Source organism: Oscillatoria nigro-viridis PCC 7112, from assembly GCF_000317475.1.
Classification (GTDB): Bacteria; Cyanobacteriota; Cyanobacteriia; order Cyanobacteriales; family Microcoleaceae; genus Microcoleus; species Microcoleus nigroviridis.
In genome coordinates this window covers 2,532,579-2,763,264 of sequence record NC_019729.1, presented here as the reverse complement: position 1 = coordinate 2,763,264, position 230,686 = coordinate 2,532,579, and the positions used below count along the sequence as shown (strand labels likewise).

Genomic DNA, 230,686 nt, shown 5'->3' with positions numbered 1-230,686 from the left:
CGCACAGCCGAAAATTTGGCGAGCAATTAAGCTGGTTCTTTGAATGCCGATCGCGCTAATAGCTGTAACAATCCTCCGATCGGTTGTGAAGAGTTTGCACGGGCTATCCCCCGCCGGTGCGCCTTTCGCCAAAGGGGTAGACACGGGGCCCTACCCCTACAAATTGTTGGCACTGACGGCTTGATTTAGCGACTTAATCAAATCCGTTGCCCGAACCCCGACCTTGCTGGTCTAAAGCTTTCATGTCAGCATCTACCATTAAATGTACTAACTCCTGAAAAGTTACAGAAGGTTCCCAATTTAATTGCTGGCGCGCCTTAGTCGAATCGCCAATCAACAGTTCGACTTCGGCCGGACGCAAGTAACGTTCGTCAAACTCCACATATTTTTGCCAATCTAAATTGACGTAAGTAAAAGCCAAATCGAGAAATTCCTTAATGGAATGGGTCTCGTTGGTAGCAATGACATAATCGTCAGGCTTTTCTTGTTGCAGCATCAGCCACATAGCCCGCACGTAGTCTTTAGCATAGCCCCAGTCCCGCTTAGAATCGAGATTGCCCAAGTAAAGTTTTTTCTGCTTGCCGGCCACTATTCTGGCCACGGCGCGAGTAATTTTGCGAGTTACAAAAGTTTCGCCACGGCGGGGAGATTCGTGATTGAACAAGATGCCGTTGCAGGCAAAAAGTCCGTAAGATTCGCGATAATTTACTGTTTGCCAGTGCCCGTAAACTTTGGCGCAGGCGTAAGGACTTCTGGGATAAAAAGGAGTTGTTTCTTTCTGCGGAACTTCCTGTACCAAACCAAACATTTCCGAAGAACCTGCTTGATAGAACCGCACTTCTATGCCGGTGCGGTGCTGATAGTCCCGAATTGCTTCTAGCAGCCGCAATACTCCCATTCCTACTGTGTCAACCGTATATTCCGGCGAGTCAAAACTCACTCGAACGTGAGATTGAGCGCCTAAGTTATAAATTTCTACCGGCTGGACTTCTTCCAAGATCCGGCGGAGAGTGGTGCCGTCCGTCAAGTCGCCGTAGTGTAGAAACAGGCGCGCACCCTCGCTGTGAGGATCGACATAGATGTGGTCAATTCGATCGGTATTGAAACTAGAACTGCGCCGGATAATGCCGTGAACTTCATATCCTTTCTCTAAGAGTAATTCGCTCAAGTAGGAGCCGTCTTGACCTGTAATACCTGTTATTAGCGCTCGCTTACGTTGCGTCATCTGATTTTCCTTTGACAGGCTGTGTTAATTCACAATAAATTTTTTGGCAGAGGCTGTTGCTCCCTGCCGGTCGTATTCTCAAATTCTACGTTAACTGCTTTATAAAACTTACTCAAACTTAACTTTAGTTACCTAAAGCCAGTTGAAGTTTACTTCCTACGCTGTTGGGTAGTGGGCTATCCCAAGATAAGTAGGCTATCCCCCTTAAGCCAAAGGTTTTGACACTCTCCGACCTGAAGGTACGGAGATTCTTGAGAAACTTTAACACTCTTAAAGGTGCTGTCAAGACACCTCTAGACGTTCAAAACAACTACCTTTCGGTGTTGCAATTACGCTTACTTTTTGTATGCTTTCGTTCGCACTTTTCAACACGCTTGCCAGTTCGGTACGCTCACTATCCTGCGTTGCTTGGCTGTGCCTTAGTCTTTCTCAGACGATGAACGCTGAGGGTGTCTTACTGCCGGGAATCTCACCGTACTAGGAATAGTTCATCACGTAGTTGATACGCCTACTTGTTCGGCATTGCTCAATTATTATAACACAGACTCGTAGCCTAAAGGCTACAAGTGCGTTTCATACCCTGCGGGAAAGACCGGGGTTCTCACGCGACGCGCTATAGAGTTAAGTTTAACACCTAAACCTAAAGTAGTCTATCTAGAAGAACCGATCTTTCTAGGTGAAGAAGAGATAGGTTTATTTAAGTATTTCCCCCTTTAGTTAAGCTGACAATTCTTCGACCGGCATCCAGGAACTGTTGAGTTTTGACAAAGAGTTTGTCGCTTGCTGTAAGTAGTCAGCATCAGTGGTCAGTAACAAATAAAACTAACTACCGATTGCTGACTGCGGACAAAAATTAGTATGCGCCGTTATTTTTGGGAAAAATCACAACTCCAATTGTTTTGAAAACAATCCACATATCCATCCAAAGGTTTTTGTCATTTGCGTAATAGAGGTCGATTTGGACTCGGCGGGGATAGGGAATGTCGTTGCGACCGGACACTTGCCACAAGCCTGTAATTCCAGGTCTTATGGTGAGAATTTTGTTGATGTGACGGCCGTATCTCGGCAGTTCTTCTTCAACTAAAGGTCTGGGTCCGACGACGCTCATATCTCCTTTTAAAACATTCCAAAACTGGGGAAACTCGTCTAAACTGGTCATTCGTAAAAATCTTCCAATCCAGGTAATTCGAGGGTCTTGTTTCAGCTTGAAATTGTCCTCAAACTCTTGACGCAAATGCGGAGAATTTTCCATGATTTCCAGCAATATATCGTCCGCATTTTCCACCATCGTTCTGAATTTCAGGCAATAAAACTTTTTACGGTTTTTGCCTACTCGTTCCTGTACGTAAAAAATAGGACCGGGCGAGCTTAAGGCGATTAAGAAAGCCAAAAGCAGGTAAACCGGAGCAAACAGGATCAGAACCGATAAGGAAAACAGGATGTCAAATAACCGCTTGAAAAGTTCTCCGTCGAGGCTCTGTAGAGAACGACTTATGCGTCTATCTCCTTGCAGGACAGACCCAAAACCGCGTCTTGCGATCGCTCGAATTACCTTGCCGGAGATTAGTTGGCTGTCGGCAGTCATCTTACTCCTTCACTTCACACCACACACAGTCCTGATCATAAAGCCTCAAGACGCTTTGTTCTCTGAATTATGTTTCCAATACTCAATTTTCTGCCTTCAGAAGGCTTCAAAAGGCAGAAGGAAGAAGGAAGAGGGCTTCTGGCGGCAGAAGGAAGAAGGCACCAGGCACTTATGCCGAGGTCTTCTGAAGGCACTTATACAAAGGCAGAAGGAAGATTGTCCCGCTATCGGGATCTGGTACTGTCAAGTCCCAGACTTGGTAAAATCGCGGGATTGAAATTCCTGATAGCAGCGTTCCACAAAAGCTAGATAGCGCTGCCCAAAGACATCGGGGGCAAACTGTTCAGCGCGCAACCTGCAGATTTCTGGCCCAAACTTGCCTTGCAACTGCTCAAATTCCTCGACAGCTTCGACTAATGCTGCTGCGGTTTGGGAGGAAAAAAATAAACCAGTCCCCGTCTCTGGGTGTTGGCGAATGTCGAGCACTGTCTCCAAAGCGCCCCCTGCTGCATAGGAAATTACCGGCGTTCCGCAAGCTTGAGCCTCTACCAAAGCTATGCCAAAATCTTCGCAAGCTGCATAGACAAAGGCTTTCGCCTCTGCCATGTACTTTTCAACTATGGAGGCGGGCTGCCAGCCGAGCACTTGCACGTTGGGTTTGGCGATTTGCCGAATCATTTCTAATTCTGGCCCGGTGCCGATCACAATTAGAGTATGCCCGAGTTGATTGAATGCTTGGACGATCGCACTTACGTTTTTGTAACTTACCAACCGACAAACTGTGACGTAAAAGTCTTGTTTTTGCCGCATCAAGGAAAATCGCTCGATATTTACCGGCGGATAAATCACCTGGGCCCGCCGCCGATAGCACCGCCAAATTCGGCGCGCAGTGTGTTGAGAGTTAGCGATGAAATAATCAACGCGATTGGCGGAAATTACGTCCCACTGCCGCAGTCGATGCAACAAATATCGCGTCAGCAGACCCTGGATGCCCCGTCCGGCTTTGCTGCTACGCAAATAGTCAAAAGTTAAGTCCCAAGCGTAGCGCATGGGCGTGTGGCAGTAGCAGACGTGCATTTGCTGGGGACTGCTGAGGATGCCTTTGGCAACGGCATGGGATGAGGAGAGGATGATGTCGTATTCTCGCAGATCTAGTTGTTCGATCGCGATCGGCAGAAATGGCAGATATTTTTGGACGCCATTGCGGGCCTTGGGAAAGTGCTGCAAAAATGTTGTGCCAATCTGTCGCCCGAAAAGATAGCTTTCGGGATTGGTTGATTCAAAGTCGATGAGGGCATAGATATCTGCCTCGTCTACGTGTTTGAGGATTTCCTGTACTACGAGTTCTGAACCGCCAGTAGCTAAGGGCGTCAACCATTCGTGAACTAGGGCGTATTTGAGTTGTTTCACTTGTATTTGTAGCCGATCGAACGATGTGTTAGCGCCAGTTCTGTCAATATTAATCTTACTGAGGGATCACTTACGCAATATCGGGTCATCAACCAGGTTTCTAGGTAGGTATCTTTAAACTGAGATGTTGCACCATTCTCAATTATTTGTTTAGGAACAGGCAAGATGCCTGTTCCACAAAGAGTGAATTTTCTTGTGGAACAGGCATCTTGCCTGTTCTTGAGAATGGTGCTCTTCGGTGAGTCAAACCAAGGATTTTGGGAAGAAACGGGGTTTTTGTCAAATCAGCCACAGCAAAACTGCACTCTTCGGCAGTGATTTCCCCGATTGTTGACAAGAAATACTATTAGGCGGAATACTTAAGGTGATTTGCGGGCGCCTAAATCTTCGGAACGGGCGATCGAATTAACGTGGTGTGAGCTAAAAATGTCTAGAATTTTGTGGAAAGGACTCTCACTGGGTCCTGCGGTATTGGCAGCAAGTTTGGTCGTATCTTCGACGGCGCTAGCAGCAGAGCAACCTGTAGAAACTGCTGCGGCAGCTCAAGCCGATCTGCAATTAGCAGGTGCTGCAACCGAGGCGGCAAAGCCTGAGACGGCAAAGCCTGAGACTGCCGAACCAGCGTCACTAGCTAGCAACTTGACTGTTGAAACTATTGAGAAAGAAAGTGCGAACCTCTACAAGGGCTTTCCTTCGGATCGCTTCGCTAACGCTAACGATCCGATTGCCCCAGTTGCCGAACAGGTAAAAGCACCGGAAAACGAAGTTGCAGCAGATTTAAGCCAAACCCAACCCGCAGTCGCGCCCGCAAACATAAGTGTTGAACAACCTGTCGCGGAGCAAATTCCCGCAGTCGCCCCCGCAAACTTAAGCGAAACGCAACCCGCCGTTGCACCCGCTAATTTAAGCGCGGAAAAACCCGTCGCACAACCCGAACAAATTTCCCAATCGCCAAATCCAAGTACCCAAACTCCAGCACAGTCAAATGTTTTAGAACAAATCAATGAATACAGCACAGAAGGCAGTAGCAGCGAAGATGCAGTCGGCCAAGTAACCTCTGTTTCGCAACTTTCCGACGTTCGGCCCACCGATTGGGCATTCCAAGCTTTGCAGTCTCTAGTAGAGCGCTACGGGTGCATAGCTGGCTATCCTGACGGCACTTTCCGCGGCAACCGGGCGATGACTCGCTACGAGTTTGCAGCAGGTTTAAATGCGTGTTTGGATAAAGTTAGCGAGCTGATTCAAGGCGGCTCCAGAAATCTGGCGACGCGAGAAGATTTGGCTTCTGTGCAAAGGTTGCAAGAAGAATTTGCGGCGGAATTGGCAACTTTGCGCGGCCGAGTCGATGTTTTGGAAGCGCGCGCCTCTGAATTAGGGCTTACTGAATAAGTTAGGAAAAATCGCGATCGCAATTAATGGGCAATTCAAGCTCGGCAAAACATAACTTTTTGTTGACTATAACTTGCCCAGTTATAGCTTTTAATAATCATTGAACCATAAATAGGTGTGATTTTTGGTTTTTGACATAAAAACACACAAAAAACCCGTCTTAACCAGGTAGCAAGGTTCATCACTAAAAAAGTAATAGCAATAGCTGTTTCCGAAGTATTATCAAGCTTTGCCATCACTCGATTCAAGCTAAATCTTCTTTTACCTTGTCCAAATTTGCCCTCAATAGAGTTACGAATTCTTTCATCTTCCCAGGCTTGTTTCTTGGTTTCCTTACTAACAATTGCTGGTGGCCTTCCTAAAGGGGGGCCACTAATTCTAATTCCTCTTTCTTTACACCAGGCTCGATTTTCCCTGGTTCGATAAATGCGATCGGCATGGACTGATTCTGGATAGCATCCTGTGTAAATTTTAAATGCTTCAAATGAGTGCTTTTAAGTCTCCTGATTCGTTAAAGTTATCCCAACTTATCCGGTCTAAAAATACATATCCTTCACTGCAACTCGCTGACAGTTTAGCTCCAAACTCTACGGGTTTTCCTGCTTTTCCTCTAACAATGGGACGGATGTGCGGTTGGCTTAAACTTACCCCAACTGTCCGATATACTCTGTTTTTTATTTTCCAATAACCAGAGTTGTTGGCGATAGACTTCTGTGAGAACTAGCAAGGTTTTATATTGCTTTTTGGTCAAACTTTGTAGGGTGGCACCTGATTCGATTAGCTGTTCAATATTAGCGAGGTTTCTTTTGATATATTGCAGTTGTTTTTAAGGGCTTGGATTTTTTTGTTTCGTTTAGGTCGTCGTTGTTTTGCTACTGCTAAGTAGTCTTTCCTGGCTATTTTCCGGTAGGTTCTGGGTTTTTTATTGATTTTTACTTTGAGGGATTTATAGAGAATATCGATGATTTTTTCGGTATGAACTCTGGCTCGGTTTAATAGCCCTAAGTCGGTGGGATAGCTAATATCTGCTGGAGCACAGGTCGCATCTATGACTAATTTTCCTTGATTGGTTAATTCATTTTTTGCGTCCGAATCCTTTTTTTTTTCGGGCGGTTTTGGGGTGGTTTCGCGCATTTTTTCCACCATCCGTTCGTTCACTTTCTTGATTAAGTTTGCACTGATTCGCTGCCGAAAGTGGACTAATAATGATGGATCAAATGGGGGTTCATTACTGTATGTTGATTGACCTATAAAGTATTGCAGGTATGGGTTTTCTCGGATCTGTTCTACTGTTTCTATGTCGCTGATTCCCAGCTTTTCTTTGATAATTAATGCCCCTAATGCCATCCTAAATGATGCAAGCGGGTGCTCCCATTTCGGTCGGAAAATTTGCAGCATATTCTGATTCAAATTCTAACCAAGGAATTAGTTGGGTCATTTTTACCCAACGGTTATCTTCTGACAATCTTCCTTCAAAGGGGAGTTCAAAGTCGGATGGGGAGCTTGGGGCAAGCTCAGCTTTTCTATACACGATCGCAGGTGGTGATGCACGGGTTTTGACTGATTATACCTGTTTTTCACGGCGACCCTTACTACTTTTTTGTTCGGAAAACCCATACACTGTTTACTTTTCTCACTGATTCAGCAAGCCCGAATTAGAAGCAAATCAGTTTTCAACTACAACTAAACTCAACGGCGAAGTGATATTTGGTTTGGCGGGTATCGCCGGGGGAGAGGATGCCGAGGGCCGCGAAGCTGATAAAACGACTGCTTTTGGCAGCAGGGTTCGTCTCAATTTTGACACCAGCTTTTCTGGAGAAGATTTGCTGAGAACTCGATTGCAAGTTTTGAATCTGGGTTCGTTTTCTACTAATAATACGAAAACCGCTGAAGGGGAATTGCGGTTTAATGCCGGGCCTTTTGGCGAGGCTAGCAATACTGTAGGTTTAGATGCGCTGCTTTACCAATTCCCTCTAGGCAAAAGCACTACTGTAATTCTCGAAGCCAACGCCGGCGCGGCTGACGATTTTACCAACACAGTCAACCCTTACTTTGACGGAGACGGCGGCAGCGGTGCTCTTTCTAACTTCGGTACTCGCAACCCGATTTACTATTTGACTGGCGGTTCTGGCATCGCTCTGCGGCATCAGTTTGGGGAAAAACTCGAACTGAGTTTGGGATATTTGGCCGGCAACGCCGCGAACCCGACGCGGGGTAACGGTTTGTTCAACGGTTCTTACGGCGGTTTGGCTCAGTTGACTTTCAAACCGAACGACAACATGGCTTTAGGTTTAACTTACGTTAATTCCTACAACTTCGTCACAGGTACCGGCAGCAATGCTTCTAATTTCCCGGTGCGTCTCGGTTCCTTCGGGCTCGACAGCGATAGCAATCTGCCAGTTTCTAGCAATTCCTACGGCGCGCAAGCTTCGTGGCGGTTGAACCGGAGATTTGCAATTGGCGGTTGGGCGGGTTACACCAACCAGCGCATTTTATCGAACTTGGCTACTCCTACCGGTTCTGTGCAGCGGGGGGATCAAAAAATCTGGAACTGGGCAGTTACTTTGGCTTTTCCCGATTTGTTGAAAGAAGGAAATGTGGCGGGGATTCTGGTAGGTATGGAGCCGCGGGTGACGACTTCTACTAATCGGACTTTGCCGGAAGATAAGGATACTTCGCTGCACGTTGAAGGTTTTTATCAGTTTAAGTTGAGCGACAATATTTCTGTCACTCCTGGTGTGATTTGGCTGACTGCTCCCGACCACAATAAGGATAATTCTGATTTGGTGATTGGGGTGATCAGAACGACGTTTACTTTCTAGGATCAGCCCTTGGGGATTTTAGATTTTAGATTTTAGATTTTAGATTTTAGATTTTAGTCCTGGACGCACAAATACCAAAGAAACCGGGTTTTTACCAGTTTTAAAGGTCGGGATACAGTATTTTCGGCATAAAAACCCGGTTTCTGACCACCCGTGCGTAAGTCCTAGATTTTAGATTAAAATCTAAAATCTAAAATCTAAAATCTAAAATTCTCCGGGCTTGGGTTTAAGGTTTCAACAAAAACGACCAGCTTTAGCAAAAGCTGGTCTGCACAAATAGTTAAATCCGTTGTGTTCCCACAGTGTTGTTCTCACAGTGAGGAAACCCAAGTTGCACGTTTCTTTGCAAAGGGTTCTAAAAGAAATATCATCTCTCTTAAGGGGTACTATAACAACAAAATTTAATTTTCTGTAATAAAACTTTACTTTACAAGTGGTTTTTAATTTTTAGGACGATCGCACTCTTGGTCACTTTGTATAATCCAAGGGCTTCAAAAACCCGGTTTGTGCGTAGGTTTATCGCTACCAAACCGATTATTTTGCCGAAAAACCAAGTTTCGATTCCCGATCGCCCCTGTTTCTCACTTTATATAAATCACGCCGGAGCTTGCTGCGGTCTACCCCAGACAATCCGCTCCTGCTTGTATACAACCATACCAGGTTTCGCGCCTTTCGGCTTGTATACATATTTCGGTTCTGTATAAACCACCGGGACTTGTTCGCTGTGGCGGGCGCGACTGTAATAAGCAGTCATGTCTGCGGCAAATTGCAAATCAGTTTCTTCAGCCACAGTACCGGGTTTGAGACGCAGCAAAGCGTGGCTTCCGGGAATCTCTAGGGTGTGGAACCACAAGTCGTAGTCGTTGGCGGTGCGAAAAGTGAGTTGGTCGTTTTGGCGGTTGTTGCGCCCGATTAATAATTCAAAGCCGCTGGGGGTTTGGTAGCGGTGAAATTCGATCGCAGCATTTTTGTCGGTACTGCGGTAATCTGGTACATCCAGATATTTTTGCTGGATCAGTTCTTCGCGGATTTCGGCGAGGGTTTGCAAATCTTGGGTGTTGCGGTAGGTTTCCAATACCGAAAGTGCGGCTTCAACTTGTTCTAAATAGTCGATTTCTTCCTGTACGGCGGCTAACAAAGGTTCTACTGCTATGCGAGCTCTTTTAAGTTTTTGGTGTTTTTTGTACAGGGCTTGAGCGTTTTGAACGGCGTTTTTTTCCGGGTTTAGGGGAATGATAACTGGTTTTTCGGTTTCAAAGTCGGGGAGAGAAATTGATTTCATTCCCGGTTCCCAATGCTGCAAATTTGCCATCAGCAAGTCGGCTTGGGATTTGTGGATGTCGGCGTCGGCGGATTGCTGCAAGCGTTCTTTAAATGTGTTGGCTTTGAGGCGCAGTTTTGCGAGGACGTTGTTGAGTTTTTGGGTAAGCTGATGCCGCACTTGGGCGAATACTTCTTGATTGATTTCGCCTGTGTAGTAGCTGTTAAGTAATTCTTGAACGGAAGAGAAGGAAGAAGGAACAGAGGAGTTAAATTCGTTTACAGGATTTGTCTCTTTTACCTCGGGTGTCGGCCAGTCGATGACTGTGTAGCCTTCGGGGGTAAAACTCGGGTGAAATTTGGAATTTTCTAGGCATTGCAGCCAGTACAGCCAGCGCTGGAATAGTTGCTGCCAGTCGTCGGGATTCAGGCTGTCGGTGGATTGTTCGGGGTCTAAAGAAGCCGATCGAATCATTGAAAAAATTAAGGCTTTACTCAACCCCCGGTAATTCTTCAACAGATTGCGGTGTAATTGACCGGGAACCAGGCTAATTCGCGATTGCCAGCGGTTTTGAGATTCGCTCAGACTCGGCACTGCATCGGTCAAAGACGGGGGCATTTCGTAGGGTTGCCCGGTTTGGATGGGACGGACGGTGGACTGTTTGGCGCTGACTTGGTGGGCGCAGGTGACAACGAGATTGTCTTGGGCGGTGAGGATGACGTTGCTGTACTTGCCCATGATTTCGGCCCAGAGGTGCCAGAGGGCGGGTTCTCCGGGGCGTTTGGCGAATTGCAAGTCGATGACTCTTTCCCAGGATGCAACGGGGGCGATGGAAACTAAGGCTAAACCGCTGAGTTGGTGCCGCAGTTGTTCGCTGAATGTGAAGGTATCGGGAATGCGGGGCGGGGGGTCGCCGACGCAGATGCGGGCGGCCACAGGATGCCAGGAAAGGTCAATCCAGCCGCGCCCTTTCATGGTGCGGAGGGCTAGGGACACGGTAAATCGATCGCGCTGGTAGACTTGTTCTAAGCGCGCTGGCAGCCATTGGGCTCGCAGTTCGCTGCAAGCTGCGGTTAAAGTTGTAAAGTCTACGGGTTGCACGGTGGCCTCTTTGCGATCGAACTATCTATTTCTATGCTGACAGATTTAGGTCGCATTTGACCGATTGTATCAAAGTTTTGCAACCAAATTTTAAAATCTGTTAAAAATCCGGTGATTGAAAATCCGGGCATCAGAATGTGCCATCGCCAAGGGCGGCAAATACAGGAGACAACAATCAGGTGTTTGTAGTGAGAAATTAAATTCCTCATAAAATACAGAGGAATTGGATTCCTCACTACAAACCTAATTAATTAATGATTATCTCTACTCGACTCCAATTGCATTCATTCCCAAACAATCAGGAAAATATCTGCGTCGATCGGGGTTAATTTGCGGTTGCCCAATCATTGAAAAAATTAGGCAATAAGTCTAATTTTTTAGACCAATATCCCGCAGCATTTCCAAATGCTCGTGCACAGGTGCGATCGTATTGGCTGCGATCGCCCCGCTAGCAGCAACAGCCGGCAAACCAATTCCCGGAAACGTCGAATCTCCGCAGCAAAACAGCCCCGCTAAAGGCGTTCTCGGCCCGGGAAACAAGCCGCTACCCGCCCGAATTGCGGGCCCGTAGGAACCGCGATGGCGGCGCAAAAACCGTTCGTGGGTTAGGGGTGTCCCAACTAAGGTGACTTCGCAGCGCGATCGAATATCGGGCACAATTCTCTCTAAGGCTTCCCACATTACCTCGGCGCGCGCTTGCTTTTGCTGCTTGTATTCTTCGCTGGTTCTATCGAGCTTTTGCCACAAATCGTAAGGCTCGTTTCCGGGCGTATATGCGTGAATGACGTGCTTTCCCGGAGGCGCGAGGTCGGGGTCGAGGAGGGAGGGAATCGAGACGAGAACGACGTTCTGAGGGGCAGAAACGCCCTTTTCCCAGTCTTTGACGAAGATGTAGTGACAAGCTAAGTCCGATCGCACTCCGGCAGCATCAATTCCCAGATGCAGGTGCATGAAGCTGTCGCACTCGGGCGTCGCCTGCCGCTGTTGCCGAAACCTTTGCGGGACAGAGGTTTCAGGCAACAGTTTCAGGGTATCCCAAACGGAAGCGTTGGAGACGACGGCTTTGTGCGATCGAATAATTTTGCCCGATCGCAGCCGCACGCCCGCAGCCCGGTTGTTTTCCACCAAAACTTCTGCAACGTGGGAATTTAGCAGCAACTGCCCTCCGTGGCGCTCTAAACCGCGTACCAGGGCATTTACCAAAGCTGCGCTACCGCCGATCGGATAGTCCAAAACTGCATTGGGGCGATACCAGTCGGCGAACATGAAAGCGACTTCGGCTGCGATCGTTCCGTCGGCGGGAAGTCCAGACAGCAGGAAACACAACAAATTCAGCCAATTTCGGACAAACGGATCTTTGACATTTTTGTCCATAATTTTGCTGAAAGGGCCTGCAAGTGCGATCGCATCGCCAGCACTTTGCAGGAAAGCCGGCGCAAATTGGCCGAGGGTAAAAACACTGCCCAAATCGAAGCGCAAAGCCAGGGAGGGCAAGGCTGTGGCAGCTTTGGCGTAGGGTTCCATGATGCGCTGGAGTTGCTGCCATTCGGCGACTGCTGCCGCGCCGCGCAGTTGTGCGAGCACTTCGCCAAATTGACTCGCACCGACGGATGTGTCGAAATCGCCTTCTGGCAAACAGCAACCCCAGGTATCGTAGGTGATGCAAGGGAGTTTTTCGCCGATCGCATCCAAAACTTGCCGCAGCGGATTCGCAGACGGGCTGTAGGATAATCCTGAGTACAGGGAGGGCCCGGAGTCGAACCTAAATCCGTCGCGTTCAAAACCGTGTGCGGCCCCGCCCGCGATCGAATGGCTTTCGCAAACCACAACATCAAAGCCATAGCGGGCAAGCATTGCAGCGCAAGTCAAGCCGCCGATCCCGCTGCCGGCGACGATGATTTCTGTGTCTGTGGGGGCGATCGCAACCATGTTTTTCTCCGCTACATCAGCTAATATTATCAATCACTCGGCCGCAGGCAAGATGCCTGCGCCACAATCTCTCTGGTGGTGGAACAGGCATCTTGCCTGTTGCCCGTCAGAGGCAGGCATCTTGCCTGTGGCACAAGCAATCTCTCTGCTGGTGGAACAGGCATCTTGCCTGTCCCTTAAAATTTTGCATCAAGCCTAGTAAATTCCTGTTATTGTTAGTTAAATGGAAAACATATCAATTCTAGAACAAGCCGCTAAATCGAATACTAAACCATCTCCTGCCACCGTAGTCTCCGCCCTCTTAGAAGCTGAGAAAAGCGCGAAACAAAATAAAATTCGCTATTCTTTCGAGCAATTAATCGGCAACTGGCAACTCTGCTTTATCACCGGCACCAAAAAGACTCGACAAAAAGCGGGGATTGTCTTGGGTGCGGGACGTTACATCCCTCAGTGGATTGCGAAAATTCAAATTGCTTATTCTGCAGAACCTGTTGCTGAAGGGGCAGAGAATAGCGAAACCGGCAGGGTGGAGAATTCGGTGCAAGTTGGGGCGATCGTACTAACTCTTTCCGGGCCGACTAAGTTTTTGGTTAATAAAAATATTTTAGCTTTTGATTTTACCAGAATTACTGTGAAAGTGTTGGGTAAAACTGTGTATCAAGGATTTATTCGCGGTGGAGAAGCGCGGGAGGCGGAATTTTTTAGTTTGAGTGTGGGGAAGCAGGCATTTTTTGCATATTTTCTGGTAGAAGATGGGATAATTGCCGCTAGGGGAAGGGGCGGCGGCTTGGCTTTGTGGGGGAGAGTTGAGAGCAATTGAGCAGAGTATCGAGTAACTGTTTTTGATAGCAGCCCCGTATTGGCGAATTCCCAGGGGATAGTTGACCCCAAATACAGTCGAGATTTCCTGCATATGAACCCAGAAGGCTATGTGGCACTCAACTAAGATAGTAGGTTGCAGCTAAGCAAGAAGAGCATTGAATAAATAGCCGATACAGATTATGCCAAGAGTCATTAGGCTGATGAAAACAGCTAAAAGTTGAGGACGAAGAACTTTTTTCAAAATGACCATCTCAGGTAATGAAAGAGCGGTAACAGCCATTGTGAAGGCTAACACAGTTCCGAGGGGCATTCCTTTGTTAACCAGTGCTTCAGTAATCGGCATCACACCAGCAATATTCGCATAGAGTGGCACACCTAAAATAACAGCTATAGGAACGGCTAAGGGGTTGTCAGGTCCTGCTATCTGGGTGACTAAAGTAGTCGGAACATAACCATGAATTCCTGCACCGATCGCAATTCCTAAGACCACATAAAGCCAAACGGATTGCACAATTTGACTAGATTGAAACCATCCCTGTTGAAATCGCTGGTTCCAAGTGAGCTGATTAGATTCAAATTCCTCTGTTTGAGCCTCTAGCGATCGGGATTTTTGGAGTTCCCAAACAAAGGGTTCCACCCATTTTTCTAATTTTAGTAATCCGATGATATATCCAGCCGCGATCGCCAATCCAACGCCGAAGCCGATATAAAGAAGCGTAACCTTCAACCCAAATAATCCCCAGATCAACACCACCGCCACCTCATTGACCATTGGTGCTGAGATCAGATAGGAAAATGTGACTCCTAAAGGAACACCTGCTTCCAAAAATCCGATAAAAAGAGGAACCGCCGAACAGGAGCAAAACGGTGTAATGATGCCCACAATAGCCGCCAGGATATTCCCGCCGAAGGTGCGCTTGCCTTCTAACCAATGCCGGACTTTTTCTGGTTCTAAAAAGCTTTGAAATGTACCAACAATAAAACTGATTACAATCAGCAATGTTAAAACTTTAGGTACATCGTAAAGGAAAAAATGTAAACTGGCTCCGAGGTGAGATTTTATAGATAAACCCAAGAGGCGAGTCACAATCTGAGTAGCTAACCAGTCGAACGGATAAAACGGATCGAACATGGTTTTTCTCCAGTTATTAGAGTTTTGACACTCCGGGCGCCTGAAGGCGCGAGGATTCTTAGATCGACCAGTCGATTTGCTCGTTGATGCTGCCATCAAAAAGTAGAGATCGGTCTGTCCTTAAGCGTTAATTTCGGTGTGCCCCACCGTATTTAAGTTGACACCTGCCTGCTTCAACCCTTTCGTCAAAATGTTTTTTCCAGCGTTGTGGTCGCGATCCAGTATCGTACCGCAACTACAAATGTGAGTTCGAGTTGACAGGGTTTTTTTTACTAAATTGCCACAACTTGAACACTCTTGCGAAGTGTATTGAGGTGGAACAGCACTTATTGTTTTGCCGTACACTTTCCCAAAATACTCCAACCACTGAGCAAATTGCGACCAAGCTGCATCGCTAATTGATTTAGCAAGGTTGTGGTTTTTCACCATATTCCGCACCTGAAGGTCTTCGTAGGCTACAAAATCGTTAGATTTTACCGCGCACAGCGCCGTTTTTACGGCGAAGTCTTTACGCTGCCTGCTGACTTTTAGGTGCTTTCTTCCTAACTTGTTAATTGCTTTTTTTCGGTTCTTAGAACCTTTCTTTTTTTGAGAAACTCGCTTTTGCAATCTCTTCAAAGCTTTTTCACTTTTTCGGAGATAGCGAGGATTGGCGACCGTTTCGCCATCGCTATCGGTATAAAAATGGTTCAGCCCTACGTCTATTCCAATAGCTTTACCGGTCGAAATAAATTCCTCTTTTCGCTCTGCATTGATGCAAATTTGTGCGTAGTATCCGTCGGCACGGCGCACAACTCTAATTCGCTTAATCTCGTCGGGTGCATAAAAGTGCAAATCCCGACTGCCGATCAACTTAAATTTCCCGGCAGCAAAGCCGTCCTTGAATGTTAGACATCTTTTGTCGGGAGAAAGCGCCCATCCTGAAGTTTTGTATTCAACAGAACGGGTATGTCTTTTAAATTGCTGATAGCCCTTTTTACCTGGTATTTTTGCTTGGCAATTAGCAAAGAAACGCTGAATAGCAAAAATGGCACGTTCGGCGGAAGCCTGACGTGCCATAGAATTAAGCTTAAGAGCCCATTCAAACTCTTTCGCCATGATGGCGCATTGTTTGTATAGGTCTACGAGTTTAATTCCTTGATTGTCTATCCAATGTCTAAGAGTTTTGTTGTCGGGTAGGAGAGCATACGTCGCCGCATCTCTCCCCCCTAAGAACCGTACTTGACACTTTCGCATCATACGGCTCAAGCCTCCAGAACCTCAGAACTTTTACCCGTATGTACGTGCTTGTGGCAGGTGAGGTGTAGGTGGACTAGGTTGTTTTCCCTATTAGTTCCCCCATCTTTCACTTGCATTTTGTGGTGGGTGTGTAGCTTTTCTCCATTGAACAGGTGTTCACCGCATACGGGGCATCTCCAGCTTTGGCTCTGGGCTACATTGAATAGCTTTGAACCTTTGGCAAAATATGTTTTTCCGTAGTTAGTTCTACGTTTTTCCCAGTATTCGGTAAGGTTGGGGTCATCAGGGGACGCCGTTCCTTTGATTTTGACGTGGCGGGTTATTGGTAAGTCTCCGAGTTTCGTTAGGATTAGGTTTTTCTTCCTCCCATTTCTGTCTTCAACTGCTGCATGAAAGTTCCATTTCCTGCCATTGACAGTGATGAAATACTTTCCTGCCACCCACTTCTTCCCCTTGTTTGGATGTCTGCTTAGTGACCATTTCCAGATTGCCTGAAAAATTTGGTGGTCAACATAGCTGAACACTTCGCTACTTACCCCGTGCTTATAGTAGTTTCCCCACCCCCTGATTCGGGGGTTTAGGTATTGGATAACTGCTTCCGGGCTGGCGTGTTTATTGGTTTTTAGCCATTCCCGAATTTCTCTAAGGAATAGTTTGACTTTTTCCTTTTGAGGTTTTACTAGACAGCTTTCCTGGAAGTGTCGGACATTAAATCCCAGAAAGTTGAATCCTTGTTCTATATGAACAATATTGGTTTTGTCCTCATTTAATTCCAGTCCTCTTGTCTTGAGGAGTTCCTTTACCGAGGGAATTATTTCCTCAATATCCTCTTTTGTTTCGGCGGTGATAATGAAGTCGTCAGCGTATCTGACAAATCCATATTTAGGCGCTCTAGGAGACTTGTTCTTCCCTTGCCTTTTCTTAAATTGACTTAGGAATTGTTCTATTCCGTCCAGCGCTATATTAGCTAAAAGGGGTGAGATTATCCCCCCTTGTGGTGTTCCGCTTTTCGTTTCGTGGAATATCTCAGATTCTACATAACCTGCTTTCAGCCACTGTTTAATTAACTCTCTGCCTGGTATTTCTCCAATAGTTTTGAGTATGAAGTTGTGGCTGATGTTGTCGAATGCGCCTTTGATATCTGCGTCTAATACCCACCTGTCATTCCCTTGTTTATTAAGGCGAATCCAAGAGTGTTCTATGGCATCATGACAGCTTCTACCTGGTCTGAAACCGTAGCTGCTACCCTCCATTCGGGCTTCCCAACTAGGTTCCAGTGCATTCTTGATTACTGCTTGTGCTATACGGTTTTTAACTGTTGGAATCCCTAATGGTCTTTGTTTTCCATTGGCTTTTGGAATATATACCCTTCTAGCGGGTTGAGCTTTCCACAGGGTGTAATCCTTCATTTCTTTGACGAGTTTTACTCTTTCGGAGGGGGTGGTTGCCGTCTGACCGTCTATGCCAGCCGTCTTTTTCCCCTCGTTTTCTTGAGTTACTCTCCGCACTGACAGTAGTAGGTTGGAGTAGCTACATATCATCAGTTTCATAAGGCTGCGAACCTTATTCCACTGTCCGTTCTGGGTTGCTCGATAAATTCTCCGTCTCAGGTTTTTAATCCGTCTATTCACAAGTTTCCAGTTGATGGATTCCCATGTTCTCAACGGTTCCTTCGTTCCGATGTCATTACTGACCCTATCTTTCACGTCGGTTCAATTCCTTTACTTTGATTTATCGCTGAAGACCTACCAGAAGTCTGCCACCTTTTGGTGAGAGGCAAATTTTGAACCCCTATCCAGGGCGTTACCCTTGGCTTTCGCTTTTTCTGGCATCCTTTACCCCCTCGGCAGTTCCGTCTTCCTTACGGTTGACCTACTTGGGCTTTCGACCTTACCCAAGAGCTAGTGGGGTTTACCGTGTTTCGTGTATGTGACCTGCGAGAGGTTCGGGTTCCATCTATACTCCGACAGGGGTTTTACTCCTTCATCGTTGATGTCCGAACTTCAACGACTTACCTGCTTGCCTTTTGGCATGGCGTATCAGCTCATTTCGCCATTGTCATTTCACGGAGCTTACGATGATTCACTTTCGTTAACCCTTACCTCCCTTTCCCTTGCCGGATATATCAAACGAGCTGTCCGTATTCCAGCTTTTGTGCCTTGCATTCCCTTAGTTTCATTACTTACTATCTCGGTAGGCGGGGTACTTGACCCTTTTACATGGGAATATGGGGAAGGAGTCCCATAGAGGAGACGGCTCCTCAGTCTTTAGTGCTGATGCACCTACACACGACTTTCACGTCGCACTCGCACAAATTGAGCCGTCCGAATCATGTCGTCAATGATTCGATATTGCTCTGCTTTGCCCTTCAATTTAAACTCTAATACTATCATTGCAATAGTTTACCACTTTTACATAAACTTTTATTTGCCAGCTTGTATCTTTAACGAATCTTCACAGTTTGATTAAAGCCGTCCTGTAAGGACGGGGCTTTAGACCCAATTTCTTGGTAAGAAAAATTAAGTTTACACAAATACTTCTAAAAATATGCCAAGACTGACTTCAGTAACTATTTCTAGGGTGGGGATGTATGGCAGTACCGCATCAACCAATTTGGACCCTATCGCCTGAAGATGTATATCAATCCTTTGAAATCAGCGAGAACGGGTTGTCTGATGACGAAGCTTTCGATCGACTCGTAAAATTTGGTACGAATGAGTTGCCAGAACCGGCTCATCGACCTCTGTGGCTGAGATTTACCGATCAGTTAAGGCACTTTATGGCCCTGCTGCTGTGGGTGGCAGGGATTTTGGCATTCATTTCGGGAACCCCTCAATTAGGTTGGGCAATCTGGGCGGTGATCGGGATTAATGCTGTATTCAGTTTTTGGCAAGAGTTTCAAGCAGAGCAAGCCTTAGCGGCTTTAAAGAACGTGTTGCCGATGCAGGTGAAAGTGTATCGGAATGGGGAACTAAAGCAGATTCCGGCACGGGAACTGGTGCGTGGAGATGTGATGCAATTGGAAGAGGGCGATCGCATCTCTGCGGATGCTCGGTTAGTTTCTGCCGAAAGCCTGTATTTGGATATTTCTGTAATGACTGGCGAATCGCTTCCTGTTGCCCGAAACGCTCATCCGGTGCGGGTGCGCGAAGCTGCATCCATCCGGGCTGGTAAAACGATACCAGCGGGCGAACATCCCTTGCAAGAAAAGGTCAATCTGGCGGAAATCCCAAATTTGGTGCTCGCAGGCTCGACAGTTTCGTCAGGAAGGGGCGTGGCTGTGGTGTATGCCACGGGAGCACAAACCGAGTTTGGTCACGTAGCCCATCTCACCGCCGTTGTGAAACGGGAACCCAGCACGTTGGAAGTGCAGGTTGCTGATATTGTGCGGATCATCACTGCGATCGCCCTCGGTATGGGAGTTCTGGTATTTCTGCTGACATACCTGCTGGTGGGGATGGAGCTCAAAGAGAGCTTTATTTTTGCGATCGGGATCATTGTGGCGCTGGTGCCAGAGGGCTTACTGCCGACGGTTACTTTGTCATTGGCGATCGGGGTGCGGCGAATGGTGCGCCGTAATGCTTTGGTGCGCCGTCTTTCGGCTGTGGAAACCCTGAGCGCTACAACGGTGATCTGCACCGACAAAACCGGAACGTTGACTAAAAACGAAATGACGGTGCATTATCTCTGGCTTCCCTGGCAACCTTCAGAGAACAGCCTAAATCCTGCCAGCCAAGAGTCGGCCGTCTCACCACCTCTGAACGGCAAGCAGAAATCCCATCCATCGATGACGCCGACTCTGATTGAAGTGACGGGCGCTGGATACGATCCTGCGGCTGGTGAGGTTCACATTCCCGCGAATTTTGCAGCATCCTGGAAAGTCAATTTGTTGCTTGCGGGGGCGGCACTTTGCTCGAATGCACGGCTGATTCACCTTACAGCGCCTAGCCGTTGGCAAGAAATTGGCGATCCAACGGAAGCGGCTCTGCTGGTGGCTGCTGCCAAAGCAGGATTGAATCTGGAAACTTTGCAAAAACAGCTTCCCCGCTTGCGGGAGGTGCCTTTTGATTCTCGTCGCCGGATGATGACGGTGGTGTTGGACTGGCGATCGTCCGCGCTATGGAACAGCGATTTGCCGAACCTGGCTTTTACCAAGGGGGCACCGCTGGAAGTGTTGCGACACTGCACATCTATCTTGCGGAATGGAACTCTCTCAGAACTCACTCAATCCGACTCGCATGAAATAGTGGCGGCCAACGATGAGTTAGCCCAGCAGGGCTTTCGGGTTTTGGGGGTGGCGGCTCGCCGTGGGGGGAGTGAAATGTTGGATTTGCGATCGCAAGACTTGGAGCAAAACTTGATTTTTATTGGTCTGGTGGCGATGTTTGACCCGCCCCGTCCAGAGGTCACAGACGCTCTTGCTCAGTGCCATCAGGCAGGAATTAAGGTGACGATGGTGACGGGTGACTATGGACTGACTGCTGAGGCGATCGCCCGCAAAATTGGATTAGTGACCGATTCTGTACGGGTGGTAACGGGTGAAGGTATGGGGCATCTGTCGGATGCTCAATTGCAACAAATTCTGAAATATCGATCGGGGCTAGTGTTTGCTCGGATGTCTCCCGAGCACAAGCTGCGACTGGTGGAAGCCTATAAAACGATCGGGGAAGTAGTTGCGGTGACGGGGGATGGAGTCAATGATGCACCAGCATTAAGGGCTGCCCATATTGGCATCGCGATGGGGATGAATGGCACCGATGTGGCACGAGAAGCCGCCGATATTGTCCTCACCGATGACAACTTTGCGACGATCGTCGTCGCGGTTGAGGAGGGGCGAGCCGTGCATCAAAACATCCGCAAATTTATGACCTACATCCTGGCATCCAACGTCGCGGAGTTAGTGCCTTTCTTGGTCATGGTGGCGTTGAAGATTCCGCCTGCACTGGTGATCATGCAGATTCTTGCCATTGATTTAGGAACTGATATAGTGCCTGCATTGGCATTGGGCGCAGAACGGGCAGAAGCCGGAACCATGCAGCAGCCTCCCCGGAAAAAATCGCAACCGCTTCTCGATCGATCCCTGCTGTTGCGCGCCTATTGTTTCTTGGGAGTGCTCGAAGCCGGTTTAGGAATGTCAGCATTCTTTCTGGTGTGGTGGAGTTACGGGTACGGCTTGAGGGAATTGCAAACTGTAACGCCAAGCATTCTGGCTCACTCAGCCAACGCTGCCGCGATCGCCATTTACGCTCAAGCCACCACTATGACTCTAGCAACCATTGTTGCCTGTCAGGATGGCAATGTCTTTGCTTGCCGATCGGAACACACATCAATCTTTCGTCTTGGCTTTTTTTCTAATCCACAAATCTGGCTCGGAATTGCCATTGAATGGATCTTAGTGCTGCTAATTATCAATAACGGATCTTTAAGCAGCATCTTTGCGACAGCACCTTTAACACCCTGGCAATGGCTGCTATTGCTGGTGTGTCCGCCCATCATTTTAGGAGCAGAAGAACTACGAAAAGTCGTGTTTCCTGGGAAATTGATTCCGAAGCAGAGCCAGAAAGGTAATTAGGTTGAATTTTGTGACCACTTGCTACTCCTAATTGCTGACGATCGCATTTACGGATACAGATACATCTGGAAATGCGATCGGGTTAGCTGTTCCGCCTGTTAGCGTGAATTTAGAGGCGTAATCCCCGTCTTGAGGGTCTCGAAATACGATAAGCTGTCTCTTGTTGAGGTTAACTACCCAGTATTCGGGGATGCCGACTCCAGCGTAGATTTTGGTTTTCGTCTCTACATTTTTTAGTGATTTTACGCGCCGATTTTCCCAGATACCCGCAGATATCATTTGGTGGTTTTGGGCGATCGTCCATTTAGCTGCAATTACGCTCATGGCGAGGTTTTTTTGTGGCTTTCTAATCTTGGACTGTAGTCCATAGCTCTTATGATTACTGCATTAACAGTTCGCGTCTCCTCAAAAATCTCGATCGCACCGACCGCGTGTTTGGGTAATACGAGTTAACAAGTTATCCATTGTGGTTCAAGCCGTTTGATGACAGGTAAGATTCTGTTATAGCCTTTCTCACATAGATGAGGTACAATAACAGCAGTGGGTAAACCAATTCCAGAGGTCTTGCTCGTCAATTTGTTTAAATGCGCTTGCTATCACTTTTTCTAATGCTTTATATGTTCTCCCACCCTGAGAACGGGGAATACCTTTAACCTTTGACCATACATTTGCAATCGGAGAACAATCTGGAGAATAGTGGAGCATAAATATTGATTTTTTACCGCATTGTAATAGCTTTTTCTATTTTTTACCTTGATAAATAGTACAGTTTTTCCTCAATAAATAAGCATACTTCCATATTTTTGAAACGAGCTTCCTGATGATAAAAAATCGAATATAATTCTATATATTGTACCTAATAAATTAACAAATATTAGCATTTATTTAAGAGGTTTTGCTCCAATGTCGAGACTTTTTTTCCACGTCTATTCCGTTTATATCCCGATTTTTTGAGCCCTTTAATGACCTGGCATATAACCTAACCATCGCCAGATTAACTCCCGATTAATCAATAAATATTAAGTTTTTTAGATTCAGCTTTTAGACCTGTTGCCAAAACTAATATCGGAGGTCTGACGGGGTGACAACCCCGTCAAAAGCCCCACCGGTGGCGGATTTGGCAAACTTGAGCTAAAAAAAGATGGGGTCTCCGTTGTTTAAGTGTCCCAATCTACATAATTATGTTTCCTCAATTTTACCAAAACCCAGAAAGAAAAACAACTCAAACCGACAGAGTACCATACGCTCAAAGCTCTGGTATATCTGTTGCAGAGCCATAAACAAGTTAGTATTGAATTATTGGCTTCTTTCTGGCCTTATCCGATTCAATTTGAGAGTCGGAGGCGTAGCCTACAAAGATTTTTGAAATTAGACTCCCTGAACATAGAAAGCCTCTGGTTTCCACTTATTAAAGAAATTTAACAAGCTAAATTTAACAAATCTAAACCTTTGAAACTTGCGATCGATAGAACGCAGTGGCGAGCGCATAATGTATTTATGGTCAGCCTAATTTGGGAAAAACGAAGTATCCCCTTATACTGGCGATTGCTAAACAGAAGAGGATGTAGTAATATTGACGAACAAAAATCTCTACTCACTCCTGTGTTAGAGTTGCTATCAGATTATGAAGTGATTGTGTTAGGCGAGCGGGAATTTGGTAGTGTCAAGCTCGCATCGTGGCTCTGTGAGAGACAAGTAAAGTTTATTTTTAGAGTCAAACAAGGGCGCTATATCTAAGAGGAGAACTCTGAGTACATTCGCTGATCTGACATGGGTTTAGTGCCGGGAACCAGCTTTTATTTAGCCGAGACCAAATTTACAAAACAAAAAGGTTTTGGGAATTTTGATATCGCTGGTTATTGGCGACGAAAATATCGAGGAAAACTTTCTTGATGAAGGTTGGTATCTTTTGACTAATGTCGGCAGTTTAAAACAATCTATCGATACTTTCAAATGTCGCAGTGGGATTGAAGCGATGTTTAAAGATTGTAAGACTGGTGGTTATAATGCGCGAGAGAAGTCACGCTAATAACCAACGATTAAGCAGTTTAATATTATTGATAGCGATCGCCTACAGTTGTGCGATAATACAAGGTCAAAAAATCAAGACAATGGGCGTGCAAAAATATGTAGGTAGGGTAACTGAGTGCGGGCGCTCGATACGTCGTCATAGTAGTTTTTGGATAGGATTGTACGGTCAATCTTGGGTAATTGGCATGGAATTTTGTCAAGATATTATTACTGAATTAATGAGAATTAGGCGCAATAAACTACCGTTTTTTCAGAGGGGTCTAAGGGCTATGTCCTTTATTTTATCAATGTTTTGACGGGGTTGTCACCCCGTCAACCGAGATGGGTAAAAGAATACAGCCCTCGGAACTCCCCCCGCAGGGGGTAAGTTCCGTATAAAACCTTTTTCCCCAAACAAAAAGCGCCCCTATTTCTAGGAGCGCTTTTTGTGATTAATCAAAAGCTAAAACTTAGCCGTTGATAGAAGGAGCAACCAAAGCTACAGGAGTGGTTTGTGCAGCAGCCAAGTCGAGAGGGAAGTTGTGAGCGTTGCGCTCGTGCATTACTTCCATACCCAAGTTAGCGCGGTTGATGACATCAGCCCAAGTATTGATGACGCGACCTTGAGAGTCGATAATCGATTGGTTGAAGTTGAAACCGTTCAAGTTGAACGCCATCGTGGAGATACCCAAAGCGGTAAACCAGATGCCGACTACTGGCCATGCACCTAACAAGAAGTGCAAGGAACGGCTGTTGTTGAAGGAAGCGTATTGGAAAATCAAACGACCGAAGTAGCCGTGGGCTGCGACGATGTTGTAGGTTTCTTCTTCTTGACCGAATTTGTAACCGTAGTTTTGCGATTCGGTTTCGGTTGTTTCGCGAACCAAGCTAGAGGTAACTAAAGAACCGTGCATGGCGGAGAACAAGCTACCACCGAAGACACCGGCAACTCCCAACATGTGGAAGGGGTGCATCAGGATGTTGTGCTCGGCTTGGAACACGATCATGAAGTTGAATGTACCGGAGATACCCAAGGGCATACCGTCAGAGAAGGAGCCTTGTCCGATCGGGTAGATCAAGAATACTGCGGTTGCTGCTGCTACTGGTGCAGAGTAAGCTACGCAGATCCAAGGGCGCATTCCCAAGCGGTAGGACAGTTCCCATTCGCGACCCATGTAGCAAAATACACCGATCAGGAAGTGGAAGATTACCAATTGGTAAGGGCCGCCGTTGTACAGCCACTCATCGAGGGAAGCTGCTTCCCAGATGGGGTAGAAGTGCAAGCCGATGGCGTTGGATGAGGGGACAACTGCACCTGTGATGATGTTGTTGCCGTACATTAAGGAACCTGCTACTGGTTCGCGGATGCCGTCGATGTCCACTGGTGGGGCAGCGATGAAGGCGATGACGTAGCAGATGGTGGCGCTGAGCAGGGTGGGAATCATCAAGACTCCGAACCAACCTACATAAATGCGGTTGTCGGTTGATGTTACCCACTCACAAAAGCGTTCCCAGACGTTGGCGCTAGAGCGCTGCTGTAAGGTCGTTGTCATTTGTTTATGATTGCTTTATTTGGTTTTCAATGTTCGTGACGGCTTTGTGTTCCGCCATGTAAATAAACATAAAGCATATTCTAAGGTTTGTAAAGTATTTTAACAACAGATTAACTGATAGAAGGTATAAAGTTAAGTTATCAATATGAATAAAGCTGGATAAATGGGCAAGAATGCACAAAAAAGTAGGGAAAGCCTGGAAGCACGTCGCCTTCAGGCAGGGAAATATTAAGATACAGACTTTTGCTGGCTGGGGATCACAATCAGAGCCCAATAGGGAACTTCAGCGGGATCGACATCTGCGATCGCCCGAATTCGCTGATTCGGCATAGTTGCGCGTTCTATATACAGTGCTCGCTCGAATTGTCCCAACTCAATCAGTACGTCCCGGACTTTCGCAAAATGCCGGCCCAGCTTAATAATCACGGCAGCATCAACAACCGCCAGTCGATCGCGCAAAACCTCAGCATCCAGCGTCGCAGGCATAATACTTAACACATCGTTACGATAAGTCAGCGGCACTCCCAACGCAGCCGCACTCGCCATTGTGGAAGAAATTCCCGGCACAACTTCAGTGGTAAATCTCGCCGACAAACGGTTGAATAGATACATAAACGAGCCGTAGAGAAAAGGTTCGCCCTCACATAGCACCGCCACATCCTTTCCCTCGCTTAGATGTGCGGCAATTTTCTCGGCAGCAAGATCGTAATAAGGTTGAGACGATCGCGTCGGACTAAAAGGCAGCGGCATCGGAATCTCAATTTGCTCCGGGCGCAGATAATCTGCGACGATCGCCCGCGCCAGCACCTTACCATTTTCCATCGCCGGATAGGCAATCACCGGCACCGATTGCAAAATCCGATAAGCTTTCAAAGTAATCAACTCAGGATCGCCAGGACCAATACCCAAACCGTACAATTTACCAGTAGCCTTAGTCATAATTCATCCTTTTTCGCTAACGCATTCACGGCCGCCGTTGCCATTGCACTGCCACCGCGCCGCCCGTGCAACGTAATAAATGGCACTCCCCTACTGTTGGCGGCCAGTTCGGCTTTGGATTCGGCGGCCCCGACAAATCCTACCGGGAAACCCAGAATTAAAGCCGGTTTGGGTGCTCCGGCATCCAGCATTTCCAGCAGTCGGAACAAAGCAGTCGGGGCATTGCCAATTGCCACAACCGCACCCTGCAAGTTGTCCAGCCATAAATCAAGCGCCGCTGCCGATCGAGTATTTCCCATTTGCCGCGCCAACTCCGGGATTTCGGAATGCCAGAGGGTGCAAATCACCGGATTGTCAGCGGGAAGGCGTTTGCGAGTGATGCCTTCGGCCACCATCCGGGCATCGCACAGAATCGGCGCGCCTGCGGAGAGGGCTTGGCGTCCGCAGGTAGCTGCACCGGGGGAAGCTGCTAAATCTGTAACAATATCGGTCATGCCGCAACTGTGAATTAGTCGCACGGCTACCGATTCTAAATCGGGCGGCAAGCTTGACAAATCTGCTTCGGCTCGAATTGTGGCAAAGGATTTGGTGTAGATTTCTGTTCCGTCTCGAATGTAGTCAATCATTGTTTAAAACTGCTATGGGAATTTTGTTTGATTTGTGAAAGAGATTTTTTGAATCAACCGCGAAGATGCAAAGGAAGCGAAGGAAGAAACATCAAGAGAGATAGAAAGAGAAATAATTAAAAATTGTCAGTTTTTATGGGATATTTTTTCACTTTCAATTCCGATTTTCGGCGATCGACAACTCCTGCAATTGGTCGATCGCCTGCCGATCGACAAACTCACCAAATGACTCCCAAGGCTCTCTAAACCGCTGATATACCTGCAACATTCGCTCGATCGCACCGGGCATCTCGACCGCACTCACCGCCTGAAAAATTGGTCGTCCGAAGGGCAAATCTTTTCTACCCGCATAAATGTCGTAACCTTCGATCGTCTCGTATCCTCGCTCTATCTGAATTCCCACCAGGGTGATATCAATTGGCCGATGCTGGGCGCAGGACTTTTGGCAACCGCTGAAATGAATGTTAATCGGCAGGTCGATCGTCAATTTTTGCGCTAAATCCCTCACCATTGCTAGGGCGTGACTTTGAGTATCTGTCGCCGCCGACGCACAGCCGCTGCTGCCGGCACAAGCCACCAAGCACGAATCTAGACGAGTCGCCGACGAGTGCAATCCCAAATCGGCGACTTGCTTTTTTACCTCAAAAAGCTGGGAGTTGGGGATATCAGAAATCAACAGATTTTGCCACGGCGTAAGTCTCAGGGTACCGCTGGCTAGATTTTGGGCTAAATTTGCCAAATTCCGCAGTTGTTTTGATTCTAGCTTACCTAGGGGGAGTGCAATTCCCATGTAAGAGAAACCGGACTGTTGCTGAGGGTAAATGCCGAGATGTCGGGATTGTTCGATCGCCCTTGCAGATGAGTCGAACGAACGGGCGGGCAAGATGCCCACCCCACACGGAAATTCACTCTTCGCTTCACAGGCATCTTGCCTGTTTTTGGGAAAGGTGCAAGATGTGAATTGCAATAAAAATGGTAAATGCTGCTGTACCCGTTCTAGATAACTTTCAACACCCCAATCTGCCAAGAGGTGACGCAAGCGCGGTTTTTTGCCATCAATTCGCGGTCGATTTTTAGTGTATTCAAGATAGGCGCTAGCGAGGGCGGCTAATACTGAAATACATTGCGATTCTTGGATCAAAATTCGTGTGTCGCCGTTTAAATGCAGCCTAAAAATGATTTCTGATTGGGTTGAAAGCGCTTCAGCAGCTAATAAAATATCGTTGCGTAAATCGCGGATCGAAACCGCTTCCCCGCCGTCGAAGCCAATACTGAACTTAGGCGAAAGTTCCGACAATTCGGGATGCGTTTGCAGGTAATCATCCCAAGCTTTCACTAGCGGGCGAGTATCGAGTAACTGCTGGCGATCGATCCCTGCTGTCGGGCTTGCCATAATATTGCGAATCGGGTCAACTTCAACGCGGCGAGATGCCAATCCCAATTCCAGCAAATCTTGCCAAACTTCATCAGAAACTGGCGAATTCAAGTCTCGGATTTGCAAATTCGCCCGATTCGTTACTTGCAAACAACCGGTACTGTATCGATCGGCCAAATCGGCGATCGTCCAACACTGCTGCGCGTTTAAAATTCCCCCCGGAATCCGCATTCTCGATAAAACTCCGTCTCGGGCTTGGGAACCGTAAAATAAACCCGGACAAGTCGGCAAATCAGTCAATGCTAACAAATAATCTCCTCCCCGTGCTACGCAGGGAATCCAAAAGTAAACGCCCACAAAGCGCCCCCGAAATCGGCATTCTGACTTTTACAGTTGCGGCACAGCGCCGGAATTGCACCGGACTTTCCCGCTTTCAGGTTTTAGAAAATTATCACGAGCTGACCCACAGAAAGCAAAACCCTCAACTTTCTTAACAAAACCCCTGGCGATCGCCCCCTCTCTCTCCTTACATCAGCTTTCCTAATCACACTCATCAGTTTAACTGTCGCCACACCCCTTTACAAACCTTAACGATAGGCGTAATAATATAAACATCATCCGAACATTGACAAATTCATACGCAATCATAAAACCATGACAACGACCTTACAGCAGCGCTCTAGCGCCAACGTCTGGGAACGCTTTTGTGAGTGGGTAACATCAACCGACAACCGCATTTATGTAGGTTGGTTCGGAGTCTTGATGATTCCCACCCTGCTCAGCGCCACCATCTGCTACGTCATCGCCTTCATCGCTGCCCCACCAGTGGACATCGACGGCATCCGCGAACCAGTAGCAGGTTCCTTAATGTACGGCAACAACATCATCACAGGTGCAGTTGTCCCCTCATCCAACGCCATCGGCTTGCACTTCTACCCCATCTGGGAAGCAGCTTCCCTCGATGAGTGGCTGTACAACGGCGGCCCTTACCAATTGGTAATCTTCCACTTCCTGATCGGTGTATTTTGCTACATGGGTCGCGAATGGGAACTGTCCTACCGCTTGGGAATGCGCCCTTGGATCTGCGTAGCTTACTCTGCACCAGTAGCAGCAGCCACCGCAGTATTCTTGATCTACCCGATCGGACAAGGCTCCTTCTCTGACGGTATGCCCTTGGGAATCTCCGGCACATTCAACTTCATGATCGTGTTCCAAGCCGAGCACAACATCCTGATGCACCCCTTCCACATGTTGGGAGTTGCCGGTGTCTTCGGTGGTAGCTTGTTCTCCGCCATGCACGGTTCTTTAGTTACCTCTAGCTTGGTTCGCGAAACAACCGAAACCGAATCGCAAAACTACGGTTACAAATTCGGTCAAGAAGAAGAAACCTACAACATCGTCGCAGCCCACGGCTACTTCGGTCGTTTGATTTTCCAATACGCTTCCTTCAACAACAGCCGTTCCTTGCACTTCTTGTTAGGTGCATGGCCAGTAGTCGGCATCTGGTTTACCGCTTTGGGTATCTCCACGATGGCGTTCAACTTGAACGGTTTCAACTTCAACCAATCGATTATCGACTCTCAAGGTCGCGTCATCAATACTTGGGCTGATGTCATCAACCGCGCTAACTTGGGTATGGAAGTAATGCACGAGCGCAACGCTCACAACTTCCCTCTCGACTTGGCTGCTGCACAAACCACTCCTGTAGCTTTGGTTGCTCCTTCTATCAACGGCTAAGTTTTAGCTTTTGATTAATCACAAAAAGCGCTCCTAGAAATAGGGGCGCTTTTTGTTTGGGGAAAAAGGTTTTGCAGTTGTTTATCATCTGGGGTGACGACCCGCCCCAAACCCATAGTTAGGAATGAAAATTTAATAACTTTAGCGTCTCCTAAATAGTCGGAACTGCACGATAATTCCATTTGGGTAGATATTCATCAAAAATAATTTTCATGGTTTCTTTAAATCCCTTAGCTACTTTTCGACCAGTTTCATAAATTTTATCGATTACATTTACTACCACAGAAAGCCCGGTTTTAGTATGAGTTTTTGCCATGAGTTTTTTCACTAACTCCAGACTGGTAAAAATTACTCCTTGACAGGCTCGGGTTACGTGAGGAAACAAGCGATGTTCAATCGGATTATACTTCGATGTATAGGGGGGATAGTGTGCGATTCTAATTTCTATTCCTAGCTCATCAACTAATTTTTGTAAATCCGATTTAAAGATATGATGATTGGAATTATTACTGCCACCGCCATCGCATTTTATCAAAATTGAATCGGCTTGAGGGTAGATAAATTTTCCGTAATTAACCCACCATAATTTAATCGATTCACAAGCAAATTCACTCGTGTCTTTACTGATTCCCAGGTTTAAATATCCTCGGTTATGTTGCAGATCGTAAATTCCATGAGGTACTACTTTTCCTTCAGCCAAACTCCAAAAATCATGGTCAAATGTCGTAATAGCTTCCGTAGTATATAGACTTCCTGCTCGATATAGATTTCCAATAAATTCCTTCTTTTTCGTGTCCATACTAACAATCGGATTTCCCTGCAACTCATACTCGGCGGTAATTCTGGCAAGATTTTCAAATTGTTCATTACGATTCTTGGTTACTCCGGTTGTTTGTTTTTTTTGAGCTTGGCGTTTCACATATCCATGTTTTTTTAACAGTTTTTGAACAACTGTTGTACTGACTATTATTTCCTGAGCCTTCAGACCTTCAACTATTTGTTGCTGGGTAAGATTTGTCCATTTAATTTTTTCCGACATTGGATCTCCGGCTGTGTGGTTTTTTAAGACTTCTAAAAAACGCTCATTTAAATCAGGTATCTCAGACTCCCTAGTTTTTCTTCCTCCTCCACGTCGACGAATTCTCTGTTGATTACAAGTAGTGTCTGATTCACTTTTTAACTCCTTAATTCCCTTGGCTATTGTATTCCTATTTACTCCCAAAACTCGGGCTATGTAAATAATTCCACCACGACCCTGTTTGACAGCTTCTATCGCTGCATATTTTCTTTGGTCTTTTTCAGATAAAGACTGATAATGTTTTCGCATTAAATCAGTAATTTCGTCTGAGTAACACATAAATTAAGTTAGTAAGAAATGATTGAAATCAAAAAATATTGGGCGACATAAGAAGAACCAAGTAGGTATAATATTTGACATCTCTACCGAAATATAAACCTATTCATATTCACTCATTTATTTATTATACATCGCTGATGTTATTAAATTTTCATTCCTTAGTAAGGATTGAGCCAACTTGTGGTAAAAAAAGATAGGCAGCAGAGTTGTTACACGCTTGCCTATCCAAAAAAATAATGATACCAAGATTCTACCAGACTCCTAGACAAAAACACCTGACGCCATCTCAGTTTTTGGTGATGACAATTTTGCTATCCTTGATGCAATCAGAAAAACAAGTGAGATTAGAGCGGCTCTCCCGAGTATTTCCCTGTCTAATTACAGCCGAAAGTCGGCGACGTAAATTACAAAGATTTTTAGATTTACCTCACTTAACAATCGAATTAATTTGGTTCCCATTAATTACTTATTGGTTGACCACTTATTGCCGTGTTGGTACTCGCTTATCAAGATCAATCGATCGCAGTCAATGGGGCTGTATTAATCTGTTCATGGTTAGCTTAATCTGGGAGCGAAGAGCAATTCCATTGTACTGGTCATTGTTGCCGAAATTGGGCAGCAGCAACTTCGAGTCACAAACTACAAATCTACAGCAAGTTTTACCGCTGTTTTCAGAATATAAAGTCATCGTTTTAGGAGACCGTGAATTTTGTTCGGTCGATTTAGGAAACTGGCTGAAGGAAAAGGGTGTGTCTTTTTGCTTAAGAATAAAGAGGAATCATTGTATCGAAATAGAACATTTAGTTTGGCAGCGGTTAGATGAATTAGGAATAGTGCCGGGAACCTCTTTATATTTTCAAGGTAAAAGAGTGAGGAAAACTCAGCCGGCTACTGGATTTGATGTTGCAAGTAGCGTGGAAAAGAAACTATGGGGCATGGAAGGTTGATGAAGCGTGGTTTATTCTCACAGATTTAGGTTCATTACAGGCAGCGATCGATGCTTACAAGCAACGGATGGGTATTGAAGAAATGTTCCGAGACTGTAAAACAGTCGGCTACGATCTTGAAGGAACTAGCTTAAAAGGAGACCGACTTATTAACATGATTCTGCTCATGACACTTGCGTACACTTGGGCAATATTTCAAGGCACTGAACTGAAGAAAAAGCAGGTACAAAAATATGTATCTCGTCGCAAAGAACCTAAAAAAAGATATCGAAGACGGAGTACATTTGGTGTTGGTTTAGATGGAGAAAAGTGGGTTAATTATCAAGGGACAATATTCTGACGAGGTTGAACAGTAAACGCAAGTTAACTCCAAATAAACGGCGCTTTTATCAACAAGGTATGCGGGCCGCAACCCTTATACAGTCTATCTCGTAGACCTTTTTGTCACCCCCCCAGATTTTCTACTGAGCTTGAGAGTTATTATAGAATCTCTCGGACAAACCGGGCTGCTATAATACTGCACCCTCTTTTTAGTGTCTGTTACATTTGATACCAAATTAGATGCGCTTACCCTGTTTGAAAACACGCCCTAACTAAAACTATCGGAGACAAACACATAGCCACCACCATATCCGACAGCATTATCCACTAATATTAAGCCGTCATTGGTCTGCGGATTGCCACTCTGAGCAAGTCCATAATTCACTACCCGCAACAACCGCTGCGGCGTAAACGATTCTAATTCCACAAAATTGCCTGATCCAGCCATGCTAGTTCTTCTGCTGTTAAACTTTGCCTTACAGCGTCGGGTAATTGACGGGCGATTTGTGCCATTGTTTGAGATTGCTGCACAAAAATATCACGGGTTGCTAAGGATCGCGAATTAAATAATTTACACAAGTTTGTGGGGTGTCGGGTCCGCCCTTTCTGGACGGGCTATAAGAGCCCATCTCACAAGAAGCATCACGCATTGTAAGTTATTTGATTCTCATTCCTAAAGTTCTTTCTCACTAGAAAGTGAAATATAGCGATCGCCTTTTTCTTCTCGAACTCAGCGCCCTCTGCGCTCTCTGCGGTTAAATCATTCATATAATTAGCATTATTGAATAAGCAGCTCTCAAAGTCAATTCATAAAAATCATAACCTTAACCTCATAAAATTCATATTTATTGGACTCCTGGAAACCCAGAAACCGGTTTTTTTTACGAATATTTCGTTACAACCCGCAGACCGGGTAAAAAACCCGGTTTCTTTGTCAGTTATATAAAATCCAGACTGGGAAACTCTTCTAATTTTTGGAAATCAGTTAAATTCAACTTTCCTGAATCTATTTTTTCCTGTTGGCGATTCAACCAAATTGCGTTTAACCCGGCATTTTTAGCACCGCAATAATCTGCTTTGAAGCTGTCGCCGATATGCAACACATTCTCGGGAATACAGTTGTGCTTTTGCAAAGCCGCAGTAAAAATTTGAGAGTCTGGTTTTGCTGCACCAACTTCGGTGGAAATTGTCACTGATGTGAAATATTCAGCTAAATTTAGTGCTTTTAATACGGGATAAATTCGGGAATCGAAATTCGATACTACTGCTAATTCAATTCCTTTTTGCTGCCACTTATTTAAGGCTGGCAATACGTCGGGATAGACGAACCAAGGTTCGGCGGTGGCAAAATGAGCGTATAGTTCCGCAAAGAACTTTGGAAAGTCTGAGAATTGATTGACAACGCCTGCTATTTGAAAAGCGTTCGCGCAAACTGCTTGCCACCATTCAAATTCTAGCTGGGGAATTTTGGCTAATTCTCTTCCGGGAAATGCCATCGGATTTGAGTCGGCAAAACTTTGAAAAAATGCTGCATTTAACTCTTCACTCTTAACTGTTACTCCAAACCTATGGGCAAATTTTCCGTAGACTTCGCCGACGCTGCCGCGCACGTCAAATAGTGTACCGGCGGCATCTATAAAAATAATTTTGGTCATTTGAGAAGAAAAAGGGAAGAGGAAAGAGGACTTATCGCACATCCGGTTGCATCGGAATGATTTAACCACAGAGGACACAGAGAACACAGAGGAAAAGAAGAGAAAAGAAGAGAAAAAAAGAGAATATAAGAGAATAGAGATTTGATTAATTCCTTCTTTCTTCTTGCTTTTTTCTTGTTCATTCTAATTAGTTGTTTGCGGATTCACCACGCCAGAATGATTGGCAATGTTGCTCGCCGGTTCAAATCTGCCTCCTAAATATTTGGCTAGGAATTCTTCGGCGATCGCATAAAAGTGCAGGCGATTTTCCGGCCGCGCAAATCCGTGTCCTTCGTCTGTATACAGCACGTATTCTACAGGTTTGCCGGCTTGCTTCATGGCATTGACAATTTGCTTGCTTTCTGATTCTTTTACTCGCGGGTCGTTAGCACCTTGGGCGATTAGTAAAGGTTTCTGGATGCGATCGACTAAAAATAAGGGCGATCGCGATTTCAAAAACTCCGGTTCTGTTTTCAAATTGCCGATGCGGTGATACTCCATTGCTTTCAGCGCTTCCCAATAAGGAGGAATAGTTTCCATCATTGTAATCAAATTGCTAGGGCCGACAATATCGACGGCGCAGGCAAAAACATCGGGAGTAAAAGTCACTCCGACTAATGCAGCATAACCACCGTAGGAACCGCCCATAATCGCAATTTTATCCTGTTGGGAAATTCCTGTTTCTACCAGCCAGTTTACCCCATCTAGCAAGTCGTCGTGCATTTTACCGGCCCATTCGCGATTGCCGGCATTGAGAAAGGCTTTGCCGTAGCCGGCGGAACCGCGAAAATTGATTTGCAAAACGGCATAACCTCGGTTTGACAGCCATTGGGCTTCTGAATCGTAACCCCAGGTATCGCGTCCCCAGGGGCCACCGTGTACTAGCAAGACTGTCGGTACGGGTGTGGCGACTCCGACAGGTTTTGTCAGGTAGCCGTGAATGGTTAAACCATCTCTTGCGGTGTAAGAAATGGGTTCCATTGATGATAGCGGTAGCCCTTCGAGTTTTGGTTGGTTGCTGAACAGGAAGGTGCAGGTTTTGGAGGCGCGATCGTAGGTATAGTAGTAAACTGGGCCGTCGTCTGTCCTGTAAGCGATTAGCCAAGTAGTGTCGGCGAGGTTGCGGCTGGTGAGGTCGAATTCGCCGGGACGGAATTTGCCGATCGCCTCAAAATCATCTGCTATGCTTTGGTCTAAAATCTGCCACTCTTGTTTGTCTTTGTAGAAGGAAACTGCCTGAATCTCTCGCTTGGTGGGGTGTATCAAAATATCGCCGACATCGTATTCTGGGTCAGAGGCGAGATCGGTTTCTTGTTTGGTTTCTAAGTCTAATGCGATCGAACGTTCGGCGTTAGCATCGTGATTGCCGATGATGTAAAGAATTTTGCCGTTTTCTGAGAACATGAGGGCACCGCCTTCCTCATCGGGCCCCCAAGTTCGCAGGCTTTCCCAAGACTTGTCCGCAGTTTCCCGAAACACCAATTCCGATCCGCCGTCGGCAGTTGTGGCGGTGGCCGCCCGCACTTGGAATTGGGCGTCAGCAGTCCAACCGACGATGTTACCTGGGTTGTCGGTGTCAAATTCAACTGCACCATTTTTGAGGTTGATGCGGTAAACGTCGTGTTTGCTGCGATCGCGGATGTTCATTCCCACTAATATTTCATTGGGGAAGTTGCGGTCAAGGGCGATCGGATAAGCTTGAACGCCTTGAAATGGTGTCAAGTCGCGAACCAGATTTGACTGGATATTGACTGAGAATAAATGCCAGTTTTCATCACCGTCGGTATCTTGAAGATAAATGAGTTCTTCGCCGCTATAAGTCCACAAAAAGATGCGGATGCCGCGTTTTTTATCTGCTGTCAGTTGGCGATCGTCTGCTTGACCGACGGTACGCAATTGCACTTGCAAGACGTTGTTTTCATCTGGTGCAATGTAGGCGAGATACTTGCCGTCGGGTGAAAGTTGGGGGCTAGTTTTTTCGGGGTTTCCGAACAGAATTTCCCGCTCTATCAACGGTGGAAGTTCGGTTTTTGACTGTTGAAATGTATGAGTTTGCATTGTTTGTTTTGGCTAAGATTCTCTAGCTGTCGCACTCGCCCGCTAGTCCGCCAGGGAATGAATTCCCTGTCTAATAGCTAAAGTCCTCTAAAAGAGGACTGAATAATTCATTAGACATCTCCCAAAAATAGGTTTTTGTCCAAATACGGCAAGGCTTCCATAGTTTTTTTAGGAGAAATCTATTAGTCCTCTTTTAGAGGACTTCAGCTTTGAGGCAGGGGTTTCAACCCCTGCCGGACTAACGGACTGAGGGAAAGAGACTTCAATTGACAGGCCTTGGACTCTTGGAGTGCCCCTACGGGTATCGATCGATCGGGGGTGTACTTCATAAACGTAGAATCTGCTGTATCTATTTGAAGAAGCATCGATTAACTTTTAAGCAACTCCTGAATCGGCTTGCTAATCCAATTGAAACCAACTTTTAGTTGATGGTCAAATGTTGGCATCCGATAGAGATAGGCTAGGCGGCGAGCAATGTGGGCTAGTTGTCCGTCGAGTTTAATTCCTAAACCTGCCAGGGTGGCGTTGTCATTTCCTAATGTCATCATTTCTCCTAGCGGCTGATAGCGGAAAGGAAGTAATGGGCGGCCGGTGAGGGAGGCCCAAATGTTCCAGGCGGTGTAGTCAGCTTGCTGGAAGGCTGTTTGGGCTGTTCCGGGGACTTTTTGATTAGTTGCATCGTGACATTCAGCTAAGTCTCCCAAGGCAAATATATCTGGATGGTCGATAATTTGCATTTGCGAATTGACTATTAATTGACCGCGGCGGTTTTGTTTGAGGGGTAGCGATCGCACTGCTTGACTAACTTGAGTTCCTACTGTCCACAGCACTATGTCTACGGGCAGAACATCTACTTGTCCTTTGTAAAGTAAGGATATTGTGTCCGATCCGATCGCCTCTACTGCTGTTTCTAAGTCGATCCACACTTGCCGTTTTTCTAAAGCTTTGGTGGCGGCTTCGCGGTTAAACTCCGGCGATGTCCGCAGAATCATGTCGGTTTGCTCGACTAACCGCACGCGACCTTTGTCTCCGAGTCGATCGGCTAATTTACAAGCTAATTCTACTCCCGAATAACCGGCCCCGACGATCGCCACCCGAATTTTGTCGTTGTTGCTGGCTTCTAAAAACCGCAGTCTTTCTTCTAAGCGGTAGGCGTCGTCGAGAGTGCGAAACGAGTAAGCATATTCAACTGCACCCTTGACCATATCTAGGGGCGTTTCGCCGCCTAAAGCTAAAACCAGGCGATCGCACGGAATTTCTGGCCCGTCGTGCAAGAGCACTCGCTTTTCCTCGACATCGATGCCGGAGACAGTACCTTGACAAAAGCGCACACCTGTGTTTTGCAAGAGTTCGGCAAACGGCGGGGCAATTTCCCAGGTTTGGAGTTCGCCGGTCAGCAGTTCGTACAGCAGGGGAACGAACAAAAATCGATCGCGGCGGTCAACTAGAACAATTTCGGGTTTTTCGGTTGTGGAGAAGGGTAACTGACTCAAGCGCAGGGCTGTGTAGAGTCCGCCGAAGCCTCCGCCGAGAATGCAAATCCGGGGTTGTTGTTGAGTCATGGTGTTTTGTTTGAGGGGCTGGTCGGTAGCAAGGAAACTTATCTTATTCTAACGAGAGTGAGGGAGTGGGGAAGGGGGAGAGTGGGGGAGTGGGAAAGTGGGATAATCTTCCCTCTTTCCCTCGAACCTCAACATCCATCCGTTAAATCCGTTAAACTGAGATGTTGCACCATTGTCAGCAACAGGCTTTCCGGCCTGTTTTACAAAGAATATATTTTCTCGCTTCACAGCCCCGAAAGCCTGTTCAGAAAAGGCTAATTGAGAATGGTGCAACATATGAGTTAAACTCGCATCTTGCACCATTCTCAATAAGGAAGGACTTACGCACTCAAGGTCGTTAAATCAAGGGTTTGATATTGGTTCGCTACGTTCTCTTAGCACAGAAAATCGTAGTACCTGTGTCCAAGACTATCAGGATTTTAGGGGAGGGATCTCTTGCCCAACCCCTACTCCCCACAAAAAATTCATTCTTTGTGGAACAGCCCGTCAGGCCTTTGAACCGAGAATGGTGCAACATCTCAGTTAAATGCGTTCAATCCGTTAGACAATGCGTTTGCGAACTGTTTTCTACATCTCTAGCCTTGATTAGCTTTACCTATTACCCGCCCTCAAATTTTCTGAATGTTCGCCGAACTAATTTTGTACTATATTAGTTTATAACGAATTATTTCGCACATTAAATTCACTTTTTATAGGGTCATCTACTCTACCACTTGCCCCGGCACTCACAAGTGAAAAAAAATCATGCAAATTTCTTCCAATTCTTCTAAATTTAAGAACGGCGATCGCAATAACGAAGACGGCTCATCTTTGTTAAAAAGCGAAGAACGATATAAAAATTTAGTAGCTAATATTCCCGGTGCTGTCTACCGCTGTACCTGCGAGTATACGGACGACGGGGAATTAACACGGACAGCGGCGTTTTTGAGCGAGGCTGTTCAAGAAATATCAGGCTATCCCTCTTCTGATTTTATCAACGATCGCGTCCGTTCCTTGGCAAGCATTATCCATCCTCAAGACCGGAAAAATGTGGATACTACTGTCAAAAAAAGTGTAGCAACCCGAACTCCGTACATTCTTGAATACCGGATTGTCCGGGCTGACGGCGAAATTAGCTGGGTTTACGAAAAAGGCAAAGCTGTTTGCTGCGAGGCGGACGAGGCTAGAGGAAGACAAGAGGGACAAGGGGAAATTGAGGGCTTTTTGTCGGCTGTGGTTTCGCCGAATTCGCCGAGTTCGCCGATCGCAAATTCTCTGTGTCGGGTTGTTTATCTCGACGGAGTGATTTTGGATATTACTGAGCGAAAGCGAGCTGAGGAAAAGCTGCGAAACACTCAAGATTTTCTGAATGCGGTACTGCAAAATCTACCGATTAGCGTCTTTATTAAAGATGCTGTAGAGCAAAAATTTATTTATTGGAATACTGCTAGCGAAGAATTGTTTGGCTATTCCAGGGATGAAGTTATCTTAAACCATGCTGCTGACTTTTTGGAGTCCGATCGGGCAAATTACTTGCAAGCACAAGATTTAGAAGTGTTGGCAACGAGAAAAGGCGTCGATTTGCCAGAACAAACTATCGAACTTCCGCGCGGGGGAAAGCGGATTTTGCACACGAAAAAAGTTCCTTTGTTTGACGAGTCTGGCGCGCCTAAGTACATTCTGGGTATTGCTGAAGATATTACGGAAACCAAAAAAACTGAAACAGAATTGTCGCGCTTGGCCATTGTGGCTCAAAAAACGCAAAATGGTGTGATTATTACTGATGCTCAAGGCTGCATTCAATGGGTGAATGAAGGATTTACTCGGATTAGCGGTTACGTGCTGGCAGAAATGCAGGGCAAAAAACCGGGTGATGTACTGCAAGGCGCTCAAACAGACCCGCTAACTATTGCTCAACTGCGATCGGCTTTGGCTGCGGGCGTGCCGTTTAATCAGGAAATCTACAATTACAACAAGGATGGAAGGGGTTATTGGGTGGCGCTTTCGATCGCCCCAATTTATCAAGAAAATGGGAAACTCGAAGGTTTTATTGCGGTGCAAACTGATATTACCGATCGCAAGCAAGCAGAGGCAACACTCAGGGAGAGGGAGAATTATTACCGCTGCATTGTCGAGACGGCTTCGGAGGGCGTTTGGATGTTTGACAGCGAAAGTATCACGACTTTTGCTAACTCTCGGATGGCCGAAATGCTGGGGTATACTGTGGAGGAAATGCTGGGGCGATCGCTATTTGAGTTTATCGACTGCGACTGTAGGAAAATAGCTGAAAGTTACGTCCAGCGCAGGCGGGAAGGCATTCGCGAACGCCACGATTTTAAGTTTACTCGGAAAGACGGATCTCACTTGTGGGCGATCGTGTCGGCGACGCCGATGTTCGATGCTGCTGGCGAATTTTCCGGGGTGTTGCGGATGATTACCGATATTAGCGATCGAAAACTTGCCGAAGCAGAATTGCGCCAAACTCTCAAAGAGTTGGAATTTGAAAAATTTGCTTTGGATCAATCGGCAATTGTCTCGAATACCGACGAATGCGGAGCCATTACCTATGTCAACGATCAATTTTGCGAACAATTTAAATATTCCCGAGAAGAACTGATCGGCAAAACCCACAGACTTGTCAATTCTGGCTATCATTCAGCAGATTTTTTCAAGCAGCTTTGGTCAACCATCCGCCAGGGAAAGGTTTGGCGGGGGGAAATGAAAAATCAAGCTAAAGACGGCACATTATTCTGGTTGGATACTACGATTGTACCTTGCTTAAATACCAGGGGAGAACCCCATCAATATGTAGCAATTCGCAAAGATATTACCGCTCGCAAACACGCCGAAGAAGCGGTGCAGCTTTCCGAAAGTCAATTGAGGGCTAAAAATCAAGAATTGGCCAAAGCCCTGCGGGACGTGCATAAAACTCAAAGCATGATGGTTCAAAATGAAAAAATGGTAAGTTTGGGCCAATTAGTCGCTGGCGTTGCTCACGAAATTAACAATCCAGTTAGCTTTATTTACGGCAACGTTATGCACGCTGACGATTACTTTAAAGACTTGCTAAAAGTGCTTCAGCTTTACCAGCAGGAATACCCGCACCCCACAGGAGCAATTCAACAAGAGATAAATGATATCGATTTGAATTTTCTGCTCAGAGATTTGCCGAAGCTGTTAAATTCGATGAAAATGGGAGCAGAGCGAATTCGCCAAATTGTCCTGTCACTGAAGAATTTTTCGCGATTAGATGAAGCCGAACAAAAGCAGGTGGATATTCACGAAGGGATTGAAAGCACTTTGTTGATTTTGCAGCACAGGTTGAAAGAAACGGCAGGGCGTCCTAAAATTGTGCTGCTCAAAGAGTTCGGAGATTTGCCCCGCGTACAGTGTTATGCGGGACAGTTGAATCAGGTTTTTATGAATATTATTGGCAATGCAATTGATGCTTTGGAAGAGGCAATGGAGACTGGACAGTGGGCAGAGGGACAACTGGCGCCTATTCCTTATTGTCCTTCGCCGACGCTGCGGATTTGTACGGATGTAAAATATAAACAGGATACTGTGAGGCAGGCAGATTCTGCGGTTTCTGATGCTTCAATGCGGCATCCTTCTCATATTGTGATTCGGATTGCTGACAACGGGCCGGGGATTCCGATAGATGTTCACAAAAGGCTGTTCGATCCGTTTTTTACTACGAAAGAACCTGGTAAAGGTACTGGTTTGGGGCTGTCTATCAGCTATCAAATTGTGGTGGAAAAACACGGCGGGCTGCTTAAGTGCGATTCTGCACCGGGTCAAGGCACGGAATTTGCGATCGAGATTCCTGTAGGGAACCGTCAGTAGTCAGTAGTTATTTACTACCAATTACCTATTCCCAATGCCCCATTCCCCATTCCCCATTCCCCATTCCCCAAAACCATGAAATATAACGTAATTTACGACGGCAATTGCAATCTCTGCGTTACCTTGGTGCAGTTACTAGAAAATTTAGATAAAGGCCAGAATTTTGAGTATATTTCCATGCAAGATTTAGATCGATTAAATCGCTTTGGGATTACGTCTGAAGACTGCGAAATGGGGATGATTTTGATAGATGGCAACACCCCGGAACGGCGCTGGCAGGGCAGCGATGCGGCGGAGGAAATCGGGCGGATACTTCCTGCTGGCGAGGTGTTTGTGGCTGCTTACCGGGCAATGCCGGGGATGAAGTGGATGGGCGATCGCGTGTACGAACAAGTCCGCGATAACCGCTATACTTTGTTTGGCAAGCGATCGACTACTTACAAATCTGTTTATCCAGTTGGCTGTAAGTCGATCGGCAATTGCGATAATAGCAAGGACTAATACCAAATCCAGCTTATTTCTTAGTCCGCTTGGAGTGGACTTCGTTCGACAAGAAGCGATTTCAATCGCCGAATGACCTTCAATCTAAAATCTAAAATCTAAAATCTAAAATCGATTGACTGATTAAACAAATCGAATATCTGCTGGCAAAAGTCTTTGAGTTTTTGCGCCGACTCCACCGCAGGTTCGGTTATGCCGAGAAAATTCCAATTTTCTACAGTAGAAAAGTGCCACTGCTGACCGCTATGATCGTAACCGGCCGCCTCAACCCCGATCGCCCGCCGATATCCTTCCACCGGATCTTGGTAAAATCGGATTTGAATCAAAATGCTGCGGCTTTGCAGCAAGCGACTTCTACCGGGAAAATGGAAGCCAATGTCGATCGAATCTGGATCTACAAGTTCTCTGGTATCCTCGTCATTCATCCAAGGTTTCAAATCGACTTTTGCATCCGGGAATTCGGACTTGAATAAATTAACAACCGCAGCAATTTTGCTGGCAACTTCTATATTTTTGGCTTGTTCGGCAGCGTTCACTCAAAAAACTCCTATCAAATATAGTTATTACATTTAGCTAATAATGTAACTGCATACTCCCGAATGTAAACTGTGAACAGCGGACTTTTTCAGAAATAATTAGGCATTGACAAATTTTCATATATGTGTTCTGCCGTTTTTGGTCGAGTCTCGATCCCCCTAAATCCCCCTTAAAAAGGGGGACTTTGATCATACTCTTGTCCCCCCTTATTAAGGGGGGTGAGGGGGGATCTCCGGGTTTTAAAACACGCCATAGTTCCATAATCTTAATTCAGCGGCAGGGCGATCGCAAATTCCGAACCTTCTCCCAGCACCGATTCACAAGTTAGTTTACCGCCGTGGGTTTCTTCCACAATTTGCCTGCTGATGGACAACCCCAAACCCGTACCTTTCCCTACTCCTTTGGTTGTAAATAAATGGTCAAATATTTTCGACTTGACCTCCGATGACATCCCTTGACCGTTATCTTTGATTTTAATCACCACGCTGTTGTTATCCTCGGAGAAATGAGTAATAATGGCGATCGTATTCGGTAAAGCTTCAATTTCCGCGTAAGTACGACCCTGATTGAATTCCTCAAAACACTCGATCGCATTTGCCAGCAAATTCATAAATACCTGATTCAGTTGCCCAAAATAACATTTAACTGGCGGAATATCTCCGTATTCTTTGATAATTTTAATCGCGGGGCGAGTATCTTTAGCTTTCAGGCGATACTGTAAAATCATCAAAGTGCTGTCGATGCCCTCATGAATATTTGCTGACACTTTATTCGCACTGTCAGCGCGGGAAAAAGTCCGCAAAGACTTGCTAATATTGCGGATGCGATCTGTACCTGATTTCATAGATAAAAGCATTTTTGGCAAATCTTCGATCAAATATTCTAAATCAATCTCCGATGCTTTATCCTCTAACTCATCTCCAGGATTAGGAAATTTTTCTTGGTAAAGTTGTAAGCAATCAATCAAATCTAAGCTAGCCTCAGCAGCAGCATCAAGATTGCCCGCAATAAAACCAAGCGGATTGTTAATTTCGTGAGCTACCCCTGCAATCAAGTTGCCGAGAGCCGACATTTTTTCGCTTTGAATGAGTTGCAGTTGCGCCTGTTGCAGTTCATTGAAAGATTTTTCTAACTGTTGAGATTTTTCTTTCTCGCGCGCGTACAAACCAGCATTTTCTACAGCAATAGCAACTTGAGAAAGTAACACTTTGAATACTTCTACTCTCTCTGCTGTAAAAGCTCCTACTGTCAAAGCATTTTCTAAATAAATTATGCCGCGCCGCTGAGATTGATAAATAATAGGCAAACAGAGAATTGATTTGGGTTGATATTTCTGAATGTAGGTATCTACATTAAAAGGTTCGGCAACAGTAGCATTGTCTAAAACCAGATGATTTTGACTGCGGTGTACGTAATTAATCACAGACCGGGGAACATCTTGACTATTTTCTACGGGAATAGAGGGTAAAAGTGTCACTGTATCCTCCGCAAAACTGCCGGTAGCTTCTATGCAGAGGATCTCGTTTTTCAGCAGCAGCAGCGCTACTTTTTGAGCCGCCGCATTTTCTAAAATAATTTTGATTAATTTGGTCAACAATTTTTCGAGAACAATTTCACCGTTAATGGCTTGCGCCGACTTAATAAAAGTAGCTAAGTCTAAGAAATCGCCTAAACTACTACTGGTAGTATTTCCAGTGGTAGTGCGGGTGACATCGAGAGTTGGGGTTTGAATCGTGCGCGTCTGTGCTGCTAAGAAAGGATGTGTTGATTCTAAGTGTTTAACTTTAGCTATGGCTCCCCAATGAATATATCCATAATAGGCTTTAGTCAGATATGCTTGAGAAACTATCTCTTTACCCAAAGCTTGATAAAATTCTCCTGCTAATTCATAGGCTAATGCTTCATCTTGAATGTAACCGTTTGTAGCTGCTCCATCAATTGCGCGATCGTACAAATCCATTGCTTGGGTATTTTGCCCCAAAACTCGCGCTCTTTCCGCTGCTACCAAGTCGTATTTGTGTTGATAGTTCATCGGAGCATGAACTGCCCATTTTTTCATCTTCTTTTGGTTTTGCAGCACTTTTTCCAAATATTCCTTTTGTTCCCCTTTGCCAGTTGCTGGATACAAAGCTATGATACTGAGAGAGGAGTAAAAATTATTCAGAGCAACCACATCAAATCCGGCTACCGACTCCTCATGTTTCTCAAATAACCTTGAATTTTCTAATGCTTGCGTGTAGTTTCTGAAGATAAAATTAAGCTGAGTTTTGGCATGATAAACCAAACCAACTAAAAAAAAGTTTTTAACTTCTATTAAAATGGGGAGCGTTTTGACTTCATTAAATCTCTCACCGACTAAATGACAGGGTTCGACAGCTTGACCGCGCAAATTGAGGGCTGTCTGCCTGGCTATACTTATATACTGTACAGCCATTTCAAGTTGAGATTGCTCCATTAGTTTCATATATTTACCACTCTCCAGATCCACCAAATCTAGAGGCTCTCCTATCGACAGTTTGTTTAAGCAATATGCACCGATAGCATAACCAGCAAATTCCAACTCTCCAGTTTCCATCCCAGTTTGAAAACCTTCTTTGAGATCGCCTAATCCTGACTTGAGAGGGGCTTTCCAGTGGTGAATAAAAGAACCAAATGTTGCATAAACTCTACTTTTGATTGAACTGGAGGGAAATTTGTCTAACAGCCTAATTGCCAGTTGACCGAATTGGTATGCCAAACTAATGTCCCCTAGCTTGCACATAACTACGCCATAATAAACGTAGGCAATACTTGCATAAGGCGAATTACCGTATTTAATACACAGCTTGACCATCCTAAATGCCAGCAGCGGTATCAGTGGGGGTTTTGCCTGAATAGCACTGCTGAGAATCCCTGATAAAATCCGCATGGCTGCTTGTTTTTCGGGATCGATCATTTCTGGCAAGTTAGCTAAATCCTCAATTCGTTTCAATCCCAAGCTCAGTTTGGTATTACTCAGTCCCGCCACAATATTTAGCGCCTTGGGATTTTGAGGAAAAGAAAGACCTAACAGTTTCAGCACTTCCAGTCCTGTATTCAGTGCTTCTACTACTCTATTTTGAGCGTTATAAGACTGGATTTGAAGTTCATAAACATTCACTTTTTCCAGTAAGGTTTTAGCTTTTTGCAGTACAATATCAACCATATTTTTGGAATCTTCATAGTTGATGTTTAAGTATTCAGATTCTGCCGTTGACTCGTAAATTGCTAACGTTAAGTCATAGTGACTTTGCCAAGAATCGGCAGGCAATAATTCCATAGCCACCCGCAAATACCTAACAGCAGCTTCATAAGCACTCGCGGCTTTTGCCTTGCGTCCAGCCGTTAAATTTAATCTTGCTAAATCAATTTTTTCGACTGGCTGGCTAATCGTGTCAATTCCGGCATTCAACTGATTGACAATATCAAAAATGTTTTCTTCGAGCTTGTCTGAGGGAGTATTTTGTAACAGTAATTGACCGACTTTTAAATGAGTAGATTGCTTTTGATCTTCGGGAATTAGCGAATAGGCGGCTTGCTGAACGCGATCGTGCAAAAATTTGTAACTAACTCGCGAAGTGTCTAACTTGAGATTGATTGATTCGGCTCGATCGAAAACTAAAGGAATGCGATAGGCATCGCTCAATGGTAGAATTAAGCCTGCTTGCAAAGCTGAATAAAGTTCAGTAGCTGTAGTATTAGCTGACTTTTCGCTAACAAGTGACAGCACATCTAGAGCAAATTTATCTCCCACGCAAGCTGCTAGCTTCAACATTTCTTGCGTGGGTGCGGGCAGCTTTTCAATGCGAGAAGCTACCAGTTCCACCACACTTTTATCGGTGATTCCAATGGCTTGGATTTCATCGATACTCCAATACCAACCACTTTGACTTCCCTCATTTGTACTGTGATTAAATTCAAATCTTAAAAGAGAGTCTTGATAAAGTGCTTGGAGTAATTGGGTCAAGAAAAAAGGATTGCCGCCAGTTTTATTCCAGATTAAATCGGCTAGATTTGTTACTTTTTCTGTGCAATCGTTAAGTGTTTCAGTGACTAATTCCGTCACATTTTCTAAATCCAGCGGTTGCAACACGATATTGTTGACAATTGTACCAGTTTTTTCAATTTCTTCTACTGTCTGAATTAAGGGGTGGGTCGGACTAACTTCATTGTCTCGATAAGCACCGATTAGCAACAAATATTCCTGGTCAGGGTCAGTTATCAGTATTTGCATTAACTTTAAAGTTGCTGAATCCGCCCACTGCAAATCGTCTAAAAAGATAACTAGGGGGTGTTCTTTTTGCGCGAAAACGCGAATAAATTCTTTGAATACCCGATTGAATCGATTTTGGGATTCTACGGGGGCGAGTTCTGGCACTTTTGGCTGTTTGCCGATGATTAATTCAACTTTTGGAATTACGTCGGCAATTACTTGGCCGTCTGTTCCCACTGCTGTTAAAATTTTAGTGCGCCATATTTCTAATGAAAGTGCACTTTCTGTTAGCAATTGCCGCAGCAAGGAGTTAAATGCTTGGATTAATGAGGCATAGGGAATGTTGCGTTTTAATTGGTCAAATTTGCCGCTGATGAAGTAACCTTTTGACCTGGTAATTGGTTTGCTAACTTCGTTGACTACGGCTGATTTACCGATGCCTGAGTAGCCTGATACTAGCATTAATTCGCTTTGGCAATGGGCGAATTTTTCTGTATTTTGGTTGGGTGGCAAAGATGCGGCTGAAAGGGTTTCTGCATTGGGGCGGGCGGGTTTTTCTGTATTTAGGTTGGGTGGCAAAGATTTGGGTGAACCCGCCCCTACACGTTCAAATGCTGCTAATAGTTCGTTGACTTGTTGTTCTCTACCGTACAATTTTTGGGGGATTAACAATTGGCTGAGAATATCTAAGCGTCCGGGGATGAAGTCGGCAATTTGTCCGGTGGTTTCTAACTGATACAAACAACTTTCTAAGTCTGCTAACAATCCGCCCGCACTTTGATATCTATCTTCGGAATTTTTTGCCATCAATTTCATCACTATCTCTGAGATGGCGACAGGTATTTCTGAATTGATTTGATGGGGATATATTGGTTGAACTGCGATGTGGCTGTAAACTATTTCTAAGGGGTCGTTGCTGGGGAAAGGCAATTTGCCTGTCAGCATTTCATATAATGTGATACCAAGGGAATAAAAGTCGGTGCGGTAGTCGAGGGTGCGGTTCATTCTCCCGGTTTGTTCGGGTGACATATAGGCTAATGTGCCTTCGACTGAGTTGGGATTTTTAAATTGCGGATTTTCTTTGTTGAGTTTTGTAGCAATGCCGAAGTCGGTGAGTTTTACTTGTTTTGTTTGCGAGTTAATTATGATGTTGCTGGGTTTGATGTCTTTGTGAATAATGTGCTGAAAATGCAGGTAATGTAAGGCTTTGACAATTTGGATGGCGATGTTTAAATTTGCTTGCAGGCTCAAGGTTTCTCTTTCCAGCAGTTTGGCGAGGGATTCGCCGCCAAAGTCTTCTAAAACGATTCCTAATCGGTGGTCAAATGTTTCGAGACTGATGGCTTTGACGATTTGTTCGCTGTCTAAATTTTGGCGGATTTGATATTCGTGTTTGAGCCTGGTAATGGCTTCGAGGGTGGGATATTCGGCTTTGAGAACTTTCAGAATTGCTGGGGCCGCGTCTGTCGGTGTTTGTCCGCGATAGATTATTGTTTCGACGCCTTCGTGCAGAGTAGAATTTATTTGGTATTCGGATAAGGTTAACATCACTTAAGTTAGTTAGAAATTACAGGAGCTAATTATCGTTAGATTAACACTAATTAATCTTGATTTGGTGTGATTTTGATCGTGTATTTGGCGATTTCCAATCACACGGAATATACACTAACTGAAAATGCGGGATTGCTCGTTTGTGTCAAAACATATTAAATGTAATCTCGGTCTTGTGTGTGAGTACCGAATGCTTTCGATCTACCGTTTTTCAGGGGATGGGAGCGATCGCACTGGGCCTTAAATAGGAGGGGATGGGAGCGATCGCACTGGGCCTTAAACGGGCAATTGAGCGGGTTCTCAATCGATAACAACCGTAACTTCACAGATAGTAGAAAGTGATTCTGGCTCTGGTAAAATGCGGACGCGGGCGAATTTTAAACCGCTGACTCCTTGCAGCGATTCTACCATGCCAGTCTGAACTTTTGGTTCAACCCAACCTTCGCGAGACAAGTAGCGCAAGTATTGTTGGTACTCTTCCCATTCGTCTTCAGTTGAATAAACGACTGTCAACATCCCCGACTGGGTAATTCGCTCTTGTGCGTCCTTATCCACGGCTTTTTCGATGCGCTTTTTGACGAGTTCGTAGCGGATGTCGCGGGTGCCTTTTACGTCAAACATTTTTTCATTATTTTCGTTGTGAAAAATGTCGATCGTGGTATTCTGCACTAAGACTAAATGTGCGAGTTCCATGTCAATTTGAGACTCGGCTTGCAGGCGAAAAACTGTGCGGCCGCAGTCGCAAATTGCTCGCAGTTGTTCGTACCGCAAACTGTGCAGGTGAAACGGGCTGAATTTGGGGTCGATCGATTTTCCTACATAAATCATGTGATCGATGCCGTCGGTGCATTCGATGTCGCAGTAGTGGGGAAGAATTTGCTGCATTTTTTCTTGCCAGCGGGCCCAGGTTTCTTGGAGTTTGGTGCTGATTAGGTTCAGCATTTGGTCGTAGCGGCTGCGATCGCTGTAAACGCATTTGTGTTCGTTGTCGCAGGCTGCTCGGTAAGCTTCAACGGCTGCCTGAACTCTGGGGCTGCACTGCACAAAATAGTCAAAATATATTTCTAAACGCTCGTTTAAATACTCGGCTGCTCGCACCTCCATATCGACTGTTACTTTTTCTTTTAAATGCTGGATGTAGTCAAGCAAGTCGAGCCGCAGTTGCTCGCCGAGGTGGGTAGTTTGTGTTTCGCAAACGGCATCAGCTATGACTAAACCTAAGCGGAATTGTTCGAGCAAATCAGTTTGAATGGCTCGGTTTCTTTCGTCGCTAGAACCGCGAATGTCCGAAATTCCGTACAGCGGATAAACGTCAGCAAATACGATTGTTTCTGGGGGCAGTCCCCAACTTCGCCTTTCTGCTTCTTGGGCGAACCGCCACTCTACTGCGGGGTGGATGTTGTGAATGTGGGTAAACCGCTCTTGGATGGCTTGCCGCAGGCCTGCAATGAAGGCGGGAATGAGTTCTTGGGCGTGTTGAGCGTCAATGCCGTTGAAGTGGTTGGGCCGATCGCACAACAGCCCCACGACACCCAAAATCCGCTGCCCGCACCCCTCGCGGGTGACAGATTTGACTACCAGCGGTATCAGCAGCATCGATCGAGTCCCCATTTTCCGCAAAGTTCGATCGCACTCGGTTTCGCACTCCCTACGCAAATCTGGCACGTTCCAAACTTGATTTGCTGCTGTGGCCTTCAAAAAGTGAGAAGCTTCTAGGGAGTGCATTGAATAAACAATCGGCTGCAAATGTTCGCCGTCTTTTGCAACTAATAGCTGTACGTGGTCGCCGTCGGGGCGCAGCAGCAAAGTGCCGTCAGCATTGAAGAGCGATCGCAAACACCGATCGATTTTATCAAATTTGTCTGGCCGCAGCATCGAATCTCGATCGATCAATAACTGAGTCAGGCGCCGAATTTGCTCCTGCACGGTGACATTAAAACCTTCTAGCAGCAGCAAACCTTCTACGCGGTAATTATCCAACTGCAATCGATCGGCTAAATTTTCCAGTTGATTCGGCTGCATCAGCCAAGCTTCCCGTTCCGCAACAGGCATTAATCTTAAAGAAATATCCGCAAATTCATCTATTTTTGAGTCAATTCGAGTAATTTTTAACTGTTCCGAACCCAGCCAAAATTCAATGAATCTGGGTTCTCGGTGTTTGGGGTTTTTTACACTCGCCGTGACGGGTTCGTCTAGCACCCGCAAAATGTCGAGGTCAATTTGATAATATTGCTTCAATACCCAGTGCAAAAGGTGGCGGCGGTACAATTGTTCTGCTGTTTTGCCGCCCCAATCCTCGAACAGTTCCAGCAGAGTGATGCTGGTTTCTGCAAACCAACCGTTGGTAGATTGAGTTGCCAAGGACGTTCCCTCCCAACCGGCCAAGCGACAAAATGCCGCGTTAGCGTAACGCAGGGCAAAAGTTCCCGGTTCCATTACTGCGATTAAAACGCGGCGATCGCCGAGAAATTGAAACAGTCGCTTTAAATCTTGTTTCCACGTTTTCAAGGGTTCAATTTCAGCAGATTGACTGGGTACTTGGCCCGCCAAAGCTTCCAGTAGCTGTTCTATACTTGGTTCGCTGGGCAGATTGTTACTGTCTTGCTTTGTTGCGACGATATCTGTCGCTGGCAGTGATTTTACGGAGTTGTTGTTTTGATGGGAAGACGATTTAGGAGTAGACATGAGTAAAACACCTGAAAGCAGTGGATTTGGCCAAAGAATATCAGCGATCGGCGATTATGGCTTTGTCAAGAGCTTAGATCCTGTTTGTAAAGTTTGTGTATGGGTATCGGAAACTGGGTTTTTTCTCGGATGATGGGCCCAGGGACTTTTACTTTGATTCACAAACAACCTCTCAGTCTCGACGTTATAGGTGATATTAACCTGTTTACCGCCTGGGGGGTAACACCCATTATAAGCGGTAGACAGTAGCGGATAGTGTCAGCAACTAATGCTATTTGACTCAGATGCGAGATCTATAGCAGGTTTGGGTTGAATGAAGCACAGCCTTGGTAAATGGGAATTGGTAATTGGTAATTGGTAACTTATACGATCGCGCAGCCGAAGTATTGGTAATTGTAATTGACTATAGACCAGCAGGTTGCTTGTCATTAATTGAGGAAATAAAAGTTGCCGTCCAACTCCCAAATTATTGCTATTTGGCAAGGTAATAATTAAAATGTATAATACAGCTAAGAGAAGTTTTGAAAGGACATACTTATGGCTTTAACGATTAACAATCTCATCAGCGATCTGACTGGATTTCCTGTATTTGCTGGGGGCGGTCCACGTCTTTTGGGATTCGCTACACCCGATGAGATTGACGTAGCGGATGGAAATTTGTCGTCTTTTCCCTGGGGAGTTTGGGGACTCGACGGCAACGATACTATAGGAGGTTCATCGGATTCCAACGAACGTCTGTTAGGAAATAACGGCAATGATATTATCGGCGGTGGTGGCGGAAATGACATAATTTACGGCGGGAAAGATGACGATCGCCTGGATGGAAATGATGGCAACGACGTAGTTAGGGGCGACGCCGGAAATGACCTGATCTTCGGAGGGTTCGGGAACGATATCCTGCGGGGAGGGCAAGGAGACGACGATTTAGAGGGCAATGAGGGCAACGATTTCTTAGCTGGCGATCGGGGAGTTGACGTGCTCACGGGAGGCCCCGGTGCTGATATATTCGTGCTCAGAAGCAACGATGAAGCATTTGGTATAAATGGAGCAGATGTCGTTACCGATTTTAACTTTGACGAGGGCGATCGTATCGGTTTGACGGACGGTTTAACAGAACTCAACCTTTTCTTTGAAGACGATAATTTGATTGCTTACGATAACGACGGAATTATCAACGACATGGTGATTGAAAACATAATTACCGGACAGATTGTGGGGGTAGTCTTAAATACCAACAGCTTTGAACTTACTGGTGCATTTGAACAAGCGAGTCCGTTTGCTTTGGCAGTTAACGGTTCTCAATTCCAGTTTTTAGCTTAGTTATGTGTAGGGAATTAGACGGGCTATAGAGCGAGTTCCGGGTAGGGGACACGGCACTGCCGTGTCCCCTACAGATAGCGGGCAATGAATCTATACGCAACCGTACTTTGCAAAATAGATATTAAAACAGTTCTCCCTTTAAATAATTTTTAGGCTAATATAAAAGTAGAAATTCAAACTCGGGGAAAGTATATATGACAATTGCCACTCACCCCAAATTAACTGCACTCCCGGAACAGCGGTTGATTTTGCCGCTATCAATGACTTGGGAGCAGTTCAAAGCTCTGGATTCATTGCTAGAGTACACTCGCAGTGTTCGCTTGTCTTACCTCGACGGATATGTGGAAATTATGACACTTTCGCCGGAACATGAAACCATTAAATGCCTGCTGGCATTGCTGCTAGGTCAGTTTTTCTTAGAAAAAGATATTAGTTTTAGACCGACGGGCAGCGCTACACTTCAAGGAGAAGCAAAAGGCAGCAGCAAGGAACCAGATTTATCTTACTATTTTGGCGAAGATCGGCGGCAGCGAGAAATACCCGATTTGGCGATCGAAGTTGTTTTTACTAGCGGAACTATTAATAAACTGGAATACTACCGCAGATTTAACGTAGCGGAAGTTTGGTTTTGGGAAGACGGAGTATTTTCGATTTACCAACTGAACTCGGAGGGTTACGATCGGGTTTCTCGGAGTCTGCTGTTGCCGGATTTGGATCTAGAATTGCTGGGGAGATGCCTGCAAATGTCCGAAGAAAAAGAAGCTTTGAAAGTGTTTCGGGATGCAGTTCGAGCTGGTTAACCTAGAACATCTACAAATAAAATATGGCCTAGTAATGCCGGCAAGGGCCGAAATATACGAAATGTACGAAATGTCATAAAAATCGCAATCATCTGAAAACATCAGGGTTTCTGGTTTTCAGGAATTTTATTTTAATCTATACTGTTCGGAGTATAAAAATTTTTACTCTTCAGCAATCACCTATGAATAGGGATTATTCGCGGTTTGATTCCCTCACCAGCATCGTAGCAGGAACAGTAGCAGAATCATGTCACAACAGTTGCTTAGTTTTGATTAGTTGGGAAAAACCAATAGAAATTGCAGCATTAGAAAGCCAACCGAAAACTTGTCAAACATTGCAACTCAATAGTTGAGGCGAACCAACGCGATAAATCTTCACATAAAAAGGTTGATCTGACTCCGAAAAATAGTCTTAATTGATAGAGATTTACCGAGTAAATACCTTGTGGTTAAATATAGTATCTGCTGTAATTAAAGACAGATTTGGCGGCAAAAGTTCTAATTTTTTATCCTATGATAGCCTAGTTTTAGCCGACTTAGAATATTTGTTGCAGCAACATTTTCAGCGCTTGTCAGACTCCTAAAAACAAGTAATGTCCTGGTTGGCAAATCAAATCAAAGCAGCCCAAATCTCCAAAAAGCCAGCCCTTCTGGAATTATCCCATTCAGAATTCCTCAAAGCCGTCGAATCCTTGAGGCGGAGGTCATTAATTGAAAAAGTCCAAAAAGGCGATCGCACCCTCTTCCAACTCCAACCGGCGATCGCAGAATACATAAAAACCCACATGATCTTATAGCAGTTTTAAGAACAGGCTTTCCGGGCTGTTCCACAATATATGAATTTTGTGGCAGCAGTTTTAAGAACAGGCTTTCCGGGCTGTTCCACAACACATGAATAATTTGCTTGTGGGGCGGGCTAGAAGCCCGCCCAGAAAGGATCATTCAAAAATTAGCAAAACATTAATCCAAACATCCGCATTTAGCCTTAAAATTAAAAAGACTGACTAGCCAACAATGCCCTATGTTTGAAGCCCTTGCCGATCGACTCGAATCCACCTGGAAAAAACTGCGCGGACAAAATAAAATCTCCGAGTCCAACATCCAAGACGCGCTCAAAGAAGTCCGCCGCGCCCTCCTGGAAGCCGATGTCAACCTCCAAGTCGTCAAAAACTTTATCGGAGAGGTAGCGGCAAAAGCACAAGGCGCAGAAGTAGTTTCAGGCGTCCGTCCCGACCAACAATTCATCAAAATCGTCCACGACGAACTCGTGCGCGTCATGGGGGAAACCAACGTACCCCTCGCCACCGCCGAATCCGGGCCCACAGTCGTGCTGATGGCAGGTTTGCAAGGAACCGGGAAAACCACAGCTACCGCCAAACTAGCGCTGCACCTCCGCAAACAAAATCGTACCGCACTGCTAGTCGCAACCGACATTTATCGACCAGCCGCGATCGACCAATTGCTAACCCTCGGCAAACAAATCGACGTACCGGTATTTGAATTAGGCAAAGACATTGACCCCGTAGAAATTGCCCGCCAAGGCATCGAACACGGCAAACAAATAGGCATTGATACCATCATCGTCGATACAGCAGGCCGCCTGCAAATCGACCAAGACATGATGGCAGAATTGGGCCGCATCAAACAAACAGTACAACCCCACGAAACGCTGTTAGTTGTTGATGCCATGACCGGCCAAGAAGCAGCAAATTTAACCCGCACCTTTCACGAACAAATCGGTATTACCGGCGCAATCTTAACCAAATTAGACGGCGACAGCCGCGGCGGTGCAGCTTTATCAGTGCGGCAAATATCCGGCGCGCCGATTAAATTTGTCGGCGTCGGCGAAAAAGTGGAAGCCTTGCAACCATTTTATCCCGATCGCATGGCATCGAGAATACTCGGAATGGGCGATGTCTTGACGCTAGTAGAAAAAGCGCAAGAAGAATTCGACATCGCCGACGCCGAGAAAATGCAGCAGAAAATGCTCACGGCAAAGTTTGACTTTACCGATTTTCTCAAACAAACCAGACTGTTAAAAAATATGGGTTCCCTCGGCGGCATCATGAAAATGATTCCGGGGATGAACAAACTCTCAGACGAACAAATGCGGCAGGGAGAAGTGCAGCTAAAACGCACCGAAGCCATGATCAATTCCATGACAGTTGAAGAACGCCGCAACCCCGAACTTTTAGCAAGTTCTCCATCCCGCCGCCGCCGCATCGGCAAAGGCGCAGGCTACGCTGAAAACGACGTAACCAAGCTGGTGAGCGATTTCCAGAAAATGCGTACAATGATGCAGCAAATGAGTCAAGGCAACTTTACAGGCATGGGAGGATTGCCGGGAATGCCCGGAATGCCCGGAATGGGCGGCCCCGGAATGCAGCCCGGTTCCCGCGGCTATATGGGTGCCCAGCAGAAGAAGAAAAAGAAAAAAGATAAGCCAAAAAAAGGTTTCGGACAACTGTAGAAAGCGTCAAACATATTGCACTATTGTCAAAAATTTGTAGGGGCGGGTTCACCGATCGTAATTGCCTAAAACACACAATCTCGTAAACCCGCCCCCACCCCGCGCGAAAGTCCTTTAACTTTTTCTTGTTGCCGAGTTCAATCTAAAAAAAACCGGAATTGAATATGGTACAAACAATCACTCAACCAGAAACCATATCTATCGAATTGCCAAAGGCGATCGCCCTTCTTGTCAGTAGCGAGCAATTCGAGGCCCTAGCATTGGCAAATCCCGACTTGAGATTAGAGAGAACCGCAGCAGGAGAATTAATCGTGAATCCACCCACAGGAGGAGAATCAGGCAATCGCAATCTCAGTATCAGCGGGCAAGTCGATCGCTGGTGCGAAGCACACGAGGATTTAGGAGAAGGTTTTGACTCTTCTACCGGATTCATCCTCCCCAACGGTGCTCGCCGTTCTCCCGACGCTTCCTGGGTGACTAGAACTCGCTGGGAGGCACTAACTCCAAAACAGCGCCAAGGCTTCGTTCCCCTGTGTCCAGACTTTGTAGTAGAATTGCGCTCGGCATCAGACAGTCTCTCCACCCTTCAAACTAAGATGCGGGAATACATCGACAACGGCGCAAGATTGGGCTGGTTGATTGACCCGCAAAACCGGCAGGTAGAGATTTATCGACAACAAGTAGAAGTAGAAATATTAATCAATCCTGCCGAGTTATCCGGGGAAGACGTATTGCCAGGATTTGTGTTGAATTTAAGGCGAGTGTGGCGTTAGAGAGCTTTTGATACCAAATCCGCACAATCCCAGATTCCGCACCCCCCAACGGGCAGCATACACTGCAAGAGTGCGACTCAAAGTCGATCGTCCGAGACAATAGTGAATCAAAATATCGAAAATTCTGTGTTGCCGAGCATAAACCCGTTAGGAATTCCTAAAAATTAACGTTCGGGCATCACGTAAATTTTATTAATTCATAAAATATCAAAAATCCCACCCAAACTAAGGATCGCGAATTAAATAACTTACAATTTTAATTGTTATGGTGGGATGGGCGTCCCGCCCGTCCAAAAAGGGCGGGCGGAATCGGCCCACCCCACTTTCAAGAGTGTAAGTTATTTAATTCTCATTCCTAACTATTAATTCCCAGCAGAATTGAGTTCGCATGATGATGAGAGTAGGCTTTTGGGCCTGTCCCACAAGAGTTTCATAAAATTTATCGAGCCAAACTAGATGTCAGGCGAGCTTACTACCGCTACTTTTATGCCTAATAGTTCGGTTGCCTTTTCGCTGTCTACAGGCTTAGAAAATAAATATCCTTGCCCCAACTCACACCCCAACTCTCGCAGTTTCTGTAGCTGTGTTGGCGTTTCTATGCCTTCTGCCACGATATCCATACCTCGGCTGCGAGCCAGCGTCACAATTGTCTGGATAATTTCTACGCCGCTGTTGTCTAACCCAATGCGGCTCACAAAAGAGCGGTCAATCTTTAAGGTATCAATGGGAAACTCGTGTAAGCGGCTTAAAGAAGAGTAGCCCGTGCCAAAGTCATCGATACACAACAGAATGCCTAGAGCTTTTAGCTGCTTCAACATCTTTTCTTCCCTGGATACTGTTTCCAAAATGCAACTTTCAGTAATCTCTAGTTTGAGACGGTAGTTTGGAAAACCAGTTTGCTGCAAAATCTCCTCAATTCGATTGAGTAGGTTTGCTTGCTTTAGCTGCACGGGGGAAAGATTGACATTAATCGCCAAGGGAGGTGTTTGGGGAAACTGTTGCTGCCAAATACCGATCTGGTGACAAGCTTCCTGCAAAACCCACCACCCCAGTTCATTGATCAAACCAGTTTCTTCAGCCACAGGGATAAACTCAGCAGGCGGGTAGATTGTGCCAGATGGGTGATGCCAGCGCACCAAAGCTTCAAAGCCACTCAGTTGCCCCGTAGAAAGGGAGACAATTGGCTGGTAGTGAACGCAAAATTCTTGTAGCGCCATCGCCCTTCTCAAGTCGTTCTCCAACTGCAAGCGCGTCATCGCCACAGTTTGCATAGCTGGATCGAAAGTTTCGTAACGCCCTCTACCTTGAGCTTTAGCATAATACATTGCGATATCTGCATCTCTGAGTACGTCTTCTGGGCGATCGTAACCCATTGTGCTAACGATAATGCCAATACTGATATCGGTAAATACTTCATAATCATTCAAATTAAACGGCTGCCTTAATTGATTTTGGATGCGTTCAGCCACCCTGTTTGGTTCATCAATATCTTTAATATCTTCCAGCAATATCACAAATTCATCTCCTCCAAACCGCGCAACTGCATCTGTATGGCGTAAACAAACTTGCAGTTGATGAGCAATGCTTTTTAGTAATTGATCCCCAACCAAATGTCCGAGGCTATCATTCACTACTTTAAAGCGATCTAGATCGATAAATAGTACCGCATATAAATAATCTTCATGTCTGTACGACAAGTCGATCGCCTGTTGCAGCCGATTCATAAACCAAGCGCGGTTAGGCAAATCCGTTAGCGCGTCGTGAAAAGCATCATGTCCTAATTTTTCTTCCCTTTGCAACAACTGAACTTGAGCCTGTTGAAGCTCGTTGTAGGCTTGTCTAAGTTCAGCCGTTTGAGAAGCCACCCGTTCCTCTAACTCAGAAGTCAGTTTTTGCAAGGCCGCTTCCGCCTCTTTTCGCCCTTCAATTTCCTTTTTGAGAAGCACATTTTGCTCTTCCAGCGTCTTGGTCAAATTTCGCAGTCTCAGGTGTAGTTGCACGCGGGCTAGGACTTCCTCTTGCTGAAAGGGTTTGGTGATATAATCTACTGCCCCCATTGACAGACCTTTAACCTTATCCACGCGATCCGTAAGAGCTGTCATAAAAATCACAGGAATATCTTTCGTTGCCACCGATGCTTTTAATCGGTAGCAGGTTTCAAACCCATCTATCCCCGGCATCATCACATCTAACAATATGATATTTGGCGAAACTTCTTGTAACTTCTCAATAGCACTTTCCCCATCCTTAGCTACTAAAACCTTGAAGCCTGACTCCTTCAAAAAATCGAACAGAAGTTTGAGGTTATTCGGGTTATCGTCAACAATTAAAATTACATTATCTTTTTGGTTAACCATTTTATTAGCCCAAATGTTTTTTGACAAAAGCTAGTAGTTCTTTTTCTTCAAAATTTTTGGCAAATTGCAAGATTTTATTAGCAAAGGGTAGATAGTTGCCGTCTATCTGCTTGAGTCTATTGGCCTCCTGCTCAACCACTTCAATATCGCCGATACGAGCTGCATTAAACAGCGCTACCAGCTCTGCTGATGGCGGTATTACAAGCTCACCACTCTGAACGTTTAATAAATCCGTCAAACCTGCCTGCTGTGCGTTCGCCAAATCCGCAGGTTTGTCGTAAATCCATTCTATTTGTAAGTATTTTTTTAATACTTCTAGCAATTCTTCTACTTGGATAGGCTTTGACAGGAACTCGTTACAACCTGCTTCTTGGCTATTGTGCCGATCGAATTCAAACACGCTGGCGCTGGATGCTATCAATATTACATCCTTAAACTCTGATGACTTTCGGAAGCGCCGCGACATTTCAAATCCATCCATTACTGGCATCACTAAGTCTGTAATAATCAGATCGGGTTGAAAATCAATGGCTTTATCTAAACCATCTTGTCCATTACAAGCTTCCATGATTTTAAAACCTAGTGGTTCTAACAAAGTTCTAATAAAACCTCGATTTTCTAATCGATCGTCTACTAACAAAATTTTATTTTTATTTCCTTGAAAACCTGTTAAATTAATAGAAGTATTTAGCGGGGGTTGCTCAATAAAATCGGATGATTGAGTCAACTCTAAATCAAAGGAAAAAATGCTGCCTTGACCGAGTATACTTTCGACTTTTATTTCGCCTCCCATCAGTTGAACAATTTTATGTGCGATCGCTAATCCTAACCCAGTGCCTTCTGCCTTCTGCTGGCTATTTCCGACTTGTTCAAACGGTAAAAATATTTTTTCTAACTGTTCAGGTGCCATTCCAATCCCCGTATCTTGGATATGGAAACGAATTTTAGTAAGTTGTGATTGGTCAGAGTCTTCCCCCGTACCTATTACGCCTACCTTAAAAATAACACCTCCTTTTTCTGTAAATTTAATCGCATTGCCCAAAAGGTTAATCAAAACTTGGCGCAGTCGTTTTTCATCAGCATTTACAGCGTTGGGAAGTTGATTTAATACTTGATAACTAAATGTAATTTCTTTTTGTTCAGCTCGGATACGGCACATTTCCACAACCCCGATCAAAAAAGAAGAAAAATTAAAACTTGAGCTGTAGAGTTCCATTTTACTGGCTTCAATTTTAGAAAGGTCTAAAATATCGTTAATCAGCGTGAGTAAGTGCGAACCACACTGGTGAATAATGTGGATAGCATCTTTTTGTTTAGGAGTGGTAGTTTTATCGCGTTCCATAATTTGAGAGTATCCTAGAATTCCGTTCAGGGGCGTGCGGAGTTCATGGCTCATATTGGCGAGGAATTCGCTCTTGGCATGGTTAGCAGTATCAGCGGCAATTTTTGCTTCTTTTAGCTCACTTGTCCGTTCTTCTACTCGATTTTCTAGCTCGGAGTTGGTCTTTTCTAAAGCAGCAAAATACTCGCGCAATTGCTGTGCCATTTGGTTAAAAGATTCAGCGAGAACTCCCAGTTCATCTATGCTATTTACCTCTACTTTTTGGTCTAATTGACCGCTAGCGATCGCTCTACTCGCTTTACTCAAACGAAAAATAGGATGGGTAATCCAGCGGGAAGCGAGGATTCCTAACAACGTCGCTAGCACTAACGCTAAAAAGCAGAGTAAGATAGTGCTGCGGGTATTGGCATTGATTTCCTCCATAAAGTCGGCTTCTGGAACGACTACAACAATCAGCCAATCAAGACCTCGACCATCTTGGAATGGGGATACTTGCACGAATTCCCGCTCACCTTCTAGTATAAATTCTAGTTGCTGGTTGCTATCAATTTCGGTGAAGTTACCAAAGTGTTCTATTAAATGCTGCGCTGTTCCCTGTATCAAAGGCACGCTGCTTTCAATCGCTTTTAATCTTTGCGTTTTTTTGCGATTTTTTTTATTGATAAATGGCTTCTCTGGGGTGGAAGAAGCCACTAGAAAGCCAGAACGTTCTATGATGAAAGTCTTTCCGGATTTACCAATTTTTAAACTTTGGAGAAAGTTGCCGATTTTTGAGAGAAACAGATCGGTACTTACAACTCCTATAAAAGTGCCATTTTTGTCGTAAACAGGTTGGCTAGCGGAGATTCCCAGGCTAGGTTGAATAAAATATTGATAAATTTTATTCCATTGGGGTTTGCCTGCAACTTTTGCGGCTTTATACCAGGGTCGGATGCGGGGATCGTAGTCTGGGTGGGTTTCCTTAAACTGAGTCGGGTTGCCCTCTCTATCTACCTTGACGATCGTATTGAGAAAATTAGTAGAGCGATCGGTTATTTCAATAACCACACTGCCATCATCCTTATATCCAGCACCCGCGTATTCTTTTTTTTCCCCGCCAAAACTGATGTAACTAACAGTGGAAAATTGCTTGAGCTGCCAGTAGAAGTAGCTTCTCATAGAACTCATATTGTCTCGATTCCACAATCCAAAGCGGCGAATGGCATCGGCGCTGATGGCATTTACCAAATGGGGCGTTTCCAAGTAAGAGTTTAATTGTTGATTGATGCGGGCGACTACCTCCGTTCGTAATTGGGTAGTAACGTTGTTGACGGCAGTTTTGCCGTTGCGTAGCGAGAGCCAACCTGTCAGTCCCACAGCGAGAAAGATTTGCAGCACGAATGGTACGACTAATACCAGGCGCAGGGGGATTTTTTGAGGGCTTTTTGCAAGTTCATTCTCACTTGCGGTTAGTGTCATGGCGGAGTCATTTTAGTATTTGAATTATTTCAATAACGGGAGCATCTCAATGAAAGCAGCCCAGCTAGAAATTGGAGTTTGGAGTCAGAAGAAAGGAGCCAGGAGCCAGGAGCCAGGAGGAAAGAGTCAATCGATTTGAGATTTGAGATTTGAGATTGAAGCATTGACTTGCGCGAGATAAATACGTTCGGCAAGTTTCATCGGATACAGGTTTTTTATTTCTGGACGGATGAATCCGGGGGCTTGTATCCTGGATGCTTGATTGTCAGAAGAAAGGAGCCAGGAGCGAGAAGGAAAGAGCCAGAAGAATTATTTTTACAAATATGAGATGCTCCCTCAATAACAACAGTCGCTCACCCTTGGTCATTTAAAGTCAGCTCTAGGAAAATTATTGATTCCGTCTGTCTTGAACCCCAATTGGTTTAATGATATCTTATTGTTGAATAACCGGGCCCAAATGAGTGGCTAATACTGATACAGTGTGCAAATTTATGAGAAAAAACCGATCCCCATTTGAGACGAAATCTCCATAAATGTCAAATGCTATATTCTGCTTGGGGTGGCAGTGTAAGCCTACCTGCCGATTTCCTGGATATTGAGTACACCTTTATTCACTTGTAGGTCTTGACCTCAATACTAATTGATCTAAGCATACAACTATAGTCAGGACTTACGGGAGCATCTCAATGAAAGCAGCCCTCCGCTAGAAATAGGAGTTAGGAGTCAGGAGTCAGAAGCTAGGAGAAAAGAGTCAGAAGTCAGAAGTCAGGAGCCAGAATCAGTGTTTTTACAAATATCAGATGCTCCCGGACTGACGAACTATAGGGTTTGAAACCCAGCTTCCCCGTACTGCCCTAAAAAAGGGGGGAACGGCTTCAAAAAACGGGGCACTTGAAAGCCCTCTTGGAAAAAGGGTTTGGGGGTTATATGCGTAAATCCTAAGCTTTCGCCAGCTAAATAGCGCTTTTTTTTTCAACCGGAGCTCTGGCCCGTCCCACAAAGATTCTCAAATAGAGGAAATGGGAACTTAAATGCACAATAACTTAATAGTCTATCGTGCATAGTGCCTAAACCAACCCTAAACTCAACACTGCGACGGGGTGACGAGCCGGTTAAAAGCAAAGCTGCGTCAAGGTTTTGAGTTGATTGACCAAGCAAAAATATCTTTGCGGGGGTGAGTCAATCAAAGAGAGTGGCGAGATCCCTTGAATCAGGTTCAAGGCGAGCTTGGACGATTTTATGAGTCAATTAGCCTGTCAATCATCCCCTATCTTTTTTGATGCTCAGGGGCTTTAATGCTTTTACCATCAAGGTTTCACAGGGGTTGTCACCGCGCCAAGTATTTTTACTTACTACTGTCTCGGACGATCGACTTCGCTCCGCTCTTGCAGTGTATGCTGCCCGTTGGGATGTGTTGTAGTAAGGAACTTTAGTCCTTAGTAACTAAAAGCTTTAAGAAAAGACAGAAGTCATTATTACAAAATTAATTGCACAATCAAATTCTATTGAATAGCTTGCCTGAATTCCCGCATTGCCTGAAGGTGATTTTCAATATTGATACACCGCGCTAATAATACAATATCTAAGTCGGGCAGAACTTGAGAGCGATCGACCTCTGCATATCCATCATCCCCCAACGAATACATACAAAGTGCGCCATTTTCCCAAAACCAAACTTCAGGAATTTCCAGGCGTTTGTAAGCTTCCAACTTGTTAATACCGCCGCTAGTCACCACCACTTCCACCGCCAAATCGGGACGTTCTCGGTTAGATCCCAATTCGTAAGACAAATCCGCTTCTCGCTTCACCCTTCCAGTTTCACTTTCTACTGTCACCGAACCCGTTGGCGTAAAGTCAATGCCTGCATATTCCAAATACATATCCACCAGCGTTGAAATCCGCTGTTTCGCGGTTTCATGTTTTCTTCCAGGCATACGTCTAATCTCCAGTACCCCATCTAAAAACGACAGCCTCACCCCCGGACGCGAGAGCAACTGTTCAACAGCCTTAAACTCTCTCCAACTTAATCCGTCAATTAAGATAGGTTCATCCACCCTTTCTAAAGTTGTTTCTAAAGTTGTCGTCATCCCAACTGCTCCTTCAAACGAAAATACTCTCTAAGAATTTTTCTAATAACTTTGAATAGCTTGCCTGAATTCCCGCATTGCCTGAAGGTGATTTTCAATATTGATACACTGCGCCAATAATACAATATCTAACTCTGGCAGAACTTGAGAGCGATCGACCTCTGCATATCCATCATCCCCCAAGGAATACATACGAAGTGCGCCATTTTCCCAAAACCAAACTTCAGGAATTTCCAGGCGTTTGTAAGCTTCCAACTTGTTAATACCGCCGCTAGTCACCACCACTTCCACCGCCAAATCAGGACGTTCTCGGTTAGCTCCCAATTTATAGGATTTATCAGCTTCTCGCTTCACCAATCCCGACGGGCTTTCCAGGGTCATCGATCCCGTGGGCTGATAATCAATTCCCATTTGAAGCAGATAAAGATCGAGTAGAGAACCAATTCGTTCTTTAATCGATTCATGTTTTTCTCCAGGCATACGTCTAATCTCCAACACCCCATCTAAAAACGACAGCCTCACCCCCGGACGCGAGAGCAACTGTTCAACAGCCTTAAACTCTCTCCAACTTAATCCGTCAATTAAGATAGGTTCATCCACCCTTTCTAAAGTTGTTTCTAAAGTTGTCGTCATCCCAACCCCTCCTTACTCAATCCAATCTTAATTATATCTGCGTTCATCAGCGTTCATCTGCCGACATCTGCGGTTGCAATCCCATCTACTGTCCCAAAGTTCCCTTGTACTCGTCCGGTACAAATTCCGTAACCACTTGACCCCCACTGCCGTCGCCTTTGACAATCACAGTTTGATTTTTCAACTCTCCCGCCGCCCTCGGCCCAGTCAAATTAAACACCGGATTTAGTTGCTTGTAAACCACATTTCCTTCGGCGTCGAAAGTCTGGTTAGTTAAATACCACGTTACGCGATCGGTATTTAATTGAGCTTGACGTTTTTCCCCAATTCCTACCACATTGCCCGTCAAATAAAAAACTTTTTTCTGTAAATCTCCCCGCCCCGTATCGCCAGTCATCGTCACCTTTTCCACGCGGTGAAAAACCTTCACAGGCCCGGGCGATACCACAGATTGCGCCGGAAAATTCCAACTCATCAAACTGCTTTCTATTTGCAGCGGCGGGTCTGATGGCATCAACTGAGCGTTTTTTGTCAGCGTCGCAATCTTAGTTTTTAAGTCTACATCTACTTGGTCGGAAAAACCGCTGTCTGTTACTATTTTATCTTTGTATCTGTCAATTTGAGTCGGTTTGTCGCTGTTTACCTTTTGTTGCTCCACAAACCACACTAAGTGCTCGGTTCGCAATTGCAAAATCGGATCTTTAACATTTGCCACCACAGAACCGAATAACTCCATCCTCTTAGCCCTGCTGAAAACCCGCGCTTCCTTCGCTGAAGCCGTCACCTGTTTGTTCTCTCCCGTCAAATTGTTGCGGACAACTAAAACATCCTCCTTTGGTCGCCACTCCAACTCATTTCCGCGCAATACCACTCCATTTTTAAGGTCTGTAGCGACTATGTTACCTTTGAGAAAAACTTGATTTCCTTCCTGAAATACCTGTCCAGTTTCTCCCTGAATGTCGTAAATTTCTTTGCCGTCTTGAAACAATTTGCCCACAGGTTTCTGAACGTTAACTATTTTTTGGTCTTTACTGTAAACTGCATTTTGCGAGTTTACTTTCCAGAACGTCTCGCCCTTTTCGTTTGCTTGTTCTAGAGTTACTTTGTTCAAAGTTAAAGTGCTGTTTGACTGTTGAGCGGTTTTGAGATCCTCAGCTAATTTGTTCTTTTGAGTCTCTTGCGGAACCGCACAAGCACCAATCCCCAAAATCAGTGCTGCTAAAAATAGCAGCCTCAATTTTGGGGATTTGAGATTGAGAATTTGGGATTTGAGATTAATCATTGGCAATTGGGAATTGGTAATCGGTAATTGGGAATTGGCAATGGGGAATTGGTAATTGATAATTGGCTATTGGAAAACACTTAATCAAAAATTAAAAATGTGTCATGTTTGGTCTAAATTTTTAACTTTTAATTCTCAATGATTCAACCTATTAACCCTCACCCCTTACCCGTTACCCATTACCCATTACCAAATCCCTATCTGTCGTCGTGTTCCTCCATCAAGCTCAGACCCGACAAAGGGCGGTAAGCATAATTAGGGCGCGATGTTTTTTGGATGTCGTCTTTAATCATTTCCAAATCGATATAGCGATCGGCTACATTAATCAAACTGTCGCTCGTCATCGATCGCAAACTCACCACCTCAACCCGCACGCCGCGATAGCTGACAGCATCCACAGCATAAGCCAAATCGCCGTCACCGCTGACCAGAACCGCCGTGTCGTAAGACCCCACTAAAGCCATCATATCAACAGCGATTTCTACATCTAAATTGGCTTTCTTAGAACCGTCAGGCAACTGTACCAAATCCTTAGAAATCACCCGGTAGCCGTTGCGGCGCATCCACAGCAAAAACCCCTGCTGTTTCTCGTTAGTGCGATCGACACCCGTGTAGAAGAAAGAGCGCAGCAGTCGCGAACCCGCAGTTAAACGGCACAGCAGCTTAGTGTAATCAATCTCAATTCCTAACTGCAAAGCCGCGTAAAAAAGGTTAGAGCCGTCAATAAAAATTGCCACTCTACCCCGATTTTCTAGAACCTGTTCCGGCGTAAAAAGGTCGTTGCTTTCTATTCTATTCAACATGATTGTTATGCCTCAATTTTTATGAAAGATTGGTAAGGAAATAACTGCTAATTCGTAGTCTGTCATAACACCCAGAGCGCTGGCTGCCAACTATGAAGGTACTGTTTACAGCAGTTCGAGCCGCTTAAAAACAGGTTGGGGTTCCCCCAGAGTTTGGTTTGCCGGCAAAGCGCCCCAGGCAGCATGAGCTGCAAAATTCGCTAAACTGTTAACTGTAACTCGATCGTTAAAGTCAATTGAAAAACCTAGCTGCTGATAGATAGCGTTGCTGATATTGGGAATAATCGGCGATAAAAGGTAAGATGCTAGTCTAACAGATTCCAGAACAGAATATAGCACTTGTTCGACACCTTCGATCTGTCCCTGCTTGTACAAACTCCAAGGTGCTTGCACGTCAATAAACTTGTTACCGGCTCGAACTAATGCAAGCACGGCTTCGGAAGCCTTGCTAAAAGCCAACTCTTCGTAAAAACCCGCTACTTGCTCGCCCAAATCCAGGCTCATGGCCTTGAGAAGGTTGTCGCCCTCAATGTTTTCTCCCAACACATTCGGTACGCAGCCACCGCAATATTTGCGAGCCATGTTTAGGGTACGATTAAGCAAATTTCCCAAATCATTTGCTAGCTCAGCATTCAATATATTGATAAACCGAGTTTCGTTAAAATCGCCGTCCTCTCCGAACTCAATTTCTTTGAGGAAATAGTAACGTACTGCATCAGGGCCGTATTTGTTGACCAATTCGACAGGGTTTAAAGTATTACCCTCCGTTTTCCCCATTTTTTTGCCGTCTTTGGTCAAAAACCCGTGTGCGAAGACGCGACCCGGCACCGGCAGATTCGCTGACATCAGCATTGCCGGCCAGTAAACTGCGTGGAAGCGAAGAATATCTTTGCCGATCAAGTGCAGGTCAATCGGCCACCATTTAGATAAAGCTTTCTCCAAAATCGGGTCGCTGTCCGGATCTAGCAAGGCGGTGACGTATCCCAGCAAAGCGTCAAACCAGACGTAGATGGTGTGACTGGGGTCAACTGGCATGGGCAGACCCCATTCGAGATTCACTCTAGAAATCGAAAAGTCTTGCAGTCCAGAGTTGACGAAACTGAGCACTTCGTTCCGGCGACTTTCCGGCGCGATGAAGTCGGGACGTTCGGCGTACAAGGCCAGCAGTTGGTCTTGATACCGCGACAGGCGGAAAAAGTAATTTTCTTCGTCGCGCCACTCAACTTCCTTGCTGGTGTGGACAGAACACCGATTTCCCGGCAACAAATCCCGTTCATCCTTAAATTCTTCACAGGAGACGCAGTACCAGCCTTGTTGCTGGTTCAAGTAGATATCGCCGGAGTTCCAGACGCGCTGGAAAAATTCTTTGACAATGTACTCGTGGCGCCGCGAAGTTGTGCGGATGAAGCGATCGTACTGGATAGAGAGTTGCTCCCACAGCGCCTCAAACGCCGGAACCACTGAATCGCAGTGAGCTTGGGGCGATCGTCCCAAACTCTCGGCTGTCCGCTGAATTTTCTGCCCGTGTTCGTCCGTCCCCGTAACCAGCAAAACAGATTTGCCCCGCAGCCGCTCAAATCGGGCTAGGGCATCCGCAGCCATAGTCGTATAAGCGCTGCCAACGTGAGGTAAATCGTTTACATAATACAGAGGCGTTGTTATCGCAAAGGTATTCTTAGTTTTATCAGTCGATTTCATTGAATGCTAAAAGAAAATTCCCTAAATTTCGTTTCGATCTTAACTCAGCGGTTAATTTTTTTTTGAGTGGCAATCAAGCCAAATTCACTGCAAGTTATTTGCAATTGTTTAACCCGGGCTATTCCCAAAAGAAATATTGCTTTCATCTCCACACTAATCTTTTTTAGTTGTTTTTGACGAACTCTCTAAAATGTCTTAATATTTTGACATTCTGCTGCCTTGGGAAGCGACGATCCCAGGGTGGACGCCTCATCTATTCATTGGTCGCAGCCACTATACCTAGAGCGGGCGAGCGCCCACCAGGCTTGCAACAAAACTCGTCAGTTGGGCTGCTAAACCCGCCGTTCGACTAACACTCCGCGACCACTTTCTGTAAATGCGCGATCGCTCACCATCGCCATCTCTTTCTCGCGATCGCTGGAAAGTCGATCGCCCCTAACTCCTGCCACTTTCCGAGCCGCTCGTGGACGCAGAAACAGGGTTTTTTACGAAACTCTCTTGTCAAGCGCGAAGCTTTAGTTTCTTACCTCAAAAAGAGTATCCAACCCACATTCCGCACCCTCAACTGTCACTATCGGTTTTTACTTATTTTGAGCCAGCAATAAAACTATAAATCATACTGTAATACCGTATATTAACGGATAAATAACTTTTTAAAGGCATAATTTGTTACTTTGAAGATATATTTTTCTGCGTAATTCTGCTGTATGACACCCCAGGGTGTGGAATGTGGGATAAAAGCCTAGGTTTTTTGTCACAAAACCCGGTCGATCGAGGTTGCGAGTGCCTTCGCAGACAATAAAACCCCAAGGCAGTTAAGCTTGGGGCTATCAAATTAGGGGGCATCTAACGAGGGATGATCCGATCGCCCTCGCTCCCCATCAGGAAAACTAACTCGATTTCCGCCAATAGCTTCTGACAAATAATCAGCCGCAGCTTCCACCACCGCGATCGCATTTTCGTAAACCATCCGCGTCGGCCCCAAAACCCCAACACTACCCACCGGCACCGATCCCCGGCGGTAAGTCGAAGAAATCAGAGTACAGCCGCGAATTGGTTCCAAGGAATTTTCCGAGCCAATACGCACCGTTACCCGCTTCCCTGGGGTCTCCAACTCAGGCGATTCAAAAATCAAAGGCCACAGCAATTCCTGCTCTTGTTCGAGCAGTTGCACCAGGGTTTGAACTTGCTGCAACTGGGAAAACTCAGGCAAGCGCAGCGCTTCTGCCAAACCGCCGATCAGAATCCGCGTGTAGGTTGGATTGCTTTGGCGGTTGCTCAAAGCAGTCAGCATGGTTCCCATCCACTCAGCGTACAGCTCAAAGTCCCGGTCTAACTCGCTCCAGTCTACAGCCGATAGTTCCGAGAGCGATCGCCCCCGCAACTTGCTGTTCAAAAAATTCGACAAAATCTGCAACTGGCGATCGACGATTTCGACATCAGGCGTATTACCTTCTGCGTCCCTCGGCAACTGCACCAAAACCGACTGAGTTTCGTAAGCATCCGTCACCACGATCAGCATCACCTTTCCCGGCTCTAGCTGCACCAGTTGCAAGTGGCGCAAGCAAGCCATATTGGTTTGCGGTATCGTGATCATGGCTATGTAACCGCTGATAGTTGCCAGGATTTGAGCAGCGCCGCGGAGTGCCGCGTCCATGCGACCATCCGACCAATTGAGCTGGTCTAGTACCTGTTCCACCTTGCGGGCCAGCGTATCAGACGGCTGAATCAACTGGTCTACATAAATTCGGTAGCCGGAGTCAGAGGGGACTCGTCCTGCCGAAGTGTGGGGCTGATAAAGCAGTCCAGCTTTTTCAAGAGTCCCCATCGCATTGCGAATTGTAGCTGGGCTGACGCTGAGGTTGAATTCGTCAACCAAAGCTTTTGAGCCAACGGGTTCCGCTGTAGCTATGTAGTGGCGAACCGTTGCCCAAAGGATGTGTTGTTGCCGATCGGTGAGGTTAACGCGCACAGATATTTAAGCAGAATTATAATTTAGAGTTGAAAGCCACTATTTAATCGAAACGTCTGTCCCAAGAGGGCGATCGGGCAGACTTATCTATTTAAGATAACAGATTTAGGCGAAGGAAGAAGGAACAGGCAAGAATGAACAGGCAAGAACGAACAAGGAACAGGGAAGAATGTTTTAACTCTTCGGCGGTTCGTCCCGCGCTCTAATCGCTTCGATTGAGCGTCGGGATGAAAGCCAGGCTATTTCTTCCCGTCCCGATTGTGGTCTTCACCGAAGCTGTAGAACAATCGGGATAGGCAAGAAATAGCCAACCTCTTATACGGCACAACCAGTTACGGTAAATGGGATTCGTGTTAAACTAGATATATGAAAAACGTTGTCAAGGTACGAATTTATCCGACCAATGAGCAGAAAGAAACGCTGTCAAAGACCTTTGGCTGTGCCCGTTGGTACTGGAACAATTCACTGAACGCAACGAACGAGCTCTACAAAGAGACGGGTAAAGGCCTATCCCAGATTGGGATGAACAGTCGCTTACCTGCGATCGAGAAAGAGTATGAATGGTTAGGTGAAACCTACAGCCAAGTGCTGCAAAGCGTCTCACTGAACCTGTCGAGAGCGTTTATCAACTTCTTTGAAGGACGGGCATCATTTCCCAAATTCAAATCAAAGCACGATAAACAATCGATTCAGTACCTACAAAAAGTTCAAATTGTTGATGATGGTCATCTGAAGTTTCCCGGCAAGTTAGGCGTTGTTTCTGCCAAGATTCATCGCAGATTTGAGGGAAAAGTCAAAACCGTCACAGTTAGCATGAACCGTACAGGGAAGTATTACGCTTCCTTGTTATTTGATGATGGCTTACCGGATGTTGAGATTTCCTCAAACGGTAAAGCGGTGGGAATTGATGTCGGGCTAACTCATTTTGCGATTACGTCTGATGGGTCTAAGTTCGACAATCCCAAGCACTTGAAGAAACGCGCTAAAAACCTGAAGCGTAAGCAGCAAAAACTATCCCGTAAACAGAAAGGTTCAAATCGTCGCAAGAAAGCCCGCCGCATTGTGGCACGGGTGCATGAAAGAATTGCAAATTCTCGCAAGGACTTCCAGGAGAAACTATCTCGCAAACTGGTGAACGAGAACCAAGTCATCATTGTCGAGAATCTGGCAGTCAAGAACATGGTGAAGAATCACTGCCTAGATCAAGCAATCAGTGATTGTGGCTGGTCAGAATTCACCCGTCAACTCAAATACAAGACGGAAAGAGACGGTAAAACCTATCTAGAAATTGGTCGGTTTTTCCCATCGAGTAAGACTTGTCACGTTTGCCTAAATCAGGTGGGTAGTCTTCCTCTAGACATGCACAGTTGGACTTGTTCCAACTGCCAGACAAAGCACGATAGAGACGTAAATGCAGCTATCAACATTCGAGAGAAAGGCTTGCGAATATTAGCGTTAGGAACTAGCGCTACTGCCAATGGACGGAATGTAAGTCCGAAGGCTGGAAGGAAATCTTCCGTGTTATCGGCTGTTCCGGTTGAAGTTGGAAGCCAGCACCGTACCGCTTAGCGGTCGATGCCTGGTAGTTCACGTGTGTTCTTTCAGAATATTTTGCAGGTAACTAGCCACTGCATCCGGCTGTTCCACCATTGCCAAATGGCCACAATCGGGAAGCTGAAGGACATTCTCGCCACAACCTTGGAACATCCAGTGAAAGCTAGCCAAATGCAGCACGTATTTTGGTTCCATAATTTTGTCTTTAGTACCGGCAATAAAATAAACAGGCTGCTTGAGTTGGGACACAATTTGTGGCAAGAGGTGAATCTGGGCTTCTGTTGTCGAGTCCAACAAAGCCCCCAAAGCTGCCTCTGGATGAGCTCCCACGAAATCTACTAAGCGCTGCCGGCCCCAGGATCTGCCGATCGAGCGGGCTACAGAATCGCGGGCAAACACGTAATCTGCTAACGGCAAGTGAGGCAGCCAGCCGGGACGCATTGTCACTAGCTGCTTGCCGACCGCTCGAAACCGCTCGAATTCTTCCTTAAGATAGATGCCGCCCCCTGCATTGATGCAGACCGCGCCTTTAACGCGATCGGACACTTTGCTGGCTCCCCATAGAGCGATCGTACCGCCGAGAGAGTGTCCCACCAGCCAAGCAGAAGATATATCGAGTTTTTCGAGTAAAATTTCCAAATCGCGAGCGTAAGCTGCGGGAGTGTAGCAGGAATTTAGCGGTTCGGAATGCCCGTGATGAACGCCACCGTCCGATTGAGAATCGCCAAACCCACGCAAATCGTAGGTAAGGCACTGATAGTTTGATGCCAAGCGATCGGTCAAAGGTTGCCAGTAGTGGCGGCTTAACAGCCAGCCGTGGACAAATACCAGAACCGGGGAAGTTGCAGTCGGAGCCGTCAAATCGTAAGTGTGCCGAACCCCTAGGATGTCGATTGTTGCCATACTTTTATCCTACCCGCTCCATAAGACCTATGTAAACCTATGTATAGCCTTTCTCAGAAAGAAGGAGTACGTCGAAATCCTGTGTTCTCAAGCTTTTTCAGTTGAATTGTTTACCTCATCTACCCAAGAAGCGCTATAAGTAAGCCAAAAATACTCAACTTTATCGATTTACCGATTACTTCCTGCTGCAACGCGCGGTCTTAAGCTGACGCTACAAGATGTTTGTCCACTTCACTGGCAATCTTGGCCTAGCTTGCCCTTTTATGCGATTTATTTTCGATAATTTGGGTGTTTGTAATCTGAATAAATTCTTATTTTAAGCGGTTATTAACTCAGTTTACAATAGCCAAATTAGAGATAATTTTAAGATTTAAACAATTGATTGTAATAACACTGATAAGAACTTTTAACTTTAGTTGCCCAGCGTTTGTGTCATTCCCTGGCTGTAGGGAGTTTTACGGTTTGATCCGTTGCTCTAAACGCCAATATTTCCAGCATTATCCCGTTCTCCCAATTGTCAGCGTGTCTTGCTACTCCAGAATGTTGACGGAATTAAAACCTGTTTATTATGAGGTTTTAATTCCGTCTTAAACGAAAGTATAGCCTTTCTCAAACAAGTGAGGTATGCCCACGGAGGTCTATGCCCTAGAGTACCTCATCTTTCGATCGCAAGGCTATAGCACTTATTCAATACTTGGGACAGTTTTTGATTGCCAACCGTAGAAGGCTTTCTAAGCGATTCGGCAATCGAGCTACCAAGAGAAAATCGCTGTTTTGTGAGTAGGAACTAAAAACAGTCCGGACTATTGCTTGTTAAACTCGCCTATTTCTCTGGCACGTCTTTTCTATTATGGCGGTTATTTTGTAGATGAAATACACCATCAAACTTAAAAAGCTTGACAACATCGTTTCGGCGTGTCCCGTGTTTATGAGAACCGCTATCTACACTCGTTTGTACGAACAATTTTGCCGAGCTTTTTATCCTGTCTCACTGGAAAACTTCTGCAAACTAATGTCTACTTATAGAAATCTAGTTATTTAGGGAGCATCGGCAGCTTGTCCTAAAATCGCTCGCCCAGCAATCTTTGTCGCACCCCCTCAGCGATTTTCTGCCCGAGATATTCGGGAATTAAACTTTCATTGGGCCCCAACAAGTAGAGAATTAGGCGAGTTCGCCCCCGCCAAACCAGCAAATTAGCATTTACAACCAACAAATCCTCTTGCCAAATGGCATACATAACTTTGTAAAAAAGTCCAGGTTGATTATCTGCTTCAATCAGCAAAGCTGGCAAGTGGAAAACCGGATCGACGTAGAATTCAGTCGCCACATCTTCTAAACCCGCGTCTAAATTAAATTCCACCGCCAACATCTCTTCAACCTCAAAATGTCCCGCCAATGCCTCTCGAACGGCTCTACAGACGTTTTCTGCTGTTTTATCTGCCAGTACCTTGCCACCGCGAGATACGACCAATTTGATAAATACCAGCATGGGCGGGTAAATTTGACCGTACAGACTCAGACTGTGAATCGTCAGTCCGTAGGCCGCGAGCACTCCAAAAATATCGCTCAATAGAAAAGACTGGTTCCGGTAAGCAAAATGCAGGGCACTTTTGTTACCTTCGGCTCGGATTTCGATGACTGCTTGCCGAGTTTTGTAAAGCTGGTAAGCCAATTTGAGGTTTTGCAACTGGATTTCGCTGCTGACAAATTGCTCGTAAAACTGCGGAAACGCTCGGTTAAAGCGCTTGAGAAGTTCTAGTGTAGATGGTTTTAAACCCGAAGCCATAATTGAGGAGAAGGTGCGGGAGATATACTGGTATTGACTGCTTTATGAAACTTGCCTAAACTTATCTAAACTCATTTTTAGACACAATTCGAGTTCACTTCCTACGCTGTTGGGTAGACGGCTGATCCCAAGATAAGTAGGCTATCCCCCTCCAGCCGAGGGTTCCCAGTTTAAAATGTTGATGCTGGCGTTGAAATCACGATCTAAAGATATGCCACAAGCAGGACAGTCAAAAGTCCGAATGCTTAGTGGCATACCTTTTTTAGTGCCACAATTCGAGCAAGTTTTAGTGCTGGGGAACCATTGGTCTACCAAGACTAAATTTGCCTCATACATTTTGCACTTATAATCGAGTTGACGTTTGAATTCGTAAAACCCTAGATCCGATATTGCCCCAGCTAACTTGTGATTCGCCATCATTCCTTGAACATTCAAGTTTTCAATCTTAATTAGCTTAAAAGTTTGGGCTAAATAAGTTGTTAGCTTGTGAAGAAAGTCTAAACGAATATTAGCTATCCGTGCATGGAGCCGACGGATTTTATCGTAGGTTTTACGCTGGTTTTGAGAACCTCTTACCTGTTTAGATGCTTGGCGTTGCAATTTAGCAAGTTTGGTTTTCGCTTGCTTTAACGGCTTTGGCCCATCAAAAACCTGCTGATTTGACAGCGTGGCAAAAGAATTAATTCCTACATCGATTCCTACAGAGCTTTCAGATTGTTGAACAGGCAAAAGTTCTGCATCTACGCAGAATGACACAAACCAACGACTTCCTTCTTTTGAAATCGTAAAAGTTTGAGACACGTAACCGCATTCTAGGGCTTCGTAGAGCCGAAAAGTTCCCAAGGTAGGAATCTTTATAGTGTTGCCAGCGCTTAGTAGAACTTTTCCGTTCGACGAATCGACTGTAAAAGATTGACCCCAGCGGCGACTAGCGAATCTTGGATGACCTGCTTTCCCAGAGCGATACCGACTAAACGCATCTTTTAGATCGATTAACGCATTTTGGTAAACTCGACTAGACAACTGGTTCATCCAGCCGAATTCAGACTGTTTCTTAACGTGGTTGGTCAGAACTTTTTTAACTTCGTTGAGTACCTTTGAGTCTGTGAATGGGCCCTCGCTATACATTTGAGTCCGCAAGCTCAACCCCATGTTAAACACTACCCGCCTAAATCCTGCGTGTTTTGCCATCAAAGTCGCTTCCGGGTTATTCAATTTGAGCGCTCGCTTGACGGCAAACACAAAAATTCTCCTCAATGATTAACTATAGATATTTTTAGCGAACTATTTGGCACTTAAGTCTTGCTCTTCCATGCCTTATGGCAATGGGATTTTCGATTCGACGATTCGACTTAAATTGTGCCCGTCTCCTCACTAAAAGCAAAAGTCAAATCTGTCTGAGAACTTATCACGAGAATGTCACCGTTGCGCCATTCCAGTGGTATTTCCCACCAAGGGTATAAGTTCCGGCGCGATCGGCGGCACTCAAAAGAAGCATTTCCCAAAATGCCTCTGTCCTGGTTCGGCAACAAATTTTACCTTAAAAGCGGGTTGTCCGGGCACTGGCTAGCAGAACAGTTCTACCAAACTTGACGAGAATCAAAAAAGCGCAGACTCAATGTTGGACGACAAATCCCTGTTTTCGGCGTAAGATGAGTGTACCGTAAACTGTTCCTCAAGAGGCTACCGGCAATTGCTCCTACGCCGATCGGAGTGGGTTTATCTGTCTGGTTCTCTTTCTCGTCGTCCAACTTCTACTACCTTAACCGCGCCTGCATGGGTTTTTGGAAAAACTTATTTAGTAGTTCTGAGTCTGCCTCTGTACCCCAAACAGCGGATTTTGAGGAAGATGTGGCTGTTGGGTTAGGCGATCCGCTTTCCCCAACGTTTCGCAAACCCGCCAGCGGCAACGCTCGCATCTTTTTCAGTTGCGATCGGGACATTGACCTCTACGAACTCGAAGAACTTTGTAATGCAGTGGGTTGGTCCCGCCGTCCCCTGCGTAAAGTCAAAAAAGCTATTGTGCACAGCTTCTTAGTCGTCTCTATGTGGGAGATGCGGGGCAGCCAGCGACGGCTGGTGGGTTTCGCCAGAGCGACTTCAGACCATGCTTTTAATGCCACGCTTTGGGATGTGGTAGTTCATCCCGACTACCAGGGCAAAGGCATGGGCAAGGCACTGATGAAATACATCATTAAAAAACTCCGCAGTGAAGATATCAGCAACATTACCTTATTTGCTGACCCTCATGTGGTGGATTTTTACCGCAATTTGGGCTTTATGGCCGATCCAGAGGGGATTAAAGGTATGTTTTGGTATCCTGATTAGCGAGCGAGGTGCAGGTCGGCGTTGATTTGTTGAGGGTCTACAATACAATATTGACGCTGCCAACACCGAATGCACCTTTGCCCTGCGGTCAGTTAGGCGTGGATGTATCTAGCCATCAGGGCGATTATGAAGCTGTGCAAGTATTGTCAGTCGATTTGAGATTTGACACTTGGGCGAGCCATTCGGCGACCAATGGGACGACGATCGGCGCTCACTTGAGAGGTCAAGTCCCTGTCGGTCGAGTTGCCCTCAGTCGAAGGAACTATTTGAGATTTAAGATTTATTCCACAGATGAATCTGGGAGCTTGAACTAGGGTCTAAAATTGTGAGCTGCTCACGATAGGAGTCAGCGGCTGGTATCGGTTTTTGGGTGGGGTCAAACCGCACAACCTGAAAAAAAACTTCGCCTTAGCTGCTGAGAGAGCTAAATATTTAATAAAGCTTGACAAGCAAGCGGTTTTGTGCGTTAATAGTTAGAGGTTAGCTAACTATAACACCGGGATGTAGCGCAGCTTGGTAGCGCGCCTGCTTTGGGAGCAGGATGTCGCAGGTTCAAATCCTGTCATCCCGATCGCACAATGTTAAATAATAGATTGAAGCAGAACTGTCTCTGATGTTTCCATTTCTTCAAAATGAAAACAAATTGAGGCAGTTTTTGCCGATCGTGTGAAAGCGCGAGTCTTTGCGTTAATGTGTTTCAGGATCGCTCCTGATGGAAAAAACATGAAATCATTAGTTCGTTTGGGCGCAATATTGGGAATTGTCGGCAGCACTCTGCTAGGCCCCTCCCCAATTGGCAAGATGTCTGCACTGGCACTGCCGGAGCCGCAAATTTTGGAAAAATTGCGCCCGGTGCCAGTATTTACGATTACAGACGCTCAGGGTGCGCCCCTGATCGCTTCTGTTCCCAAGCAGGGTCAGGGTCAAACTGGTAATGCTTCCGTGGCGGGAATTTTCATCAGCCAGAAAGACGCTCAAGCTTTTGTGGATCAACTGAAAACCAGAAATCCTCAGTTGGCGGCCTCGGTGCGCGTGATGCCGGTGTCGCTGGGGGAAATTTATCAGATCACTCAAGCAAATAAAGGCAAGCCGGAGGAAGTGCAATTTGCTTTCGTTCCGGCTCCGCAGCAGGTGCAGTCGGCTAAAACGGTACTTCAGCAGACTGGTCAACAAGTTAACGAATTCAACGGTGTACCTCTATTTTTGGCAAGAGGCGGCGCAGAAAATGGTTATTTGACGATTCAGCGGGGTCAGCAAGAGGTGATTCCCTTGTTTTTTAACAAGGAGGATTTACAGGGAATGGTCGATCGTTTTAAGCAGCAGCAGCCGAACGTGACTGCCACAATTAAGATTGAGGTGGTGAACTTGGAGAGCGTTTTGGAAGCTTTGCGTACTGAGAACGACCCGTTTTTGACCCAAATGATTTTGATTCCGTCGCGGGAGTCGCTGGAATTTGTGCGATCGCTCCAACCTGCCGGTGCGGGCCAAAATCCACGGCTTGCTCCGAATCAAACTCGGCCGGCTCCAGCCTCTCCGGCTCCAGCTCGACCGGCTCGCTAATAGTTAGTCAGTTGACAGTTGACTGTTAACTGTTGACAGTTGACTGTTAACTGTTGACAGTTGACAGTTGTCATTAGTTACCAATTCCCGATGCCCTATTTGGCCGATGCCCAATTCCCAAAAAGCCTTATGTTTGTTTCTGGTTTAGAGCTTTGGCAGTGGGTGAATCAAGCTAAAACCGAGGCGAGATCCTCTGACATTCCCCTAGCAGAAATCGACTGGCTGCTGCAAGAGCTGGCTGGTTTGGATAGGTTGGCTCTGCGTTTGGAGTCGTTTAAAGATTTGCCAAAAATTGAATTAAAGTTGTCTTTATCTGAACTGGCTCAATTGTGGCAGCGGCGCTTGCAGGAACGGGTGCCGGTGCAGTATTTAACGGGAGTTGCACATTGGCGGCATTTTTCGCTCAAAGTAACGCCGGCGGTGCTAATTCCGCGTCCTGAAACGGAATTGCTGATCGATTTGGCTGTGGAAGCTGTTAAAAGCTATGGTGTCAATCCCAAATCGCATTGGGTGGATTTGGGGACGGGCAGCGGGGCGATCGCGATCGGGTTGGCTTCGGCGTTGACAAATGCTAGGGTTTATGCAGTAGATTGCAGTTCGGAAGCTTTGGCAGTTGCTCGGCTGAATGCTGAGAATTTGGGCTTGGAATCGCGAATTAATTTTTATCAAGGTTCGTGGTGGGAACCGTTAGCATTTCTTAAAGGTCGCGTTAGCGGCATGGTGTCTAACCCGCCTTACATTCCCAGCAGCACGGTGCTGACTCTGCAACCGGAAGTTTTGAAGCACGAACCTCATCTGGCCTTAGACGGCGGTTTTGACGGGTTAGAGTGCATCCGGCATTTGGTAGAAACGGCTCCCGATTATTTAGAATCCGGGGGAGTTTGGTTGGTTGAGATGATGGCGGGACAGGCTGAGGCGGTAGCTGATATGCTGGACAGTCACGGGAGTTATTGTGATGTTCAGATATTTTCTGATTTAGCAGGGATCGATCGGTTTGCCTTAGCGTATCGTCTTTAGGTTTCAAGAATATGTCGTACTTCTAAAATCTAAAACTAAAATCTAAAATCTAAAATCGAATGACACAAGTTTCGATCGACTCCTTGATTCAAGGGGCAATTTCAGGAGATTATATTGTCAGCTTTCCCACTGATACTGTACCCGCTTTGGCTGCCAGCCCCGATCGCTCGGAGCTGATTTTTGCAGCTAAACGCCGCAGCCAAGACAAACCGCTGATTTTGATGGCAGCCTCGGCGGAGGCTTTATGGCCTTACGTGCAGGGGAGTCCAGCAGAGTTAAAGTTGTGGCAGCAAGTGGCCGAATCCTATTGGCCGGGGGCGTTAACTTTGGTACTGCCGGCTTCGGCAAAAGTCCCGGCGGCCATGAATCCGATCGACCCGACTACAATCGGAGTACGAGTTCCTAACTTTCCCCTGGCCCTCAAAATTCTAGAGCAGACAGGCCCTTTGGCTACTACCAGTGCTAATTTATCCGGCCAGCCGCCTCTGGAATCGGTGGCAGAAATTGAGGCTCAGTTTCCGCAAGTCTTGACATTAGTTCCTTCTGAATTAGCAACAGCGACAACAGCTTCGAGTTTGCCTTCGACTGTGGCTAAATGGACGGGCAGCCAGTGGGAAATCTTGCGACAAGGCACGATCGAGTTAGAATGCTAAAAGCTAAACTCCAAGGCAAAGCAATATGGCGCCGATCGGCTGGAGCGACTTTATATATTTAGGTATGGGACTGGGGCTGGGTTTGGGAAGCAGTTTGATTTGGCGCCTGCGGCAAAAAAGCTCGCAACCGCCCGAACCGGCGCCCAAAGTAGCCCCACCTCCTCAAGAAATTCACTTAGAGAAGTTTGATGCCCTTTCCGAGCAACTTAAGCAAACTCAATTGGCTTATCAGATGGCATCGGAGATGAGCCAATTTAAGGCGGGTTTTTTGGCTAGAACTTCTCACGAGTTGCGATCGCCCCTGAGCACTATGATTGGTACGCTGCAATTAATTCTCTCGGATTTGTGCGACGATCCGGCTGAGGAACGAGAGTTTGTCGAGCAAGCTCACGCCGCGGCACTCAAGCTGGTGAAATTAATAGATGAAATTATCTTTGTTGCTAAAACTGAACACGGCACTGAAAGGATGGATATTGAGCCGATTCAGTTAGCTAAGGTTTTTGACGAGGTTGATGATTTAACTTACTTGCAAGCTGCTAATCGCGGCATTCGTTTGGAGATATTGCCCCCAGATCCGGGGATTTATGTATTGGCAGATTTGCCGAGGTTTAGGCAAGTTTTAGTCAATTTGGTAGATACTGCTGTTGCTCAGATGGAGGAGGGCAGTATTTCTGTGTCTGCCCATGCTTCGCCGGAATCTGGATACGTTCAAATTTGGGTGGACGATCAGCGTTCAGTGAGTGCTTGGAGCGAGTCTTGGGATTTGCTGAAGCACGATTTGGAGTGTGATGCTAGTAAGAGCAGCGATAATTCTCAGGTATCTTCTGGAATGAGGTTATTGATGAATCAGACTCTTTTAAGTTTGATGAGCGGAAAGTTGGAGGTTCTGGCTGTGCCTTCTGAGTCCGAAGAGTCCAATTTTAACCGGACTCAGTGTTCTATTCCTTTGGCAACTTGGTGATGAAGGAAGTTCTGCCACGAGCAATCTACGGGATGTAACGGAGGTGGGGAAGAGGGCAAGGGATTTAACTGATTTAACGGAGGGCGGGAAGATGGAAAAGGGAAGATGAAAGAAGGAAATTATTTATAGGGAGTAAGGTGCGCCCTGACGCACCCTACATATTATAGATTTTGATGCCAATCGGGTGATTATTTAACAATTAGCAGTTAGCAATTCGCCGTTGCTAATTTCTAATTCGAGATGCTCTTCTAGAAGCTGATTTTCCAGTACCATGGTGGTACTAGCGTTTTGCTGAAAGCCGATGCGCTCGTAGAAGCTTTGTTTGTAAGTTGTCATCAGGTAAACTCGCTCTACTCGGCACATTCGAGGGTGACTCAAGACGGTTTGCACTAATTTGCGGCCGAGTCCTGCACCTTGGTAATCGGGGTGAATGGCGACATCCCAGATGGTAGCTCGATAGATCCCATCTGAGGTGGCTCTGGCAAAGCCGATCGCCCGTGAGCCGTCCCAAACTGTAACAACTGGTTCGCTGTTGGCGATCGCAATTTCCCAATCTTCTATCTTGCGTTCCCTCGCCCAAAAGGCGGCGGCTTTAAATAGTTCTTGGATCTGTACGATGTCTGCGCGCTCGCGACCTATACAAAATTGAATGTGACTGGAATCCCTCGTCGTTGATGTCATGCTCAATCTGCCTTCAAGTTGTATCTAAACTGTGTTACTTTTACTGTTTTACACGAGTGAAAGTTGATTTTGCGTGGGAACAATCAATGATTGACTCCCCGATTTACAAAACTATTTTCATTCATACATATTTTTTAACTAATTTCGGTGATGATTAATACTTTTTGGGGTGAATTTTGTAAAAAAGTCTTTGAGTCAAAATTCCCAACTTATAACTCATAACATTTGATATTTGATATTTGATATTTTAGATGGCGAATGACTGATTTTTTAGGGTTTGGAGTTTGTCTGCAGAGAAACCGGATTTTTTCTCACGTCTATTTCGTTACAGCCCACCGCAACGGTAAAAACCCGGTTTTGAGGCGTCGTTTATCGGTAAGCGTAAGCGATAGCTAGTAGGTTGCGTAATGGCTCAACAATCATCTATCGATAGAGGTATTGACTCCACGAAAACACCAGAAGATTGTGCTGTGGAGTCAATTATTTAATCTCTAATCTCTAATCGAGGGAATCAGTTTTGCAGCCAGCGGGCGGCGTCTTTGGCGTGATAAGTCAAAATCAAATCAGTACCCGCACGCTTGAATCCTGTCAAAGTTTCCATCACTACTCTTTCTTCATCTATCCAACCGTTGAGGGCGGCGGCTTTCACCATCGCATATTCCCCAGAAACGTTGTAAGCAGCAACTGGCAGGTTAGTTGCTTCCTTCACGCGCCAGATGATATCCATGTAAGCTAAAGCCGGTTTAACCATGAGCATATCTGCGCCTTCGGCAATGTCGAGAGCAATTTCTTTAAGAGCTTCGCGACCGTTTCCCGGGTCCATTTGATAGGTGCGCCGATCGCCAAATTGCGGAGCAGAATCGGCAGCATCCCGGAACGGGCCATAATAAGCTGAGGCGTATTTTGCCGCGTAAGACATGATGGGAATATCTTCAAATCCAGCGGAGTCCAATCCTTGGCGAATTGCTCCGACAAAACCGTCCATCATTCCCGAAGGTGCGATAATATCTGCACCGGCTTTAGCTTGAGCAACGGCGGTTTTCTTCAGCAATTCTAGTGTGGGATCGTTCAAGACGCGGCCGCTTAAATCTCCTACTTCCAAATAGCCGCAGTGACCGTGACTGGTATATTCGCACAGACAAGTATCGACCATGACGATTAAATCTGGTACGGCTTTTTTAACTGCTTCCGTCGCTTTTTGGACGATGCCGCAGTCGTGCCAAGCACCTGTCGCGTCTGTATCTTTATCTGCGGGAATGCCGAATAAAATAATCGCGGGAATGCCGAGGTCGTAGACTTCTTTTGCTTCTTCTACTATTTTGTCTACCGATAGCTGGTAAACTCCCGGCATCGATGTGACTTCTTTAGCAAAAGCTTCCCCCGGTACGGCAAATAGGGGGTAAATTAAATCGCTGGTTGTCAAGATATTTTCGCGTACCATCCGGCGGAGTTGGGGATGGTTGCGGAGGCGGCGGGGGCGGTGAGTTGGAAACATAATGTTTTTTTTACGGTAGATAAAGGCCTGTTTTCTAGGAATCGCGGCGTTTCTTTAAAAGTCTAGAGCTTATTGTTGGCCGATCGCCCTGTAGTTAAGTAAAGTTCTGTAAAAGCCAGGATGTGGATTGTTTGTAGTAACTGAGATGTTGCACCATTCTCAACAACCATTTTATGGGGGGGCTAGAAGAGCCCAAGCCGTACTCCTCACAGGAAATTCAGTCTTCGCCGAACGGGCCCGAAAGCCGGCTCTTGAGAATGGTGCAAGAATTAAGTAGTAAGGAATGCAAGTCCTTTCTAGCTTTTTTCGTTTGCAGACTCAGGCCTAACTGTGGTTGGATCGGTTGGTACGGATATCTCGCTGGCTTCATACCTATAACCAGGCTGCCCATAAGCCAGGATAGACTGTAAATTATAAATGTATCGAATAGTAACGGTCTTATGTACAAGCAACTAATTTCAAAGATGAAACCGCTTTTGAAATCACTATTTGCGATCGGTCTGGTACTGACGCTAGCCCTCGGTAACGCTGATGGAGCTCTGGCGGCCCGCAGCGGCGGACGCATCGGCGGCGGATCTTTTAGTGCTCCGGCGCGCAGTTACTCGTCTCCTAGCCGCACTTACGCGCCGTCGGGAGGAGGATACTACCCGGGCGGAGGCTTTGGAGGCGGCTTCGGTTTCCCGTTCTTGCTGCCGTTTTTTGGCTTTGGGGGGGGGTTTGGCGGCCTGTTCTCGATTTTGATTTTTATTTCGATTGCTAATTTCCTCGTCCAAAGCTTCCGCCGCGCTGGGGGCGGAACTGATGAACTCGGCAACAGCGCCCCCACTACCACCGTATCTGTCGCCCGCTTGCAAGTTGGTTTGCTAGCCGAGGCCCGCAGTTTGCAAGCCGAACTCGACTCCCTAGCGCGAAAAGCGGATACCGATACAGCGGCAGGTCGCGCTCAAGTGCTGCAAGAATCTACTCTGGCGCTGCTGCGCCATCCTGAATACTGGGTTTACGCGGGCGCTGAATCTGTGCAAACTCGCTTGGAAGCAGCCGAAGCTAAGTTTAATCAATTTTCTTTGGCAGAACGCAGTAAATTTACTGAAGAAACGCTCTCGAATTATAACAATCAGCTCCGGCAAGCAGGGAGCAGCAATATCCTGCCAGGTTTGCAGGAAAATGGGGCGCTGGTGGCTTCGGATTTGAATTCAGATCCCGGGGAATTTATTGTGGTGACGGTGATTGTGGGTACTCAAGGTAAATTGCAATTGCCAGCAGTGAAAAACTCTGAAGATTTGCGCCAAGCTTTGCGCCAGATTGGGGGAGTATCGAGCGAGCAGTTGCTGGCGGTTGAGGTGCTGTGGACTCCTCAAGCCAACGGGGACACTCTGACTGCTGACGATATGTTGGCCGGCTATCCTGATTTGCGATCGATTTAGCGAGCAAGACTGGGCGCGGAGCATTGTCTGCCGCGCCCCATCCCGCAGCAAAGCTGGGCGGGTGAACCCAATTGCTTTTGAGAAGCGAATTTCACACGAGTTGTTTGAGGTCGATAGAGTTAAAACAGATTGTTTAACAAATGCTAGTATTGAGAGATCGTGATTCAGCGTGATTCATCTGCTATTGGCAAAGCCTGCCCGATATGGGTTTTGCGAAGAAGTTAGGCAGGATAAAAAAAACTGTATTGAGCGAGGACAGCTTCGGAAGCAGTTGCGATCGCGCGCCATCTAAATTTTATATAAATAAGAAGCGATCGAGAGCTAAAACTTATGGCCGACAGCAGCAGAAAAAAAGCACTTTTTATTTTGAGCCAGTTAAATAATGACGATATCAACTGGATCGTCCAAAAAGGCAAAAAGGAAGTTCTAGATCCGGGCGGGATTTTGATCTATGAAGGGAGACAGATAGATGCGCTCTACATTGTTTTGAATGGGAGTTTGAGCGTTTTGATCGAGGCTGAGCGGACTAGAGAACTCGCTAAAATAGCCAGCGGAGAACTGGTGGGAGAAGTCTCTTTCATTGACGCTCGCCCTCCTTTGGCAACGGTGAAGGCGATCGAAGAAACTCACTTGCTGGCAATTCCTAGGCGGCAGTTAGTAATCAAACTTCAACACGATATGGGCTTTGCTTCCCGGTTTTATTATGGAATTTCACTGTGTCTGGCAGATAGGATGCGCGGTACGATCAGACATATAGAATACGGTCGCAATATTGAATTAGATGAACCAGAATTTGAACGAGAGGATATCAATCCTAACGTCATGGAAAATTTGGCGCTAGCTGAGGCTAAGTTTAATTGGCTGAGGCAAAATGTTAAAGCTTGAGTAATTTTAAGGCGTTTTTGAGCTGGGTCTGAAAACTTGCCGATTGATACGCTAATTGAGAGGTTACATCTTACATCTTGCACCAATATCAATAATCCTTTTTTGGGCGGGCCGATGTACGATGTAACTCACATCTTGCACAGGGTAAACGCATCTAGTTTGGGAAGAATAATCAGCGGCTGAAAGCCTTGCTCTACCGTTTGAATTTAATGAGATTCAGCCCAACGCATTCTCATCAATCAATGTTTATTGAGCATATTGTCATATCTAAACCCCACTTTAAGGAGAACTAGGGGTTTCAAATATTCTCTGGTAACTAGATGCGTTTACCCTGACATCTTGCACCATTCTCGCTTAACAGGCCCGACGGCCTGTTCCACAAAAAATGAATTTTCTTGTGGGGTGGGCATCCTCTCAACTCAAAAAACAGATGTGGAAAACAAAATAGGGACGGGTTGTACCGGAAATATCGATCGATAACTGCCGCAACTATAAAAACCCGCCCCTGTGCTTTGCCGTTGGAACCTCTCGCGCCAAATGCAACCACCAACCACACAATTTAGATAATCCCCGGCCCTTTGGTGCGGGTGTCTTCATCCATTGTCAGTTTTCCTTCTTCGCCTTTTTTATCTTTGATTTCTGCGAGAATTCGAGCGCGTTCTGCGGCTTCGGCTTCCTCTTTTGCTCTCAAATCGCCCGGTTCGTTGATGTACATTTCCGGTTCGACCGCGTAATTGTTAACCAGACCTTCTTTGTCTACTGTATAACCATCTGTGGTGTGAATGCTTTCGTTATCGGTTTGGTCATCTGTTTTGGCACTTTTTTGCTTCCCTTCGGTGGTTGGGTGCATGAAGTTAGCGCCTTCGCGTTCTTGCCGCGCTGCTGTCTCCGCAGGAGTAATGCCCCTGTCGTAGTGGGGGGCTTCCATATTGGCTTCGATTTGTTCGTCGGCCGGTGTTGATTTGCTAACTTCTTTTTTGGGGGGTATTGGTTGGCGATTAGTCATGATTTGTTCCTGAGTTATCTTTTCAAAAAGGTCTTTGGCTGATGTTTAAATATTAATCCCAAGCTAGCTCATTCACAAACTATCTTTGGTTATAGTTTGCGAAAAATTGCTGTTAGGGAAAATACCTTTATTGACTCTTCCTAAAGACTGATAAAATTCTGTTTTTATGAAAAAATTCACTATATGCAACTCTTTGGCATCTATCTAAAGATAGGGAATTGGGAATTGGGCATCGGGCATCGGGCATTGGTAACTAATGACAACAGTCAACTGTCAACAGACAACTGTCAACAGTCAACTGTCAACAGTCAACTATCATCTGAGTTTACGATTCTTTAAAGAAGCGGATGATTTCGCGGACGTGGTTGAGAAATTGTCCGTCATCGGTGAGTTGGGCGATCGCACTTTCTGCATCTCTTCTCAGTTTAGTGTGTTCTGCCTGATTTGTAGCTTGCAAAGATTGTAGAGATGCGGATAAAGTAGTTAGTTGTCTTCTGATAGCTTCCTGTTCCCGATTTTGGACAGCAACCCACGAATTCGGATTGTCTGAACTTAATTGATCGGTCAAGTCTCTAACTGTAGATTCTAATTGTGCAAAGCGGCTGCGGAGTTCGACAATATCTTCGCGGGGGTGCAAAAATTCGCGGCGGATAGCTTTCAGCCGTTGCGCTAAATACTGATAACCTCGGATAGCTGGACGCAGTACAGTTAACAGCAGGGCAGCAGCGGAACTGAGATAGCCAATAGCACTAATTCCGGCGGCGGCTAGACCGTAAAGTGCGATCGCGCTAAACAGGTGAAGTGCGATCGCCACAAAGAGCGATCGGCTAACTAATACAGTAACGTATTGGACTTGTTCCCGATCGACAGCAATGTTTTTTTTAGTCGATTCTGCGGCTTGCGCTAAAACTTCTTTAGCTTCAAAATGGATATTCCAGGGAACTGTAACTATCAGCAAAAGCCATTCAAAAATAGCAATGGCAATTACCCAATCAATAAAACTGCCGGCGGAGACGTGCAGCCATTGCAGAATGGCAAAAACTAGCAGCAAAAATATGCCTGTGGCGGCACCAAAACCTGCGAAAGTGTAATACATAGCGATCGCCTTGGTGGAATGTTGTTTTGATTGTGGGTAGGTGGTTTAGATCTGGAGTAATCAACTGTGACAGTTAAGTGAGCGTCCTATTAATCCCGGTTCATTAGTGATGAGTAACTATGCAGGTCAAGGGTTGCGATCGACCTGTTTTGTCCCACAAATACTTGCTCTAGCTCAATCGTGAAAGGTCGTTGAGATTTGGGGTAGGTTGCTTAGGTATGGATTCATAATGTGTGACAGTTAAGAAATTGTCCTATTGAACCCAGTTTATTAGTGATTAGTAATACTCCGGGAGAGAAGGGTTTCCAGACGCCTGGTTTGTTCCAGGAAGATACACGGGCTTGAACCCATCCATAATAGTTAATTGAAACGGTTGGTTTGTTTGGGAGTCCGTAAGTCCTCAATAATTACTCATGGGCGATTAAGTAGAGCGACACAAAAAACTTGACAATGTAACAAAATGTAAAAAAATCACAACCTCTGGGATTGCTTCATTTCACGGGCAATGACATACTTATGTTTTTTGCAGTTCATCTAGTTAGCGATCGGGATGAAGTCACTTTCTCCCCAACTCATATCATTTGAGATTTATTTGAGATGTGAGATGGCAATAGCTGATTATGTATGGGTTTGCCGCTTCTCTGCAGTTGCATTAATCTTTTGAACTCGTATCACTAACGGCGTTACGCGGTGCTAAAAAAGCAGGAATCTCAAAACGCTCCCCTCTATCAATTTTTCTTTTCCAGAGCTGCTAAATCACCTGTAGCTGAGATAAACTGATTTGGAAGTAGAGCGCGCGTTTTGCAAGTTGCCTCTGTGTAACCGGGACACTGCTACTGCAACCTGTCATCAGCCACAGCAAAATAGGTGCCAAAATTAACTCTACAGTCTCCGATTTCCATTAACTGCGCGTCTACAATCTCAAATCAAAAGTCAGAAGCAAGGACAAACCTATGGCGAACTCAACTCTTGGCCTAGAACATCAACTTTACGATTATCTGTTATCTATTTCTCTGCGGGAGCCAGATATTCTCGCTTCACTACGGAAAGAAACTGCTAAGCATCCTATGGGGATGATGCAGATTGCTCCGGAACAAGGTCAGTTTATGGAGATGCTGGTGCAGCTTATGGGAGCGACAAAAACCTTAGAAATTGGTGTTTTTACTGGTTATAGCTCGCTGTGCGTAGCTTTAGCACTGCCTTCTAACGGTCAAATTATTGCCTGCGATGTCAGCGAGGAATATACTGCGATCGCGCGACGCTATTGGGAAGCTGCGGGCGTTGCTAATAAGATTTCTTTGCAGTTGGGCCCAGCAATAAATACTCTCGACAAACTAATAGCCGAGGGACAAGCAGGAACCTTTGATTTTGCCTTCATCGACGCCGATAAAGAAAATTATGAGGCTTATTTTGAGCGATCGCTGCAACTTGTACGCAATGGCGGTTTAATTGTAATTGACAATGTTCTGTGGTCTGGACGAGTTGCCGATCCTCAAGTACAAGACGAAAGCACCACCGCCATTCGTACTTTTAACGACAAATTGCGTAACGATCCCAGAGTTACTCTCAGTGTTGTCCCCATTGCTGACGGACTGACTTTGGCGCTGAAACGCCGTTGGGCTACTCTGATGGAACCTGAACAGCATAATTAAAGAGTTCTTTGCGGTTTGTGGTGGATTTCTAAGGACTTATACAAAAGCTATGAAGAAACCGGATTTCTGAGTCAAGCTTCTGGGATAAAACAGAGATCTTGCACTATTCTCGCTTAACAGGCAAGATGCCTGTGAAGCGAAGAGTGAGTTTTCTTGTGGGGTGGGCGTCCCGCCCGCCCATGAAAGGCTAATTGAGACTGGTGCAAGAGCTCAAATAAAACGCATAATTTTTATTCATAAACCCCGTTTATCCGTCCAGGACTGTTTTTATTTGCTGCAAACCGCGAAGAAATAACAATTTAAGAATATTATATCTAAACAACGTAATTAATTGATTTGAGGCGTAACTTCTGGTGTCTAATTTACAACTAAAATTACCAATTCACGAAACTTTTCAGTGTACTGTTCAAGGCGAAGGTTACTGGACGGGGACTTTAGTTGATTTTATCAGATTGGCCGGTTGCCCTGTGCGGTGTCCTTGGTGCGACACAGGCTACGCAAATGGAGGCAAAGGTTTGCCGTCTGTGCCGCAGTCGATCGCACAATTGCTCGCTCAATTGCAGTCTCCGAGGGTGGTCATTACTGGCGGCGAACCTTTCATTCACCGCGATTTGCCGGAGTTAGTTGAAGCTTTGTTAGAAGCTGACAAGCAGGTGAGTATTGAAACTTCGGGTGCTTGCTGGCAGGATGTTTCCCCGCAGGCTTGGATTACTCTTTCTCCGAAGGAACACGTCAATCCTAAATATCCGGTGCAAGAGATTTTTTGGACTAGAGCTAATGAAATTAAGTTGGTGGTTAGCACTGGCGAAGAAGTTGAATTTTATCACAAGCATTTGGAAAATAATGTGAATATTCCGGTTTTCTTGCAGCCAGAATGGAACTCTAAAAAAACAGCGATTCCCATTATTTTGGAATTGCTGAAACAAAATCCTAGTTACAGGCTATCTTTGCAAACTCACAAATTTATTGGCGTGCAATAATTTGATGATTTAGCCAGAGCTATTCGTCAGGTGGACGGTGTAAAGTGGGGAGTGCAACGTCCTACAAGCTGTCGAAATATGTGCTACAATTAAAGCAGCAATTTATGATAATTTGAACGGAATGGAAACAACTACGGAAACCCCAATGGGAAAAGTTATCACAACCCTAGTAATTACGAATCGGATCGATGAAGCTAAAGCAGAAGATAATCTGATTCCAATCGAGCAAGTCAGGTCTGTTACTCTAGAAAATGTTTTGGTGGATACGGGCGCGACAACTTTGTGTTTGCCTAAAGATGTTCTCGCCAGACTGGGTTTGAAAATTCTCAAGCAAGTGGTTGTGGAAACAGCCACGGGTATTAGTGAGGCGAGGATTTTTCAAGATGCCAAGATTTCTCTGTGCGGACGCGAAGGGACTTTTGAGTGTTTGGAATTGCCCGATGGTAAAACGCCACTTTTGGGCGTGATTCCGATGGAAGCGTTGGGAATTGAAATTGATTTGAAAAATCAAAGATTGAAGGTTTTGCCCGACGGGCCGACGGAAACTTATTTGACTATTCTTTAAGGTTAATCTCTATTATGGTAAATTTACCAATATCGGAAGTTCGGCGATTAAGCTGTTCGGCATTTAAAGGAGGATAGTAGGGTGCTTAGCGTAAATAAGGGTTTCCCATGTAGAGTAAGTGTTATAGCTGACGCACCTTACCTGGAGCGTTAATGGTTTAAATGCGTAACAGCTTAAGTGGAGAAAATGAATAGATTTGTTCGATAACTCTTGCGGGGTAGGCGTTCAGCCTGCCCTTTTTTGATTTTGGGCAAGATGAATAAAGGTTGAGGCAGATAATTTCAAGGTTGTTTGTAAGTTTTGCTAATGGTCGATCATTGGTGGCAATGAACTATAGTAATGCACCCCGTTTGGAGTGTCTCGGCATCTGGAGTATCATCTTCGCTCAATGCTTGGTGCGTTACGAATATCGTTAAGCTTGCCTACCTAGCTCTACTTTTTTCCCACTCTTTCCGGAATTTCTCTGATTGACGAGGTAAATGTATTCAGACCTGCTGAAGCTGCTTGTAGGTTGTTTAATTGCTATCTGTCACCACTGATTTTTGCTGTTATACCGCTTTCTTGGTGGAAGCGATAGTTCAAAACTGTCTGTCAGCGTTCAGCTTTTAGAGTAGGTCAGCGATTCCCATAAACATACAAAATATCAAGATATTTGGTGACAAAATGATATCCAACAAGCTAGTTAAAAGGTTTTTGACGTTCATCATTGAAGTACTATTCTTAGGTTTCTTTTTAGGTGTACAATCTAATATTATACCTATTCCTCCTACGCTAAAAAATATTATTATTTTATCTGCCATCACATTATTGTTGGCAATCATATTATTCTGTTTAAAGTTTTTGTGGCCTCGACTGCCAAACAAACCCAAAAAACCTGTTATTTTAACTGTAGGAATAGCATCTATTTTGACAATAATATTATTTATTGTATTAGTTTGGTCTCAGCAAGATATTTGCCTAACATCAGCTAAACTTGAAAAGTATATAAGTACAGGAGAACGCTCTCTTACTCAAAAAGAGACCTTAGATGAAAAGGATCGAGAACAACAAATATACGATAACAACAAAGACTTGAATGAAAATAACTCATATCTACTTGCTCTCGCTATACCTGCAAAGACTGAACCACAAGCAGCAAAAGCAATGCTAGCCGGAGTCGCCGATGCACAAACCAAATTTAATCAACCTTACAACGACCCAACTAAACCAAGAATATCTAAAAAACTGTTAAAAATTGTAGTGGTTGACGATCAGAATAACGAGGATAAATTTGCCGAAAAAGTTGCCTGTCAAATTGCTCAAAATCCAAATATTTTGGGAGTCATTGGACATCATTCTAGTGGTTCTAGTAAGGCAGCTTTGGATACATACGCCAAAGCTGGCATAACAATGATAACTCCAACCAGCACCAGTACAAAGTTAAACCAAAACTCAGGCAAAGTTTTTTTTAGAACAACTGTTACTAATGCAGATTTAGGTGAAATTTTAGCTCGCAGAATCGCCAACTTAGACAGTAAAGTTAGTGTATTTTATGAAGGAAGTAATGAGTATGCTGAAGACTTAAAAGAACAATTTATAAAATTTTTAAGTCCAATTAGAATTGCAGAGGAACATGACATAAAATATTGGAATAACACACACATTGACAGGCTAGCCATACCTAATAATGTTAAAGCTGCTGTTATTTTTTCAAGTAGTGGAAAGAGTCAAAAACATGAGATAGCAATTAAGTTAATCAAGAAATTAAAGAGAACAAGACCAGATCTACAATTGTTTGGTGGAGATTCGCTTTATAAGGGTAGTACTTTGTACGACGGTAAGACCGATATTGAGGGTTTGAAGTTAGTTATTCCTTGGTTTCCTGTCAAATCAGATGGACAAATAATTTCTGATTATGCCACAAAATCTGCAGCCACCTGGGGCGGGCCAATTAATTGGATGACAGCAAGCAGCTATGATGCTACTCAAGCATTCCTGGTGGCAATAGCACAAATTGAACAAACATCTCGTCGAAAGGTAGATCGAAAATCTGTTTTAGACTTTATGCCAAATGTCTATCTTGAACAGAAGGATACATCAGGGGCAGGACTCAAATTTGACAATGGTGAACCGAAAGATTTTGACAATGGTGAACCGAAAGATCGAAAACCTATTTTTGTAGAAGTAGTTCAGAAAGAAAAATTGCCAAAAATATTGCAGTGTAACTTGAAAGTATGTTTTAAACCTGTCGAATGAAGTATGTTTGAGGTAACGAAACCCAACAGGAAATAGTAACCTGTTGGGCGGAGCGATCGCGCAGGCGAAGCTGATACCTTGAAGTATATTGATGCCGTGAAAAAATAGTGCCATTTGCGTACAAACAAATTTATCGCTGTTTCATTACTCTTAAATTAACTTTCCAGTCCTCTTTGAGAGGACTTTCGCTATGAGGCAGGGAATTAATTCCCTGCCGGACTGCGCGACTATCGCCGCAGGTGTAAAATACCAGCGATCGCTTTTTTGGATATTCTTGAGTTTGGATGCCACCTATTCCAAAGGCAGCGCTAAGATGGTTAAGCACTGTTTTGCACTACTCTCATGTCCCAACGCGCCGAAACCTCAAACAGCCAGCCAAGTGCATCCCGCAACGGGCATAATGTGACGAATTCTCACTCTCACAACCAAAATACCATTCGGGTTCGCGGTGCGAGACAGCACAACCTCAAGAATATCGATCTGGAACTGCCGCGCGATCGACTGATTGTTTTTACGGGTGTCTCCGGTTCTGGTAAGTCTTCCCTCGCTTTCGATACAATTTTTGCCGAGGGACAGCGCCGCTACGTCGAGTCTCTCAGCGCTTACGCGCGCCAGTTTTTGGGACAGTTGGACAAACCCGATGTGGACGCGATCGAGGGGTTGAGTCCGGCTATTTCGATCGACCAAAAGTCCACTTCTCACAACCCGCGATCGACTGTTGGCACTGTTACAGAAATTTACGATTATCTCAGATTGCTCTACGGCAGAGCCGGCGAACCGCACTGTCCGATTTGCGATCGCTGCATTGCGCCGCAGACAATTGATGAAATGTGCGATCGAGTCATGGCACTTCCCGACGGCACTCGCTTTCACCTTCTAGCACCAGTTGTGCGCGGAAAAAAAGGCACTCACCGCAAATTATTATCGAGTTTAGCTTCCGAAGGATTTATTCGCGTCAAAGTTGACGGAGAAATTTTAGAACTTTCGGAAAATATCGAATTAGATAAAAATCATACGCACAATATCGAGATAGTTGTCGATCGGTTAATTAAAAAACCGGGTTTAGAAGAACGTTTAGTTGATTCTCTGGCAACTTGTTTGCGCCATTCTGAGGGGATTGCGATAATTGAAGAGTTACCGAGTGATGAAAATTCCGAACCACAGGGGCCGATGGTATTTTCCGAAAACTTTGCTTGTCCCGAACACGGCGCGGTAATGGAAGAACTTTCACCCAGGTTATTTTCGTTTAATTCGCCTTACGGCGCGTGCCAAAACTGCCACGGTTTGGGGAGTTTGCGGACTTTTGCGCCGGAGTTGGTAATTCCCGACGAAAAAGCGCCTCTTTATTGTGCGATCGCGCCTTGGTCAGACAAAGATAATTCCTATTATCTCTCTTTGCTTTGCAGTATTGCTGATACTTGCGGGTTTGATATCGACACTCCTTGGTATCGATTAAAGCCCGAACACCAGCGGGTGATTTTGTACGGCAATGAGTCCAAGGGCAGCGGAGAAAGTAAGAAGCGAGACGGCAACACCACCGATTTTAGGAGAGATTTTAAGGGCGTAATTTCCATGTTGCAGCGCCAGTACGACGATACTGGTTCCGATCTGATCAAGCAGAAGTTGGAACAGTATCGAATCGATCGCTCTTGCGAGGTTTGTCACGGCAAACGCTTGAAACCCGAGGCGCTTTCGGTGCGGTTGGGACAGTACGGAATTGTAGATTTAACGAGTATTTCGATTCGCGAATGCCGCGAACGAGTCAATAATTTGGGATTGAGCGATCGGCAATTCCAAATATCCGATTTAGCCCTGAGAGAAATCAAAGCAAGGCTGCAATTTTTGCTCGATGTCGGGTTAGATTACCTGACTTTAGACCGCGCAGCAATGACGCTTTCTGGCGGAGAAGCCCAGCGAATTCGGCTGGCGACTCAAATCGGTTCAGGTTTGACAGGAGTGCTCTACGTTTTGGACGAACCCAGCATCGGACTCCACCAAAGAGACAATTTTCGCCTGCTGCAAACCTTAACAAAATTGCGCGATTTAGGCAATACTTTGATTGTGGTAGAACACGATGAAGAAACCATGCGAGCGGCCGACCATATTGTCGATATCGGGCCCGGTGCTGGCGTTCACGGCGGCAAAATTATCTCGCAAGGAAGTTTAGAAAATTTGCTAACAGCAGAGGAATCTTTGACTGGTGCTTATTTGTCGGGGAAGCGAGTAATTGAAACCCCTAATGAAAGGAGAAAAGGCAACGGCAAATCTCTCTCAATCATAAATGCGAGGCGCAACAATTTAAAAAATATCGATGTCGAAATTCCCCTCGGAAAACTTGTCTGCGTCACAGGCGTTTCCGGTTCGGGAAAATCCACTTTAATCAATGAATTGCTCTACCCGTCCCTGCAACACTATATCACCAAAAAAGTACCTTTACCGCCCGATATGGACGCCCTCAAAACTAAAGGAGAACGCTCTCTAGAGGATGTGGTTGATAAGGTAATTGTCATTGACCAATCTCCCATCGGCCGCACTCCGCGCTCTAATCCCGCTACTTACACGGGAGTCTTTGATGTGATTCGGGATTTGTTTGCCGAAAGCATTGAAGCGAAGGCAAGAGGTTACAAAGCGGGGCAGTTTTCTTTTAACGTGAAAGGGGGAAGGTGCGAAGCTTGCGGCGGCCAAGGCGTGAACGTGATTTCGATGAATTTTCTGCCGGATGTTTACGTGCAGTGTGAGGTTTGCAAGGGTGCGCGCTACAACCGGGAAACGCTGCAAGTTAAGTACAAAGGCAAGTCGATTTCTGATGTTTTGAACATGACTGTTGAGGAAGCTTTGGAAATGTTTAAAAATATTCCCAGGGCGGGCGCCAGACTGCAAACTTTGCTTGATGTTGGTTTGGGTTACATTCAGTTGGGACAGCCGGCGCCGACGCTTTCTGGGGGCGAAGCGCAGCGGGTAAAATTGGCAACGGAACTGTCGCGCCGCGCTACTGGGAAGACGCTTTATTTAATCGATGAACCGACGACTGGTTTGTCGTTTTATGATGTTCACCATTTGTTAAATGTCCTGCAAAGATTGGTGGATAAGGGTAATTCAATTTTGGTAATCGAACACAATTTAGATGTGATTCGGTGCTGCGATTGGGCGATCGATTTGGGCCCGGAAGGGGGAGATAAGGGCGGCGAAATTATTGTGGCGGGGACGCCGGAGGATGTGGCGGCAAATCAGAGGTCTTATACTGGGAAGTATTTGCAAGCGGTTTTGCAAGAACATCCTTTGGGGGAGGCTGTAGCTGTTAGTTAATCCTTAAGACAGCACCTAACTTTTGAGAAAGGTAGATGGCGATCTAGAGTAGCTATGTTAGGCGAGAGATATGAGTAGGACGAGTAGCCTCTACGCAGAAGTTTGGAGAAATAATCAATGGGAACCCACTCCAGCGCCAAAATGGTCAAAAGGTAAGCAAATCCCTGTTTGTTATCTGCGTCCCGGTACGCCATACGAGTTATATGCTGCTTTGGTCGGCTATTCTCATCGCGCAATTTACCATTTCGCACATACGGAAGAAATAGTTCCTCTTTCCAAGCCACGCGGTTTTCCAAAGGATATGAATGCTGTTTATAAGGAGTATTTTGAAGATGATGGGTGGTTGACGAGGCCAAATAGTTATCTCACCTGGTTCATGGTTCAAGAGGTCATTGATTATGATTGGGACAGAAAATTTCCACTCTGTACCGGGTATGTGAAAAGTCAATACGCTCATTTATTTTGTAGTTCAGCTTCTTTCCCGGATGCTCTTCCAGATGACGAGCCTGTTTATGTGAGGAAAAAAGAGGGGTACACCGAGATTTCATGGGTAGAAAGCTATCGTGAGTTTGTAGGATGCGTAGACTGGTTCATTGAAGAGTTACTCAAGTTGGGAAATCCAGAAGAAGTTAGAATCATTTTCTGGCTTGAATGAAGCAGCGATCGCCCAATTGCAGAAGCAAATTGCGACTCCAGGGCCAGCGAATTGGCTGCAACAAATTACAGGGTCTTTCAAAGATGAACCTGCCTTTGAGGAGGTACTTGCTTGCGGACGATAAATTCGCCAAGGAGATGAGTATTTCCTCGAAGCGGTATCTAAAAACAAGAAACCTGAGAATTACTTGCGAGATAGTGCGATCGGCCCTTTAACAGAACAATTGTGTTCTTAGATAAGTTACAATTGTCATGTACGAATCTAGGAAAATTTTCTATGAGCCTCGTTTTAGAACGTGAGACACCACCCCTCCAAGAAGATGAAACCGGAGCAATTCGAGTTGGCAGTTCAAGGGTTTTGCTGGAGACTGTGATTCGTGCGTTTCAAGATGGTGCATCCCCTGAGTCGATCGTGCATCGATATTCGACTCTATCTTTGTCCGATGTCTACAACACAATTGGCTACTATCTCCGACACCAAGATGCTGTAGAAGCATATTTAGATCGGAGAGAACAGTTAGCTGAATCAGTTCAGCAACGTTTGTCTGGTATCCAACCCGATCTAAGCTTAATTCGCGAGGGAATTGTACTTTACTTACCTTTGTGACAGCTATTGCAGCAATTGCCCTGTCCCGCGAGTTAATTTTGTTAACCCGCAATCAGCGAGATTTTGGTAAAGTGTCGGGGCTATCGATCGAGGATTGGACGGTTTGAAGCATCAACAGAAAAGTCGTTACGCGGCATAACAACCCCGCTGCACCGGAAGGCTCCAAAATGGTTTGCCCAGTTGTACAGGTTATCTGCGTCCGGTGAGCGCGAACGTTATCTCGCTTCGTTTCTGAGTTGGGACAGCAGACAGCACAGAGCGATCGCCAAAATCGCAAAGCAACAACGATTGGCAGATTCAAAATAGGAACTGGCAAAAAAACAGCAGACGTTCAAGAAATCAAGGAAAGAGAGCGCTCTATGGCTAAACCTTTCAAACCAGAAACTCGAAATTATTGTAATTGGTCTGTAACCATTTATGTTGGCTCAGAAGCAGTAGGGTTTTATACAAAGTGTATTTCGCCCAATGATACTATTTTATGTACAGAAATTTGTAATGACAAAGGGTCTGCTTGGCAACAGGGTTACAACCTTGTAGCTCGTGCAATTAAAGAAGAACGAACTAATCGATACAATAGGATTGCTATACCTCTGACACTTGCGTTATTATATGTATCTGGAGCGGATGAGGAAGACGAGTTAGGTCATCAATCTCGCTTTAGAGGCCGACGTGCTTGGAAGGGGCATGATTTTGAAATTTTGGATCTTCTGACTGAAGATGGTCTATTAGAGGAGCAACGTAATCCCCAGCAGATTAAATCAGTAGTTTTGACACCAAAAGGTATTAAACAAGCAAGGCACATTCTGAAAAATTTGAATTTAGAGGGTATTGAAGAGTTTCTTCAGACTCAGGAAAATCGCGACGATTTAATCGATGGATTAGAACAAGATCGAGAGCATTTCGGTGATGAAAAGTAAGAATTCGCTACAAACCCCCGCTTAACCATAGAACGCCATTCTGACAACATCTCCTCTCAGTAAAGGTTGGGAAAAATTAGATGGATATCGGGCTAGATAGGGACAATATTCTGGTTGGTTGGTAATTTTCGATCGCCGCGAGAATGCACCGGAAATCGAAGAACGGTTGAAAACAGAGATTCATATTACTCCAATTGGGCGATCGGTTACAGTTATTGGTGCGTAAGATTCTGGTATAATATGTACTGATAGTATCCGATGTAAATCCTTGGGTAAAATCTAAAAATGGCAAAGGTTCTCTTCCACAACAGGGTCAAAATCGCCCTACAAAAAGATGGCTGGAAGATTACCCACGATCCCTACCAGTTACGCTATGGTGTTGCTGATGTCTACTTCGATCTTGCAGCCGAAGAAGCGATCGCCGCTGAAAAAGAAGGACGTAAAATAGCTGTAGAAGTCAAAAGTTTCGCAGGTGGCTCCACCATTTCTGAATTCCACACGGCCCTCGGCCAATTCCTCAACTATCGCATTGCCATCGAAGTCTCTAGCGAACCAGAACGTATACTGTATCTGGCAGTGCCCACCGATACCTACCAAATGTTTCTCAGATTTGAACCCGCAAAAACTGTCATCGAACGTTATGAAATTCGACTAATTATTTACAATCCAACTCGTGAGGCGATCGACCAATGGATAGACTAAACGAATACCGCAAAATTGTTTGTGACTTTCTCGAAGACTTTGCTAAAAATGACGCAAATGCTCAGCTAATATTCGATTTCGTCCGCGATCGATACCTCGTCATGCACAACGAATGGCGCGACGAATATCGCATCTATGGGTGTGCCATGCAGCTCGATATCATCGAAAATCAAATCTGGATTCAACACAACAGTACCGAAATCTACATCGATCGAGAACTGATTCAACGCGGTGTGTTTTCTCAAGATATCATTTTTGGGTTTCGCTCCCCCAGCATCCGAAAAATCCTTGCCGCCAACTATTCCTAGAGACAAAGATTCTGTGATAAAATGATGAGATAGCACGTTATTCTTTGCCCTATGAGAATGGCAGAACCGATATTTCAATTGTCTCGTGTTTCGGGAGTTCCAGTCATAAATTTCTATGCGTATTTTGTCCCGCAGCACCTTGCGAAACTTTGGGGAAACTCATCCAGATGCCTCAGAAGCACTAAAAACTTGGTACTACGAAGCGTCTCACGCCGATTGGCAGAGTCCAGTCGATGTTAAGTCCGCTCATCGTAATGCTAGCATCATTGCGAACAATCGTGTTGTGTTTAACATCAAAGGCAATTCCTATCGACTGATTGTTGCCATTCGTTATGACATCGGCATTATTTTTATCCGCTTTATTGGCACTCATGCCGAGTATGACAAGGTAGATGCAGAAACAATCTAAACACAAATTGATATATGGAAATACGTCCAATTAGAACCCAAACTGACTATCAGGAAACCCTTCGAGAGGTTGAGTTGCTGTTTAATGCAGCTCCTAATACACCTGAGTCCGATCGCCTAGATGTGCTCAGTACCCTAGTAGAAGCTTACGAGAAGGCACACTTTCCGATCGCAATACCCGATCCAATTGCAGCCATTCAATACTACATGGAGGCCCGCGGATGGTCTGGTAGCGATTTGGAACAATGTATTGGCAGTCGAGTTAAAGTTTCTGAGATATTATCTCGCAAACGATCCTTGACTCTGGAAATGATTCGGAAGCTGAATCAAGAGTTAGGAATTCCCGCTGAGATTCTCATCCAGCCCTATGAGTCGCTACAAACCTCTGCCTAACAATAGAACACCATATTTTGGGACAGTTGGTAATTTTCGATCGCACAGACAATGCACCCCAACTGTCACAAAGCGGGATTTTGGATGAAAGATTAACTATCTTGAATTGTCGGAGACATTGCCATATTTTGTGCTTGTTGCTGCATAAATTCAATGTCCGATCGCGACCAAGTGCGGGGCCCGCTGCACTGATGAGCGATTAACAGCCCCCACAGTCCTTTGTTCGTTAAAATTGGCACGACTAAATTGGCGCGAACTTTCAGGCTACGCAGAAAATCTCGGTGGCATTGGTGAATGGGTTCTACTTCAATATCTGCAATTGCTTTAACTCTGCCGGCTTCGTACAAAGCAGCGTATTCGCCGCTAAAACACTCGTCTGGCCCCGTTGAACCCAAGATTGAGAGTTCGATCGCACTCAACATCTCGTAAGTCACTCGACCTTGCCACTGTCTGTAAAAATAGTACAGTAAGGCGCGATCGCTCTGCAAAACTTCTCGAATGTCGTAGAGGGATTTTTCAACTAATACATCGCGCTTTAGACGATCTGTCAACCGGTTAACAATGTTTTGCAGGCGATCGCCAGACATAGTATTAACTCCTTTAATTCCTAGTACACTCGCCCTATCTTAATTCTTGAACTTGCACAATCACCACACCTCAAATTGTTGCGCTTCTGGATTTTCGCGCGCTCGAAAATGAGTAATTTTTGGCTTAACAGTTGTCTGGATGCCAGCAACATTATACTATTATTTTGACAGAGATAGCAATCTTTTTGGGAAACAGGCGATGGCGTCAGGCCCCGCAATCTACGGCTTGTTTGCGCGAAGAACCACCGGCGGGACGCCTGTTCCACAAAGGAAGAGAAAAGGAAGAGTTTACAAGTGCTGGGAGAATTGCTAGATATGCCTAAAGTTGGTTCCTCTTAAAGAGAGGAACTGCTACGATATCTCGATACCTAGAGGAAGCATCAAATATGTCTGTGCTAGAAGCTGCTTGGAAACACGAATTTATCCCTACGAACGGCATTAAACTGCACTATGTCACTCAAGGTTCTGGGCCGCTGATGCTGATGCTGCACCGATTTCCTGAATTTTGGTATTCTTGGCGACATCAAATCCCGGAATTTGCATCAGATTATAAAGTGGTCGCTGTAGATCTCAGGGGTTACAACGACAGCGACAAACCTCACGATCGATCTGCTTACGTGATTGCAGAGTTTGTGTAAGATGTCAAGGGCATTATTCAGGGTTTGGGATACGAAAGTTGCGTCTTAGTTGGTCACGACTGGGGAGGTGCGATCGCCTGGAATTTTGCTTATGCTTATCCCCAAATTGTGGATAAATTAATTGTGATGAATCTACCGCATCCGGCCAAGTTTGCTCAAGGGCTACGCACTCCCCAACAATTGTTGAAAAGTTGGTACATCTTTTTATTTCAGTTGCCAGTTTTGCCGGAGTTGTTAATTCAGTGGGACGACTATCAGGCCATTTCTGCTGCTTTGGAAGGTATGGCGGTTAACAACAGCACCTTTACTCCCTCAGATATCGAAGCTTACAAAAATGCGGCTGCCAAACGGGGCGATCTGACTGCTACTAAGTAGGTAGGTGTAAAAAAAACAAAGTATGTTAAGATAAGTTAAGACTCGAATTAAATTTACAAAACAAACCAATATTGGCGCTCGTTTAAGAGTATTTCTCAACCAAGAAGAAGACAGAACACTATTTGAATTTAGAACAGCAACAACAGTCTCTCAGAAAGTAAAAGAGCGAGCGCAAATTCTGAGATTAAACTCCCAGGGGTGTTATATAAAGGAGATTGCAGCTCATTTTAAGTGTAGGGAGCAAACACTTAGAGAAGTAATTCATCGGTGGCTAAAAATGGGTTTGGTATGATTGTGGTCAACCAGAGGCAGAGGGGTAAAACAAACATGGAAAGAATCAGATATTGTCGCTCTAGAAGAATGTCTCCTCCATGAACCACGCAGATATAATAGTCGTCAACTTGCCCAAAAATTAGAACAAGAACGCGGGATCAAATTAAGCCCTGACAGATTAAGACGAATTCTCAAAAAAAAAGATTATTTGGAAACGAGCGCGACACAGCCATAAATAGAAGCAAGACCCATTACGACCCTCGCTCAAACAGGCAGATCAAGATATGTTGGAATTGGCACTACTCGGCGGGACAAATCGATCTGAAATACCTGGATGAATCAGGTTTTTGTTTGTGGATTTCCAATGGATATACATATTACCCAATTGGAACGCAAAAACGGTTAGAGCAAACAAAACGAAGGGGGCGAAGATTGAGTATTTTAGGATTGCTACAGCCCTGTATCAGTTTCTCCTATGGCTTGGTTATTGGGAGTTTCAGTAGCGAATCATATATCAAAATCATGGACAATGAAGCTCAACAAGCTGAAGCATGAAATGAAATCAACTGGACGGATCAGAGTGATAATTCAAGATAACGGCCCCATACACAAATCCCTAGATGTCCAACAAAAATTGCCCCAGTGGGAAAGCCAGGCTTGTATATTTTCTTTTTACCAGAATACTGCTCAGAAATGAACAAAATTGAACGGGAATGGCAACAACTTAAAAATCACGAACTGGTAGGAAAAATGTTTGAAGACGAACTAGATCTTGCCTACGCAGTAATTGATGGAATTGAAGCTAGAGGAGAACGAGGAGATTATACAACTAATCGCTTTAAATGTAGTTCCCGTTCCCGCTCTTAACATTTATTTACTTACTTTGGTTTTTTTATGCCGACCTACTTATCTTGATTCAGCAGATAGCAGCAACCTGGACAGGGCTGGCAGCACGCACCTTACTTGTATCTAGAGACGGGTTGTTTCAACAAGATCTTTTCTACCTTTCGGAAGAGATAAACCGGCCCCGATCTAACGCCACAAAAATAATGTTTTGAGTAAAAAAGCGGGGGTGGAAAGTACGAATGCAGATTGTAGGGTTTCCTTGCCTGTCATTCCCAAGTGCGATCGCCGAAGATCGGGGTATACAAATTAAACGGTTGGTTTTCACCCGCCCTTACACAAAATGAACTCACAACTAGAACAACAAGTAACGATTCTACAAGACGAAACAGCAGCGACCGGAAATTCTGCAAACCCAACAGTTGAAACTCCTTTATTCGCCTCAGAATTTGCAACAGAGGAAAAAGTCAGAGTGGAAGAATTTAAGATTAGCGGCGAAAGTTTAATTGGTAAAGTCAAAGAGCTAATTGAGCAAGGAAAACTCCGCCGCCTCGTCATCAAAAACTCACAAGGGCGGACTTTGGCAGACATTCCGCTGATGGTGGGATTGGTGGGCGGCGTTGCAGGATCGGTAGTCTTTCCAATTGCTGCTGTACTTGCTACAGTTGGGGCAGTTGCGGCTCATTTGACTGTAGCCATCGAGCGCAAAGAATAGTAGTTTGATTTGTCTAAAGCGAGGAAAGCGAAGCAATCTCAGAGTCTGGGATTGCTTTGCTTTCGTTTTTTATGTATTAAAGATAATTGCGATCGCCACCTTAATATATAAGCCTGTGCTAAACTGATGTCAAAATTTGAGAAAACAATCGCCATGTCTATTCAACCAAGAGAATACGACGCCGTGCTTGGCTCTAACAATACAGCAGCATTTACAGATGCTGTTTTAGGCGGAATAGAAGGAGTCAAGCGCCGACTTGCCACTGGAGACATTGAATCTAGAATCATTGCTCTTTCTCAAGCATTAAATTATGGAGAAGCGGGTTTAGATTTAGTTATTCAAGCGCTTCAAGATCGATCCAAACAAATCCAATGGTCTGCTTATGGATTACTTGCTCGAAAAACAGAAACCAAAGTAGAACAAGCACTCCAATCTTTTTCATTAATTTCTGAGGCGGGAATAGATTACAGCTCGTTACAATATTTACTGGCAAGTCAAGAATGGGAAAAAGCAGACGAACAAACTCGCAAGCTGGTGCTGCAAGCTGCTAATCGATCGGACAACTGGTTGAGAAAAGAAGACATTCAATCTTTAGGTTGTGAAGATTTATTTATTATCGATCGACTTTGGACAATATACAGTCAGGGTCGTTTTGGCTTTAGCGTACAAAAACGCATTTGGGAAAGTTTGGGTTCGGAAAAACCGGATGGAGCCAGAGGCCAAGAATTTAGCGATCGCGTAGGATGGCACAAGCAAAAAACTGAAACCGATAGCTACTACGATATTCTCAAACTATATACAATCAAAAGACGCGAGGATATTCCTTGCGGCTTGAATGCTCCTGAAGGAAATTTACCCAGTATTTGTGAATTTGGTGGAGGTGAGCTCTTGTCATGGTATGAATCCCCCGATACTGAATCTACTATGGGTTTTTACGGGGGTGGTGGCTATAGAAATAAATGGTCAAATGACTCGTTTTTTGGGAAAGACATGGTTGTTTGTTTTCTCAAACGCATCCAAGCTTGTCCGGAAATTCCTTAAGCCATAACTAATTAGTTTACTGGAGGCAGAGCCTCCTGACATTTATTTCCAGGCAGAGCCTGGGAACGAGTCCAACGAGTGCACGAGTCCCATACTCTCGTTACCAGACTCTGCCTGGTAACGTAGATCCAGAGGCTCTGCCTCGCGGCTTCTAAAAGAATTTGCTAATCAGAATTTTGAGGTTTTTCCATGCCAAATACCATAGAGTTTTGTCATGCCATTCCGGTTATGCCAGCGCTAGATCTTTCAAAAGCAATCGCTTTTTATGAACAGCAACTGGGATTTATTAAAAAATTTGTGTACGACGATTATGTCGGCATTTCACGCGGCAGTGTTGAAGTTCATTTATGGCTGTGCAATGACCCTCAGATTCCGGAAAATACCAGTTGTCGCATCAATGTGAAGAATATCGAAGAACTTTATGAAGAGTATTGGCGAGCTAATGTGATTCACCCAAATGGTAAGCTCGTCGTCAAACCTTGGGGGTTGAAAGAATTTGTGATACTCGACTTAAACAGAAACGCAATTCATTTCGCCGAAACTGTATTATAGCTTCCCTTTCAGGCAATTTCACACTTCAGTCTTCTAACTCGGCTTTTATACTAAATCCGGGTTAGTTATCCCCTTTATCATTCGGCGATATGCCTACCCCACAAGAATTGTTGGGGATGTCTATCCGACATCTTTTCTGCTAGTCCGCGAAAGCGGACTTTCTTTGCGTAGTAGTGATTTCAATCGCCGATTCTGCTTTTCTTATTGGTAATTAACTGGGCACTATCTCAACGCAAATTGTCAGATGCTTTCGCCGCAGGTTGGTCTAAATAATTGTAAACAATCCGCGAAATTCGACGCACAAACTCTCTTACAATCGGGTCATTGTAAGGACGCTTGACAAAGATTGCCGCTAAATAACGCTTGCCGTTGGGCATATCAATAATTCCCGCATCGCCAACTACAAAGCCGATATCTCCGGTTTTGTCAGCAATAACTGCGCCGGGGCCTAAACCGGAAGGCAAAAGCGTTCTAGTTGTTGTGTGCCGCAGTAATTCTAAAGCTTGTTCCCGACTCGATTCAGAGACTAATTTATCGCGAGACAGCATCGCCAGCAACTTTACCATATCCACAGAACTGGTTGTATTTGTTCCTTGAAAATCGCCGAGCCAATTGCGAATTCTGGTATCAGTTAATCCCCAACTGCGAAAACGCTCGTTGAGTTTAGCAATTCCCCCCAAACGTTCAATAATCATGTTGGTGGCTGTATTGTCGCTGATGGTAATCATTTTATCTACGGTTTCTCTGATGCTAAACCGAGTGCCATTTGGGCTGTCTTGCATAGTTCCAGAACCGCTGGCAACCAAGTCTGACTTCATAACTAATGTTTCGTCTAGGCTAACTTTGCCTGCGTCTACATCTTGATAAAAAGCAATCAGAATTGGTAACTTGATGGTACTCGCGGCCGGAAATACTCGATCGCCCTTGATATCCAAATAGTTTCCTGTATCTAAATCCAAAAAAAACATTCCGGCGCTGAGGGATCTATACTGTTCGATCGCACTTTCGATTTGAGGCTTGATGGCGGTCATTTCCAAGCCTGTTGACATCCCCAAATCAGTCGAATAGTTTCTCTGATTTCCCGGCGAAACAGTGGGCGTAATTTGACCTGCTGCTTGTTCTATGCGGGTAATAGCTGTGGGTATAAAAGACTCGCTGCCGGCTATTTGCTCGGGATTTGGCAACTGAAACGACCAGCGAGTGGCAGATTCTCTAATGACTCGGACTTTTTGCGGGTCTAACTTATAGCCGGGAGTTAATTGTATCACTAACCTGGTAGTTTCGGTGTCAAATTGCCCGACTCTAATTTGTTGAATAGCTGAGTTGTAGCTTTGAGGAGTTTCGGGATATTCCAAGACTATTCCCGGCAAATCAATTACTAAGCGGGTGGGGTTTGCGATTAGTTTGACTTCCGGCTGAACTCCTGAATCTGTTGTTAAATTGAGTTGGTTTTCGCGGGCATCGAAGTGCCAAGATGTTAGTGTATCAGCTTTTGCGGGCAGGGCGATCGAGAACAGACTAAGGGCGGCCGGCAACAGCCATCGCAGTTTTAGAGTCATGTTTGAAGAGAAAGAGTTTAACGGCTGCAACGAGAAAGCGGCTGGAAAAACGTTATCAACCGCTTTCGAGACGAAGCACCTAGCATCATACAGTCAACTCTTGCCCGCAGCCGTATTTTTTTTATTTGCTTTGAGAGTATTACGTTGCCGGGACTCATATCAAATCCCCTTTTTCTTCCTGTCTCGCGCAGGCGGACGAAAGTTTGTACAGCCGTGGATTTTGTTGGCAGAATTCTTGTTTTGTATGCACAAATTTTCTTCACCTGAGATGAATTCAAGTTAGGCGACTTCCCGATTTCTAGCATCTTCGAGCGAGTCGATCGCGGCTTTGAGAAAAACTTTTCCTTTAGCAACAAATCGGCGATCGCTCAAAGGATCGTAAGCTTCCCAATTACCGCTAACTTCGCGGTCGCGCCACAAAAACCAGCAGCGGTAGATTTCCCCGCTATCTATATCATCGCACAAAGCCAGCCAATCATCCCCCGTGAGAGCGCTGGCATCTAATGCTACCAATTCCACCCACGCAAGTGCAGTGCAGGCATCGATCGCCTCAGCATCAACCGAGTCAGATTTTGTAGCTATAGGTTGCGACGAACACAATGTAGACTTCATAATTTCTCCTTAATTAAATTAAATCAATCAATCAATCAATGAATTTGCCTATTTATGGATCTGACCCGGTACGCCAAGTGGAAAAACTGTGTTTTGATAAATTTCTGGTTGGTCAAATTTACCAGCGGCTGATGCTTCTGTTAAATTGTTAAGTGTATTAATTGTGAAAATGGCGGCGGTTCCCAAAGCGGCCATTGCCAGTCTGTGTAAGATTTTGCTCATTTGGCTGCTCCTTTTTTGCTTGGTGTATCTACTCTAAAAAGTTAAGTGGTGATTAGCGGCGGAGATTGGGGAGTTAAGAAAAACTTTTTATTCTAAAATATATTCAACTGTTGAAGCCGTTATCAGGACAGAGTTTGAGGAGTCGATCGCCCAAAAAACCTCCCCAAGTAAAATTCCTTAAATTCCGGCTGGCTGACGATCTTCCTTAAAATTGCCCAAAATAGGAACTTAAGGCGTTAAAATTTTTAGATTCGTTCCCCTTTCACTGCAAGCGAAGTGCTCAAGTCAAAACGCGATCGCGGTCGCATTCTCACTGCCTCTGGCTTAAAGAAACTTAACGAGGCGCTCCAAGAATGGTCTGACCGAAATAACATTAGAGGTACTCTGACTGAAATCGAGGCTGAGTCTGGCGTCGGTGCCGATACAGTCAGCAAAATTAAGCAGGGTAGAGAAGGTGCGGATTTGAGTAAAATTCGACAGTTGTTCGCGGCTTTTGAAATGACTCTGGCTGCTAGCGACCACCGATCGGCTAAACTTGAGGAAGCGGAAAATTTAAACGAGCTGGACAATTTGCCGCCAGCCGGGGAAACAGCCAGCAGCAGCAGAATTGTTAAAGTATTTGTCAGTTATCGCAGCGCCGAACCGGATCGCGAGTTGGGAAAACAGTTAGAAACGGCTTTAAGCGCGATCGGTCATACAGTTTTCACAGCCGAAAATAACATTAGATTGGGAGATAATTGGTTCGATCGCATTAATTTCTTCCTCCAAGAATGCGATTATTTGCTGATACTTTTGCCGCCAACGGGAAATCAAAGCGAACTACTAACATATCAAGTTCAGCAAGCAAAAGAACTGCAAGACTCCCGGCCTGACAGAAAACCAATAATTCTCCCGATTCGCGTCGGTTTTCCCCTGAACGCGCCTCTAAACCACGACTTGCGGGGCTATCTGTACCGCATCAAACAGAGGGAATGGAAAACCAGCGCCGACACTCCAATTATTATCGAAGAAGTTCTGAATTTGCTAGCAGAAACTCCCGCACCAGTCATAGAAGAAACGGAAGATTTAGCACAAAAACAGCTATTAGAAATTAGCAGCGACGAAATACCTCTACCCGCCGCCGAACCCGAATTGCCGGGAGGACAAGTCGATGTCGCTTCTCAATTTTATGTAGAACGCCCGCCCATCGAAGAACGCTGCTATCAAACTATTGTGCAGCCCAGCGCGTTAATTAGAATCAAAGCACCGCGACAAATGGGCAAAACTTCGTTGATGGCAAGAATTTTGCATCACGGAGCCCGTCAAGGCTATTGCACCGTGCCGCTAACTTTTCAGTTAGTAGATAAAGCCGTATTTGCCAACTTAGATAAATTCTTAAAGTGGTTTTGCGCTTACGTCGGCCGCGAGTTGCACTTACCCAATCAATTAGACGATTATTGGGACGACATTTTTGGCAGCAAAGTCAACTGCAAAGATTACTTTGAAAAATACATTTTACCGCAAATCGACAGTCCTTTAATTTTAGGATTAGACGAGATCGATCGCGTTTTTCAATATCCCGACATTGCCGAAGACTTTTTAGGACTGCTGCGGGCGTGGCACGAAGAATCGAAGCGGCGGGACATCTGGAAAAAACTGCGATTAATTGTAGTTCACTCCACCGAAGTTTACATCCCGATGAATATCAATCAATCGCCTTTTAACGTCGGGCTGCCCGTTGATTTGCCCGAATTTAACTCTCAGCAAATACAAGATTTAGCAGCGCGCCACAACTTGAATTGGTCGGAAGCCCAAGTTGAGGAATTGATGGCAATTGTCGGCGGACATCCGTATTTAGTGCGAGTTGCATTGTATCACATTTCGCGATCGGGTTTGACACTCGATGAATTAAAAGAAACTGCGATCGCAGATGCTGGAATTTACAGCGACCATTTGCGGCGGCAGTTGTGGAATTTGGAAGAATATCCAGAGTTGGCGCAGGGAATGAGAGAGATTGCAGCGGCGGATTCTCCGGTGCCGTTAAAGGCGATGCAGGCGTTTAAATTAGACAGTTTGGGGTTGGTGAAGTTGCAGGGGAACGAGTGCGTGCCGAGGTGCGAGTTGTACCGACAATATTTTCGATCGCACTTAAGCGCGATCGTCTAAGTCCGATCGCTCTGCTATCCTATAATTCCAGATATGGTAGGGGCGGGTAAACCTGCCAATAATTGCCTAAAATGAACAATCTCATAAACCCGCCCCTACCAAACGACAAATCACAATCTACCTCTTTTTAGATTAAAACAGCCCATGAACGATATTTTCTTGATAACTTCCGATAATTGGCTAGATTGGATAACCGTGTTTGGTTATCTAGCTTTTACAGCTTTCATTGCATGGCGCGTGTTCACCACAAAGTAGATATATGTTAAAATTCGTCGGTAAAATCATAACTAAATTAACTCCTGCATACTGTTATGTTGCCTGTTGAAAGTGTCGCAGCAATTCCGAACGATCTGATTTGGCGCTTGAGCATCGAGCAGTATCATGCGATAATTCAAGCCGGCATTCTCACCGATGATGACTCTGTAGAATTGCTGGAAGGTTGGCTGGTTTTCAAAATCCCAAAAAATCCACCGCATCGAGCAACAACTCGTCTTGTCAGAACAGCTTTAGAGCATATTTTACCTGCGGGGTGGTATGTTGATTCCCAAGAACCGATAACGCTATCTAACAGCGAACCCGAACCCGATCTAGTGGTTGTCCGAGGGGATACGCGGCAGTATCTCGATCGCCATCCTGGTGCTGAAGATATTGCCCTGATTGTTGAAGTATCCGATACGACGCTTCAGCGCGATCGCACTGTCAAAAAACAGATTTATGCCCGCGCTGGAATTGCGATTTATTGGATTGTGAATCTTGTGGAAGAACAGGTTGAGGTGTACTCTCAACCTCTTGTTGAAGTTGAGCCGTCAGATTACAGTCAAAGGTTGGATTTTGGGCGATCGGCTGTTATACCGATTATTATTGAAGGGAGAGAAATTGGGGCGATCGCTGTGAATTCTCTTTTACCTTGAGATAAATAATAATAATAATATTGTTAAACTGTCGCGCATTTAAATTGTATACTCAGGGCGGCCGGGACGCCCACCCCACACAACTTTGATTTTTTTACAGACAATTTAAATACCGCAACAGCTTATCTGAAATTACCTTCTTCTTCTTTCTTTCTTTCTTTCTTTCTTCGCTTCCTAGCGCTTACGCGGTTCGTTTAACTTTCGCAAAATCGGAATTTGTTCCAACTGTTCCGGCCGTATACTATCCCAGTTTAACCCAATTGGACGCGGATAAGTTGTATTAGTTTCAATTACCTCCTGGGCAGTAACAATCCAATTCAGCGCCCAATCGTGAGCTTGCATTGGTAAACGCAAATCTGCGACTATTTGCAAAGGATGCACTGTTGTTACAATTGGCGTATCGATTTCTACTAACCCGAATTCTTTGAGCATAGCCAATTCCAAATCTGCAAATCCTGCACCTTTCCCGGTTCTTCCACCGTTGGGAGTCACGGCTACGCAGCCGACTATTGCTAAATCAATCGGCTCCATTTCTGCAAAACTTACCAATTTTCCGCAATCGAGTGCTTTGCGGGCGATCCTCTTCGAGGGCTTCGCTAACGCACTTTCAGCAATAGATACATTTTGCCTCTGCAAATCCTCAGCAGTTAACTCAACAAAACAGCGATCGTCTGTCAATCGCGGAACTGCCATATACAGGCGTTTTCCATCTTGCAAAGCTTGCATACGCACCGGATTTTGCGCCGAATCTGGATTGCACTTAATCGTTTTTGCTTGTTGCCATATTGGTAAAGTTGCCAATCTTTCGGCAGCCAACTGGGCACCGACAAAGTTTGGAATATGGCCAAACGGATCGCCAATAGATGCGGCTTGCTGCTTCAGCAAAGACCAAATTTCGGTTCTTAACTTATCTTTTTCGCGGTGATATCCAATCCAATCAGTTTTCATGTTGTATTGTGGTACAATGTATCATACAAAAGTTTCCTTTAATAAGCCTCATTTCTTCAGTCCGCGAAGGCGGACTTTGTTTGTGTAGTAGCGGTTTCAACCGCCGAATGACCGCAATATATTTTTGATATTTTACTTTATCCTATGAATTTTACCACAAAACCCAGTTACTATCAAGTCGGTGGGAGTTTGACAAATAACGCTCCCAATTATGTGAAGCGGCAAGCCGACGACGATTTATATAACGGATTGAAAGCCGGGGAATTTTGCTATGTTTTGAATTCCCGGCAAATGGGCAAATCTAGCTTGCAGGTGCGGACAATTCAGCGGCTGAGAAATGAAGGAATTGCTTGTGCTGCGATCGACATTTCGGAAATTGGCAACCGCGGCGTCACTCCCGAACAGTGGTATGCTGGTTTGCTACGCATTCTCGAAAATAACTTTAACCTGTCGGATCTTGTCAACGTGCGGACTTGGTGGCGCGATCGCAATTTTTTAACCCCGGTTCAAAGATTGAGCGAATTCATCGAAACCGTACTGCTACCCAACATTCCCAGCAATATTGTCATTTTTATTGACGAAATCGACAGCATTCTCGCCCTAGATTTTCCCGCCGACGATTTTTTAGCGCTAATTCGATCGTGCTACAACAAGCGCGCCAACAATTCAGAGTTCGATCGCCTAACTTGGGCCCTTTTAGGCGTAGCATCGCCGACGGATTTGTGCCGCGAGCAAAATGCCAGCAGCAATACCCCTTTTAATATTGGCAAGGCGATCGAATTAACTGGTTTTGACGAAACCGAAGCTCAACCGCTAGCAGCGGGGTTGGCAGAGCTTACAGACAGCCCTAATCAAGTTTTGAGAGAAGTATTGTATTGGACGGGCGGGCAGCCTTTTTTGACTCAAAAGCTGTGCAAACTATTGTTGGAAAATGCCGAATTAATCCCGAATTTACCCCCCCCAGCCCCCCCTTGGCAAGGGGGGGAGAAAGATAAAATTAACTCTTCTAAAGAGTGGGTTGAGAAGGTAGTGCGCTTGAAAATCGTGGAGAATTGGGAAACTCAAGATGTGCCCGAACATTTGTCCACAATTCGCGATCGGCTTTTCAAAGAAAACCAGCGCATTGTCAGGAGACTGGGATTGTATCAGCAAATTTTAGCACAAACTGAAAGTGTCCCCGATGGCAGTGCGGAACAAATGGAATTGCGATTGAGCGGATTAATCGTTAAGCGCGCGGAAAAATTAACAATTTCTAATCCTATTTATGAAGCTGTATTTAACCAAGAATTAATTGCAGAAAAGTTAGAAAAACTCTCGCCTTACTCGGAAGCTATCAAACTATGGCTAAATTCTAGCTGTGAAGATGATTCCCAACTGTTGCGAGGGGATGATTTGCAGTCAGCATTAGTTTGGGCGGCAGGAAAAAGTTTGAGAAACGAAGATTTTCAGTTTTTGACGGCTAGCCAGAAAGTTATTTTGAGCGACCAAAATCAACTGCTGCGTTCAGCTACACTCGAAACCAAAAAAGCTGTCTGCGATGCCGAAAAAGCTTTGAGTGAAGCTGACTCTGCGAAACAAAAAGCCAAACAGTGGATCGGCATCGGTTCTGCCGTACTGGCAGCATCGTTACTGGCGGCGATCGGCTTTTCAACTCTCGCTTACCAGCGGTTTAAACTGGCACAAGCAAGTATTGAAATCGAACAAAATGGCAGCGATGCTTTACTGTTGGCGGTATCTCAAAAGACTGAAAACAGCGAAGCTTTATCAGAAGCTTTGCTGAGGGCGATCGCCTCCGGAAAAAAATTAAAAACCTTGGTACGAAACCAACATAACCTAGAACAATATCCCGCAACTAGACCGCTGTTAGCTTTACAAATAATCCTTGATAAAATTAGCGAAACACATGAGATAAAAGCGTCCCTCATTCCGCAGATAAAGATAAATTGGCAAGGTCATAAAGGTGCAGTTACCAGCATCAATTTTAGCCCAACTAGGCAGATTTTAGCAACCGCAGGAATAGACGATCGAGTTCGGATTTGGAACTTGTCCGGGCAAAAAATTGCTGAATGGAAAGCTTTGCAGCAGTCAGTTAATATGGTAAACTTTAGCCCGAACGGTAAATTTTTAGCGACGGCCGGAAGGGACAGCACAGTTAAAATATGGAATTTATCAGGTAAAAATATTTCTACTTTGAAAGGAATTCAAGGCTCAGTTACCAGCATCAGTTTTAGTCCCGAAGGACAGTTGTTGGCGGCCGCAGGAATAGACAGCAATGCTGCAATTTGGAAATTGGCAAAACTGCCCAAATCAATATCATCTAGCGTGAAACTCCCCGGTCACAACGGCTTAGTGAGAAGCGTAAATTTTAGCCCAAACGGCGATTTTATAACAACGTTAGATGGCAACTCTAGAGTGCGAATTTGGGATTTGTCGGGCAAGCTGGAAAAAACACTGCCTGTTCAGGCAATTGGGCTCAGTTTCACTCCGGCTCAACACCAGTATCGCTTTGCTACAGTAACATTGAATGGCAAAGTTGGGCTGTGGAATCTGTCAGAAAAAGAATTAGTTAAGGAATTTCAAACATTGCATTTAGATGCGAAATCAATTAGTTTTAGTCCCGACGGAGAACGGCTTGCTACAGTGGGAATTGACAAGACAGTGCGGCTGTGGAATTTAGCGGGTCGGCAGGTTGCTCAATTTGAGTTCGATGAGAATGTTGTTAGTGTCAGTTGGAGTCGAGACGGAAAGCAAATTGCTATCGCTGGAAGCAACGGCACTGTCTGGTTGAGGCAGGTTGAAGGTTTAGAAGAATTGCTGAAGCAAAGCTGCAATTTTTTCACCACTCAACCCAAGTATTTTACCAGAGTTTCAAATATCTGCAAGTAGGGACAAAGGCTTTTGCCCAAAGCGTGTCAACTTAAGCTGTCAGCCCGCCAAGTCCGTTAGCCATCCATCAAGTCCGCCAGGGGTTGAAACCCCTGTCTAATAGCGAAAGTCCTCTCAAAGAGGACTGAAGAGAAGAATCTCCACTCATTAGTCCTCTCGATCGAGGACTTTAGCTTTGAGGCAGGGGTTGAAACCCCTGCCGGACTATTGGTTGTACCTTAAGTTGACACCTATGGGCAATGCCATGTCTCTACTAATGACTATCAATTTACTTTAACAGGCGAAACACTTACATTAGGATTTGTAACTCTTTTTAAGAGTTCTTGTCGGGCTTGTTCGGGATTTTGGCCTTTGGGTACTTGATATAATAATCTACAGGAACCGTCTTGAGGATTAGCTGCACAAATAATTAGTTGACCGCTGGTAGATGCACCTGCTGTGACAATATTCTCCCAGCTTCCTTGCGGTTGCGAGTTATTGAGAATTCCTGAGACTCTGGTGCACCGAGTAATCGCATCTTCTCCTGATTCATTGAAATAGTTATCAGCTAGCCACAAAATAACGGGAATATTTTTGCCTTGTTGGACTGCAATTGTAGCTGGGCGGCCGCCAGCAGCGCCGCAGAAGAAAGAAGGTGTTTGGGCCAAGGCTGGACTGTTTGCTAAAATCGGAGCCGCAAGAGCAATAATTGACGCGCTAAAAGCAGACTTTAAGATCCGAAATTTCATGAGCAGTAATAAGCTTTTTCATTTAAGGTTACTAATAGTCTAAAAAGTTAAAGTGTTTGTTGCCGGGAAGATTAGGCATTTAGAGAAAAAAATAAAATTTATTCGGCAAATTTTTGCGATCGCACACACTGGCCTCATCTGGGCCAAAACTCCGGGAAAAAAGCTCGCTGACAAACACGAAAGGCAGAAAATAGATGCAGCCCCAGGAGGCCCAGGCGCGAAGGTATAGGGTAAAGGAGTGGTTTTTCACCGTTTTTTGCTGAGCCTCGCTGTCCCTGATGCCGTCCCACCTAAAGTGGAACCTGTGTTAACATCGAAAAAAATATTCTCTTTAATAATCAACAATGGCCAATGTTCTGGTGCTGAACGCCTCCTACGAACCCCTTAACATCACCAATTGGCGAAGGGCGGTAGTTTTGTTGCTGAAAGGAAAAGCAGAACAGGTAGAACACAACGGGAAATTTATTGCGCCAAACTTCCCGCTACCAACTGTGATCCGACTGCGGCATTACGTCCGAGTTCCCTATAAGGATATTCCGCTAACCCGCCGGAACATCTTGCACCGGGATGCACACTCTTGTCAATACTGTAGTTATACGGGGGACGATTTAACCCTCGATCATGTCATTCCCCGATCGCGCGGAGGAGGCGACTGTTGGGAAAACCTCGTCACCGCCTGCGTGCGCTGCAATGTCAATAAAGGCAGCCGCACGCCGAAAGAAGCGGGAATGCCGCTGCGCTATCCGCCTCGGAAACCTCACAGCGGTCTTTATTTTGAAGTCACTAAACACGTTAAGAGCGGTATGCACAAAGAATGGCAAAAATATGTAATCGGCCTTTAAAACCCCTGTCAGCGCAAGCGCGGGGGTTTTTTGCGGGAGTTGTGAGTCCTGAGATTGCTTCGTCCCTGGCAACACGCACTCTCTGCATGAATTAAAAAAGTAAAGAGAGAATTTACGATCTTAAATCAGGTTTCTTGTAAAAAGTACGGGCTTTGACAAAAAGGCATCTACAAAGAAACCGGGTTTAAGATCGAATGCCGTGCAAATCCTGAAATAGTTAAATTGTTAATTTTCAACGATGAAAGACCATCCCCCTAACAATTCCGATGAAACATCCGACAACCGCGAAGGTGAACTTGAGCCCGGCAGCGAGGTTGTACCCGCAGTGAGTGCGCCGGGGAAACGGCGCAGCAAAGCTGAAGTTGCTTCCGAAGAGAATCGCGGCCGTCTCCGCGAGGAATTGCACGATCGCAAAGTCGAGCAATTGCGCCAAATGTTCGATCGGCACAAAGGCACTCGCCAATTAATATTGCTGCAAGATTTTCCAGATCCCGACGCACTTTCCAGCGCTTGGACTTACAAATTAATCGCCGAACAATACGATATCCTCTGCGAGATTATCTACGCCGGCGCCCTCAGCCACCAAGAAAACATTGCCTTAGTTAAATTGACAGGGTTGCCGTTGCAGCGGTGGACGCTGGAAACAGTAAAAACTAAGGATTTGTCGGTGTTTCAGGGCTGCGCTTTCATCGACAACCAAGGGACGACTTGTAACTTAACCGAGTATATTTTAGCGGCCGGAGTTCCGATCGCCGCCGTCATCGACCACCACAATTTACAGGGGGAAATCAAGGCAGAATTTACCGATTTGCGCCCCCAAATCCGCGCTACAGCCACGATTTTTGCCGAGTATTTACAGGCCGGACTCCTAACTCTCGACGCCAGCGTCAGCCTGCACGTCAAGTGTGCTACAGCTTTGATGCACGGTTTGCGATCGGATACGAACGCCCTCAGACAAGCTCAGGAGGAGGACTTTTTAGCTGCGGCTTATTTGAGCAGGTTTTACGACCCGCAGTTGCTGAATGCCGTGTTGCAGTCGTCTCGTTCTAAGTGGGTGATGGACGCGATCGAGCGATCGCTCAAACACCGCACCGTCCAGAACAATTTTTCGATCGCCGGCATCGGCTACCTCCGCTATGACGATCGGGATTCTATTCCCCAAGCGGCGGACTTTTTAGTAACAGAGGAGAACGTACATACAGCAGTTGTCTACGCAATTGTTCACGACAAGGACGAAGAAATTGAAGTAGTAATTGGCTCGCTGCGAACTAATAAACTTACTCTCGACCCCGACGAATTTATTAAAGAAGCCTTCGGTCAAGATGCTCAAGGACGCTTTTTTGGTGGCGGCAGAAGTCAAGCAGGAGGTTTTGAAATTCCGGTGGGATTTCTTTCTGGCGGGAATGAGAATAGCGATTATGCAAGGCTGAAATGGGAAGTATTCGATGAGCATATCAAGCAAAAGTTGCTGCATTTAATTAGTCCTAAAGACAATCCTGTTTACGATCATTAACTTTGGACTTTCTACGTGCGGCCTTGATTCCAGCAACAGCCTGGGAATGCCGCTGGGTTAGACCTCGGGTTGCTACCAGGTTTTGCCGTGTTTTTTTCTCATTCCGGGCTAACTCTCAACTTGGCAACCAGTCCTTCCCGCACTTCAACTCTCATCAACCCGGTTTTTTAACTCTTATATTATTTCCGGTTACACTCATACATGATGTTGACAGTTGACAGTTGACAGTTGACGGTTAACTGTTCGCGGCGTCAACCGTCAACCGTCAACCGTGAACTTGAATTTACTATTCCGATGCTAACGGATTTGATATTATTGAGGGTTGGAACTCCCGCCCAGTCCACCTCTCCCATGAACAGGCTTTCCGGGCTGTGAAGCGAGAATTAAATTTTCTTATGGAGAGTAGGGGTTGGGCAGGAGAACCCGCGCATAAAAAGCTTATTGAAAATGGTGCAAGATGTCAGTTTGAACGAAGTAAGGGGTTTGAAAAATCAGGTTTATTCCTCCAGGACTAACAGTAATAAATTTTCTCCCCCTTGCTCAAAACTACACACCACAGAAACCGGGTATTTTCACTATTGTCAAGGGATGCAATGCAGTATATTCGTAAAAAAGCAAGGTATTGGGAAAAATTTCATTAACTAGAGCTAACTAAAGTTTACAAAATAATTGTTGAATTATAATACTTTTACAGGGTATTTTTGTTGTATTTCTTTATAAATTCGTTAAAGCAATCATAATTTGTTATAGTTGGTGCAGGAGGTGGGCGATAACGGGAGCATCTCATATTTGTAAAAACACTGATTCTGGCTCCTGACTTCTGACTTCTGACTCTTTTCTCCTGGCTTCTGACTCCTGACTCCTAACTCCTATTTCTAGCTGAGGGCTGCTTTCATTGAGATGCTCCCGGCGGTAACAATCACCAAAAAAACGCTTAAAAAGAAGAAAAAGAGATGCAGAAATACCTAAATTATTGGCTAAACGACCTAAAATCCGTAATTATATCACTTAAAAAAAGTCGTAACTTGGACTAAATATTGGGTTTTATTCCTAAGCTAAGCCAGGGCTGGACACGCTCAAAAATAAAATATTTTATTTTTTTGTGGCTGATTAGAATAGTAGAAAATAGCTCACCAAAAAAAGGAACATGGAGATGTCTACAAAACAGACTTTCTCTTGCTCGTTAGAGAAAATCCTAGAAAAAATTTCAGAAATTGCACTTCAAATCAACGAGTTCGTGGAGCTGGAGACAATTTTGCAATGTGCGCTAGAAGAAACCAGAGTGCTGCTGCAAACAGATCGCGTGATTATTTATCGCTTCCTACCAAAGGGAAATGGCGTAGTATTTGCTGAATCTGTTGGCGATCGGTGGCTGCCAATCCAGGGACAACTGATTCATGACCCTTGCTTTGAAGCAAACTGGGTAGAGCGTTACAGCCAGGGACAAACGAGTGCCATTTCTGATATTCACGCTGGCGATCTTCAAGCTTGTGATGTCGAATTGCTCGATCGCATCCAAGTTCAGGCAAATTTAGTGGCGCCAATCTTGCTAGATGGCCAACAGCAGCAATCTCCCAAGCTTTGGGGACTGTTGATTGCTCATCAATGCCGAAGTCCGCGTCAGTGGGAACCTCTCGACCTTGAGATCCTGCAACAGGTTGCAATGCACATCGGGTTGAGGATGCAGCACTTGGAATCTCACCGCCCGGTGCTGGGGCCAAATCAACCGCCGGAACTCGAAACAGAACCGAATCAAACTGCGAGCAATACAGAAAGCGCGCCAAGAGTCGATCGTCAAAATTGTCTGCAACCAGAGTTTGCCTGTTCCCTGAGCGGCGATATTGTCCACCTCAAAGCCTTTGACTTGTTGCAAAATCCGATCTGGATATTTGATCCCACATTCCGCACCCTCAACTGGCACACACGCAGTTGGGGTGCCCCGTCCGAGTCGATCAGTCGGCTCTAGATGAGTAGAAATACTCTCGCCTGCCGTGTCAGGTGATCGAGCAAGCGATCGATTCAGTTGGAAAATGTACGAGCGTGTAAATTAACAACAAAAACCAATTATCCCCCGTGCGACGCGGAGGATAAAAATAGTCTAAACTCAAGTAGCAAACAATTCGCTCGATCGAATGAAACCCGTGCATCAAGCAACTGAACTCGCCGTCTCTAACCTCGACCATCTTGGTTTAATAGCAGGTCTAGTTGATGAAATAGAAATTGTCCAAAAAATCAATGAGTTAGTAGGGGAACAACCGGGTGAGATTGTCAGTCCAGGTCTAGCAGTCAAAGCAATGATTATCAATGGGTTAGGGCTTGTTTCCGCTCCATTATACTTATTTCCTAAATTTTTTGAAGGCAAAGCGCTCGAACATTTAATGGGTGAAGGTATTCAAGCATCACACCTGAATGAATACCGTTTAGGTAGAGTATTAGACAAGCTATATTTAGCAGGCAGCAGCCAAATATTTACAACTATTGCCGCTTCAGCAGCTCAAAAATTTGAGCTCGATACAGAGACATCCCATTTAGATTCAACTTCCTTTCACCTGCATGGCAAATACGAATCCGAGCTACCATCTGTATCTGTTATCGAGCCAGAAACGGCGCTAGATAGCGAAGATAGCGAAGATAGCGAGTCAACTAAACCCGTGTCATCTGCCGTGCCAATTAAGATTACCTACGGCTACTCCCGCGATCGCAGACCCGACTTAAAACAATTCATTTTAGATTTAATTTGTAGTAGCGATGGAGATGTACCGCTATTTTTACGGGTGGGTTCGGGAAATGAATCAGATCGAGCCATATTCGCATCAATTTGTCAGGAGTTTAAACAACAGTTAAACCTTGACAGTTTAATGGTTGCAGATAGTGCATTATATTCAGCTCCTAACTTAGAAATGTTAACCAATTTAAGATGGTTAACCCGCGTACCGTTGAGTATCAAGCAAGCGCAGCAACTGGTATCTCAGTTAAATGAAGCAGAATTTACCCCCAGTTCTGTGAGTGGATATAGCTGGTCAGAACACAAAAGTAATTATGGTGGAATTGAACAAAGATGGCTAGTAGTAGAGAGCAGTTTGCGACGCGATTCAGACCGACAAAAACTCGAAAAAAAACTCAAAAAAGCCCAGGCTGAAGCTGAGAATAAACTGCAAGAACTCTCAAAAATTGAATTTGCTTGTGCCGCCGACGCTGCCGCCGCAGCTCATCGCTTATCCAAACAACTAAAATTTTACAATATCACCCAAGTTAGTAGCAAAGAAATTACAGTAAAGACTAATACTAACGATCCAAATGCTCGCGAGAAATCCAGCTCGAAACAGAGATTTAAAGTTCAAGCAAAACTGGAACCAGATACAGGTGCGATCGCCAAAGAAACCAAAGCCTGTGGCAGGTTTATTCTCGCCACTAATGTGCTGGAAACTCAGCAATTAGAGCCTGACGATATGATTGTGAAATACAAAGAACAGCAGTCAGCAGAAAGAGGGTTTGGGTTCTTGAAAGATCCGCTGTTTTTTACGGACAGTATATTTCTCAAGTCGCCGGAAAGAATCGAAGCTTTGGCATTGGTAATGGGTTTGTGTTTGTTAGTCTATACTTTAGGTCAAAGGTTACTGCGTCACAGTTTGCAACGCACTAATTCCCAATTGAAAAATCAGTTGGGCAAACAAACTAATCGACCGACGCTCCGTTGGATTTGCCAGATATTTCAATCAATTCATCTGGTGAGCCTACAAGGGATTCAACAAATTTCTAATTTAACAGCCGAGCGAATGGCTATATTGAACTTGCTGCCGCTCTCCTGTAAGTCTTATTATTTATTAATCTGAGATCGAGCAGTTTGTTTGATGAGCAAAACTGACAGAAATTTCATAAATATTTGATTCAGTAGTGATGTGTAATTATCAGGCTGCTGGAAATATCTGCTGTCGATTAATAGTTAATTATGACGGATGAAGGTGTTGTTAGATATCGAGAATCTAGGATTTGCCCGAAAGCAGTTAATTTTCAACTTGCCCCAACAGGTCGATGCGATTGTGACCCAACAGGTCGCGGGTATTTTTGATTATTATCTCGGACGAGAGACTCGGACGGAGCACCCCAACTGCGTGTGTGCCAGTTGAGGGTGCGGAATGTGGGTTTGATCTTGAGGATTGGCAAATCCGGTGGGCCAACCAAGCCTCCTTGTACCTGTGGAATGCTTCGACGCAGCAGCAACTCGCGAGCCACAACTTTAGGGATCTGTTGTCAGAGTGTACTCGGATTCGCTTGCAGAGCTATCTGCAGCAGTTTGAGCAAGGCCAAACCTTGTCCGAGCAGTGGACGTTTTACCCGGGCGGTGAGCCTGTTTCTGTCGGCTGTCGGTGCACTGGCATCAGGATTGATAGGGGGCGTTTGGCAATCCTGGTCGAGGGTACGGTCGAAACCGCTCCTCAAATCGAACCGGAAACCCTGCGATCGATCGAGGCAATCCGACACACCACGCTGATGGTTTCGCTGTACACCCTCGAAGGTGTGCCGTTGCTGCAAAACCCGGCGGCATTGCGCTGTTACGGGGATGCGCTGCATCCTGCCTCTGCCACAGGCAATGCTTTTCTGAGCCGCTTTGTTGACTCTCGGGTAGCAGAGCGAGCAATGGCAGTTCTTAAGTCCGGTGAGGTATTTAGCACGGAGGCTCAAGTGATTACTCTGGCGGGAATTCGCTGGCATGGGATGGACGTGCGGTGTACCGACGACCCGGTAACAGGCAACCCGATGTTGATCCTGAACGAAAAAGACATTACCGACCGCCTGCAGACAGAAACAGCCCTGCAAAAGAGTCAAACCCGGTTGTCAGAAGCCCAGCGGGTTGCCCACATCGGTAATTGGGAATGGGACGCAATTACGGGTAAAATTACCTGGTCTCCCGAACTCTTCGAGATTGTGGGACGCGACAGGGCCCTAGGCGAACCTACTTATGAAGAAAACCTGCGGCTTTACCATCCCGAAAGTGCCAAACAGCTACACCTGGTAGTTCAACGAGCACTCACTCACGGGCAGCCTTATCTATTGCGCCTCAGAATCGTGCGCCCGAATGGTTCTATCCGCCATACCGAAGCCAGAGGACAGGTGCAACTCAATGCAGAGGGAAAAGTCATTCGGTTGTTTGGTACATCCCAAGACATTACGGATCTTGTCCAGGCAGAAACAGAACTCAGAGAATTGAGTACAGCTCTTGCTAATGCCGTTGAGGGCATCTCGCGGCTGGATATTTTCGGACGGTACATCAACGTTAATCAAGCCTACGCGAATATAGCAGGTTATCAGCCTGAAGAAATGGTTGGTATGAATTGGCAGAAAACAGTTCATCCCGAAGACTGCGACAGGATGATGGCCGCTTATCAAAAAATGCTAGCCGAGGGCCGAGTCGAGGTTGAGGCCCGGGGTATCCGGAAAGATGGCTCGATCTTTTACAAGCAGGTGGTGATGTTGGCAGCCTACGACTCGCAGGAGCGATCGACCGGACATCACTGCTTTATGAAGGATATCACCGATCGCAAGCAAGCAGAAGCATCATTAAAACAAGATTTCGAGCATTTGAGTAAAGTGATTGCTACCCAACAGGAAATCGCCATCCGCAATCCCAATCTCGATGCAGTCATGGCGGTGATTGCAGAGAGGACTCAAGATTTGACCCGCGCCGATGGAGCGGTGATTGAAATGGTTGAAGGGGATGAATTGATGTATCGGGCTGCCAGCGGTATCGCCAGCGCCTATGTTGGATTGCGGGTCAAAATAGCGGCAAGTTTATCGGGAAAATGTATTACGACCGGCTCCATCCTGCTTTGCCACGATTCAGAAACCGATGCACGGGTGGATCGGGCTGCCTGTCAGCGCATTGGTGTCCGGTCAATGGTGGTTGTTCCCTTGTTTTATCAGGACGATCGGGTTGGCGTCTTAAAAGTGCTTTCAGCTACACCCTCTAGCTTTACAGAGTCAGATATCCAGACTTTACAACTGATGGCTGGGTTTCTGGCTGGTAGCGTGCATCTGGCTTCAGAGTTTGATGCCAAAAACATTCTCCTGAGTCAATTACGGGAAAGTGAGGAACGGTATCGTTCTGTGATTGCGACTATGACAGAAGGCGTCGTACTTCAGCTAGCAGACGGAGAAATTATTGCCTGTAATGCCAGTGCCGAAAGGATTATCGGGCTGACCTCCGAACAAATGATGGGTCGTACATCAGTAGATTTAGACTGGCGAACTGTTCGGGAAGATGGCTCTCCCTTCCCCGGCGAACAGCATCCGGCAACGATCACCCTAAAGACGGAAAAACCGCTATCAAATGTGGTAATGGGCATTCACAAAGCCGATGGAACACTGACTTGGATTTCGATTAATTCGCAACCGCTGTTCCAGATGAATGAGTGTCACCCGTATGCAGTAGTGACGACTTTTGCTGATATTACAGAACGCAAGCAGGCAGAGGAGATACTGACAAATCAGGCTCAGAAAGACAGATTAATGGCGGCGACAGATGGATTAACACAAGTAGCAAACCGTCGCTGCTTTGATGAGCGATTGCAGTCGGAATGGCATCTACTGATGCAGGGTAAACAACAGCTTTCGTTGATTATGTTGGATGTAGATTATTTCAAGCGATATAACGATTGCTACGGACATCAAGCTGGGGATATTTGTTTAGTAAAAGTGGCTTCATCGGCTGCACAAGCGGTTAAACGTTCATCGGATGTGTTTGCGCGTTACGGGGGCGAAGAATTCGCTGCTATCCTACCGAATACGGATGCTGCTGGCGCGATCGCAGTTGCTGAGTCGATGCGTCAGGCAATCCGAGATTTAGCAATCCCTCACGAACAATCTGATGTGAGCGCGATCGTGACCGTTAGCATGGGAATTGCAACTGTGATTCCCTCCTTGGGAACATCACCGGATGAACTCGTTGCCAAAGCCGATCGAGCATTGTATGATGCGAAACGACAAGGGCGCGATCGCTACGCCGAAGAGCGCCAACCAGATGACGGCGGCAGATTTTAATAGAGTTGTAGAATAGGCAAAAGATGTAGATCGCGCCCAACTTCACCCATAAGTTCGCAGGCGTAAGCCGGGGCGTAGCCATCGCACAGCTATCAAAAGGACAGGGACATTGCATTTATATCTGATCCGTCACGGTATCGCGGCCGCACCCGAAGAATACGATACAGACTCAGAACGCCCGCTGACTAAAGAGGGTGCGAGCAAAACCCGGAAAATCGCCCAGCGGCTATACCAACTCGAAATTCAGTTTGACCTGATTCTCACCAGTCCCCTTCTGCGGGCGCAGCAAACCGCCCAAATCCTGCAAACAGTCGGTTTGAGTTCCCAAATAGAAGAATCCGCCACCCTCGCACCTTCAGGAGACATCGGGAAGTGGTTGGATTGGTACAAACAGTGGCAGGAAATAGGTAGTCCCAGCTTGGCCCTGGTGGGCCACCAACCAAACTTAGGCCACTGGGCAGAAACTTTGCTTTGGGCTCGATCGCAAGACGCCCTGATTCTCAAAAAAGCAGGCATCATCGGCTTAATCCTTCCTGAAACAGGCTCCCCAGTGGGCCGCAGCCAAATGTTCTGGCTGACTCCGCCCAAATTTTTGCTGTCGTAGAAACAGCGAACCGCCCCGACATTAACGACGCGCCAGCCCTCTTAAACCCGCATTCTGGGACGGCGAAACCGGGTTTGAGGGGCGACAATACGCAGCGGTGCGATCGGGATCTCTGTTGAAAAACACGGTTTCTGAAGCGCAATTAAATGATTATTTGGAAATTGGGTTTAAAACCCCTTCTTCAGTGGCCGGCTTTAATTTCTTAAATCCATTCCTAAAAATTAGGGAATTGCTGGTATTTGTAGTATACTACAATCGTCAAGGTTAAACTCCTGTGCCATCGTGAAACAGTTAAGACACACTTTTAGGCATAAATTGTTGGACACAGAGCAGCGAATACTCTTAAAACAGCTAGAGAATCAACGCATTCTTTTTACCAGACAAAAATAATTTGGTTCATTTGTTAAGTAGGGTAGGGCATACCCGAACTCTAGGTTCATATCCTAGTACGCTTTTGGAGATAGACCCTCTGGGGTTGCTGTGAGTTGAACTCGTCAATTGGTATGTTGTACGGTTGAAAGGTTTAAGAAGTGCCGAAAGGACATAGCGCTTAAAGGTCAGTCGATGAATTAAGCATCCCCACGCCTTTAGGTCCGGGAGTGTCAATTGTCAAGACTGTGACACTATCTTGGTTTCTGGTAATGTACTTTTATGTAGATTGAACTCACACAAAACGGTATCGCAATGGTCGTCGGCGAATTCAAACCAGGTTTAGAAGGTGTTCCCGCCACCTTGTCCAGCATTAGCTACGTCGATGGACAAAAAGGGTTGCTGGAATATCGCGGGATTAGCATCGAGGAACTGGCACTGAAAAGTTCCTTTGTTGAAACTTCATATTTATTAATCTGGGGGGTACTTCCGACAAAGGAAGAACTAGCAGCTTTCGAGCATGAAATTCGCTATCACCGCCGGATCAAATATCGCATCCGCGACATGATGAAATGCTTTCCCGAAAGAGGACATCCAATGGACGCGCTGCAAGCTTCTGCGGCAGCCTTGGGCTTGTTCTACTCGCGCCGAGCTCTCCCCAACCAGGGATACATTCGAGAAGCTGTCGTGCGGCTGCTAGCGAAAATTCCGACTATGGTGGCGGCGTTCCAGCAAATGCGGCGGGGAAATGACCCGGTGCGGCCTAGGGATGACTTGAACTACTCGGCTAACTTTCTGTATATGCTCAACGAGCAAGAACCCGATCCGCTGTTAGCTAGCATTTTTGACACTTGTCTGACTCTCCACGCCGAACATACAATTAATGCCTCTACATTTTCGGCAATGGTAACAGCTTCGACGCTGACAGACCCTTACGGGGTAATTGCTTCGGCAGTTGGCACTTTGGCGGGGCCCCTGCACGGGGGAGCTAATGAAGAAGTGATTGATATGTTGCAGCAAATTGGTTCGGTAGAAAACGTGCGGCCTTTTGTCGAGAAGTGCGTTGAAAACAAGGACAAAATCATGGGGTTCGGCCACCGCGTGTACAAGGTGAAAGATCCGAGAGCAACTATTCTCCAAGGGTTAGCAGAACAGTTATTTGACAACTTCGGCCGCGATGATTATTACGACATTGCTGTCAAGTTAGAAGAAGTGGTTGAGGAAAAACTAGCTCACAAGGGAATTTATGCAAATGTAGATTTCTATTCGGGTTTGGTTTACCGCAAAATGGGAATTCCTACAGACTTGTTTACGCCCGTATTTGCGATCGCCCGCGTTGCCGGCTGGCTGGCCCACTGGAAGGAACAGCTAGAGGCCAACCGCATTTACCGCCCGACTCAAATATATACGGGGACTCACGGTGCTCCTTATATTGCGATCGAGGACAGACTCCCATCCTAAAGCAAAATTATCAACCCAGATCTGTAAATGGCGAGAATAATTGTTTTGCTTTCGTGAAGTGTTGAATTAAAAATTGCTTTCGCCTTCCGAGTCACGAAGCAATTTCTGTCTGCCACAAGCTGCTGTGCTGGGTTACACCCCTCTTGTATTTTGTGCTGTTAGTTGGCGACAATAATAACAAGTGACGATTTTCAGGAACTCCGGTCCTCAGGCTTGTAGGTCTGAGGTTTTTTATTGCCCTAAGTAATATCAAATCCGCGCTTCATCGGAATTATTCATCTCTCTGGAATCTCGCTCTGCGTTCTGGAGCGCCCTCTGCGGTTAAATCTCTTAATTCCAGAGCCTCCGCATCTGCGTTACCAGGAAAAGCCTGGTAACGAGCAGACTAGCTAAATCTAAACAGATTGAGCTACATGATGGCGGCTGGTCAATTTATCCAATTGATTCACCAACAAACTTAGGAACAATCCCACATCGGTAACAACTCCAATAGACTCGATCGAACCCCGATCGCTCAATTTCGTCACCACCGCCGGATTAATGTCCACACAGACCATCTTCACACCCGCCGGCGTCATATTTCCCACACCAATTGAGTGCAGCATAGACGACAGCATTAACACCATATCCGCACCGCGCAGCAGTTCGGTATATTCTTCTTGAGCCTTAACTAAATCCATTTGCGTGTCGGGAAGCGGCCCGTCATCGCGGATCGAACCGGCCAGAGAAAACGGTATATTATGCTTCACGCACTCGTACATCACACCGTTAGTAACCAGCCCTGCTTCAACAGCTTTTGCAATACTCCCGTAACGCCGCACAGCGTTAATTATTTTCAAGTGATGCCGGTGTCCGCCGCGTACAGCTATGCCGCGTTTCATGTCAACCCCTAAAGAGGTTCCCATATTCGATTGTTCCATGTCGTGAACTGCGATCGCATTTCCGCCCAACAGCGCTTGCACGTAACCTTCGCGAATCAAATGCGCTAAATGTTCGCCACCGCCAGTGTGGATGACAACAGGCCCTGCGGTAACTACAACTTTGCCACCGCGATCGCGAATTTGGCGCAATTCCCACGCTACTTGTTCCACCACCAATTCTACGCGGCGTTCGCTAGAAACGCTGCCCGACATAAAGCTGAATTCTTGAGAATTGCGCTGTTCCCGCGATTCTGTTTTGCGGATGGTGCGGATGCCGACCACATCAACAACGACTTTTTCTCCTACTTTTAAGTCGCGCAATAATTTGCACTTAGCCACTGGACCATCAGCAGTTTCAGTAATAGCAACTGCTCCATCCATCCGCTGATTTTGCGCTTTCACCCACTGACCATTTACCCGCACTTCCGTGGGATAAATTGTACTCACATAAAAGTCGTCCGGGCCGACACCATCTTGCACTACCGGTTCTAAAATAGCGTCGCAAATCTCTTGAGGCGGGGGCACTGCACCCAAGTCAATCAGCATTCCCATGATTTCTTCCATCACATCGTGGGAAGGAGCCGAAACTTTAACATCTGCAGATGATGTGCTTTGCCGCTGCTCTCCTAAATTGAAATTGAGCACTTGGAAACTGCCGCCGTTTTCGATAATTAAGTCTAAAGCGCGGCTGATTAAACCGGCATCGAGCAAGTGACCTTCCATGCGAATTGTGCGGCTTTCTACCATCACATTTGCCGATCGATCTTCTTGCACCGGTTCCGTTACCCGCAGCGTCAAACACTTACAGGCGCCGCCCGCTTTCAGAAATTCGCTCATCGGCGTTTCAATGACTTGAAAACCGGCCTGAGTAATGCGCGTTTTCAAGGCTTCGCTAACCTTGTTCATTACCACAATTTTGTCAATATTGACCGCATTGCAGGCAAAATTTGCGGCATCGGCTTCTTCAATGGCAATGCGTTTTTCCGGTGCAACTCGCATTTCAATTAAGCGGTTGGAGTAGGAGTCAAATGCGGCTGGATAGTAGAGCAAATAGCCGCCTGTCAGAGGGCAAAAACAGGTGTCTAGGTGATAGAAACGTTCGTCAACTAAACGCAGCGAAAGCACTTCTATGTTGAGCCATTTTGCTAGTAACGGGTGCGAGTCGAGTTCGGAACGGAAGCCGTATCCGGCCCACAACCAGCGTCCTTCGCGATCGAGCAAAGCATCGCCAGCGCCCTCAAACGGCAAGTCTTTCGGGAGTTCGTGCACGGTGAAACCTTTGCTTTCAAACCATGCTTTGAAATAGGGTTCTTCGCCTTGGCGTTCTTTGTGATAAAAACGGCTGAGGACGAAGGTATTGCCTAAAAGCAAGCCTGCGTTGGCGGTGAAAACCATATCCGGCCAGCCTTTTTCGGGCGGTACGAGGTCTACTACGGCGTTTTCTTTGAGGACGTGGTAGAGTTTTTCCCACTGTTCGACGGCGCGATCGCGCGATGATTTGTGGACATTTCCCTCCATCCACGGATTAATCACGTAATCCACATCGTAGTGGTCGGGAGCACACATGAGGAAGCGAATTGAGTCAGTCATAATTCAGTTAAAAAGTGGTAGACGCTACAGCAGACGTATGTTGACAGAGTTTGTATAATAGCAACTGTAATATTCACTACTAATTTTAGCAGCCCAACGTCTGGAGCCTCAAAAGGGTAACTCTTTATTATATCATGTTTAAGATAAGATTAAACTAAATGACAGACCGTTCGCAGGAAATACGGGAGAAAATGTCAATCGATTTGAGATTTTAGATTTTAGATTTTAGATTTTAGATTTTAGATTTTAGGATTGACCCCACGGATAAATACGTTCGGCAAGTTTCATCGGATACAGGTTTTTTATTTCTGAGTCCTGAGTCTGCTTTCGGAATGAATCCGGGGGCTTGTATCCTGGATGTTTTCGGTCAGGTTATGAGGCACTCTAAAATAGGTTCTGATAGACGATTAATATGAGCTCCGCTGCAATTGCCCCCACTCTTAAAGTCGGGGCGGGCTTGGGTTCATCTCTGGCTTGTATGATAGATGGTTGGTGAACCGGCCCCTACTAAAATTATGGTTAATTTACCGCCCATCATTTAACAGCTTATCCTAACTTTTAACTTTCAACTTTTTTTGCGAAATCGGCAGTTCGATCGCAAACTCTGTTCCCCGGCCAACTTCTGAATGACACTCCAGCTTACCGCGGTGGGTATCTTTAACAATTTGGTAACTAATCGACAAGCCCAAACCAGTGCCACTGCCGATCGGTTTGGTAGTAAAAAATGGATCGAACATCCTTGACTGAACTTCGGGACGGATACCGGGCCCGCTGTCAAAAATCCGCACGCACACTTGATTTTCGCTGCTGACTTCAGTAACAATGCGAATCTGATTAACTTTGCAAGTACAGTTTGCTGATGACTCTTCCATAGCGTCGATCGCATTCACCAGCAAATTCATAAATACTTGGTTTAATTGAGCCGGATAACACTCGACTTTGGGCAGGTTCCCGTAATTTTTAATAACTTGAATCTCCCGACTTTTTGGCTGTGACTGCAATCGGTGCTGCAAAATCACCAAAGCGCTCTCTATCCCTTCATGAATATCTATTACTTTGCGCTCGGTTTCGTCGAGTCTCGAAAAGTTTCTCAAAGACAGCACTATCTGCTTAATTCTGTTAGCACCTTCTTGCATTGAAGCCATGATTTTTGGAAAATCGCCAGCTATAAAATCCACCTCGACTTCTGCCAATTGTTGGGCTATCTCTGGAACAGGTTCGGGATAGTATTGCTGGTAGAGATGGATCAATTTTACCAAATCGCGAGCGTACTGTGCGGCGGGAATAATATTGCCGTAGATGAAACTGATGGGGTTATTAATTTCATGGGCCACTCCCGCTACCATTTGCCCAATACTTGACATTTTTTCTGCTTGAATAAGCTGAGATTGAGCATTTTTTAAGTCTCCCAGAGTTTTTTCTAACTGTTTCGCTTTTTCTCGTTCTCGGTGTTCGCTAAATTGCAAATCTACTTCGGCTTGTTTGCGATCGCTAATATCAATATGCGTGCCCGTCATCCGCAAAGGATTTCCCGAAGCGTCGCGTTCCATCACCTTCGCTTGAGCCAAAATCCACTTCCACTCGCCGGATTTTGTCAGCATCCTAAATTCCACCTCGTAAGTAGGATTTTGGCCTTCCAGGTGAGCATTTAGCGCTGCTTTAGCCGGAGACAAATCCTCTGGATGCACCAGTTGCTCCCAGGATGCGAAACTATTTGCTATTTCCTCTACTTCATATCCCAGCATCATTTTCCACCGCGGGTTAAAATAGACTTCTCCCGTGGCAAGATTCCAATCCCACAAGCCCATGGCACTGCCTTCAAATGCCAGATAAAAACGTTCTTCGCTAATTTGCAAAGCGGCTTCGGCTTGTTTGCGATCGCTAATATCCATCACTGTTCCCAACAGTTTGATTACTTCCCCAGTTTCGCTAAAAACAGCTTCTCCCCTTCCTTCGACGTATATTATTTGACCGCTAGGATGCAAAAATCGAAACTCTCTTTTGTAGGCAATTCCTTGTGAGATAGTTAGGCTGACTGTTTGTTGAAATAATTCTCTGTCGTCGGGATGACACATCTTTACAAGTTGGGCAGATGTCGGTTCAGTTGCGGTTGAGTCCAGACCAAAAATGCGGAATACTTCTTCTGACCAAGTAATTTTATTGGTGACTAAATCAAATTCCCAACTGCCGATATGAGCAATTTTCTGGGCTGCTGCCAGACTAGCTTCGCTTTGTTGAAGTTTAAGTCGCTGTTGTTTATCTTGTTCGAGAAGATTGGCTTGAGCGATCGCAATTCCCATCTGTGCCGCCACAGCGCTCAATAATCTGATCTCATCCTGCGTCCAGTGGCGGGGGCGATCGTACTGATGCAAGCATATCATTCCATTGGCTTTTCCCTGGTAGGAAGTGCGGATGGATATCATCGATTTTAGACCTATTTGACAGCAAATATCTCGGACGTTTTCTAGCAGTGTTTCGGACAAAACATCGTCAGAAACTACAGCTTGGTCTTGGGACAATAAAAACTGAACGTGAGGATTGTCATGTATGGGAATTTCTAAATCTAAAAGCGATTTGGAGGCATTTTTTCTATACTCAGCCACATTAAAAATTCTGGGAATTGGGTCTTCTGTGTAGGTGTGAATCAAGCAGCAATCGGCATGAAAAATTCTACCTATTTGGGCACTCGCTGTTTGAAAAACTCGATCGGGATTTAAGCTGTATCGAATTTCTAGAGTAATTGTTTCTAGCAGAAATCTTTGTTTGATTTGCCGTTCCAAAGCAGCTAAAGCTGTTTTAAGATCGAGTTCTGCTTGTTTGCGATCGCTAATTTCAGTAGCCGTTCCCAAAATTTTCCAAGGTTTGTCGTCGGCTGTTCGGGCAAACACTGTATCCACGCTAACAAACCAGCGATATTCACCATTTTTGTGCTGAATTCGGTACTCAAACTCAAAGCTTTCACCGTCTTTTGCTGCGTCAATCCTGCTCAGGTGTTCTGAGAATCCTGGCAAATCGTCAGGGTGTATTAAGTTAGGAAGAAATCCTCCTGCCATCTGCTGGATTTCTTCAAGGGTGTAGCCAATATCGCTATATATTTCGCGGTTGATATAAAGAGTTCGCTGTTCAATCAAATCGGAAACGTACAAAAGATTAGGATGTGTTTTAATTACTGCCAACAGCCAGCGTTGGCTGTCTCGGAGTTCTGCTTCGATCCGCTTGCGTTCTTCTACTTCTGCTTGCAGCCGCGCATTTTGTGCTAAAATTTGTTTATAAAGACGGCTCAGAAGCAGTTGATTTTCGACGCGGCTCACCACTTCTTCTGTTTGAAATGGTTTACTAATGTAGTCTGCCCCGCCCACCGAAAAAGCTTTGACTTTATCAAAAACTTCATTTAAAGAGCTAATAAAAATCACAGGAATATGTTTGGTTTGCGGACAAGCTTTTAGCTGTTCGCAGACTTGATATCCATCCATACCGGGCATCATGATGTCCAGCAAAATCAAATCTGGTGGACTCGACAGAGCAAAGTTAAGAGCCAATTTGCCATCTCGTGTCGGCCGCACTTTATATCCCCGCTTAGACAAAAGCTGGGATAAAAGCCGCAAGCTTTCTGGATGGTCGTCCACCATTAAAATATTTTGTTGTAAGACAGTGTTTTGAAGTCTAAGTGTTTCTAATTTTGGATTTTTATTGTCAGTTGTATTCACAGCAGACCCTCAAACTATTCAAGTTGTATATGTGGAATTTTTTTTTAAGTCATTAACCGCTTGTAGCTAACACTCTCAGATAAACCAGCACAACTATTGGCTCTCTAGCACACTCCTAAATTATTTGTCATTATATCAAAAGTAATGCTCGTTTAAAAAATTTGGTGGCTCAAATTATCGGAGCCGAGTGAGAAAACAGCCTATATTCCTCAAATCACAGGCTAAGCAAGCAATTTTGATCGAAGGTCAAGCTTTTACTTTTACAATTATTATAACCAGGTTTTGCCTTTCTTTACCGGGGGGTTCTGTATTATGTTTTGTCAGTAGATATCCACACTCGAAAGGTTAATTAAAACAGGCCGAAGGGTGTCAACTTAAGACTAAAATTATTTGTTTTTCTGGTTTGTATCCAAGTCTTGCCGGGAGCATCTCAATGAAAGCAGCCCTCCGCTAGAAATAGGAGTTAGGAGTTAGGAGTCAGAAGCCAGGAGAAAAGAGTCAGAAGTCAGAAGCCAGAATCAGTGTTTTTACAAATATGAGATGCTCCCAGTCTTGCCTTCCCTAAATCCCCCTTCTTAAGCAGCGCTAGGGCAGTGCCGGCATAATTGTCAAACAGTATACCTTTACTAATTATCAGCTTAAGTTGACACCAATGGGCCTTGAAAAAATCCTACAATATCTTATATTTTATTGGCGCTGTCGGGCTGATTTATGGTATCTTTGTCTCGGGCTGCAATTCATCGCAAGCGGCGTACACGGCTTTCACGTTATACCAATTAAGAAAAATCCGAGCAATTTCTAAAGCAAGCTGCGGCTTGCCTCGGTCAATCAACCACTGCAAAAAAGGAGTCATCGTTCGCTCGTTGAGCATCCCACCTAATGATAAAACTCCCCACAGGATTTGGTGCAAAAAAGTCATTTGAATCATCATCCTTACTTCCCAACTTGGGTGTTTTTGATAAAACAAAACTCCCATTCTCCCGCGCTGAATTTCTCGGTCAATCATGCCCGGAATTTGCTCTAAACTAAAAGGTGGATGCCAGTGATAGCCCACAGCAGCCGGACATTTAATCAGTTTCAAACCTAATTTTTTCAACCTAACTCCCAACTCTAAATCTTCCCATCCGTACAGTTGAAAGCGAGTGTCAAAAAGTCCAGCAGCCAGCAGCCAGTGGCGGGCGATCGCCACATTTCCCGTAGCAAAATAAGCCGCCGAAAAATCGGTGATTTTGTAAGGTTCTGAGGTAGGATTGTCGAAATTGCAAGTATTAATCACGCTGCCGTAAGTAAAAACAGCATCAGTATCTTTGTAACCCTGTAGCAAAGCATCGGCGTGTGCTTGCAAAAAATGCTCTGTTACCACCAAATCGCTGTCAATAAAAATAATCGTATCGCCCTTAGCATCTTCAACGCCCAAATTCCGGGCCGCCGCCGGGCCCTGGTGAGATTGACAGATCGATCGCACATGAGGCAACAAGTCAGCATTTGCCACCAACCACTCCAGCGTCCCGTCCGTCGATCCGTCGTCCACGACAATTACTTCATACTCTCTGACAATCTCACCGAACTGCTGATTTTCCAAAGCCAGTAGACATTTGGCCAAAATCGGTTTACGATTGTACGTCGGAATCACAACACTAAAAAACACGGCTTTTCCCCATCGCCACAGTTACCGTATCCCACGGTAGCAGATTTTTCGCAGCAACTCCCCAGGGAAATAGCAAAGTTTAACAAAAAAAGAATATATAAATCTGTACTATTTCTGACAAGAATCGACCTCAATTAGGTGCATAATGAAAAGTCGGTTAAACCTCACATTAGGCACCATTCTCAAGAACAGGCAAGATGCCTGTTCCACAAAAATGATATTTTTTTGTGGGGAGTAGGGGTTGGGCCGGAGAGCCCGCCCTGAAAAACTTAGTGACAGTGGTGCAAGATGTCAGTTAAATTCAGGATGTAAATAGCAATGAGTCGCGCTAAAAAAGTTGTGCTAGCATATTCGGGCGGAGTGGATACCTCCGTCTGCATTCCTTACCTCAAAAACGAGTGGGGTGTGGAAGAGGTAATTACTCTGGCTGCGGATTTGGGACAGGGAGATGAATTAGAACCGATCCGCAAAAAAGCTTTAGCATCCGGTGCTTCGGAATCTTTAGTTATTGATGCTACCGAAGAATTTGTCAAAGACTATGCGTTTCCAGCGATTCAAGCTAACGCACTTTACGAAAACCGTTATCCCCTTTCGACTGCCCTGGCTCGCCCGCTGATTGCTAAATTGTTAGTAGAAGCTGCGGAAAAATACGGTGCAGATGCGATCGCCCACGGTTGCACCGGCAAAGGAAACGATCAGGTACGGTTCGATGTGTCGATCGGCGCGCTCAACCCCAAGATTAAAATCTTAGCACCGGCGCGGGAGTGGAAAATGAGCCGCGAGGAAACGATCGCATACGGCGAGAAATGCGGTATTCCGTCGCCAGTGAAAAAGTCTTCGCCTTACAGTATCGATCGCAACTTATTGGGAATGGCAATTGAAGCCGGAATCCTCGAAGATCCTTGGGCGGAACCGCCAGAGGAAGTTTATTTGATGACAAAGGCGATCGAGCAAACTCCCGACACACCCGAATACATAGAAATCGGTTTCGATTGCGGAAATCCTGTCAGTTTAAACGGCAAAAAATTATCACCAGTCGCCTTAATTTCCCAGCTAAACGAAATAGTTGGAAACCACGGAGTCGGCCGGATTGACATGATTGAAAACCGCCTCGTCGGGATTAAATCGCGGGAAATTTACGAAACACCAGCGATTTTAGTTTTGATGCACGCGCACCGAGACTTAGAAAGTTTGACGCTGACAGCAGATGTGACGCGGTACAAGCGAGGCATCGAAGAAACCTACAGCCAAATGATTTATAACGGTCTTTGGTACAATCCTTTGAAAACAGCTTTAGACGCATTTATTCAGGACACGCAAAAGCGAGTCACTGGAACCGTGCGGCTCAAACTGTTCAAAGGAAATGCCACAATTGTCGGCCGCAAATCTGACAATTCTCTGTACAGTTTCGACTTAGCAACCTACGGCGCAGAGGACGAATTCGATCACAAAGCTGCCGAAGGATTTGTCTATGTTTGGGGACTACCAACCCGCATTTGGTCGGAGAAAAATAGAGGTGACAAATAGGAGAAAATTAGGGTTAAAAACCTGATGTTAAGCCGCCGATTCGTGGAATTAAAGTAGGGTGTACATGGCGCACCTTATTTGCCGCAATTGCCCAACCTGTGCCAATTACCTAAGTTAGGAGTTAGTAAGATACAGTAATAATTGGTAATTGGTAATTGGTTGTTTTCCTAATAATTTGTTGAACTGTCTTCAGACAAATTTAGCTTTGAGGCAGGGGTTTAAACCCCTGCCAGATTACTTTCAAACCGAGATTTTCGCCTGCTTTCTACCTTCAGATTACAGCCTCGGATCGACAGGTTCGCTCTCCATCGCTAAAACTCCGAAAACGCACTCGTGAACTTGTCTCAATGGAGCACCCGCCACAAATCTCTCCAATGCTTCTACACCGAGAGCAAACTCTCGCAACGCCAAAGAACGCTTGCTGGAAAGTCCGCGCGATCGCAGTTTTTCTAAATGTTCCGGCAAAGAATATTCCAGACCGTAAATAATTCGCAAATACTCTTTACCGCGACATTTTACCGCAGGCTGTACGAGTCCTTTGCTATTTTTCACAATAAAATCCATTGGTTTAACAACCATTCCTTCGCCTCCCGCCGCCGTCAGTTTTTCCCACCATTGAATCCCTGCGAATCTGCTGTCAAAATCGGCAATTTCAACGATTTTGTATTCAGTAGCTAACAGCAATTCCGGGTCAGCTTTACAAAATTGTGAAATCTCTTCCATGTGCCAGCAGTGATTTTTGTCAGTGTGAACTGTTCCCTCAGTTGCCAAGATGTGAAAAGGTGCTAATTTGAGGTCGGAGAGCGATTTCACTGGCCAGCAGTAGCGCTGATAGGCATGAACATAGCGATCGGCTAGTTCGGCTCGCTCTTGGTAGCGAGTTAGCAAAGAACTAACTTCAACTCCCCGCTGGCTTGCCTGTTCTAAGTTTTTAATCGCATCCGCAAATGCACTATTAGAAGCTGTTCCTACAGCAGCGTATTGTTTTTGCAATAATTCTTGAGCTTTGGCAGACCAAGGCATCAATTCGCAGTCCAAACAAACCCAGTCAGTTTGAAATCTATCCCAAAAATTGCTAGCAGTTAAAGCAGTATTTATTCTGACCAAAAAATCGGTTTGTAAAGTAGAATTATTGAAGAAATGCCGTCCAGTGCGGGTGTAGCAAATGCCAATGCTACTGTTGAGAATTCCGAATCGCAGTTTAGCAGCAGATTCATCGCGGCAAACAATAACAACTGCACGGGAACCCATGTGCTTTTCTTCGCACACAACTGTCGATATCCCCTGCTGTTGGTAGTAGGTAAATGCTTCGGCTGGATGTTCTAAAAGTCCTGGTTCGTTGGAGGTAGCAGCGGGAGACATTGTGGGGGGCAAATAAATCAGCCATTTGGGATTTGCTGCAAACCGACTCATTACTTCTAGGGCTGCGATCGCATTTTCTTCTTTAATCGTAATGTTCCTTTGCAGGCGAGTTGAAATGATGCGTTTTCCGAGTACGTCGGCAATGTCTAATACGTCATCAAACTGCTGTTGGGCGGTGAGACTTACTTCCGCCAAACCGCTATCGATCGCGGGTGAATTAATGTCTCTATTGTTAAGTGGAGTTGGGCTGTCTTGAAAGAGGATCGGTTTGGCAGGTTCGCAGTAAATTCTAGCAGCAGGAACGCTGACAAATTCTCTTTCGGGATACCGCAAAGCTGTTAGTTTGCCTCCGAAAACGCAGCCGGTGTCAATATCAACAGTATTGTTAAACCATTCTGTTTCTGGAACGGGGGTGTGTCCGTAAACAACCGCTGCCTGACCTCGATATTCGGCGGCCCAATTGTAGCGGACGGGCAAGCCGAATTCATCGATTTCGCCAGTTGTTTCTCCGTACAAGGCGAAATCTCGAATGCGGCGCGATGCGCGTCCCTGAAATTCAGCTTTCATCCCGGCGTGGGCGACGACTAATTTTCCGCCATCGAGGACGTAATGGCCGATTAAACTGTCTAGAAATTGGCGGATTTCTGTTTCAGCAGATTCGCGAAATTCGTCTGGCAAAGCTGCTATTTCTGCTAAGGTTTGTTCGAGTCCGTGGTTGATTTTGACATTTTTGCCGTTGAGTTTTCGCAGCAGTTTGATGTCGTGATTTCCAGCTACGCACAAAGCTGTTTCTGCGAGTACCATGTTTCGCACGAGTTTGAGGGTGTCGAGAATGCGCGGGCCCCGATCGACCAAATCGCCCAAAAACACCGCTTTGCGCCCTTCTGGGTGCGCGTAGGTAGGAAAATTCCAAAAAGCAGATTCGGCGGTTTTTTCAACAATTTGATAGCCCAACTGTTGCAGCAATTGTTCCAATTCGTCGCAGCAGCCGTGAACGTCGCCGATAATGTCAAAAGGGCCGCGATCGTGTTTGCGGTTGTTCCACAGCGGTTGTCTCTCGACTTCCACCGCCTCGATTTCCTCTGGGGAACGGAGGACGTAAACGTAGCGAAATCCTTCCCTATCTAGAGATTTGAGCGATCGCTTTAAATTCTGAACGTGGCGGCGAATCACATGATTTCCAAAATTGCGGTTTGCACGTTGTTGATTGCGATCGCCACACAATTTTTCTGGTAAATCTAGCACAATAGCAACCAAAAAGCAATGGTATTTTCGGGCTAATTCCACCAAAGGTTTGCGGCTTTCCGGCTGAACGTTTGTGGCATCAATCACAGTTAGCTTACCTGCAGCCAGACGTTTAGCAGCGATTAAATGCAATACTTCAAAAGCATCAGCGGTGGCGGCTTGATTGTTTTCGTCGTCGGAAACCAAGCCGCGGCAGTAATCCGATGAAATGATTTCTGTAGGTAGGAAGTGCTGCCGCGCAAAGGTGGATTTGCCGGAACCAGATGCACCGATGAGAACGACTAGGGATAGTTCTGGAAGCGTAATTTTCATTATTTAATAATATAGATTTTTTACTTGTTTACTCGTTTTACTCGTTACCAGGAATATCCTGGGAACCAGTTAATAGATTTTTACTCGTTTACTCGTTACCAGGAATATCCTGGGAACCAGTTAATAGATTTTACATCTCGAAAATAGCCATTTGCGTAGGCGAACCTACTTCTAAATCTTCAGTTCCCACACAACGAAACTCTACCCCACAGGCAAACCGTTCGGCAACCCCATTCGCCCAAGTTTGAAACTCTGCCCTCGTCCACTCAAAGCGGTGATCCCGGTGGCGGAATTTGCCCGCAGGCAAGTTTTCAAACCGAACATTATATTCAATATTTGGAGTTGTGACGATCGCACTTTTGGGTCGGATAAATTCAAACAAAACCCGCTCAAAAGCAGCTAACCGTTCTAAATCGAGATGTTCGATTACTTCAATCACCGCCGCCGCATCAAAACCAGCCAAACGGCTGTCCCGATAAATCAGCGAACTTTGGATTAGTTGAATCCGAGATTGTTTTGCCGGAGACAATCGATCGATCTGCAAACGTTCTCTGGCAATTTCCAATGCCCGAAAGGACACATCGACGCCTGTAATTTGTTCGATCGAGCTTTCTTTCAAAAGCAATTGCAGCAGTTTTCCCTCACCGCAGCCCAAATCTACCACTCGCTTAGCACCTCTTGCTTTTAAAACCTCCGTCACAGCTTCCAAACGCTGTTGATTCAAGCTAATTCGCTGTTCTAAAACTTCCTCTTCTTGCTGGTGAGAAACTTCGAGATCCTCCGGGTCAATATTATCTGATTCTGCTAACTGCGCTACAGCAATTCGCGTCAGACGGCGCTGGCGTTTCAGATAGCGGTTGGCAATTTGTTCGCGGGCGGGATGCGCGTTCAACCAACCTTCGCCGTGATGCAATAACTTCTCGATTTCATCATCGCCCACCCAGTAATGTTTGTCGTCATCCAACACGGGAATTAGCACGTAAAGATGGCTTAACAAATCCGCCAAACGAACTGTATTTTGCAGTTCCACAGAAAAGTAAGGACTCGCGCCCCACTCGGGAAATTGCTCGTCAAGAATCAGGGGTTTTGCTGCGACTTGATACCCCAGCGGCTCAAACATTTGCCGCAGGAACTTCTCGCCACCGCGACAGGGCAAAACCGACAGATTAACTGTTAGAGGAATGGGGGTTTCTGCGAGTTCCGGGCGGTCTTTGCAGCGACCGGATAGAGCTGTACTAAAGACCTTGGCGAGGGCGACAGACAGAAACGAAGACGCAACGTAGGGGCGATCGTTCACGTATTGGTCGAGAGGGCGATCGCCTGATTTCGACTTGCCCCGCACCAAACCAACCGGATCGACATCTAAGAGTAAAGCTGCCGTGCACCTTTCTGCATTTGCCTCTGGATAAAACACGCTGGCTTGCCCGAAAGTCATCGGAAAGGATTGATGGCGATCGGGATGTTTGTGCAGCAAATAACCTAAATCTGTAGCAGGGACGCGAGTTGTGGAAATAGTTAATAACACAGGACTTACGCAGGCAGACTTTATATATAGCTATCCTAAATCATTTGTGAATTTCTTACTCCCTCCCCTTCGTAAGGGGAGGGTTGGGGTGGGGTCAAAAAATTTACGCCTCATTTAGGATTGCTATAGTGTACAAAAAATCGCGAGAGGACTTACGCACAGCCTCAATATACGGTGCTGACGGGGTGACAAGCAAGTTGAAAGACTTGATAGGCAAGGTTTTGAGTTTATAGATCTCAAAAAAGATGCTCGCGGACGATCGTCAATGAAAGAGGGTGCGTATCGTAGAGAATGAGGTGCAAGGGCGATCGCTGCCCAGGATCGTTATCAATAAGCTTGTCAAGAAACCATCATCTTTTTCTAGGTCAATCCGCATCAACGATTTACCGATCGAGGTAAAAGAGGCGCTATCACCCCGTCAGGAAATTTCTAGTTTTATTATTATTAAAATCGGTGTATAATTATTAAAATCGGTAAATAACCTGAAAAGTTTCAGTCTCATCACTCACCTCGGGGTTTTATACTGAAAAAGTCAGTCTAATTAATAGTTAGATATCAGCATATTTGAAGCATAAGATAAGGATAAAATTTGCTATGTCTGAAGTATGTTTTAATGTCAGTGGTCATAAGATACAATTAATTCTAAGCCTGTCGGGAAAACAAAGTATTGTTCATGATAACAAAACAATTTCCGAAAAAGGCAGCTCTCTTACTCCCACCTCTAAACACTATTTTAAAGTCAGTGAAGATGGAAAAATGTCAAGCTATGAAGTGGTTTTTAAAGCCAAGTTTTCGGGTGTAGTAGAATATAGTGTTCAACGAAATAATGTACTGGTTAAAAAGGGTACATTAAGTACATTCACACCCGGACTAATGAGGATATCCTTTTTTTCCATTGGTCTGGCTCTGTTCTTAAATACAATATCTTTAATTTTTATTCCACAATTTAGAGAAGTTTTCCTTCAGTCGCTTTTAAATTATATTGATGTCGGAATAAATTTTCTATTTTCTATTGCTTTTTTGGGATTGGGAATCTCCTTAAAGAGACTTCTTTTAAGAAACTTGCGCTTTGTCACCACAGTGCTCTGGATTCGTGTAGGTATAATGATTTTCGGCTCCTTATCACTTATTTTCCGCTACCTACAAGAAGGAATTATTTTGAGTAACATTTGGGTTATTGCTCTTAGGCTTGGATATATCTGGCTGTTTTGGTTTCTTTTGAACAATTGTGAGGCGCTAGCTCAAGAATTTAAGTCCCAATCTTCCTAATGTGAGAGTTATCCGGCGATCGTCAAAGTAGGAGATAAAGTAAGCAGTGCCAGCCTTCTCAAAGTCCGAGGGATCGATTTGCGTCATCAAGGGCGATAGTAATAATTGGTAATTGGTAATTGGTAATTAATAATTGGTTGTTGATTATTTTTTTTATTTATTTCAGAGTTTCTCCTTCTTCCTTTTTGCTGCTTATCGCTAAGATTTCTGTTTATCCACACTTCCCAAATCCAACTTAGCGCGCAACTCCTCCTTAATCCGATTTAAAATAGAATCCTCATCCAAAGAAGACAAAATCTTGCTCACCACAGCCTTTGGCCCGTCATCTCCCCAAGAAGCACCATTAGCCAAATAAGCCTTAGTAACTTGACCGATTCCGTAGGAAGAAACCCCCGCGATCGCAGCTTGCGTCACCGCCACAGACAAATAAGGCCCTAAAGCCAAACCCCCCGTCGCCGGCGTCGCCAAACCCAACAATCCTTTCAACGAGCTCAAACCAAAATTAGCCACCAATTCGCCCGCAGTAATTCCCCCCATACTAATCGCAATCTTTTGCAGCAATTCCACCGCGCCCGCTTCCGTCATCGCAATGCCGTAAACTTTAGATAAAGTTAATATCATCACCACATCAATTACCGCACCGCTAACAATATCAACTACAGTAATTGGATTGAGTGCGATCGCCACCGATTTCGTCATTACCCCGTTCCAGATAATTCGATTAGCCGCCTCATCTCGAATCTCCATTTTTCGCTGCACCAACTGCTCGTTAATATCCCCCGCACACAGCATCGTATTCAGCGCGACCAAAGATTTGCCTTCTCGGTCTAAAATCTCCAAAATCTTTAATTTTAAATCTTGCACTTGTGGCAAACTGCGAGTCATTTGCACGCCCATACTGCCGTCGGGACGGCGCACCGCCCTCGCCGTCAAAGGCGAAGCCGCCGCCATCACAATTTCATCGGGAGACAACAATTCTCTGACGCGCTCGTCTCGAATTTTATGATAAATTGCCAGCCTGTCTGCATCGGGATACTGGTCAATTTTATTAAACACTAATAACATCGGTTTTCCGGCTTCCCGCAACTGCGAAAGTGCTGCGTATTCCACCTTCGTAATGTCGCCAGCCACCACAAACAAAATCAAATCTGCTTGTTGAGCAACGCGGCGGGCTAAAAGTTCGCGAGTTTCGCCGTCAACTTCATCTATTCCCGGAGTATCGACTAATTCAACTTGGGACAAACGATAAATAACTGGCGAAAATCTATCGGGCAAATTCCGATCCATTCCCTCTCCGACATCCCACTGCCCGATAGTGGTGGTGCGAGTCACCCCGTGAGTCGGGCCAGTTTCAAACACATTTTGACCCAAAAGCGCGTTCAAAACCGAAGATTTTCCCCTTCCCACCATGCCAAACACGGCTATTTGCACGCAAGCGCGCTCTAGCTTGTCGAGCATTTTCTCCAACCCGCCAATTTCCGGTTCCAGTCCAGTTCGCTCTTGAACTGTCAAGTCGAGATTTTCTACGATATCTCGCAGAGCATCTTTAGCGTGGCGCAGGTTGAGTTCTGCCTGAATGTCTGCGAAGCTTAAAATTGTGTCATCTAATTCGCGATCGACATTGGAAAAATCGGAGGCTTCAGTCATTGTTACCTTATCTTATAGCTTTGCTTCACTTAAAGTTTCAACCGATATGATGCCATTCTAGCTTTTTCCGTCTGCTTTGTACATTCTCTCGGATTTATCCAACTCTAACTCTCGGATTTACTCAAGCCTGACTCTCGGATTTACTCAAGCCTGACTCTCGGATTTACTCAAGCCTGACTCAGCCAACAGTTCTCGCATTCACCCGCAAGCCAGCCGGGGATTTAAATCCCCGTCTTATAGCAAAAGTCGGTTAAAACCGACTGCCAACCTAAATTAGATTGTGACAAATTTCAGTCCTCTTTGAGAGGACTTTCGCTATGAGACAGGGGTTTTTAACCCCTGTCGGACTGTCCGACAGACCAATAAGCCGATTTACCCAATTTCAACTCATTTACAACAATGATTAACCGCCTCCAAATAATAGCCAGTTATCCATTTCCTTTACGTGTAATAATTTTCCTATTAATCTTGCTAGCAATTTGGCTGCCGCTAGCCGCACCAATTTATCTCTTAGTTAAAGATAGTAACCTCGCAACTATTCTGACAATGGGATTGTTGTTTGCAGAGTTTTTGTTCCTCGTGCCGCGCTGGGGAAAACAGGTTTACGGACAAACCCAATTACTCAAAAGTTACGGTTTAATCAATACGCGAAAAAACGGTTTTGAGCTTTTAATCGGATTGGCGATCGGGCTTTTGCTCACTTTCAGCTTATTTGCGGTGCAAGGGCTGTTCGGCTTAGTCGCGTGGCAAAATTCTGATAATTTGCCGAGAATCATCGCCGAAGGGCTGTTAAGCGCCCTGGGAGTAGGTTTTGCCGAGGAGTTGGTATTCCGGGGTTGGTTGCTGGACGAGTTGCAGCGGGATTACAATTATAAAATATCTCTGTGGGCGAATAGCCTGGTGTTTGCCCTATCTCATTTTCTCAAACCCGTTGCCGCCATGCTGCGGAGTTGGCCTCAGTTTCCGGGGTTGTTGTTGCTGGGTTTGATTCTGGTTTGGGGAAAAAGATCCCGCCACAATCGCCTCGGTTTGTCGATCGGGCTTCATGCAGGTTTAGTCTGGGGATATTACATGATTAACATCGGGCAGTTAGTGCGATATTCGGCATCGGTTCCCGATTGGGTGACAGGAGTTAACGGCAATCCGCTAGCTGGGGCGGTGGGGCTGTTGTTTTTGAGTGTCTTGGCTGTGGGAATGCGAAAAATGTCCGAACATTCCAAAGGTTTGTACTAGGAACGAAGAGTCCTTATTTTTCCAAATTTTTAGGACTAAACTCCTCACTACAAATCAACTTATTCAGAAATTTATAAATGTATGAAACTCACCATCTTTGCCACTGCTACCCTGTTAATTTATACAGGTATTTCAGCTCCTGCAAAAGCAGAAAATACTCCACAATTGCAGCCAGCGCGAGAACAAATTCTCAATGCTTGCGTGCAGAGTCAAGCCGAAACCCTGCCCAATCCTTTTACGGATGTACCTTCCGATCACTGGGCTTACAAAGCTGTTTTGACAATGTATTATTGCGGGGCTTACCGAGAAGCGACGCCACCTGCTTTAATTAAAGAATTACTGGAATCGGGAGATACTACTAGAGAAACTTGGCCTCCCCCATTACCTTTTCCCAATTTCCCATTACAGCGATTCCCCCTGATTAATTAAAGAATTAGTGGAATCGGGATATCTTACGAGAGAAAGTTTGCATTCCCGATTCCCTTTTCCGCATTTCCCATTCCCAAGATTTTAAAACTGAGCCCGAACCGTAAACGAATAATCGCCACCTGGTTCTAATTGATAATCCCATTTTTCCAGGAAACGGTGCAGCGGTTCCTGAATCAATGCCCTACCCTGAGAAGGCTCAAGTATCAGTGTTTTTTCTGCGGTGAAACGCCACTGAAACTGCCACTCAAAACTGCCGGCAGTGACTTCACCCTCTATCGTGCCTTTTTGCCAAGATTGGCCAGTAACCCGGACATATGCAGTTGTTTCAGGCAAACGTCTCGAACTCACCTTTTTGTTTCCGCGTTTGTTTCTGCAATTGTGCGACTATTGTAAAGGCTCATGGCTTTTTCTACTCCCTGGTGCAGACTTAGTTCCACAGCTTCTACAACCAGTTTAAGCACTTTCTCTACTAACTGACTTTCCTCTGAGGAAAACTTTCCTAACACGAAGGAAATTGTATCTTTCTCATTTTTAGCAGCATCGTTTTGAGGTTTGCCGATGCCAATCCGCAAGCGGGGAAATTTGTCTGTGCCCAAATGAGAAATTGTCGATTTCATGCCGTTGTGTCCGCCGGCAGAACCGGCAAGCCGCATTCTCAATTTCCCGATCGGCAAATCCATATCATCGTATACTATTAACACCGACTCCGCAGGTATTTTGTACCAATCCGTCGCCGCCCGAATCGCTTGACCCGACAGATTCATGTAAGTAAGCGGTTTCAGCAAGCGGATTTTCTGTCCCCGCGGCCGGTTTCCCTCGCCAAATATGCCTTGAAATTTGCGATTTTCCGACAGGGAAATTTGCCAAGATTTAGCCAAGGCATCTACAGCATTAAAGCCTATATTGTGTCGGGTGCGATCGTATTTAGGTTCGGGATTTCCCAACCCAACTATTAGCTGGGGAATCACTAACTCCGCTGGTGTTTCCGACTTCTGAGTGTTGTTCATTTAACTGCCTGTGCTATCTTCCTTGGGAGTAGCCGCCGCGAGTTTTTCAGTTTCCGGTTTGCTGCTAGTTGCTACTGCTTCTTCTAACTGCTTGGCTTCCCGCGTGAACTCCGATTCAAAATCCCGCGAAGCGTCTTGAAAGCCCCGAATTGCTTTCCCCATACTCCGACCGATTTCAGGTAATTTTTTCGGGCCAAATACCAATAGGGCGATCGTAAAAATAACTGCCATTTCCGGCAAACCAATGCCAAAAATATTCATGGTTTTTCTCCTGCAATTTGTTTAGTTACTTCTTGTTTATTTATGGCAAAAGTAATCGTAAAGGGTAAGGAAAAACGGGAAAACTTAGCTTTTACCCTTTCTCCTCAACCCTCAGCTTTTACTTTTAGCCTTACTGTTTTGCGATCATTTTTTAGCGGCCGAGACTCGACCAATCCATATCCACACTCTCCAGAATCAGAGAAGAGTTGTAGATTTGCAAAATAATCAACAAGAACACGAAAAACAGTCCAATGAACACGCTCATCAACAGCGTGGTTCCCCAGCCGGGGGCTACCTTGCCGTATTCCGAGTTAAGGGGTTTGAGTATATCTCCTAACCAAGTCCGTTGTGCCATAAGTCACCTGCAATGAATCTCTACAGAAAAGTTTGACATATTTCTACCGCTAATTGCGATCGCAATTTCTCAGAAATGCAGCAGGGGGACTCGGAAAACGGGGAGTGGGGGTTGACTGCCATACCGTACAGCGCCTAAAATCACTAGACTTCTCAGACGGATTGTTATTTTTTGTAATATTATAGAGTGGTGCACTCATAATCGATCAAAAATATGGAACCTGCAGCAGTTCTAGGCATTTCACTGGGCGTGTGCCTGGTGGCAATCACCGGATTCTCGATCTACACCGCTTTCGGTCCCCCTTCTAAGGAATTGAGAGATCCTTTTGAAGAACACGAAGACTAAAGAAGAAGGAAGCCACAACACGGATTCGGACACGGATACACGGATGAATTTAAGTGTGTTTCCAGATATCTCCTATTCTCTGTCTCTCCCTCTCTCCCTGGTAGATATTCTTCTAAGGGCGGGAAGGGAGTGATGCTGTGGGGCGATCGCCTGTCGCCTTCTGGTCAATGGTATATTTTTCAGAAATACAGTAAATCTCTATTCCATTTAAGCTAAAAATTATCAAGTTTCAGGGAAAAGCAGAATGGGCAATACCTTTGGGCATCTATTTCGGATATCGACATTTGGGGAATCTCACGGCGGCGGTGTGGGAGTAGTAATTGACGGTTGCCCGCCCCTAGTGTCGATCGACGCATCGGAAATTCAAGCCGAACTCGATCGCCGCCGCCCCGGCCAAAGCAAAATTACCACGCCCCGCAAAGAAGCAGATACCTGCGAAATTCTGTCGGGAGTGTTTGAAGGCAAAACTTTGGGAACGCCGATCGCAATTTTAGTCCGCAATCAAGACACTCGCCCCCAAGATTACGGCGAAATGGCGACAACTTACCGCCCTTCTCACGCTGACGCTACCTACGATGCCAAGTACGGAATTCGTAACTGGCAAGGCGGAGGTCGCAGTTCGGCGAGGGAGACAATAGGTAGAGTAGCAGCAGGGGCGATCGCTAAAAAAATTCTCTCTCAAGCAGCAGGAGTCGAAATAGTCGGCTACGTCAAACGCATCAAAGACTTAGAATGTGTCGCCGACCCCGACACTGTTACCTTAGAACAAATAGAAAGCAACATCGTCCGCTGTCCAGATGCCGAATGCGCCGAAAGAATGATTGAACTGATCGAAAAAGTTCGCGACAGCGGAGATTCGATCGGCGGTGTAGTCGAATGCGTCGCCCGCAACGTACCCAAAGGGCTGGGAATGCCCGTATTCGACAAACTCGAAGCCGACTTGGCCAAAGCCATCATGTCCTTGCCCGCCAGCAAAGGCTTTGAAATTGGTTCGGGCTTTGCCGGGACTCTGCTCAAGGGCAGCGAACATAATGATGAATACTATACTGATGATAAGGGTGTAATTCGTACAGTGACGAATCGCTCTGGCGGAATTCAGGGTGGGATTGCTAACGGCGAAAATATCATTTTGCGGGCGGCCTTCAAGCCGACTGCGACAATTCGCCAGCAGCAGCGCACCGTTACCCGAGAAGGCGAAGAAACGCTGCTGGCTGCCAAGGGACGGCACGACCCTTGCGTGTTGCCAAGAGCTGTGCCAATGGTGGAAGCGATGGTAGCTTTAGTGTTGTGCGATCATCTGCTGCGCCATCACGGACAATGTGGAACCTTAAAGCCTGAATTTTAAAATGGAAATCAGCTTGTCCTCTGTAGCGGCAACTCCCCTTGATTGCCCTCAACCCTCCGAATCAATAAAAGGTATAGATGATTTTGTAGTACAGTTCTGGGGCGTCCGGGGCAGTGTTCCGACACCCGGACAGGAAACTGTTCGCTACGGCGGCAATACTTCTTGTTTGGAAATGCGAGTCGCTGGCAAACGCTTGATTTTTGACGGCGGAACAGGCTTGCGGATGCTGGGAGACCAGTTGGTGCAAGAAATGCCCGTGCAAGCTTATATGTTTTTTACTCACTATCACTGGGATCACATTCAAGGTTTCCCGCTGTTCGCCCCAGCTTTCATCCGCGGCAATAGCTTTGATATTTACGGGGCGACTCCGCCGGATGGAGATTGCATGAAAAGGCACTTCGTCGAACGGGTGCTCCACTCGAATTCGCCGGTGCCGCTGATGGGTTTGCAGGCAGATTTGAATTTTTACGAACTCAATCACAACCAGACGATGATGCTGGACGATATTGAGATTAGGACGGGTTCTCTGAATCACCCCAATACTGCTATGGGATATCGGGTGAGTTGGCAGGGACGATCTGTTGTTTACTGTTCGGATACCGAACATTTTCCCGATCGGCTAGATGAGAATGTTTACAATTTAGCCCTCGACGCTGATGTGCTGATTTACGACGCGATGTACACAGACGAGGAATATCACAACCCCAAGTCTCCGAAGGTGGGTTGGGGACACTCGACTTGGCAGGAGGCGGTGAGAATGGCTAAGGAGGCGCGGGTGAAACGAGTGGTGATTTTTCACCACGATCCGGCTCACACTGACGATTTTCTCGATCGCATCGCCGAAGATGTGCAAATCGCTTTTCCCAAGGCTGTCATGGCCCGCGAGGGTCTTATTTTGCCGATCGGCTTCTGAACATTCGCTTCTGACGCTCGATCGAACCACCAACCGATCGAACCGTAATTGTTATGTAAATATGTGGATCTGGTCTCCCCCCCCGATCCACAATTTTTTTTAATTTGCAGCAAACTCTTAACTGCATGGTATAATTTTTGCTTGTTAAGTTTTTAGGCAGAGTATTTAAGGTTTTTTTTATTCTTCAACGGCGTCCGCAAAACGCCAAGACGTAAGATAATTGGAGAATTGCCAAGGGTGAAAAGGAGACTGTTTTGAATGTCAACAAACACGGGGAGGCGAGGCGATCGCAAGCCTGAGTGCTAGTAGAAGTGCCAGTAGACTTCCAGAAGCCTTGTTACAGATTAATTATTAAGGACAGAAACTGAAGTTATAGCTCGGATCAAATAAAAGCGCGATCGGTTTTTTGGGTTCATGAATATTGACAGCTCTCAAAAGCTAATAGCTTTTAGGTACAAACTGAGAAAATTTTCAGGAGTCAATTTGACTGACCAGAAAGAAACGATCGCTCTTGGGTTTGGCAGTAGCTGCGGCAAGCGAATGTTATGACTTGACTATCAAAATGGGAAATTTACGTTTTAGATCTTCAGCACATCAATACAGATGGATTGCCTTAGGCAGTTTTGCTGTAATTATGGGTATTTCAGGCGCCCTGGCCTACCGCCTCGCCCCGCCCCCCGGATTCATGGCTCAAGGCACTCTCACTTCTAATAATCCGCCAGTCAAATTTTCGACCACGGGTACGACAATTCTCAAGCAGGGAGAGCAACTTACCCCGGAGGTTCTCCTAGCAGACAATGTTGTCAAAGCAGTGGCAGATGCAGTTAAGCAGTCGCCCCAGCAAGTTCGACAAAATGCTAGTGTCAAGATTTCTAAGCCGGAACAACCCCTAGAAATTGTGGTTGGGTATCGCTCGCTCGATCGGGAGCAAGCAATCCAAACGGTGGATATGTTGATGAAGGGCATGGTTGAAAAAAGCCGCCTGATTAACAGATATCGGTGGCAATCAGTCAATCAGTCGCTCAACCAACGCTTGGCACAAGTCACTCAAGACCTGAAACAAGCTCAGCAAAAACTCGACCAATACGAAAGAGAACGCGCTCGCCTGTTGCAGCAAATGAAGCTTCAGCAAGACTTTTACAACAAAACTCAGCTTGCAATGGCGGATACGCAAGCGTCGGAAAAAGAAATGGTTAGCAGTTTGGCCGCCGCTACAGTGCCCCAAATTGTGGCGACGCCCACGAGCGATCCGACAGTGCCTCTGATTTTGGGAATTGGCTTGCTGTTGGCGATTTTGGTCAGCCGCGGTTTGATTCCTTCGGTGGCGGATTGGAGGTACAAAGCAGCTTTTCAGCGAGAAGAGAGCGAAAGGCTCCAAAGTGCTTTGTACCGACTGATCAAAGAAGGCCGCGGCGAAATAACTCTGGTGCGGTTTGCGATGGAAACGCGGCTGTCGCCGGATGTGGCTCAGCGTTTTTTGAACCAACAAGCTGAAGTTTTTAATGCCAATTGCGAAATTAAAGACGACGGCAGCATCTTGTATCACTTCCACATTTAAACGGCTGGGGGCGATCGCGCTTCACAGCAAAATTTAGCCGATCGGGTCCTGACAGCTCGATCGGCTTGTTTGTTTCTTAATAGGACTTATATCAGGTTCGGTCGATCGACTATCCCCCTCTCGGTGGGCACGGGTTTACGGGATCTATAACTTATACTACTATTACAGATTTTGGTGAACCCGCCGACGCGAGCTGGCGTTGCGGTGATTTTACCCGACATGATAACGCTCAACCCGGTTTCTTAGCTTGTAGGATGCCCCGGAGCTATAAATTGCTCGCTCAGAGGTGTTGACTAACGTAGATCACCCGAAGATTCCGCCAGTTCGTCCCAGACTGGCTAAAAAATATTTTTTTTGTTCCGCTTGCTTTTTGCTTAAATATATGTATAATCTAAAAAATAAGTAAATGTACGGTTGCTTTTTATAGAATTTACTGAATCAGGGGGTAGTTTATCCTTAAATGTTTCTTAAGGTCTAACTCAAATCAGTAGAAATGCGGTAATATAAAGCAATAAGCGATTCAAGGAAGTTATGTAGTTTCACATCAGAAACTCGATCGGGCAAAAGCCTGGAATCAAACTCCCCGACTGAAATCGTACATTTTCATATTGAAATTTTGTAATCACCTAGAGGCTAAATCATGATTTTGGGAATAATTGGTTCAACTTTCCTAGCTTACTTTTTGCTAATGTCGGTCGCTAATTACGGCGACACTGGAATGTAGATTAGTTAAGGCACTTATGCACCGAGACATAAGGCAGCAGGCAAAAAAATCTGTTTGAGAACTTCTTGACAACTTCGATTAAGTCTCAGCTTGGGCCATGTCTGCCGTGTCAGCTCGGAAAAAACAATGGATGAAGGAGTCGTTAAGTACCGCTGTGATTGGGAAGAGGCAGGCCCTGTAGCTGCCGGGAACATAGCAGATTTGATGGACTGGCGCGATCGGCTCCACGCTTGGGGATTAATTGGCGTCTACGAAAATGGCATAGGGTTTGGCAACGTCAGCGTCAGACTAGGCAATTCTTGCCAATTCGTGATTTCGGGAACCCAGACTGCACACTTAAGAACTCTGGGGCCTGAACTCTACTGTACTGTTACCGAATTTAACTTAGAAAAAAATTACCTCGGCTGCCGGGGCCCCGTACAAGCTTCGTCGGAGTCCCTGACTCACGGGGCCCTGTACCTTCAAAGACAGGATGTGGGCGGGATAATTCACGTCCATAATCCTAATCTATGGCGGCAACTGCTGTTTAAGATTCCTACTACTAGAAAAGAAATACCTTACGGCACTCCCCAGATGGCCTTAGAAATGTTTAGACTTTTTGAGGAAGAGAACTTGGCAGAGCGCCAAATTCTGGCGATGGCCGGTCACGAGGACGGCATTATCTGTTTTGGCAGCACCGTGGACGAAGCTGGCAAAGTGCTTTCGGCTGTAATTGGTTACACCTAAACTCTGGCACTATTCTCCGAAAAATCTAAAAAACCAGGTTTATTTACAAAAAACCTGGGATTTTACCTGTGTCTGTGGCAAAAAACTCAGGTGATGACGTGGATGCCTGATTTGAGTTAGACTGAGCTTTACCCTTGACATCGGGCCGCTGGCTCGATTTAGCCTAATGGGTTCAAAACTTTTGAAGTGCCTCTTGCCTCTGGGGTAAGGGAAAGATATTTTTAAAGAGCAACGCATTATATAACAAAAGCTGAGAGTCATCGTGAATCAAACTAAACTTGTAAGCTCAAAAGAATTGCAATCAGAGGTATCTCGTCTCACCGAAGAGCTGCAAATGCGCGACCAATTGGTGCAGCAGTTGTCTCAAGAACTTTTCCGGCTGGTGAAGGGCAATTCTAGTTTTGTGCCGGCGCCGGAAGTTTCCGATCGCCACCAAGCTCAAATGCAGGCAATGCGGGAACAACTCCAAGCTGTTGAAGAACAGGTGGGTTTTTATCAAGAACAAATCGCAGAGCGGGATGCTGAGGTTTACCAACTGCGGCAGTCGGTGCAAGAATTGACGGATCGCTCTCGGATGCTAGAACAGGTAGTGCAGGAATTGCCGGGGGTTTACCGCCAGAAGTTTGCCGAGCGGCTAGATCCGATTAAGGAAAAGTTGGAGCAATTGCAAAAGGAAAACCGCCAGTTGCACACTGAGTTGCAAAGCGTAACTTACCGTCTCGCTGTGCGGAGCCGCAAGGCTAAGGGGCTGGATCTGCCGAGCGTGGATGAAACGGACGATCGGGGCATTCAAATGCCGAGCTTTGGCAATGTCTAAGGTTTTGATTGTGGCGGGTGCTGAGAAAGATCCGGCCGCAAGTCTCAAGGCGGCGATCGCTCAATCTCATCCTTTAACTGAAGTCGATATCTGTGCGGTTTCGGAACTAAATGCGGGCGCGATCGCTCCGGGTGAGGCGATATTTTGTCCTTTGACGCTGGATGTGCCAGAAAATCTGGTTTTTCCGGCTCGAGAGGTGTTTCGATTTTGTAGGAATGTTTCGGCGGCGCGGGAGCGAGTGTCCCAGGAGTTGCTTTTTCCCGTCGGCGGTGGCAATTTTTGGCTGCCTGTGGTGTTGACGGCAAAGGGGCCACTGTATGCTGAGGCGATCGGTGGGGAACCTGACAAGCAGTCTGGCGAGTTGAGTTACTCTCAACCGGTGCATTTGTCGGATGTTTGGCGACAGCAGTTGTATGAGTTGGCTTACCGCTTGCTGAATCTTTTAAATGCGCCCCCGGCGACTTATTTGATGCAGTTTGGGTTTGTAGGGGAAAGGATTTGTTTCGATCGACTTTGGCCTTTTCCGGCTGCACCTGCGATCGCTTCTGTCGGCGTTCAAGTGCCGGATTTATTTGTTTGTCATTGGTATTGCTTGACAAATACACCTATTTATGATATTCAAATTAGCTCTGCGCTTGCTTCCAGTCTTTGGGAAACTTGAGATTTGAACAGGGCAGCTAATTTTCATCAAGCAACTAAAGCCGGAGTTTCAGTGGAGATAACTTGCTCGAAACTGTCGAAGATTTCAAAGAGTTGGTCGAGTTGAGTAATTTCAAATATTAGCCTGACTGTTGCTGAGAGGTTGCAGATGACGAGGCGGCATCCCCGGTGGCGGGCGGCGTTGAGTCCGCCGACTAAGGCGCAGATCCCGGAACTGTCGATGAAATCTACGGCGGCCATGTCTATTACCCAGAGTTTGTGGCGATCGGGCACAATCTCGGCTAGCTGCTTCTGGAGGAGGCTGCCGGCTTGGGAGTCGAGGCAGTTGTGAGGTTGGAGGACGATGGGTTGGTTGAAGTTGCGAAATTCCATAGCAGTTATCCTACGATCGTAAAGTATGAATAAGTTAGTTTAGTTGCTGACTCTCTTGAAAGACTCAGGGGATTTCAGCGTATGTTTTAGGATGCGCGATCGGGCTAGGGAATCAGTGGAGAGAGCCGTTGTGATAAATTTAGTAGGAAAGTGGCTAGCGATCGCGCGGAACGCAACCGCAACAATTCTCTATTAGTCTAGTATGCCTGAAAGGCTAATTTTTAGTTATACCAGCGATCGCGACAACAGTGTGTTCTTCATCACAGCGAAAGATTGCACTATTGCCTGAATCGAGCCAATATATAGATGTATTGAGCTTTGCAAAAGTTTACGAAGGCAGTATCGAATGTCTTTTGAGTTTTTATCGTTAGAGACTATTCAGCAGTTTGCGCGCGATTACGGCTACTGGGCAGTATTTCTGGGAATTTTGCTGGAAAATCTGGGAGTTCCTCTTCCAGGCGAGACAATTACGATTGCTGGCGGGTTTTTAGCTGGCAGCGGTGAACTGAATTACTGGTTTGTGCTCGGCAGTGCGATCGCTGGTGCTACATTGGGCGGAAATTTTGGTTATGCGATCGGCAGGTACGGCGGCTGGCCGCTGCTGCTGAAGCTGGGACAATTTTTCCGCTTTCGAGAAGAACAACTGTTTGACTTAAAAGAACAGTTTAGCAAAAATGCAGCTAAAGCCGTATTTTTGGGCCGTTTCATCGCACTGCTGCGAATTTTTGCTAGCCCCCTAGCGGGTATTGCAGAAATGCCTTTTTGGAAATTTTCGCTGTTCAATATTCTGGGTGCTGCAAGCTGGGCATCTGTAATGGTGAGTTTATCCTACTTCTTGGGACAAGTTGTGTCTTTAGAGAAATTGGTAGCTTGGGCTGCTCAATTTGCGGTATTGGCTTTGCTGTTAGCAGTTGCTTGGATTGCAATTCCTATTTGGTTGGAGTCGCGTAGTTTGGACAAGACTAAGTAAGGCTGCAATCCGTTACCCAAAAAATCAATATTCTTGTGGAACGGGCATCTTGCCCGTTCTTTATAATAGTTGAACATCCGAGGTTAAACTTACATTTTGTGCCAAGATTAGCAACGGTCTAGAAGCACGTTCCACAGATAATAAACTTTGTTGTAAAAAAAAACGAAACCATACATTTATAATAGGTATAAATCATGGGATACACTACAACTTTTGACGGGATATTTCATTTAAATAAACGGTTATTAGACAGCGAAGCTATTTATTTATTAGAGTTTTCTCGAACTCGACGGATGAAGCGAAATGCGGCGATTTTGCAAAGTATTCCCGATCCGGCGAGAACAGCGGTGGGTTTGCCTGTGGGCGAAGAAGGCTGCTATTTTGTGAATGAAAAATGGGATGAAGACTCCGAAGTTTCTGTTGTTAATTACAACCGCCCGCCGAAGACTCAGCCCGGATTGTGGTGTAAGTGGATTCCTACTGCTGACGGTGGGGGGATTAAATGGAGCGGCGCGGAAAAGTTTTATGATTATGTCGAATGGTTGCAGTATCTTATCGACAATTTTCTTGAACCTTGGGGTTATGTTTTAAATGGCGAAGTGAATTGGCAGGGGGAAAGAGAAGAAGATATAGGTACGATCGTAGTTGCCAGCAATCTGATTATTTTGCCAGAAGGTGCACAGGAATTGTTGAGGTATGCAGTGTCGCCGGTATCGGTGCCAAAGTTTGTTTGGGATTGTTTGAAGGCGGTGCAAGCGACGGGAGTTAGCCTGACAATTTGGTATGAGGTAGTCGATCGATCTGTGGAGTTGGGACACGGGGAAGCAGCGCTTTGGATTAAGCCTAATATTGAGAAGTATTTTGATGGTTTGAACCGGGGTTTTGAGTTTGAGGGGAATCTAATTGAGACGACAGATTTGGGATTGTGAGCAGTAGTTTCGATTTGTGGATGATGCGGCTATAATTGTGACTAGGAGCAAATGAGGATTTACTATGACGGCATTAACAGAAATCCGCGAAGAATTAGCTGAGGACAAAGTTGAGGAAAAAGTACAGATATATTACTCTCCCGAAGAGTATTTAATGCTGGAAGAGGGGGCAAAATTTAGAAGCGAATATCACGATGGCAAGATAATTCCTATGACAGGCGGAACACCGAATCACAATCAAATAGCTCTTAATTTTAGCGGGACTTTGAATTTTTCTACCAAAGGACAACCGTACCGAGTATTTATAAACGATTTGCGTTTGTGGATACCGTCAAAGCGGGTTTATACTTATCCTGATGTGATGTTGGTGGCGGGGAAGTTGGAGTTTGCGGAGGGTAGGAAAGATACGATTACTAATGCGGTGATGGTCGCTGAGGTTTTATCGGAATCGACGGCGGATTATGACAGGGGTGGCAAGTTTAAACTTTTTCGGACGATTCCTAGTTTTCGAGAGTATGTTTTGATAGATCAATACGAGATGCACGTCGAACAGTTTTCTAAGACGGATGATAATAAGTGGGTTTTGTCTGAGTATGATGGTGCTGATGCGGTGTTGAGATTGAGTTGCGTGGAGTTTGAGATGCGGTTGGGTGATATTTACGATCGCGTGGATTTTGAATCTGAGTCTGAAGAGCGATCGCCCTCGAACAATTTGATTAAGTAATATTATGTCCGACCAATTGACCGTAGTTCTTGTAGGGGCGGGTTCACCAACAATACCGGCCAATAATTGACAATCTCAAAAACCCGCCCCGGCCGAAATATAGCCAGAGATCGACAGGACAGGATATAAGGATCGAATTAAGCGAGTAGATTCAAGTAAAATCCCGGAAACATTATGAAATCTAAAAAGTCGGCTATCACCTATAATATCGGTCAAAAATGGGCTGTGACTCTTTGCTGCGAAGCAGAATAAAAACGGGAATTGAGAGTTGGAAAAATCGTTGAGTATTTAGACAAAAATTATCTCTTAAACTAATGGGAAATATCTGATATTGAAGCTACGGGGGTTTACGGCAATTCCTTGACTGCGCGGTGTAATAATGAAGAAATATTTCTGGTATTTACTTCTGATTTGTTGCAGGTAATGAGGGAAGAAAGTCAAGTTATTGAATTAGATGCTAGTTTGATAAAAGATGATGAAGAATTGTTTCAAATATTGATTCTAGATGGGTTTCAATTGATTTGCTTGGCAGCGGGGAGATGATGCCGATGACGGTTTTGGGGAAATATCTTTATGTGGATAAAGAACTGTTTATGTGGTAGATGACGTGGGTGCGATCGGATCGCACTTCAAAAATTTTTTGAAAAAGTATCAGAGTATCTAGGGCTTGTTGGCGCTTAATATTTGCTTAAATCTCGATAACCTGAAGGACAATTTATATCTGTGTTGTTGATAACTACTGGTAAACCTGGAGGATATTTTGAAGGTTGATTGCTTTCACAAAGTATGGTTTTAGTATTTGTTTCACCACTAGCTTTTGTAGTTGAAAGAGTTATACCAGTGTAGTTTTTTGGTACATCTAAGCTGTTGTGCCTTTAAATAGGGTATAATAAAAGTTTAGTAGTCAATTCCTACAAAAATGCCAGCCCCAAACCATCTCAATCCCAAACAAATAGAGAAACTACAGAAAGCTTTAAAAGAGTAAGAAAAGGCAAATATTAGAGAAAGAATTCTGATTTTATTATTGCTCAATGACGGCAAAACACAATCTAAAATCGCTGATTTTTTGGGCTGTTCAATCAACAAAGTATCTTATTGGTGTACGAAGGGAGACCCGACAATCTAGAAAATTTAATAGATGAAAGGATGAAGGAAAATCAAAAAAAAGCCACAGAGAAATATATAGATTTATTATTAGAAACTCGAGAAAAATACCCTCAAGAATTAGGATATGATTTTGGACGATGGACAGCGCAGAGATTAGCAACATACTTAGAAAATCCCACAGAAATAAAATTAAGTGGAGGACAAGTTAGGAGGATATTAAAGCAAAAAAAGTATGTTTACATCTGGGCCAAGTATAGCCTAGAATCTAAGAGAAACCCTGAAAAACGAACAGCGTTTAAAATAAAGATAGCAGAATATTTAGAAAGAGAAAAAGAATCGCCAGAACGTTTACAGGTATGGTTTTGGGACGAGAGTGGATTTAGTTTAAGAGTCACCCGCAGAAAGAACTGGTGTAAAAAAGGCAGCCGAAAAAAAGTCCGAGGAGACCGAATAAAAGGCAGAGTTAATGTAATGGGAGGAGTGAGGAATTCGGACAAAAAAAGGTGGGTAGAGTTTCTCAAAAAAGGCAATTCATATAATTTTTATCAAGTGCTAAAACTTTTTTATGAAGAGCTAATCAATGAATGGGTATCAGCAGGTAATCAAGCCTCAGAATTTGCTAAAAAAGGAGCGAAAATAGTGATTGTTCTGGACAATGCTAGTTTTCATAAGAAAGAAGAGTACCTGAAAATAATTGAAACAGAAATGCCTAATCTTCATTTAGAATTCCTCCCCGAATACAGCCCCGACTATCACTTAATTGAATTAGTATGGTATTCGGCAAAAGAATATATTGCCAATCGACTTTTTACATCTATTGAAGAGCTAGAGTATTTATTGCACCGCCTCTTAAATGAAGGGCAATTAATAATTAAATGGGGTCGCAAAATCAAAAATAAGGGCAGTGCTTGTATCACAGTTTAAATGTGCAACAGCTTAGCTCTTCAATTAATGTAAACGTTCGGCGGAAAAATTTACACTAATCACGGAAATCATTTTGAATTATACCGTATTTCAAGGCACAACAGCTTATTTCACTTTCATTTAAAATTGTAGCAACGAGTCATCTGTTGTGAATTCCTTTTTCTCTTTCTTCCTCTGTGTCCTCTGCGTCCTCTGCGGTTACTTTCAAAAATATAAATTTAACCGCAGATATACACAGATGAAAGCAGATTGAGATTGTCTGTTATTGCACAAAGCAAAACGAAGCAATCTTCAGCCCCTGCGATAGCTTCCTACTAATTACCTATTAAGCTGTCGCGCATTTAAATTGTATATTCAGGGCGGGCGGGACGCCCACCCCACAAGACTTTGATTTTTTTGACAGACAATTTAAATGCCGCAACAGCTTACCCGTTACCTATTATCAATTCTCCTTTCCCCTCAATCACTTCCCCGATCGCCCAAGCACCAATTCCCTGAGATTCAAACCATTTAACAGCCTGTTCTACTTCCCTGTAATCGAGCAACAGCACAAATCCAATCCCCATATTAAAAGTATTGAACATATCTGCTGGGGCAACTTGGCCTGCTTCAGCAATCCACTGAAAAATTGGCAAATTTGGCCAGCTATTGCTGTCAATTCTGACAGATTGATTAACTCCCAAACAGCGGGGCAAATTTTCCGGCAAACCGCCGCCCGTAATGTGAGCCATGCCGTGAATTTCTAGACCGCTCTTAATTGCTTCGAGGACTGGTTTAACATAAATTTTAGTCGGAGTTAGCAGCACTTCTCCTAAAGTTTTGCCACCTAACTTTTCTGGTTGGGAATGCCAGTCAAAACCCAGATCGCCAGCAATTTTTCTCACCAAACTAAAACCGTTGCTGTGCACGCCCGAACTTGCCAGCCCCACAGCCACATCTCCCACCTGCACCCGCGAACCGTCCAACAATTTGCTCTTTTCGACAATTCCCACACAAAACCCCGCCAAATCGTACTCACCCGAAGAGTAAAAACCGGGCATTTCTGCCGTTTCCCCTCCGAGTAAAGCACAGCCCGCTTGCTTGCAACCGTCAGCAATGCCGGCCACCACCGCAGCTAATTGTTCGGGATTTAACTTTCCCGTGGCTAAATAATCGAGAAAAAAGAGGGGTTCGGCCCCGGATGTCAGCACGTCGTTGACGCACATCGCCACCAAGTCGATACCTACCGTGTCGTGCCGATCGAGATTGTGGGCCAATTTCAACTTAGTCCCAACGCCGTCAGTACCCGAAACCATCACCGGCTCTTTTAAACCCTCCGGGACGCTGAAAAAACCGCTAAACCCGCCGAATCCGCCCAAAACTCCCGATCGGTGCGTGCTCTTGACCATACTCCCGATGCGCGAGACAAAAGCTCTGCCCGCCTCAACATCCACACCTGCTTCTCGATAATCCATAAGTCTGCCAAATCGATTTCTTCTAATTTTTAGTTTATTCCCATAACAGTTGACAAACAGCTTTTTTAAGACTAGCCATTGCGTAGCCCACAAAATACAATAAAGTTTTGTAAATTTTTGTAAATTTTTCCGTAATGACTGAAACGGCTGTAACCCCTGGAACTAAAGGATTTTATGATAGAGGGTTTTGAGAATATTTGATGAAGATTTGGTGAAAATCGCGATCGCAGCGATCCCCAACCGCAAAAGTTTGTGGTAGTCTGTTGCAGTTCGTGAACAAAACACAAATTGCCGATCGAGTACGAGTTGTCAAGTGTCAGGGAAGTTTCCGCCATTTTTGTTTGGGGCGGAAGCATTAAAGCCAAAACGCACCCGGATACTTTGCTTTGACTCACGGGGGAATGGCGAAGGGCAAGAGAGAAATCCTTGACGCCTGCCGCCAAACGGCCAATCCTCCAATCTCGGTTGGCAATAGCTATTCACAAAAATGGACGTATGAAGGAAAAATTTGTTGGTGGTCTACTCGCTGTCCTGTTAGTTCCTGTGGTAGGAACGGCATCCTCTTGTCACGCACAAGCAACAGGTGCCGACAACCAAAACTCTCAGGTTTCCAAGCAAGTAATTGCCACCCAACCGTCCCCGCAGTTAAACGCTACTCGGGTCGAAGCACAAAAAGTCGGACAGTATCAGTATCAAGCCAGAGCTGAAATTGCCCGAGACTCGATCGCCAAAATTCAGCCCCACGACTTAGGCGGGCGACAAGCAGCGACAGTCTACGTGCGAAACATTCCAGTCATCACCTTTCTGAACGCGAATCCGGAAACAAACACGCCTTTGGGAGAAACTGGCAACAGCCAAGCCGGTGCTAGCAGTCCGTCGAAAGTAGCGGGCGCGAGAGAAAATCCCAAAGTTGGAAACATTGCCAGCAACTCGAGCAACCCAGAACCCGATCCAGTGTGGCGGGCATCAAGCTTAGCAGCAAGACTCAACCAGCTAGCCCGCAACAACATCGATCCCAACAGCATTACCGTTAAGTGGGAAAAAGGCGATCGCTACATTATCCAGGCAAACGGCGAGGACTTGGTAAACATCAACGCCGAAACCATCCTCCCCGACACTACCAGCGACTTTAGCCGAGACGCCCTGCAAGCAACCAATCGCCTCCGCCGACTTCTGGGCAACGCCCCACCCCTGGAAGAAGTCGCAGGCAAACCCCAACCAGAATCCCCCGTGCTGTCTCTGGGCCCAGTTCAAGTGCGCCTCAGCGGCTGGGCTTCCTGGTACGGCCCGGGATTTGACGGCAACCTCAGCGCCAGCGGCGAGCGTTTCAACCAAAATGATTTGACCGCAGCCCACCGCCACTTGCCCTTTGGAACTAGAGTCATGGTGAGAAATCTCGACAACGGCCGCAGCGTAGTCGTCCGCATTAATGACCGCGGCCCCTATGTGGGCGATCGGCTCATTGACTTGTCCGCCGGCGCAGCCAACGTGCTGGGAATGATCGGCAGTGGCGTTGCCAGAGTGGAAATCGAAGTGATCGAACCGCCGCAGCAAACAACTGGTGGGCGCTAAAGGCTGCTCTCAGGCAGAATACAAAAGTTATCCAAAGTGTAGAAGGCAGAAAGTAGAATAAAACTGACATCTTGCACCATTATTTGTGGAAGAGGCATCTTATCTGTTCTTGAGGATGGTGCAAGATGTCAAGTCGAACAAATTCTGACACATAAACTCTGCATTCTGCCGAATGCCTTCAGGAGATTATACCGGTGCGCCTGTTTACTACCATTGCAGCACTTCGCTGCTACTTAAATTTACAAAAGTCTGCTGCACCTAATTTGACAGTCGGTTTGGTGCCGACGATGGGAGCTTTGCACGCAGGGCATCTGAGCTTGATCCAGCGGGCAAGGCAAGAAAATGCGATCGCCCTGATCGGCATTTTTGTCAACCCGCTGCAATTTGGGCCGACAGAAGATTTTCAAGATTATCCTCGGAATTTCGAGCAAGACCGGCTGTTGTGCGAACAAGTTGGGGTTGATGCCGTATTTGCTCCCTCAGCAACTGAAATGTTCGGCAACCAAACGGTCGATTCCCTACCCGATAGCTTCGCCGCGCGTACAGAAACAGAGCAAACCGCCCAAAAACAGATAGAGATTCACCTTTCATCCTTAACTCAAGTAGTGCCGCCACCGGCGATGACATCGGTTTTGTGCGGCAAAGCAAGGCCCGGTCATTTTCAAGGCGTCGCGGCAATTGTTACTAAACTTTTGAGTTTGGTGCAGCCGACAAAAGCTTATTTCGGTCAAAAAGACGCCCAGCAGCTAGCAATTATTCGGAAGCTGGTCTTTGATTTTAACTTGCCTGTAGAGATTGTCGCTTGTCCGATCGTCCGCGAAGAGTCGGGACTGGCAATGAGTTCTCGCAATCAGTATTTAACAGCAGAGCAAAAACAGCAAGCCTCCGTACTCTACCGCGCCCTGCAACAAGCCTCGAAAACTTTTTCTTCAGGGGACCGCACCGCAGCAGCCGCACTCGCTGCCGCCCGCGCAGCAGTCGCAGAAGAACCCGCAGTCAAGCTCGAATACGCCGAACTCGTCGATCCCGACACTCTGACGCCGTTGCAGGTTGTGGAAACAGCGGGACTTTTAGCCGTGGCCGCCAGAGTTGGCTCTACTCGCTTGATTGACAATATAATTCTCAGGAATCGCCGCCCCATTGTGGCGATCGACGGCCCGGCGGGAGCAGGCAAATCTACCGTAACTCGCCTTGCAGCAACTGCTTTGAACTTGTTTTATCTCGATACCGGTGCGATGTATCGGGCGCTGACTTGGCTGGCATTGAAAACAGACACGCCGATTTCCGACGAATGCGCGATCGCCGAATTAATCAGTTCCAGTTATTTGGCATACAACCTCGATCCCGCGTCCCCGATGTTGAAGATTAACGGGGAAGACGTAACCGAGGCAATTCGCAGTTTGGAAGTGACATCCCGCGTCTCGGAAATGGCGGCAATTCCCGCCGTGCGACAGTTTCTGGTGGAGGAACAGCGGCGCTGCGGCACAAAAGGCGGAATTATAGCAGAAGGCCGCGATATCGGCACTAACGTGTTTCCCGATGCGGAACTGAAGATTTTTTTGACGGCTTCGGTACAAGAGCGAGCGCGCAGGCGGCTGTTAGAACTTAAAGACACCGATCGGGCTAATATTAGCTTGGCCCAATTGGAACAAGACATCGCCCTGCGGGACGAAAAGGACAGCACCCGCGAGGTTGCACCTTTGCGTAAAGCGGCCGATGCTGTGGAAATTCAAACAGACAATCTGACGGTTGCCGAAGTTATCGATCGGATTGTCGGCTTGTACAAAGAGAGAATCGGCCCTAAAAGTTAATTTTAGGACTGGCGGGCATCGATCGCCACTCATATCAAATCCGGTTAAACTCACATCTCGCACCATTGTCAATAAGCATTTTAGGGGCGGACAAGATGCGTGTTCGACAAGAAAATTGAACTATGAGTGGAACAGGCAGTCCAGCCTGTTCAGGAAAATGGTGCAAGATGTGAGTTTAACCTGACATCTTGCAGCGTTAGGTAGGGACGCGGGCCCCAGCCTGAGTCCCTAAGAATATAAAGTGCCCTTAACCGGATTTGAGCGCCGTCCGCTTGGTGGGGGAAAATTTGAACCATCCCATTTTTTATGGGTGAGGGAATTTCTTGCCTACAAGTCTTAATGTTTTTTATCCTGACGGACTTTTCCGCGCTCAGTTATTTCCAGTAGTATTTTTAGGGGCAATCGGATTTAAAATTATCCTCTTAAGAGGATTAAGTTGATATCAACATAAAATATAAAATTAACTGTGCAAGGTGTGAAGGAGAGAATGACGTGACAAAATTGAAACGGATCTTGAGGCGGCGAAAAACTTTAATTGTTGCTTTTATGGCCGCCATAGGAAGTTTTTTGGTGGGTGTGACTTTGCCGATTAACTTGCGGGTAAATCAGCCCTTGGCACCGATTCAGGCGCAAGTATTGGCCGTATCCCACTCGCAAGAAGAACAGCCGATCTCCAATATCGATCGGCTCCAACAGGCGATCGCCCGTCGAGTTGAATTTTCCCAAAATGCTCTAGCCCAATTGCAGGCAATCCGATTTCACTCAGCCGTACCGGATCGGTTTCAAGGTACAACCATTAGTCACGCGAAACTCGACTCCCAGCACAAGGCGATCGCCCTGACATTTGACGACGGCCCCTGGCCGAAAACAACTACACAAATCCTAGATATTCTCAAGGAAAACAATATTAAAGCTACATTCTTCTGGGTAGGAAGATACCTGAAAAATTCTCCAGAGCTTGGCAAAAAAGTCGCTGCTGCCGGTCACGCGATCGGCAATCACACTTGGAGCCATGAATACCTTCAGTATAACGAAGACGGTGCCGCTCGCGAGATCGATCGCACTTCATCCTTAATTGAGGACTTGACCGGCATCCAAACATCGATGTTCCGCCCCCCAGGAGGCATTTTAAACAATGGATTGGCAGCTTACGCTCAAAAGAAAAATTATGCAGTTGTGATGTGGTCTGCTGATTCTTTTGATTGGCGCAGTCTTACGGAATCTTTGATGGACAACGTGATGAGGCAGGCAAATTCCGGCGGCATTGTGTTGATGCACGACGGCGGCGGCAATCGATCGAGAACTGTAAAAGCTTTGCCTGAGATTATTGCTAGATTGAGAAAGGAAGGCTACATTTTCGTAACAGTTCCCGAGTTATTGCAGATGCAAGACCAAGAGTTAAAAGGCCAGGAAACAGCAAAAAAATAACAATAGGTAAAAGTGGGACTTTCCACCATTTTTCCATTTTTTTGTAAGTCGTTCGATAAGTTTTTCAGAACTCTAGCCGAACGAAGAAGGAAGAAGTAGCAACTGCGCCCGATGTCCAGCGAGGTTCTTAACTGCTGAAACCATTGCTTTAATTGCATTTCCCTTCTTCCCTCTTCCTTCTTCCTTCTTCCTTGTTCAACTACACAAATCGATCGACAATCGCTATGCTGTAACAGAGCATCAGTCCGATCGCCAGTCGATCGCGTACCAGCCATGACCCAAAGTCTCAGTGCGACAGGGTTGCCCCCCGCCTTCCCGGATCACACCCAACTCCCCGAATCCGACGGCACGTTCGTGAAGAACTTCCAAGAACATCCCCAGAGTATTCTGCTCACCGATTCTCTCGAAACCGCGCTGCAAACGCTTCACCCCGACGGACAATATGCGATCGGGCAAGATTGTGGTATCTACTGGCGCGAAACCGACCCACCCGAACGCGGAGCCGAAGCCCCTGACTGGTTCTACGTCCCCAACGTTCCGCCCCTGTTGGACGGCGAAATTCGCCGCTCTTACGTGATTTGGCGCGAGTATATGGTGCCGATAATTGCGATCGAATTGGCGAGTGGGGATGGTTCCGAAGAACGAGACAACACGCCTTTATCTCGTTTGCCAGAAGGTACTAATCAGAAACCAGGAAAGTTTTGGGTATACGAACAGATTATCCGCATTCCCTACTACGCCATCTATACAATCAAAACCAGCCAACTGGAAGTCTACAACTGTGTAAACGCCCGTTATTGTCGATTGGAACCGAACGATCGCGGACATTACCCGATCGACCGCATGGGAGTAGAGTTAGGTGTATGGGAAGGCAGCTATCAAAATCAGACACAGCGTTGGTTGCGCTGGTGGGATAATCAGGGGAATTTGTTGCTGACGGGGAGCGAGCAAGCTCGACTCGAACGCCTGCACACGGAACAGGAACGCCAACGGGCTGAGGCTGAGCGTCAACGGGCTGAAGCTGAGCGTCAACGGGCCGATCGCGTGGAGCAAACACAACGAGATGCCATCCCCCAACTACTGGCAATGGGTTTAACCGTCGAACAAGTTGCCCAGGCGCTTTCTCTGTCGGTGGAAGAGGTGCAGGGTTTGGGATAAAGGGAGGCTACTCCAAAGGAAACCGTTAGTGCAATTCAATCGATCGAATCTCAGGAGTTCAGAGTATGCTGACACCCCGATATAACTCCTCGATCGGCATCTCCAGCCCAATACTCCGCAACCTCACCGCATCGCCTGCTTCATAAACCGCCGTTTCCCACCGCAGGGAACTCGCATCCTGCACCCGACGGCGACACTCCACCCGCATCTGGTTCTGCGCGATTAAAACATACTCTTCCAACGATTCAAGCTGTTGATAATCCTCAAACTTCTCACCGCGATCGAAGTTTTCTGTCGAAGAGGATAGCACCTCAGCAATCAACTTGGGATAACGCTTCACATAACGATCTTCGCGATCGCGCGGATCGCAGGTGACAAACGCATCTGGATAGTAGAAGAAGGCATCCGCATAATTCACCTTGACATCAGCCGAAAAAAACTGACAGTCACCATCGCGCAGGTGAAGGTTAATCGCAGTTATAAAATTAATACAGAGACGGCTGTGGTCATCGCTACCTCCCGCCATTGCGTACACCAAACCGCGCCGATATTCATGCCGGACGGTATTATCACGTTCGAGGGCAAGGTAATCTTCGGGGCTAAACCCAGACGGGATGGCAATCATAGCGTTAGAGGCAAAATTGATACCTTAATTGTAGCCATATTACCAATTTAGGCTGGAATCTAAGGGCAAATTTTGCAACTGAGAATTCACCCAATTAGCTGCGGCCAAACCCGATCGCAAAGCAGCTTCTATTTTGCCTTCCCCGCACAAATCCCCCGCGCAAACCAGCGGCAAATTCCCTCCAGCAGGCAAACAAGAAACAGGCAAAGGATTTCGACAAAAAGCATAGCGCCAGCGGTGAACCTGCAACCATTCCGGCTGTTTCAGCCAAGGAATTAAATATTCAGAAGTGCGATCGAGCAATTCCTGACCGACAGTTTCCAAATCACCAGCTTCTAAATAGCGTTCGGCAAAATTTGCGCTGCTGTGAACCACAAACACCGCCTGCTGCATATCGAGCCGTTTGCTGCTGTCCAAACCAACCCAAGCTAAATCAGAATTATCGGGAAAAGAAACAGATTTCCACTGCGGATTTAGATTGCTCAAATCTTGCTGTTTTGTCGCAGGATAGCCAGCCATAACCGTAATGCAAGGGTCGTACTCCACAGAACGCAATTTGTCAAGAAAATCAGATTTAAAACCAATTTCCGAATTCAAAAACATTAAAGCTTGAGGAGCAGGAATTGCCACAACCACAGCCTTAGCAATCAATTCTTGAGGTATCTGTAAATTGTCATCAGTAACTTCTAGGGAAAGATGCCACATTTGGTTATCTGTAGTAGAAATAGCTTGTACGCGGCGGCCAAACCAAATTTCTACACCCTCCGCCAGATACTTACCGATAGCATTCATACCCGCAGGTGCGACATAACAAGAACTAGCAATAGCAGAAAGTTCCCCCTGTCTGAATTCCCAGACAGTATCAGTCCAGAGTTTGAGGATGTGCCGATCGACCAAAGCCTTAATTAACCCCTGCACCGCGTCCCCCTGGGGTTCCAGATACCGCGCCCCGTGATCGGCCCTAGTACCCTGTACGCGGCGGGTTGCTACACGTCCCCCCGCGCCGCGAGATTTCTCAACAACCGCCACAGAATAACCAGCTTGACGCAACCGTTGAGCGCAACTCAGCCCCGCCATACCCGCACCAATCACCGCAACATCGAACATAATCAATCAGTCAGCCTTGTGAATCTAAACATCAGCTTAAAGGCTGCAGGCTGAATTTGTACTTTACCGATGACTCAAAAGAGCCGTAGCACGGGCGAGGGCGTCCCGCCATCGCCCTGCACCAAGTAGTAGAATAAAGGACAGCACGAATCCACGATTAAGACCAGATCAAAAAAAGCCACCGTAGGTAAATCCTAAATCCTAATGCTTGTCAACCAGCCGCAATCTAAAATCTAAAATCTAAAATCTAAAATCGCATAGGGGAGGGCAAAATTTTGGACGAACTCAGAGCAGCACTCGAATTGACAACAGAAGAAGAATTGCAGCAACTAACAGAACTTCTGTTCAGCCGCAAGTTTAACCCTTTAGATTACGTGCAAACCCCCGCACCGATAGATGTACAAAGTCGCGATCGCGAAGCGTGGCTCGACGCCGTAGAACAGCGGTTTCGCTATCTTGCAGCCGACGGGTTGACGGTACTCAGAGGGCGAACCCAACAAGTAACTTACAGACAAGCACTAATTCAAGTTTGTCGCTATCTCAAAATCCCTTATCCCAGACAGTTGTCAACCACCGACTTAGAGGCAGAAGTATTTCTGCACTTAATGGGCCGCGCGTGGAAGCGTTTACCGGCCGACGAACGGCAAGCGCTGACAGTGCGCGTACAGCGAGCGATCGTTGATTCTAAACTCTCAGAACCCCTGCCAATTTCTGCTGAAAAAGACCCGCTGGGTTTATTGTTCAAAGGCGGCAGCGCTTTAGCTGTTAGTTCCATCTTAAAACCAATGCTGCTCAAACTAATGGCAAATCAATTTGCGCTGCATTTTGCCACCTATCAAATGGCAAAACAAGGAGTGCTTGCAGGCACTGCAACCGCAGCAACCCAGTTTCAAAATTATGTGGCCATTCAGACGGCGAGGCGCGGTATGGCGGTGAGTGCGGCTCGTTACGGTGCGACGCGGAGCGTATTTTCCTTGCTCGGCCCGGTGATGTGGACTTGGTTTTTCGCGGATTTGGGTTGGCGAGCGATTTCCACGAACTACGGCCGCATTATCCCGACCATTTTTGCCTTAGCTCAAATTCGATTAACGCGATCGGAATGCGTTTGGGAATTAGCTTAACGATGGTAGATTGTAGATTTTAGATTTGAGATGGGGAGTGTGGGTGAATATCAAAAATCGGTTGAAATTAGCTGCTAAACTGACAGCCGAAAATCTCAAGTCTCGCATCCAAAAACATCCAGATCCCCGCCTGCAAATCCCTTGGAATTTCGCCCAAGTGGGGATGCTGATTTTTCCCTTAATTCCGATTTTGGGAGCTTTAGGTTTATTCCTGGGATTGGCTGGCACTTGCAAGCAAAAGTTCCTTCAAATTAGCCGCAGCCCGCTGAATCGAGGATTCGCAATTCTGAGCGTGCTGCTCGTCATCACAGCCGTTTTTGCCCACAACCGCATCGAGGCTTTTTTAGGGTTGTGCAATTTCTTGCCGTTCTTTATATTGTTTGCCACTTTCAGCAGTTTAATTAAAACTCCGGCTCAATTGCGGCAATTGTCTTGGACGATCGTAATTAGTTCAATTCCAGTGATAATTTTAGGTTTGGGACAGCAATTTTTAGGCTGGAGCGGCATCGATCAATTGCAGCCCATTTTTGGCTGGGTACTCGCACCCCAAGGCAATCCCCCGGGCCGCATGGCTTCTGTATTTATGTACGCTAATATTTTAGCTTGCTATCTGACAATTGCTTTTATTTTAGCAATGGGACTGTGGATGGAAGAAGTCAGTTGTCAGTTGTCAGTTGGCAGTTGTCAGTTGGCCGTTGTCAGTCGTCACCACTTACCAATGCCCAATGCCCAATTCCCAAGGCCCAATTACCGATTCCTATTTTTAAGTTGTGCAGCGATCGTCCAGGCTCTTGCTTTGATTTTTACTAATTCTCGCAATGCTTGGGGAATGGCAGTTTTGGCAGTTTTGGCTTTTGCATTTTATGCGGGTTATAAAAAATTATTAGCTGCGGTTTTGAGTGTGGCTAGCACAATTTTTTTGTCTGCCTTTGGCCCGGAACCACTGCGGCAATCTTTACGAAGAATTGTTCCGGCTTTCTTTTGGGCTAGACTCACCGACGAGATGTTCCCAAATCGGCCGACTGCTACTTTGAGAAAAACTCAGTGGGAATTTGCTTGGTCGATGACTCAGCAGCGTCCTTGGACTGGTTGGGGATTGCGAAATTTTACGCCTCTCTATCAAGCTCAGATGCAAGAATGGCTTGGTCATCCTCACAGTTTGATATTGATGTTGACTGCGGAAACGGGAATACCCGCAACGCTTTTTTTGTTTGGCTTAGTTGGTTGGGTTTTGGCTAGGGGTGTTTTGCTGCTGGCGAATTGGCCGCTGTTTTCTGCTGATATCAAACACGAGCAAATAGCAACACAGGAGGTAGGGGAAAATGCTTTAGCGATCGATCGCAACTCAAATTTTGATATCACAAATCAGGTATTTTGTCAAGAGTTAAGAGCGGCAGATCGCCTAATTTTTTTCAGTTATTTATTAGCCTTCGCCGCCTGTACGCTTTTTAACACTGTAGATGTGACGCTGTTTGATTTCCGAGTTAATACTACAAGCTGGTTGCTGTTGGCCGCAATTTGCGGAGTCAGCCAGAGGGAATAGGCGATCGGGCATCGGCCAAAGAGGGCATCGGGCATCGGTTATTGGTTATTGGTTATTAGAACGAACAACCAACAACCAACAACCCACTAATGACTAATGACTAATGGCTACGGACTAATGACTTCCTTTATTCCACCGTCACCGACTTCGCCAAATTGCGAGGCTGATCCACATCCAAACCCCGACGCGCCGCAATGTGATAAGCCAACAATTGCAGCGGAATCACTGTCACAATCGGCGACAACAATTCATCCACCAAAGGCACGGGCAAAACGCAGTCAAAAATATCGGCTTCCGCCACACCTTGCTTCGGCGTGACACCAATTAAACGGGCGTCGCGGGCCTTGGCTTCCTGAGCGTTGGAAAGCACTTTTTCGTAGACGCTTCCGGGCATCGCGATCGCCACTACAGGCACTTTCGCGTCCAAAAGGGCGATCGGGCCGTGTTTCATCTCTCCCGCCGGATATCCTTCGGCGTGAATGTAGCTAATTTCCTTCAGTTTCAGCGCCCCTTCCAAAGCAATCGGAAAGTTAATTCCCCGCCCCAAAAAGATAAAATCTTGGGTGTCTGTAAACTGGTGGGACAATTCCTCCACATACTGTTCTTGAATCTCCAAAAACTTCTCAATTTCTGCCGGCAACTGGCGCAAACCAGTAATAATTTCTGCCAATCTCTCCGTGCTGATTGTTTGCCGCTGGTGCGCCAAATCCAAAGCTAAGAAATAGAATGCCATCAACTGAGTGACAAAAGTTTTAGTTGCAGCAACGCCGACTTCTATACCAGCGTGGGTGTTGATTACCTGCGGCATCATGTGGGCGATCGAACTTTCAGTCCTGTTAGTAATGCCTAACATTCTCGCCCGGAATTTATCAGTAAAACCCGCGCGGCGCTGCTGTTCCATTCCCAAAGCAGCCAGCGTGTCCGCCGTTTCTCCCGACTGTGTTACCCCAATAGTTAAAGTATTTGCTGTCAGCGGTGCCGGTGCGTAGCGGTACTCAGAAGCGTACTGCACCGCAGTGGGAATATTAGCTAATTGTTCCAACAAATATTTGCCAATTAGCGAGGCGTGCCAGCTCGTTCCGCAGGCGAGAATCGAAATTTGTTCGACATCGGCGCAAAGCTCCTTGGGCAAGTTGAGATTGATGGGAGAGCGCGGATTTTCCGGCTGCCAATCGCTGTCTAAATAAGCCTCCAAACAAGCTCGGACTACCGCTGGCTGTTCGTAAATCTCCTTGTGCATGAAGTGTTTGAAGCCTTGTTTTTCGACTAAAACCGGACTCCAACCAAGGATGCGCGGGATTTTTTTCAGCCTTTCCCCTGCAAAGCTGTAAACTTCGACTCCCATCGGAGTTAGCCTTGCCAATTCGCCATTTTCTAAGGACAAAACAGTGCGGGTGTGAGATACTAAGGCCGGCGTGTCGGAAGCGCAGAAAAATTCACCAGCACCAAACCCAATCACCAAAGGAGCTTGCTGTCTGGCGACAATTATTTCGTCGGGAAAATCAGCGCAAATAACGGCGATCGCAAAAGCTCCCTCTAATTTATTTACCGCCTTTAAAACAGTTTCCAAAAACGATAAATCAGCAACTTTCTCGGCTTTTTTATCTTTTTCTTCTTCCTTCTCCCTTCTTGCTTCTTTCAAAAATTCAGCTATTAAATGAGGAATAACTTCTGTATCGGTATCCGAGACAAATTTATGTCCCTTCGCTTTCAATTCTTTCCGCAACTCGCGATAATTTTCGACAATTCCATTTTGAACTACCGCAATTCGCCCGCTATTATCCATGTGAGGGTGAGCGTTATATTCTTCAGGCTTGCCGTGAGTTGCCCAGCGGGTGTGTCCGATGCCGATGGGAGCCGGAGAGTCTATCTCTGCTAGCTTTTCCCGGAGGTTGTGCAATTTGCCCTTGGCTCGGATGCAGGTAATTTCTCCTTCCGAGATGGTAGCGAGGCCCGCTGAATCGTAGCCCCGGTATTCTAGTTTCTCCAATCCTGCTAGCAAAATCTCGCTTGCTGCTTGCGTGCCGATATAGCCAACGATTCCGCACATCTAACGTACTACTCCTGCTTAGCGATCGCAATAAAACTCAAGTTTTATCATTTTTACCTTCTTCCGGCCCCAGAATGCAGATTCCGCGACAAAAAAAGAGGGGGCGATTAAATCGCCCCCTCTTTTTTGCCCGTAATTCGATCGGCGTGCCGATCGGTATTTAGTAGGCTAGACCCATACTGCGAGTGGTTTCTGCTCCCAGGTAAACCCGGATGCTCAGAAAATCGGTCGGGCAAGCAGTTTCGCACCGCTTGCAGCCTACACAGTCTTCGGTGCGGGGAGATGAGGCAATCTGAGCTGCTTTGCAGCCATCCCAGGGCACCATCTCCAAAACGTCAGTCGGACAAGCGCGGACGCATTGAGTGCAGCCGATGCAAGTATCGTAAATTTTGACTGAATGAGACATTGAATATAGGCTCCCAACGAGTCACTAAAAATTTGCTGCCTCTGCGAGTGAACAGATTTGACGGCGAGGTGACACCGCTATAGCCTGCACAGAGAATTAAAGGTTAGTCTACCGCAGTGCCTGGAAGCACTTCGCGAAAAAGCGACAAAACTTCACAGTTATTCACCCTGAGAGTCTTATAGAACCCTTTTGGGATCTATTCATTCGCCAACCGTTTGAGCATCAGCCTGATGAAATACAAATTGAGTTTAGCAGTAGGATTGGTGAGAGTGGGCTCAAAGTTCACAGGCGAAACTCTTAGAGCATTACATCGAAGCGTTTGACAATCAAGCATCCAGGATACAAGCCCCCGGATTCATCCGTCCAGAAATAAAAAACGTGTATCCGATGAAACTTGCCGAACGTATTTATCTCGCGCAAGTCAATGCTTCAATCGAAAATCTAAAATCTCAAATCTAAAATCGATTGACCGTTCAATCACGATCGCGAGTTGCCACCACGACAAATCCTGTTTTCCCCTGTAGTGCCATTTTTTCGGCTTTCGTTAGTTTCCGTGCCACTTTAAACCGGATCTGGGTCATAATCTGGGGATCGAGTTTTTACTTTCTCTGCGATGAGCCGCTCCGGGTGATACCCCTTGCCCTTGGAGAATGATCGTCTTAGGAATATTGACGGGCCCGAGTGTGAAAATAATCGAGGTTGTGACTCAACATTTCAATCAAGCCACAGTCATCGGACACACTGGCTTTTGTGCAATGGATCTGAGATATTGCACCATTATCGATAACCCTTCTCTGGGCGGGCTCTCCTGCCCACCCCACAAGAAAATGCACTTGTTGTGGAACAGGCCCGAAAGCCTGTTCTTAAGAATGGTGCAAGATGTGAGATCGATCGAAAACGGCAGTCTGACTGGTGTCAACGGCTAGATGTTGTTTGATGCCATTGGTGCATTTGTAATGGCAGAAGCCTTGAGACTCGACACTCGCAAAATGCACGTATTTTTCGCCGCTACACGGAGGTATTAGAGGATTTCTAGCCGTTTGTCAATCAATTTTACGCTGTGAGCTAATGAAGGGAGATCGGGGAGCCAAGAAGAAGCCCACCAGACTAGCGAAGAGAATCGGTGTAAAAGTGCTGAATCCTGTCAACTTAGCGAGTAGCAGAGTTGTACTAATTGGAGTTCGAGTAACTGTTGAATTCAGAGCAGCCATTACACAAATCATTGCCAAAGTCTCGTTGGATGCGGGATTAATGATAGCAATTGCCTTTCCTAAACAGGCTCCTATAAAAAACAGCGGGATGATAATTCCCCCCCGCCAGCCTCCATTTACGGTCGTACTAATGGCAAACACTTTAGCAATAACTAAAGTTAAGATCAATCCCAAAGAAAAGTTTCCCTCAACAATTTTTTCAATTTGATGTTCGCCAAAGAAACGAGTGAGCGGAAAAAAAGCTGATAAAACACCAAGTCCTAGCCCAGCTAAAGTAGTGCGTACATAAATGGGACTGGGTATCGAATCAAACAAGCGACCTACACTGCGAAATACAGCGATAAAAAGCCACCCCACGATCGCACCTACGATTCCATAAGCAATCGCTGCGCCAAAGTCATAAAGGCTGTCCACATTGTATTGAGGAAAATGCCAGGTAGGACCAATTCCTAGCTTGGTAATTGCTACAAAGATGGTGTAACTTGCACAACTTGCCACGACTGCAGGCAATATTGCTTCAAAATACTCCACAACATTCTGATGATGCAGAATTTCTAAAGCAAAAAAAGTACCACCCAAGGGAGCGCCGAACAAAACTGTAAAACCAGATGCCATGCCAGCAATACTCAAACTTCGCAGTGCCTCTCCGCGCAATTGAAAGCGATCGGCTAACCACGTACCAATTGAACCTGTGACTTGCACCATTGGTGCTTCTGGGCCAGCACTGCCTCCACTTGCAATACTGATTAGCGACGACAGAATCATCGAAGGATTCTCGTTCATTGGTAACCGCCCACCATTGAGATGAATATTGTCAATAATCAACCCTATTTCGCCAGGATTTCCCAGCCAATGAATGAGCAAACCGATGAGCAAACCCGCAAGCGGCATGATGATTAGTAGAGAAAGTCCACTAAAATATTCAAATCCCACCATCATGTAAGACAAAAATATCCAATAACTTGCACCAAACAAACCACAAATGATTCCTAGCATTGCCCATAGGAATACCGAACGTGTGAGATTTACTGGGTTTCGTTTCATTGCTTATTCCTTGTCCCTAACTAGGCAGTTAGGAAGTCTTAAAAACTATTTTGTATAATAGTATACTGTTTTTTGGGTCTGTATCTTCTATTGACTCAAAAATGTATGAGCCCGATCGAGCTTTCGGCTCGCGGGCTCTGTATAATTCCGATCTAACCGGATTTGATTTGAGAAAAAACTCAAGTCTTTATGCCAATTTCCCAAAGTTGTGCAACTGTTGTAAGGACTTGTTGTTTGATATTTTGGCTTTTAGCAAGGATTTGGGTGAACTAGCCCCTATACCCACTGTTGCAAACTTTTTGATAATTAGGGCTTACTACACACCCGCGCCAATCGATCGACTAAAAGCCTAATTTTTCTAACACGGGCTTAGTTGACACAATATGCCGATCGAGTCCTAGTTTTTTCGGTTCCACACCCAAAGCCAAAGCCACCAACTGCGGTAAATGCAGCACAGGCAAACCCAACTTGCGCCCGATTACTTTTTCCACCTCCGGCTGGCGCGAATCCAAATTCAAGTGACAAAGCGGACAAGGCGTTACCATACAATCAGCGCCATTGTCAAGAGCATCTTGAATATGTTTGCCTGCCATCCCAAAAGATTGGTTAGTGGCATAACTCGCCAACGGCCAGCCGCAGCACTGCGTCCGACCTCGATAGTAAACCGGAGTTGCCCCGATCGCCCGAAATACATTTTCCATCGATTCCGGTTGGTGCGGGTCATCGTAAAGCAGCTTATCCTGAGCTCGCAGCAGGTAGCACCCGTAAAAAGACGCGCACTTCAAACCGGAAAGCTTGCGGGTGACTCGCTTCTGCACTTCGTCGAGTCCGTAATCTGCAACGATCGCCCACAGCAGATGTTTCACCTCGGTACTGCCTTGATAAGGCGAACAGCCTTGTTTTTTGAGTAAACCGTTGACTTTTTCTATGTAGTTGGGATCGGTTTTCTGAGATTCCTTGAGGCGATCGTCCACATGACCGATTACCCCTTGACAAGTGCTGCAATGTGTCAGCAAAGGCAGATTCAGTTCCTCAGCCAAAGCAATATTGCGAGCGTTGACAGTATCTTCGAGTAACTGCGAATCTTCTTTGAAAGTGCCAGAACCGCAGCAGGAAGCTTTTTTGAGTTCCACCAGTTCAATCCCCAACGCTTGAGTTAGCGCCATTGTAGACAAGTAAAGTTCGCGGGCCGCCCCTTGGGCAACGCAACCGGGAAAGTAAGCATATCTGAGAGTTTGGGATGGCATAGTCGTTTCTGCTGGGGACACAAGGTTCGGGAAAAGAAACTTGAGCGATCGAAGTCGGGAGGCTTCCTGCTTAGTTTTCCCTCTTTATAATTAACGTATCACCGCCTACCTAGGAGCCCACTGTCACCTTTTCTCAAGGATTTTGAGTTGATGACAGACGCACCATGAACCCAAAATTCCGGTTCCTCAACTTGATCGGGTGGCTAAACGAGATGATTGATTTTGGGCTATTGGGGTTTTTTTGCCTTAGCCCTAGAGTTGCTGCGATCGTCCGTGTCCCAATTGTCGCTGGCCCGTGTCACTTAGAAAAGCGGCCAGCCTTTCTCCTGCAGATCCCCCTTTCGGATAAGATTAGATACGCAGCAACCAATGAGGACACGATGTTATGAGCCAAGACGACATTTTTGCTAGAGTCCAGAAAATTGTGAAAGAGCAACTGGAAGTCGAGAATCTGAGCGATGTCAAGCCCGAATCCAACTTTGCTAACGATTTAGGAGCAGATTCCTTAGATACAGTAGAGCTGGTAATGGCGTTGGAAGAAGAGTTTGATATTGAAATTCCCGACGAAGCAGCCGAAGGAATTACTACGGTTCAAGCTTGTGTAGATTACATCAACAAGGAACTTGCAGCTCCAAAAGCATAAAATACCTGTCTTTTCCCCTAAGAGGAGAGAAGTTAGAAAACTGGAAACTCCTCTTTTGTTCTGCGTTCTGGGTGTTTAATTTTTTGAAACTGAAATCATGACAAATTTAGAGCGTAAGCGCGTTGTTATCACGGGTCTCGGCGCGATTACACCGATCGGCAATACCTTGTCCGAGTATTGGGACGGGTTGCTTGCCGGGAAGAATGGTATAGGCCCGATCACCTTATTCGACCCGTCGCGGCACGACTGCCGCTTTGCCGCAGAGGTGAAGGGTTTCGACCCACACGACTATTTAGAGCGCAAGGAAGCAAAGCGGATGGATCGCTTTGCTCAATTTGGGGTATCAGCGAGCAAACAAGCTGTTGCTGATGCGAAGTTTGAGATTAACGACCTGAACGCAGAACAGGTGGGTGTCATTCTTGGCACTGGCATTGGTGGCCTGAAGGTTTTGGAAGACCAGCAAGAGATTTATCTGAATCGCGGTCCCGATAGATGCAGCCCGTTTATGATTCCCATGATGATTGCAAATATGGCCGCGGGCCTGACGGCGATTCAAACGGGCGCTAAGGGGCCAAACTCTTGCACGGTGACGGCATGCGCTGCCGGGTCAAATGCCGTGGGCGATGCGTTTCGCCTAGTTCAGGGGGGTTACGCGCAAGCCATGATTTGCGGCGGTACCGAAGCTGCGGTGACACCTTTGTGCGTGGCTGGTTTTGCTGCGGCGAGGGCGCTTTCAACTCGCAACGATGACCCGACTCATGCTTGCCGTCCGTTCGATCGCGATCGTGATGGTTTTGTCGTCGGCGAAGGTGCTGGCATTCTGATTCTAGAAGAAATGGAACACGCTCTGGCGCGCGGCGCAAAGATTTACGCAGAAATCGTCGGCTACGGTTTAACTTGCGATGCGTATCACATGACTTCTCCGGTACCGGGGGGGAACGGTGCGTCGCGGGCGATGGCTTTAGCGCTCAAGGATGCGGGTTTGACGCCGGATCGAGTGAGCTATATCAACGCTCACGGCACGAGCACGCTTCCCAACGATTCTACGGAAACGAAAGCGATTAAAAAGACCTTGGGAGACCACGCTTACAAAGTAGCAATTAGTTCTACCAAGTCGATGACCGGCCATCTTTTGGGCGGTTCTGGGGGAATTGAGGCGGTGGCGACGGTAATGGCGATCGCCAACGACAAAATTCCGCCGACAATCAATCTGGAAAATCCAGATCCCGAGTGCGATTTGGATTATGTTCCTCATACAAGCCGCGATCTAAAAGTTGATGTGGCGCTGTCGAATTCCTTTGGATTTGGGGGCCACAACGTGACTCTGGCATTCAAGAAGTTTGTTCAGTAACAGCTAATCCAAAATCGAGAGTTAAAAGGTAAAAAAATATTTTTTTACCTTTGTAGGGTAGGCATCTTGCCTACCCTAACTTTCTAAAGTATCACCGGAGCGATCGTATGAATCAACCCATTATTCGATTTTTGACAACCAAGAATTATAAAAATCTGCACTTAGATCCATCTGTAAATTTAAACAACCTTAATATATTTATCGGCTCAAACGGTTCAGGCAAAAGCAATTTCATCAGTTGTTTGAATTTTTTAAAAGATTGCCTAATAGCTATTCCCGACGCAAATCGGGACATGAGTAGTTTTGAGGATGCTGTTGCTAAAATTGGTGGTGGTAGAATTTTAGATGTCAATATTGAAAGTCCAGCAAAGGTCAGTATAGCTTGCTGTTTTTCGCAAATTAACCAAACTGGTAATCCTCAAAAAGACAGCGCAATTCTTGATTTCAAACTTTATACCGATCGACAAAACGTAAGGGCGAGTATCTCTGAAGAATATCTGTATGACGGAGAAGATTTGCAGGAAAATTACAGCAGGCAACCTTTCTATTACTATAAATTGCATAACAGAGAATTAGGGCAAGGAGTTTTATCTGTTTACAAGTCTCCCGGTCAAGTGTCAACTCAGTTTGAACCTTTAGATAACATTCCTACAAATTCTTTTGGTTTGTTGACAATTCCGACACTGCTTGAAAATAGTAAATTAGCACCAGAAAATACACCTGTTTACAAAATTAGAAGAGAATTAATTGAATTTATTTCAAAATGGCAATTTTATAATGCCAATAACATGAATTTGAATTTAATTAGAACCGAAGAGCCTAAAATAGGTGGAAGTGATATTTACCTATCTGCATCTGGAGATAATCTGGCCTTAGTTTTGGATAATTTAAGCCAAAAAAATATCGACTTTGAAGATAGCCTGAACGAGGCGATGAAATCGATATTACCAAAAACTCGTCGCATTAGACCTGTACGTTCTGGTCGCCTATCTCTCACTGTAGAATGGTATTTTGAAGATATCAAAGAAGTATTTTACCTTAATGAAATGTCAGATGGAACTGTGAGGATGCTTTGTTGGGCAACTATATTACATTCTCCACTTCTTCCTTCTTTGATAGTTATGGATGAACCGGAATTAGGATTGCACGTATCGTGGATGCCAATTTTAGCTGAGTGGATTAAAAAAGCTGCCACCAGAACTCAGATAATTATTACCACACATAGTCCCGACCTTTTAGATCACTTTACCGATCGTTTAGAGAATGTTCTTTGTTTTTATCCCGAAAACAGAACGTATTTCTCAGTCAAATCTCTTTCAAAAGAACTGCTGAAGCCAAAACTTGAAGAGGGATGGCAATTGGGCGACTTATACCGTGTTGGCGATCCAAGTATTGGAGGATGGCCGTGGTAGTGTGGGTTTTCTCTGGAGGCGGTGAGGCTGAGGTTAGAGGATTCTTTCCTTTTTTAGAAAAAACTTTTCCGGGCTGTAGATTTGAACGAAAAACACCAGTTCGTCAAAAACCCGGCCCTAAAGCTAATAAAGCAGGTAGTTATGGAAGAACAGGTCAAAGCTTAATCGAGCAAATAAAGCAAGAATTACCGATCGCCTTAAAAGCGGAAGCAAATAAATGCGACCTGATTTTAGTTTTTGACGATTTGGATTGCCGCGATTCTCAGACACAAAAATCAAAAATATTGGCAGAGTTATCAAAAATACCAGAATGTGCTGACATCGAAAAATTTGTTGGGTTTGCCGCGCCGGAAATCGAAGCTTGGATTATTGCTGATTGGAATAATTCAATAGCTAAACATTCAGATTTGAGAAGCAGACATAAACGTATGTGTTGGTGGCTGAGTACAGAAAAAAAAGTTTCTTTTGAGAATCCCGAATCATTTAGTGAATACGATCCTCAAAGAGATTGCTGTCGAGAAAAACTATAGTCATTTCAAATAAGTATGAGACACTCTTTCTGCACAATAAGCACGAATAACTTCATCAAGAGATGTGCCAGGAGACGCATACATTTTAGCTCTCTTTAATGCACTAAAATCATGCTCAATATCATTTAAGTCAGGAGAGTATTTTGGTAAAAAAAGTATCTGATGGCCTGCTTCCTCCACCAGGAGCCTAATTGCTGTCTTACGATGAATCGGTGCATTATCCATGATTAATATTGATGGTATTGTTAAAGATGGCAATAAATATAAAGCTAACCACCCTTCAAAACTTTCTGCATTCAAGCTCCCTGTAAAGACCATAGGTGCAATCAAGTCCTTGTTGCCTTTTCTTCTTCCTGCTACTAAATTTTCTCTTTTTCCGCGTTTTCCTTGTCTCTCCCCATATACTTTTCTCCCTTTTTTTGACCACGCATAAACACAAGCATGAAACTCTTCAAACCCTGACTCATCAATAAATACAAGGCTTTTACTCCCATGAACTTTAATTAAAGTTCTCAGTGTTTGGTAGTATTGTATTCTTTCTTCTCTATTCCTTTCTCTATAACGAAATTCTTTTTTTTTATCGTAATTTTCATTTTCTTTAAGGCATAGCATATGGCACTCGCTCTCACCCCGAATTTCCTTGCTCTTTCTATTAATCTTGCTTCGGGATTTTCTTCTACATCTTTTCTGAGCATTTCCCAGTCTATCTTTCGCTCACGGTGTTCTACCTTAGTGGCTCGAAGGTCTTCCCTCCCTAGCCATCTGTATATTGTTGCTCTTCCTACTTTAAACAGGGCGGCGGCTTTGGTTATACCCCCTCCATTTTCCACATAATCCACTACTCTTTTTCTTAAATCTAGACTGTATGCCATTTTTCGGCTCCGAGTTAACAATTTTTCTTGATTTTACATCATCTTGCATTTGTCTCACATTTATTTGAAATGACTATATCAGAAGCTTTAATTGAGTCAAGTGTTCAAGATGAGGTCGATCGCGATAAAGCACGCTTTTCTAAAGGAGATCATACTCCTTTGCTATTGAGGGAAATCGATCCAAATGAAGTCCAGAAAAAATGTCCCTTATTTCGCGAACTCTATAACTATCTCAATAATTTTTGTCGTTGTCCATAAAGGGTCAGATAAAAATTTATTGAGGTAAACTGTAAGCCAACTTTTGCCAAGCATTAGTAGTGTTAAATTAGATTTTCCCCAAACAAAAAGCGCCCCTATTTCTAGGAGCGCTTTTTGCTAATCAAAAGCTAAAACTTAGCCGTTGATAGAAGGAGCAACCAAAGCTACTGGAGTGACTTCACTAGCAGCCAAGTCGAGAGGGAAGTTGTGAGCGTTGCGCTCGTGCATTACTTCCATACCCAAGTTAGCGCGGTTGATGACATCAGCCCAAGTATTGATGACGCGACCTTGAGAGTCGATAATCGATTGGTTGAAGTTGAAACCGTTCAAGTTGAACGCCATCGTGGAGATACCCAAAGCGGTAAACCAGATGCCGACTACCGGCCATGCACCTAACAAGAAGTGCAAGGAACGGCTGTTGTTGAAGGAAGCGTATTGGAAAATCAAACGACCGAAGTAGCCGTGGGCTGCAACGATGTTGTAGGTTTCTTCTTCTTGACCGAATTTGTAACCGTAGTTTTGCGATTCGGTTTCGGTGGTTTCGCGAACCAAGCTAGAGGTAACTAGAGAACCGTGCATGGCGGAGAACAAGCTACCACCGAAGACACCAGCTACTCCCAACATGTGGAAGGGGTGCATCAGGATGTTGTGCTCGGCTTGGAACACGATCATGAAGTTGAATGTGCCGGAGATTCCCAAGGGCATACCGTCAGAGAAGCTGCCTTGTCCGATGGGGTAGATCAAGAATACTGCGGTGGCTGCTGCTACTGGTGCAGAGTAAGCGACGCAGATCCAAGGGCGCATTCCCAAGCGGTAGGACAGTTCCCATTCGCGACCCATGTAGCAAAATACACCGATCAGGAAGTGGAAGATTACCAATTGGTAAGGGCCGCCGTTGTACAGCCACTCATCGAGGGAAGCTGCTTCCCAGATGGGGTAGAAGTGCAAGCCGATGGCGTTGGATGAGGGGACAACTGCACCTGTGATGATGTTGTTGCCGTACATTAAGGAACCTGCTACTGGTTCGCGGATGCCGTCGATGTCCACTGGTGGGGCAGCGATGAAGGCGATGACGTAGCAGATGGTGGCGCTGAGCAGGGTGGGAATCATCAAGACGCCGAACCAACCTACATAGATGCGGTTGTCGGTGGATGTTACCCACTCGCAGAAGCGTTCCCAGACGTTGGCGCTAGAGCGCTGCTGTAAGGTCGTTGTCATGGTTTTATGATTGCGTATGAATTTGTCAATGTTCGGATGATGTTTATATTATTACGCCTATCGTTAAGGTTTGTAAAGGGGTGTGGCGACAGTTAAACTGATGCGGGCAATAAGCTGAGGTTATGTTGAGCCTGGGGTATCGGTATTGGGCGTTATTGACTGTCCGCTTTGCTCTCAATGACTTGGTGAATCTGGGGCGGCACATCAGACAAGAAGTTCAGCCCCGTCTCGCGCTCCACCTGACGCACCGATACTCGAAAGCTTTTCCATCCCCTGCCTTTGACGCTGGCATCGTTGGGCATTATCGGGACTTAAACATAAAATACGATAAAAATAGGTTATAATGCTTATATCCTACATTCCGCACTTCTTAACATAGTCAGAAGTGCTTTTACGGAAAACCATTATTCCAGGGCTTTTATCTGCAATTATTTCTCAATAACAATTATTGTACGGGAAATAGATAATGATTCTTTATAAAAAGCAATATAGTTTAATAATGCTGTAAGTCTTACTGAGTAAAGCTTACAGCAATTTTTGATATAATTCATCAGAATAATATTAAGAAGTGCGGAATGTGGGTTATATAGCAAGCATATAACGTTAAAAATGACCGATGAAAGAGACAAGCCCTGCCGCGATGCCCCCCTGCTTCGATAGATGGTGTCAAAGATTTGACGATATTTTTCGTCATCTTGACCCAACAACGAGAGTTTAGGAACTATTTAGGGGGATTATTGGGAGCTCGGGAACGAAAAAAACTGTCGCAGATGGCAGAAAATGCCTTGGCGAGTAACTTACCACAAATTACATCATTTTTTAACCACAGCGCCTTGGTCATTCAATGAGCTCAATCAACGTCGCCTAGACGTAATAAATCAGTGCAACCAAACCAAGATTAGTCGAGGATTTAGCCTGATAATAGATGGTTCAGGTCACAGAAAAAGTGGTAATTTTACCGACGGTGTAGGCAGACAATACATCGGACAAATCGGAAAAACTGACAATGGGGTAGTAATATTTACAAGTCATCTATATGATGGTAAAAAGAGCCTGCCATTAGATATTGAATTATATAAAAAAGCCTACTCATTACCAGAGGGAAACGAGGACCCTGAATTTAAGAAAAAGCCAGAAATCGCCATAAATTTAATCGACAAAACCTTAGCGAGAGGCTATCAACCAGGAATAGTATTGATGGATGCAGGGTATGGTAATAACACCAGTTTTGTACAAGAATTAGAAAACCGCCAATTAAAATATATCGGAGGAATCGCCAAGAATCGCAAAGTAATAATTCAAAAAACCGAAAATGAAACAGAAGAAATTCGAGTAGACAATTTAACAAAAGCATTGCCTGTAAGCTGTTTAGCATTTAAACTGGGTGATTAAGGCTGAAACCCTTTACAGGCTTAGATAGCCTCGAAAATTTAAATGGTGAACAGCTTAGAGGCTTTCACAAAAATTCAACTCAATTTAGAACAACCGAGAACAGTATGGGTAGCAATTCAACAAGTCGAGTTATCACAATGCACGGGTAAGAAAGTAATAGCCATCGTCATGAATGCAGATACTTTCGAGACCGCCAGTGAAATAGATTATTTGATGAGTAATGTTTACTTATCAAAAGCGACAGAGGAGTGGATAGTAAAAACTTATTCACAAAGAAATTGGGTGGAAGTTTTCTATCGGGAAGCTAAGGGCTGGTTGGGGTTAAAGGAATATCAAGTCAGAGATGAAATCAGCCTGAAAAGACATTTCATTATGGTGTTTTGTGCCTACAATTTCATTCTCTGGCATACCTTAACAGGAGGATTAAGGCGCAAATGGGCAAACAAACCTTTAAACACTTTTAGTGATGCACTCGAAGCATTTCGGACGGCCATATCTTTTAGGGAAAGTGAAATGGTTGAACCAAAATTGGGACGTATTCTCCGCTTATAAAGCCAGTTTAGGCTTTGTTTGGGCTTAAAATTTCTTTAAGTCCCGTTATTTGCACCCCCTGAACGCTTACGATTTTTTTGAGCAAGCTATAAAAGCGATCGTTAATCCAAATCTGCAAGAACCATCTTTAATTCCTCAAATTTAGACCTGAATTCTTACGTGCCCACTAGCCCGACTAAAGCATTTGGACATACAGCCAGAGGTTTGAAACATAAATTTTCGCCCCTCTGCCTACCCTACATCTCTAGCCCCAAAATCACATCACCCGTTTCCTGCCGGTATCCGCACAGTGAAAATAGACCCTTTTCCCTCTTCGCTTTCTAGCAAAATTTCCCCGCCCATCATCTGACAGTAGTAGCGGCTGAGTGTCAGCCCCAACCCGGCGCCGTCGTACTGTCGCGCCGCTGAAGAGTCAGCTTGCACAAAAGCTTCAAACAATTTGTGTTGTTGTTCTTCCGACATTCCAATTCCGGTATCTTTAACCGATAAACAAATCCAATCCGAGTCTTGAACATTCGGCAGGGGACAAGCAATCGCCACAGAATGAGTTTCATCGGCAGCCATTGAATCGTCAATCGCCGATCGCCCTGCTGCATTCAATTTTCCACTTCCTGCAATGCGCCTCACACTCACTTTCACTCTACCGTTTTTGGTGAACTTCGCAGCATTACTCAGCAGATGTATCAAAACCTGGCGCACTTTTTTGAAATCTGCGTGCATTATGCCCACAGTTCGATCGCACTCAATCTCCAAAACATTGCCATTTTTCTCTACCAACGGTTTCGCGGCACTCGCCACATTATCAACCAGGGATTCGATGTCAAACTCCTGGATTTCGAGTTTCATACTCCCCGCTTCAATTTTTGACAAATCAAGGATATCGTTAATCAAAGATAGCAGATGCGCCCCTGCTTTTTCAATCTTCTGCAAATCGGCTACAAACTCATCAAATCCCGCATCCTGGGCATCTTCTGAAAGTAGTTGACTGTAGCCGATAATCGCATTTAAAGGCGTCCGCAATTCGTGGCTCATATTTGCTAAAAACTGGCTTTTAGCAGTGTTAGCTGCGACGGCGACTTCCTTAGCTTGTTCTAATTCTTTTGTATGTCCCGAAACCCGCTCGATTAGGTGATTGAGAGAGGCAGCCAGAGAGCCGATTTCGCCTTGTCCGGTGACGGGCGCTCGCAACTCAAAATTAGACTCAGCGGCTACTTGTTGGGCCACCTGAGTGACGCTGATAACAGGTTTGGCGATCGCCCGACTGGTGCGGTAAGCCACCATTCCAGCCACCACTACCGACAGCAGCATACTAATAATAATTATGGTTTTTTCCATTCCTTGGGCGTCTTCCATCACTTCACCGCCTTCGCCCTCTTGCTGCTGGGCAATCTCCAGGATTTTGCTCAATTCCTCAAGGCTGCTGTTGAGCTGTTTTACACCTTCTCCGCTTTCGATTGCGAGCAATTTTCTGGCCGACTCTATCTCGCGAGGCGATAGTTGCGATTGCTGTATTTTCTGCAAAGTTGACTTGAGAGTATCGGCGTAGGCTTCTAAATTTTTCGTGCAATCTTGGAGTAAAAACTTGAGAACTTCCGGTTTTGCTGCCAGCCAAGCGGGTTGGCTGTCGGCAAATTTTTCTATACGCAACCGCAGATTTTTTGCCTGAACAATACTCTTAACCAACTGCTCTTCTTGCTGTTTGATCTCGATCGAATTATCTACAAAAGAATCTAGCTGTGAACCCTGCAATTGGGCCGCCAGCGCTGCATCTTTAAAATTGCCGAGCAATTGTGCTTGTAGGTGAGCATCATTGAGTTGTTTTAATCCTTGTCCTTGGTAGTAATCGGCAATCACCAGTCCGCTCAGCGAACCCAAAAATGCGATTCCTATTGCCAGCAAATACCCGTAGCCAATTTTTTTATGGATAGGCAAACCCCCTATTTTAGAGGGTAAACTTTGGCTGACTCTCAAGGATATTTTTTTGACAAAATCCTGGCTGTTTTTTTTTGTCTTCACGGTTTCTCCAGAAGCCACTTCTCCGGAAATTAAAACTGGCATCTGTTTACCTAAATTGGTATTTTTTGGGTTAACATTTCGCGTTTTCACCTTTTTTTTCTGCGGGTTAAATGGTTCTAAGTCTGGATTCAATTCCCCCTGGTCTTCCCAAACGGCAACCGAGAAACTTGCTTCGTGTCCTGTTTTTTTTAGCAAGTTAATTTTTGACATATGCAACCCCTGTTTTCTGTTAAAATCTACCACGCTCTTAATTTCTCCAAACGGAAAAGCTTGTCTATTTGACCGCAGACATCTGCGAAAAAGCATCTGAAACTCTTGTCGAGTCAGAGGAGAAACTTAAATTCGGTTGATGTCTAATAGATAATTAGGCTGTTGAGGGCTGTTGCCAAATTACTTTTTCGACTCGTAAAAGTCTGCAGCAGGCAAAAAATAAAAACTTATCCCCGCAGTGAGTTATCCCTGCGTGGAGTTTTACAGGCAGAAAATTCTCTCTGACCTGTTTTGCCTGTGAGTAGCCCAAAGCTGATATTGTCTGTTGACAATGCACCCGATTCCTCAGCTTTGGAGTTTGGCTGCCAGCAATGCGACGATTGCTTGACGGTTTTTGTTGAGCATCCGACAACTTTTTAGCACAGAATGTCACAAATGCAGCAGCCGATCGAACTTTTGCACCCTGGCGATCGACTTTTGGCATCGTTGCCCCGCAAAGACAAGTCTGAGGTGAAGTGCCGTTAGTTGAGTATAACTGTAGGTCTTACCAAAAGAAACCCGGTTTCTGCGACTCAACTGTTGGCGATTGCGAGTTCTGGAGTGGCAGCGGTCAATTCGATCGCCAGTGCTAGCTTGCCGTCTCTACCCAAAGCTTCATCGGCCAAGTGTACCATCCAGCGATTCGGCTTGGCTTGGGGTCTGGCGGCGAGTACCAAAGCCCAAGCTTCCCGTTCTTTGCCGCGACCCAACAGCGCAGCACACACAGTCAAAGCTGTGGCCGTTGAACGGCCGATCCCACTTTGGCAGCAGATGAGCAAACTGCCTCCCTGCGACGACATTTTGAGGGCGAAGTCAATAATTTTCAGTACATCCTCAAGGGTAGGCAAGATTTGATCTGGGTCGTCAACGGGGGTGTCGAGGTCGTTAAACTCCAGGCACATTCGGTTCGGGATTTGATGAAAAGTTTTGGGTTCGGGAACACCCGGACTGCCGATCGAGATCAGGTATTTAATCTCGCGTCGCGCAGGGCGCTCAACAATGTATTCGCTGGCTTCTACTTGCGAAGCAATCAGGATTTCCGGCAGTTTGCGATCCGAGAAATCTGCTGAGACTGAGGGATCAAAATCAACTGTTTCTGCCTGAGTGCTGACATCCGCCAAGTATTGGGCAGCCAGCGCGCGAACGTCAGCAAATTCCCGATTTAAAGCTGTTTCCAGAGCCAAAATAGCAGCCGTTGAGCCAATTTGACCGAGGGATTTAACAGCCTTTTGGCGCACTCCAGAAGTTTCGTCCCCCAGCAGCCGCGCCAAACCTGCCACAGCTTCCTCTGTCCCAATTTCCCCCAAAGCAGCAGCAACTCTCCACCGCACATAAGATTCGCTGTCGCCAATTGCGCTCGCCAGTCCCGCGACCACCATTTTTGGCAATTTCGCATCTCCCTCTGTATTGATGTTCCCAAGGGCAACCGCCGCCCTGCCGCGCACGAAAATATCTCGATCCGAGAGCGATCGCATGACGGCCACCACAGCCACCTCGCTGCTGATTTCTCCCAAGGCAGAAACTGCACTGCCGCGCACGTCTGAGTCGTCGTGGTTGAGGGCTTGCACCAGCCCGGCCACAGCCGTTTCCGTGCCGATTTGTCCCAAGGCCTCGGCGGCCCTCAAAGAAACTGCATAGGAGTCGGGATCGTCGTGAAGCAATTCTACTAAGCTGGGTACTGCCTCACAATCGCCGATTTTCCCCAAAGCTGCCGCCGCCCTAGCGCGGACGATGTGATTTTCGTCTCTGAGGGCATTCAGCAGCCCGGGAACTAGCTCAGAGACGCCGATTTTCCCGCAGTTGACGGCGGCCCGCCAGCGCACCTCGGAGTCTTGGTGTTTGAGGGCTTTCAGCAGCGCGGGGACGGCTGTTTTCGGGTTAATTTTGCCCAAGGCCCAAACAGCCCAGGCGCGCACCCTGGACTCTGGGTGTTTGATGGCTTTGAGCAGTGCTGCGGCGGCTGGTTTCGAGTCAATTTCTCCTAAAGCCCAAGCGGCCCAAGCTTGGATTTGGGAATCTTTGGATTCGAGCGATCGGGCTAATTCAATTACTGCTGCTTCGGAGCCGATTTTCCCGATCGCTCGAATCCCATCAAGGCGCACTGCACTTTCTTTGTGGTTCAATGCGGCCACCAGCATTGGAATTGCCATATCGGAACTTGTTAGGGCCAACAGTTGAATTTTGAGCAGCGGCGAAGTGGGGATTTTTTCGATTAATTTTATTGTGGCTGTTTGAAATTCTGGCTTTACCGTTCCTGCTAGCTTCGAGCCTAGTTTTAAATTTACTTTTAGAGCTAATTTTACTGCCCGCAAAGCCAGACTTTGCTGTTCTACTTGCGGCAATATAGTCGCCAAGGTTCGCATCCCTTGTTTTTGTTTCAAATATTTTTGATGGAATTGAGCATCGCTGAGCTCGGGTAGCTGTTGGATGAGGCTTGCTGCTGATGTCACTGATTTATCCTAATATTTTGGCGAGCGGTTGATATTGCTCTTTTAAACTGTCTTTAAAAAATATGGCGTCTACAAAACGCTACTTCTAAAAAAAAGCTTGCACCACTTCTAAAATATGTCTTATTCCACTATTTTTGCAACTCCCCAATTATTAATTATCGGGTTTGTTTGGGCGATCGGCTTGACAATTAGTAGCGCTTGCTGCTTGGCATCGTTGGGTTTTTAACTGGCCTAGCTCTGCTATATCATTTTATACTCACATCTTGCACCATTGTCAGCAACAGGCAAAAAGCCGGTTTCACAAGAAAATTCACTCTTCGCTTCACAGGCATCTTGCCTGTTAATCACAGCTTATTGAGAATGGGGCAACATCTTATTTTATACCAACTTGGTTTGAAATAGCGATCGGCGACTGACAATCAAGCATCCAGGATACAAGCCCCCGAATTTATCTCGCGCAAGTCAATACTTCAATTCTTTAATCTAAAATCTCAAATCTAAAATCGCGCAATCGATTGACTGCCGCGAACCGGAAACAGCTTGATTGCGGGACAATCTCTCAACCAGCATAGGGCCCTTTTTTCAAAACCTTAGCCAAAGCGTTATCGTTATCTCGCAAACCTTCGTAAAAAAACATCACTTCTCCTTGAATCCCGCAAGAGCGGTTGTAAGCAATTACTTGCAACAACAGTTCGGGAGTTATGCTATATTTGCTGCCTCGATTCGTCAACAAAATACCGGGCGACACGCACTTTAATTGCTGCCCGCTAAGCTGTCCCCCAATCATTTTATCGACCAATTGTTTGTAAGCATTAAAATCGCGGCGATAAAACTGCGGGTGAAGCAGATCCACCAAATTTTTATCAACCCAAGCTTGAGAATCTTGCAAATATTCCACCAGTCCCCACTCATAAGGACTCGGCGACATCGATAGCAACAAATCAGGATTAATTGCTTTCACTTCTCGGTATAAACGAGCCACAAACTCAGTAATAATATCAGCACGCCACTGCAGCCAATGTTGCTCTTTACAATCCGATGGTGGTGCTCTACCGCACTCTTCTCGATAGCGTTTAACCGTTTTTTCGTCATAACCGCCTTCTACCGGAAACGCAATGCGATCGTCTCCTTGAACGCCGTTTACCGGATAATTCTTAGCAACTTCCAGCATCAACCCCAGCACAAAGTCTTGCACTTCCGGATCGAGAGAATTCATCCAGTCAAAGTTATTTTTCTTAAGTAAATTACCGCTGGCATCGCGGGCAATCCACTCAGGTTTTTTCGCCAGCAAATGACCGCCATTGCGATTGTAAGAACTCACAAATCCGTATTCAAACCAAGGAATAACTTTGAGTCCGGCTCTATTTGCCTCAACAATTAATTCTGCCAAGGGGTCGCGACCTCGATACCGCGCGTCAATTTCCGCCCCAAATTGTTCGCACATAATTTGAGAAGGATAAGCCGTAAAACCCCCGTTCCAAACCACAGGAAAAACGGTATTAAATCCCGTATCGGCGAGAAAGTCCATTGCCTCAGCAATTCGCTCTTTTGATGTGAGAACTTTGCAGTCAGTTGTGGGTATCCAAACGCCGTGAATTCCAGCAGCCTTGTCAGCCGGAAATGAACTTGGCAGCGTTGCTGGATTTGGTGCAGAAAATCCAGTCGCCGCCAACCGCTGTTGGAGGGAAGAGGCAAAACTGCGAATTGCTGATTGGAAAGGTGTGAAAAATCGCATTTATTCATTTATTCTTTTTTTGTTTGAAGGTGGGCACTGCGCCCGCTACGTTATTATTAATTGGTAGCACCCGGTATTATTTATGGATAAAATTGGCAGAATAACACCCAATATTATTTATGAATAAGGTGCGGAGTACGCACCCTATATTGATTGGTAGCACCCGATATTATTTATGGATAAGGTGCGCTGCGCGCACCCCAAAATTATACTATCCAGCTACTCCAGACAACTTCTGGCTCAAAGCTTCTTTCAAAAGTTCCGCCTTATCAGTTTCCTCCCAAGGCAAATCTAAATCAGTGCGTCCGAAGTGACCGTAAGCCGCCACATCTTGATAGAAACGGCCGCCTCTTTCAGCAGGCAAATTCTGCAAGTTAAATGCCTGAATGATTCCCGCAGGACGCAGTTCAAAATGCTGCTTCACAACTTCCAAAAGGCGATCGTCATCAACTTTTCCAGTGCCAAAAGTTTCGATCATCATGCTAACAGGCCGCGCAACGCCGATCGCATAACTCAACTGCACTTCGCACTTTTGGGCCAAACCAGCGGCCACGATATTTTTAGCAACGTAGCGACAAGCATAAGCCGCGCTGCGGTCTACCTTGGTGGGGTCTTTCCCTGAAAAAGCGCCGCCGCCGTGGCGGGAATAGCCGCCGTAGGTATCCACAATAATTTTGCGGCCCGTCAAACCCGAATCTCCTTGAGGCCCGCCGACCACAAATTTGCCGGTAGGGTTGACAAGGAAGCGAGTTTCTGCATCCGGCTGCACGCTAATATCGGCAAACACGGGTTGGACGACTGCAGTCCAAAGGTCTTCTTTGATTTTGGCTTGAACTGCGGCTGTTTCTGTGATGTCGCCGATCGTTTCGGTGTGCTGGGTAGAAATTAAAATCGTATCTATGCCAACAGGTTTGCCGTCCTCGTAAATCACCGTAACTTGGCTTTTGCCGTCGGGACGCAGGTAAGATAACTGACCGGTTTTGCGGACTGCGGCCAGTTGACGGCAAATCCGGTGCGCTAAACTGATCGGCAGAGGCATCAATTCCGGCGTTTCGTTGCAAGCAAAGCCGAACATCAAGCCTTGGTCGCCGGCACCAATGGCGTCTAATTCCTCTTCACTCGATTGTTCCCGGCTTTCGTGGGCTGTATTCACCCCTTGAGCAATATCGGGAGACTGAGAATCAAGAGCTACCAACACTGAGCAACTATTGGCAGAAAACCCGTTGTCAGCGTGGATGTAGCCAATATCGGCTATTTTTTTCCGGGCTAATTCTATGTAATTTACCTGAGCTTTAGTGGTAATTTCGCCCGTCAGCAGCATTAAGCCGGTGTTGACGACTACTTCGGCTGCGACGCGGCTTTTGGGGTCTTCAGTCAGTAAGGCATCTAAAATCGTATCTGAAATTTGATCGCAGATTTTATCGGGATGGCCTTCAGTGACCGATTCAGAGGTAAACAGGTAGCGGCGTGACAATGATTATTTCTCCTTAGATAGGGGCTCTTCCTGCGCGACCTCGACGACCGACGAGTTATTTTTCAGGTAAAAGCCAAGAACGATCGCGTCTGGGCTACCGTCGAATTTTTGTCGGTCTGCAGAGCCGTGTTGAAGCAGGGTTTTGAGATTGGTTAAAGTGACACTACTATAGCAAAGTCAGTTCCGGGAAGTCCCTAAAAACTTAGATTTTGTAGGATTGTCGATCGATCTCGGACACCGCTGGTCTACCCCCTAAGCTGACAAAGGTAAGATACAGTCAGGGTATCGCCTTGTGCAAGGACTATGGCAGGACTCCAAAAATCACCAAACTCGATCCAAACAGTTGCCGACCTAGAATTTCCCGGCGGCCCCATACCGCTTGACTCTCGATTTTATATTGAGCGCTCGGGGGCCGAAGCCCTAGCCTGTGCAGAACTTAGCAAACCCGGAGGTCTTGTTCGCATTAAAGCTGCCCAAAAAATGGGCAAAAGTTCGCTGATGCTGCAGATAATTCACGCGGCAGTCGATCGTGGATACCGCACAGTAACTGTAGACTTTCAGCAAGCCGACGCAGCGGTTTTTGCTAGTTTAGATAAATTTTGGCGCTGGCTTTGTGTCAATGTCGCTCGGCAACTCAAACTCTAAACAAATATTATTGGTTAAAAAATGCACAACTATTTTATAAAAAGAGTGTAGAAACAATCAAAAAATGGTTGGGAGAGATTGGGGGGTATTTTGCATAAAGAACAACTAATGGGATAGTAGAGCGAATTAATACTAAATTCAAGCTATTAAAAAGGTGCGGTGTTGGATTTAGAAATTTGATAAATTTTGAAATACGGGCATTACTTTTTTGGTATTTTCCTAAAAAATTATCACAATAAGTACGGAAGAGCCGTAATTCCTTAGTCTGTTGGTCAACGGGCAATTTAGAAACATTTATATCTGGGAGTGCTGGTGACGTGATGCACCCTGCCTTACTTCCTAGATGCTTCCACTGTCAAGTCTTTCTCTGTTATTTTAACTTTAGTTTACCTATAAAGAGCGATCGCACCCAAGATTTAGACCAAGTTCAAAAACTACACCTTCCGGGAGCGGGCGGTGATATAGCGATTCTCATAAAGATGAGGTATTTACTAATTAATTAACAATTCCTCAATCCTCCAATCTAAAATCTAAAATCTAAAATCTAAAATCTAAACTTGTACCTCATCTATCTGAGAAAGGCTATATGATGTCCGGTCGATTACCCCTAATACGGTAGGGGCTCCCCTCACGAAAAATATCTGCCAATAACTGACAATCTCAAAAACCCGCCCTTTTAATCGCGGTCACTCGATCGGACATGATATGAGTAAGTTTTTCTCTAGTCAATAATTCAGCAATAATTCAAGTATACATTAAGTTATAAACAGGGTAAGCTTCTAGGCTATGATACTAATAAAAGCATTTGTGCATTTGTACCTAAATCATGAAGCCGTTGATTTAACAAGATTTAAACTAGAACCCCTGTTACTTTTGCCAGTTCAGGTGAAAACGACAATGAGTTGGTCCCTCGATGGTTTAGAGTTGCTGTGGGCTCTGGTAGTTGCCAAGAAAATGTAACCGGTTAAAGGAGACTTGAGAACCTATGGAAGAAGTGCGATCGCCCCTTCGAGTTTGATGCTATTAAGTTTGAAAAAAACATCTAAATCTAATGGCGATCGCTCACCTCAACCTTTGCCTTTACAAAACCTGCGATTTCCGCGGCTACCTTAATGAAACCTGTCTCAATCACAGGCAGAAGGATTCTTAAGGCAGTTGACTTTACGCCAAAACCATATCTGGAGCATCACATACTTGACTTTCGGTGACTTGATGAGGCCGCGTTGAGTAGGCAATAGCCTGCATATGTTTTACGCGAGCTTGAAAAGTCTTCTCAAATGTGTGCTGTCGAGCAAACTTCACCGACTTGAACGACATCGATTTAATTTCTTCCCGGTTGTGGCTGAGTTCTGCAATTTTCTTCGCGATCTGTTTAGGCTGATTCATTGGCACAACCCATCCTGTCTCCGACATTTCTGCAATTCCCTGGAATGCTTCGTTAGCATATCCAACAATCGGCACGCCACAGGACATAGTTTCTATGTAAGTACAAGAAGGATCGCCCTGCCGGTGACAGCAAACAAACAAATCAATATTGTTCTTCACAAAGGGGAAAAACTCTGTTTTAAAGTCAGGCACTCCGAGCATTTTCACGCAATCATTAAGTTGATTGGCAGCTATTTGCTGGTGCATCATCTCTTCTAATTCACCAGTACCACTGATGAACATTTCAAATTGCACCTTCAGTTGTTTGAGTTCTTTAGCTACCTCAAGTAAATGATCGGCTCCTTTCATCTTAATTAGGCGACCTGAGAATACCAGCCGCAGAGGCATATCTTGAGAGCGGTTTTCAGTGCGCCGTTCAATGTCAGCTTCAGTTGCTAACATATCCTCGCTAATCCGCGTGTCAAAGAAAAACAGTGGATTGCGATTAATATGCTTGTATTCTTGGTAGGTAGGGGTGCCGTTGGACTGCAATCCATCTGCCATTGCGATCGCCTTGCGCTGCTTCTTTTCCTGACTGTAAGTCCAAAGAAGTCTTCGCAAGCGGATAAAGGGATTGCTCGTACTCACATTCACGATCTGTTTGCGGGTTTTCAGACTGTATTCGGAAACGTAAATACACGGTACTCCCGCTATTTTACACACTTGACTGATATGGTTCTGTCTGTGTTCCGGGGCTGCCAATACCAGCGAACTCTGATGCTGATGTAGTAAAGCAGGGGTGATTCGATCAAAAGAAACTACTTCCAGTTTGAATGGCAATTCATCAAGTTTAAATATTCTTGAATCCATCTGTTCGTTGTCTTCTTGGGTTCCTTCCATCATCACCGTAATGGAACCCGACCAATACTTGGCTAACTCAACAACTGCTTCAATCAATTTGCGGGTGAGTAAAACTTCACCGTTTGGCAAAAGCTTTGCTTTGAGGGGCTGTAGGATGGTCAGATTGTGATTAGTAAGCATAAGTTAGGTACTTCCTGATTCTAACTAAATTTTTACTGTTGATGCGGTAGTGAATCTTTGTGGTACTTGACAAGGGCTGTCGATCGATATAACAGACATCGGTCGAATTTAAATGTCGCCGCCTGATACGAGAAGCATTTCAGACTCTGTTTCGGAGATATCTAATACTTTATATAGAGTCAGCAACTGAATTAGACCTTTATTATTTAAAGTGATGCCTGTTTGATATGTCGCAATCATCTGCGATCTACGTATAAGTGTCAATAACCTTTTCTCAGCTTTACTCAATCTTTATAATTTAGGGGTTAATTATAAAGAAAAGCGCAATTTTAGGGTTAATTTGGTTAAAATAAGAGTCGTTATAAGTATTTCTACTTAAGTAAAATCCGCTAACAGCTTCTACCTGGCAAGAATGAGCGCGAGTGCCGAATACGGCGAGACCCATGCTTTAAGTAAGTCGGCGCGAAAAAACGCCCCTATATAAACGATGGCCAAGTCTCCAAATGCTCTCTACTGGCTGACTTAAACCTGTTTACATAGTGTTGCATTATGCGGTTTAATCCGGCCTACCTACTTAAACCATAGAGTTATAACAAATTTATTAAAAGTTTACATAAATAGATATGTTGTAACATAATAATAGATATGTTGTAACATAATAATATTTCTTTACAATTCAAGGCGAAGGAGAAGGAATAAAAAAAGAAATTTTACCCCTTCTCTCTTGGCTAATGCGAAGCCTTGATGCTGAACTTTTCTTTAATAAACCGGATATAAAGGTGCTTGAAAGCCGACTTCACCACGCGGGGCATACCAAAGTCGATCGGCATCATGCTTTCGGGCAACTTCCAATCCAAAACCTTGAGATTTTCCGGCTGCAAAAGCGGAAAATCAACCGCCTCTAAATTCGAGCACAGCCCCAATCTCATCGCCGCAGCTACAGTGGGAACCGCCGCCGGATCGGCATTAATGATTTCAACTAAAGTTCTGTCCAAAGCAAACACATCATCAGAGGCAGCCAAAATTCCTAAAAACTTAGGTTCGCCGCCGCTTGGCCCGTTACCTTCGTGACCGATAATACCATCCAGAATCGTCAGATTTGGGTTAATTGCCCGGGCAGTTTCTACCAGCATTTCACCGAATCGGGCGCTATCTTTGCCAGCTTCCATGTGCCACCAAGCCTTCATTTTGCCGGGGACGCAGCCGAACAAATTTTTCACGCCCATTGTCACCGTTAATTGAACGTGAGATTTGAGTTTGGGCAAATTAATCACTACATCTGCTTCCATTGCTTCTTTGCTAATTCGCAGATGATTGAAATCTTCGCTGACAGTTTCGTAGCGTTTTCCTTGAAACTCAACTACTGGCAAATTCAGTTCTTCCAACAGCGGCAAATAACCGTTGGCTTTGGCTACACCCATCGCGCTGCCAAAAGCCGGACTATCACCTAAAAACGGTTTTCCTCCCGCTTCCACGACCATTTTAGCGACGCAGTAAACCAATTCTGGGCGGGTGACACATTCTTTTGTAGGGCGAGAACCGGTGAGGAGATTGGGTTTGAGTAAAACCCGATCGCCCGATTTGACAAAAGCCGAGATTCCGCCCAAGGGCGCGAGCAAACTTTCTAAAGATGTTTGCAAAATTTGGCGATCGTATGAATTGGCCTGAATTAAACTAACAGCAGACATAATTATGAATTAATTTGTACTTGGTTATCGATCGGGAATAATCTCAATGTAACGCAGGCACGGAACACCCTAAGCAGGGTGCTCTGCGCCTGCGTTACCAACAATCATCTCAATACAAATGAAGCCTAACTATTCATCGGCAATCTACCAACAGCAGCCCGCTGCATGGTACTAACTCGCAGCGAGTTAGAGAATATTCCTTGACCTTGCAGTTCAGGGATAGCAGGTTTTACTTCGACTTTTACCACCCTGGACGTGCAGATAAAAACCGTTTGATCTGCTAAATGGAAAGTCAACCAAGGTTGATTTAACAAAGTCAGCACTTCCTCTTGGAATTCTTGTGCAGGCATCGGAATAGTGAAAGTTTCAGCCTGACCTTCCACATAATGAAATGTCACTTGAGTTGTGTTCTCTTTATCTTGACTTAATTTGGCAAAAGAACCTGCGCGCATAAATCTTGCTCCCCAACTTTAGACTATAAAAAAAATTCAGAATTAAATCTAAAAAAAATGAATTCTGAATTGTTTAACTTTAACCTGTGACAGCGATCGGGCAGCACTTAGAAGACAGAAGGCAGAATTAAATCGAGTTCAGCCTTCTAGTTTCTAGCTGATTCCTGCGATCGCCTATACGTTAGCAGAAGATGTTGGCATCGCACTCATTTTTTCTAAATCTAGAACTTTTGCCAAGTCTTCTGCACTCATTAAACCCCGTTCTAGCACAATTTGCCGCAAAGATTTGCCGGTTTCTAGAGATTCTTTGGCGACGGCGGCAGCGTTGAGATAGCCGATGTGAGTGTTGAGGGCGGTAACGAGGGCGAGACTACCTTCAGCATAAGCAAGACACCGATCGCCCTTAGCTTCAATTTTTTCGAGGCATTGTGCAGTCAGCGCGCTGATGGTATTGCCTAAAATTTCGATGCTGTGAATGAGATTGTAGGCAATCAGGGGCATCATCACGTTCAATTCTAATTGTCCCGCTTGGGCTGCCAGGGCGATCGCGCTATCGTAACCCATAACTTGAAAACACACCATCGATGTCATTTCTGCCATCACAGGATTGTATTTTCCCGGCATAATTGACGAACCCGGTTGCACGGGAGGCAGTTGAATTTCTTTCAAACCCGTTTTCGGCCCGGAGTCCATCAAACGCAAGTCGTGGGAGATTTTAACGCAATCCTGAGCGAGATTTCGCAGTGCACCGGAGACATTTACAAACGGCGCCATACTCTGCATAGCTGCCATTAAATGCCTTGCTGGTTTCAGGGGTTGGTCGATTAATTCTGAGAGAATTTCAGCAACTTTTTGACAGTATTCAGGATGAGTATTTAAGCCTGTTCCTGCCGCACTTCCCCCCAATCCCAGGGATGTCAAATCATCGGATGCCCTGTCAATTCTCAAGGTATGTTCTTTCAGAATTTGCGCCCAAGCGCCGAAGGTATCGCCGAGTCGAACCGGCACAGCATCTTGCAGGTGAGTGCGGCCGGATTTAACAATATCTTTGAATTCTTCTGCTTTGTTTTCTAGGGCGACTACGGCCTCCGACAAAGCCGGAAACAGAGTTTTTTCTAAGGCCAACAATCCGCCGATCCGAATCGCAGTCGGAATCACATCATTTGTCGATTGACCGTAGTTTACATGATCGTTAGGACTGACGCGCTTGTAGTTGCCTTTTTCATCGCCCATAATTTCCAAAGCGCGATTTGAAAGAACTTCATTAACATTCATGTGGTGAGAAGTTCCGGCCCCGGCTTGGTAGACATCAACTACAAATTGGTCGCGCAATTTGCCCGCTAGGATTTCATCTGCTGCTTGGACAATTGCTTGACTGATGTCTTGGGGAATGCAGCCGAGTTCGCCATTGGCGATCGCCGTTGCTTTTTTAATTAAAACACAAGCATCAACGTATGTTGATAAAGGCTTAATGCCGCTGATCGGAAAGTTTTCAACTGCCCGCAGGGTTTGGATGCCGTAATAAACATTAGATGGGATTTGTTTGTCTCCCATCGAGTCGCTTTCGGTGCGGTAGCTGATGGTTGGGTGTTGAGTCATATCGTCTGGTTTGTGATAATTAGGAATTGTGCAAACAGAACTTACGCACAGTTGGTCAGAAACCGGGTTTCTTGTCAGGGAATCTGTTTGAAAGTGTAGTTTTTTGTCAAGGAACCCGGTTTCTGAAGGTTTTTGTGCGTCCTGGACTGGCAATTTTTTTGGTAACACGGTTGACGGGCGATCTTACTTTTGGGCGCCCGCAGGCAACTTTACAGTAATGCGTAAGTCCCGATCGTACAAAATTATCCCACATCTTAGGCTTCAAGCTAAAATCTCCAATCTCAAATCGCTTGACAGTTTGCCAAAGCTAAAATTAGTCGCTCGGCAAGGGCGATCGCACGCAGACAGATCCCTTCAGCTATAATCGTACAAGTAAATCAATTTCACAAAAGTGTTAAACTCCATGAAAACACTAGCAAAATTTTTCAATTTACCGATCAATATTTTGACGATCGGCTTAAGTGCATCGCTGATTTTTCCGGCTTCAGTCAAAGCCTTATCTAACCTAATTACCACCCCAACTATCTCAGAAATATCTACTGTTTTAGCTGCTGTACAAAAAGAGCAAACTGAGTTTCTAGAAGGTGTTCGTTCAGCGGAAGTAAAAAAAGAAAGAGTAGTGCCTGGCACTTTCAATAGTTATTTTGTCGCAGTTAAAAAAGGGCAAAACATCAAAGTCAATGTCAAATCACTTGAAAATAATGCTGTGTTTAAAGTCATAGACTCGAACAAAAAGACGATTATTACAAATTCAAAAATATGGTCGGGAGTGGTTTCCAAAACTGGAAAATATCAAATAGATGTAGGTACAGAACGAGGAAGTGCTAGTTACACTCTGTCATTTTCTCTCAACTAATTGTATGGTGCGTCGCCACGAGATATTGAAGCTGCTTGGAGATTGTTGGTAGCGACGCACTCTACGTTCTAGAGTAGTGGTGTAATTCCGAGTTTTTTAAAGCGTCTAATTTTGTAAGTTATCAGATAAAAATAGCGTCTGTTTAACAATAAATATTAAACCAGACTTCTGGAATTTGTAACAAAAATTCAAATTACAAATCGGGAAAAGTTGTTATAGTTGGTAGCACAAACAATTTTGCAGCAGGCGAATTGCCAAAAATTATGCCGCGTTACCAAACCATAGATGATGTTCCTACCCTCCAAGAGGCACTCGAAGGAATAATTGTTGAAGATTTAAAAAAGCTGTATGCACTGTTGTCGGGCCATCGTAAATTAACCCGCAAAGCTGACCTGGTTGCTGGGATTAAAGAGCAAATGCAGGGAGAAAAACTCAAGCAAGTTTGGGCGCAATTAGACGACCTGCAAAAAGCAGCCGTAGCGGAAGTTATACATGGGTCAGGTGGTGGCTATGATGCCGATGTATTTGTGGCGAAATACGGACAACAACCAAACTGGGGAACAAGCGATCGCTATGGATACAACCGAGAACCATCCCTACTGTGCTTGTTCTTCTACGGCACTGCGATACCCTACGATCTGGAAGAAAAATTGCTGAAGTTTGTGCCAAAACCTCAAGGAAATTCCTTAAATGTAGTTGGCGATGTACTGCCAGATAATTTTATAGTTCGTGTAGAAAAACATAACTTTCGTACATCTAAAAGAGAGGTATCCGAGTACGAACTTCCCTTGACTATTTTTGAAATGGAACGGGCAGCCCCAAAGGATTTGGAAGCAGTTTTGCGTCTGATTCAGTCGGGCAAAGTTGCCGTTAGTGAGAAAACCGCATTACCTGGTGCCGCAACTCTGAAAGCGATCGCCGCTGTATTGCAAGGGGGTGATTTTTATAACGACGAACAGCGCAAAGCTACTTTGGAAAAGGGCGATATATTCTACGAGGTTGGTAACATCAAATCCTTTGCTTGGGCCGCGATCGCCCAAGCGAGCAAATTCGCCGAACAATCAGGCAAAAAGCTAGTTTTGACCAAAGCGGGACAGAAAGCTTTGCAAGAATCACCTGCCAAAGGATTACAGACAGCATGGAAGCGCTGGTTAAAAACAAACACTTTTGATGAATTTCGCCGCATTGATGCGATTAAAGGACAAACCGGCAAGGGCGCGCGCGGCATGACAGCGACGGCGGGGCGGAGAGAGGCGATCGCCTCAAGGCTAGCAGAATGTCCTGTCGGTAAATGGGTTCTGTTTAGCGAATTTAGCAGGTATATGTTGGCAACGGGGAATCGGTTTGAAGTAACGCGCGATCCCGACAATCTTTATATTTCTGAATTTGGGTACGGTAACTTAGGATATTCCGGCAGTCACGATTGGCATATCCTGCAAGAAAGATATATGCGCTGCCTGTTGTTTGAGTATGTTGCTACCCTGGGAATAATTGATGTTGCCTATGCCGATCCGTCCCTCGTACCCAGCGATTTTGACGATCTTTGGGGAACGGACGATTTGAGATTTCTCAGCCGCTACGACGGCTTAATTTCTTTTCGCCTGACAGCTTTGGGGGCTTACTGTTTGGGATTGACTCACAATTACACTCCGCCAGCAATTGAGTTCCGTCAAACACTCCGGGTACTGCCCAATTTAGATATTGTTGTAGCAGGAGAAGGCATCGCGACATCAGATGCGATCGTCCTCGATCTCTATGCTAAAAAAGTTTCAGATGTCGTCTGGCAACTCGACCGACAAAAGCTATTTACCGCCATTGAAGCCGGATACCCGCTAGCAGAATTTAAAGAAGTTTTAGAGACAAGAAGTATCGAACCGCTACCGGAAACCGTACAGCAATTTCTGAGGGATGTTACAGAACGATCGAATAGTTTGCAAGACTTAGGAACTGCTAAGTTAATTGAATGTGCTAACGCCCATTTAGCAGTGTTGATTGCCAATGATTCCCGTACCAAAAAATTCTGTCAGCTAGCGGGCGATCGTACTTTGGCAGTTCCATTATTCCAGGAAACTAAATTTCGCAACGCCCTGCGGCAGATCGGCTACGTCTTGCCCCAGCGGGATAAATAGTAATACTTTTTCTCTAAAATCGTGCAACACTCTTTGACCCCCCCTAGCCCCCCCTTGCAAAGGGGGGGGACAAGAATACTGTTATTTCGTTTAAAATTGGTAGAAGATAGTGTCCCGTGGTATCGATCGCACTCGCGCCAAGGTGAAGCAGTCGGATACAAATCCTGAAATTTATTGCAGGGACAATCGCCCTACTGCTTCACCCCTACAATTATCTAAAACCAATTAAAATTCTCTGTATTTATCTGCCTTTTATATCGTTTCCGGTTGCATCGGAATCATAAAATCGAGTCAACAGTCAACAGTCAACAGTCAACAATCATTCCGGTGCAACCGGAATTGATATTATTTGCGATCGCAACAACCTATGAATTACGTTCCCGAAAATGCTTTGATCGTGCAAAGCGACCGATCGATCTTACTAGAAGTTCACGCACCCACAGCACAACAGGCGCGAGAAGCGATCGCCCCCTTTGCCGAATTAATCAAAAGTCCCGAACACATCCACACCTATCGCATCACGCCCCTCAGCGTGTGGAATGCGCGGGCGGCGGGAATGCCAGTTGAAGAGGCGATCGCAGCTTTGCGAAACTATGCCAAGTATCCCATTCCTGAGTCCGTAGCGCAGGAAATTGAACTGTTGGGGGCGCGGTATGGATTAACTGTAATTGAAAGAATCGATGCGGCTAGCCCCGATTTACAACTGCGAATTGCCGATTTGCCGCTAGCGGAATTGCTGGTACGGGACGATCGCGTCAAACCAATGTTGGGCAAGCGCATCTCGGATCTTTGCTTTCAAGTCGATGCCGGGAATCGCGGCGTACTCAAGCAAGCTTTACTAGCGGTGGGCTATCCGGCAGAAGATTTGGCTGGATATGTCGAGGGTGCCGAATTAGGGATTTCTTTGCGCGATCGTACTTTAGCGGACTTGCCCTTTAAGTTGCGCGCTTATCAACAAGAAGCAGCAGAGGCATTCTATCAGGACGGGGAGGTAAAAGGTGGAAGCGGGACGATCGTCCTACCGTGCGGCGCTGGTAAAACCATAGTCGGGATGTTAGCAATGAGTTTGGTAAAGCAAAAGACACTCATCCTCACCAGCAGTTTGACTTCAGTGCACCAGTGGCGCAGGGAAATATTAGACAAAACGAGTTTAACTGAGGATGCGATCGCTGAGTACAGCAGTGTCACCAAACAGACGGCTGCTGTCACCCTATCGACTTACCAAATGCTAAGTTATCGATCGAATAAAGATGATGAATTCCCGCATTTCGAGTTGTTTAATGCGGAATCGTGGGGATTGATTATTTATGATGAAGTCCATCTATTACCTGCACCGATATTTCGGATCACCGCTGAATTACAAGCACGACGCAGGTTAGGTTTAACTGCGACATTGATTCGCGAAGACGGGAAAGAAGGGGATGTATTCACGTTGATTGGGCCGAAGCGCTATGACGTACCTTGGCGCGAATTGGAAGGACAGGGATTTATTGCCACTGCCAATTGTACGGAAATCCGCGTCGCCCAAAATGAGGCGGAAAAAATGGAATATGCCCTAGCGCCCCGCCGCAATCAGTTTCGCATTGCTGCGGAAAATCCAGCGAAGTTGGATGTGGTGCAAAGTTTGTTGCAAAAGGAGGCGGGACACCGTATTTTAATTATCGGTGAGTATCTCGAACAGTTAGATGCGATCGCCAAAATGACCGAATTGCCTCTGATTACGGGGAAGACAAAACAGGCTGATCGCGATCGGTTATACGAAGCATTCCGTCACAAAGAGATTCCCGGATTAATTCTATCTCGCGTGGGCAATTTTGCCGTCGATTTACCCGATGCCGATGTGTTAATTCAAGTATCGGGAAAGTATGGTTCTCGCCAAGAAGAAGCGCAGCGCCTCGGACGAATTCTCCGCCCGAAATCCGACGGACACAATGCCAGCTTTTATACATTAGTATCGCTACAAACTTGCGAGGAGGATTTTGCCCGACACCGGCAACTGTTTCTGACTGAACAGGGCTACAACTATCGCATAGAAGTTCAAGGACATGGTTAGTCAGCGATCGATAAATTCTTGGTAAAACTGCTCGTGCAAACCTAAGAAATTATCCATCCCTTCCTTTGTCAAATACCCGCTATTCTTACCAGTATGCGGGTTTTGTACATAGCTAGAAATTTTCTTTGAAACATTAGGATTCTCGCTCCACCTAATGTTGAACGCTGCATAGTTTGGGAAAAATGTCATTTCTGCATAAGCATCAATGTGGTCATGTATCCACCATGCCAATGCTGTCCAATCTTGAGTGCGTTCATAGTAAGGGATGAATGATGTAACAACAATACATACTGTTGCTCCCATATACCCATCTGAATCTTTTACGTCCCAGATATGTTGTGCATAGTTGGACTCATTACTGGCACAGTTGTACTGATTTTTATTCTCTGCTCCTTTGGCGTTCACCGCACAAGAACGATAGGCTGAACGGATACTAATCCGACCAAGCGCATCTTGAATTGGTTCAAGCACCCTCTCACACAAATTCTTTCCTGCTGCGATCGCCAAGTCAGGATCGCTAGGAATGTTAGGGATACCTTCAATTTGAGAGATTTCTGAATAAAGAAACTCACGCATGAAAAAACTCTTAGAGAGTTGAACCCGTCCTAGGTCTTCCAAAGCTTTAACAGTTTGTGGCTTTCTCATAGACTGAACTCCAGCAATTAGAGGTGAATAGCTTAATCTTAAACACTGGCAGATAATTTAGAAGCATTGTTGCAGCCAAAAGCAAGGTTCCGGTTGAGCGGCTAGAAATAACTTTTGCATCACCACCAATATCTTTCGGTAGTCCGCTCCAACCGGGTTGTTAGACCGCGGCGATCGCCAGTTGACGCTGTTATTGTCCGCGTCCTGGTTTGCAATCTGCAAAACCTAATGCCTCTGTGTCAAGGAAACTAGCGATCGCCATCTCAATGACTGCTTCGATTGGATATTCAATTTCAGCAGCACGAGCAATTAGGGCAGCACGAATTCGTTCAGGAAAACGTCCTAAAATAACTTCGGCATCAGCGAGGGAAAGTTGCTCTTGAAGTTTGGCTTGCATGGCTTTACATCTCAGTTGGAATTTGGACGTTGTAAGGGGGTTCAGTAGCTCTTAGAATGATGGCTTCTAGCTCCAATAGTAACGCAGGGTTCTGCCAGTGAGAAATTGTCTGTACTGCAATCCGTATGTCTTCAGCGCTATATTTATCGAGCCATGCCCACAAAAAAGCTTTGTGCCCACCACTGAAGCGACCTCGTAAGCTCTTGGTTTTACCGATGTAGAGCAATCCATCAGTTCTGTGCCTGATTGCATAAATGCCAGGACGCGCAGGAATGGTCTCAAACCCACGGGTCAAGGGTTGACATTGCTCAAAAGGAATAAAAGCAATCGCGTCTAGAATTCTTCGTGCTTGGATTTGTAGGTCAGAATCATTCGTTGGCATGAAGGCAAGAAGGCTAATTGCACAGAAATCATAATCCCACAAATTCTGTTACAACCATCATCAACTGCAGCGAAAGGCTTCTGGCTACTGCTCTTCAACTCTCTAGCTGATTAATAAGTTTAGCTGCCAAGTCTTCTGCTAAAGATAGTATGCTTATGACCATTTTGACATCATCTGAGTCGAAAGACGTACTAAATGTGTTGGTCTTACTTGAAACCAAGAAGTGCAACCTTGTCTTTTTATAGCTCCAAAATAGGAAGTGTGATGTTTCACTAGAGACTGTCACGGCTAAAGTCTCACTAACTTCACCGCTCAGGACAAAATCTTCTGAAAATCTTCCTGAATATTTCTGTTGTTGAAGAAATTCCATTTTCTGGTGCGCTTTTTTAAGATCGCTTACCAATTTAGGAACCCTGGAACTGGATACAACAGACACTCCAGGTGTATATCTTCCATCAGGACCCGGAACAAAAAAGCGAATGTACCACTTACTCTTCTGTGCAGCATTACGATAAGCAACTAATGATGCTGTAATGTTCGGCAATTCCAGATCTTGCTCAAGTTGTCTAGGATTCATGGTGACAATTCAACACAGTCATACACAGTGTTCCCCAGTTGAACCTTCAATGCTCAACTGATACCTTCAAGCTACTATCTCAACCCAGGTTTAGCGACTTAACTTATAATTCTCTTGCAGTTGCGGTACAATACCTGATATAATGGAAGAATACCGCAAATTACTCAGGTATGTCAACCCCTTTTTACCCCCGTCGGAATCTCCTTTTCTTAATCGAGTTCGGCGCACCATCCGACTCAAACATCTTACTCGTCGCACTTGAAAAAGTTATCTTTATTACAGACTAGACTATTTATTTGCATCATCAGCGACATCACAAGACATGGGAGTTCAAGAGATTCGTGTTTATCTTTCCTAACCTAAATTCTGGAATATCTAATGTCTAGACGTGATAATTTACATTTCTCCCTGCGTCGCACCCTCGAAAAAGACGGATGGACAATTACGGATGATCCTTTAGTCTTAGTGTTAGAGCAGACTCTTTTGAAAGCCGACTTAGGAGCAGAAAAGTTTTTCAATGCCGAAAAAGAATGGCATAAAATCGCTGTTGAAATCAAAGACATTGATTGGTAATGGCGATCGCCCGCAGAGCGATCGAGTCAGCTATAATTTTATAAGTAAATTAATTTTACTGTTAGTGTAAAACTCCCATGAACCAACCAGCACAAACTTTTACATACCCAGTGAATTTTTTGAGACTCGGAAATCTCGAAAAAACTTTATTAGAAAATCTGCAACTGCTTCCCACAGAAAAGCGACAGGAAGTTCTGGATTTTGTGCAATTTCTTGTACATCAAGCACAAGTAAAACAGTCACCAAATGAAAGTTCTGAGTCCAATATTTTGCAAACAGAGCCATCGCATCCCAAGCGCTCGTTTATTGAGTTTTTGAGTTGCGTATTAGAATCCCCTCAAATACTAAAACCGTTTGTAGAGATAACAACCCAAGAAGATTTAACCGCTGCCCAATTAAGAGAGTTTTTTGTAGTCAACAGCGAAGACTTTTTAATTGATTCAACCATTACTCGCAGTCACGAAGCTTTTTTGAACAGCTACGCACCCGAAGACGAAGGACTTTATGACGACTATTGAACCTGGTGATTTTTGGGTGGCAAAGATTCCTTTTACAAACGGCGCAGACTCTAAACCACGCCCCATACTTTTGCTATGGTTGGATGGCGAGGATGTGGTAGCAGCCGCCGTCACCTCTGCCAAACCCCGCAGCCAAACTGATGTATTTCTTAACGATTGGTCTGCTAGCGGTTTGCGCGTTGCTTCCACAGTACGCTTGTCTAGATTAGATTGTTTGGAAAAGTCTTTATTGCTAGGAAAAATTGGGCAAATTTCTCAACCGGATGCAGCAGAAGTGAAACGAGTCTGGGATTTGTATGTTAAGCCTCAATTCTAAAGCTCTTTGTTCAAACTCGTTATTTGCCTGCGATCGAACCAGCCCGATCGAACGGATAATATCGTTGAGTTGCCTTCCCAATGATGTTTTCGCGCGGTACAAAACCCCAATAGCTGCTGTCATAACTGTTATTGCGGTTATCGCCCAAAACAAAATAAGAGTTAGGTGCAACTATCTGCGGCCCCCATTGATATTTTGGTCGATCGCTGATATAAGTTTCATCCAATGGCAGATCGTTGATGTATACCTGCCCAGATTTAACTTCGACTTTATCGCCCGGTAGTCCAATAATGCGCTGAATAATGGCATCGCGGATATTTTTCCTCTGCAAAGCTTCTGTAGGCGAAAATATAACAATGTCACCCCGTTCGGGTGCGCGAAATCGATAAGCCAGTTTGTTAATTATCAGTCGATCGTTTATTTGTAAAGTAGGCTGCATCGAACCTGAAGTAATGTATCGTGCTTCAGCTATAAATTGTCGGATCGCGATCGCTAAAATTGCAGAAAGCACAACTGAGATACTGATAAATCCTGCGATAAATAGCATCACTGTCCGACGCGATCGCTCTCGCCGCACGGGAGCAGAAACATAAACATGGTAGAAAGCAATCAAAACTAATGCAGTTTGCGATAGCCCTGCAAGCAGAGCGATCGTCGGATTTTTTGAAGCTGCTGCGATCGCAACCGCAATAAAAACAGCGAAAAAAATCATGCTAGATAACCATTGCTTGAGATAAACATGGCCTAGCCCAGGAACAAATCCAGACCAAAAAACAGCCAACCAGGCATCTTTGCTTTGCTTTCGAGCAACTTCAAACTCTGTAGAATTCCCACTTCTTGCTGAATGGTAAGCATCAAATAAATTCCAAATTGGTAATATTAGCCCTGCGATCGCTAAGATGACAATGCCGACTATAACATTACCCGGAGAACTAAGGGTGAACCAACCTCCGATTCCAAATAAGAGGAAAGAACTCAATAAAATGATGTATCCCTTGAGAGGCTTTCCAGCATAAATCTGTCCGATACCTGGCAGAAGTCTAGACAAATTAACGGCAAGCCAAGGTTCTTTATTATTCATTTGTCTCTAGAACTAAATATCTTTAGAGTGAATTTGATATCGATCGATCTACCGCAGATTCAGGCAGATAAACGCAGATAAACGCAGATATGTTCGTGAAGCACGATCGCATGAATGCAATTGGAGCTTCATATGAGTCTATACCGAATCGCCCCTCACCTCCCCCCTCCCATCCCCCAACCCCGCACAATACTTAATAAAAACTTTACAAAACTTACCCGATCGCCCAACATGGGTTAGAGTTATCCTATAAAATCCAGCAATCCTGCAAAGCGTCAACCTTCTCGTCACTTATCCAGTGGTTCGATGACTCAAACCCAAAGCACCAAAACCGCCACCGCAACAGCAATTCATGCCTTGACAATTGCTCCCGCCTGTGTATTGCGAGGTCGATCGGCGATCGCACAAGCCGGAGATGCGATCGCCCGTTTCGGAAAGCGGCCGCTAATCGTCGGCGGCAGCAACTCCCTCGCCGCCGCCCAACCCTACCTGCAACCAATCCTCGAACAGCAGCAGTTAAAATCCGCCGAAACAGCCTACGGCAAGGATTGCAGCGAAACCAGCCTCGAAACCCTCCGCGAAGCAGCCCAAACCCATCAAGCCGACTTCATCATCGGTGTCGGCGGCGGCAAAGCCTTAGACGCAGCCAAACTCGTCGCCCATCAGTGCAAAATCCCGATCGTCACCATACCCACATCAGCAGCCACCTGTGCCGCTTGGACAGCCCTTTCTAACATTTATTCAGAACAAGGTGCATTCCAATACGATGTCACATTAGCCAGATGTCCCGACTTATTAATACTCGACTACGGCTTAATTCAAACCGCACCGCAGCGGACATTAGTAGCAGGAATTGGAGATGCGATCGCCAAATGGTACGAAGCATCTGTCAGCAGCGGACACTCCGAACAAACCCTGATAATTTCGGCCGTCCAACAAGCTAGAATACTGCGCGATATTTTATTCCAAAAATCAGCCGCCGCCCTCAAAGAACCCGGTAGCGAAACCTGGCAAGAAGTCACAGATGCAGCCGTATTGCTAGCAGGAGTAATCGGTGGGATTGGCGGTGCCCAATGCCGCACCGTCGCCGCCCACGCCGTCCACAACGGCCTAACTCATCTATTAGCAAGTCACGGCACATTGCACGGCGAAAAAGTCGCATACGGCATTTTAGTACAACTGCGACTAGAAGAAATGCTGCAAAACAATCAACTCGCCGCTAGCGCCAGACAGCAACTGCTAAAATTCTACGCCGAGATTGGATTGCCCCAAACTTTAGAAAACCTCGGACTCGGAGACATTACCATCACAGAATTGCAGCGCGCCGCCGACATAGCCTGCAATCCCAATTCCGACATCCACCGACTGCCTTTTAAAGTTGTTCCCCAACAATTAATGGCCGCGATGGTTTCTACCACCGCACCTGTGGGAGAATTAAAGATTAAGAATTAAAACAGTTTGTAGTAAGGACTAAAGTCCTGAAAAAGCTGTGCTAGCAAGGACGAAAGTCCTTACTACAAACCAGGAAAACTGACAACTGACAAAAAATAAATGACCTTGGATTGGATTAGCCCTGCTGACAGGTTGCAAAAACTACCGCCCTACGTATTTGCCCGTCTCGACGAACTCAAAGCCCGCGCCCGCGAACAAGGACTCGATTTAATAGACTTAGGAATGGGAAACCCCGACGGTGCCACTCCTCAACCAGTAGTAGAAGCGGCTGTCGCAGCCATCCAAAATTCTGCCAATCACGGCTATCCACCCTTTGAAGGAACTGCCAGTTTCCGCCGTACTATTACTAAATGGTACAGCCGCCGCTACAACGTTGAACTCGATCCAGAAAGCGAAGCATTGCCTTTGTTGGGTTCTAAAGAAGGTTTAGCACATTTTGCGATCGCCTATATCAATCCAGGGGACGTAATCTTAGTACCGAGTCCCGCTTATCCCGTATTATTTCGCGGCCCGATTATCGCCGGTGCAAAAGTTCACAACATCATCCTCAAACCAGAAAATGACTGGGTAATTGACTTAGCCGACATTCCCGACAGCGTAGCGGAACAAGCCAAAATACTCTACTTTAATTATCCCAGCAATCCGACTGGAGCAACTGCACCCCGCGAATTTTACAAAGATATTGTTGCTTTCGCACACAAACATCAAATCTTGCTGGTTCACGACTTGTGTTATGCGGAATTAGCCTTTGACGGCTATCAACCGACAAGTTTATTAGAAATTCCCGGCGGTAAAGAAATCGGTGTCGAATTTCACACCATGTCCAAAACCTACAATATGGCCGGCTGGCGCGTCGGTTTTGTAGTAGGAAATAGCAAAATTATTCAAGGTTTGCGGACATTAAAAACTAACCTAGATTACGGTATATTTTCCGCATTGCAAACAGCAGCAGAAACAGCACTGCAATTGCCCGACAGTTACTTGGACGAAGTGCAGAATCGTTACAGGACTCGCCGGGATTTCATGGTAGAAGGATTGGCAGAATTAGGATGGAATATTCCCAAACCTCTGGCTGCAATGTATCTTTGGGTTCCCTGCACTCCGGGCATGAGTTCGACTGATTTTGCCCTGAATGTTTTGCAGCAAACTGGTGTTGTGGTGACTCCTGGCAATGCTTTTGGGCCGGGCGGCGAAGGATATGTGAGAATTAGTTTAATTGCAGATTGCGATCGACTGGGAGAAGCCCTGCGGCGCTTGAAACAAGCAAACATTCGCTATCAATAGTCATTGGTCATTGGTAATTGGCGATCGGTCGCTCACTCTGCATCAACTCATTATTATGTTGAAGGTGACACCCATTAGCCCCTAAACATAATAATGAGATTAACAAGCTCAGGCGCATACAAATTGTACAGTCAAGTTTGATGAAATTATTGTGGGGTGTCCCGCCCGCCCGAAAAATATAACGCAAGATGCGGGACAGCTTAGTGCGTAGGGTGCCCCGAAGCCGAATAAACCTGTTAAAATTGAAATAATCAATCTCCGAGGCACTCTACAAGTTGATTTAAGAGTGACTCTTTATTTTGTGGGAAGGTTTAAAACATCCGTGGATGTACGAGTTGCGATGCCGTGTCTCGTTAGTTATACTTAACAAAGATCATTAAGGAAGCATTTTTGCCATGCCTGTAATTGAATCTAAGTTAAACAACACGCGCAACCTTTTACAAGAATTAGGCAACTCAGTCTCTAGCTTAGTCAAATCGTCCCCGGATGTTTTTGCTGATTCGGGGATTCAATCTTGCCTACAGGATTTTTTAACTGTTTATCAAGAAGCCGTCCAACGCCTAGAAAATCCTAGTTTTCGGATTGCTACTCTGGGCACAACTTCCTCTGGAAAGTCAACGATTGTTAACGCGCTGATTGGTCGAAAAATCGCACCGATTGAAGCCGGAGAAATGAGTGGGGGTGTATTAACCATCAAACATTCTCAAGAACCGAGATTAATGATTGCCGAAACGGAAGATGCTGCTTGGGAGGCTGGTGAATGGACGGGATTAAGCGATGAGGATTTATACCAGCGAATTAGCACCGTGATGCACTCCTATCACGCGGCGCGGAAAAAGCGTGAGTATGTTGCGCCACAAATAACAGCTCATGTTCCTCTTTTACCTGCTTGTGATGCTTCTTTACTGGGTTTACCCAACGGAATCGGAGTTGAATTGATTGATTTACCGGGATTGAAATCAGTTCAAGACCGGGCTAACTTAGCAACTATCCAAAAGCAAGTTAATAAAGCTTTTAGTTTAGTGGCTTTGGACTATATGCAGGTAGATGATGAGCACAGAAAACGCTTATTAGAAGAATTAAAGAAAGTTGTCGAATATCTACAAGGTCGCACAGATTCGATGATTTTTATCTTAAATCGGGTCGATAACCGAGGAGCCGATGATTTACCTCTATCAGAGCGGATTGATAAGTTAAGAGAAGAAATTAAAGAGGTCTTATCGCTTCCAGAACTTCCTGATGTTCTGCCTTTTAATGCTCGTCTTTTATATTATGCTCAGTGTGCTTGGGGTTCAGGAGCTTTTAACGAACCGTCAGTGATGAGTCAGGAGATACGGTTAAAACTCCTTAAAGCTATGTTTCAAGACTGTGCGGGAGTTATTAGATTAAATACTAAGGAGAACCGCAATTTAAAGAAGTGGTTTGGCGATATTGATGAGCGGGTAGAAGACAATGAGGCTATTGATGATGAAACCATGCGGCAAATTCTCCACTATTCTTTAGAATGGAGTGGAGGTAGAGAACTTTGGGATTGCTTCCGTGGACGGGTTCAAGAATCATTTTCAGAACTGGTAATACTTCCTGCATTGTTGGAAGTATTCGCCAATTACAAGGCTTTAGCACAATCTCTGGAAATTCTCATTCAAACCAGAAAAATTTACAATCAAAAGCAGGTTGAACAAGAAAGAGATAACCTTGCTAAAATTCGTCAAAATTTACAGGAAAACATAAAAACAATTGGCAAAGGATTTAATGGTGAAATTAAGGGATTAATCGAAAAGCTTAAGAAAAACAACCCTACGACTAATGATCAACTTGTACAAGATGCTGAAAAAAAAGGGCGTAAGGGATTTGAGCCGATTTATGATGCTGTTCGAGAAGTAGAAGGAGATTTAATTAAAGTTTTAATTGTTCCTGTTCTTGATGCTTTTAAAAATAATCAAGGAGCTTTTGAACTCAGAGATAAACTAGGGGAAGTGACATCCCCTCCATTAGCTGAACATATTTCTAAAGCCTATGATCATGTTAGTCGAAGACTCACTAAATTTTCTTCCGACTCAGAATACTTAGTTAAGCGTATACGGGCTGATGATGATAATGGCAAAAAAGAACTTGAACATGATGAACGCTATGTTCGCTTGCTATATCACACTATGAGAGAAGCTTTATCTGCAAGGGCAGAGTTTTTTCTACAATCAAAAGCAAAACAGTTTGAACAAGTTTTAGAATCATTAGTTGATGAACAAGTTAAGAAACTAAAGGTTTTTCTGACCGAGGGCAATTTTTCTTCGATTAATCTTGAAAAAGCAGCCATCAGTAATTTACGCAAAAAGTTAGCTCAAAACTTGCCAACTTTACCAGAAAGATTTTTTGAATTTCCAGATAATAATATCACGCAAAACCGTTCTAAACAAACCGAAGTAGTTGGACAAAAAACAGAAGACGAAACACGCACCAAAACAGAACAGGAGAACTATGAAGAATCTTATCAGGAAGGGTCTTGCTTGAAAACAACAAAAACGAGAACACAAACACGGCCTGTAACTCGTACTTACCAAGAAGCAGTAACTCGTGATATTACCCAAGATGTTGAATACATCGAACTTTTCCTTCCGTCTCCCGGCTTAATGGCAAAACAATGGTCAAGTGGAATTGAAAAAGGGAAAGCGAGTTTGTGGGATATTTTGCGTGAGTGGATTCTCCAATGGTTAAATTATGTTAGCGATATCTTTAAAGAATCCGTTGATGAGATTACTAATCTAGCTGAACGTGCTTTGCAGCAACAATCAAGTATTATTGAGGGCAATTTTGACCAAGAAAAACAGTTTTGGCGTGAGTTTGAAGTTAAAAAAGATCATGCAACAGCAGATTGTGAAAAGTTACAAGAGATTTTTCGTCAGTGAAGCAAGTTTTAAACCTAATGAAATTCAGGAGTTGAAAAATGGAAGTTTTATTAATTGTTTTAGGGCTAGTAGGATCAGCAGTAGCCCTTTGTCTCAAGAAGCAACAAGATGAACCATCACAACTGCCAACTAGAGAACGTATAGAATCTGTTAGTAATCCTTCATTTACGCCAGGTGAAATTCCTATAGCTCAGGAAAATACTAAACAGGTTTTAGTTTTAGTTATTTCTGCCTCACAAGTAGAGTTCCTTGAACCGCTAAAAGACAAAAATCATATTGATGTTAGTGAGGGAGAACAACTTTACCAAATTACGAGATATTTATGGCTAGGATCTGAAACTGAACTTTCTCAGAAAAGAGCTAATATCAATAAGTATTCAGTCGCCAAAGGAGCAGAATCAGAATATAACATTTACTTGGTTGAGATTAAACTCAAGCAAGATGACGAAGGATTTAAGCCTAATGTCAATCAACTCGATAGATATGATGCTTTTCGTAAATTAGCTGATTTAGCAGGTGAGGTTAAAGTGTCTGATAGATTGCAAATAGAAGCTTATGAAAACCTTGAAGTTTATAATCGCTAAACAAGATAAAATAAAATGCTGATTGATGCCACTCTTTTAGTTAAAAATCCAGAAATTATCAAGGGTTTACTTGATGGTTCCATGCAACGCTATGGAAGCGTTATTAGATGGGCTGCGGGAACTGTAAATGGTGGTCAAATTGTCCGCCATTTAGCCGAAACTCCCGGACTGACTAGCAAACTGATGACTGTTCCCTTTTCTCCCATTGTGGCAGGAATTGATGTTATTGGTCATGGGCTTAACTATCATAAATTAATAGGTGTCGAGGGTAAATTAATCGGTATTGAAAAAACCTTATCCTCAGTGATGGGGCTAAGTCAAATTGCTGCGGGCGCAAGCGTTTTAAACCTTGGTGTCAGTATTGCTGGCTTTGCCTATATGGGCTATAAACTGCACCAAGTACAAAAAACTTTAGGTCACATTCAACAGTCAATGGAAGAAGGCTTTAACCGTGTTGAAGCTGGCTTAAATCGGATTGAGAATCGCATGGAAGAAGGATTTAATCGAGTTGAATATAGGTTAAATCGGGTTGATAATCGCTTAGATATTATCTCTGGACAATTGGCATATCTGTATTTATTGGTAGAAGACAGCCGCCAAAAGCAAAAAAGCCTTGCTAAAGCTATTTCCCATCTTCATCAAGCCATGCTAATTCAAGAAATAGCTGCTTTAAAAGCTGAACTTGACGATCGTTCTCGTTTTCCTGATGAATCACCGAGATCGGCCATTAAAACAGCTTCCCGTGTGGGATTATTTCTCAGTAATCAAGCCATGCAAGCTACTCCAGAATTAGATGCTGAAATTATGCTTAATGCTGATGTTTCTATTCAAGGTTGGGCTGTAGCCATAGCAACAGAAGCCAATCTTCTCTTAGAAATAGGGAAACATCAAGAAGCTAAAGAATTACTGGCGTTACAAATCCCCCAATTTAAACAAGTCGCGGAAAGATGGGGTAAGGCACTAATCAATGATGAAAACACTTATCTATCTACTGCTTATCGCTTTACTAATTCTCGGTTTAAGAACCATATTACCTCAGAACGAGTAGAACGAATTACGGAAATATCACCAAGCGATCGCACTTTATCTCCTGACCAAATCCGAGGCAAAAAAAATTATGTTGATGTAGAGTTTGAAATGTCCTATAGTTCTGCTAAATTTGATCAAACATGGACACATCGCCAAATTGCTGTAGCTGAATATTTGGATGGGTTGAGTGAACTTTCAGCCAGATTAGAGGGTTTAGAATCGTTTGCAAATCTGTGCGAAAGTAAAGGTGTTAAAAGCAGCCGTGAAATTCTGCCTGGGCCAGACACTGAACCGGGCATATACATACTACCCAGCACATAGGGTAGGGTGTGTCAGAAGCCCAAACCCTTATTATATCAATCTATAACTTACTCGGACGCACCCTACAAATGACTAATGACTATAACGTTTGAATTTGCTCAATCACCCAATCAAAAGTTTCTATAACTTGCTTGAGATCCGATTCGTCTTGCAAAGTAAACAAAGCCAGACTCGGCGACCTTCTCTCGCCCGGTTCTATAGGTAGCGACAGACCGATCGAACTCAGTTTACTTCTCAATTCCAGCCAATTCTGTTCCGCATTAAACGGCGGCTGGGAACCGTAATTATCAGCAGAAATCTCCATTCTGCCAGCAATATCTACAGTGAATAACTGATAGGGTTTTCTTCCCTTTTGAGGCAATTGAGCGGCGAAACCGCCGTAGGCGTCCCCCGTTCCCCAATGGATTTGAACTTCGGGTTCTTGACTTTTTGCCCACCGGTAAATAGCTTTTGCCATTTGCGCCTCGTCCGCGCCTCGTCTAGCTTTGATTTCCGCAAAAAATGAAGATTCATCCCAGCGCCTTCTTTCGCGCGTTGCGCTGGATTTTTTCTGCTGTGCTTCGGCTGTCTGACCGATCACTCTGGGAACCAATGTTCTCAGACCGTCTTCACTGACATACTGCTTAATTTCCAGGGCCAAAACTTCAACCGGGTCCATTTGTTCGTTGAGAAATTCCACAACTCGGCGCATTTCAGCGGAAATCTCGTCAGCTACAAACACTAAGCGAACTTTACCCGCTTGCAAATTAGTTTTAACCTTCTGCCAAAATCTTTCTTCATTAGCATTTGCGCCGAGAAACTCTTCAAAAATCTGTTCGGGATCGCGACCCCGATCGCGACAATTAGCTTCAAACAGAGCAATAATTGAATCGATGGGCCAGTAAAACAACGCATTAGCAGCATAGTCGATCGACTGACCCAACACTTTTTGCCGCAGTTCGGCATTAGGAGTTCGCCGGACATCCACCAAAGTAGGAACGGCATTTTGGTCGAGAAACAAATGATCCAGCGACCACTGCACCGCTGTTTCCTCATCGCTGGGTGCAGCTTCCCGCGAAATTAACAGCCACCTGCGCGGCGTCGCCCGATCGATTTGGTCTCCCGCGATCAAATTGGGATAAGTTACTAGCAAGTCTTGTAACTGGTCTTCCGAGTCGTAGGGCTGTTCCATCATTTCTACCAGCCTGTCGTCGTCCTGAATCAGATAAATACCTCCAGCCATGCCAGCCCACCTACTTAATTTTAGATTTTAGATTTTAGATTTTAGATTTCAGGCTTAGTTATTAGTCTTCAGTCTTCAGTCCGCAGCCAATGATTTGTGAATGCGGAAGGCATTGGTCAGAATTCAATAAAAATTTTGAATTCAATAATTTTTATTGTTTGTTAATTCAATAAAAAATCCCTTCTGACCAATGACTGATGACTAATCACTAATGACTAATACAACCAGTAAATACTCGCTGTGCCGGCCCGGTCATGTAAATCCGCCCAGAAACTTCTGCCCATTCGATTTCCAAAACGCCGCCGGGGAGTTCAACCGCAGTTGCCCGATCGCACTTCCCTACCAACACGCCAGCTACCACAGCAGCACAAGCACCAGTCCCACAAGCTAGAGTAACACCCGCGCCTCTTTCCCACACCCGCATTTTTACGTAGTCCGAACGTACCACTTGAATAAATTCCGTATTGGTACGCTGCGGGAATGCTTTGTTGTGCTCGAATTGAGGCCCGACAGTTTCTAAAGCAACAGCCGCAACATCCTCTACAAAGGTAATGCAGTGAGGATTGCCCATGCTGACGCAGGTAACAGACCAAGATTTATCAGCAACTTCGATCGGCACATCTATAACTTTGGCATCCGGTGCGGCCAAAGTTGTCGGAATTTCCGCAGCCAGCAGCCGGGGAACCCCCATATCCACCTTAACCTGACCGTCCGATCGCAATTCCGGGCTGATCGCACCAGCCAGAGTGTGGATGCGGTACTGAGTTTTTGCCTCTGACCCTTCCAAATCGGCGATAAACTTAGCCAAACAGCGAATTCCGTTGCCGCACATTTCCGGTTCCGAACCGTCCGAGTTAAAAATCCGCATCGTATAGTCAGTGCCGTTTTGACCCGGAAGAGCAAATATCACGCCGTCTGCGCCAATCCCGAAATGTCGATCGCACAAATCCACAGCTTGTTCTGGTGTAATCACAGGTTCTGACGAGTGGCGGTTGTCAATCAGAATAAAATCATTTCCCAGTCCGTGATACTTCGCAAACTCGATCGGCATAAAAACAAACCTCTTTTGGTTAAAACTGATTAGATAATTTGCTGACCAAATTACCCATTTCCCAGTATTATAAAACTTTATGCAATTTATAGTCCTTTCTAGTGAAATATAAACAAATATAATATTTATAACTTCACAGGGATATCTAATTAATGCTGATGTCAACGGCTCAATGAATATTCGTCAAAAAGTAACTGCCAAGGGGTTTCTGCCTCATTGAGTAGAGGCGCTTGTAATTCTGCCAGTACGGGTTAAAGGGTATAAACAGAAGAATATGGTTTAAGGTAATATTTGACTATATTTTTCTGAACTATGTCTGAATTTGAAACCGGATTGCCCAGCGTTCGCTTAATACAAAGCTACATCAAAGACAAAAAACAGGTGGAGATCAAACTCCTTACCGGCGACTTACTAGCGGGCAGAATTTTTTGGCAGGATAATAGCTGCATTTGCCTCCTCGATCCGTCAGAAACACAAATTATGATCTCGCGGCCGGCAATTGCTTATGTCAAACCCAACGGGTAAGAGTGGGGCATGGGGCATGGGGCATGGGGCATGGGGCATGGGGCATTGTTGACTGTTCGCTAGAAAGCTCACCACAGTCAACTGCCAACTGCCAACTGCCAACTGCCCGCTGACTAATCGCTAAACAGCTTTTCGCTGACTTGGGCCTTGACCAAAGGCAGCTTTAAAGCAGGTTGCGGCACCGGCGGTGAGGCCGTCCGCTGCATCAAGCCGAGCTCGTAGAAGCCGCCGCACAGCAGCAAACGATCGCCTTCTTGCAAATTCGTAGTTCCGTCGGGCCAGCGAGTAAATTTCCCTTCCCGGCGGATCGCCCGCACCTGCACCCCGTACTGGGTCAGCAAATCTACCTCTGACAGTTTTTTGCCCGCCCAAGGGCTGTTTGCTGGCAGCCTCAGCCACTGGCAAGAACTGTCCCCCTGCGGAACTGCAACTTCCCCCTTCGCCAGCAACTCAAAACTGATGAGTTCTTCCGGTTCTCCTACTACAAAAAGTCGATCGCCAGCGTGCAAAGCTGTCTTCCCGTTGGGATAATCAATTTCCTCGCCATTCTCGCGGACGATCGCCATTACGCTGGCCCCTGTCAACTGTCGCAAGTTAGTTTCTTCCAGAGTCATGCTGGCAATGGGAGAACCCGACGGCAAGCTGTACCACTCGCTGTTCATATCTCGAACCGCCACTTTCAAATCCCGCGAAACCGCCAAAGGTTCGCGCGGCGGCCGCAATTCGAGATAGCGGCTGCTGCGAATTTGCTGCACTTCCCGCCCGATCGCCATTGCCGAGATGCCCATGCTAGCGAGCAAGTGGGAAGACAGTTCTAAACTGGCCTCAAACTCCGGCTGCACAACTTCCCAGGCCCCCAGTTGGTAAAGCAGTTCGATGTCTTTATCTTGGTTGGCCCGCACCACAATATCCAAATCCGGGACTAATTCTAAAGCCCGCTTCAGACACAAGCGAGTGCTCATGGGATCGGGAAGGGCGATCGCCATTGCTTTTGCCCGTTCCACCCGCGCGGCTTCCAATACGTGCAAGCTGGCAGCATTCCCGTAAATGTAAGGAATTCCTTGGACTCTGCACTCTTGAATTCTACTTTCTGACTCGTCGATCACCACAACTGAACAGTTGCGGCTTTGCAGCATTTTGACTAAAATTCTGCCGACTCGCCCGTAGCCGCAAACCACAACATAATTTTGTTCCGGCAAAGTTTCAGCTATTGCCACAGGTTGAGATGTTTCGTCAAAGTAGCCCTGCAAAGGCCCGAAATTTTCCGCCCATTTCAATAACTGCGGCACGCTTCTCAATACAAACGGAGTCAGCACGAGGGTGACTGCTGTCGTTCCTAAAATTAACAGGTAAACGTTCCGCGAAACCAGCCCCATAACTTGGCCGGCACTAGCGAGTACAAAGGAGAATTCTCCTATTTGAGCTAAGCCCAAACCTGCGATCAATGCTGTTTTTAGCGGATAGCCAAATAGTCGGACGATCGGCGTTACGATCGAGAATTTGCCGACAAATACTATAAATACCAGTCCCAGAATTACTTCTAGATGGTTCCACAGAAACATCGGGTCAATTAACATTCCGATGGTGACAAAAAATAAGGATGCAAAAATATCTCGCAAAGGCTCGACATAAGTTAGAGTTTGGTCGGCATATTCCACCTCCGAAATCATTAAACCCGCGACAAATGCGCCCATCTCGATCGAAAAACCCAAATATTCTGTCAGTAGCGCAATCCCTAAAGCCAAAACCACAACTCCCAGCAAAAACAGTTCCCGGCTTTCTGTTTTCGCGAGGAATCGCAGCAACTGCGGTACGATCCAAATGCCTGCTGCTACAGCACCGACAGCAAATAACCCGATCCGCAGCAGGGCCCACGCTACCGTCTGGCCGATCGCTTCTGCGGGCTGGTTGAGGGCAGGCAAAACTGCTAGCATTAACCCCAAAGCCAAATCTTGAACTACTAATATTCCCAGCATGACTTGACCGTGGGAAGTACCGGATTCATTGCGCTCCATCAAGCACTTGAGTACAACTGCTGTCGAAGAAAGCGACAGAATCGCTCCCAAAAACACGCCTTGAGCGGGCGATTCTACCCACCCTACAGCCAAGGAAATTGCAGTAGTAATGGCGATCGTCAGCACAATTTGCAAGCCCCCCCCGCCCAAACTAATGGTTTTAACTTTCTGGAGTTCGGCGAAGGAAAATTCCACTCCCAAGGCAAATAACAGAAAGGCAACCCCGAATTCAGCCAGGGTGTCTACCTGAATTAATTCTTTAATCAGCCCCAAACCTGCCGGCCCAACTACGATCCCTCCCAGGAGATACCCGAGAATTACCGGCTGTCGCAACAGCGATGCAAAGAGTCCTCCTGCTGCGGCAGCAGCGAGAACTAGAACTAAGTCAACGATCAGTCGGAAGTCTTCTTGCACAACTTTATGAAAAAAGTATAAAGTTATATTATAGTGTCTAATGTGTTGACTATGTTTAGTGGGTTGACTGTAGTTGGGAAGCCAGGACAACTGCAACTATATAACCCGGTATTTTGTGAGGCTAAAGAGTTTCACTCCTCCCAAAAAGCTTAACCTCTTGCAAGTTTATCTAGGCAGTGCGGCTTGATTTGGGGTAATGTTTCACCTCAACCCGATGAGCACGGTGAGATTAAATTAAGTTACTTTTTATAATCTATTTCAGGCGGGTGGAGTGATTTTAATTACCTTTTTGTAGTGAGTGGTTTGATCGGGGTGTACGTTCACAGATATGCGATGGGTAAAAAGGATTAGTTAAAATCGTTTGTATTTATTCAAGCCCTGCTTGCGGATTGACCCGATATACTGGATAGTTATTCAGGCACTTTTGTGTTTTTTTATAGTAATCCCCGGTTTTGCTAACAATAAAGATTTAGGTTTTAGACAAGTAATTTTGTCGTTGCTCTTGATACCCTCGAAGAGATGCGGAGTTTTGCGGCTGCGCCGTGTTTTGATGAAATGCTGCATTAGCTTGCTTGCGGAGCACTCAGCAATGTCTGTCGGTAGGTTCGATCGCACATCCCCTCGCGATCGGTTGGCACTCCTAATTCGTTTGTCTGAGTGCATCGTTGTGTCGATCGCACCTTCCCCCGTCCAACCCAACAATCTAATCAATCTAGCAACCATAATATCGGATAATTGTAAAGCAATTAACCAAGCTAACAGCATGAGTATTGACCAATTAAACACAGACTACGGCATTGCCGGCCACCTCACCTTCGCCACGGGAAACGGTGGTTTCCCGATGATTCACATCGACAACGGTCAAGCCAAAGCCTTAATTTCTGTATATTCCGGTCAAGTGCTCTCCTTTCAACCAGCCACCGAAGCCACAGACTTGATGTTCGTCAGCGAAAAAGCCTACTATGCCGAAGGGAAAGCCATCAAAGGCGGTATACCAATCTGTTGGCCCTGGTTTGGCCCAGATCCCGAAGCCTTGGGGCGTCCGAGTCATGGGTTTGTGCGGAATCGCCTCTGGAATGTGCTAGAAACCGCCACAACCCCAGACGGCGCAACCAAAGTCACTCTCGGACTCAAGGATACCGATGAAACTAGAGCAATTTGGCCCCAAGCCTTTGAACTGGCGATCGTAATTACGATCGGGACCACCCTCGCTGTAGAATTAATCACCCGCAATCTAGGCGACAAAGCATTTCCCCTCACCCAAGCTTTGCACACCTATTTCCAAGTCGGCGATATCAACCGCGTGCAGGTTTTAGGCTTAGAAAATAGCCAGTATCTTGATAAAGCGGATGGTGGTGTCGAAAAAACTCAAGTGGGTGCAGTGGTAGTAACAGGTGAAGTCGATCGCATTTATCTTGATGTCACCAATGAATTAGTCATTGACGATAGCGCCTTGAATCGTCGGATTCGCATTAAATCATCGGGTAGCAAATCCGCCGTAGTGTGGAATCCGTGGGTGACAATTTCTGCAAATATGGCCGACCTTGATGATGCAGATTATCAGCGTTTACTCTGTGTAGAAACGACCAATGCAGCTACAGATATTGTGGAAGTTCCCCCTCATGGTGAGTTCCGCTTGCAGGCAATTTACAGCGTTGAACGCGACTAAGGAATTAGAACTTAATCTTAGCGGTGATGGGGCCAAAATTCCCAGTAAACGGTTCAACATTTCAATTGGATATTTTCAGAGTTGCTCAAATCCCACCCACAAGACTGGGATTGTTTGTTTAAATACAACTTAAATGCCGATTAGCTGATTGAATTGAAAAACTCTGTCACCCTAATGACTAATAATACCAAATCCCAAATTTCTCCCCTGTTTATTTATTAGTCCGCGAAAGACGTTCGGCTAAGCTGAGTCGAACAGTCTAGCCGCAGACAAAACTTTGTAAGATCGGTTGCAACCGCCGACTCCGATCTTTTTACTTACCATCAATTATTATGCAAAACTTCAACTGGGCAAAACTTCAAAATGGATCGGACATTCGCGGTATCGCCCTCGAAGGCGTTCCCAATGAAAAAGTCAACCTCACCCCCGAAATTGCGACAATCTTAGGTAAATCCTTTGTCAGTTGGCTGGTGCAAAAAGTCAACAAACCCGGCGCAGAATTAACGATCGCGATCGGGCGCGACAGTCGCCTATCAGGGCCAACCTTAATGCAAGCAGTCATGGAGGGAATCGCCTCAGTTGGTGCAACAGTGTACGACTTTGACATGGCCTCAACCCCCGCCATGTTTATGAGTACCATTACCCCTGGTTTTGATTGCGACGGCGCGATTATGCTCACTGCTAGCCATTTGCCATTTAATCGAAACGGCTTAAAATTTTTCACCGCCAAAGGTGGGTTACAAAAACAGGATATTACAGATATCTTAGCACTAGCCCAAAGCAATAATTTTCAGCCAGCCGCATCGCCCGGTAACATTACAAAGCATGATTTCATCTCTGTTTATGCTAACCAATTTGTCACAAAAATTCGCGAAGCAGTCAATCATCCCGATAACTTTGAACAGCCGCTGACAGGATTAAAAATTGTTGTGGATGCGGGCAATGGTGCGGGCGGTTTTTATGTCGATCAAGTCTTAAAACCTTTAGGTGCAGACACCACGGGCAGTCAGTTTTTAGAACCCGATGGTACTTTCCCCAATCATGTGCCAAATCCCGAAGATAAACAGGCAATGCAGTCAATTTGTCAAGCGGTAATTGAACATCAAGCTGATTTTGGGATTATTTTTGATACGGATGTCGATCGCAGTGCGGCCGTCGATCGAGTTGGCAAGGAACTCAATCGCAATCGCTTAATTGCCTTGATTTCTGCGATCGTATTACAAGAACACCCAGGCTCTACCATTGTCACCGATTCTATCACCTCCGATGGCTTAACACAATTCATCGAACAAGATTTAAAAGGGATTCACCATCGCTTTAAACGCGGCTACAAAAATGTGATTGACGAGTCGATCCGCCTCAATGAAGCCGGACAGGAATCATGGCTGGCGATTGAAACCTCTGGACATGGAGCTTTGAAAGAAAATTACTTTCTGGATGATGGCGCTTATTTGGTCAGCAAATTATTGATTGAATTGGCTAAATCAAAGCTAGCAAATCAATCTTTGCCAGATTTAATTGCCAATTTAAAAGAACCCGAAGAAAGTGCAGAATTTCGGATTAAAATGGGTGTGGATGATTTCAAGGCTCACGGATCTCGCGTTCTCGAGCAACTGCAAGAATTTGTCTCAACGCAAGCAGACTGGAAAATAGTTCCCAATAACTACGAAGGTCTGCGAATTTCCTGCACGTCACCTAGCGAATCCGGCTGGTTTCTGTTACGCTTATCACTCCACGATCCGGTGATGCCTTTGAATGTTGAGTCTAATGTTAAGGGTGGTGTCGCTCACATAGTCGATCGGCTTTTAGGTTTTTTCCAAACCACAGAATCCCTCGATTTTTCGGCACTATCGATCTAAGTTTTACTCGTGTCAGACTATTAGTAAACCAAACCAAAGGAGGAATTTAATCATGTGGCTTTTAATCATAAAATGTTCTGCTGCAAGCTGGGATACCCATTCCAAAGCTTTCAAAGCGATAGCTGCCAAATATCCGGCCACACCTCTTTCTTCCAAAAAGATGAAAGGCGATGGTCAACGCATCATGGAATATCAGCTTGAGGATGTCAACGATGTAGAGGAATTTAGGGAAGAATGCTTAACCTTAGATGGTTTCACCGCTACCTTTGAATCCCTATAATTCTAGGTGATAAAAATATAGCAATTGTTAATTTTTATCTCATATCATTTTAGAGGAGATTGTAAAATTGGGAATCAATACTATTTTGCCAAAATAGGCTAAAATAACTAGAGAATTTGAGGAAAGTTCTCGGAAAATAAACTGCAAGAAAGCATTGCTGACAGATTGTCGCTGGAACTTGTAGATTTTAGAAGGCGACGCACCCTACAAAGAATCAACAGCAAAAAGAGCCAAATAGCCAGAGAGAAGATCCTTTACCGGGAAAACTAGGATGGGGAAGAATACGACGACATTGCTACGCGAACGCCCTCTATCAAAGAAGAACCGATGCCTTCTCGATACGGGCTGTGACACAGGTACAAGATGCGATTGAAGCACTTGAGATCTGTATGGCCGATAGATTCAAGCCCCATCCTTACTGAGAGCGAGATAATACCGCTAGCCTCGGGACCTCTATCGGCATCATTTAAGCCACTATTGCCACACCACTCCGCAACCTTGCCGTGCATATCGTAAAGTCCAAAAGCATTGGGTCCAAAACTTCCCACATCCTTTATTTGGCGATGAAAACCCTGCGGTGCATCAAAGTCGGGATGATTGCCTTCACGGTTAACTTCTTTTATAATTTCCATAAAATAATGTCCCTCAAATGGGGCTGCTGTTGCACCGGCACGACAAGCATATTCCCATTCTGCTTTACTCAGGGAACGATATTTTTTACCAGTTTTTTCCGATAGTTTTCTAATGAATTGTAAGGCCAAATGCCACGATACATTTTCAACAGGAAGTTTTTCGCCTGTGAAACTCGATTCGTTGATTCTCTTTCCCATTACTGCTTCCCACTGTGCTTGGGTGATGGGGTATTTGCTTGCATAAAAAGCGGGTATTGTGACTTGAGGCTTCCCACCTGCCCCATAATCTCTATATCTATCAACTTCTGTTACTGGCGAATCTACCATCAATGTGCCGCCGGCAATGTAAACCATTTCCAACACAATTCCATTTCCTAGGTCTTCGGGGAAGTAGAAAGCAAACGACTTGCTGCGACTGCTTTCTCGTCCATTTGAATCAACTGTGATGACATCAAAATCAAAAAAATAGTTTTGTAAATGTTGTTTTATCTTCTCCTCATTTCTATCTTTCAGTAGTGAATAAACAGCTAATTTCACCTGTACTGACTCATCCTGCAATGCTCCCAGTATCAAATCTAACCCTGCTTCTCCATATTTGAGCGCTTCGGAGAGTCCGATGATTCTCACTTCGACAGAGGGCGAGGCTAGGCGGCTTTTAACGCCGGCAATTCCTCCCAGTACCGCAGCATCGACAGGAGTTAAATTTTGACCGCCTTTGACGGCATCATATTCTCTGGGTTGATTTTGATCGTTTGGCATGGCATTTTGACCTTTCTATGATTAATCACTATGGCATTTACTTAATACATACGCCAAATACTCAAAACTTACCCAGTTACGCTACAAACAAGGCAAATCGTGCGTTGGGTTTTGCGCTTTTACAGGCTACATTTACCGACTTGGCGCAAGTCCTAACATTGCGTTACCCTTTGCAGTGAGAGCGTGCTAGAGTTAGCTACTTTGTGTAACATTAGCTAGATAAGAATTTAGGATATCGGTGATGACGAAGGTAAATCAAGGCAACTGCCGACAAAGTGCAAAAATAATTGTGAGTCCTATTTTCCGGTGGGGAGGGTTGAAGGCAAAGCAGCTAACGGTGAGTTCGATCGGGGGAATTGTTGCTGGTATTCTAAGTTTTGTCCTGCCCGTGCAAGCTTTGCAGGTAGTTGTGACGCCGACCAATCCCGAACTGGGGGATACGCTGTCAGTAATGATTCAGGTTGACGGTAACGGCGGGGAAACTCCAACAGTTTCTCTACAGCAAAAAAACTACCCCGCGTTTCCCATGGGCAACGGCCGCTTTCGGGCTTTGCTGCCGACGACTCCGGTAGAGAAACCCGGTGCCCGCCAAATCCAAGTCGCAGGTGACGGACAAGTGCAGAAGTTGAGCGTGCAAGTGCGCGATCGAGATTTTCCCACTCAATCCATCTGGCTTCCGCCTGGGAAAGACAGCGAAGGTACAGATGCTGAATTCGATCGCGTAGACGCATTTAAAGCACTCGTGACACCAGAAAAATTTTGGGACGGCAAATTGTTGCGCCCCAACTCCGGCGAAATTACCACTATTTACGGGGTGCGACGTTATTATAATGGGGTATTTGCTCAAGACTACTACCACCGCGGCGTTGATTACGCGGGTGCTTACGGTTCCCCTGTAGTCGCACCGGCAGCAGGTCGGGTTTCTCTAGTGGGACGCGAATCCCAAGGGTTCAAAATCCACGGGAATGTCGTTGGTCTTGACCACGGTCAGGGGGTCGCAAGTATTTTGATGCACCTCAGCCGGATTGATGTCAAGGAAGGCGATGTCGTGAAAGCCGGTCAAGTAATCGGTGCTCTGGGGTCAACGGGGGCTTCCACAGGCCCTCACCTGCACTGGGGACTGTACGTACACGGGCAGTCCGTCGATCCTGTACCTTGGCGGCTTCAGGGAGTTGAGTAGGAGTTTTTACAGGTTTTGACGGATTTATCAGTCAATTATGGGGTAAGTTTGTGGCTGGGGTGTGCAGATAACTGTGATGAGTTATCAGTATTGAGTTAAGATTTGTATAAAATTTCTCAACTCAACTCTCAAAACTCGAATCTCAAGACGCTAACAATCGCGTCTTCACAAAACTTTATTGATGATGCCGTTGAGCGGGGACGCATATATGAGTATTGAAAAAATTGTTGAACAGGCTTTGCAGGATGGCTATTTAACGCCGTCTATGGAAGCTGAGGTGGGACGGATCTGCAATACGGCTTCGGAATTGTCGATCGAAGAGTACATGGCTCTCGATCGTCTGATGGGATCTTTGTTAACTGGGGAAGTGGTGGTACTGCCACGCAAACAGTTCATCAATGTGATGGAAGAATTGGTACTCAGCGATGCGATCGCTAGGGTTGCAGAAATTGAGGCGACGAGCGACCTGAGTCTGGATGTGGGAGATATTGCAGCTTATGCTTTAAATAGGCTGCCACCTCTGTACGCTACGACGGAAGAGGGAGCTCACTTTCAAAGGGCTAGGGCTAAAGAGCAACTTCACGATTTGATTTCCAAAGAAGTCAACGCAGCGATCGCCCGCAACTTGGATCGGCCCGACACCCCAAACCCCACAGCTTTGGGCAAGTCTTCGGGAAACGAAGTTCTTTCACAGCTAAGCACTTGGCTGCAAGCTAACGCCACTAATTTTGAACCCCAGCCTTAGTACCACCCCAACAGTTCTATTTTGATTAAGTCGATCCCGCTCAATTCAGAAAGCGGGATTTTTAGTTTTTGAGCCAGCAAGATTCATCTGAAGGCAGAAGCCAGAATTCCAGAAAAAAAATTAAAATTTAAGAGTTTTGATTTGATTAAAAAATAAAAAACTCCCTCTTTCTTCTTCCTTTTTTCTGGCATCCGTTACATCCGTTACATCCGACGAAAGCGAATCCGTTGCCGAACTTCCTTGTTCCTGACATCCGTTACATCCGTTACATCCGACGAAAGCGAATCCGTTGCCGAACTTCCTTCTTCTTTCAAACGATTAATTGTTGCTGTCAGAAGACTCAGCCGAAGGGGCAGCGGTAACTTTTGTCTCTCGTTTTTCGCGTTTTTTCCGTTCCGCTTGGATGACATCTTGAAGCACTATTCGCGCTTGAGCCATTTTTTCCAAATTGCTGCGGTACAAATCTAAATCTTTGCTAACTTTGTCTTCTGGGAGGTGCAAGCCCGCACTGACTTTGGCGATCGCATCGTTTCGCGTTTCTTGGTCTTTTACTAAGTTAGGGTCAGCTTTTTCTAATAGCGAGAACAAACCGATCGCGAACAAGCGGCTGTACTTAAATTGAGGGTTGCTGGCGATCGCCCCTAAAGACGCTTGCAAATCCGCTGTATCTTCAAAGCTGGTCGAGCGATCGAGCCACGAGAGCAACTCTTGCCCGGAAAGTCTATCCGCCAAGCTTTCCAATCGCTGAGCGTCTTGCTTGTAGCGATCTGGATCGTCTTCTACGGACTTGCACAAAGCGTTAAAAATCGAAACTCTGTCGGCTTCTGGGACGTACCCAAGCATGAATCGATCGAAAGCTGTCACTACACCCAAAGCATAAATCGGGTCGTATTGAAAATCGGCATTTGCCGAAAGCAAGTGCATTTCTACCATCAACTCTTCCACCACTCGACGGTAAATTGAGTTGATCGGTCGAGTGTGAATCGTATAGAAACTTCGCTTAGTATCTGAAACAGTACGGTTCTTGTTCACCTGAGTCTTATAGATAAATAATTTTGCCGTAGCGGGCGTGCCTGCGCGGCGTGAGTAAAGTCGGGGGAGTCAATTCTGCGATCGGGCTGACAAAAATTGCCAGTTTTTTTAAGCGTTGCCGCCGGATTGCGAGACAAAATTTTATCAAAAATATTTTACGCGCGATCGGCAGCAACAATTAATATGTCGCAATAGGACGGAAAAACCCCAGTATCTTTACAATCATAGCGTAGCTGGGATCGGTCATAAATCTAATCTTCTGACTTGCCCAGCCTAGATACGGTCTTGCATATCACAATAAGTTTTTTTTGTCAACCCATAATCGTGAATAATCCAACACAAATGACAATTTCTCCTGAATTAATAGCTTTAGCCCAGTACATGGCGGGCGAATTTGACAACC

At 45.5% G+C, this 230,686-nt stretch carries 186 protein-coding genes, 1 tRNA gene, 8 pseudogenes and 1 riboswitch (2 of these 196 only partly in view); of the genes and pseudogenes, 104 read left to right on the top strand and 91 right to left on the bottom strand.

The genetic code is table 11. The features are described from left to right. The 4 genes from OSC7112_RS39625 to OSC7112_RS11740 all read right to left on the bottom strand — a co-directional run. Positions 1–144 carry the 5' portion of a hypothetical protein gene (locus tag OSC7112_RS39625; RefSeq protein WP_190274382.1) on the bottom strand. The gene continues 6 nt to the left of window position 1, outside the view, so only the first 144 of its 150 coding nucleotides appear in the window; the start codon lies at positions 142–144; its stop codon lies off the left edge, out of view. A gap of 49 nt (positions 145–193) precedes the next feature. Continuing rightward, entirely contained in the window at positions 194–1,225 is a 1,032-nt protein-coding gene (gene gmd / locus OSC7112_RS11750; protein WP_015176103.1) for a GDP-mannose 4,6-dehydratase, read from the bottom strand. Between the two features lie 853 nt (positions 1,226–2,078). Further along, positions 2,079–2,810 (bottom strand): undecaprenyl-phosphate galactose phosphotransferase family protein, encoded by a 732-nt coding sequence (locus tag OSC7112_RS11745; RefSeq protein WP_015176102.1) that lies wholly within the window; start codon positions 2,808–2,810, stop codon positions 2,079–2,081. 243 nt (positions 2,811–3,053) lie between these two features. Then, positions 3,054–4,220 carry a glycosyltransferase gene (locus OSC7112_RS11740; protein WP_015176101.1) on the bottom strand — a complete coding sequence of 389 codons (1,167 nt, stop codon included), beginning with the start codon at positions 4,218–4,220 and terminating at the stop codon, positions 3,054–3,056. A 426-nt stretch (positions 4,221–4,646) separates the two neighbouring features. On the opposite strand from OSC7112_RS11740, the pseudogene OSC7112_RS11735 reads away from it, so the two are divergent. After that, positions 4,647–5,594 (top strand): annotated as a pseudogene (locus tag OSC7112_RS11735) (iron uptake porin); the annotation flags it as partial. Between the two features lie 50 nt (positions 5,595–5,644). On the opposite strand, the pseudogene OSC7112_RS11730 reads toward OSC7112_RS11735, so the two are convergent. Next, positions 5,645–7,140 (bottom strand): annotated as a pseudogene (locus OSC7112_RS11730) (IS5 family transposase). Positions 7,141–7,273: 133 nt separating this feature from the next. On the opposite strand from OSC7112_RS11730, the pseudogene OSC7112_RS11725 reads away from it, so the two are divergent. Beyond that, positions 7,274–8,431, top strand: a pseudogene (locus OSC7112_RS11725) (iron uptake porin); the annotation flags it as partial. Between the two features lie 595 nt (positions 8,432–9,026). Here OSC7112_RS11725 and OSC7112_RS11720 read toward each other — a convergent pair. The 3 genes from OSC7112_RS11720 to OSC7112_RS41740 form a co-directional block, all read right to left on the bottom strand. Beyond that, complete coding sequence (locus OSC7112_RS11720; RefSeq protein ID WP_015176100.1) at positions 9,027–10,793, bottom strand: Rqc2 family fibronectin-binding protein; 1,767 nt, start codon at positions 10,791–10,793, stop codon at positions 9,027–9,029. A 369-nt stretch (positions 10,794–11,162) separates the two neighbouring features. Continuing rightward, complete coding sequence (locus OSC7112_RS11710; protein ID WP_015176099.1) at positions 11,163–12,722, bottom strand: phytoene desaturase family protein; 1,560 nt, start codon at positions 12,720–12,722, stop codon at positions 11,163–11,165. A 29-nt stretch (positions 12,723–12,751) separates the two neighbouring features. Continuing rightward, positions 12,752–12,886: a hypothetical protein gene (locus OSC7112_RS41740; RefSeq protein WP_263053603.1), complete on the bottom strand. Its 135-nt coding sequence runs from the start codon at positions 12,884–12,886 to the stop codon at positions 12,752–12,754. 59 nt (positions 12,887–12,945) lie between these two features. Between OSC7112_RS41740 and OSC7112_RS11705 the strand changes: the two genes are divergently transcribed. Further along, a complete protein-coding gene (locus tag OSC7112_RS11705) occupies positions 12,946–13,542 on the top strand; it encodes a hypothetical protein (protein ID WP_015176098.1) in 597 nt (198 codons plus the stop codon). 141 nt (positions 13,543–13,683) lie between these two features. On the opposite strand, the gene OSC7112_RS11700 is transcribed toward OSC7112_RS11705, so the two are convergent. The 3 genes from OSC7112_RS11700 to ltrA form a co-directional block, all read right to left on the bottom strand. Beyond that, the gene (locus OSC7112_RS11700) at positions 13,684–14,676 is read right to left on the bottom strand and encodes a permease (RefSeq protein WP_015176097.1); all 993 of its coding nucleotides are present in this window, start codon (positions 14,674–14,676) and stop codon (positions 13,684–13,686) included. Between the two features lie 120 nt (positions 14,677–14,796). Continuing rightward, entirely contained in the window at positions 14,797–15,915 is a 1,119-nt protein-coding gene (locus tag OSC7112_RS11695; protein ID WP_015176096.1) for an RNA-guided endonuclease InsQ/TnpB family protein, read from the bottom strand. 5 nt (positions 15,916–15,920) lie between these two features. Continuing rightward, positions 15,921–17,621 carry a group II intron reverse transcriptase/maturase gene (ltrA, locus tag OSC7112_RS11690; protein ID WP_015175181.1) on the bottom strand — a complete coding sequence of 567 codons (1,701 nt, stop codon included), beginning with the start codon at positions 17,619–17,621 and terminating at the stop codon, positions 15,921–15,923. A gap of 884 nt (positions 17,622–18,505) precedes the next feature. Between ltrA and OSC7112_RS11685 the strand changes: the two genes are divergently transcribed. Continuing rightward, the gene (locus OSC7112_RS11685) at positions 18,506–21,487 is read left to right on the top strand and encodes a cation-translocating P-type ATPase (RefSeq protein WP_015176094.1); all 2,982 of its coding nucleotides are present in this window, start codon (positions 18,506–18,508) and stop codon (positions 21,485–21,487) included. A gap of 27 nt (positions 21,488–21,514) precedes the next feature. Here OSC7112_RS11685 and OSC7112_RS11680 read toward each other — a convergent pair whose 3' ends face one another. Beyond that, positions 21,515–21,811 (bottom strand): Uma2 family endonuclease, encoded by a 297-nt coding sequence (locus OSC7112_RS11680; protein WP_015176093.1) that lies wholly within the window; start codon positions 21,809–21,811, stop codon positions 21,515–21,517. Between the two features lie 1,510 nt (positions 21,812–23,321). Between OSC7112_RS11680 and OSC7112_RS40945 the strand changes: the two genes are divergently transcribed. After that, entirely contained in the window at positions 23,322–23,516 is a 195-nt protein-coding gene (locus tag OSC7112_RS40945; RefSeq protein ID WP_223300815.1) for a hypothetical protein, read from the top strand. 451 nt (positions 23,517–23,967) lie between these two features. Here the strand turns inward: OSC7112_RS40945 and psbA (OSC7112_RS11670) are convergent, their stop codons facing one another. The 4 genes from psbA (OSC7112_RS11670) to cobG all read right to left on the bottom strand — a co-directional run bounded on the left by psbA (OSC7112_RS11670) (position 23,968) and on the right by cobG (position 28,347). Beyond that, positions 23,968–25,050, bottom strand: a complete 1,083-nt coding sequence (gene psbA / locus OSC7112_RS11670) for a photosystem II reaction center subunit D1 (RefSeq protein WP_015176089.1) — start codon at positions 25,048–25,050, stop codon at positions 23,968–23,970. A gap of 228 nt (positions 25,051–25,278) precedes the next feature. Then, a complete protein-coding gene (locus tag OSC7112_RS11665) occupies positions 25,279–25,989 on the bottom strand; it encodes a precorrin-2 C(20)-methyltransferase (RefSeq protein ID WP_015176092.1) in 711 nt (236 codons plus the stop codon). Beyond that, the gene (locus OSC7112_RS11660; RefSeq protein WP_015176091.1) at positions 25,986–26,615 is read right to left on the bottom strand and encodes a precorrin-8X methylmutase; all 630 of its coding nucleotides are present in this window, start codon (positions 26,613–26,615) and stop codon (positions 25,986–25,988) included. The genes OSC7112_RS11665 and OSC7112_RS11660 overlap by 4 nt, the downstream gene beginning before the upstream one ends. Before the next feature lie 154 nt (positions 26,616–26,769). Beyond that, a complete protein-coding gene (cobG, locus tag OSC7112_RS11655) occupies positions 26,770–28,347 on the bottom strand; it encodes a precorrin-3B synthase (protein ID WP_015176090.1) in 1,578 nt (525 codons plus the stop codon). An 8-nt stretch (positions 28,348–28,355) separates the two neighbouring features. Further along, positions 28,356–28,435: riboswitch (adenosylcobalamin-variant (AdoCbl-variant) riboswitch) on the bottom strand. Positions 28,436–28,644: 209 nt separating this feature from the next. On the opposite strand from cobG, the gene psbA (OSC7112_RS11650) reads away from it, so the two are divergent. After that, entirely contained in the window at positions 28,645–29,727 is a 1,083-nt protein-coding gene (gene psbA / locus OSC7112_RS11650; protein WP_015176089.1) for a photosystem II reaction center subunit D1, read from the top strand. 151 nt (positions 29,728–29,878) lie between these two features. Here psbA (OSC7112_RS11650) and OSC7112_RS11645 read toward each other — a convergent pair whose 3' ends face one another. Continuing rightward, positions 29,879–31,084, bottom strand: a complete 1,206-nt coding sequence (locus tag OSC7112_RS11645; protein ID WP_015176087.1) for an ISAzo13 family transposase — start codon at positions 31,082–31,084, stop codon at positions 29,879–29,881. 299 nt (positions 31,085–31,383) lie between these two features. Here OSC7112_RS11645 and OSC7112_RS40940 point away from each other — a divergent pair, with 299 nt between their 5' ends. After that, positions 31,384–32,031, top strand: a complete 648-nt coding sequence (locus OSC7112_RS40940) for a hypothetical protein (RefSeq protein WP_223300814.1) — start codon at positions 31,384–31,386, stop codon at positions 32,029–32,031. Next, positions 31,985–32,371: a hypothetical protein gene (locus tag OSC7112_RS40935; protein WP_223300813.1), complete on the top strand. Its 387-nt coding sequence runs from the start codon at positions 31,985–31,987 to the stop codon at positions 32,369–32,371. Before OSC7112_RS40940 ends, OSC7112_RS40935 begins: the two co-directional genes overlap by 47 nt. A 249-nt stretch (positions 32,372–32,620) precedes the next feature. Here the strand turns inward: OSC7112_RS40935 and OSC7112_RS35580 are convergent, their stop codons facing one another. The 5 genes from OSC7112_RS35580 to OSC7112_RS11620 all read right to left on the bottom strand — a co-directional run bounded on the left by OSC7112_RS35580 (position 32,621) and on the right by OSC7112_RS11620 (position 37,666). After that, on the bottom strand, positions 32,621–32,800 hold the full coding sequence (locus OSC7112_RS35580; RefSeq protein WP_041622487.1) for a hypothetical protein: 180 nt from the start codon (positions 32,798–32,800) through the stop codon (positions 32,621–32,623). 490 nt (positions 32,801–33,290) lie between these two features. Next, positions 33,291–34,007, bottom strand: a complete 717-nt coding sequence (locus tag OSC7112_RS11630; protein ID WP_015176086.1) for an HAD-IA family hydrolase — start codon at positions 34,005–34,007, stop codon at positions 33,291–33,293. Positions 34,008–34,190: 183 nt separating this feature from the next. Beyond that, on the bottom strand, positions 34,191–36,104 hold the full coding sequence (locus OSC7112_RS11625; RefSeq protein ID WP_015176085.1) for a S9 family peptidase: 1,914 nt from the start codon (positions 36,102–36,104) through the stop codon (positions 34,191–34,193). Positions 36,105–36,307: 203 nt separating this feature from the next. Continuing rightward, complete coding sequence (locus OSC7112_RS39615) at positions 36,308–36,469, bottom strand: hypothetical protein (RefSeq protein WP_190274380.1); 162 nt, start codon at positions 36,467–36,469, stop codon at positions 36,308–36,310. Positions 36,470–36,472: 3 nt separating this feature from the next. Continuing rightward, positions 36,473–37,666 carry an NAD(P)/FAD-dependent oxidoreductase gene (locus OSC7112_RS11620; RefSeq protein WP_015176084.1) on the bottom strand — a complete coding sequence of 398 codons (1,194 nt, stop codon included), beginning with the start codon at positions 37,664–37,666 and terminating at the stop codon, positions 36,473–36,475. 744 nt (positions 37,667–38,410) lie between these two features. On the opposite strand from OSC7112_RS11620, the gene OSC7112_RS11610 reads away from it, so the two are divergent. Both OSC7112_RS11610 and OSC7112_RS11605 read left to right on the top strand, forming a co-directional pair. Next, positions 38,411–41,491: a PAS domain S-box protein gene (locus tag OSC7112_RS11610; RefSeq protein ID WP_015176082.1), complete on the top strand. Its 3,081-nt coding sequence runs from the start codon at positions 38,411–38,413 to the stop codon at positions 41,489–41,491. Positions 41,492–41,566: 75 nt separating this feature from the next. Then, positions 41,567–41,992 carry a thiol-disulfide oxidoreductase DCC family protein gene (locus OSC7112_RS11605; protein ID WP_015176081.1) on the top strand — a complete coding sequence of 142 codons (426 nt, stop codon included), beginning with the start codon at positions 41,567–41,569 and terminating at the stop codon, positions 41,990–41,992. Positions 41,993–42,090: 98 nt separating this feature from the next. On the opposite strand, the gene OSC7112_RS11600 is transcribed toward OSC7112_RS11605, so the two are convergent. The 3 genes from OSC7112_RS11600 to OSC7112_RS11590 form a co-directional block, all read right to left on the bottom strand. After that, positions 42,091–42,528 carry a Tery_1686 family protein gene (locus OSC7112_RS11600; RefSeq protein ID WP_015176080.1) on the bottom strand — a complete coding sequence of 146 codons (438 nt, stop codon included), beginning with the start codon at positions 42,526–42,528 and terminating at the stop codon, positions 42,091–42,093. A 266-nt stretch (positions 42,529–42,794) separates the two neighbouring features. Beyond that, positions 42,795–48,308 carry a trifunctional serine/threonine-protein kinase/ATP-binding protein/sensor histidine kinase gene (locus tag OSC7112_RS11595; protein ID WP_015176079.1) on the bottom strand — a complete coding sequence of 1,838 codons (5,514 nt, stop codon included), beginning with the start codon at positions 48,306–48,308 and terminating at the stop codon, positions 42,795–42,797. 303 nt (positions 48,309–48,611) lie between these two features. Next, the gene (locus OSC7112_RS11590) at positions 48,612–50,996 is read right to left on the bottom strand and encodes a GAF domain-containing protein (RefSeq protein ID WP_015176078.1); all 2,385 of its coding nucleotides are present in this window, start codon (positions 50,994–50,996) and stop codon (positions 48,612–48,614) included. Between the two features lie 537 nt (positions 50,997–51,533). On the opposite strand from OSC7112_RS11590, the gene OSC7112_RS11585 reads away from it, so the two are divergent. The 6 genes from OSC7112_RS11585 to OSC7112_RS11565 all read left to right on the top strand — a co-directional run bounded on the left by OSC7112_RS11585 (position 51,534) and on the right by OSC7112_RS11565 (position 56,359). Continuing rightward, positions 51,534–52,316: a calcium-binding protein gene (locus OSC7112_RS11585; protein ID WP_015176077.1), complete on the top strand. Its 783-nt coding sequence runs from the start codon at positions 51,534–51,536 to the stop codon at positions 52,314–52,316. A gap of 194 nt (positions 52,317–52,510) precedes the next feature. Next, entirely contained in the window at positions 52,511–53,116 is a 606-nt protein-coding gene (locus tag OSC7112_RS11580) for a Uma2 family endonuclease (protein WP_015176076.1), read from the top strand. Between the two features lie 182 nt (positions 53,117–53,298). After that, positions 53,299–53,469 carry a hypothetical protein gene (locus OSC7112_RS39610; protein ID WP_190274378.1) on the top strand — a complete coding sequence of 57 codons (171 nt, stop codon included), beginning with the start codon at positions 53,299–53,301 and terminating at the stop codon, positions 53,467–53,469. Between the two features lie 240 nt (positions 53,470–53,709). After that, positions 53,710–53,913 (top strand): hypothetical protein, encoded by a 204-nt coding sequence (locus OSC7112_RS34460; protein ID WP_051041507.1) that lies wholly within the window; start codon positions 53,710–53,712, stop codon positions 53,911–53,913. A gap of 224 nt (positions 53,914–54,137) precedes the next feature. Next, entirely contained in the window at positions 54,138–55,586 is a 1,449-nt protein-coding gene (gene ffh / locus OSC7112_RS11570) for a signal recognition particle protein (protein WP_015176075.1), read from the top strand. A gap of 164 nt (positions 55,587–55,750) precedes the next feature. Further along, positions 55,751–56,359, top strand: a complete 609-nt coding sequence (locus OSC7112_RS11565; RefSeq protein ID WP_015176074.1) for a Uma2 family endonuclease — start codon at positions 55,751–55,753, stop codon at positions 56,357–56,359. Positions 56,360–56,811: 452 nt separating this feature from the next. Here the strand turns inward: OSC7112_RS11565 and OSC7112_RS11560 are convergent, their stop codons facing one another. The 8 genes from OSC7112_RS11560 to hrcA all read right to left on the bottom strand — a co-directional run bounded on the left by OSC7112_RS11560 (position 56,812) and on the right by hrcA (position 69,997). Next, positions 56,812–58,716: a two-component system response regulator gene (locus OSC7112_RS11560; protein ID WP_015176073.1), complete on the bottom strand. Its 1,905-nt coding sequence runs from the start codon at positions 58,714–58,716 to the stop codon at positions 56,812–56,814. Between the two features lie 4 nt (positions 58,717–58,720). Continuing rightward, positions 58,721–61,516, bottom strand: coding sequence for a hybrid sensor histidine kinase/response regulator (locus OSC7112_RS11555; protein WP_015176072.1), 2,796 nt, complete (start codon positions 61,514–61,516; stop codon positions 58,721–58,723). A gap of 1,502 nt (positions 61,517–63,018) precedes the next feature. Beyond that, positions 63,019–63,603, bottom strand: a complete 585-nt coding sequence (locus OSC7112_RS11550; protein WP_015176071.1) for a Uma2 family endonuclease — start codon at positions 63,601–63,603, stop codon at positions 63,019–63,021. Between the two features lie 42 nt (positions 63,604–63,645). Then, positions 63,646–64,236 (bottom strand): Uma2 family endonuclease, encoded by a 591-nt coding sequence (locus tag OSC7112_RS11545; RefSeq protein ID WP_015176070.1) that lies wholly within the window; start codon positions 64,234–64,236, stop codon positions 63,646–63,648. Positions 64,237–64,321: 85 nt separating this feature from the next. Next, positions 64,322–65,518, bottom strand: coding sequence for an LPS export ABC transporter periplasmic protein LptC (lptC, locus tag OSC7112_RS11540; protein WP_015176069.1), 1,197 nt, complete (start codon positions 65,516–65,518; stop codon positions 64,322–64,324). Positions 65,519–65,715: 197 nt separating this feature from the next. Next, positions 65,716–66,321, bottom strand: a complete 606-nt coding sequence (locus tag OSC7112_RS11535; protein ID WP_006631885.1) for a LabA-like NYN domain-containing protein — start codon at positions 66,319–66,321, stop codon at positions 65,716–65,718. 105 nt (positions 66,322–66,426) lie between these two features. Beyond that, the gene (gene metG, locus OSC7112_RS11530) at positions 66,427–68,019 is read right to left on the bottom strand and encodes a methionine--tRNA ligase (RefSeq protein WP_015176068.1); all 1,593 of its coding nucleotides are present in this window, start codon (positions 68,017–68,019) and stop codon (positions 66,427–66,429) included. An 835-nt stretch (positions 68,020–68,854) separates the two neighbouring features. Beyond that, a complete protein-coding gene (hrcA, locus tag OSC7112_RS11525) occupies positions 68,855–69,997 on the bottom strand; it encodes a heat-inducible transcriptional repressor HrcA (protein ID WP_445933951.1) in 1,143 nt (380 codons plus the stop codon). A 360-nt stretch (positions 69,998–70,357) separates the two neighbouring features. Here hrcA and OSC7112_RS11520 point away from each other — a divergent pair, with 360 nt between their 5' ends. Beyond that, positions 70,358–71,560, top strand: coding sequence for an RNA-guided endonuclease InsQ/TnpB family protein (locus OSC7112_RS11520; RefSeq protein ID WP_015176066.1), 1,203 nt, complete (start codon positions 70,358–70,360; stop codon positions 71,558–71,560). An 18-nt stretch (positions 71,561–71,578) separates the two neighbouring features. Here OSC7112_RS11520 and OSC7112_RS11515 read toward each other — a convergent pair whose 3' ends face one another. From OSC7112_RS11515 to OSC7112_RS38100, 4 genes are all read right to left on the bottom strand, one after another. Next, positions 71,579–72,448 carry an alpha/beta fold hydrolase gene (locus OSC7112_RS11515; protein ID WP_015176065.1) on the bottom strand — a complete coding sequence of 290 codons (870 nt, stop codon included), beginning with the start codon at positions 72,446–72,448 and terminating at the stop codon, positions 71,579–71,581. A 1,061-nt stretch (positions 72,449–73,509) separates the two neighbouring features. Next, positions 73,510–74,235 (bottom strand): hypothetical protein, encoded by a 726-nt coding sequence (locus OSC7112_RS11510; protein ID WP_006631881.1) that lies wholly within the window; start codon positions 74,233–74,235, stop codon positions 73,510–73,512. A 141-nt stretch (positions 74,236–74,376) separates the two neighbouring features. After that, positions 74,377–75,477 carry an RNA-guided endonuclease InsQ/TnpB family protein gene (locus OSC7112_RS11505; RefSeq protein ID WP_015176064.1) on the bottom strand — a complete coding sequence of 367 codons (1,101 nt, stop codon included), beginning with the start codon at positions 75,475–75,477 and terminating at the stop codon, positions 74,377–74,379. Positions 75,478–75,587: 110 nt separating this feature from the next. Beyond that, positions 75,588–75,764: a hypothetical protein gene (locus OSC7112_RS38100; RefSeq protein ID WP_190274376.1), complete on the bottom strand. Its 177-nt coding sequence runs from the start codon at positions 75,762–75,764 to the stop codon at positions 75,588–75,590. Positions 75,765–76,011: 247 nt separating this feature from the next. Between OSC7112_RS38100 and OSC7112_RS11500 the strand changes: the two genes are divergently transcribed. From OSC7112_RS11500 to OSC7112_RS11470, 7 genes are all read left to right on the top strand, one after another. Next, positions 76,012–76,563: a GNAT family N-acetyltransferase gene (locus OSC7112_RS11500; protein WP_015176063.1), complete on the top strand. Its 552-nt coding sequence runs from the start codon at positions 76,012–76,014 to the stop codon at positions 76,561–76,563. A gap of 8 nt (positions 76,564–76,571) precedes the next feature. After that, a complete protein-coding gene (locus tag OSC7112_RS11495; protein ID WP_015176062.1) occupies positions 76,572–76,877 on the top strand; it encodes a hypothetical protein in 306 nt (101 codons plus the stop codon). Positions 76,878–77,060: 183 nt separating this feature from the next. Then, positions 77,061–77,134, top strand: a tRNA-Pro gene (locus OSC7112_RS11490). Between the two features lie 152 nt (positions 77,135–77,286). Then, positions 77,287–78,123 carry a Tic22 family protein gene (locus tag OSC7112_RS11485; protein WP_015176061.1) on the top strand — a complete coding sequence of 279 codons (837 nt, stop codon included), beginning with the start codon at positions 77,287–77,289 and terminating at the stop codon, positions 78,121–78,123. Between the two features lie 129 nt (positions 78,124–78,252). After that, positions 78,253–79,140 (top strand): peptide chain release factor N(5)-glutamine methyltransferase, encoded by an 888-nt coding sequence (gene prmC, locus OSC7112_RS11480; RefSeq protein ID WP_150111528.1) that lies wholly within the window; start codon positions 78,253–78,255, stop codon positions 79,138–79,140. A 59-nt stretch (positions 79,141–79,199) separates the two neighbouring features. Further along, on the top strand, positions 79,200–79,793 hold the full coding sequence (locus OSC7112_RS11475; RefSeq protein ID WP_015176059.1) for an L-threonylcarbamoyladenylate synthase: 594 nt from the start codon (positions 79,200–79,202) through the stop codon (positions 79,791–79,793). A 25-nt stretch (positions 79,794–79,818) separates the two neighbouring features. Beyond that, the gene (locus OSC7112_RS11470) at positions 79,819–80,754 is read left to right on the top strand and encodes a sensor histidine kinase (RefSeq protein ID WP_015176058.1); all 936 of its coding nucleotides are present in this window, start codon (positions 79,819–79,821) and stop codon (positions 80,752–80,754) included. A gap of 192 nt (positions 80,755–80,946) precedes the next feature. Here OSC7112_RS11470 and OSC7112_RS11465 read toward each other — a convergent pair whose 3' ends face one another. After that, the gene (locus tag OSC7112_RS11465) at positions 80,947–81,435 is read right to left on the bottom strand and encodes a GNAT family N-acetyltransferase (RefSeq protein WP_015176057.1); all 489 of its coding nucleotides are present in this window, start codon (positions 81,433–81,435) and stop codon (positions 80,947–80,949) included. Between the two features lie 511 nt (positions 81,436–81,946). Beyond that, positions 81,947–82,930, bottom strand: a complete 984-nt coding sequence (hemB, locus tag OSC7112_RS11460; protein ID WP_015176056.1) for a porphobilinogen synthase — start codon at positions 82,928–82,930, stop codon at positions 81,947–81,949. A gap of 440 nt (positions 82,931–83,370) precedes the next feature. Between hemB and OSC7112_RS11455 the strand changes: the two genes are divergently transcribed. Then, positions 83,371–84,354, top strand: a complete 984-nt coding sequence (locus OSC7112_RS11455) for a DUF1517 domain-containing protein (RefSeq protein WP_015176055.1) — start codon at positions 83,371–83,373, stop codon at positions 84,352–84,354. 330 nt (positions 84,355–84,684) lie between these two features. Next, positions 84,685–85,239: a cyclic nucleotide-binding domain-containing protein gene (locus OSC7112_RS11450; protein WP_015176054.1), complete on the top strand. Its 555-nt coding sequence runs from the start codon at positions 84,685–84,687 to the stop codon at positions 85,237–85,239. Positions 85,240–85,798: 559 nt separating this feature from the next. On the opposite strand, the gene OSC7112_RS11445 is transcribed toward OSC7112_RS11450, so the two are convergent. Beyond that, positions 85,799–86,245, bottom strand: a complete 447-nt coding sequence (locus tag OSC7112_RS11445) for a hypothetical protein (RefSeq protein WP_015176053.1) — start codon at positions 86,243–86,245, stop codon at positions 85,799–85,801. A gap of 325 nt (positions 86,246–86,570) precedes the next feature. After that, positions 86,571–87,341 carry an SH3 domain-containing protein gene (locus tag OSC7112_RS11440; RefSeq protein WP_015176052.1) on the bottom strand — a complete coding sequence of 257 codons (771 nt, stop codon included), beginning with the start codon at positions 87,339–87,341 and terminating at the stop codon, positions 86,571–86,573. 953 nt (positions 87,342–88,294) lie between these two features. Here OSC7112_RS11440 and OSC7112_RS11435 point away from each other — a divergent pair. The 4 genes from OSC7112_RS11435 (at position 88,295) to OSC7112_RS11415 (ending at position 92,773) form a co-directional block, all read left to right on the top strand. Then, positions 88,295–88,993 (top strand): class I SAM-dependent methyltransferase, encoded by a 699-nt coding sequence (locus OSC7112_RS11435; protein WP_015176051.1) that lies wholly within the window; start codon positions 88,295–88,297, stop codon positions 88,991–88,993. 353 nt (positions 88,994–89,346) lie between these two features. Continuing rightward, positions 89,347–89,973, top strand: a complete 627-nt coding sequence (locus OSC7112_RS11430) for a 7-carboxy-7-deazaguanine synthase QueE (protein ID WP_015176050.1) — start codon at positions 89,347–89,349, stop codon at positions 89,971–89,973. 121 nt (positions 89,974–90,094) lie between these two features. Further along, a complete protein-coding gene (locus tag OSC7112_RS11425) occupies positions 90,095–90,538 on the top strand; it encodes a retroviral-like aspartic protease family protein (RefSeq protein ID WP_015176049.1) in 444 nt (147 codons plus the stop codon). A 663-nt stretch (positions 90,539–91,201) separates the two neighbouring features. Beyond that, a complete protein-coding gene (locus OSC7112_RS11415; protein WP_015176048.1) occupies positions 91,202–92,773 on the top strand; it encodes an ABC transporter substrate-binding protein in 1,572 nt (523 codons plus the stop codon). 130 nt (positions 92,774–92,903) lie between these two features. Here OSC7112_RS11415 and OSC7112_RS38095 read toward each other — a convergent pair whose 3' ends face one another. Further along, complete coding sequence (locus OSC7112_RS38095) at positions 92,904–93,098, bottom strand: hypothetical protein (RefSeq protein WP_150111527.1); 195 nt, start codon at positions 93,096–93,098, stop codon at positions 92,904–92,906. Positions 93,099–93,115: 17 nt separating this feature from the next. Between OSC7112_RS38095 and uvrA the strand changes: the two genes are divergently transcribed. The 9 genes from uvrA to OSC7112_RS11370 all read left to right on the top strand — a co-directional run bounded on the left by uvrA (position 93,116) and on the right by OSC7112_RS11370 (position 100,068). Next, on the top strand, positions 93,116–96,079 hold the full coding sequence (uvrA, locus tag OSC7112_RS11410) for an excinuclease ABC subunit UvrA (RefSeq protein ID WP_015176047.1): 2,964 nt from the start codon (positions 93,116–93,118) through the stop codon (positions 96,077–96,079). 70 nt (positions 96,080–96,149) lie between these two features. Next, positions 96,150–96,734 carry a hypothetical protein gene (locus OSC7112_RS11405; protein WP_015176046.1) on the top strand — a complete coding sequence of 195 codons (585 nt, stop codon included), beginning with the start codon at positions 96,150–96,152 and terminating at the stop codon, positions 96,732–96,734. Next, complete coding sequence (locus tag OSC7112_RS41735) at positions 96,727–96,858, top strand: hypothetical protein (RefSeq protein WP_263053602.1); 132 nt, start codon at positions 96,727–96,729, stop codon at positions 96,856–96,858. Before OSC7112_RS11405 ends, OSC7112_RS41735 begins: the two co-directional genes overlap by 8 nt. A 152-nt stretch (positions 96,859–97,010) precedes the next feature. Then, positions 97,011–97,340 carry a DUF433 domain-containing protein gene (locus OSC7112_RS11395; protein ID WP_015176045.1) on the top strand — a complete coding sequence of 110 codons (330 nt, stop codon included), beginning with the start codon at positions 97,011–97,013 and terminating at the stop codon, positions 97,338–97,340. Between the two features lie 236 nt (positions 97,341–97,576). Further along, positions 97,577–98,257 (top strand): DUF6429 family protein, encoded by a 681-nt coding sequence (locus OSC7112_RS39605; protein WP_041622484.1) that lies wholly within the window; start codon positions 97,577–97,579, stop codon positions 98,255–98,257. Between the two features lie 285 nt (positions 98,258–98,542). Beyond that, a complete protein-coding gene (locus OSC7112_RS11385) occupies positions 98,543–98,959 on the top strand; it encodes a XisH family protein (RefSeq protein ID WP_015176043.1) in 417 nt (138 codons plus the stop codon). Continuing rightward, on the top strand, positions 98,947–99,267 hold the full coding sequence (locus OSC7112_RS11380; protein WP_015176042.1) for an element excision factor XisI family protein: 321 nt from the start codon (positions 98,947–98,949) through the stop codon (positions 99,265–99,267). The genes OSC7112_RS11385 and OSC7112_RS11380 overlap by 13 nt, the downstream gene beginning before the upstream one ends. 115 nt (positions 99,268–99,382) lie before the next feature. Beyond that, on the top strand, positions 99,383–99,676 hold the full coding sequence (locus tag OSC7112_RS11375; protein WP_015176041.1) for a type II toxin-antitoxin system HigB family toxin: 294 nt from the start codon (positions 99,383–99,385) through the stop codon (positions 99,674–99,676). Positions 99,677–99,690: 14 nt separating this feature from the next. Then, positions 99,691–100,068 carry a helix-turn-helix domain-containing protein gene (locus OSC7112_RS11370; protein WP_015176040.1) on the top strand — a complete coding sequence of 126 codons (378 nt, stop codon included), beginning with the start codon at positions 99,691–99,693 and terminating at the stop codon, positions 100,066–100,068. A gap of 92 nt (positions 100,069–100,160) precedes the next feature. Here OSC7112_RS11370 and OSC7112_RS11365 read toward each other — a convergent pair whose 3' ends face one another. Then, positions 100,161–100,655, bottom strand: coding sequence for a GAF domain-containing protein (locus tag OSC7112_RS11365; RefSeq protein WP_015176039.1), 495 nt, complete (start codon positions 100,653–100,655; stop codon positions 100,161–100,163). A gap of 164 nt (positions 100,656–100,819) precedes the next feature. Here OSC7112_RS11365 and OSC7112_RS39600 point away from each other — a divergent pair, with 164 nt between their 5' ends. The 6 genes and pseudogenes from OSC7112_RS39600 to OSC7112_RS11340 all read left to right on the top strand — a co-directional run bounded on the left by OSC7112_RS39600 (position 100,820) and on the right by OSC7112_RS11340 (position 105,092). Beyond that, the gene (locus OSC7112_RS39600; RefSeq protein ID WP_190274374.1) at positions 100,820–100,978 is read left to right on the top strand and encodes a hypothetical protein; all 159 of its coding nucleotides are present in this window, start codon (positions 100,820–100,822) and stop codon (positions 100,976–100,978) included. Positions 100,979–101,041: 63 nt separating this feature from the next. After that, a pseudogene (locus tag OSC7112_RS42355) lies at positions 101,042–101,668 on the top strand (alpha/beta fold hydrolase). Between the two features lie 70 nt (positions 101,669–101,738). Continuing rightward, positions 101,739–102,808 (top strand): annotated as a pseudogene (locus OSC7112_RS36990) (IS630 family transposase). Positions 102,809–103,127: 319 nt separating this feature from the next. After that, positions 103,128–103,499 carry a DUF4342 domain-containing protein gene (locus OSC7112_RS11350; protein ID WP_015176038.1) on the top strand — a complete coding sequence of 124 codons (372 nt, stop codon included), beginning with the start codon at positions 103,128–103,130 and terminating at the stop codon, positions 103,497–103,499. Positions 103,500–103,652: 153 nt separating this feature from the next. After that, positions 103,653–104,540, top strand: coding sequence for a GUN4 domain-containing protein (locus OSC7112_RS34455; RefSeq protein ID WP_051041506.1), 888 nt, complete (start codon positions 103,653–103,655; stop codon positions 104,538–104,540). Between the two features lie 189 nt (positions 104,541–104,729). Next, positions 104,730–105,092, top strand: coding sequence for a VOC family protein (locus OSC7112_RS11340; protein ID WP_015176036.1), 363 nt, complete (start codon positions 104,730–104,732; stop codon positions 105,090–105,092). A 227-nt stretch (positions 105,093–105,319) separates the two neighbouring features. On the opposite strand, the gene OSC7112_RS11335 is transcribed toward OSC7112_RS11340, so the two are convergent. The 3 genes from OSC7112_RS11335 to OSC7112_RS39595 form a co-directional block, all read right to left on the bottom strand. Then, positions 105,320–106,651, bottom strand: a complete 1,332-nt coding sequence (locus OSC7112_RS11335) for a serine hydrolase (protein ID WP_015176035.1) — start codon at positions 106,649–106,651, stop codon at positions 105,320–105,322. 279 nt (positions 106,652–106,930) lie between these two features. Continuing rightward, positions 106,931–107,263, bottom strand: a complete 333-nt coding sequence (locus tag OSC7112_RS11325; RefSeq protein ID WP_015176034.1) for a hypothetical protein — start codon at positions 107,261–107,263, stop codon at positions 106,931–106,933. A 48-nt stretch (positions 107,264–107,311) separates the two neighbouring features. Continuing rightward, positions 107,312–107,485, bottom strand: a complete 174-nt coding sequence (locus OSC7112_RS39595; protein ID WP_015176033.1) for a hypothetical protein — start codon at positions 107,483–107,485, stop codon at positions 107,312–107,314. 276 nt (positions 107,486–107,761) lie between these two features. Between OSC7112_RS39595 and OSC7112_RS11320 the strand changes: the two genes are divergently transcribed. Continuing rightward, the gene (locus OSC7112_RS11320; protein WP_015176032.1) at positions 107,762–109,630 is read left to right on the top strand and encodes an AAA-like domain-containing protein; all 1,869 of its coding nucleotides are present in this window, start codon (positions 107,762–107,764) and stop codon (positions 109,628–109,630) included. Positions 109,631–109,941: 311 nt separating this feature from the next. Further along, the gene (locus OSC7112_RS11315) at positions 109,942–110,541 is read left to right on the top strand and encodes a Uma2 family endonuclease (protein WP_015176031.1); all 600 of its coding nucleotides are present in this window, start codon (positions 109,942–109,944) and stop codon (positions 110,539–110,541) included. Positions 110,542–110,715: 174 nt separating this feature from the next. Here OSC7112_RS11315 and OSC7112_RS11310 read toward each other — a convergent pair whose 3' ends face one another. Beyond that, the gene (locus OSC7112_RS11310; protein WP_015176030.1) at positions 110,716–111,489 is read right to left on the bottom strand and encodes a 5-formyltetrahydrofolate cyclo-ligase; all 774 of its coding nucleotides are present in this window, start codon (positions 111,487–111,489) and stop codon (positions 110,716–110,718) included. A gap of 144 nt (positions 111,490–111,633) precedes the next feature. Here OSC7112_RS11310 and OSC7112_RS11305 point away from each other — a divergent pair, with 144 nt between their 5' ends. Further along, the gene (locus tag OSC7112_RS11305) at positions 111,634–114,375 is read left to right on the top strand and encodes an AAA-like domain-containing protein (RefSeq protein ID WP_015176029.1); all 2,742 of its coding nucleotides are present in this window, start codon (positions 111,634–111,636) and stop codon (positions 114,373–114,375) included. Between the two features lie 263 nt (positions 114,376–114,638). Here the strand turns inward: OSC7112_RS11305 and OSC7112_RS11300 are convergent, their stop codons facing one another. Further along, on the bottom strand, positions 114,639–115,103 hold the full coding sequence (locus OSC7112_RS11300; RefSeq protein WP_015176028.1) for a COP23 domain-containing protein: 465 nt from the start codon (positions 115,101–115,103) through the stop codon (positions 114,639–114,641). Between the two features lie 344 nt (positions 115,104–115,447). Between OSC7112_RS11300 and OSC7112_RS11295 the strand changes: the two genes are divergently transcribed. From OSC7112_RS11295 to OSC7112_RS11265, 7 genes are all read left to right on the top strand, one after another. After that, complete coding sequence (locus OSC7112_RS11295; RefSeq protein ID WP_015176027.1) at positions 115,448–115,945, top strand: HNH endonuclease; 498 nt, start codon at positions 115,448–115,450, stop codon at positions 115,943–115,945. 238 nt (positions 115,946–116,183) lie between these two features. Then, complete coding sequence (locus OSC7112_RS11290) at positions 116,184–117,458, top strand: DHH family phosphoesterase (RefSeq protein WP_015176026.1); 1,275 nt, start codon at positions 116,184–116,186, stop codon at positions 117,456–117,458. 1,153 nt (positions 117,459–118,611) lie between these two features. Continuing rightward, positions 118,612–119,424 (top strand): GAF domain-containing protein, encoded by an 813-nt coding sequence (locus OSC7112_RS11285; RefSeq protein WP_015176025.1) that lies wholly within the window; start codon positions 118,612–118,614, stop codon positions 119,422–119,424. Between the two features lie 175 nt (positions 119,425–119,599). After that, positions 119,600–121,291 (top strand): IS1634 family transposase, encoded by a 1,692-nt coding sequence (locus OSC7112_RS11280; RefSeq protein ID WP_150111656.1) that lies wholly within the window; start codon positions 119,600–119,602, stop codon positions 121,289–121,291. 415 nt (positions 121,292–121,706) lie between these two features. Next, entirely contained in the window at positions 121,707–124,496 is a 2,790-nt protein-coding gene (locus OSC7112_RS11275; RefSeq protein ID WP_190274372.1) for a sensor domain-containing diguanylate cyclase, read from the top strand. Between the two features lie 109 nt (positions 124,497–124,605). After that, positions 124,606–125,100: a phosphohistidine phosphatase SixA gene (gene sixA / locus OSC7112_RS11270; RefSeq protein WP_015176022.1), complete on the top strand. Its 495-nt coding sequence runs from the start codon at positions 124,606–124,608 to the stop codon at positions 125,098–125,100. 684 nt (positions 125,101–125,784) lie between these two features. Then, positions 125,785–126,930, top strand: a complete 1,146-nt coding sequence (locus OSC7112_RS11265) for a citrate synthase (RefSeq protein WP_015176021.1) — start codon at positions 125,785–125,787, stop codon at positions 126,928–126,930. Positions 126,931–127,325: 395 nt separating this feature from the next. On the opposite strand, the gene argZ is transcribed toward OSC7112_RS11265, so the two are convergent. From argZ to OSC7112_RS11250, 3 genes are all read right to left on the bottom strand, one after another. Then, a complete protein-coding gene (argZ, locus tag OSC7112_RS11260; RefSeq protein ID WP_015176020.1) occupies positions 127,326–129,440 on the bottom strand; it encodes a bifunctional arginine dihydrolase/ornithine cyclodeaminase in 2,115 nt (704 codons plus the stop codon). 551 nt (positions 129,441–129,991) lie between these two features. Then, a complete protein-coding gene (locus OSC7112_RS11255; protein ID WP_015176019.1) occupies positions 129,992–133,147 on the bottom strand; it encodes a PAS domain-containing protein in 3,156 nt (1,051 codons plus the stop codon). Between the two features lie 709 nt (positions 133,148–133,856). Continuing rightward, the gene (locus tag OSC7112_RS11250; protein ID WP_015176018.1) at positions 133,857–134,795 is read right to left on the bottom strand and encodes a glycosyltransferase family 2 protein; all 939 of its coding nucleotides are present in this window, start codon (positions 134,793–134,795) and stop codon (positions 133,857–133,859) included. Between the two features lie 318 nt (positions 134,796–135,113). Here OSC7112_RS11250 and OSC7112_RS11245 point away from each other — a divergent pair, with 318 nt between their 5' ends. After that, positions 135,114–136,322, top strand: coding sequence for an argininosuccinate synthase (locus tag OSC7112_RS11245; RefSeq protein WP_015176017.1), 1,209 nt, complete (start codon positions 135,114–135,116; stop codon positions 136,320–136,322). Between the two features lie 276 nt (positions 136,323–136,598). Here the strand turns inward: OSC7112_RS11245 and OSC7112_RS11240 are convergent, their stop codons facing one another. After that, positions 136,599–139,241, bottom strand: a complete 2,643-nt coding sequence (locus tag OSC7112_RS11240) for a polynucleotide kinase-phosphatase (RefSeq protein ID WP_015176016.1) — start codon at positions 139,239–139,241, stop codon at positions 136,599–136,601. Positions 139,242–139,371: 130 nt separating this feature from the next. Further along, the gene (locus tag OSC7112_RS11235) at positions 139,372–140,766 is read right to left on the bottom strand and encodes a 3' terminal RNA ribose 2'-O-methyltransferase Hen1 (protein WP_015176015.1); all 1,395 of its coding nucleotides are present in this window, start codon (positions 140,764–140,766) and stop codon (positions 139,372–139,374) included. 275 nt (positions 140,767–141,041) lie between these two features. On the opposite strand from OSC7112_RS11235, the gene OSC7112_RS39590 reads away from it, so the two are divergent. Both OSC7112_RS39590 and OSC7112_RS11230 read left to right on the top strand, forming a co-directional pair. Continuing rightward, positions 141,042–141,227 carry a hypothetical protein gene (locus tag OSC7112_RS39590; protein ID WP_190274366.1) on the top strand — a complete coding sequence of 62 codons (186 nt, stop codon included), beginning with the start codon at positions 141,042–141,044 and terminating at the stop codon, positions 141,225–141,227. Between the two features lie 133 nt (positions 141,228–141,360). Then, a complete protein-coding gene (locus OSC7112_RS11230) occupies positions 141,361–142,035 on the top strand; it encodes a hypothetical protein (RefSeq protein WP_015176014.1) in 675 nt (224 codons plus the stop codon). A gap of 198 nt (positions 142,036–142,233) precedes the next feature. Here the strand turns inward: OSC7112_RS11230 and OSC7112_RS11225 are convergent, their stop codons facing one another. Continuing rightward, positions 142,234–143,682 (bottom strand): GTP-binding protein, encoded by a 1,449-nt coding sequence (locus tag OSC7112_RS11225; protein ID WP_015176013.1) that lies wholly within the window; start codon positions 143,680–143,682, stop codon positions 142,234–142,236. Between the two features lie 399 nt (positions 143,683–144,081). Here OSC7112_RS11225 and OSC7112_RS11220 point away from each other — a divergent pair, with 399 nt between their 5' ends. Next, a complete protein-coding gene (locus tag OSC7112_RS11220; RefSeq protein WP_015176012.1) occupies positions 144,082–144,915 on the top strand; it encodes a CPBP family intramembrane glutamic endopeptidase in 834 nt (277 codons plus the stop codon). 81 nt (positions 144,916–144,996) lie between these two features. Continuing rightward, positions 144,997–145,344, top strand: a complete 348-nt coding sequence (locus tag OSC7112_RS11215) for an S-layer domain-containing protein (protein ID WP_015176011.1) — start codon at positions 144,997–144,999, stop codon at positions 145,342–145,344. A gap of 81 nt (positions 145,345–145,425) precedes the next feature. On the opposite strand, the gene OSC7112_RS11210 is transcribed toward OSC7112_RS11215, so the two are convergent. The 4 genes from OSC7112_RS11210 to psbH form a co-directional block, all read right to left on the bottom strand. Continuing rightward, positions 145,426–145,692 carry a DUF3146 family protein gene (locus tag OSC7112_RS11210; protein WP_015176010.1) on the bottom strand — a complete coding sequence of 89 codons (267 nt, stop codon included), beginning with the start codon at positions 145,690–145,692 and terminating at the stop codon, positions 145,426–145,428. Continuing rightward, positions 145,689–146,351: an aminoacyl-tRNA hydrolase gene (gene pth / locus OSC7112_RS11205; RefSeq protein ID WP_015176009.1), complete on the bottom strand. Its 663-nt coding sequence runs from the start codon at positions 146,349–146,351 to the stop codon at positions 145,689–145,691. The genes OSC7112_RS11210 and pth overlap by 4 nt, the downstream gene beginning before the upstream one ends. After that, a complete protein-coding gene (locus OSC7112_RS11200; RefSeq protein ID WP_015176008.1) occupies positions 146,352–146,612 on the bottom strand; it encodes a TatA/E family twin arginine-targeting protein translocase in 261 nt (86 codons plus the stop codon). A gap of 151 nt (positions 146,613–146,763) precedes the next feature. Further along, entirely contained in the window at positions 146,764–146,967 is a 204-nt protein-coding gene (psbH, locus tag OSC7112_RS11195) for a photosystem II reaction center phosphoprotein PsbH (RefSeq protein WP_015176007.1), read from the bottom strand. A gap of 213 nt (positions 146,968–147,180) precedes the next feature. On the opposite strand from psbH, the gene psbN reads away from it, so the two are divergent. From psbN to OSC7112_RS11160, 7 genes are all read left to right on the top strand, one after another. Beyond that, a complete protein-coding gene (gene psbN / locus OSC7112_RS11190) occupies positions 147,181–147,312 on the top strand; it encodes a photosystem II reaction center protein PsbN (RefSeq protein ID WP_006633693.1) in 132 nt (43 codons plus the stop codon). A 244-nt stretch (positions 147,313–147,556) separates the two neighbouring features. Next, positions 147,557–148,657 carry a chorismate synthase gene (gene aroC / locus OSC7112_RS11185; RefSeq protein WP_015176006.1) on the top strand — a complete coding sequence of 367 codons (1,101 nt, stop codon included), beginning with the start codon at positions 147,557–147,559 and terminating at the stop codon, positions 148,655–148,657. 1 nt (position 148,658) lies between these two features. After that, positions 148,659–149,570, top strand: coding sequence for an MBL fold metallo-hydrolase (locus OSC7112_RS11180; RefSeq protein WP_015176005.1), 912 nt, complete (start codon positions 148,659–148,661; stop codon positions 149,568–149,570). A 634-nt stretch (positions 149,571–150,204) separates the two neighbouring features. Then, a complete protein-coding gene (locus OSC7112_RS11175; protein ID WP_223300812.1) occupies positions 150,205–151,128 on the top strand; it encodes a GumC domain-containing protein in 924 nt (307 codons plus the stop codon). An 850-nt stretch (positions 151,129–151,978) separates the two neighbouring features. Then, a complete protein-coding gene (locus OSC7112_RS11170) occupies positions 151,979–152,578 on the top strand; it encodes a class II aldolase/adducin family protein (protein WP_015176003.1) in 600 nt (199 codons plus the stop codon). Between the two features lie 262 nt (positions 152,579–152,840). Beyond that, the gene (locus tag OSC7112_RS11165) at positions 152,841–153,395 is read left to right on the top strand and encodes an Npun_F5560 family protein (RefSeq protein WP_015176002.1); all 555 of its coding nucleotides are present in this window, start codon (positions 152,841–152,843) and stop codon (positions 153,393–153,395) included. Then, a complete protein-coding gene (locus OSC7112_RS11160) occupies positions 153,388–154,056 on the top strand; it encodes a hypothetical protein (RefSeq protein WP_015176001.1) in 669 nt (222 codons plus the stop codon). The genes OSC7112_RS11165 and OSC7112_RS11160 overlap by 8 nt, the downstream gene beginning before the upstream one ends. A gap of 26 nt (positions 154,057–154,082) precedes the next feature. Here OSC7112_RS11160 and OSC7112_RS11155 read toward each other — a convergent pair whose 3' ends face one another. Further along, on the bottom strand, positions 154,083–154,427 hold the full coding sequence (locus OSC7112_RS11155) for an STAS domain-containing protein (RefSeq protein ID WP_015176000.1): 345 nt from the start codon (positions 154,425–154,427) through the stop codon (positions 154,083–154,085). Between the two features lie 346 nt (positions 154,428–154,773). Between OSC7112_RS11155 and OSC7112_RS11150 the strand changes: the two genes are divergently transcribed. The 4 genes from OSC7112_RS11150 (at position 154,774) to OSC7112_RS11135 (ending at position 157,593) form a co-directional block, all read left to right on the top strand. After that, positions 154,774–155,397, top strand: a complete 624-nt coding sequence (locus tag OSC7112_RS11150; RefSeq protein ID WP_015175999.1) for a DedA family protein — start codon at positions 154,774–154,776, stop codon at positions 155,395–155,397. A 194-nt stretch (positions 155,398–155,591) separates the two neighbouring features. Beyond that, positions 155,592–156,326, top strand: coding sequence for a hypothetical protein (locus OSC7112_RS11145; protein WP_015175998.1), 735 nt, complete (start codon positions 155,592–155,594; stop codon positions 156,324–156,326). A gap of 64 nt (positions 156,327–156,390) precedes the next feature. Next, the gene (locus OSC7112_RS11140) at positions 156,391–157,050 is read left to right on the top strand and encodes a Uma2 family endonuclease (RefSeq protein WP_015175997.1); all 660 of its coding nucleotides are present in this window, start codon (positions 156,391–156,393) and stop codon (positions 157,048–157,050) included. A gap of 360 nt (positions 157,051–157,410) precedes the next feature. Next, a complete protein-coding gene (locus OSC7112_RS11135; RefSeq protein ID WP_041622480.1) occupies positions 157,411–157,593 on the top strand; it encodes a hypothetical protein in 183 nt (60 codons plus the stop codon). Positions 157,594–157,727: 134 nt separating this feature from the next. On the opposite strand, the pseudogene OSC7112_RS42350 reads toward OSC7112_RS11135, so the two are convergent. Next, a pseudogene (locus tag OSC7112_RS42350) lies at positions 157,728–157,889 on the bottom strand (hypothetical protein); the annotation flags it as partial. An 80-nt stretch (positions 157,890–157,969) separates the two neighbouring features. Here OSC7112_RS42350 and OSC7112_RS11130 point away from each other — a divergent pair. Then, a pseudogene (locus tag OSC7112_RS11130) lies at positions 157,970–159,081 on the top strand (IS630 family transposase). Between the two features lie 425 nt (positions 159,082–159,506). Here OSC7112_RS11130 and purM read toward each other — a convergent pair. After that, positions 159,507–160,535 carry a phosphoribosylformylglycinamidine cyclo-ligase gene (gene purM, locus OSC7112_RS11125; protein ID WP_015175996.1) on the bottom strand — a complete coding sequence of 343 codons (1,029 nt, stop codon included), beginning with the start codon at positions 160,533–160,535 and terminating at the stop codon, positions 159,507–159,509. A gap of 495 nt (positions 160,536–161,030) precedes the next feature. Here purM and OSC7112_RS11120 point away from each other — a divergent pair, with 495 nt between their 5' ends. The 4 genes from OSC7112_RS11120 to OSC7112_RS11105 all read left to right on the top strand — a co-directional run bounded on the left by OSC7112_RS11120 (position 161,031) and on the right by OSC7112_RS11105 (position 166,504). After that, a complete protein-coding gene (locus tag OSC7112_RS11120; protein WP_015175995.1) occupies positions 161,031–162,107 on the top strand; it encodes a septal ring lytic transglycosylase RlpA family protein in 1,077 nt (358 codons plus the stop codon). A gap of 194 nt (positions 162,108–162,301) precedes the next feature. Next, entirely contained in the window at positions 162,302–163,918 is a 1,617-nt protein-coding gene (locus tag OSC7112_RS11115; protein ID WP_015175994.1) for a bifunctional pantoate--beta-alanine ligase/(d)CMP kinase, read from the top strand. Between the two features lie 492 nt (positions 163,919–164,410). Beyond that, entirely contained in the window at positions 164,411–165,346 is a 936-nt protein-coding gene (locus tag OSC7112_RS11110; RefSeq protein WP_015175993.1) for a polysaccharide deacetylase family protein, read from the top strand. Between the two features lie 273 nt (positions 165,347–165,619). Further along, positions 165,620–166,504 (top strand): Uma2 family endonuclease, encoded by an 885-nt coding sequence (locus tag OSC7112_RS11105; protein WP_015175992.1) that lies wholly within the window; start codon positions 165,620–165,622, stop codon positions 166,502–166,504. A gap of 58 nt (positions 166,505–166,562) precedes the next feature. On the opposite strand, the gene OSC7112_RS11100 is transcribed toward OSC7112_RS11105, so the two are convergent. Continuing rightward, complete coding sequence (locus OSC7112_RS11100; RefSeq protein ID WP_015175991.1) at positions 166,563–167,129, bottom strand: Uma2 family endonuclease; 567 nt, start codon at positions 167,127–167,129, stop codon at positions 166,563–166,565. A gap of 39 nt (positions 167,130–167,168) precedes the next feature. Further along, positions 167,169–168,236, bottom strand: coding sequence for an NAD(P)/FAD-dependent oxidoreductase (locus tag OSC7112_RS11095; RefSeq protein WP_015175990.1), 1,068 nt, complete (start codon positions 168,234–168,236; stop codon positions 167,169–167,171). Between the two features lie 275 nt (positions 168,237–168,511). On the opposite strand from OSC7112_RS11095, the gene OSC7112_RS11090 reads away from it, so the two are divergent. Further along, entirely contained in the window at positions 168,512–169,357 is an 846-nt protein-coding gene (locus tag OSC7112_RS11090) for a YaaW family protein (protein WP_015175989.1), read from the top strand. A gap of 43 nt (positions 169,358–169,400) precedes the next feature. Then, on the top strand, positions 169,401–170,900 hold the full coding sequence (locus OSC7112_RS11085) for an O-antigen ligase family protein (protein WP_015175988.1): 1,500 nt from the start codon (positions 169,401–169,403) through the stop codon (positions 170,898–170,900). Positions 170,901–171,027: 127 nt separating this feature from the next. Here the strand turns inward: OSC7112_RS11085 and glmS are convergent, their stop codons facing one another. Next, a complete protein-coding gene (gene glmS, locus OSC7112_RS11080) occupies positions 171,028–172,950 on the bottom strand; it encodes a glutamine--fructose-6-phosphate transaminase (isomerizing) (protein ID WP_015175987.1) in 1,923 nt (640 codons plus the stop codon). Between the two features lie 160 nt (positions 172,951–173,110). Beyond that, entirely contained in the window at positions 173,111–173,356 is a 246-nt protein-coding gene (gene psaC / locus OSC7112_RS11075) for a photosystem I iron-sulfur center protein PsaC (protein ID WP_015175986.1), read from the bottom strand. Positions 173,357–174,057: 701 nt separating this feature from the next. Here psaC and OSC7112_RS39585 point away from each other — a divergent pair. After that, positions 174,058–174,282: a hypothetical protein gene (locus OSC7112_RS39585; RefSeq protein WP_190274365.1), complete on the top strand. Its 225-nt coding sequence runs from the start codon at positions 174,058–174,060 to the stop codon at positions 174,280–174,282. A gap of 117 nt (positions 174,283–174,399) precedes the next feature. Here the strand turns inward: OSC7112_RS39585 and OSC7112_RS11070 are convergent, their stop codons facing one another. Continuing rightward, positions 174,400–175,611, bottom strand: coding sequence for a chloride channel protein (locus OSC7112_RS11070; protein WP_015175984.1), 1,212 nt, complete (start codon positions 175,609–175,611; stop codon positions 174,400–174,402). A gap of 341 nt (positions 175,612–175,952) precedes the next feature. Continuing rightward, positions 175,953–176,858, bottom strand: a complete 906-nt coding sequence (locus tag OSC7112_RS11060; protein WP_015175982.1) for a CoB--CoM heterodisulfide reductase iron-sulfur subunit B family protein — start codon at positions 176,856–176,858, stop codon at positions 175,953–175,955. A gap of 385 nt (positions 176,859–177,243) precedes the next feature. Between OSC7112_RS11060 and acpP the strand changes: the two genes are divergently transcribed. From acpP to OSC7112_RS11040, 4 genes are all read left to right on the top strand, one after another. Next, positions 177,244–177,501 carry an acyl carrier protein gene (acpP, locus tag OSC7112_RS11055; RefSeq protein WP_015175981.1) on the top strand — a complete coding sequence of 86 codons (258 nt, stop codon included), beginning with the start codon at positions 177,244–177,246 and terminating at the stop codon, positions 177,499–177,501. Between the two features lie 97 nt (positions 177,502–177,598). Then, entirely contained in the window at positions 177,599–178,852 is a 1,254-nt protein-coding gene (gene fabF, locus OSC7112_RS11050) for a beta-ketoacyl-ACP synthase II (RefSeq protein WP_015175980.1), read from the top strand. A 107-nt stretch (positions 178,853–178,959) separates the two neighbouring features. Further along, positions 178,960–180,264, top strand: coding sequence for an AAA family ATPase (locus tag OSC7112_RS11045; RefSeq protein WP_015175979.1), 1,305 nt, complete (start codon positions 178,960–178,962; stop codon positions 180,262–180,264). After that, a complete protein-coding gene (locus tag OSC7112_RS11040; RefSeq protein WP_015175978.1) occupies positions 180,252–180,794 on the top strand; it encodes a hypothetical protein in 543 nt (180 codons plus the stop codon). Before OSC7112_RS11045 ends, OSC7112_RS11040 begins: the two co-directional genes overlap by 13 nt. Here the strand turns inward: OSC7112_RS11040 and OSC7112_RS36985 are convergent, their stop codons facing one another. The 3 genes from OSC7112_RS36985 to psbA (OSC7112_RS11025) form a co-directional block, all read right to left on the bottom strand. Then, positions 180,795–181,406, bottom strand: a complete 612-nt coding sequence (locus OSC7112_RS36985) for a transposase (protein WP_223300650.1) — start codon at positions 181,404–181,406, stop codon at positions 180,795–180,797. Next, a complete protein-coding gene (locus tag OSC7112_RS40920) occupies positions 181,307–181,666 on the bottom strand; it encodes an IS630 transposase-related protein (RefSeq protein ID WP_041622479.1) in 360 nt (119 codons plus the stop codon). Before OSC7112_RS40920 ends, OSC7112_RS36985 begins: the two co-directional genes overlap by 100 nt. Positions 181,667–182,059: 393 nt before the next feature. Next, the gene (gene psbA / locus OSC7112_RS11025) at positions 182,060–183,142 is read right to left on the bottom strand and encodes a photosystem II reaction center subunit D1 (RefSeq protein WP_015175976.1); all 1,083 of its coding nucleotides are present in this window, start codon (positions 183,140–183,142) and stop codon (positions 182,060–182,062) included. 616 nt (positions 183,143–183,758) lie between these two features. Between psbA (OSC7112_RS11025) and OSC7112_RS11020 the strand changes: the two are divergent. Continuing rightward, positions 183,759–185,114: pseudogene (locus OSC7112_RS11020) on the top strand (IS701 family transposase). A gap of 233 nt (positions 185,115–185,347) precedes the next feature. Here OSC7112_RS11020 and OSC7112_RS11015 read toward each other — a convergent pair. The 5 genes from OSC7112_RS11015 to metK form a co-directional block, all read right to left on the bottom strand. Next, complete coding sequence (locus OSC7112_RS11015) at positions 185,348–187,312, bottom strand: sensor histidine kinase (protein ID WP_223300810.1); 1,965 nt, start codon at positions 187,310–187,312, stop codon at positions 185,348–185,350. 154 nt (positions 187,313–187,466) lie between these two features. After that, on the bottom strand, positions 187,467–187,796 hold the full coding sequence (locus tag OSC7112_RS11010; RefSeq protein ID WP_041622478.1) for a hypothetical protein: 330 nt from the start codon (positions 187,794–187,796) through the stop codon (positions 187,467–187,469). Positions 187,797–187,884: 88 nt separating this feature from the next. Then, the gene (locus OSC7112_RS11005; RefSeq protein WP_015175974.1) at positions 187,885–189,801 is read right to left on the bottom strand and encodes a HEAT repeat domain-containing protein; all 1,917 of its coding nucleotides are present in this window, start codon (positions 189,799–189,801) and stop codon (positions 187,885–187,887) included. A 559-nt stretch (positions 189,802–190,360) separates the two neighbouring features. After that, positions 190,361–191,536: a glycoside hydrolase family 10-like protein gene (locus OSC7112_RS11000; protein WP_015175973.1), complete on the bottom strand. Its 1,176-nt coding sequence runs from the start codon at positions 191,534–191,536 to the stop codon at positions 190,361–190,363. Between the two features lie 211 nt (positions 191,537–191,747). Then, complete coding sequence (gene metK, locus OSC7112_RS10995) at positions 191,748–193,010, bottom strand: methionine adenosyltransferase (RefSeq protein ID WP_015175972.1); 1,263 nt, start codon at positions 193,008–193,010, stop codon at positions 191,748–191,750. Positions 193,011–193,313: 303 nt separating this feature from the next. On the opposite strand from metK, the gene OSC7112_RS10990 reads away from it, so the two are divergent. After that, positions 193,314–193,655: an AAA-like domain-containing protein gene (locus OSC7112_RS10990; protein WP_041622477.1), complete on the top strand. Its 342-nt coding sequence runs from the start codon at positions 193,314–193,316 to the stop codon at positions 193,653–193,655. Positions 193,656–193,768: 113 nt separating this feature from the next. Next, positions 193,769–193,894: a transposase gene (locus OSC7112_RS38050; RefSeq protein ID WP_150111654.1), complete on the top strand. Its 126-nt coding sequence runs from the start codon at positions 193,769–193,771 to the stop codon at positions 193,892–193,894. 922 nt (positions 193,895–194,816) lie between these two features. Here OSC7112_RS38050 and OSC7112_RS10985 read toward each other — a convergent pair. From OSC7112_RS10985 to OSC7112_RS10970, 5 genes are all read right to left on the bottom strand, one after another. Beyond that, the gene (locus OSC7112_RS10985) at positions 194,817–196,061 is read right to left on the bottom strand and encodes a glycosyltransferase (protein WP_015175970.1); all 1,245 of its coding nucleotides are present in this window, start codon (positions 196,059–196,061) and stop codon (positions 194,817–194,819) included. Positions 196,062–196,169: 108 nt separating this feature from the next. Further along, the gene (locus OSC7112_RS41730) at positions 196,170–196,301 is read right to left on the bottom strand and encodes a hypothetical protein (protein ID WP_015175969.1); all 132 of its coding nucleotides are present in this window, start codon (positions 196,299–196,301) and stop codon (positions 196,170–196,172) included. Positions 196,302–196,789: 488 nt separating this feature from the next. Then, complete coding sequence (locus OSC7112_RS10980) at positions 196,790–197,749, bottom strand: Npun_F2552 family protein (protein WP_015175968.1); 960 nt, start codon at positions 197,747–197,749, stop codon at positions 196,790–196,792. Positions 197,750–197,874: 125 nt separating this feature from the next. Then, entirely contained in the window at positions 197,875–198,201 is a 327-nt protein-coding gene (locus OSC7112_RS10975) for a hypothetical protein (RefSeq protein WP_015175967.1), read from the bottom strand. A 174-nt stretch (positions 198,202–198,375) separates the two neighbouring features. Continuing rightward, the gene (locus OSC7112_RS10970; protein ID WP_015175966.1) at positions 198,376–199,800 is read right to left on the bottom strand and encodes an aspartate ammonia-lyase; all 1,425 of its coding nucleotides are present in this window, start codon (positions 199,798–199,800) and stop codon (positions 198,376–198,378) included. Between the two features lie 403 nt (positions 199,801–200,203). On the opposite strand from OSC7112_RS10970, the gene OSC7112_RS34450 reads away from it, so the two are divergent. The 3 genes from OSC7112_RS34450 to OSC7112_RS10955 all read left to right on the top strand — a co-directional run bounded on the left by OSC7112_RS34450 (position 200,204) and on the right by OSC7112_RS10955 (position 204,838). After that, entirely contained in the window at positions 200,204–200,656 is a 453-nt protein-coding gene (locus OSC7112_RS34450) for a hypothetical protein (protein WP_015175965.1), read from the top strand. A gap of 263 nt (positions 200,657–200,919) precedes the next feature. Beyond that, a complete protein-coding gene (locus tag OSC7112_RS10960) occupies positions 200,920–202,785 on the top strand; it encodes a hypothetical protein (RefSeq protein ID WP_015175964.1) in 1,866 nt (621 codons plus the stop codon). Positions 202,786–203,152: 367 nt separating this feature from the next. Further along, positions 203,153–204,838 carry a DNA repair helicase XPB gene (locus OSC7112_RS10955; RefSeq protein WP_015175963.1) on the top strand — a complete coding sequence of 562 codons (1,686 nt, stop codon included), beginning with the start codon at positions 203,153–203,155 and terminating at the stop codon, positions 204,836–204,838. Here the strand turns inward: OSC7112_RS10955 and OSC7112_RS10950 are convergent, their stop codons facing one another. From OSC7112_RS10950 to OSC7112_RS10935, 4 genes are all read right to left on the bottom strand, one after another. Then, positions 204,839–205,483: a hypothetical protein gene (locus tag OSC7112_RS10950; protein WP_015175962.1), complete on the bottom strand. Its 645-nt coding sequence runs from the start codon at positions 205,481–205,483 to the stop codon at positions 204,839–204,841. It abuts the gene before it with no gap. Between the two features lie 190 nt (positions 205,484–205,673). Beyond that, positions 205,674–205,880: a hypothetical protein gene (locus tag OSC7112_RS10945; RefSeq protein ID WP_006631417.1), complete on the bottom strand. Its 207-nt coding sequence runs from the start codon at positions 205,878–205,880 to the stop codon at positions 205,674–205,676. 4 nt (positions 205,881–205,884) lie between these two features. After that, complete coding sequence (locus tag OSC7112_RS10940; RefSeq protein ID WP_223300809.1) at positions 205,885–206,304, bottom strand: GIY-YIG nuclease family protein; 420 nt, start codon at positions 206,302–206,304, stop codon at positions 205,885–205,887. A 52-nt stretch (positions 206,305–206,356) separates the two neighbouring features. Next, positions 206,357–206,839: a hypothetical protein gene (locus OSC7112_RS10935; protein ID WP_015175960.1), complete on the bottom strand. Its 483-nt coding sequence runs from the start codon at positions 206,837–206,839 to the stop codon at positions 206,357–206,359. A gap of 378 nt (positions 206,840–207,217) precedes the next feature. Between OSC7112_RS10935 and OSC7112_RS10930 the strand changes: the two genes are divergently transcribed. The 3 genes from OSC7112_RS10930 to OSC7112_RS10920 all read left to right on the top strand — a co-directional run bounded on the left by OSC7112_RS10930 (position 207,218) and on the right by OSC7112_RS10920 (position 208,246). Next, positions 207,218–207,412, top strand: coding sequence for an element excision factor XisH family protein (locus OSC7112_RS10930; protein ID WP_041623044.1), 195 nt, complete (start codon positions 207,218–207,220; stop codon positions 207,410–207,412). Between the two features lie 77 nt (positions 207,413–207,489). Continuing rightward, positions 207,490–207,930, top strand: a complete 441-nt coding sequence (locus OSC7112_RS10925) for a DUF2281 domain-containing protein (RefSeq protein ID WP_015175959.1) — start codon at positions 207,490–207,492, stop codon at positions 207,928–207,930. Beyond that, on the top strand, positions 207,917–208,246 hold the full coding sequence (locus tag OSC7112_RS10920) for a type II toxin-antitoxin system PemK/MazF family toxin (protein ID WP_015175958.1): 330 nt from the start codon (positions 207,917–207,919) through the stop codon (positions 208,244–208,246). The genes OSC7112_RS10925 and OSC7112_RS10920 overlap by 14 nt, the downstream gene beginning before the upstream one ends. A gap of 19 nt (positions 208,247–208,265) precedes the next feature. Here the strand turns inward: OSC7112_RS10920 and lepB are convergent, their stop codons facing one another. Then, positions 208,266–209,327 carry a signal peptidase I gene (gene lepB, locus OSC7112_RS42150; protein ID WP_015175957.1) on the bottom strand — a complete coding sequence of 354 codons (1,062 nt, stop codon included), beginning with the start codon at positions 209,325–209,327 and terminating at the stop codon, positions 208,266–208,268. A 306-nt stretch (positions 209,328–209,633) separates the two neighbouring features. Between lepB and OSC7112_RS10910 the strand changes: the two genes are divergently transcribed. The 5 genes from OSC7112_RS10910 to OSC7112_RS10890 all read left to right on the top strand — a co-directional run bounded on the left by OSC7112_RS10910 (position 209,634) and on the right by OSC7112_RS10890 (position 216,900). After that, positions 209,634–210,779 (top strand): iron-containing alcohol dehydrogenase family protein, encoded by a 1,146-nt coding sequence (locus tag OSC7112_RS10910; RefSeq protein WP_015175956.1) that lies wholly within the window; start codon positions 209,634–209,636, stop codon positions 210,777–210,779. A gap of 99 nt (positions 210,780–210,878) precedes the next feature. Continuing rightward, positions 210,879–212,063, top strand: a complete 1,185-nt coding sequence (locus tag OSC7112_RS10905; protein WP_015175955.1) for an aspartate aminotransferase — start codon at positions 210,879–210,881, stop codon at positions 212,061–212,063. 395 nt (positions 212,064–212,458) lie between these two features. Then, positions 212,459–214,966, top strand: coding sequence for a dynamin family protein (locus OSC7112_RS10900; RefSeq protein WP_015175954.1), 2,508 nt, complete (start codon positions 212,459–212,461; stop codon positions 214,964–214,966). Positions 214,967–215,004: 38 nt separating this feature from the next. After that, positions 215,005–215,550 carry a hypothetical protein gene (locus OSC7112_RS10895; RefSeq protein WP_015175953.1) on the top strand — a complete coding sequence of 182 codons (546 nt, stop codon included), beginning with the start codon at positions 215,005–215,007 and terminating at the stop codon, positions 215,548–215,550. Positions 215,551–215,565: 15 nt separating this feature from the next. Beyond that, on the top strand, positions 215,566–216,900 hold the full coding sequence (locus tag OSC7112_RS10890; RefSeq protein ID WP_015175952.1) for a hypothetical protein: 1,335 nt from the start codon (positions 215,566–215,568) through the stop codon (positions 216,898–216,900). Between the two features lie 79 nt (positions 216,901–216,979). Here the strand turns inward: OSC7112_RS10890 and OSC7112_RS10885 are convergent, their stop codons facing one another. Then, the gene (locus tag OSC7112_RS10885) at positions 216,980–218,122 is read right to left on the bottom strand and encodes a hypothetical protein (RefSeq protein WP_015175951.1); all 1,143 of its coding nucleotides are present in this window, start codon (positions 218,120–218,122) and stop codon (positions 216,980–216,982) included. A gap of 208 nt (positions 218,123–218,330) precedes the next feature. Next, positions 218,331–219,173, bottom strand: coding sequence for a diaminopimelate epimerase (dapF, locus tag OSC7112_RS10880; RefSeq protein ID WP_015175950.1), 843 nt, complete (start codon positions 219,171–219,173; stop codon positions 218,331–218,333). Positions 219,174–219,485: 312 nt separating this feature from the next. On the opposite strand from dapF, the gene OSC7112_RS10875 reads away from it, so the two are divergent. Then, the gene (locus tag OSC7112_RS10875; protein WP_015175949.1) at positions 219,486–219,698 is read left to right on the top strand and encodes an Hfq-related RNA-binding protein; all 213 of its coding nucleotides are present in this window, start codon (positions 219,486–219,488) and stop codon (positions 219,696–219,698) included. A 113-nt stretch (positions 219,699–219,811) separates the two neighbouring features. Here OSC7112_RS10875 and OSC7112_RS10870 read toward each other — a convergent pair whose 3' ends face one another. Continuing rightward, positions 219,812–222,127, bottom strand: coding sequence for a cation:proton antiporter (locus OSC7112_RS10870; RefSeq protein WP_015175948.1), 2,316 nt, complete (start codon positions 222,125–222,127; stop codon positions 219,812–219,814). A 589-nt stretch (positions 222,128–222,716) separates the two neighbouring features. Here OSC7112_RS10870 and OSC7112_RS10860 point away from each other — a divergent pair. The 3 genes from OSC7112_RS10860 (at position 222,717) to OSC7112_RS10850 (ending at position 225,935) form a co-directional block, all read left to right on the top strand. Next, positions 222,717–223,796, top strand: a complete 1,080-nt coding sequence (locus tag OSC7112_RS10860; RefSeq protein WP_015175947.1) for a D-hexose-6-phosphate mutarotase — start codon at positions 222,717–222,719, stop codon at positions 223,794–223,796. Positions 223,797–224,128: 332 nt separating this feature from the next. Beyond that, positions 224,129–225,655: a phosphomannomutase/phosphoglucomutase gene (locus OSC7112_RS10855; RefSeq protein WP_015175946.1), complete on the top strand. Its 1,527-nt coding sequence runs from the start codon at positions 224,129–224,131 to the stop codon at positions 225,653–225,655. 52 nt (positions 225,656–225,707) lie between these two features. Beyond that, positions 225,708–225,935 (top strand): hypothetical protein, encoded by a 228-nt coding sequence (locus OSC7112_RS10850; RefSeq protein ID WP_015175945.1) that lies wholly within the window; start codon positions 225,708–225,710, stop codon positions 225,933–225,935. Positions 225,936–226,201: 266 nt separating this feature from the next. Here the strand turns inward: OSC7112_RS10850 and OSC7112_RS10845 are convergent, their stop codons facing one another. Further along, positions 226,202–227,326 (bottom strand): formylglycine-generating enzyme family protein, encoded by a 1,125-nt coding sequence (locus OSC7112_RS10845; RefSeq protein ID WP_015175944.1) that lies wholly within the window; start codon positions 227,324–227,326, stop codon positions 226,202–226,204. A gap of 241 nt (positions 227,327–227,567) precedes the next feature. On the opposite strand from OSC7112_RS10845, the gene OSC7112_RS10840 reads away from it, so the two are divergent. Both OSC7112_RS10840 and OSC7112_RS10835 read left to right on the top strand, forming a co-directional pair. Beyond that, complete coding sequence (locus OSC7112_RS10840; RefSeq protein WP_015175943.1) at positions 227,568–228,506, top strand: M23 family metallopeptidase; 939 nt, start codon at positions 227,568–227,570, stop codon at positions 228,504–228,506. A 208-nt stretch (positions 228,507–228,714) separates the two neighbouring features. Then, entirely contained in the window at positions 228,715–229,251 is a 537-nt protein-coding gene (locus OSC7112_RS10835) for a late competence development ComFB family protein (protein WP_006631395.1), read from the top strand. A gap of 318 nt (positions 229,252–229,569) precedes the next feature. Here the strand turns inward: OSC7112_RS10835 and psb29 are convergent, their stop codons facing one another. Together psb29 and OSC7112_RS39580 are read right to left on the bottom strand one after the other, a co-directional pair. Then, positions 229,570–230,283, bottom strand: a complete 714-nt coding sequence (psb29, locus tag OSC7112_RS10830; protein ID WP_015175941.1) for a photosystem II biogenesis protein Psp29 — start codon at positions 230,281–230,283, stop codon at positions 229,570–229,572. 7 nt (positions 230,284–230,290) lie between these two features. Further along, on the bottom strand, positions 230,291–230,431 hold the full coding sequence (locus OSC7112_RS39580) for a hypothetical protein (RefSeq protein ID WP_190274364.1): 141 nt from the start codon (positions 230,429–230,431) through the stop codon (positions 230,291–230,293). Between the two features lie 194 nt (positions 230,432–230,625). Here OSC7112_RS39580 and OSC7112_RS10825 point away from each other — a divergent pair, with 194 nt between their 5' ends. Further along, positions 230,626–230,686, top strand: the 5' end (the start) of a protein-coding gene (locus tag OSC7112_RS10825) for a chromophore lyase CpcT/CpeT (RefSeq protein WP_015175940.1). Its footprint extends 560 nt past the window's final position; 61 of the gene's 621 nt are visible here — the first part of the coding sequence; the start codon lies at positions 230,626–230,628; the stop codon falls past the right edge of the window.

Excerpts from the sequence above, each read along its gene's own strand:
- gmd (WP_015176103.1), bottom strand. The coding sequence starts at position 1,225 with ATGACGCAACGTAAGCGAGCGCTAATAACAGGTATTACAGGTCAAGAC.
- OSC7112_RS11745 (WP_015176102.1), bottom strand. The coding sequence starts at position 2,810 with ATGACTGCCGACAGCCAACTAATCTCCGGCAAGGTAATTCGAGCGATC.
- OSC7112_RS11710 (WP_015176099.1), bottom strand. The coding sequence starts at position 12,722 with ATGGTTGCGATCGCCCCCACAGACACAGAAATCATCGTCGCCGGCAGC.
- OSC7112_RS41740 (WP_263053603.1), bottom strand. The coding sequence starts at position 12,886 with ATGCCTGTTCCACCAGCAGAGAGATTGCTTGTGCCACAGGCAAGATGC.
- OSC7112_RS11705 (WP_015176098.1), top strand. The coding sequence starts at position 12,946 with ATGGAAAACATATCAATTCTAGAACAAGCCGCTAAATCGAATACTAAA.
- OSC7112_RS11700 (WP_015176097.1), bottom strand. The coding sequence starts at position 14,676 with ATGTTCGATCCGTTTTATCCGTTCGACTGGTTAGCTACTCAGATTGTG.
- OSC7112_RS11695 (WP_015176096.1), bottom strand. The coding sequence starts at position 15,915 with ATGATGCGAAAGTGTCAAGTACGGTTCTTAGGGGGGAGAGATGCGGCG.
- OSC7112_RS11685 (WP_015176094.1), top strand. The coding sequence starts at position 18,506 with ATGGCAGTACCGCATCAACCAATTTGGACCCTATCGCCTGAAGATGTA.
- OSC7112_RS11680 (WP_015176093.1), bottom strand. The coding sequence starts at position 21,811 with ATGAGCGTAATTGCAGCTAAATGGACGATCGCCCAAAACCACCAAATG.
- psbA (WP_015176089.1), bottom strand. The coding sequence starts at position 25,050 with ATGACAACGACCTTACAGCAGCGCTCTAGCGCCAACGTCTGGGAACGC.
- OSC7112_RS11665 (WP_015176092.1), bottom strand. The coding sequence starts at position 25,989 with ATGACTAAGGCTACTGGTAAATTGTACGGTTTGGGTATTGGTCCTGGC.
- OSC7112_RS11660 (WP_015176091.1), bottom strand. The coding sequence starts at position 26,615 with ATGATTGACTACATTCGAGACGGAACAGAAATCTACACCAAATCCTTT.
- psbA (WP_015176089.1), top strand. The coding sequence starts at position 28,645 with ATGACAACGACCTTACAGCAGCGCTCTAGCGCCAACGTCTGGGAACGC.
- OSC7112_RS11645 (WP_015176087.1), bottom strand. The coding sequence starts at position 31,084 with ATGTGTTACTCAGACGAAATTACTGATTTAATGCGAAAACATTATCAG.
- OSC7112_RS40940 (WP_223300814.1), top strand. The coding sequence starts at position 31,384 with ATGACAATTTTGCTATCCTTGATGCAATCAGAAAAACAAGTGAGATTA.
- OSC7112_RS40935 (WP_223300813.1), top strand. The coding sequence starts at position 31,985 with ATGTTGCAAGTAGCGTGGAAAAGAAACTATGGGGCATGGAAGGTTGAT.
- OSC7112_RS35580 (WP_041622487.1), bottom strand. The coding sequence starts at position 32,800 with ATGGCTGGATCAGGCAATTTTGTGGAATTAGAATCGTTTACGCCGCAG.
- OSC7112_RS11630 (WP_015176086.1), bottom strand. The coding sequence starts at position 34,007 with ATGACCAAAATTATTTTTATAGATGCCGCCGGTACACTATTTGACGTG.
- OSC7112_RS11625 (WP_015176085.1), bottom strand. The coding sequence starts at position 36,104 with ATGCAAACTCATACATTTCAACAGTCAAAAACCGAACTTCCACCGTTG.
- OSC7112_RS39615 (WP_190274380.1), bottom strand. The coding sequence starts at position 36,469 with ATGCTTCTTCAAATAGATACAGCAGATTCTACGTTTATGAAGTACACC.
- OSC7112_RS11620 (WP_015176084.1), bottom strand. The coding sequence starts at position 37,666 with ATGACTCAACAACAACCCCGGATTTGCATTCTCGGCGGAGGCTTCGGC.
- OSC7112_RS11610 (WP_015176082.1), top strand. The coding sequence starts at position 38,411 with ATGCAAATTTCTTCCAATTCTTCTAAATTTAAGAACGGCGATCGCAAT.
- OSC7112_RS11605 (WP_015176081.1), top strand. The coding sequence starts at position 41,567 with ATGAAATATAACGTAATTTACGACGGCAATTGCAATCTCTGCGTTACC.
- OSC7112_RS11595 (WP_015176079.1), bottom strand. The coding sequence starts at position 48,308 with ATGTTAACCTTATCCGAATACCAAATAAATTCTACTCTGCACGAAGGC.
- OSC7112_RS11590 (WP_015176078.1), bottom strand. The coding sequence starts at position 50,996 with ATGTCTACTCCTAAATCGTCTTCCCATCAAAACAACAACTCCGTAAAA.
- OSC7112_RS11585 (WP_015176077.1), top strand. The coding sequence starts at position 51,534 with ATGGCTTTAACGATTAACAATCTCATCAGCGATCTGACTGGATTTCCT.
- OSC7112_RS11580 (WP_015176076.1), top strand. The coding sequence starts at position 52,511 with ATGACAATTGCCACTCACCCCAAATTAACTGCACTCCCGGAACAGCGG.
- OSC7112_RS39610 (WP_190274378.1), top strand. The coding sequence starts at position 53,299 with ATGAATAGGGATTATTCGCGGTTTGATTCCCTCACCAGCATCGTAGCA.
- OSC7112_RS34460 (WP_051041507.1), top strand. The coding sequence starts at position 53,710 with ATGTCCTGGTTGGCAAATCAAATCAAAGCAGCCCAAATCTCCAAAAAG.
- ffh (WP_015176075.1), top strand. The coding sequence starts at position 54,138 with ATGTTTGAAGCCCTTGCCGATCGACTCGAATCCACCTGGAAAAAACTG.
- OSC7112_RS11565 (WP_015176074.1), top strand. The coding sequence starts at position 55,751 with ATGGTACAAACAATCACTCAACCAGAAACCATATCTATCGAATTGCCA.
- OSC7112_RS11560 (WP_015176073.1), bottom strand. The coding sequence starts at position 58,716 with ATGGTTAACCAAAAAGATAATGTAATTTTAATTGTTGACGATAACCCG.
- OSC7112_RS11555 (WP_015176072.1), bottom strand. The coding sequence starts at position 61,516 with ATGACACTAACCGCAAGTGAGAATGAACTTGCAAAAAGCCCTCAAAAA.
- OSC7112_RS11550 (WP_015176071.1), bottom strand. The coding sequence starts at position 63,603 with ATGACGACAACTTTAGAAACAACTTTAGAAAGGGTGGATGAACCTATC.
- OSC7112_RS11545 (WP_015176070.1), bottom strand. The coding sequence starts at position 64,236 with ATGACGACAACTTTAGAAACAACTTTAGAAAGGGTGGATGAACCTATC.
- lptC (WP_015176069.1), bottom strand. The coding sequence starts at position 65,518 with ATGATTAATCTCAAATCCCAAATTCTCAATCTCAAATCCCCAAAATTG.
- OSC7112_RS11535 (WP_006631885.1), bottom strand. The coding sequence starts at position 66,321 with ATGTTGAATAGAATAGAAAGCAACGACCTTTTTACGCCGGAACAGGTT.
- metG (WP_015176068.1), bottom strand. The coding sequence starts at position 68,019 with ATGAAATCGACTGATAAAACTAAGAATACCTTTGCGATAACAACGCCT.
- OSC7112_RS11520 (WP_015176066.1), top strand. The coding sequence starts at position 70,358 with ATGAAAAACGTTGTCAAGGTACGAATTTATCCGACCAATGAGCAGAAA.
- OSC7112_RS11515 (WP_015176065.1), bottom strand. The coding sequence starts at position 72,448 with ATGGCAACAATCGACATCCTAGGGGTTCGGCACACTTACGATTTGACG.
- OSC7112_RS11510 (WP_006631881.1), bottom strand. The coding sequence starts at position 74,235 with ATGGCTTCGGGTTTAAAACCATCTACACTAGAACTTCTCAAGCGCTTT.
- OSC7112_RS11500 (WP_015176063.1), top strand. The coding sequence starts at position 76,012 with ATGGGTTTTTGGAAAAACTTATTTAGTAGTTCTGAGTCTGCCTCTGTA.
- OSC7112_RS11485 (WP_015176061.1), top strand. The coding sequence starts at position 77,287 with ATGAAATCATTAGTTCGTTTGGGCGCAATATTGGGAATTGTCGGCAGC.
- prmC (WP_150111528.1), top strand. The coding sequence starts at position 78,253 with ATGTTTGTTTCTGGTTTAGAGCTTTGGCAGTGGGTGAATCAAGCTAAA.
- OSC7112_RS11475 (WP_015176059.1), top strand. The coding sequence starts at position 79,200 with ATGACACAAGTTTCGATCGACTCCTTGATTCAAGGGGCAATTTCAGGA.
- OSC7112_RS11470 (WP_015176058.1), top strand. The coding sequence starts at position 79,819 with ATGGCGCCGATCGGCTGGAGCGACTTTATATATTTAGGTATGGGACTG.
- OSC7112_RS11465 (WP_015176057.1), bottom strand. The coding sequence starts at position 81,435 with ATGACATCAACGACGAGGGATTCCAGTCACATTCAATTTTGTATAGGT.
- hemB (WP_015176056.1), bottom strand. The coding sequence starts at position 82,930 with ATGTTTCCAACTCACCGCCCCCGCCGCCTCCGCAACCATCCCCAACTC.
- OSC7112_RS11455 (WP_015176055.1), top strand. The coding sequence starts at position 83,371 with ATGTACAAGCAACTAATTTCAAAGATGAAACCGCTTTTGAAATCACTA.
- OSC7112_RS11450 (WP_015176054.1), top strand. The coding sequence starts at position 84,685 with ATGGCCGACAGCAGCAGAAAAAAAGCACTTTTTATTTTGAGCCAGTTA.
- OSC7112_RS11445 (WP_015176053.1), bottom strand. The coding sequence starts at position 86,245 with ATGACTAATCGCCAACCAATACCCCCCAAAAAAGAAGTTAGCAAATCA.
- OSC7112_RS11440 (WP_015176052.1), bottom strand. The coding sequence starts at position 87,341 with ATGTATTACACTTTCGCAGGTTTTGGTGCCGCCACAGGCATATTTTTG.
- OSC7112_RS11435 (WP_015176051.1), top strand. The coding sequence starts at position 88,295 with ATGGCGAACTCAACTCTTGGCCTAGAACATCAACTTTACGATTATCTG.
- OSC7112_RS11425 (WP_015176049.1), top strand. The coding sequence starts at position 90,095 with ATGGAAACAACTACGGAAACCCCAATGGGAAAAGTTATCACAACCCTA.
- OSC7112_RS11415 (WP_015176048.1), top strand. The coding sequence starts at position 91,202 with ATGATATCCAACAAGCTAGTTAAAAGGTTTTTGACGTTCATCATTGAA.
- uvrA (WP_015176047.1), top strand. The coding sequence starts at position 93,116 with ATGTCCCAACGCGCCGAAACCTCAAACAGCCAGCCAAGTGCATCCCGC.
- OSC7112_RS11405 (WP_015176046.1), top strand. The coding sequence starts at position 96,150 with ATGAGTAGGACGAGTAGCCTCTACGCAGAAGTTTGGAGAAATAATCAA.
- OSC7112_RS11395 (WP_015176045.1), top strand. The coding sequence starts at position 97,011 with ATGAGCCTCGTTTTAGAACGTGAGACACCACCCCTCCAAGAAGATGAA.
- OSC7112_RS11385 (WP_015176043.1), top strand. The coding sequence starts at position 98,543 with ATGGCAAAGGTTCTCTTCCACAACAGGGTCAAAATCGCCCTACAAAAA.
- OSC7112_RS11380 (WP_015176042.1), top strand. The coding sequence starts at position 98,947 with ATGGATAGACTAAACGAATACCGCAAAATTGTTTGTGACTTTCTCGAA.
- OSC7112_RS11375 (WP_015176041.1), top strand. The coding sequence starts at position 99,383 with ATGCGTATTTTGTCCCGCAGCACCTTGCGAAACTTTGGGGAAACTCAT.
- OSC7112_RS11370 (WP_015176040.1), top strand. The coding sequence starts at position 99,691 with ATGGAAATACGTCCAATTAGAACCCAAACTGACTATCAGGAAACCCTT.
- OSC7112_RS11365 (WP_015176039.1), bottom strand. The coding sequence starts at position 100,655 with ATGTCTGGCGATCGCCTGCAAAACATTGTTAACCGGTTGACAGATCGT.
- OSC7112_RS11350 (WP_015176038.1), top strand. The coding sequence starts at position 103,128 with ATGAACTCACAACTAGAACAACAAGTAACGATTCTACAAGACGAAACA.
- OSC7112_RS34455 (WP_051041506.1), top strand. The coding sequence starts at position 103,653 with ATGTCTATTCAACCAAGAGAATACGACGCCGTGCTTGGCTCTAACAAT.
- OSC7112_RS11340 (WP_015176036.1), top strand. The coding sequence starts at position 104,730 with ATGCCAAATACCATAGAGTTTTGTCATGCCATTCCGGTTATGCCAGCG.
- OSC7112_RS11335 (WP_015176035.1), bottom strand. The coding sequence starts at position 106,651 with ATGACTCTAAAACTGCGATGGCTGTTGCCGGCCGCCCTTAGTCTGTTC.
- OSC7112_RS11325 (WP_015176034.1), bottom strand. The coding sequence starts at position 107,263 with ATGAAGTCTACATTGTGTTCGTCGCAACCTATAGCTACAAAATCTGAC.
- OSC7112_RS39595 (WP_015176033.1), bottom strand. The coding sequence starts at position 107,485 with ATGAGCAAAATCTTACACAGACTGGCAATGGCCGCTTTGGGAACCGCC.
- OSC7112_RS11315 (WP_015176031.1), top strand. The coding sequence starts at position 109,942 with ATGTTGCCTGTTGAAAGTGTCGCAGCAATTCCGAACGATCTGATTTGG.
- OSC7112_RS11310 (WP_015176030.1), bottom strand. The coding sequence starts at position 111,489 with ATGAAAACTGATTGGATTGGATATCACCGCGAAAAAGATAAGTTAAGA.
- OSC7112_RS11305 (WP_015176029.1), top strand. The coding sequence starts at position 111,634 with ATGAATTTTACCACAAAACCCAGTTACTATCAAGTCGGTGGGAGTTTG.
- OSC7112_RS11300 (WP_015176028.1), bottom strand. The coding sequence starts at position 115,103 with ATGAAATTTCGGATCTTAAAGTCTGCTTTTAGCGCGTCAATTATTGCT.
- OSC7112_RS11295 (WP_015176027.1), top strand. The coding sequence starts at position 115,448 with ATGGCCAATGTTCTGGTGCTGAACGCCTCCTACGAACCCCTTAACATC.
- OSC7112_RS11290 (WP_015176026.1), top strand. The coding sequence starts at position 116,184 with ATGAAAGACCATCCCCCTAACAATTCCGATGAAACATCCGACAACCGC.
- OSC7112_RS11285 (WP_015176025.1), top strand. The coding sequence starts at position 118,612 with ATGTCTACAAAACAGACTTTCTCTTGCTCGTTAGAGAAAATCCTAGAA.
- OSC7112_RS11265 (WP_015176021.1), top strand. The coding sequence starts at position 125,785 with ATGGTCGTCGGCGAATTCAAACCAGGTTTAGAAGGTGTTCCCGCCACC.
- argZ (WP_015176020.1), bottom strand. The coding sequence starts at position 129,440 with ATGACTGACTCAATTCGCTTCCTCATGTGTGCTCCCGACCACTACGAT.
- OSC7112_RS11245 (WP_015176017.1), top strand. The coding sequence starts at position 135,114 with ATGAGTCGCGCTAAAAAAGTTGTGCTAGCATATTCGGGCGGAGTGGAT.
- OSC7112_RS11240 (WP_015176016.1), bottom strand. The coding sequence starts at position 139,241 with ATGAAAATTACGCTTCCAGAACTATCCCTAGTCGTTCTCATCGGTGCA.
- OSC7112_RS11230 (WP_015176014.1), top strand. The coding sequence starts at position 141,361 with ATGTCTGAAGTATGTTTTAATGTCAGTGGTCATAAGATACAATTAATT.
- OSC7112_RS11225 (WP_015176013.1), bottom strand. The coding sequence starts at position 143,682 with ATGACTGAAGCCTCCGATTTTTCCAATGTCGATCGCGAATTAGATGAC.
- OSC7112_RS11220 (WP_015176012.1), top strand. The coding sequence starts at position 144,082 with ATGATTAACCGCCTCCAAATAATAGCCAGTTATCCATTTCCTTTACGT.
- OSC7112_RS11215 (WP_015176011.1), top strand. The coding sequence starts at position 144,997 with ATGAAACTCACCATCTTTGCCACTGCTACCCTGTTAATTTATACAGGT.
- pth (WP_015176009.1), bottom strand. The coding sequence starts at position 146,351 with ATGAACAACACTCAGAAGTCGGAAACACCAGCGGAGTTAGTGATTCCC.
- OSC7112_RS11200 (WP_015176008.1), bottom strand. The coding sequence starts at position 146,612 with ATGAATATTTTTGGCATTGGTTTGCCGGAAATGGCAGTTATTTTTACG.
- psbH (WP_015176007.1), bottom strand. The coding sequence starts at position 146,967 with ATGGCACAACGGACTTGGTTAGGAGATATACTCAAACCCCTTAACTCG.
- psbN (WP_006633693.1), top strand. The coding sequence starts at position 147,181 with ATGGAACCTGCAGCAGTTCTAGGCATTTCACTGGGCGTGTGCCTGGTG.
- aroC (WP_015176006.1), top strand. The coding sequence starts at position 147,557 with ATGGGCAATACCTTTGGGCATCTATTTCGGATATCGACATTTGGGGAA.
- OSC7112_RS11180 (WP_015176005.1), top strand. The coding sequence starts at position 148,659 with ATGGAAATCAGCTTGTCCTCTGTAGCGGCAACTCCCCTTGATTGCCCT.
- OSC7112_RS11175 (WP_223300812.1), top strand. The coding sequence starts at position 150,205 with ATGGGTATTTCAGGCGCCCTGGCCTACCGCCTCGCCCCGCCCCCCGGA.
- OSC7112_RS11170 (WP_015176003.1), top strand. The coding sequence starts at position 151,979 with ATGGATGAAGGAGTCGTTAAGTACCGCTGTGATTGGGAAGAGGCAGGC.
- OSC7112_RS11160 (WP_015176001.1), top strand. The coding sequence starts at position 153,388 with ATGTCTAAGGTTTTGATTGTGGCGGGTGCTGAGAAAGATCCGGCCGCA.
- OSC7112_RS11155 (WP_015176000.1), bottom strand. The coding sequence starts at position 154,427 with ATGGAATTTCGCAACTTCAACCAACCCATCGTCCTCCAACCTCACAAC.
- OSC7112_RS11150 (WP_015175999.1), top strand. The coding sequence starts at position 154,774 with ATGTCTTTTGAGTTTTTATCGTTAGAGACTATTCAGCAGTTTGCGCGC.
- OSC7112_RS11145 (WP_015175998.1), top strand. The coding sequence starts at position 155,592 with ATGGGATACACTACAACTTTTGACGGGATATTTCATTTAAATAAACGG.
- OSC7112_RS11140 (WP_015175997.1), top strand. The coding sequence starts at position 156,391 with ATGACGGCATTAACAGAAATCCGCGAAGAATTAGCTGAGGACAAAGTT.
- purM (WP_015175996.1), bottom strand. The coding sequence starts at position 160,535 with ATGGATTATCGAGAAGCAGGTGTGGATGTTGAGGCGGGCAGAGCTTTT.
- OSC7112_RS11120 (WP_015175995.1), top strand. The coding sequence starts at position 161,031 with ATGAAGGAAAAATTTGTTGGTGGTCTACTCGCTGTCCTGTTAGTTCCT.
- OSC7112_RS11105 (WP_015175992.1), top strand. The coding sequence starts at position 165,620 with ATGACCCAAAGTCTCAGTGCGACAGGGTTGCCCCCCGCCTTCCCGGAT.
- OSC7112_RS11100 (WP_015175991.1), bottom strand. The coding sequence starts at position 167,129 with ATGATTGCCATCCCGTCTGGGTTTAGCCCCGAAGATTACCTTGCCCTC.
- OSC7112_RS11095 (WP_015175990.1), bottom strand. The coding sequence starts at position 168,236 with ATGTTCGATGTTGCGGTGATTGGTGCGGGTATGGCGGGGCTGAGTTGC.
- glmS (WP_015175987.1), bottom strand. The coding sequence starts at position 172,950 with ATGTGCGGAATCGTTGGCTATATCGGCACGCAAGCAGCAAGCGAGATT.
- psaC (WP_015175986.1), bottom strand. The coding sequence starts at position 173,356 with ATGTCTCATTCAGTCAAAATTTACGATACTTGCATCGGCTGCACTCAA.
- OSC7112_RS11070 (WP_015175984.1), bottom strand. The coding sequence starts at position 175,611 with ATGAAACGAAACCCAGTAAATCTCACACGTTCGGTATTCCTATGGGCA.
- OSC7112_RS11060 (WP_015175982.1), bottom strand. The coding sequence starts at position 176,858 with ATGCCATCCCAAACTCTCAGATATGCTTACTTTCCCGGTTGCGTTGCC.
- acpP (WP_015175981.1), top strand. The coding sequence starts at position 177,244 with ATGAGCCAAGACGACATTTTTGCTAGAGTCCAGAAAATTGTGAAAGAG.
- fabF (WP_015175980.1), top strand. The coding sequence starts at position 177,599 with ATGACAAATTTAGAGCGTAAGCGCGTTGTTATCACGGGTCTCGGCGCG.
- OSC7112_RS11045 (WP_015175979.1), top strand. The coding sequence starts at position 178,960 with ATGAATCAACCCATTATTCGATTTTTGACAACCAAGAATTATAAAAAT.
- OSC7112_RS11040 (WP_015175978.1), top strand. The coding sequence starts at position 180,252 with ATGGCCGTGGTAGTGTGGGTTTTCTCTGGAGGCGGTGAGGCTGAGGTT.
- OSC7112_RS36985 (WP_223300650.1), bottom strand. The coding sequence starts at position 181,406 with ATGCTATGCCTTAAAGAAAATGAAAATTACGATAAAAAAAAAGAATTT.
- OSC7112_RS40920 (WP_041622479.1), bottom strand. The coding sequence starts at position 181,666 with ATGGCATACAGTCTAGATTTAAGAAAAAGAGTAGTGGATTATGTGGAA.
- psbA (WP_015175976.1), bottom strand. The coding sequence starts at position 183,142 with ATGACAACGACCTTACAGCAGCGCTCTAGCGCCAACGTCTGGGAACGC.
- OSC7112_RS11015 (WP_223300810.1), bottom strand. The coding sequence starts at position 187,312 with ATGTCAAAAATTAACTTGCTAAAAAAAACAGGACACGAAGCAAGTTTC.
- OSC7112_RS11010 (WP_041622478.1), bottom strand. The coding sequence starts at position 187,796 with ATGCCAAAAGTCGATCGCCAGGGTGCAAAAGTTCGATCGGCTGCTGCA.
- OSC7112_RS11000 (WP_015175973.1), bottom strand. The coding sequence starts at position 191,536 with ATGCGATTTTTCACACCTTTCCAATCAGCAATTCGCAGTTTTGCCTCT.
- OSC7112_RS10990 (WP_041622477.1), top strand. The coding sequence starts at position 193,314 with ATGGCAGGACTCCAAAAATCACCAAACTCGATCCAAACAGTTGCCGAC.
- OSC7112_RS10985 (WP_015175970.1), bottom strand. The coding sequence starts at position 196,061 with ATGCTTACTAATCACAATCTGACCATCCTACAGCCCCTCAAAGCAAAG.
- OSC7112_RS41730 (WP_015175969.1), bottom strand. The coding sequence starts at position 196,301 with ATGATTGCGACATATCAAACAGGCATCACTTTAAATAATAAAGGTCTA.
- OSC7112_RS10980 (WP_015175968.1), bottom strand. The coding sequence starts at position 197,749 with ATGTCTGCTGTTAGTTTAATTCAGGCCAATTCATACGATCGCCAAATT.
- OSC7112_RS10975 (WP_015175967.1), bottom strand. The coding sequence starts at position 198,201 with ATGCGCGCAGGTTCTTTTGCCAAATTAAGTCAAGATAAAGAGAACACA.
- OSC7112_RS10970 (WP_015175966.1), bottom strand. The coding sequence starts at position 199,800 with ATGACTCAACACCCAACCATCAGCTACCGCACCGAAAGCGACTCGATG.
- OSC7112_RS34450 (WP_015175965.1), top strand. The coding sequence starts at position 200,204 with ATGAAAACACTAGCAAAATTTTTCAATTTACCGATCAATATTTTGACG.
- OSC7112_RS10960 (WP_015175964.1), top strand. The coding sequence starts at position 200,920 with ATGCCGCGTTACCAAACCATAGATGATGTTCCTACCCTCCAAGAGGCA.
- OSC7112_RS10955 (WP_015175963.1), top strand. The coding sequence starts at position 203,153 with ATGAATTACGTTCCCGAAAATGCTTTGATCGTGCAAAGCGACCGATCG.
- OSC7112_RS10950 (WP_015175962.1), bottom strand. The coding sequence starts at position 205,483 with ATGAGAAAGCCACAAACTGTTAAAGCTTTGGAAGACCTAGGACGGGTT.
- OSC7112_RS10945 (WP_006631417.1), bottom strand. The coding sequence starts at position 205,880 with ATGCAAGCCAAACTTCAAGAGCAACTTTCCCTCGCTGATGCCGAAGTT.
- OSC7112_RS10935 (WP_015175960.1), bottom strand. The coding sequence starts at position 206,839 with ATGAATCCTAGACAACTTGAGCAAGATCTGGAATTGCCGAACATTACA.
- OSC7112_RS10930 (WP_041623044.1), top strand. The coding sequence starts at position 207,218 with ATGTCTAGACGTGATAATTTACATTTCTCCCTGCGTCGCACCCTCGAA.
- OSC7112_RS10925 (WP_015175959.1), top strand. The coding sequence starts at position 207,490 with ATGAACCAACCAGCACAAACTTTTACATACCCAGTGAATTTTTTGAGA.
- OSC7112_RS10920 (WP_015175958.1), top strand. The coding sequence starts at position 207,917 with ATGACGACTATTGAACCTGGTGATTTTTGGGTGGCAAAGATTCCTTTT.
- lepB (WP_015175957.1), bottom strand. The coding sequence starts at position 209,327 with ATGAATAATAAAGAACCTTGGCTTGCCGTTAATTTGTCTAGACTTCTG.
- OSC7112_RS10910 (WP_015175956.1), top strand. The coding sequence starts at position 209,634 with ATGACTCAAACCCAAAGCACCAAAACCGCCACCGCAACAGCAATTCAT.
- OSC7112_RS10905 (WP_015175955.1), top strand. The coding sequence starts at position 210,879 with ATGACCTTGGATTGGATTAGCCCTGCTGACAGGTTGCAAAAACTACCG.
- OSC7112_RS10900 (WP_015175954.1), top strand. The coding sequence starts at position 212,459 with ATGCCTGTAATTGAATCTAAGTTAAACAACACGCGCAACCTTTTACAA.
- OSC7112_RS10895 (WP_015175953.1), top strand. The coding sequence starts at position 215,005 with ATGGAAGTTTTATTAATTGTTTTAGGGCTAGTAGGATCAGCAGTAGCC.
- OSC7112_RS10890 (WP_015175952.1), top strand. The coding sequence starts at position 215,566 with ATGCTGATTGATGCCACTCTTTTAGTTAAAAATCCAGAAATTATCAAG.
- OSC7112_RS10885 (WP_015175951.1), bottom strand. The coding sequence starts at position 218,122 with ATGGCTGGAGGTATTTATCTGATTCAGGACGACGACAGGCTGGTAGAA.
- dapF (WP_015175950.1), bottom strand. The coding sequence starts at position 219,173 with ATGCCGATCGAGTTTGCGAAGTATCACGGACTGGGAAATGATTTTATT.
- OSC7112_RS10875 (WP_015175949.1), top strand. The coding sequence starts at position 219,486 with ATGTCTGAATTTGAAACCGGATTGCCCAGCGTTCGCTTAATACAAAGC.
- OSC7112_RS10860 (WP_015175947.1), top strand. The coding sequence starts at position 222,717 with ATGTCTGTCGGTAGGTTCGATCGCACATCCCCTCGCGATCGGTTGGCA.
- OSC7112_RS10855 (WP_015175946.1), top strand. The coding sequence starts at position 224,129 with ATGCAAAACTTCAACTGGGCAAAACTTCAAAATGGATCGGACATTCGC.
- OSC7112_RS10850 (WP_015175945.1), top strand. The coding sequence starts at position 225,708 with ATGTGGCTTTTAATCATAAAATGTTCTGCTGCAAGCTGGGATACCCAT.
- OSC7112_RS10845 (WP_015175944.1), bottom strand. The coding sequence starts at position 227,326 with ATGCCAAACGATCAAAATCAACCCAGAGAATATGATGCCGTCAAAGGC.
- OSC7112_RS10840 (WP_015175943.1), top strand. The coding sequence starts at position 227,568 with ATGACGAAGGTAAATCAAGGCAACTGCCGACAAAGTGCAAAAATAATT.
- OSC7112_RS10835 (WP_006631395.1), top strand. The coding sequence starts at position 228,715 with ATGAGTATTGAAAAAATTGTTGAACAGGCTTTGCAGGATGGCTATTTA.